General features: G+C 64.5%; 205 protein-coding genes, 1 tRNA gene, 4 pseudogenes and 2 riboswitches (2 of these 212 running past the window's edge). Of the genes and pseudogenes, 105 read left to right on the top strand and 105 right to left on the bottom strand.

Features of this window, described 5'->3' with window-relative positions; genetic code table 11:
- Together ASPHE3_RS17350 and ASPHE3_RS17345 are read left to right on the top strand one after the other, a co-directional pair.
- Positions 1–225: the 3' end of a 1,6-dihydroxycyclohexa-2,4-diene-1-carboxylate dehydrogenase gene (locus ASPHE3_RS17350; RefSeq protein ID WP_013602501.1), read on the top strand. Its footprint begins 603 nt before the window's first position; 225 of the gene's 828 nt are visible here — the last part of the coding sequence; its start codon lies off the left edge, out of view; the stop codon is at positions 223–225.
- Positions 226–286: 61 nt separating this feature from the next.
- Positions 287–3,118: an AAA family ATPase gene (locus ASPHE3_RS17345; RefSeq protein WP_013602500.1), complete on the top strand. Its 2,832-nt coding sequence runs from the start codon at positions 287–289 to the stop codon at positions 3,116–3,118.
- Between the two features lie 63 nt (positions 3,119–3,181).
- On the opposite strand, the gene catC is transcribed toward ASPHE3_RS17345, so the two are convergent.
- From catC to ASPHE3_RS17325, 4 genes are all read right to left on the bottom strand, one after another.
- A complete protein-coding gene (gene catC / locus ASPHE3_RS17340; RefSeq protein ID WP_013602499.1) occupies positions 3,182–3,460 on the bottom strand; it encodes a muconolactone Delta-isomerase in 279 nt (92 codons plus the stop codon).
- 46 nt (positions 3,461–3,506) lie between these two features.
- Positions 3,507–4,610, bottom strand: a complete 1,104-nt coding sequence (locus ASPHE3_RS17335) for a mandelate racemase/muconate lactonizing enzyme family protein (RefSeq protein ID WP_013602498.1) — start codon at positions 4,608–4,610, stop codon at positions 3,507–3,509.
- Positions 4,607–5,548 (bottom strand): LysR substrate-binding domain-containing protein, encoded by a 942-nt coding sequence (locus ASPHE3_RS17330; protein WP_013602497.1) that lies wholly within the window; start codon positions 5,546–5,548, stop codon positions 4,607–4,609. Before ASPHE3_RS17330 ends, ASPHE3_RS17335 begins: the two co-directional genes overlap by 4 nt.
- A gap of 126 nt (positions 5,549–5,674) precedes the next feature.
- Positions 5,675–7,060: an MFS transporter gene (locus ASPHE3_RS17325; RefSeq protein WP_013602496.1), complete on the bottom strand. Its 1,386-nt coding sequence runs from the start codon at positions 7,058–7,060 to the stop codon at positions 5,675–5,677.
- A gap of 329 nt (positions 7,061–7,389) precedes the next feature.
- On the opposite strand from ASPHE3_RS17325, the gene ASPHE3_RS17320 reads away from it, so the two are divergent.
- On the top strand, positions 7,390–8,088 hold the full coding sequence (locus ASPHE3_RS17320; protein ID WP_013602495.1) for a maleylpyruvate isomerase family mycothiol-dependent enzyme: 699 nt from the start codon (positions 7,390–7,392) through the stop codon (positions 8,086–8,088).
- Positions 8,089–8,176: 88 nt separating this feature from the next.
- On the opposite strand, the gene ASPHE3_RS17315 is transcribed toward ASPHE3_RS17320, so the two are convergent.
- Positions 8,177–8,479 carry a helix-turn-helix domain-containing protein gene (locus ASPHE3_RS17315; protein WP_041652337.1) on the bottom strand — a complete coding sequence of 101 codons (303 nt, stop codon included), beginning with the start codon at positions 8,477–8,479 and terminating at the stop codon, positions 8,177–8,179.
- Positions 8,480–8,546: 67 nt separating this feature from the next.
- Between ASPHE3_RS17315 and map the strand changes: the two genes are divergently transcribed.
- Positions 8,547–9,323, top strand: coding sequence for a type I methionyl aminopeptidase (map, locus tag ASPHE3_RS17310; RefSeq protein ID WP_013602493.1), 777 nt, complete (start codon positions 8,547–8,549; stop codon positions 9,321–9,323).
- A 17-nt stretch (positions 9,324–9,340) separates the two neighbouring features.
- Here the strand turns inward: map and ASPHE3_RS17305 are convergent, their stop codons facing one another.
- The 9 genes from ASPHE3_RS17305 to ASPHE3_RS17265 all read right to left on the bottom strand — a co-directional run bounded on the left by ASPHE3_RS17305 (position 9,341) and on the right by ASPHE3_RS17265 (position 18,564).
- Entirely contained in the window at positions 9,341–10,327 is a 987-nt protein-coding gene (locus ASPHE3_RS17305; RefSeq protein ID WP_013602492.1) for an aldo/keto reductase, read from the bottom strand.
- 114 nt (positions 10,328–10,441) lie between these two features.
- Positions 10,442–11,257: an HpcH/HpaI aldolase family protein gene (locus ASPHE3_RS17300; RefSeq protein WP_013602491.1), complete on the bottom strand. Its 816-nt coding sequence runs from the start codon at positions 11,255–11,257 to the stop codon at positions 10,442–10,444.
- Positions 11,242–12,027, bottom strand: a complete 786-nt coding sequence (hpaH, locus tag ASPHE3_RS17295; protein WP_013602490.1) for a 2-oxo-hept-4-ene-1,7-dioate hydratase — start codon at positions 12,025–12,027, stop codon at positions 11,242–11,244. Before hpaH ends, ASPHE3_RS17300 begins: the two co-directional genes overlap by 16 nt.
- A 2-nt stretch (positions 12,028–12,029) precedes the next feature.
- Positions 12,030–13,115, bottom strand: a complete 1,086-nt coding sequence (gene hpaD, locus ASPHE3_RS17290; protein WP_013602489.1) for a 3,4-dihydroxyphenylacetate 2,3-dioxygenase — start codon at positions 13,113–13,115, stop codon at positions 12,030–12,032.
- Between the two features lie 68 nt (positions 13,116–13,183).
- Complete coding sequence (gene hpaE / locus ASPHE3_RS17285) at positions 13,184–14,722, bottom strand: 5-carboxymethyl-2-hydroxymuconate semialdehyde dehydrogenase (protein WP_013602488.1); 1,539 nt, start codon at positions 14,720–14,722, stop codon at positions 13,184–13,186.
- Positions 14,723–14,750: 28 nt separating this feature from the next.
- Positions 14,751–15,425 (bottom strand): GntR family transcriptional regulator, encoded by a 675-nt coding sequence (locus ASPHE3_RS17280; protein WP_013602487.1) that lies wholly within the window; start codon positions 15,423–15,425, stop codon positions 14,751–14,753.
- Positions 15,418–16,878 carry a fumarylacetoacetate hydrolase family protein gene (locus tag ASPHE3_RS17275; RefSeq protein ID WP_013602486.1) on the bottom strand — a complete coding sequence of 487 codons (1,461 nt, stop codon included), beginning with the start codon at positions 16,876–16,878 and terminating at the stop codon, positions 15,418–15,420. Before ASPHE3_RS17275 ends, ASPHE3_RS17280 begins: the two co-directional genes overlap by 8 nt.
- 119 nt (positions 16,879–16,997) lie before the next feature.
- Positions 16,998–18,053 carry an LLM class flavin-dependent oxidoreductase gene (locus tag ASPHE3_RS17270; RefSeq protein WP_013602485.1) on the bottom strand — a complete coding sequence of 352 codons (1,056 nt, stop codon included), beginning with the start codon at positions 18,051–18,053 and terminating at the stop codon, positions 16,998–17,000.
- 16 nt (positions 18,054–18,069) lie between these two features.
- Positions 18,070–18,564, bottom strand: a complete 495-nt coding sequence (locus tag ASPHE3_RS17265) for a nucleoside deaminase (RefSeq protein ID WP_013602484.1) — start codon at positions 18,562–18,564, stop codon at positions 18,070–18,072.
- Between the two features lie 53 nt (positions 18,565–18,617).
- Here ASPHE3_RS17265 and ASPHE3_RS17260 point away from each other — a divergent pair, with 53 nt between their 5' ends.
- Entirely contained in the window at positions 18,618–18,995 is a 378-nt protein-coding gene (locus ASPHE3_RS17260; RefSeq protein WP_013602483.1) for a hypothetical protein, read from the top strand.
- Positions 18,996–19,113: 118 nt separating this feature from the next.
- Here ASPHE3_RS17260 and katG read toward each other — a convergent pair whose 3' ends face one another.
- The 3 genes from katG to ASPHE3_RS17245 form a co-directional block, all read right to left on the bottom strand.
- On the bottom strand, positions 19,114–21,408 hold the full coding sequence (katG, locus tag ASPHE3_RS17255; protein WP_013602482.1) for a catalase/peroxidase HPI: 2,295 nt from the start codon (positions 21,406–21,408) through the stop codon (positions 19,114–19,116).
- A gap of 203 nt (positions 21,409–21,611) precedes the next feature.
- Entirely contained in the window at positions 21,612–22,910 is a 1,299-nt protein-coding gene (locus ASPHE3_RS17250; RefSeq protein WP_013602481.1) for an Nramp family divalent metal transporter, read from the bottom strand.
- A 125-nt stretch (positions 22,911–23,035) separates the two neighbouring features.
- Positions 23,036–23,977 (bottom strand): dihydrodipicolinate synthase family protein, encoded by a 942-nt coding sequence (locus tag ASPHE3_RS17245; protein ID WP_013602480.1) that lies wholly within the window; start codon positions 23,975–23,977, stop codon positions 23,036–23,038.
- Between the two features lie 167 nt (positions 23,978–24,144).
- Here ASPHE3_RS17245 and ASPHE3_RS17240 point away from each other — a divergent pair, with 167 nt between their 5' ends.
- Positions 24,145–25,173, top strand: coding sequence for a LacI family DNA-binding transcriptional regulator (locus tag ASPHE3_RS17240; protein WP_013602479.1), 1,029 nt, complete (start codon positions 24,145–24,147; stop codon positions 25,171–25,173).
- Positions 25,174–25,206: 33 nt separating this feature from the next.
- On the opposite strand, the gene ASPHE3_RS17235 is transcribed toward ASPHE3_RS17240, so the two are convergent.
- From ASPHE3_RS17235 to ASPHE3_RS17200, 8 genes are all read right to left on the bottom strand, one after another.
- Positions 25,207–25,527: a DMT family transporter gene (locus tag ASPHE3_RS17235; RefSeq protein WP_013602478.1), complete on the bottom strand. Its 321-nt coding sequence runs from the start codon at positions 25,525–25,527 to the stop codon at positions 25,207–25,209.
- Entirely contained in the window at positions 25,524–25,880 is a 357-nt protein-coding gene (locus tag ASPHE3_RS17230; RefSeq protein WP_013602477.1) for a DMT family transporter, read from the bottom strand. The genes ASPHE3_RS17235 and ASPHE3_RS17230 overlap by 4 nt, the downstream gene beginning before the upstream one ends.
- 122 nt (positions 25,881–26,002) lie before the next feature.
- Positions 26,003–26,407: a hypothetical protein gene (locus tag ASPHE3_RS17225; protein ID WP_013602476.1), complete on the bottom strand. Its 405-nt coding sequence runs from the start codon at positions 26,405–26,407 to the stop codon at positions 26,003–26,005.
- An 88-nt stretch (positions 26,408–26,495) separates the two neighbouring features.
- Entirely contained in the window at positions 26,496–26,711 is a 216-nt protein-coding gene (locus tag ASPHE3_RS17220; protein WP_013602475.1) for a hypothetical protein, read from the bottom strand.
- Between the two features lie 219 nt (positions 26,712–26,930).
- Positions 26,931–28,649, bottom strand: a complete 1,719-nt coding sequence (locus ASPHE3_RS17215) for a glycoside hydrolase family 13 protein (protein WP_013602474.1) — start codon at positions 28,647–28,649, stop codon at positions 26,931–26,933.
- Positions 28,650–28,696: 47 nt separating this feature from the next.
- Entirely contained in the window at positions 28,697–29,587 is an 891-nt protein-coding gene (locus ASPHE3_RS17210) for a carbohydrate ABC transporter permease (RefSeq protein ID WP_013602473.1), read from the bottom strand.
- Positions 29,584–30,522, bottom strand: coding sequence for a carbohydrate ABC transporter permease (locus tag ASPHE3_RS17205; protein ID WP_041652332.1), 939 nt, complete (start codon positions 30,520–30,522; stop codon positions 29,584–29,586). Before ASPHE3_RS17205 ends, ASPHE3_RS17210 begins: the two co-directional genes overlap by 4 nt.
- 38 nt (positions 30,523–30,560) lie before the next feature.
- Entirely contained in the window at positions 30,561–31,838 is a 1,278-nt protein-coding gene (locus ASPHE3_RS17200) for an ABC transporter substrate-binding protein (RefSeq protein ID WP_013602471.1), read from the bottom strand.
- A gap of 89 nt (positions 31,839–31,927) precedes the next feature.
- Between ASPHE3_RS17200 and ASPHE3_RS17195 the strand changes: the two genes are divergently transcribed.
- The 12 genes from ASPHE3_RS17195 to ASPHE3_RS17140 all read left to right on the top strand — a co-directional run bounded on the left by ASPHE3_RS17195 (position 31,928) and on the right by ASPHE3_RS17140 (position 49,946).
- Entirely contained in the window at positions 31,928–33,133 is a 1,206-nt protein-coding gene (locus ASPHE3_RS17195) for an ROK family protein (RefSeq protein WP_013602470.1), read from the top strand.
- Positions 33,134–33,450: 317 nt separating this feature from the next.
- Entirely contained in the window at positions 33,451–34,542 is a 1,092-nt protein-coding gene (locus tag ASPHE3_RS17190) for a sugar ABC transporter substrate-binding protein (RefSeq protein ID WP_013602469.1), read from the top strand.
- A gap of 60 nt (positions 34,543–34,602) precedes the next feature.
- Positions 34,603–36,186: a sugar ABC transporter ATP-binding protein gene (locus ASPHE3_RS17185; RefSeq protein ID WP_246084679.1), complete on the top strand. Its 1,584-nt coding sequence runs from the start codon at positions 34,603–34,605 to the stop codon at positions 36,184–36,186.
- A 175-nt stretch (positions 36,187–36,361) separates the two neighbouring features.
- Positions 36,362–37,300: an ABC transporter permease gene (locus tag ASPHE3_RS17180; RefSeq protein WP_246084678.1), complete on the top strand. Its 939-nt coding sequence runs from the start codon at positions 36,362–36,364 to the stop codon at positions 37,298–37,300.
- 46 nt (positions 37,301–37,346) lie between these two features.
- On the top strand, positions 37,347–38,297 hold the full coding sequence (locus tag ASPHE3_RS17175; protein ID WP_013602466.1) for an aldo/keto reductase: 951 nt from the start codon (positions 37,347–37,349) through the stop codon (positions 38,295–38,297).
- A 42-nt stretch (positions 38,298–38,339) separates the two neighbouring features.
- Complete coding sequence (locus tag ASPHE3_RS17170) at positions 38,340–39,992, top strand: GMC family oxidoreductase (protein WP_013602465.1); 1,653 nt, start codon at positions 38,340–38,342, stop codon at positions 39,990–39,992.
- Positions 39,993–40,030: 38 nt separating this feature from the next.
- The gene (locus tag ASPHE3_RS17165) at positions 40,031–40,744 is read left to right on the top strand and encodes a gluconate 2-dehydrogenase subunit 3 family protein (protein ID WP_013602464.1); all 714 of its coding nucleotides are present in this window, start codon (positions 40,031–40,033) and stop codon (positions 40,742–40,744) included.
- Positions 40,745–40,893: 149 nt separating this feature from the next.
- A complete protein-coding gene (locus tag ASPHE3_RS17160; protein WP_013602463.1) occupies positions 40,894–41,886 on the top strand; it encodes a LacI family DNA-binding transcriptional regulator in 993 nt (330 codons plus the stop codon).
- Positions 41,887–42,065: 179 nt separating this feature from the next.
- On the top strand, positions 42,066–43,157 hold the full coding sequence (locus tag ASPHE3_RS17155; RefSeq protein ID WP_013602462.1) for a nitrilase-related carbon-nitrogen hydrolase: 1,092 nt from the start codon (positions 42,066–42,068) through the stop codon (positions 43,155–43,157).
- A gap of 207 nt (positions 43,158–43,364) precedes the next feature.
- On the top strand, positions 43,365–45,098 hold the full coding sequence (locus tag ASPHE3_RS17150) for an ABC transporter ATP-binding protein (protein WP_013602461.1): 1,734 nt from the start codon (positions 43,365–43,367) through the stop codon (positions 45,096–45,098).
- Positions 45,095–47,113, top strand: a complete 2,019-nt coding sequence (locus tag ASPHE3_RS17145) for an ABC transporter ATP-binding protein (RefSeq protein ID WP_013602460.1) — start codon at positions 45,095–45,097, stop codon at positions 47,111–47,113. The genes ASPHE3_RS17150 and ASPHE3_RS17145 overlap by 4 nt, the downstream gene beginning before the upstream one ends.
- 238 nt (positions 47,114–47,351) lie before the next feature.
- Positions 47,352–49,946 carry a TrlF family AAA-like ATPase gene (locus ASPHE3_RS17140; protein ID WP_013602459.1) on the top strand — a complete coding sequence of 865 codons (2,595 nt, stop codon included), beginning with the start codon at positions 47,352–47,354 and terminating at the stop codon, positions 49,944–49,946.
- Between the two features lie 40 nt (positions 49,947–49,986).
- Here ASPHE3_RS17140 and istB read toward each other — a convergent pair whose 3' ends face one another.
- Both istB and istA read right to left on the bottom strand, forming a co-directional pair.
- The gene (gene istB / locus ASPHE3_RS17135) at positions 49,987–50,775 is read right to left on the bottom strand and encodes an IS21-like element helper ATPase IstB (RefSeq protein ID WP_013600137.1); all 789 of its coding nucleotides are present in this window, start codon (positions 50,773–50,775) and stop codon (positions 49,987–49,989) included.
- Entirely contained in the window at positions 50,775–51,983 is a 1,209-nt protein-coding gene (istA, locus tag ASPHE3_RS17130; RefSeq protein ID WP_041652583.1) for an IS21 family transposase, read from the bottom strand. Before istA ends, istB begins: the two co-directional genes overlap by 1 nt.
- A gap of 83 nt (positions 51,984–52,066) precedes the next feature.
- Between istA and ASPHE3_RS22960 the strand changes: the two are divergent.
- A pseudogene (locus ASPHE3_RS22960) lies at positions 52,067–52,285 on the top strand (hypothetical protein); the annotation flags it as partial.
- A gap of 308 nt (positions 52,286–52,593) precedes the next feature.
- Here ASPHE3_RS22960 and ASPHE3_RS17125 read toward each other — a convergent pair.
- Positions 52,594–56,388 (bottom strand): hypothetical protein, encoded by a 3,795-nt coding sequence (locus tag ASPHE3_RS17125; RefSeq protein ID WP_148258129.1) that lies wholly within the window; start codon positions 56,386–56,388, stop codon positions 52,594–52,596.
- Between the two features lie 280 nt (positions 56,389–56,668).
- Here ASPHE3_RS17125 and metH point away from each other — a divergent pair, with 280 nt between their 5' ends.
- Positions 56,669–60,310, top strand: a complete 3,642-nt coding sequence (gene metH, locus ASPHE3_RS17120; RefSeq protein ID WP_041652324.1) for a methionine synthase — start codon at positions 56,669–56,671, stop codon at positions 60,308–60,310.
- 346 nt (positions 60,311–60,656) lie between these two features.
- Here metH and ASPHE3_RS17115 read toward each other — a convergent pair.
- Positions 60,657–61,921: pseudogene (locus ASPHE3_RS17115) on the bottom strand (IS110 family RNA-guided transposase).
- A gap of 278 nt (positions 61,922–62,199) precedes the next feature.
- Here ASPHE3_RS17115 and ASPHE3_RS17110 point away from each other — a divergent pair.
- Positions 62,200–62,610: a cupin domain-containing protein gene (locus ASPHE3_RS17110; protein WP_013602455.1), complete on the top strand. Its 411-nt coding sequence runs from the start codon at positions 62,200–62,202 to the stop codon at positions 62,608–62,610.
- 351 nt (positions 62,611–62,961) lie between these two features.
- Here ASPHE3_RS17110 and ASPHE3_RS17105 read toward each other — a convergent pair whose 3' ends face one another.
- On the bottom strand, positions 62,962–63,729 hold the full coding sequence (locus ASPHE3_RS17105) for a GntR family transcriptional regulator (protein WP_013602454.1): 768 nt from the start codon (positions 63,727–63,729) through the stop codon (positions 62,962–62,964).
- 101 nt (positions 63,730–63,830) lie between these two features.
- Here ASPHE3_RS17105 and ASPHE3_RS17100 point away from each other — a divergent pair, with 101 nt between their 5' ends.
- From ASPHE3_RS17100 to ASPHE3_RS17045, 12 genes are all read left to right on the top strand, one after another.
- Positions 63,831–65,147, top strand: coding sequence for an iron-containing alcohol dehydrogenase (locus ASPHE3_RS17100; RefSeq protein WP_013602453.1), 1,317 nt, complete (start codon positions 63,831–63,833; stop codon positions 65,145–65,147).
- Positions 65,144–66,592 carry an NAD-dependent succinate-semialdehyde dehydrogenase gene (locus ASPHE3_RS17095; RefSeq protein ID WP_013602452.1) on the top strand — a complete coding sequence of 483 codons (1,449 nt, stop codon included), beginning with the start codon at positions 65,144–65,146 and terminating at the stop codon, positions 66,590–66,592. The genes ASPHE3_RS17100 and ASPHE3_RS17095 overlap by 4 nt, the downstream gene beginning before the upstream one ends.
- Positions 66,593–66,647: 55 nt before the next feature.
- Positions 66,648–67,337 (top strand): RraA family protein, encoded by a 690-nt coding sequence (locus ASPHE3_RS17090; protein WP_013602451.1) that lies wholly within the window; start codon positions 66,648–66,650, stop codon positions 67,335–67,337.
- A gap of 3 nt (positions 67,338–67,340) precedes the next feature.
- Positions 67,341–68,231 carry an NAD(P)-dependent oxidoreductase gene (locus tag ASPHE3_RS17085; RefSeq protein WP_322786487.1) on the top strand — a complete coding sequence of 297 codons (891 nt, stop codon included), beginning with the start codon at positions 67,341–67,343 and terminating at the stop codon, positions 68,229–68,231.
- A gap of 37 nt (positions 68,232–68,268) precedes the next feature.
- A complete protein-coding gene (locus tag ASPHE3_RS17080; RefSeq protein WP_013602449.1) occupies positions 68,269–69,219 on the top strand; it encodes a carbohydrate ABC transporter permease in 951 nt (316 codons plus the stop codon).
- Positions 69,216–70,109: a carbohydrate ABC transporter permease gene (locus ASPHE3_RS17075; protein ID WP_013602448.1), complete on the top strand. Its 894-nt coding sequence runs from the start codon at positions 69,216–69,218 to the stop codon at positions 70,107–70,109. Before ASPHE3_RS17080 ends, ASPHE3_RS17075 begins: the two co-directional genes overlap by 4 nt.
- A gap of 27 nt (positions 70,110–70,136) precedes the next feature.
- On the top strand, positions 70,137–71,450 hold the full coding sequence (locus ASPHE3_RS17070) for an ABC transporter substrate-binding protein (protein ID WP_013602447.1): 1,314 nt from the start codon (positions 70,137–70,139) through the stop codon (positions 71,448–71,450).
- Between the two features lie 185 nt (positions 71,451–71,635).
- A complete protein-coding gene (locus ASPHE3_RS17065; RefSeq protein WP_013602446.1) occupies positions 71,636–72,784 on the top strand; it encodes a CaiB/BaiF CoA transferase family protein in 1,149 nt (382 codons plus the stop codon).
- Entirely contained in the window at positions 72,781–73,551 is a 771-nt protein-coding gene (locus ASPHE3_RS17060; protein WP_013602445.1) for an enoyl-CoA hydratase-related protein, read from the top strand. The genes ASPHE3_RS17065 and ASPHE3_RS17060 overlap by 4 nt, the downstream gene beginning before the upstream one ends.
- Positions 73,548–74,684, top strand: coding sequence for a Gfo/Idh/MocA family protein (locus ASPHE3_RS17055; RefSeq protein WP_254362917.1), 1,137 nt, complete (start codon positions 73,548–73,550; stop codon positions 74,682–74,684). Before ASPHE3_RS17060 ends, ASPHE3_RS17055 begins: the two co-directional genes overlap by 4 nt.
- Entirely contained in the window at positions 74,681–75,787 is a 1,107-nt protein-coding gene (locus ASPHE3_RS17050) for a Gfo/Idh/MocA family protein (protein WP_013602443.1), read from the top strand. Before ASPHE3_RS17055 ends, ASPHE3_RS17050 begins: the two co-directional genes overlap by 4 nt.
- A 22-nt stretch (positions 75,788–75,809) precedes the next feature.
- A complete protein-coding gene (locus ASPHE3_RS17045) occupies positions 75,810–76,694 on the top strand; it encodes an amidohydrolase family protein (RefSeq protein ID WP_013602442.1) in 885 nt (294 codons plus the stop codon).
- Between the two features lie 767 nt (positions 76,695–77,461).
- Here the strand turns inward: ASPHE3_RS17045 and fdhA are convergent.
- From fdhA to ASPHE3_RS17030, 3 genes are all read right to left on the bottom strand, one after another.
- Positions 77,462–78,679, bottom strand: a complete 1,218-nt coding sequence (fdhA, locus tag ASPHE3_RS17040) for a formaldehyde dehydrogenase, glutathione-independent (RefSeq protein WP_013602440.1) — start codon at positions 78,677–78,679, stop codon at positions 77,462–77,464.
- A 321-nt stretch (positions 78,680–79,000) separates the two neighbouring features.
- A complete protein-coding gene (locus tag ASPHE3_RS17035) occupies positions 79,001–81,871 on the bottom strand; it encodes an ATP-binding cassette domain-containing protein (protein ID WP_013602439.1) in 2,871 nt (956 codons plus the stop codon).
- Positions 81,868–82,419 (bottom strand): hypothetical protein, encoded by a 552-nt coding sequence (locus ASPHE3_RS17030; RefSeq protein ID WP_013602438.1) that lies wholly within the window; start codon positions 82,417–82,419, stop codon positions 81,868–81,870. The genes ASPHE3_RS17035 and ASPHE3_RS17030 overlap by 4 nt, the downstream gene beginning before the upstream one ends.
- A 128-nt stretch (positions 82,420–82,547) precedes the next feature.
- Between ASPHE3_RS17030 and ASPHE3_RS17025 the strand changes: the two genes are divergently transcribed.
- Together ASPHE3_RS17025 and ASPHE3_RS17020 are read left to right on the top strand one after the other, a co-directional pair.
- Positions 82,548–83,819: a wax ester/triacylglycerol synthase domain-containing protein gene (locus tag ASPHE3_RS17025; protein WP_081459870.1), complete on the top strand. Its 1,272-nt coding sequence runs from the start codon at positions 82,548–82,550 to the stop codon at positions 83,817–83,819.
- A 154-nt stretch (positions 83,820–83,973) separates the two neighbouring features.
- Positions 83,974–85,446, top strand: a complete 1,473-nt coding sequence (locus tag ASPHE3_RS17020; RefSeq protein ID WP_013602436.1) for an HNH endonuclease signature motif containing protein — start codon at positions 83,974–83,976, stop codon at positions 85,444–85,446.
- A 120-nt stretch (positions 85,447–85,566) separates the two neighbouring features.
- Here the strand turns inward: ASPHE3_RS17020 and ASPHE3_RS17015 are convergent, their stop codons facing one another.
- From ASPHE3_RS17015 to ASPHE3_RS17010, 3 genes are all read right to left on the bottom strand, one after another.
- The gene (locus ASPHE3_RS17015; protein ID WP_254362915.1) at positions 85,567–86,607 is read right to left on the bottom strand and encodes a phospholipase D-like domain-containing protein; all 1,041 of its coding nucleotides are present in this window, start codon (positions 86,605–86,607) and stop codon (positions 85,567–85,569) included.
- Positions 86,608–86,680: 73 nt separating this feature from the next.
- Positions 86,681–87,145 (bottom strand): phospholipase D-like domain-containing protein, encoded by a 465-nt coding sequence (locus ASPHE3_RS22735; RefSeq protein ID WP_254362913.1) that lies wholly within the window; start codon positions 87,143–87,145, stop codon positions 86,681–86,683.
- A 111-nt stretch (positions 87,146–87,256) separates the two neighbouring features.
- Complete coding sequence (locus ASPHE3_RS17010) at positions 87,257–87,730, bottom strand: GNAT family N-acetyltransferase (protein WP_041653179.1); 474 nt, start codon at positions 87,728–87,730, stop codon at positions 87,257–87,259.
- Positions 87,731–87,916: 186 nt separating this feature from the next.
- Between ASPHE3_RS17010 and ASPHE3_RS17005 the strand changes: the two genes are divergently transcribed.
- On the top strand, positions 87,917–88,390 hold the full coding sequence (locus ASPHE3_RS17005) for an SRPBCC family protein (protein ID WP_013602434.1): 474 nt from the start codon (positions 87,917–87,919) through the stop codon (positions 88,388–88,390).
- 127 nt (positions 88,391–88,517) lie between these two features.
- Here ASPHE3_RS17005 and ASPHE3_RS22730 read toward each other — a convergent pair whose 3' ends face one another.
- From ASPHE3_RS22730 to ASPHE3_RS16985, 5 genes are all read right to left on the bottom strand, one after another.
- Positions 88,518–88,949, bottom strand: a complete 432-nt coding sequence (locus ASPHE3_RS22730) for a matrixin family metalloprotease (RefSeq protein WP_013602433.1) — start codon at positions 88,947–88,949, stop codon at positions 88,518–88,520.
- Positions 88,950–88,988: 39 nt separating this feature from the next.
- Positions 88,989–89,516, bottom strand: coding sequence for a hypothetical protein (locus ASPHE3_RS22725; protein WP_254362911.1), 528 nt, complete (start codon positions 89,514–89,516; stop codon positions 88,989–88,991).
- Positions 89,517–89,622: 106 nt separating this feature from the next.
- The gene (locus ASPHE3_RS16995; protein WP_013602431.1) at positions 89,623–89,946 is read right to left on the bottom strand and encodes a hypothetical protein; all 324 of its coding nucleotides are present in this window, start codon (positions 89,944–89,946) and stop codon (positions 89,623–89,625) included.
- A 90-nt stretch (positions 89,947–90,036) separates the two neighbouring features.
- Positions 90,037–90,582: a flavodoxin domain-containing protein gene (locus ASPHE3_RS16990; protein ID WP_041652319.1), complete on the bottom strand. Its 546-nt coding sequence runs from the start codon at positions 90,580–90,582 to the stop codon at positions 90,037–90,039.
- A 230-nt stretch (positions 90,583–90,812) separates the two neighbouring features.
- Positions 90,813–93,014: a discoidin domain-containing protein gene (locus ASPHE3_RS16985; RefSeq protein WP_148258127.1), complete on the bottom strand. Its 2,202-nt coding sequence runs from the start codon at positions 93,012–93,014 to the stop codon at positions 90,813–90,815.
- A gap of 251 nt (positions 93,015–93,265) precedes the next feature.
- Between ASPHE3_RS16985 and ASPHE3_RS16980 the strand changes: the two genes are divergently transcribed.
- On the top strand, positions 93,266–94,051 hold the full coding sequence (locus tag ASPHE3_RS16980) for a GOLPH3/VPS74 family protein (protein WP_013602428.1): 786 nt from the start codon (positions 93,266–93,268) through the stop codon (positions 94,049–94,051).
- 92 nt (positions 94,052–94,143) lie between these two features.
- Here the strand turns inward: ASPHE3_RS16980 and ASPHE3_RS16975 are convergent, their stop codons facing one another.
- The gene (locus tag ASPHE3_RS16975) at positions 94,144–95,523 is read right to left on the bottom strand and encodes an MBL fold metallo-hydrolase (RefSeq protein ID WP_013602427.1); all 1,380 of its coding nucleotides are present in this window, start codon (positions 95,521–95,523) and stop codon (positions 94,144–94,146) included.
- 219 nt (positions 95,524–95,742) lie between these two features.
- Here ASPHE3_RS16975 and ASPHE3_RS16970 point away from each other — a divergent pair, with 219 nt between their 5' ends.
- From ASPHE3_RS16970 to arfA, 5 genes are all read left to right on the top strand, one after another.
- Positions 95,743–96,744 (top strand): LacI family DNA-binding transcriptional regulator, encoded by a 1,002-nt coding sequence (locus ASPHE3_RS16970; RefSeq protein ID WP_013602426.1) that lies wholly within the window; start codon positions 95,743–95,745, stop codon positions 96,742–96,744.
- A 187-nt stretch (positions 96,745–96,931) separates the two neighbouring features.
- A complete protein-coding gene (locus tag ASPHE3_RS16965) occupies positions 96,932–98,266 on the top strand; it encodes an ABC transporter substrate-binding protein (RefSeq protein ID WP_013602425.1) in 1,335 nt (444 codons plus the stop codon).
- Positions 98,267–98,293: 27 nt separating this feature from the next.
- Positions 98,294–99,196: a carbohydrate ABC transporter permease gene (locus ASPHE3_RS16960; protein WP_013602424.1), complete on the top strand. Its 903-nt coding sequence runs from the start codon at positions 98,294–98,296 to the stop codon at positions 99,194–99,196.
- A gap of 2 nt (positions 99,197–99,198) precedes the next feature.
- On the top strand, positions 99,199–100,095 hold the full coding sequence (locus tag ASPHE3_RS16955; protein ID WP_013602423.1) for a carbohydrate ABC transporter permease: 897 nt from the start codon (positions 99,199–99,201) through the stop codon (positions 100,093–100,095).
- 70 nt (positions 100,096–100,165) lie between these two features.
- Positions 100,166–101,704, top strand: coding sequence for an arabinosylfuranosidase ArfA (arfA, locus tag ASPHE3_RS16950; protein ID WP_013602422.1), 1,539 nt, complete (start codon positions 100,166–100,168; stop codon positions 101,702–101,704).
- A 106-nt stretch (positions 101,705–101,810) separates the two neighbouring features.
- Here the strand turns inward: arfA and ASPHE3_RS16945 are convergent, their stop codons facing one another.
- A complete protein-coding gene (locus tag ASPHE3_RS16945) occupies positions 101,811–102,095 on the bottom strand; it encodes a DUF427 domain-containing protein (protein WP_013602421.1) in 285 nt (94 codons plus the stop codon).
- Positions 102,096–102,739: 644 nt separating this feature from the next.
- Between ASPHE3_RS16945 and ASPHE3_RS21605 the strand changes: the two genes are divergently transcribed.
- A complete protein-coding gene (locus ASPHE3_RS21605; RefSeq protein WP_167536989.1) occupies positions 102,740–104,380 on the top strand; it encodes a S8 family peptidase in 1,641 nt (546 codons plus the stop codon).
- Here ASPHE3_RS21605 and ASPHE3_RS16940 read toward each other — a convergent pair.
- Positions 104,358–104,717 carry a VOC family protein gene (locus ASPHE3_RS16940; RefSeq protein ID WP_013602419.1) on the bottom strand — a complete coding sequence of 120 codons (360 nt, stop codon included), beginning with the start codon at positions 104,715–104,717 and terminating at the stop codon, positions 104,358–104,360. The genes ASPHE3_RS21605 and ASPHE3_RS16940 overlap by 23 nt on opposite strands.
- A gap of 141 nt (positions 104,718–104,858) precedes the next feature.
- Positions 104,859–104,956, top strand: a riboswitch (glycine riboswitch).
- 1 nt (position 104,957) lies between these two features.
- Positions 104,958–105,065: riboswitch (glycine riboswitch) on the top strand.
- 51 nt (positions 105,066–105,116) lie between these two features.
- Between ASPHE3_RS16940 and gcvP the strand changes: the two genes are divergently transcribed.
- The 9 genes from gcvP to ASPHE3_RS16895 all read left to right on the top strand — a co-directional run bounded on the left by gcvP (position 105,117) and on the right by ASPHE3_RS16895 (position 114,792).
- Positions 105,117–107,969: an aminomethyl-transferring glycine dehydrogenase gene (gene gcvP, locus ASPHE3_RS16935; protein WP_013602418.1), complete on the top strand. Its 2,853-nt coding sequence runs from the start codon at positions 105,117–105,119 to the stop codon at positions 107,967–107,969.
- Positions 107,970–107,979: 10 nt separating this feature from the next.
- A complete protein-coding gene (gene gcvT, locus ASPHE3_RS16930) occupies positions 107,980–109,101 on the top strand; it encodes a glycine cleavage system aminomethyltransferase GcvT (RefSeq protein WP_013602417.1) in 1,122 nt (373 codons plus the stop codon).
- Between the two features lie 104 nt (positions 109,102–109,205).
- Entirely contained in the window at positions 109,206–109,589 is a 384-nt protein-coding gene (gene gcvH / locus ASPHE3_RS16925) for a glycine cleavage system protein GcvH (protein ID WP_013602416.1), read from the top strand.
- Positions 109,586–110,908, top strand: coding sequence for a serine hydroxymethyltransferase (gene glyA / locus ASPHE3_RS16920; protein ID WP_013602415.1), 1,323 nt, complete (start codon positions 109,586–109,588; stop codon positions 110,906–110,908). Before gcvH ends, glyA begins: the two co-directional genes overlap by 4 nt.
- A 69-nt stretch (positions 110,909–110,977) precedes the next feature.
- A complete protein-coding gene (locus ASPHE3_RS16915) occupies positions 110,978–112,420 on the top strand; it encodes an L-serine ammonia-lyase (RefSeq protein ID WP_013602414.1) in 1,443 nt (480 codons plus the stop codon).
- A gap of 14 nt (positions 112,421–112,434) precedes the next feature.
- On the top strand, positions 112,435–113,454 hold the full coding sequence (lipA, locus tag ASPHE3_RS16910; protein WP_013602413.1) for a lipoyl synthase: 1,020 nt from the start codon (positions 112,435–112,437) through the stop codon (positions 113,452–113,454).
- A 36-nt stretch (positions 113,455–113,490) separates the two neighbouring features.
- Positions 113,491–114,288 carry a methylenetetrahydrofolate reductase gene (locus ASPHE3_RS16905; RefSeq protein ID WP_013602412.1) on the top strand — a complete coding sequence of 266 codons (798 nt, stop codon included), beginning with the start codon at positions 113,491–113,493 and terminating at the stop codon, positions 114,286–114,288.
- A gap of 5 nt (positions 114,289–114,293) precedes the next feature.
- Positions 114,294–114,515 carry a hypothetical protein gene (locus ASPHE3_RS16900; RefSeq protein ID WP_013602411.1) on the top strand — a complete coding sequence of 74 codons (222 nt, stop codon included), beginning with the start codon at positions 114,294–114,296 and terminating at the stop codon, positions 114,513–114,515.
- 40 nt (positions 114,516–114,555) lie between these two features.
- Positions 114,556–114,792: a hypothetical protein gene (locus ASPHE3_RS16895; RefSeq protein ID WP_013602410.1), complete on the top strand. Its 237-nt coding sequence runs from the start codon at positions 114,556–114,558 to the stop codon at positions 114,790–114,792.
- A gap of 159 nt (positions 114,793–114,951) precedes the next feature.
- Here the strand turns inward: ASPHE3_RS16895 and ASPHE3_RS22325 are convergent, their stop codons facing one another.
- From ASPHE3_RS22325 to ASPHE3_RS16870, 6 genes are all read right to left on the bottom strand, one after another.
- The gene (locus ASPHE3_RS22325; protein WP_013602409.1) at positions 114,952–115,116 is read right to left on the bottom strand and encodes a hypothetical protein; all 165 of its coding nucleotides are present in this window, start codon (positions 115,114–115,116) and stop codon (positions 114,952–114,954) included.
- A 201-nt stretch (positions 115,117–115,317) separates the two neighbouring features.
- Positions 115,318–115,740 carry a universal stress protein gene (locus ASPHE3_RS16890; RefSeq protein ID WP_013602408.1) on the bottom strand — a complete coding sequence of 141 codons (423 nt, stop codon included), beginning with the start codon at positions 115,738–115,740 and terminating at the stop codon, positions 115,318–115,320.
- Between the two features lie 156 nt (positions 115,741–115,896).
- On the bottom strand, positions 115,897–117,180 hold the full coding sequence (locus ASPHE3_RS16885) for a hypothetical protein (RefSeq protein WP_167536988.1): 1,284 nt from the start codon (positions 117,178–117,180) through the stop codon (positions 115,897–115,899).
- A gap of 121 nt (positions 117,181–117,301) precedes the next feature.
- Positions 117,302–118,726 carry a hypothetical protein gene (locus ASPHE3_RS16880; RefSeq protein ID WP_254362909.1) on the bottom strand — a complete coding sequence of 475 codons (1,425 nt, stop codon included), beginning with the start codon at positions 118,724–118,726 and terminating at the stop codon, positions 117,302–117,304.
- A 138-nt stretch (positions 118,727–118,864) separates the two neighbouring features.
- The gene (locus ASPHE3_RS16875) at positions 118,865–120,577 is read right to left on the bottom strand and encodes a DUF5671 domain-containing protein (protein WP_013602405.1); all 1,713 of its coding nucleotides are present in this window, start codon (positions 120,575–120,577) and stop codon (positions 118,865–118,867) included.
- A complete protein-coding gene (locus ASPHE3_RS16870; protein WP_041652317.1) occupies positions 120,574–121,041 on the bottom strand; it encodes a hypothetical protein in 468 nt (155 codons plus the stop codon). Before ASPHE3_RS16870 ends, ASPHE3_RS16875 begins: the two co-directional genes overlap by 4 nt.
- Positions 121,042–121,214: 173 nt before the next feature.
- Here ASPHE3_RS16870 and ASPHE3_RS16865 point away from each other — a divergent pair, with 173 nt between their 5' ends.
- Both ASPHE3_RS16865 and ASPHE3_RS16860 read left to right on the top strand, forming a co-directional pair.
- Positions 121,215–122,075 carry a phosphatidylinositol-specific phospholipase C/glycerophosphodiester phosphodiesterase family protein gene (locus tag ASPHE3_RS16865; RefSeq protein WP_013602403.1) on the top strand — a complete coding sequence of 287 codons (861 nt, stop codon included), beginning with the start codon at positions 121,215–121,217 and terminating at the stop codon, positions 122,073–122,075.
- A 28-nt stretch (positions 122,076–122,103) separates the two neighbouring features.
- Positions 122,104–123,156, top strand: a complete 1,053-nt coding sequence (locus tag ASPHE3_RS16860) for a metallophosphoesterase (protein WP_013602402.1) — start codon at positions 122,104–122,106, stop codon at positions 123,154–123,156.
- A gap of 70 nt (positions 123,157–123,226) precedes the next feature.
- Here ASPHE3_RS16860 and ASPHE3_RS16855 read toward each other — a convergent pair whose 3' ends face one another.
- Positions 123,227–123,631, bottom strand: a complete 405-nt coding sequence (locus ASPHE3_RS16855; RefSeq protein ID WP_013602401.1) for an Hpt domain-containing protein — start codon at positions 123,629–123,631, stop codon at positions 123,227–123,229.
- 198 nt (positions 123,632–123,829) lie between these two features.
- On the opposite strand from ASPHE3_RS16855, the gene ASPHE3_RS16850 reads away from it, so the two are divergent.
- The 3 genes from ASPHE3_RS16850 to ASPHE3_RS16840 are packed head-to-tail and all read left to right on the top strand — an operon-like array spanning position 123,830 to position 125,990.
- The gene (locus tag ASPHE3_RS16850) at positions 123,830–124,621 is read left to right on the top strand and encodes an oxygenase MpaB family protein (protein WP_041652315.1); all 792 of its coding nucleotides are present in this window, start codon (positions 123,830–123,832) and stop codon (positions 124,619–124,621) included.
- Positions 124,614–125,543, top strand: coding sequence for a DUF817 domain-containing protein (locus ASPHE3_RS16845; RefSeq protein WP_013602399.1), 930 nt, complete (start codon positions 124,614–124,616; stop codon positions 125,541–125,543). The genes ASPHE3_RS16850 and ASPHE3_RS16845 overlap by 8 nt, the downstream gene beginning before the upstream one ends.
- A 9-nt stretch (positions 125,544–125,552) precedes the next feature.
- On the top strand, positions 125,553–125,990 hold the full coding sequence (locus tag ASPHE3_RS16840) for a VOC family protein (protein WP_013602398.1): 438 nt from the start codon (positions 125,553–125,555) through the stop codon (positions 125,988–125,990).
- Here ASPHE3_RS16840 and ASPHE3_RS22720 read toward each other — a convergent pair.
- Positions 125,929–126,132: pseudogene (locus tag ASPHE3_RS22720) on the bottom strand (hypothetical protein); the annotation flags it as partial. The gene ASPHE3_RS16840 and the pseudogene ASPHE3_RS22720 sit on opposite strands and share 62 nt — an antisense overlap.
- 200 nt (positions 126,133–126,332) lie before the next feature.
- Here ASPHE3_RS22720 and ASPHE3_RS16835 point away from each other — a divergent pair.
- Positions 126,333–127,373, top strand: a complete 1,041-nt coding sequence (locus tag ASPHE3_RS16835) for an NAD(P)-dependent alcohol dehydrogenase (protein WP_013602397.1) — start codon at positions 126,333–126,335, stop codon at positions 127,371–127,373.
- Positions 127,374–127,464: 91 nt separating this feature from the next.
- Here the strand turns inward: ASPHE3_RS16835 and ASPHE3_RS16830 are convergent, their stop codons facing one another.
- The 10 genes from ASPHE3_RS16830 to ASPHE3_RS16785 all read right to left on the bottom strand — a co-directional run bounded on the left by ASPHE3_RS16830 (position 127,465) and on the right by ASPHE3_RS16785 (position 134,619).
- Complete coding sequence (locus ASPHE3_RS16830) at positions 127,465–128,481, bottom strand: nitronate monooxygenase (RefSeq protein WP_041652313.1); 1,017 nt, start codon at positions 128,479–128,481, stop codon at positions 127,465–127,467.
- A gap of 47 nt (positions 128,482–128,528) precedes the next feature.
- Entirely contained in the window at positions 128,529–129,374 is an 846-nt protein-coding gene (locus ASPHE3_RS16825) for a CPBP family intramembrane metalloprotease (RefSeq protein ID WP_246084758.1), read from the bottom strand.
- Between the two features lie 196 nt (positions 129,375–129,570).
- Complete coding sequence (locus ASPHE3_RS16820; RefSeq protein ID WP_148258124.1) at positions 129,571–130,137, bottom strand: hypothetical protein; 567 nt, start codon at positions 130,135–130,137, stop codon at positions 129,571–129,573.
- Between the two features lie 103 nt (positions 130,138–130,240).
- A complete protein-coding gene (locus tag ASPHE3_RS16815) occupies positions 130,241–130,438 on the bottom strand; it encodes a hypothetical protein (protein ID WP_013602393.1) in 198 nt (65 codons plus the stop codon).
- 321 nt (positions 130,439–130,759) lie between these two features.
- Positions 130,760–131,527 (bottom strand): GAF and ANTAR domain-containing protein, encoded by a 768-nt coding sequence (locus ASPHE3_RS16810; RefSeq protein WP_013602392.1) that lies wholly within the window; start codon positions 131,525–131,527, stop codon positions 130,760–130,762.
- Positions 131,524–131,784 carry a hypothetical protein gene (locus ASPHE3_RS16805; protein ID WP_013602391.1) on the bottom strand — a complete coding sequence of 87 codons (261 nt, stop codon included), beginning with the start codon at positions 131,782–131,784 and terminating at the stop codon, positions 131,524–131,526. The genes ASPHE3_RS16810 and ASPHE3_RS16805 overlap by 4 nt, the downstream gene beginning before the upstream one ends.
- A gap of 2 nt (positions 131,785–131,786) precedes the next feature.
- Positions 131,787–132,512, bottom strand: coding sequence for a GAF and ANTAR domain-containing protein (locus ASPHE3_RS16800; protein ID WP_013602390.1), 726 nt, complete (start codon positions 132,510–132,512; stop codon positions 131,787–131,789).
- 168 nt (positions 132,513–132,680) lie between these two features.
- Positions 132,681–133,013, bottom strand: coding sequence for a hypothetical protein (locus ASPHE3_RS16795; protein ID WP_013602389.1), 333 nt, complete (start codon positions 133,011–133,013; stop codon positions 132,681–132,683).
- 9 nt (positions 133,014–133,022) lie between these two features.
- Positions 133,023–133,739, bottom strand: a complete 717-nt coding sequence (locus ASPHE3_RS16790; RefSeq protein WP_013602388.1) for a GAF and ANTAR domain-containing protein — start codon at positions 133,737–133,739, stop codon at positions 133,023–133,025.
- A 151-nt stretch (positions 133,740–133,890) separates the two neighbouring features.
- Entirely contained in the window at positions 133,891–134,619 is a 729-nt protein-coding gene (locus ASPHE3_RS16785) for a GAF domain-containing protein (RefSeq protein ID WP_013602387.1), read from the bottom strand.
- A 344-nt stretch (positions 134,620–134,963) separates the two neighbouring features.
- On the opposite strand from ASPHE3_RS16785, the gene ASPHE3_RS16780 reads away from it, so the two are divergent.
- Both ASPHE3_RS16780 and ASPHE3_RS16775 read left to right on the top strand, forming a co-directional pair.
- Positions 134,964–135,155: an ANTAR domain-containing protein gene (locus ASPHE3_RS16780; RefSeq protein ID WP_013602386.1), complete on the top strand. Its 192-nt coding sequence runs from the start codon at positions 134,964–134,966 to the stop codon at positions 135,153–135,155.
- Between the two features lie 80 nt (positions 135,156–135,235).
- Positions 135,236–135,970 (top strand): GAF and ANTAR domain-containing protein, encoded by a 735-nt coding sequence (locus ASPHE3_RS16775; protein ID WP_041652310.1) that lies wholly within the window; start codon positions 135,236–135,238, stop codon positions 135,968–135,970.
- 24 nt (positions 135,971–135,994) lie between these two features.
- Here ASPHE3_RS16775 and ASPHE3_RS16770 read toward each other — a convergent pair whose 3' ends face one another.
- A complete protein-coding gene (locus ASPHE3_RS16770; protein WP_013602384.1) occupies positions 135,995–136,720 on the bottom strand; it encodes a Type 1 glutamine amidotransferase-like domain-containing protein in 726 nt (241 codons plus the stop codon).
- Positions 136,721–136,819: 99 nt separating this feature from the next.
- Here ASPHE3_RS16770 and ASPHE3_RS16765 point away from each other — a divergent pair, with 99 nt between their 5' ends.
- Positions 136,820–137,152: an ArsR/SmtB family transcription factor gene (locus ASPHE3_RS16765; protein ID WP_013602383.1), complete on the top strand. Its 333-nt coding sequence runs from the start codon at positions 136,820–136,822 to the stop codon at positions 137,150–137,152.
- A gap of 14 nt (positions 137,153–137,166) precedes the next feature.
- A complete protein-coding gene (locus tag ASPHE3_RS16760) occupies positions 137,167–137,664 on the top strand; it encodes an SRPBCC family protein (RefSeq protein ID WP_013602382.1) in 498 nt (165 codons plus the stop codon).
- A gap of 69 nt (positions 137,665–137,733) precedes the next feature.
- On the opposite strand, the gene ASPHE3_RS16755 is transcribed toward ASPHE3_RS16760, so the two are convergent.
- Positions 137,734–138,132: a PaaI family thioesterase gene (locus tag ASPHE3_RS16755; RefSeq protein ID WP_254362907.1), complete on the bottom strand. Its 399-nt coding sequence runs from the start codon at positions 138,130–138,132 to the stop codon at positions 137,734–137,736.
- Between the two features lie 304 nt (positions 138,133–138,436).
- On the opposite strand from ASPHE3_RS16755, the gene ASPHE3_RS16750 reads away from it, so the two are divergent.
- Positions 138,437–139,030, top strand: coding sequence for a DnaJ family domain-containing protein (locus tag ASPHE3_RS16750; RefSeq protein WP_041652308.1), 594 nt, complete (start codon positions 138,437–138,439; stop codon positions 139,028–139,030).
- Here ASPHE3_RS16750 and ASPHE3_RS16745 read toward each other — a convergent pair.
- Positions 139,027–139,602 carry a GNAT family N-acetyltransferase gene (locus ASPHE3_RS16745; protein ID WP_013602379.1) on the bottom strand — a complete coding sequence of 192 codons (576 nt, stop codon included), beginning with the start codon at positions 139,600–139,602 and terminating at the stop codon, positions 139,027–139,029. The genes ASPHE3_RS16750 and ASPHE3_RS16745 overlap by 4 nt on opposite strands.
- A gap of 60 nt (positions 139,603–139,662) precedes the next feature.
- A complete protein-coding gene (locus tag ASPHE3_RS16740) occupies positions 139,663–141,828 on the bottom strand; it encodes a transglycosylase domain-containing protein (RefSeq protein WP_013602378.1) in 2,166 nt (721 codons plus the stop codon).
- Between the two features lie 179 nt (positions 141,829–142,007).
- Here ASPHE3_RS16740 and ASPHE3_RS16735 point away from each other — a divergent pair, with 179 nt between their 5' ends.
- On the top strand, positions 142,008–142,634 hold the full coding sequence (locus ASPHE3_RS16735; protein WP_013602377.1) for a PadR family transcriptional regulator: 627 nt from the start codon (positions 142,008–142,010) through the stop codon (positions 142,632–142,634).
- A gap of 18 nt (positions 142,635–142,652) precedes the next feature.
- Here ASPHE3_RS16735 and ASPHE3_RS16730 read toward each other — a convergent pair whose 3' ends face one another.
- The 3 genes from ASPHE3_RS16730 to ASPHE3_RS16720 form a co-directional block, all read right to left on the bottom strand.
- Positions 142,653–144,020, bottom strand: a complete 1,368-nt coding sequence (locus ASPHE3_RS16730) for an ammonium transporter (RefSeq protein ID WP_013602376.1) — start codon at positions 144,018–144,020, stop codon at positions 142,653–142,655.
- Positions 144,021–144,350: 330 nt separating this feature from the next.
- Complete coding sequence (locus ASPHE3_RS16725) at positions 144,351–145,145, bottom strand: carbon-nitrogen hydrolase family protein (protein ID WP_013602375.1); 795 nt, start codon at positions 145,143–145,145, stop codon at positions 144,351–144,353.
- An 84-nt stretch (positions 145,146–145,229) separates the two neighbouring features.
- Positions 145,230–145,466 carry a DUF2630 family protein gene (locus ASPHE3_RS16720; protein WP_013602374.1) on the bottom strand — a complete coding sequence of 79 codons (237 nt, stop codon included), beginning with the start codon at positions 145,464–145,466 and terminating at the stop codon, positions 145,230–145,232.
- 57 nt (positions 145,467–145,523) lie between these two features.
- Here ASPHE3_RS16720 and ASPHE3_RS16715 point away from each other — a divergent pair, with 57 nt between their 5' ends.
- Positions 145,524–145,922, top strand: a complete 399-nt coding sequence (locus tag ASPHE3_RS16715) for a DUF3592 domain-containing protein (protein ID WP_013602373.1) — start codon at positions 145,524–145,526, stop codon at positions 145,920–145,922.
- Between the two features lie 42 nt (positions 145,923–145,964).
- Here ASPHE3_RS16715 and ASPHE3_RS16710 read toward each other — a convergent pair whose 3' ends face one another.
- Genes ASPHE3_RS16710 through ASPHE3_RS16695 form a run of 4 tightly spaced genes read right to left on the bottom strand, consistent with a single transcriptional unit; the run spans position 145,965 to position 148,264 of the window.
- Positions 145,965–146,276, bottom strand: coding sequence for a DUF202 domain-containing protein (locus ASPHE3_RS16710; protein ID WP_013602372.1), 312 nt, complete (start codon positions 146,274–146,276; stop codon positions 145,965–145,967).
- A 30-nt stretch (positions 146,277–146,306) separates the two neighbouring features.
- Complete coding sequence (locus ASPHE3_RS16705; protein ID WP_013602371.1) at positions 146,307–146,711, bottom strand: YidH family protein; 405 nt, start codon at positions 146,709–146,711, stop codon at positions 146,307–146,309.
- 55 nt (positions 146,712–146,766) lie between these two features.
- A complete protein-coding gene (lhgO, locus tag ASPHE3_RS16700) occupies positions 146,767–147,960 on the bottom strand; it encodes an L-2-hydroxyglutarate oxidase (protein WP_013602370.1) in 1,194 nt (397 codons plus the stop codon).
- A 4-nt stretch (positions 147,961–147,964) separates the two neighbouring features.
- Positions 147,965–148,264 carry a YnfA family protein gene (locus tag ASPHE3_RS16695; RefSeq protein WP_013602369.1) on the bottom strand — a complete coding sequence of 100 codons (300 nt, stop codon included), beginning with the start codon at positions 148,262–148,264 and terminating at the stop codon, positions 147,965–147,967.
- Positions 148,265–148,341: 77 nt separating this feature from the next.
- Between ASPHE3_RS16695 and ASPHE3_RS16690 the strand changes: the two genes are divergently transcribed.
- From ASPHE3_RS16690 to ASPHE3_RS16670, 5 genes are all read left to right on the top strand, one after another.
- Positions 148,342–149,373, top strand: coding sequence for an LLM class flavin-dependent oxidoreductase (locus tag ASPHE3_RS16690; protein ID WP_013602368.1), 1,032 nt, complete (start codon positions 148,342–148,344; stop codon positions 149,371–149,373).
- A 220-nt stretch (positions 149,374–149,593) separates the two neighbouring features.
- Positions 149,594–150,691, top strand: coding sequence for a ferredoxin reductase (locus ASPHE3_RS16685; RefSeq protein ID WP_013602367.1), 1,098 nt, complete (start codon positions 149,594–149,596; stop codon positions 150,689–150,691).
- 13 nt (positions 150,692–150,704) lie between these two features.
- Entirely contained in the window at positions 150,705–151,892 is a 1,188-nt protein-coding gene (locus tag ASPHE3_RS16680; RefSeq protein WP_013602366.1) for a fatty acid desaturase family protein, read from the top strand.
- 149 nt (positions 151,893–152,041) lie between these two features.
- Positions 152,042–152,239 (top strand): hypothetical protein, encoded by a 198-nt coding sequence (locus tag ASPHE3_RS16675; RefSeq protein ID WP_013602365.1) that lies wholly within the window; start codon positions 152,042–152,044, stop codon positions 152,237–152,239.
- Between the two features lie 132 nt (positions 152,240–152,371).
- Positions 152,372–153,208: an alpha/beta fold hydrolase gene (locus ASPHE3_RS16670; protein ID WP_013602364.1), complete on the top strand. Its 837-nt coding sequence runs from the start codon at positions 152,372–152,374 to the stop codon at positions 153,206–153,208.
- A 71-nt stretch (positions 153,209–153,279) separates the two neighbouring features.
- On the opposite strand, the gene ASPHE3_RS16665 is transcribed toward ASPHE3_RS16670, so the two are convergent.
- The gene (locus tag ASPHE3_RS16665) at positions 153,280–154,023 is read right to left on the bottom strand and encodes a GAF and ANTAR domain-containing protein (RefSeq protein ID WP_013602363.1); all 744 of its coding nucleotides are present in this window, start codon (positions 154,021–154,023) and stop codon (positions 153,280–153,282) included.
- A 299-nt stretch (positions 154,024–154,322) separates the two neighbouring features.
- Here ASPHE3_RS16665 and ASPHE3_RS16660 point away from each other — a divergent pair, with 299 nt between their 5' ends.
- The 4 genes from ASPHE3_RS16660 to ASPHE3_RS16645 all read left to right on the top strand — a co-directional run bounded on the left by ASPHE3_RS16660 (position 154,323) and on the right by ASPHE3_RS16645 (position 158,663).
- Positions 154,323–154,916 carry an adenylate kinase gene (locus ASPHE3_RS16660; protein ID WP_041652304.1) on the top strand — a complete coding sequence of 198 codons (594 nt, stop codon included), beginning with the start codon at positions 154,323–154,325 and terminating at the stop codon, positions 154,914–154,916.
- A 34-nt stretch (positions 154,917–154,950) separates the two neighbouring features.
- The gene (locus ASPHE3_RS16655; RefSeq protein ID WP_013602361.1) at positions 154,951–155,823 is read left to right on the top strand and encodes an NAD-dependent epimerase/dehydratase family protein; all 873 of its coding nucleotides are present in this window, start codon (positions 154,951–154,953) and stop codon (positions 155,821–155,823) included.
- A 165-nt stretch (positions 155,824–155,988) separates the two neighbouring features.
- The gene (locus tag ASPHE3_RS16650) at positions 155,989–157,809 is read left to right on the top strand and encodes a S8 family serine peptidase (protein ID WP_013602360.1); all 1,821 of its coding nucleotides are present in this window, start codon (positions 155,989–155,991) and stop codon (positions 157,807–157,809) included.
- Positions 157,810–157,862: 53 nt separating this feature from the next.
- Positions 157,863–158,663, top strand: coding sequence for a phosphatase PAP2 family protein (locus tag ASPHE3_RS16645; RefSeq protein ID WP_013602359.1), 801 nt, complete (start codon positions 157,863–157,865; stop codon positions 158,661–158,663).
- Positions 158,664–158,746: 83 nt separating this feature from the next.
- On the opposite strand, the gene ASPHE3_RS16640 is transcribed toward ASPHE3_RS16645, so the two are convergent.
- The gene (locus tag ASPHE3_RS16640; RefSeq protein ID WP_013602358.1) at positions 158,747–159,067 is read right to left on the bottom strand and encodes a MerR family transcriptional regulator; all 321 of its coding nucleotides are present in this window, start codon (positions 159,065–159,067) and stop codon (positions 158,747–158,749) included.
- Positions 159,068–159,204: 137 nt separating this feature from the next.
- On the opposite strand from ASPHE3_RS16640, the gene ASPHE3_RS16635 reads away from it, so the two are divergent.
- The 3 genes from ASPHE3_RS16635 (at position 159,205) to ASPHE3_RS16625 (ending at position 160,490) form a co-directional block, all read left to right on the top strand.
- Positions 159,205–159,630, top strand: a complete 426-nt coding sequence (locus ASPHE3_RS16635; RefSeq protein ID WP_041653149.1) for an Hsp20/alpha crystallin family protein — start codon at positions 159,205–159,207, stop codon at positions 159,628–159,630.
- Positions 159,631–159,739: 109 nt separating this feature from the next.
- On the top strand, positions 159,740–160,063 hold the full coding sequence (locus tag ASPHE3_RS16630; protein WP_041653147.1) for a J domain-containing protein: 324 nt from the start codon (positions 159,740–159,742) through the stop codon (positions 160,061–160,063).
- A 49-nt stretch (positions 160,064–160,112) separates the two neighbouring features.
- The gene (locus tag ASPHE3_RS16625) at positions 160,113–160,490 is read left to right on the top strand and encodes a hypothetical protein (RefSeq protein WP_013602355.1); all 378 of its coding nucleotides are present in this window, start codon (positions 160,113–160,115) and stop codon (positions 160,488–160,490) included.
- A gap of 2 nt (positions 160,491–160,492) precedes the next feature.
- Here ASPHE3_RS16625 and ASPHE3_RS22955 read toward each other — a convergent pair whose 3' ends face one another.
- A complete protein-coding gene (locus tag ASPHE3_RS22955) occupies positions 160,493–161,884 on the bottom strand; it encodes an AAA family ATPase (protein ID WP_013602354.1) in 1,392 nt (463 codons plus the stop codon).
- A 158-nt stretch (positions 161,885–162,042) separates the two neighbouring features.
- On the opposite strand from ASPHE3_RS22955, the gene ASPHE3_RS16615 reads away from it, so the two are divergent.
- Entirely contained in the window at positions 162,043–163,647 is a 1,605-nt protein-coding gene (locus ASPHE3_RS16615; protein WP_013602353.1) for a glycoside hydrolase family 1 protein, read from the top strand.
- 34 nt (positions 163,648–163,681) lie between these two features.
- On the opposite strand, the gene ASPHE3_RS16610 is transcribed toward ASPHE3_RS16615, so the two are convergent.
- The gene (locus ASPHE3_RS16610; protein ID WP_246084756.1) at positions 163,682–164,788 is read right to left on the bottom strand and encodes an App1 family protein; all 1,107 of its coding nucleotides are present in this window, start codon (positions 164,786–164,788) and stop codon (positions 163,682–163,684) included.
- A 67-nt stretch (positions 164,789–164,855) separates the two neighbouring features.
- The gene (locus ASPHE3_RS16605) at positions 164,856–165,587 is read right to left on the bottom strand and encodes a DUF72 domain-containing protein (RefSeq protein WP_013602351.1); all 732 of its coding nucleotides are present in this window, start codon (positions 165,585–165,587) and stop codon (positions 164,856–164,858) included.
- A gap of 92 nt (positions 165,588–165,679) precedes the next feature.
- Here ASPHE3_RS16605 and ASPHE3_RS16600 point away from each other — a divergent pair, with 92 nt between their 5' ends.
- The 3 genes from ASPHE3_RS16600 to ASPHE3_RS16590 all read left to right on the top strand — a co-directional run bounded on the left by ASPHE3_RS16600 (position 165,680) and on the right by ASPHE3_RS16590 (position 168,603).
- The gene (locus tag ASPHE3_RS16600; RefSeq protein WP_013602350.1) at positions 165,680–167,488 is read left to right on the top strand and encodes a glycoside hydrolase family 15 protein; all 1,809 of its coding nucleotides are present in this window, start codon (positions 165,680–165,682) and stop codon (positions 167,486–167,488) included.
- Between the two features lie 117 nt (positions 167,489–167,605).
- Positions 167,606–167,896 (top strand): hypothetical protein, encoded by a 291-nt coding sequence (locus ASPHE3_RS16595; RefSeq protein ID WP_013602349.1) that lies wholly within the window; start codon positions 167,606–167,608, stop codon positions 167,894–167,896.
- The gene (locus ASPHE3_RS16590; RefSeq protein WP_041652303.1) at positions 167,896–168,603 is read left to right on the top strand and encodes an HAD family hydrolase; all 708 of its coding nucleotides are present in this window, start codon (positions 167,896–167,898) and stop codon (positions 168,601–168,603) included. The genes ASPHE3_RS16595 and ASPHE3_RS16590 overlap by 1 nt, the downstream gene beginning before the upstream one ends.
- A 9-nt stretch (positions 168,604–168,612) precedes the next feature.
- Here ASPHE3_RS16590 and ASPHE3_RS16585 read toward each other — a convergent pair whose 3' ends face one another.
- Positions 168,613–168,861 (bottom strand): hypothetical protein, encoded by a 249-nt coding sequence (locus ASPHE3_RS16585; protein ID WP_013602347.1) that lies wholly within the window; start codon positions 168,859–168,861, stop codon positions 168,613–168,615.
- A 170-nt stretch (positions 168,862–169,031) separates the two neighbouring features.
- Between ASPHE3_RS16585 and ASPHE3_RS16580 the strand changes: the two genes are divergently transcribed.
- Positions 169,032–170,207 (top strand): zinc-dependent alcohol dehydrogenase, encoded by a 1,176-nt coding sequence (locus ASPHE3_RS16580; protein WP_013602346.1) that lies wholly within the window; start codon positions 169,032–169,034, stop codon positions 170,205–170,207.
- Here the strand turns inward: ASPHE3_RS16580 and ASPHE3_RS16575 are convergent.
- The 5 genes from ASPHE3_RS16575 to ASPHE3_RS16555 all read right to left on the bottom strand — a co-directional run bounded on the left by ASPHE3_RS16575 (position 170,204) and on the right by ASPHE3_RS16555 (position 176,645).
- Positions 170,204–171,358, bottom strand: a complete 1,155-nt coding sequence (locus tag ASPHE3_RS16575) for a serine hydrolase domain-containing protein (protein WP_013602345.1) — start codon at positions 171,356–171,358, stop codon at positions 170,204–170,206. The two genes, ASPHE3_RS16580 and ASPHE3_RS16575, sit on opposite strands and share 4 nt — an antisense overlap.
- A 97-nt stretch (positions 171,359–171,455) precedes the next feature.
- Complete coding sequence (locus ASPHE3_RS16570) at positions 171,456–172,268, bottom strand: bifunctional allantoicase/(S)-ureidoglycine aminohydrolase (RefSeq protein WP_013602344.1); 813 nt, start codon at positions 172,266–172,268, stop codon at positions 171,456–171,458.
- A 14-nt stretch (positions 172,269–172,282) separates the two neighbouring features.
- Entirely contained in the window at positions 172,283–173,560 is a 1,278-nt protein-coding gene (locus ASPHE3_RS16565) for a DUF6986 family protein (RefSeq protein WP_013602343.1), read from the bottom strand.
- Between the two features lie 3 nt (positions 173,561–173,563).
- The gene (aceB, locus tag ASPHE3_RS16560) at positions 173,564–175,162 is read right to left on the bottom strand and encodes a malate synthase A (RefSeq protein ID WP_013602342.1); all 1,599 of its coding nucleotides are present in this window, start codon (positions 175,160–175,162) and stop codon (positions 173,564–173,566) included.
- Between the two features lie 37 nt (positions 175,163–175,199).
- Positions 175,200–176,645, bottom strand: coding sequence for an NAD-dependent malic enzyme (locus tag ASPHE3_RS16555; protein WP_013602341.1), 1,446 nt, complete (start codon positions 176,643–176,645; stop codon positions 175,200–175,202).
- A 221-nt stretch (positions 176,646–176,866) separates the two neighbouring features.
- On the opposite strand from ASPHE3_RS16555, the gene ASPHE3_RS16550 reads away from it, so the two are divergent.
- Positions 176,867–177,622 carry an IclR family transcriptional regulator gene (locus ASPHE3_RS16550; RefSeq protein ID WP_013602340.1) on the top strand — a complete coding sequence of 252 codons (756 nt, stop codon included), beginning with the start codon at positions 176,867–176,869 and terminating at the stop codon, positions 177,620–177,622.
- Between the two features lie 87 nt (positions 177,623–177,709).
- Here ASPHE3_RS16550 and ASPHE3_RS16545 read toward each other — a convergent pair whose 3' ends face one another.
- The gene (locus ASPHE3_RS16545; protein ID WP_013602339.1) at positions 177,710–179,221 is read right to left on the bottom strand and encodes a nucleobase:cation symporter-2 family protein; all 1,512 of its coding nucleotides are present in this window, start codon (positions 179,219–179,221) and stop codon (positions 177,710–177,712) included.
- A 141-nt stretch (positions 179,222–179,362) separates the two neighbouring features.
- Positions 179,363–180,271: a factor-independent urate hydroxylase gene (gene pucL, locus ASPHE3_RS16540; RefSeq protein ID WP_041653142.1), complete on the bottom strand. Its 909-nt coding sequence runs from the start codon at positions 180,269–180,271 to the stop codon at positions 179,363–179,365.
- A gap of 363 nt (positions 180,272–180,634) precedes the next feature.
- On the opposite strand from pucL, the gene ASPHE3_RS16535 reads away from it, so the two are divergent.
- Positions 180,635–180,820: a hypothetical protein gene (locus tag ASPHE3_RS16535; protein ID WP_013602337.1), complete on the top strand. Its 186-nt coding sequence runs from the start codon at positions 180,635–180,637 to the stop codon at positions 180,818–180,820.
- Positions 180,821–180,832: 12 nt separating this feature from the next.
- Here the strand turns inward: ASPHE3_RS16535 and ASPHE3_RS16530 are convergent, their stop codons facing one another.
- Positions 180,833–182,197 carry an 8-oxoguanine deaminase gene (locus tag ASPHE3_RS16530; RefSeq protein WP_013602336.1) on the bottom strand — a complete coding sequence of 455 codons (1,365 nt, stop codon included), beginning with the start codon at positions 182,195–182,197 and terminating at the stop codon, positions 180,833–180,835.
- A 412-nt stretch (positions 182,198–182,609) separates the two neighbouring features.
- Here ASPHE3_RS16530 and ASPHE3_RS16525 point away from each other — a divergent pair, with 412 nt between their 5' ends.
- The 7 genes from ASPHE3_RS16525 to ASPHE3_RS16495 all read left to right on the top strand — a co-directional run bounded on the left by ASPHE3_RS16525 (position 182,610) and on the right by ASPHE3_RS16495 (position 191,475).
- Entirely contained in the window at positions 182,610–183,104 is a 495-nt protein-coding gene (locus ASPHE3_RS16525; RefSeq protein WP_013602335.1) for a nucleoside deaminase, read from the top strand.
- 14 nt (positions 183,105–183,118) lie between these two features.
- On the top strand, positions 183,119–184,639 hold the full coding sequence (locus tag ASPHE3_RS16520) for an NCS2 family permease (RefSeq protein WP_013602334.1): 1,521 nt from the start codon (positions 183,119–183,121) through the stop codon (positions 184,637–184,639).
- Positions 184,640–184,739: 100 nt separating this feature from the next.
- On the top strand, positions 184,740–185,984 hold the full coding sequence (locus ASPHE3_RS16515; RefSeq protein ID WP_013602333.1) for an XdhC family protein: 1,245 nt from the start codon (positions 184,740–184,742) through the stop codon (positions 185,982–185,984).
- Entirely contained in the window at positions 185,975–186,895 is a 921-nt protein-coding gene (locus ASPHE3_RS16510) for an FAD binding domain-containing protein (protein ID WP_013602332.1), read from the top strand. The genes ASPHE3_RS16515 and ASPHE3_RS16510 overlap by 10 nt, the downstream gene beginning before the upstream one ends.
- A 2-nt stretch (positions 186,896–186,897) precedes the next feature.
- Positions 186,898–189,744, top strand: coding sequence for a molybdopterin-dependent oxidoreductase (locus ASPHE3_RS16505; RefSeq protein WP_013602331.1), 2,847 nt, complete (start codon positions 186,898–186,900; stop codon positions 189,742–189,744).
- A 75-nt stretch (positions 189,745–189,819) separates the two neighbouring features.
- Positions 189,820–190,800, top strand: coding sequence for an aldo/keto reductase (locus tag ASPHE3_RS16500; RefSeq protein WP_013602330.1), 981 nt, complete (start codon positions 189,820–189,822; stop codon positions 190,798–190,800).
- Positions 190,801–190,824: 24 nt separating this feature from the next.
- A complete protein-coding gene (locus ASPHE3_RS16495) occupies positions 190,825–191,475 on the top strand; it encodes a uracil-DNA glycosylase (RefSeq protein WP_013602329.1) in 651 nt (216 codons plus the stop codon).
- Here ASPHE3_RS16495 and nboR read toward each other — a convergent pair.
- Positions 191,472–192,101 carry a nicotine blue oxidoreductase gene (gene nboR / locus ASPHE3_RS16490; RefSeq protein ID WP_013602328.1) on the bottom strand — a complete coding sequence of 210 codons (630 nt, stop codon included), beginning with the start codon at positions 192,099–192,101 and terminating at the stop codon, positions 191,472–191,474. The genes ASPHE3_RS16495 and nboR overlap by 4 nt on opposite strands.
- A gap of 27 nt (positions 192,102–192,128) precedes the next feature.
- A pseudogene (gene aceE / locus ASPHE3_RS16485) lies at positions 192,129–194,871 on the bottom strand (pyruvate dehydrogenase (acetyl-transferring), homodimeric type).
- Between the two features lie 310 nt (positions 194,872–195,181).
- Here aceE and ASPHE3_RS16480 point away from each other — a divergent pair.
- The 4 genes from ASPHE3_RS16480 (at position 195,182) to ASPHE3_RS16465 (ending at position 199,933) form a co-directional block, all read left to right on the top strand.
- Positions 195,182–196,750 carry an NCS1 family nucleobase:cation symporter-1 gene (locus ASPHE3_RS16480; RefSeq protein ID WP_013602327.1) on the top strand — a complete coding sequence of 523 codons (1,569 nt, stop codon included), beginning with the start codon at positions 195,182–195,184 and terminating at the stop codon, positions 196,748–196,750.
- Between the two features lie 10 nt (positions 196,751–196,760).
- Positions 196,761–197,516 carry an aspartate/glutamate racemase family protein gene (locus tag ASPHE3_RS16475; protein ID WP_013602326.1) on the top strand — a complete coding sequence of 252 codons (756 nt, stop codon included), beginning with the start codon at positions 196,761–196,763 and terminating at the stop codon, positions 197,514–197,516.
- A gap of 164 nt (positions 197,517–197,680) precedes the next feature.
- Complete coding sequence (locus tag ASPHE3_RS16470) at positions 197,681–199,171, top strand: NCS1 family nucleobase:cation symporter-1 (RefSeq protein WP_013602325.1); 1,491 nt, start codon at positions 197,681–197,683, stop codon at positions 199,169–199,171.
- 9 nt (positions 199,172–199,180) lie between these two features.
- Positions 199,181–199,933, top strand: coding sequence for an SDR family oxidoreductase (locus ASPHE3_RS16465; RefSeq protein ID WP_013602324.1), 753 nt, complete (start codon positions 199,181–199,183; stop codon positions 199,931–199,933).
- Positions 199,934–200,001: 68 nt separating this feature from the next.
- Here the strand turns inward: ASPHE3_RS16465 and ASPHE3_RS16460 are convergent, their stop codons facing one another.
- Positions 200,002–200,379, bottom strand: a complete 378-nt coding sequence (locus tag ASPHE3_RS16460; protein ID WP_013602323.1) for a sterol carrier family protein — start codon at positions 200,377–200,379, stop codon at positions 200,002–200,004.
- A 130-nt stretch (positions 200,380–200,509) separates the two neighbouring features.
- On the opposite strand from ASPHE3_RS16460, the gene ASPHE3_RS16455 reads away from it, so the two are divergent.
- Positions 200,510–200,881: a VOC family protein gene (locus ASPHE3_RS16455; RefSeq protein WP_013602322.1), complete on the top strand. Its 372-nt coding sequence runs from the start codon at positions 200,510–200,512 to the stop codon at positions 200,879–200,881.
- A 15-nt stretch (positions 200,882–200,896) separates the two neighbouring features.
- On the opposite strand, the gene ASPHE3_RS16450 is transcribed toward ASPHE3_RS16455, so the two are convergent.
- Positions 200,897–201,913: an asparaginase gene (locus ASPHE3_RS16450; protein ID WP_013602321.1), complete on the bottom strand. Its 1,017-nt coding sequence runs from the start codon at positions 201,911–201,913 to the stop codon at positions 200,897–200,899.
- Positions 201,914–201,949: 36 nt separating this feature from the next.
- On the bottom strand, positions 201,950–203,524 hold the full coding sequence (locus ASPHE3_RS16445; protein WP_013602320.1) for a molybdopterin-dependent oxidoreductase: 1,575 nt from the start codon (positions 203,522–203,524) through the stop codon (positions 201,950–201,952).
- Positions 203,525–203,622: 98 nt separating this feature from the next.
- On the opposite strand from ASPHE3_RS16445, the gene purD reads away from it, so the two are divergent.
- Together purD and ASPHE3_RS16435 are read left to right on the top strand one after the other, a co-directional pair.
- Positions 203,623–204,933 carry a phosphoribosylamine--glycine ligase gene (gene purD, locus ASPHE3_RS16440; RefSeq protein WP_041653140.1) on the top strand — a complete coding sequence of 437 codons (1,311 nt, stop codon included), beginning with the start codon at positions 203,623–203,625 and terminating at the stop codon, positions 204,931–204,933.
- A 2-nt stretch (positions 204,934–204,935) separates the two neighbouring features.
- Positions 204,936–205,874 (top strand): phosphoribosylaminoimidazolesuccinocarboxamide synthase, encoded by a 939-nt coding sequence (locus ASPHE3_RS16435; RefSeq protein WP_013602318.1) that lies wholly within the window; start codon positions 204,936–204,938, stop codon positions 205,872–205,874.
- Positions 205,875–205,910: 36 nt separating this feature from the next.
- On the opposite strand, the gene ASPHE3_RS16430 is transcribed toward ASPHE3_RS16435, so the two are convergent.
- Positions 205,911–207,176, bottom strand: a complete 1,266-nt coding sequence (locus ASPHE3_RS16430) for a helix-turn-helix domain-containing protein (protein WP_013602317.1) — start codon at positions 207,174–207,176, stop codon at positions 205,911–205,913.
- A gap of 133 nt (positions 207,177–207,309) precedes the next feature.
- On the opposite strand from ASPHE3_RS16430, the gene ASPHE3_RS16425 reads away from it, so the two are divergent.
- Positions 207,310–207,525: a hypothetical protein gene (locus ASPHE3_RS16425; RefSeq protein WP_013602316.1), complete on the top strand. Its 216-nt coding sequence runs from the start codon at positions 207,310–207,312 to the stop codon at positions 207,523–207,525.
- A 142-nt stretch (positions 207,526–207,667) separates the two neighbouring features.
- Here ASPHE3_RS16425 and ASPHE3_RS16420 read toward each other — a convergent pair.
- The 5 genes from ASPHE3_RS16420 to ASPHE3_RS16400 all read right to left on the bottom strand — a co-directional run bounded on the left by ASPHE3_RS16420 (position 207,668) and on the right by ASPHE3_RS16400 (position 214,860).
- A tRNA-Pro gene (locus ASPHE3_RS16420) sits at positions 207,668–207,744 on the bottom strand.
- A gap of 66 nt (positions 207,745–207,810) precedes the next feature.
- Complete coding sequence (locus tag ASPHE3_RS16415; protein WP_013602315.1) at positions 207,811–209,637, bottom strand: ABC transporter ATP-binding protein; 1,827 nt, start codon at positions 209,635–209,637, stop codon at positions 207,811–207,813.
- Complete coding sequence (locus ASPHE3_RS16410; RefSeq protein WP_013602314.1) at positions 209,634–211,454, bottom strand: ABC transporter ATP-binding protein; 1,821 nt, start codon at positions 211,452–211,454, stop codon at positions 209,634–209,636. Before ASPHE3_RS16410 ends, ASPHE3_RS16415 begins: the two co-directional genes overlap by 4 nt.
- A gap of 150 nt (positions 211,455–211,604) precedes the next feature.
- A complete protein-coding gene (locus ASPHE3_RS16405) occupies positions 211,605–212,552 on the bottom strand; it encodes a metallophosphoesterase (RefSeq protein ID WP_013602313.1) in 948 nt (315 codons plus the stop codon).
- 4 nt (positions 212,553–212,556) lie between these two features.
- Positions 212,557–214,860 carry a transglycosylase domain-containing protein gene (locus tag ASPHE3_RS16400; protein WP_041653138.1) on the bottom strand — a complete coding sequence of 768 codons (2,304 nt, stop codon included), beginning with the start codon at positions 214,858–214,860 and terminating at the stop codon, positions 212,557–212,559.
- A gap of 37 nt (positions 214,861–214,897) precedes the next feature.
- Between ASPHE3_RS16400 and ASPHE3_RS21875 the strand changes: the two genes are divergently transcribed.
- From ASPHE3_RS21875 to ASPHE3_RS16390, 3 genes are read left to right on the top strand one after another with little or no spacing between them, the layout of a single operon-like run.
- Entirely contained in the window at positions 214,898–215,053 is a 156-nt protein-coding gene (locus ASPHE3_RS21875; protein ID WP_003797879.1) for a DUF4177 domain-containing protein, read from the top strand.
- 1 nt (position 215,054) lies between these two features.
- On the top strand, positions 215,055–215,588 hold the full coding sequence (locus tag ASPHE3_RS16395; RefSeq protein WP_013602311.1) for a RidA family protein: 534 nt from the start codon (positions 215,055–215,057) through the stop codon (positions 215,586–215,588).
- Between the two features lie 15 nt (positions 215,589–215,603).
- Positions 215,604–216,515: an NUDIX hydrolase gene (locus tag ASPHE3_RS16390; protein WP_013602310.1), complete on the top strand. Its 912-nt coding sequence runs from the start codon at positions 215,604–215,606 to the stop codon at positions 216,513–216,515.
- On the opposite strand, the gene ASPHE3_RS16385 is transcribed toward ASPHE3_RS16390, so the two are convergent.
- Together ASPHE3_RS16385 and ASPHE3_RS16380 are read right to left on the bottom strand one after the other, a co-directional pair.
- Positions 216,512–216,700 carry a hypothetical protein gene (locus ASPHE3_RS16385; protein ID WP_041652298.1) on the bottom strand — a complete coding sequence of 63 codons (189 nt, stop codon included), beginning with the start codon at positions 216,698–216,700 and terminating at the stop codon, positions 216,512–216,514. The genes ASPHE3_RS16390 and ASPHE3_RS16385 overlap by 4 nt on opposite strands.
- Before the next feature lie 417 nt (positions 216,701–217,117).
- The gene (locus ASPHE3_RS16380; RefSeq protein ID WP_013602309.1) at positions 217,118–217,795 is read right to left on the bottom strand and encodes a Crp/Fnr family transcriptional regulator; all 678 of its coding nucleotides are present in this window, start codon (positions 217,793–217,795) and stop codon (positions 217,118–217,120) included.
- A 218-nt stretch (positions 217,796–218,013) separates the two neighbouring features.
- On the opposite strand from ASPHE3_RS16380, the gene ASPHE3_RS16375 reads away from it, so the two are divergent.
- Positions 218,014–219,198: a MarP family serine protease gene (locus tag ASPHE3_RS16375; RefSeq protein WP_013602308.1), complete on the top strand. Its 1,185-nt coding sequence runs from the start codon at positions 218,014–218,016 to the stop codon at positions 219,196–219,198.
- Positions 219,199–219,212: 14 nt separating this feature from the next.
- On the opposite strand, the gene aroQ is transcribed toward ASPHE3_RS16375, so the two are convergent.
- The 5 genes from aroQ to ASPHE3_RS16350 form a co-directional block, all read right to left on the bottom strand.
- The gene (gene aroQ, locus ASPHE3_RS16370; RefSeq protein ID WP_013602307.1) at positions 219,213–219,674 is read right to left on the bottom strand and encodes a type II 3-dehydroquinate dehydratase; all 462 of its coding nucleotides are present in this window, start codon (positions 219,672–219,674) and stop codon (positions 219,213–219,215) included.
- A 91-nt stretch (positions 219,675–219,765) separates the two neighbouring features.
- A complete protein-coding gene (locus tag ASPHE3_RS16365) occupies positions 219,766–221,946 on the bottom strand; it encodes an alpha-galactosidase (RefSeq protein ID WP_013602306.1) in 2,181 nt (726 codons plus the stop codon).
- A 140-nt stretch (positions 221,947–222,086) separates the two neighbouring features.
- Positions 222,087–223,424, bottom strand: coding sequence for an ABC transporter substrate-binding protein (locus tag ASPHE3_RS16360; protein ID WP_013602305.1), 1,338 nt, complete (start codon positions 223,422–223,424; stop codon positions 222,087–222,089).
- Between the two features lie 47 nt (positions 223,425–223,471).
- The gene (locus tag ASPHE3_RS16355; RefSeq protein WP_013602304.1) at positions 223,472–224,398 is read right to left on the bottom strand and encodes a carbohydrate ABC transporter permease; all 927 of its coding nucleotides are present in this window, start codon (positions 224,396–224,398) and stop codon (positions 223,472–223,474) included.
- 11 nt (positions 224,399–224,409) lie between these two features.
- Positions 224,410–225,351 (bottom strand): carbohydrate ABC transporter permease, encoded by a 942-nt coding sequence (locus tag ASPHE3_RS16350; protein ID WP_013602303.1) that lies wholly within the window; start codon positions 225,349–225,351, stop codon positions 224,410–224,412.
- Between the two features lie 212 nt (positions 225,352–225,563).
- On the opposite strand from ASPHE3_RS16350, the gene ASPHE3_RS16345 reads away from it, so the two are divergent.
- Positions 225,564–226,769, top strand: coding sequence for a Gfo/Idh/MocA family protein (locus tag ASPHE3_RS16345; protein WP_041652296.1), 1,206 nt, complete (start codon positions 225,564–225,566; stop codon positions 226,767–226,769).
- A 10-nt stretch (positions 226,770–226,779) separates the two neighbouring features.
- A protein-coding gene (locus ASPHE3_RS16340) for a LacI family DNA-binding transcriptional regulator (protein ID WP_013602301.1) crosses the window boundary here: on the top strand, positions 226,780–227,780 show its 5' portion. The gene runs 55 nt beyond the window's last position; 1,001 of the gene's 1,056 nt are visible here — the first part of the coding sequence; the start codon lies at positions 226,780–226,782; the stop codon falls past the right edge of the window.

Raw genomic sequence — 227,780 nt, 5'->3', positions numbered from 1 at the left:
GGCACCGAGGCGCCCCCACGCCAGGTCAAGCGAGGTCCGGAGGCTGAATCCGCCACCGAGAAGGCCTGGTACCAGGTGATCGTGGACCAGACCGTGCAGTCTTCCTTCATGAAGAGGTACGGCACGTTGGACGAACAGGCCGCGCCCATCGTGTTCCTCGCCTCGGATGAAGCGTCCTACCTTACTGGCAGTATTCTTCCCGTGGCCGGCGGGGACCTGGGGTAGGGGCTTTTCGGTGGATGCGCCCCGCAGGGGAGGGACAATCCGCTCCGGTAGAATTGCGCCCATGACTGCGGGGTCCGTCCAGGGCGGTATGGGGGAGGATTCGCCGCTGGTGGGGCGCTCCGGGGTATTCGAGGAGCTGCTGGAAATCCTCCGGACCGTGCGCAAAGGCAAAGTGGTCACCGTGGTGCTCACCGGCCCCTCAGGCTCCGGGAAGACCGCCGTGCTGGAGTCTTTCTTGGAGCACTGCCGAACCGGGGCGCGCGGGGTCCGGGTGCTCTCCGCCATGGGGGACGAATGGGAGGCGCAGTTTGCCCTCGCCGGATACTCCCAGCTCATGCTCACCTCGCCGCTGCGCTCGGCCAAGGATTACGACGGCGGCCCCCCACTTCCCGCGGCGCCGGTCGCCTCCCTCAGTGCCAGCCAAGTGGTCAATTACGCCTCGACGCTCAGCACCCACCTCGAAGCTCTGCAGTCCCACGGGACCGTGGTGGTCGCCGTCGACGACGTCCACAAACTTGATGTGGAGAGCCTGCGCATCCTCATGTTCGTGATGCGCCGGCTGCACGGCAAGCGGGTCCTGTTCCTGCTGACGCTCAACGCCGCCGACGCTCCGCTCATGCCCGCGGGCGTGCTCGACTTCCTCACCGGCCACCAGGTGCTGCGCATCCCGCTGGAGCCCCTGTCCCCGCCGCAGGTCCAGGAAGTTGCCCGCCGCCTTTTCGGCCTGGACCTCAGCATGACGGCGGCGCACGGCCTGGTGCGGCACACGGACGGACTGCCGCAGCGGATCGTGGAACTGCTGGCCGAGTTGCCTGCTGAAACGTGGCTGACGTGGTTCCCCTCCCTGCCGCCCACCTCGCGGCTGCGGGCCAGGGTGCGCAGCGTCCTGGACGCCGCGTCCCCCGAGCTGGTTTCCGTGGCGGAGGCGGCGTCCGTGCTGGGGAGCAGCGCCGGCCTGGCTGAGCTGTCCAGGGTCAGCGGAGTGGCGTCCGTCCTCGAAGTCCTTGATGAGGGCCACCGGGCCGGCCTGCTGGCACTGTCCGTTGAGCAGGCGCGTTCCGCCGTCGTCTTTGTTGAAACCGGCACGGCGGAGGCCATTTATGAACAGATCGTGCCGAGCCGCCGGATCGCGCTTCACCGGCTGGCCGCTGACGCGGTGGAACCCGAGGGCGAAAGGCTCGGCCACCGGGTCTCGGCCACCCCCGCCGCAGACGAGGCCCTCGCGGCGGAGCTTGAGGACTTCGCGCGCCGGCGTGCCGCGGTTGGAGCCTGGCAGGAAGTATCAACGGCGTTGTTCTCCGCTTCCCGCCTGTCCTTGGATGTCCGCTCCCGCAACGACCGGCTCCTGAGGGCCGTCGACGCCCTGGTGGGATCCGGCAACGTGGCCGAGGCGCAAATGTGGGCCTCTGCCGTGGACGCCCTGCCTCCCTCGCCGCTGCGCTCCTCCGTGCTGGGCTACCTGTCCACCGTGTCCGGCCAGAATGACAGTGCCCAGAGCCAGCTGGAAATGGCCTGGCGCACCAGCAACCCGGAACGCGAGCCGGCCGCGGCCGCTCAGGTGGCCCAACGCTTCGTCCTGCACGGGGTGGCATCCTGGGACGGCCCCATGATTACTGGCTGGGCCGAACGTGCCATGGCGCTGACGGAGCCGGGAACCCCCGCCCACATAGAATCAGAAGCCATCTACGGCCTGGGCCTGTATGCGCGGGGCCGATTGGGGGAAGCGGAGGCTTCCTACCAGCGGGCTTTTGCCCATGCCGCGGAAAACGCGCAGAAGCAGCGCGTCCAGATGGGTGCCGGCTGGCTGGCCCTGCGCCTGGACAACGTGGAATCCGCGCTGGTGAATTTCGAGTCCGCCGCTCCCACGGAGTACCGCGGCGGGTCGCTGCGGATCTCCCTCTGGGCGGAAGCCTGGTTGGCCCGGACCCATCTTGTGCTGGGGAACTGGGACGCGGCCGCAGCCACCGTGGCGCGGGCCAGCGTGCGCCTTGAGACATCGCGGATGCCGCTGATCCGGCCCCTGCTGTACTGGACGGCCGCTGAGCTTTGGTCCATGCGGGGTGACTGGGACCGCGCCCGGTATTACGTCTCGCAGGCCGCGGTGCAGCCGGGAACCTACCGTGCCATGCAGGTGCCGGCGAGCCTGGCCCGCGCTCGGTTCCATGAGGCGAGGGCAGACTATGAAAGCGCGTTGGCTGTGCTGCAGCCGCTGACCGAGCTGGATCCGTGGACTGAGGACCGCGTGTCTTTCTGGCCTTGGCAGGATACGTACGTCAACGCCCTCGTCATGACCGACCAGCTCGACGCTGCAGACTCCTTCCTCACCGCCTTCGAGGGTGTGCGGCGCGAACGGGAAGTTCCTTCGGACCTGGCCCGGATGGCGTGGGCGAGGGGCCGGCTCAGGGCCGCGCAAGGGGACCCGGACACTGCGCGGGAACACTTCGAGGCGGCCTTGGGCCATCTCCGCGGGCTCAACCGCCCGTACCTGCGGGCGCGGATAAGTTTCGCGTTCGGGCAGAGCATGCGCCGGGCCGGAAAGCGGCGGCTGGCGTCCTCCGTGCTGCGGGCGGCCCGCGACCTGTATGACTCCCTGGGGGCCGCCACATACGTGGAGCGGTGCGACCGTGAGCTCAAGGCAACGGGCCTGGACATCGGGAACCTGCCTGACCCGTCCGATCCCGTGCTCAGTGCGGCCAGGGACCACCACCTCCAGCTCACCGCCCAGGAACAGGCGGTGGCCGAACTGGTGGCGGGCGGGGCCACCAATAAGGAAGCGGCTCGGGCACTGTTCCTCGCGGAGAAGACAGTGCAGTACCATCTGACGCGGCTCTACCGGAAGATGGGCATCAGGTCCCGCAGCGAACTGGCAGCAGCGTTCCGGGCCAAGGACTGACCCGGAACGCTGCACTGCCTGGCGGCGTTGGACGCGTTGCCGCCGCGCGGCGTATGTGCGGTGCTACTTGACGTCGGAGGGGTGCTTGGCGAGCGGCACCACCGAGATGTCCATGTAGGGAAACAGCGGCAGGTTCTGCAGGATCTCGTGGAGTTCGTCATTGGAGTCCACGTCAAAGATCGAGTAGTTGGCGTATTCCCCCACTACCCGCCAGATTTCCGGCCATTTGCCGGAGCGCTGCAGTTCCTGCGAGTACGCCTTCTCCTTGGCTTTGATCCCTGCGGCTTCATCGGTGGGCAGGTCGGCGGGCAGTTTCACGTCCATGTGGACCAGGTACTTCACGGATTTCCTCTCGGTGGATGGGGTGTGGCCAGCGCCTGAATGACGGCTAGCGGTCGGTGCGGTAACGCTCGAGCTTTTCCTCGTTGACAGCGGTGCCCGCGCCCGTGCCCTCGGGGACACGGATGCGCCCGTCTGTGATGGCAAGCGGCTGGGCCAGCAGGTCGTCGGCCATGTCCAGGTAGTTGGACAGCTCCGCTGCCCGCTTGGCGGTGTGGGCGAACGCGGCGCCGAACACCACGGAGGCCACAGTGCCCACCTGGGTATCGATCTGGTTGCCGATATAGACGTCGATGCCCATCCCCTCGGCCATCCCCACGATTTTCGCGGCTTCAGTAAAGCCGGACCGGGCGGTTTTGACGGACAGCAGGTTTGCCCCGCCGGTGAGGATTTCACGGGCTGCTTCGCCGATGTTGGCCGCCGATTCATCCGCGGCTATGGGGATGGGGGAGTTGGTGACCAGGCGGCGGCGGCCCAGGACTTCGCGGGCATCGTCCGGTTCCTCAAGGAACTGCAGCCCCAGGTCCGCGGTGCGGCGCAGCACTTCGGCCGCCTCGTTGGCTGTCCAGCCCCGGTTGGCATCCATGTACAGCTCAGCGTCCTCGCCCAGGCCCTCACGCAGGACCCGGGCTGCTTCAATGTCCAGGTGCAACGGCCGGCGCCCGGTCTTGAGCTTGAAGGTGGTGATGCCGTGGGTCTCACGGAATTCCAGGGCCAGGTCCAGCAGTTCCTGCGCGGGTTTGAAGCCGAGCATGTGGGATACCCGCAGCGAGTCGGTGTACCCGCCCAGCAGTTTCGTCACCGGCTGCCCAAGGGTCTGGCCGATCACGTCCCAGAGAGCAATATCGACGGCGCCCTTGGCGGTCTGGTTGTGGATGGTCCGGTAGAGGATCTCCTGGACCTTCTCCCGGTCAAAGATGTCGACGCCGATCAGCTGGGGGGCGAAGACGTCCTCCACCACGGCAACGATTGACTTCTGCGTCTCGCCATAGGTGTAGGGGCGCGGGGGAGCGTCCGCAGTGCCCACCACGCCGTCGTCGGTGCGCAGCCGCACGAGCACATGGTCGGCTTCGTGGACGGAGCCGGAGGCGAAGTGCAGCGGGTGGAGATAGGGGATGGAGTAGGGAATCGCCTCGATGGCTGCGATCTTCATGGCTGGGAAGGCCTTTCATCAGTGGGAAACGGGTCGTGCCCGGGGGATGCGGGGGACTGCGGTGCTGCCGTGGCGGCCCCGACGACGTCCAGGAAGTTCTGCAACAGGGTGGAGTGGTTTCCGCGCAGCCAGGCGACAGCGAGCTCCACCGAAGGGACGTTTTCGATCTCGCGGTAGGCAACGCCGTCGAGCTGGAAAGCCCGCACCCGGGACGGCATGATTGCCACGCCGCCACCGGCGGCAACGAATGCCAGCATGGTGGAGGTCTCGCCCACAACCTGTGTGATGCGGGGCTGGAAGCCGGCCTGGCGGCATAGATCGGCGGTGATGCGGTACAGCACGGACTCGGGGGCGTATGCGATGAAGTCCTGGTCCTGCAGTTCATGCATGGCCACGGACCTGTCCTCCGCCAGGGCGCTGAAGGAGGGGACCGCGACGACGAGCGGCTCTTGGGCGACCACGCGGTAGTCGATCTCCTGGGAAGAGACGGGGGGACGCAGCAATGCCGCGTCCAGCGTTCCGTCGCGCAGGCCGGCTTCCATGGATGGTGTGAGCATTTCGCCGTGGAGGGCAAGGGACAGTCCGGGCAGGACCTGCTTCGCGTGGCGTGCGATCTGCGGCATGACGCCATAGGTTGCAGAGCCCGAGAACCCTACCCGGAGGACACCGGTGGCGCCCTTGCCCACCTGGTAGACGTCCGCTTCCAGCGTCCCCATGTCATTGACGATCTGCCGTCCCCGCTCAAGCAGGAGCTGGCCGGCGGCGGTGAGGTCCACCCGGCGGGTGGTGCGGTTGAGCAGCCGCACTCCCAGCTGCTCTTCGAGCTGGCGGATCTGCTGGGACAGGGGTGGCTGGGCCATGTGGAGCCGCTTGGCCGCACGGCCGAAGTGCCGCTCCTCCGCGACGGCGATGAAGTATTTCAGCTGACGGATCTCCACAGTGCGCCGCCCTTCCGTTGGTGCGAGCGGGGGCTGCCCTTGCCTCCGATTGATTCAAAGAATAACGCTAAAACAATCTACTCAGTTATTCCTATGACTCAATTGCGTCAGGGCAACCTCCGCCGGCTACTTCGGTTGAGGGGCTGCCAGGCTTTCCTCCGTGCGGTTCTCCGCGATCTCCTCCACCTTGTGCTCAGCTTCCTCCAGCTTGCGCTGGCGGGGAACCAGGACGGTGACCAGGGCGCCCAGGAGGGCCACTGCGCCGTAGATGTAGAAGGCAGTGGAGCTCCCGATGCCCGCCGCGGCAAGCCAGCCGCCGATAATCGGGCCCAGCACGCCGCCCAGGCGTCCTACGCTGGCGCACCAGGCCACCCCGGCTGCGCGGGCGTTGGTGGTGAAGTAGTTGGACTGGAAGCCGTAGACCAGGACCTGGGTGCCCAGGGTTCCCACTCCGGCGACGGCGATGAAAGTGAACAGTATGGGCAGCGGGAAGCTGAAGGTCATGAGTCCCAGCGAGATGGTGGCAAGCCCGAAAGTGGAGGCGATGATGCGCTGGGGACCGCTTTTATCCGCCAGGCGGGAGGCAACAAGCCCGCCCACTACGGCGCCGAGGTTCAGGGCGAGGGGGAAGAACAGGGCGTAGGTCCGGCCGTAGCCGTAGCCCTCCATGATCTTGGGCAGCCACGTATTGAGCCCATAAGTCAGCAGCAGGCCGCAGAAGGACATGAGGCCCAGCAGGATGGAAGCCACGGCAAACTGCCGGGAGAAGACGGCGGCAAAGCCGGTCTTCTGCGGAGCGGCGCCCACCTCCAGGATCACTCGTTCCTCGAGGAGGGGTACGCCGGTACGCTCCGCGGCGGCCAGGGCTTCCTGTTCACGGCCCCGGGCCAGCAGCCAGCGCGGGGACTCCGGGAGCTTGCGCCACGCGATGGGCAGCAGGATGACCAGCGGCAGGGAACCGATGATGAACAGTCCCCGCCAGCCGAGGGAGTTATGGAACAGGATGCCCATGACGGACGCGAGGACGCCGCCGGCCGGGACGCCGGAGTACACGATCGCGTTGTAGAACTGGCGCCGTCCTGCGGGGGCGAACTCAGCCATGGTGGCTCCTGCAGTGGCGATCACTACGCCAAGGCCGAGCCCCGTCACGAACCGCATCGCCCCGAATGCGGGCACGCTTGTGGTCAGCGCCGTGACGAACATCCCCACTGAGAACCAGGCGATGCCCAGGAGCATCAGCCGGCGCCTGCCAAAGAAGTCGCCCACGGCGCCGCAGATCAGTGAACCCACCAGCACTCCGATCAACGCCCACGAACCGAGCAGGCCTGCTGTGGCTACATCGAACTTTCCGATCTGGGAGGGGTCGGCGAGCAGTCCCGGCAGGACCGTGCCGTAGATGACCAGGTCGTAGCCATCGAACACAAGGGCCGTGCAGATGACAAAGGCCACCCAATTTGCAGTGCGTCTTTCTTTTGCCGGGTTTTCGGCAATAACGGCGTGCGGTTGTGTCATAGTCCCCAAGTCCTCTCTGGGTGATGATTGGGGCGCTGGCATGCGTGCATGAAGCTGGCATCCGCCCCGGGTTGCTCCCAGCCTGACAGAGGTGTGACGCAGGGCATATGAGGCAAATACCCGGGATTCTGCCCGGGGGGTATTAGGAGCCCCAGGCAACCCAAAAGCGAACTTTAGGTAATAGATCCTACAAATCCGGGGGCACAGGGGCTTCTCCTGCGGGGCTCCGCTTGCCTTGGGAATGGGCCTATCAGTCCAGACGTTTCCGGTATGGAAAAGGGCCGGGGAAACGGTGGTGTCCGGAAGAGTCCCGCGGCTAGGCTGGCCGGATGATCAATGCCGCTCGCCTGCACTCGGACTTGTCCCGCCTTGGCAGGGAAACCGACATGTTCCTGGCCACCGTCGCTTCCCTCGCGGACCACGAGATGTCCGCCGATTCGCTGTGCGAGGGGTGGACCCGGGCTGACGTCATCGCCCACGTGGCATCCAGCGGCCGTGCCCTGGTGAACCTCATCGACGGAGCTGTTTCCGGCGAGGAGCGCCAGCTCTATGTGTCGCACGAGGCCCGCTCGCAGGAAATTTCCGCGCTGGCTGCGCTGCCACGCGAGGAGCTCCTGGAGGAGGTGCGGGAGTCGGCCCGGAATTTCGCTGAGCAGGCCCAGCGGCTCAGCGGCGAGCTGGCAGCAGGGGAAGTCAACGTCAACGGCAAGGTCATCCCGGCAACGTCCCTCGTGGCCCTTCGCATCGCCGAGGTAGTGGTGCATCACCATGACCTGGACACTGCATGGACCATCGAGGAAGCTGACCCTGATTCGCTCTTGAACGCCATCGAAGCCGTTGTGCGTTCGCTGCGTGCCAAGGGTGCCCCGGGAATGACCCTGGTTACCGAAGAGCGGGATGAATGGGTGATCGGCGACGGCGGCCTGCACGTCAGCTCTGACCGGGAGGGCCTGCTCCAGTGGCTTGCACGGGGCGAGGCGGAACATATCGAGGCCGATGGACTCCTGCCGTCCCTGCCTTCCTGGTGACCGGAAGCTCCTCTCCGCGCTGCGGACGTCAGGGCGCCGGTTGCCAGCCTGGCCCGGAACGTGGGGGTGGCCACGGCGGCCCAACGCGTCAGGAGGCCAGCCGGGTACCTGGCTTGTGACCGGAGGCGAAGGATCCAGCTGCAGGGCCGGCGTGGTTGATTTCCGCCCACACTTCGTCGAGGGATAGGCCCAGGACATCGGCGATTGCGGCGATGGTTGGAAAGGCGGGGGTGGCTACACGGCCTGATTCGATTTTCCGCAGGGTCTCCGGGGACACACGCGCCTGCAGTGCTGTATCCAGCATGGGGCGCTCACCCCTGGCACGCCGCAGCAGGGCACCGAGTCGTTGCCCACGCTCCACCTCTCCCGCCGTAAGCGGCAATCTGACCATGGCTCCAATACTAATACCGGGATAATATGGCCGGGATAGTTATTGGTTCCGCCCAGAGAGGTGCCGCATGATTGAGATCCTGAACCCCGCTGAGGTGGCCCGCGCGAGGGAAGCGGGAGCCTTGGTGGCAGACATCCTGCAGGCGATGAAGAGCCGCAGTACGGTTGGCACCAACCTCCTGGACATCGACGACTGGACCCGGTCCATGATCAACGAGGCCGGCGGGCAGTCCTGTTACGTCGACTACGCGCCATCATTCGGGCGGGGGCCGTTCGGGCACTACATCTGCACCGGCGTCAACGATGCCGTGCTCCACGGCAGGCCGCACGACTACACGCTGGCCGACGGCGACCTGCTCAGCCTCGACCTCGCCGTCATCAAGAACGGGATCGCCGCCGATTCCGCCATCAGCTTCATAGTGGGCGAATCCAGGCCTGCGGAGAGCGTTGCCTTGATTGGGGCGACAGAGCGTGCGCTGGCTGCAGGGATCGCCGCGGCCCGTCCCGGTGCGCGGATTGGTGACATCTCCCACGCCATCGGCTCCGTCCTGGGCGAGGCGGGTTACCCGGTCAACACCCAGTTCGGCGGGCACGGGATCGGGTCAACCATGCACCAGGACCCGCATGTTCCAAACTCCGGGCGGCCCGGCCGCGGATTCAAACTGCGCCCGGGGCTGCTGCTTGCACTGGAGCCGTGGGTCATGGCTGACACCGCTGAGCTCATTACCGATACGGACGGGTGGACCCTCAAGAGCGCCACAGGCTGCCGGACGGCCCACAGCGAGCACACGATCGCCATCACCAGCAACGGCGCCGAGATCCTTACCCTGCCTACCCGCGCTTAGCCTCTAAAGCGTCAACTTCAGACGGAGATGAGGCCCCGCTCCAAGAGGTCCTGCCACAGCTCGTCCGGGACCTTCGTGGCCATCCGTTCGGCGCTTCCGGTGATTTGCTCCGGCTTGCTGGCTCCGACGGTGACATTGACGACGGCGGGGTGGCGGAACGGGAACTGGATCGCGGCCGTGGGGAGATCGACGTCGTATTCCTTGCACACCCGGGCCAGTTCCCGGGCGCGGTCCAGGATTTCCTCACTGGCCTGCGAATAGTTGTAGTGGGCGTCAGCCGGCAGGTCCGGCTTGGCGAGGATGCCCGAGTTGTAGACGCCGACGCTCACCACCCCGGTGCCCAGCTCCCGGCAACGGTCCAGCAGCCCGGCTCCCGGGCGGCCGTCGGAGCCGGGCTGTTCCAACATGGTGAACCTGCCGGCCAGCATGAGGAGGTCAAGGTCAGCCGCTTCAACACACTGCAAGGCCGCGTCCGCTGTATTGGTTCCCACCCCGATGGCCCGTACCAGCCCTTCAGCCCGGACCTTCTCCAGGGCAGGCAGCGCAGACTTGACCGCATCTTCCATGCTGTAGACATCGGGGTCGTGCAGGTACGCGATATCGATGGAGTCGAGGCCCAGCCGTTCCAGTGACTGTTCAATGCTGCGCCGCACTCCTGCTTCGGAGGGATCCCATTCACGCCGGAGTTCGGCGGGCACGTCAAAGCCCTCCGGGTCCCTGGTGTCCTTGGTTGCCGGTGACGGCACAAGGACCCTGCCCACCTTGGTGGAGAGGACGAACTCTGCCCGCGGTTTGCTGCCGAGGGCTTCGCCGATCCGCCGCTCGGACAGGCCCAGGCCGTAGTGGGGTGCCGTATCGAAGTACCGGACCCCGGCATCCCAGGCTGCCGTCACCGTTCCTGCTGCCTGCTCATCCGAGATGGCCCGGTACAGGTTGCCGACTCCGGTACCCCCAAAGCCAAGGCGGCCCATCTGGTCCCGTAACTGCGCGTTGTCCTGGTTCATTGCCCTGGTCCTTTGCATCCGCATCCTTGTGGCACACGATTTCAGGAGCCTAAAGAGGGAATGTTAGCGCTGTCAACGGTACGGAGGAACGGATCACCGGCAGAGCGGGGGTATTCAATAGCTGGCGGGTGTGTCGCCGTCACGTGCCGTGACGTACTTTGCGGCGAGGGCTTCGGAGCCGCGTGCCAGGAGGGCGACGTCGGCGCCCACCAGGATGAAGTTGGCGCCGTTGTCCAGGTAGTGGCGCGCCGTGTCCGGGTTGAACGCGTTGACGCCGGCCGGTTTCCCGGCCGCTTTGGCGGCGGTGAGGCAGTGTTCGACGGCGGCGCGCACCTCAGGGTGTTCCTGCTGTCCCAGCAGGCCCATCGACGCGGCGAGGTCAGAGGGCCCGACGAAGATGGCGTCGACGCCGTCGACCTTAAGAATGTCCTCCGCCGCGTCCACCGCCGCCGTCGATTCGATCTGGACGGTGACACTGATGGTTTCGCCCGCGCGGGACAGGTAGTCCGGGACCCGGTTCCACCGGGCGGCACGGGCCAGGGCTGACCCGACCCCGCGCACGCCCTGCGGTGGATAGCGCGTTGCCGCCACTGCCGCCTCGGCCTCCGCCACGGAGTTCACCATGGGGATAAGGAGGTTCTGGACACCCACGTCCAGGTACTGCTTGATCAGCACCGTCTCGTTGACGGGCGGGCGGACCAGTGTGTGGACCGGGTAGCCGTGGATGGCCTGCAGCTGCGCGAGGATGGATTCGAGCCCGTTGGGGCTGTGCTCGGCGTCCACCAGCAGCCAGTCCAGCCCGGCCCCCGCACAGAGCTCAGCGATCAGCGGGCTGCCGGAGCAGACCCACATTCCTGCCAGCGGCCGGCCTGCTTCACCTTTTTGCGCCGCGAGGGCATCGCGGAAGGTGTCTTCTACTCGAAACGGCATGTCACACTCCCTAAGGGCCCGTAATCGGCGTGGACGGTATCGCCCTTGTATACCCAAAGCGGGCGGGTGAAGGATCCGGCGAGGATGATGTCCCCGGCCTTCAGGGAGTCGCCGTGGGCGGCGATCTTGTTGGCCAGCCAGTGCACCCCGTTGGCGGGGTGGTCCAGGACCCCGGCGGCCACGCCGGTTTCCTCCACGGTCTGGTTCTTGTACAGGATGGCCGAGACCCAGCGGAGGTCCACGGCGTCGGGCTTGACCGGGCGGCCGCCTACCACCATGGCGCCCATCGCGGCGTTGTCCGAGATGGTGTCCACGATGGTCCGGCCCTCCATCTCGATCCGGGAGTCCAGGATCTCAAGGGCCGGAACCACGTAGTCCGTGGCTTTCAGGACATCGAAAATGGTGACACCGGGGCCCTTCAGCCCGTCCTTCAGCACGAACGCCAGCTCCACTTCAACCCGGGGGTGGGTGTACTGGTCCCACTGGACGGAGCAGCCGGTTTCCAGCACCATGTCATCGAAGATGGCGCCGTAGTCCGGTTCGGTGATGCCGGTAGCGGCCTGCATGGCCTTGGACGTGAGCCCAATCTTGCGGCCCACCAGGGTCCGGCCGGCCTCCTCGTTCCGGCGCCGCCACAACTGCTGCACGGCGTAGGAATCCTCCACGGTCATGTCCGGGTAGCGGGCAGTCAGCCGGGCAATGGGCTTCCTGTTGCGTCCGGCCTCCACAAGTTCGTCGGCGATGGCCTCGATCGTCCTGTCATCCAGCATGGCTACAGCTGCGCCCCCAGCTTGAAGCCCGTCCGGTCCTCTTCGGGGGCCCCGTCCTTGCGGGTGTAGGAGAAGCCGTCGGCGCCAACGGTAACAGCCATTTCGGACTTTTCCTCACGTTCGATGACCGGCTGCGGGTTGCCGTCAAGGTCCAGGACCAAGGAGGCTTCCGTGTACCAGGACGGGACCACGGGGTTGCCCCACCAGTCGCGTCGCTGGTTGTCATGGACGTCCCAGGTGATGGTGGGGTTGTCCGGATCTCCGGTGTAGTAGTCCTGGGTGTAAATCTCCACGCGGTGGCCGTCCGGGTCAAGGATGTAGAGGTAGAACGCGTTGGACACGCCGTGCCGGCCGGGGCCGCGTTCGATCCGGTCGCTGATGCGCAGGGCGCCCATCTTGTCGCAGATCTGGATGATGTTGTGCTTCTCGTGCGTGGCGAAGGCGATGTGGTGCATCCGGGGTCCGTTGCCGCCGGTCAGTGCCGTGTCATGCACTGTCTGCTTGCGGTGCATCCATGCGGCGTACGTGACGCCGTCGGAATCCTGGATGTCCTCCGAGACGCGGAAGCCGAGGTCTTCGAGGTACTTGCGGCCGCGGGGGACGTCGGGGGTGACCTGGTTGAAGTGGTCCAGGCGGACCAGTTCGCCGGCTGAGTAGAGGTCGTAGCGCTGGGTGAGGCGTTCCACGTGTTCCACGTCGTAGAAGAACTCGTAGGGGAAGCCCAGCGGGTCCTCCACGCGGACGGAGTCGCCGACGCCCTTGGTGAAGCCGCCGATGCGGCGTTCAGTGCGGCAGCCGAGTTCCTTGTAGTAGGCCTCGGCGGCGTCCACCTCGGAGGGGGACTTCACCCGGTAGGCGAAGGCTGCCACCGCGGCGATAGGACCCTTGCGCAGCACCAGGTTGTGGTGGATGAACTCCTCCAGGGTGCGCAGGTAGATCGCGTTTTCGTCTTCCTCGGTGACGTGCAGTCCGAGCATGTCCACGTAGAACTCGCGGGATTTGGCGAGGTCGGTGACCACGATTTCCATGTAGGCGCAACGCACGATGTCCGGCGCCGGGACAGTGGGGGTGGGGATGAAGTTGGTCATTGCAGTTCTCTCTTCTTTGAAAGGGCTTTGAAAAGTACGACGGCGGCAGGCGGCTTGGGTGCCGGAGCCTAGCCTTCGTTGGCAGCGGAGTCCTCGATGCTGCCGAACTTCGGAGTGTGGACGGTGCCGAGGGTGATGTGGACGGCCTGCTGGTCGGTGTAGAAGTCGATGGAGCGGTAGCCGCCTTCGTGGCCCAGGCCGGAGGCCTTGACGCCGCCGAACGGGGTGCGCAGGTCGCGGACGTTGTGGCTGTTCAGCCAGACCATGCCGGCTTCGACGTTCTGCGAGAAGTTGTGCGCCCGGGTGAGGTTCTGGGTCCAGATGTAGGCGGCCAGGCCGTACTTGGTGTTGTTGGCCAGGGCGAGGGCCTCGTCGTCGTTCTCGAATGGGGTGATGGCGACGACGGGGCCGAAGATTTCCTCCTGGAAGATCCGGGCATCGGGGGAGACGTCGGCGAACACGGTGGGTGCAATGTAGTTGCCCTCGGGGAGGTGGCTCGGGCGGCCGCCGCCGGCCAGGAGCCGGCCTTCGGACTTGCCGATCTCCACGTAGGAGGCCACTTTTTCGTAGTGCTCGGGGTGGACCAGGGCACCCACCTCGGTCTTGGGGTCGTGCGGGTCGCCCACCACGATGTTCTTTGCCCGGGCGGCGTACTTTTCGCAGAACTCGTCGTAGATGGCGCGTTCCACCAGGATGCGGGAGCCTGCGGTGCAGCGTTCGCCGTTGAGGGAGAAGACGCCGAACAGGGCCGAATCGATCGCGGCATCCACGTCCGCGTCGGCAAACACGACGCAGGGGGACTTGCCGCCGAGTTCCATCGAGAGGCCCTTGAGGTTGGCGGCGGCGTTGCGGAAGATCGTCTGGCCGGTGGTGGTCTCGCCGGTGAAGGAGACCAGCGGCACGTCCGGGTGCTTGACCAGGGCGTCGCCGGCTTCCTCGCCAAGGCCGTTGACCAGGTTGAAGACGCCGTCGGGCAGGCCTGCGTCCTTGAAGATGGTGGCCCACAGGGACGCGGACAGAGGCGTGAACTCCGCGGGCTTGAGGACCACGGTGTTGCCGGTGGCCAGGGCCGGGGCGAGCTTCCAGGACTCAAGCATGAACGGGGTGTTCCACGGCGTGATCAGGCCGGCCACGCCGATCGGCTTCCGGTTCACGTAGTTGATCTGTGAGCCCGGAACCTTCATGGCGTCGTCGAACTGGGCCACGATCAGGTCCGCGAAGAACCGGAAATTCTCAGCCGCGCGCAGGGCCTGGCCCTTGGCCTGGGTGATCGGCAGGCCGGTATCGAAGGTCTCCAGTTCGGCGAGGCGCGCTTCCTGGGCCTCGACCGCGTCGGCGATCCGGTTCAGGACGCGGGCGCGTTCGCGCGGCTTCATCTTCGGCCACGGTCCGTTGGTGAACGCTTCCCGGGCGGCGGCCACGGCGAGGTCGATGTCCTCTTTCTGGCCTGCTGCGGCGGTGGCGTAGTTCCGGTTGGACACCGGGTCCAGGACGTCGAAAGTCTTGCCGCCCACGGAGTCGACGAACTGGCCGTCGATGTAGTGCTGGATGTGGGTGGGAAGGTCCTGCGGCACGTAGTGCGTGGTGGTTTCGGTTGAGGTCGTCATCATTGAAGTCCTAACTATGGTCTTTGTTCTAGCGGGTTTGGGCGAGGTAGGCGTCCAGGGTGGCTGAGCGGTGCAGCCGGGCTGCTTTCTCGATGGAATCTGCGTCGGCCCCGGTCTCGATGAGCTTCAGGAGCGCCTCGTGTTCCTCGACCGAGTCGCGGGCGCGGCCGGGGACGAAACGGAAGGTCGAGGAGCGAAGTGCAGCCAACCGGTTCCAGCCGCGGTGCACGAGGTCCAGGATGTGCGGGTTGGGGCAGTGCTCGAAAAGGATGCTGTGAAAGTCCTGGTTCAGCCGGGTGAAGCGGACAGGGTCGAAGTGGTCCAGGCATTCGCGCATCTCCTTATTCACCGCCCGTGCCCGGGAAACCGCTACGGAATCGATCAGCGGCGCGGACAAGGCGGTAGCCGCGCCCTCCACGATGCTCAGTGTCTGCATCGTGTAGAGGTACTCCGTGGGATCGATCCCGGCCACGGTGGCGCCCACGTTTCGCTCGAATGTCACCAGGCCTTCGGCTTCGAGCCGGCGGATGGCCTCGCGGACGGGAACCACGCTGAACCCGAGGTCTTTGGCGATGATGCTCAGGACCAGCCGGTAGCCGGGAGAGTAGGCCCCCTCCACGATCCGCGCCTTGATGGCCTGGTACGCCTGCTCGGACTTGCTTCCTGCAGGGGCCGCGGAAAGATCGGCCACAGCCTCAGTCATTGGCCTTGCCTGCCTTCCATTCCTCATACCGGGCCTGCCATTCGGCGTTCATGGGGTAGAGGCCGTCCACGCTGTTGCCCTGCTTGACCATCTCGAAAATGAAGGCTTCCTCCTGTTCCTGCTGGATGCAGTCGTCCGCGAGCTCCTCTGCGATGGCCGGCGGGATCACCAGGATGCCGTCGGCGTCGGCCACGATGATGTCGCCGGGCTGGACGGTGGCACCGCCGCAGGCGACGGTGATGTCTGTGTCCCAGGGAATGTGGCGTCGGCCGAGCACGGCAGGGTGGGGGTTGGCGAAATACGTGGGCATCTCGAGCCCGGCCACGGCGGTGTAGTCGCGGACGCCGCCGTCGGTGATGATCGCCGCGGCGCCGCGGACCTGGGCGCGCAGGGCCAGGATGTCGCCAACAGTGCCGGTGCCCTTCTCTCCCCGGGCTTCCATCACCAGGATTTCACCCTCGTTGACCGAGTCGATGGCGCGCTTCTGGGCATTGAAGCCGCCGCCATAAGTCTTGAAGAGATCCTCACGGTTGGGCACGTAGCGCAGCGTCCTGGCCAGCCCGACGACGCGGCGGTCCGGGCGGGTGGCCTGCAGCCCGTCGATGCTGACATTGTTCAAGCCGCGCTTGCGCATCTGGGAGGACAAGGTGGCTGTGGCAACACTCTCCAGCTTGGCCTTCAGCTCGGGGGAAAGGACAGGCCCGACGGCGGGCAGCCCCGCGGCGTCGCGGGATCCGTACGCTTCCTCCCGCTGCACGTCGTCAACCTTGGGTCCGGCACCAAAGTCCGCGAACGGCGTCGTACCTTCCTCCACCCGCGTGACCAGGCGGCCGGTGCTGAGGTCCCCGGCGGAGACCTCCACTTCGAGGACGTCCCCAGGCTGGGCGACTGAGGCACCGGCAGGGGTGCCGGTGAGGATGATGTCCCCCTCCTCGAGCGTGAGCAGCTGGGACAAGTCCGCCACCAGCCGGGCGAACGGGAAGAGCAGGGCCTCGGTGGTGTCGTCCTGGACCAGTTGGCCGTTGTGCCAGGTGCGGATGCGGAGTTTTGAGGGGTCGACGGCGTCTGCCGGGATCAGTGCCGGGCCCAGCGGAGTGAACCCGTCGCCGCCCTTGGAGCGCAGGTTGGAGCCCTTGTCCGCCCAGCGGAGGTCATAGACGCCCAGGTCATTGCTGGCGGTAACCGCGGCCACGTGGCTCCACGCGTCCTCGAGCCCGACCCGGCGCGCGGCCTTGCCGATGACCAGGGCGATCTCACCCTCGTAGCCCAGCAGCTCACAGCCGGCCGGCCGCTCAACGGAGCCGTCCGTCAGCGCCAGCGACGACGACGGCTTGAGGAAATAGGAGGGCTGGGCGGGCGTCCGGCCGCGCTGGACTGCCCGGCTGGGGTAGTTGATATGCACCGCGATCACCTTCCGCGCTGCTGCCAGGATGTCCCCGTTGACCTGCTCCAAAGCATCTCCTCATAAAGTACGAAATCGTATACGAACTACTATGAGCTGGATCACCGCATCCGTCAACCGGCTGCCCAAGCTCACTCCATTTGGTCACTCCACTTCCGCCGACGGCCCGTCTACTGCCGGTCTTGCCCAACCCCGGCCGGAGCCCATCCCAGGGCGGGCCCCAACTCGGAGGCGATGTCGGTGAGGATCTGGACGTAGTCCTCGTGCTCAAAGCTGAAGGGCAGCGCGAACGCCACCTCGTCGACTTCCTGGAACCCTGCGTGGGCGTACAGCTGCTCCGCAATTTCGTCGCTGGTGCCAATGAGGTCCGGGGCGAACAGCATCCCTTTTGGCCCCTGCGGCGCCCTCGTCCGGGGAGTGCGTTCCTCGACGTACCGCTGGTACTTCTCCCGCTGGCCTGGGGAAGCCGAGTCGGTGGGAATCACCACCAGGCCCTGCGATACCCGGGCCGGTCCAGGTGCTGCTGACGCTGCGGCGGCCTCCCGGAAGGCGCGGATCTGCGATTGCTGGATGCGGGCAAAATCCGGTGTCTGGTCCTCTTCAGGGAAGACCACACTGCTGGAGAGGAGGTTGAAACCGTTTGCCCCAGCCCAGACGGCCGACTTCCTGCTGCCTGCCCCGTACCAAAGGCGGTCCCTCAGCCCGGGGGAGTGTGGCTCAACGCGGTTGGAGAATTCCTCCACCACGCCTTGCCGGCCGGAAAAGTCGCGCACCCGTTCCCCTGCAACCAGGCGTGCAAGCCGGTCCATGCGGGCGTAGCTGAAGTCCTCCCGTTCGGAGGAATCCGGGTACAACTCATGCTTCACCGTGTCGTAGTGCATCGGTTCCCCCACGCTTAAGCCGGGATTGATCCGCCCCCCGGCGAGCAGGTCCACTGTGGCCAGGTCCTCGGCCAGGCGCAGCGGGTTCTCCCAGCCCAGCGGGGTCACCGCCGTGCCCAGCTCGATCCGGGAGGTGCGCTGGCTGGCTGCAGCCATCATGGCGACGGGCGAGGAGATACCAAACTGCAGGTGGCGGTGGCGGAGCCAGGCGCTGTCGAATCCAAGCCTCTCGCCCAGTTCGATGATCCGCAGCGTGGACTCGTGGCCCGCAGCAGGATCAGCCGGATCAAACAGGCCAATGGTGAGGAAGCCAAGCTTGCGCAAAGGGCGCGTGGGGTGCGGCATCGGGGCTCCTTCGTGCCTAGTCCTGCTTGTCGTCCTCCGCGATGTCCTCGGCCCACAGGTCCGGGTTGTTCGCCTGGAAGGTCTGCATCATGTCCACGCACCGCTGATCATCCAGGACGACCACCTCAACGCCGCGTGACCGCAGAAGCTCGAACTCCCCGCCAAACGTGCGCGCTTCGCCCACCACCACGCGGGGGATCTTGAACTGGATGATGGTGCCCGTGCACATCGCACAGGGGGCCAGAGTGGTGTACAGCGTTGTGTCCCGGTAGCTCTTCTGCCGGCCGGCTGCCCGCAGTGCGGACATTTCGCCGTGCGCTATGGGATCGCCTTTCTGGACTCGTTCGTTGTGTCCCGCGGCGATGACCACACCGCCGCGGGCGAGTGCTGCCCCGATGGGAATGCCCCCTTCGCCGGCGCTCTTTTGCGCGGCCTGGTAGGCAGCTTCGAAGGCGGGGTCAAGGGCTGACGGTAGCGACGCGGTGGCGGAGGGCTGCGGTTCCTGGGTCATGCGGTCATTCTCGCACGGGCTCCCCCAGGAGCCGGAGGAGTATCCTGAGCGCCATGGCAGTGGCACAGCAACGCGTTGATGAGTTCTTCGACCGCTACGCCTCGGCCCTGCTTGCGCGGGACGAGAGCGCCATGGGCAGGCTCTACTCAGTCCCGGCGCTGATCGTCTTCCCGGGCCGGCTGCTCCCAGTCAGCGACGCGGCGCAGACTGAGCAGTTTTTCGCCTCCAACTGGAGCCAGTACATGGGCGTCAATGACCTTCAAAAGCAGGTGGCAGTGATGGCTGAGGCACCGGGAACCGTCTGGGCTGACGTCACTTGGCTATACGGTGGACGGGCCCGCGAGCGGTTCTGTTACCAGCTGGTGGAGGGAAAAGAAGGCTACCAAATAGCGGTTCTGACCCTCATGGCACTCGCCGAAGAACAGGAATGACGGGACGGAGACCTGGACATAAGCTGCGGCCAGGCCGTGTTCGTATCAACGAAGAGAACGTGCGCAGTGCCGGCTGCAAGAAGCAGCCGGCCCTGCGCATCCGTCACTGATAGAAGGATCAGCGCAGGTCGAAGCGGTCCAGCTCCATGACCTTCGCCCAGGCCGCCACGAAGTCGTTGACGAACTTCTCCTTGCCGTCCTCGCTCGCGTAGACCTCGGACATCGCCCGGAGCTGTGAGTTGGAGCCGAAGACCAAGTCCACCGGGGTGGCGGTCCACTTCAGCTCGCCGGTGGCCACGTCCGTGATCTCGTAGACGTTCTCCTCGTTCTCGGATGCCTTCCACTTGGTGCCGGGGGAGAGCAGGTTCACGAAGAAGTCGTTGGTCAGGACCCCCGGCTTGTCCGTGAGGACGCCGTGGGCGGAACCGCCCGTGTTGGTTCCGAGCGCACGCATGCCGCCAACCAGCGCCGTCATCTCCGGTGCCGAGAGGTCCAGCAGGTACGCCTTGTCCAGCAGGAGGGTCTCCGGCTGGAGCTTCTCGCCTGGGCGCACGTAGTTGCGGAACCCGTCAGCGCGCGGCTTCAGGTACTGGAACTGGTCGACGTCGGTCTGCTCCTGGGCGGCATCGGTGCGTCCCGGACGGAACGGCACGGTGACGGGGAAGCCTGCGTCGCTGGCCGCTTTTTCCACGGCGGCGCAGCCGCCGAGGACGATCAGGTCAGCCAGGGAGACCTTCTTGCCCCCGGCCTGGCCGGCGTTGAACTGCTGTTGCACGCCCTCAATAGCGCGCAACGCCGTCGTAAGCTGCTCAGGTTCGTTGATCTCCCAGCCGTTCTGCGGCTCCAGACGGATCCGTGCGCCGTTGGCGCCGCCGCGCCGGTCGGTCTTGCGGTAGGTGGAAGCGGAGGCCCACGCGGTGGTCGCGAGCTGGGAGACGGACAGCCCCGAGTCCAGAAGCGACGCCTTGAGCGAGGCGATGTCCTGCTCATCAATCAGCTCGTGGTCCACTGCCGGGACCGGGTCCTGCCAGAGCTGCGCCTCCGGGACCCACGGCCCCAGCATGTGCGGGCCCACAGGTCCCATGTCGCGGTGCAGCAGCTTGTACCAGGCCTTGGCGAAGGCGAGCTGGAACTCGTCCGGGTTCTCCAGGAAGCGCCGCCCGATCTCCTCATAGACCGGGTCGAACCGCAGTGACAGGTCCGTGGTCAGCATCGTGGGCCGGTGCTTCTTGTTGGGATCGTGGGCGTCCGGGATGATCTCCGGCGCATCCTTGGCAACCCACTGGTGCGCGCCGCCGGGGCTCTTGACCAGTTCCCACTCGTATTCGAACAGGATCTCCAGGAAGCGGTTGCTCCACTGCGTGGGCCGGTCCGTCCAGGTGACCTCAAGACCGGAGGTGATGGTGTCCGCACCCTTGCCGCTGCCGTAGGTGCTGAGCCAGCCAAGGCCCTGCGCCTCAAGGTCGGCGCCCTCGGGTTCCGGGCCCACGTGAGCATCTGCTGGGCCGGCGCCGTGAGTCTTGCCGAACGTGTGGCCGCCCGCGATCAGCGCGAAGGTCTCTTCGTCGTTCATGGCCATCCGCTTGAATGTCTCGCGGATGAACGCTGCCGCGAGCTTGGGATCCGGGTTGCCCATGGGCCCCTCGGGGTTGACGTAGATCAGCCCCATCTCCGTGGAGCCTACCTCCTCAGCCATCTGGCCTTCGCCGATGTAGCGCTCGTCGCCGAGCCAGGTGTCCTCAGGGCCCCAGAAGATCTCCTCGGGCTCCCACACGTCCTCACGGCCAAAGGCGAAGCCGAACGTTTTGAATCCCATGGACTCGAGGGCAACGTTGCCGGCGAGGACCAGCAGGTCTGCCCAGGAGAGCTTCTGGCCGTACTTCTGCTTGACGGGCCACAGCAGGCGCCGGGCCTTGTCCAGGTTGGCGTTGTCGGGCCAGCTGTTGAGCGGCGCGAACCGCTGGCTGCCGTCGCCTGCACCGCCGCGGCCGTCATGGACGCGGTAGGTGCCGGCAGCGTGCCAGCTCAGGCGGATCATCAGGCCGCCGTAGTGGCCGAAGTCCGCGGGCCACCAGTCCTGGGACGTGGTGAGGACCTCGGTGATGTCCTGTTTCAGTGCCTCGACGTCGAGCTTCTGGAACTCCTCCCGGTAGCTGAAGTCCGGGCCGAGCGGGTTGCCCTTGGGGTGGTTAGCGTGGAGCACGGAGAGGTCCAGCTGGTTGGGCCACCAGTCGGCGACGGTGCGCGGCCGGTGCCCCTTCGGCTGGGGTGAGTCAATGGCGGGGTTTTCGCTCTCGCTGCCGTGCGAAGTGACGCTGCCGTGGTCCACGGGGCATCCGCCCTGGACCTTGGAGTCCAGGCCTTGGGCACTTCCCGGCGTGGGGACTGGAGGGTGTTCCTGAGGGTCGGTCATGTGCTTCCTTCCATGTGGCCGAGGCCGTGGTCGGACTCGGGCAGCCGGTTCAACCTTCCCATTTGAACATGGACGGGCAGGCGGGGGAGAACCTCTGTCCGCCATGAGAGAAGGGGCGGATTTTGGCCGTGCTTTCATGTTCCACCACGAGTGCCCCCACCCTTCTTCTGGGTGGGGGCACTCATGGGGGTGACCGGTGGTTTCTAGCCGAGCAGGGTGGTGATGAGGCGGATGGAGGAGGCGATGATGGCGATCAGGCCGATGGCGGCGAAGAGGTTGTGCCACCACTTGTTGCGGAGATCGCCCATGAGTGAGGCTCTGTTGGCCATGATGACGATCAGGACGCCGAGCAGTGGTGCGATGAGGACGGTGAGGGATTGGGCGATGACGATCAGTGCAACGGGTGATGACTGGAAGGACAGCGTGATGATCAGCCCGAACGCCAGGATCATGCCTGTGAAGATGCGGGCCATGGGTGATCCGGCTTTGGCGCCGCGGCCCAGGGCGTCCGAAATCATGGTGCCGCCGGCGGTGGCGTTGGCGATCATGGAGGAAAAGGCTGCTCCTGAGAGTCCGAGGGCGAAGAGCATGGCGCCCACGGGTCCGGCAAGGGGCGTGAAGATGGAGGCAAGGGCGTTGATGGTGCCTGCTTCTGCGCCGGTCCTGCCGAGGACGGCGGCAGCCACCATGATGACGAGTGCGGTCATGACGCCGGGCGCGACGATCCCTGGGATGGTGTCGACGAGGGTGATGTCTTTGTAGTCGGCGCGGGTGCGGCGGTGTTCTTTGATGCCGTAGGACGTGTAGAAGGCGGCGTTGATGGAGAAGTTGGTGCCCACGAGCGCAACGATGAGGATTTCGCTTCCGGCAGGCAGGGTGGGGACGGCGCCTTCGAGGGCGCGGTACCAGTCGGGCTGGGCCACGACGGTGCTGGCGATGAAGGCTATGCCCATGAGGACGACGATGACGAGAAGGGCCTTTTCGACGATTCCGTAGACGTTCCGGAAGGCAAGGACGAATCCGACGGCGGCGGTGCAGACGACGGTCCACAGGACCGGGGATCCGCCGAAAATCAGGGAAAGTCCAAGGCCTGATCCGACGGCGTTGCCGACGGAGAACATCAGGGTAATGCCGAAGACGCCCACGCCGGCCAGGACTCCCACCCATTTGCCCAGGTGGTCTTTGATGGAGGTGATCAGGGAGGTGGGCGTTGCGATGCCGAGCCGGACGCTCATGTCGGTGAAGAAGATCATCAGGATCGTTGAGACGGCGATGACCCAGACGAGGCTGTAGTCGAAGCGGCTGCCGGCCTGGACGGCGGTGGTGAGGTTGCCGGGGCCGAACTGCCAGGCTCCGACGACGAAGGCCGGGCCCATGAGGGCGAGGTATCCCAGGAAAGTGCGGTGCTTCTTTGTGGTGCCTTGGGTCGGGTTTCCTTGCTGGGTTGCCATCTGTTCTTCCCTGGTTCCGGGGTGGGTGATGGTCTTATTCTGCTCGCGCATCGGCGAGTCCTCCTTCTACAGCGACATTGCTGGGGGCGTCGTTGGCCCGGGGTGGAGAGTAAAAGCTGGGGCACGGGCGGCGGGCCAAGGGGCCCGCCACCCGTGAGGACCCGTGATGGGTGGGGTCAGACGGAAGCGGTGGCGGTGACCTTGCCGATGTTTGCGGCGGCGAAGGCTTCCGCGATTTCGGTATCGGCGCCTTCGGGCAGGGGCAGGAGCGGGGTGCGCACGGTGGCGTGCTCCAGGATGCCGCGGTTCACGAGGCCCCACTTCAGGGCGACAGTGCCCTCCATGTGGGACCCGCGGTGGTAGACGTTCTTGGTCACCGGCAGCAGGCGCTCATGAATTGCGTGGGCACGCTTGTAGTCCTGCGCCTTGCCGGCCTCGATCAGTTCGACGAGCAGTTCGGGGGCGATGTTGCCGTAGCCGACGAGCAGGCCGTCGACGTCGAACATGGTCGGCAGCAGGTACTCGTCATGGCAGGACAGCACCTGCAGGTCGGGGTAGGCGGCGCGCAGCGCGGGGATCTCGGTGTACCACCGGCGCATGTTCCGGACACCGTTCTTCGTGGCAAAGACGCCTTCCTGGCCGGCGATCTCCAGCTGGGTGTCGAGGTCGTAGGAGGCCTTGGTGTTGTCGGGGTACTGGAAGAGGATCAGCGGCAGGCCGGACTCTTCGTAGATCTCCTGGTAGCGCGACTGCGGGGCGCCCTTCTGGTAGCCGAAGCGCAGCCACCCGTGCGAGGGGTAGACGAGACCAGCTGATGCGCCGGCCTCGACGGCCTTCTTTGCCTCGAGGGCCGCGGTCTTGTTGCCCTCCTTCGTGATGCCCGCCACGACCGGGACACGGCCGTCGGTGGACGCCACGAAAGCGCGGATAACGTCCAGCTGCTCCTCTTCGGTGAGGAACGTGCCTTCGCCGGCGTGCCCCAGGACCACCAGGCTCTTGACTCCCTCAATTGATCCGAGCCACGAACCCAGACGCTGGATCGCAGCGAAGTCGACAGCGCCATCTTCGGTGAACGGGGTGACAGGTGCGGGGCTGAGTCCGCGGAGATCGAGTGTCATTGCAGCTACCTTCTTGTCTTCATTGATGGTCGGCAGTCCCGCTACTATGAGAACGTTTGCGGGAACGTTTTCAATATTGCACCGTGTTCCGCATCACTGTCAAGAGAACGTTTGCAAAAAGGAGGAATAGAGTGTCTCTTACGCCCCTTTTGAAGAGGAGAACCACCATGGAACCGGCTGCCCCGGGCACAATCGTCACGCTGAAGGACGTTGCCGCGGCCAGTGGCGTGAGCATCTCCACCGCCAGCCGCGCGCTGGATGAACGCACCACATCACGGTCCGCTGCGGCAGCGCATGTCAGGAAAATAGCCGAGGAGCTCGGCTACAGGCGCAACTCCTTCGCCTCCAACCTCCGCAGGGGCGAGACCCGAACCCTCGGCGTGCTGGTGCCCCGGCTCAGCGACACCGTCATGGCCCTCATGTTCGAGGAACTCGAGCGGGCGGCGTCGGACCGCGGATACTTTGCCATGGTCGCCACCAGCGGTGACGATCCCGACGACGAACGCCGGGCAGCCGAAACCCTCCTGGACCGCAATGTCGACGGGCTGATCCTTGCCACGGCCCGAATCGATGACGATCTGCCCAAACACCTGCGTGAACGGGGCCTGGCGCACGCGCTGGTCCTGCGGACCGACGGGATCAGCCCCTCTGCTGTTGGCGACGATGAGGTGGGCGGATACCTGGCGGTCCGGCATCTGATTGATCTCGGGCACTCTGAGATCGGGGTAGTTACCGGACCGTCTTTTACCTCTACGGGGATTGCCCGCCTTGCCGGTGCCCGCAAAGCTCTTGAAGGAGCAGGCATCGCCGTCCGGGAAGACTGGCTGATCGCGGCGGGCTATGGCATCGAAAGTGGATTTTCCGCCGCCGAAACTCTACTGTCCGGCGACTCTGGAAAACGTCCCAGCGCGGTGTTTGCCGCCAACGACAACCTGGCTATGGGGGCTATCGCGGCCGCCCACCGCCTCGGTATCACCGTGGGAGAAGACCTGGCCCTGGTTGGCTACAACGACATACCGCTCTCGTCCCGCCTGCCAACCCCGCTCTCTTCCGTGCGGGTTCCCCTGGAGCAGATTGCTGCCAACGCGATCGACCTCATCGTGAACCCAGGGAAAGAACCCAGGATCCGGAAGTCGATGCCTACGCTCATACCCCGCCAGTCGAGCGGTTCGCCCCTGCGCTCAGCCGCACCGTAGGCACTGAAGGCAACACTCGGAAGTTCCTTGTTCCTAGTGCGCTGCGCCCAGTTCGATCAGCAGGACGCCGCCGATGATGAGCCCCAGCCCCAGCATCATGACGGGCGTGATGGTCTCCTTGAAGAAGACGCGGCTTCCCACTGCCGTCAATGCGACGCCGGCTGCGGCCCAGATGCCGTAGGCCACCCCGAGGCTCATCCCCTGGTCGAGGGTGAGCGTGAGGAGGGTGAACGCAAGGACATATCCGACGGCGACAGGTACGTACCAGCGCCGCTTCCCGGTGGAGGCGACGCGCAGGAGGAGGGTGGCGGTCACTTCGGTAATGATGGCCCCTGCCAGCAGCAGCCACATCATGAGCGGACCATTTCTTTGGCGGGTTCTTCCGCCGGCTCCTTGTGCGACCCGAGCTCAACGCAGAGCACACCGCCAATGACCATGGCCACGCCGACCATCATCATGGGGGTCAGCGCCTCGCCAAACAGGATGGCGGCCAGCAGCACGGTGAGGGTTACCCCCAGTGCCGCCCAAATTCCGTAGGCCACTCCCAAGCCCAGGCCTTTCCGGAGGACGCCGGCGAGGAAAGCGAAGGACGCGGAATAGCCGAGGACCACCACGATGAAGAAGGCAGGATTATCAAGGGCCGCTTTCAAGGAAAGGGATGCCGTCACCTCACTCAGGATCGCCCCGGCAAGAAGAATCCACTTCATCTAATAAGTCCTTGAGAGTCATCGGGGCTTGGTCCCTGTGTGTGCAACGGAACGAAGGCCGCTGGTGTTCCCCGGCTTCCCGCCGGCGAGGACAGGGCCTGCTGGGTTCGCTCCTTACCGCTTCAGCTATACGCGCTGGCCGTGGCCAGAGTGCGGCGCAGGAAGTAGGTCGCGGGAACCAGAGTGACACCAAAGACAGTCGTGAACCCCACGAGAAGCCAGGGCTGTAGCGACGTGGGCCAAGGGATCACTATGGTCAGGAGAACCCTGCATAACCAAACGAATGTCAGGAAGAAGTAGAAAGCTCTAACTTCCACCGACCCCGCAAATGCCCTCTTCTTCATCAGCAAAAGAAGGATGCTTAACCCGCTCAGCAGCAAAGAGAAGAGAAAGTTCACATAATCGATAGATGCATAGATCTCTGGCGGCGCATCGGGAATGTATGAGTACCATGCGAAAGCATACGGTGCGAAAAAATGGAGTATGCCCGCCAGTGCACTCACGCTAAGCCCGACCGTGTATGACACGCTGCTGATTCTTCCCACTTCTGAGGCATCCAATTCGTCGGTCCCTTCCACCAGTTTTTCAGCAGCCTGTCAAGCGTTTCGGCTCGCGTCAGGCGTGAGCAAACTCCTTCGCTTTTGAGCGGATAAAGGCCTGATCCTCCTTGGAGACGTTGGCCTCGCCGTGCAGTCCAGTGGCAAAGTGCCCGCCGGTTTCCTTCGCGATCACCGTTGCGATGGTCCTTGGGAGAATCTGGCAGCCAGGGTTGTTGATGAGCCACGTCTGCGTGGCCGGATCAAGGTGGTCCCACCCGTCTTTAAGGTTCATTGTTGGATTACAGTCCTCGCTCTGGGGAGCCAATGGCTCCACGGCCGGCCCTTTGCCAGCTCCAGCCACCCAGTAAACCGTGGCACATGCGCGCCGCACAGGGGCTTAGGTCCTCGTCTTAGGCAGGAAATTCCGCGGGCGTTCCAGGTCCTCGGCAGCTGACCGAGAAAAGTGCGGCGGCGGGAGTTCCCGCCGCCGCTCTTTCAGTGGTCAGTACAGCTAGGCCTGTAGCCAGGCTGTGGCCGCGCCGGGCAGGGAACCTGCCTGGAGCGGCGAGCTGGAGACCAGGACCTCGCCGGCCGGCAGGTTGAAGGCCTCCGCTCCGAAGTTCGTTACGGAGGTCCAGCCGTTGGGGCGCCGGAAGGCCACGACGTCGGCCCTGCCGGTTTCCAGCCATTCCAGTGTTTCGGTTGTTTGCAGCTGCGTCCGCATGGCAAGCGCGCGGCGGTAGAGGGACAGTGTTGAGTCCTCCTGTGTTTCCTGGGCTTCCACCGAATAGCCGGTAAACCAGTCCGGCTGAGGCAAGTGGGCGCCGCCCGTTCCGAAACCGAACGAGGTGCCTGACGCGGACCAGGGCAGCGGGACGCGGCAGCCGTCACGGCCGATTTCCACGCCCTTGTTGCGGAAGAAGGCGGGGTCCTGGCGCTCAGCGTCGGGGATTTCGCTGCCGACCTCCTGCAGGCCGAGTTCCTCACCCTGGTACAGGTACGCGGAGCCCGGCAGGGCGAACATCAGCAGGGATGCGGCGCGGGCACGGCGGAGGCCAAGTTCGACGTCGACGTCCTCATGCCTGCCGCCGTCGAGCAGCCACTGCTTGCCCGCCTGCCCTGCCATGATCTCGCCCTCGGCGGAAGGCCCGGACACGGCAAGTCCATAGCGGGTGGCGTGCCGGACGACGTCGTGGTTGGAGAACACCCAGGTGGAGGAAGCGCCGGAAGCCTCCGCCTCGGCCAGGTTCTTGGTGATGATCTTCCGGAACTGGCCGCCGTCGAAGTTTGCCTGCAGCAGGTCAAAGTTGAATGCCTGGCCCAGGCCCTCGGGGCTGGCGTAGCGGGCGCGGCGGTCCGAGTGGACCCACGCTTCGGCGACGGCGGTGCGCGGCGGGTTGTATTCGTTGAAGACCTTGCGCCACTCGGCGTAGATCTCGTGGACTTCGTCACGGTCCCAGTACGGATGGGATCCGGCAAGGTAGAGCGCCTCGCCCTGGGCCTCGAGGTCTGCCTTGGTGGGCAGGGACTCTTCGAGGTTCTTGGTCAGGGCATGGGCGACGTCGATGCGGAAACCGTCAACTCCCCGGTCGGACCAGAAGCGCAGGGTCTTCAGGAAGTCCTCGCGGACCTCGGGGTTGTCCCAGTTAAAGTCCGGCTGCTCCTTGGCGAAGATGTGCATGTACCACTGGCCCGGAGTGCCGTCCGGTTCGGTGATGCGCTCCCAGGCGGGGCCGCCGAACACGGAGTCCCAGTCCGACGGCGGCAGCTCACCGTTTTCGCCCAGGCCGTCGCGGAAGATGTAGCGGTCGCGGGCAGGGGAGCCCTTGGGCGAGGCGAGGGCTTCCTGGAACCACTCGTGCCGGTCCGAGGAGTGGTTGGGGACGATGTCGACGATCAGCTTGATCCCGGCGGCGTGCAGGGCGGACGACATCTCTTTGAAGTCTTCCAGCGTGCCCAGCCGCGGGTCGACGTTGCGGTAGTCGTCTACGTCATAGCCGCCGTCTGCCAGGGCCGAAGGGTAGAAGGGGCTGAGCCAGACGGCGTCGATGCCCAGGTTCTTCAGGTAGGGGACCTTGGCGGTGATGCCGTTGATGTCGCCGATGCCGTCGCCGTTGGAGTCGGAAAAGCTGCGGGGGTAGATCTGGTACACCGAGGCCTGGCGCCACCAGTTGGCGTCCGCCTTCTGCTGGTTCTCGGTGCTGGTTGCCTGGGTGGCGATGGAGGGCAAGTCTGGTTCCTTTACATTGTTCACGGTGGTCGGTTCTGGGGCTGGCGTCACTTGACGGCGCCCTGGGTCAATCCGGACATCACCCATCGCTGGGTGAACAGGTAGACCACGATCGCGGGTGCCATCGCAAGAAGGTACGAGGCGAAGGCGACGTTGTAGCTGTTGCTGAACTGGGTCTGGAAGATCTTCTGCAGCACGGGAATCGTCTGCAGTTCCGGGTCCGAGATGATCAGTGACGGCATCATGAAGTCGTTCCATGAGGCGATGAAGGCGAAGATGCCGACAGTAGCGCTCATCGGTCCGAGCAGGGGGAAGATGAGCCGCCAAAACACCTGCCAGGTGCCGGCGCCGTCCATGCGCATGCTTTCCTCCAGCTCCAGGGGGATGGAACGCAGGAACGCGGTGAACAGCATCGTGTTGAACGCCAGGGCAAAGACGATGTGCAGGATCGCGACGCCGAGCGGGTTGTCCAGTCCGACGAGACCGGTGAGCTGGATCTGCGGCAGCGCCACCACGGGGAACGGGATGAACATCGCCGCGAGCAGGTAGAAGAAGGACCCGCGGAAGAGCCTGCGGTTCCAGTTGCGGACGATCGCGTAGGCTGCCAGCGCCGAGACGATGATCTCGCCTGCGACGGCGGTCACGGACACGAACACGGAGATCGCGAAGCCGCGGGGGAAGTTCGTGAGCGTCCAGGCCTGGACGAAGCTGTCGAAAGTCAGGGGGCTTGGCAGCGAGAAGGCGTTGCCGTCCACCGCCTGGCCGGTGGTTTTGAACGCCATGCTGATGGTGACGTACAGGGGGACGAGCACGCTGAGCGTGCAAACGAGGAGGACGATGGTGGCGGGCCAGTTGCTGCGCTCATGGCCGGTGCGGATCCGTTTGTTCTTTCCGGCGGCCGGGGGGACTGCGGTGATGGTGCTGGGTGCGCTGCTCATGCGGCGGTCCCTCCTTTGCCACGGGTGAAGCGAAGCTGGATGAGTGCGATGACGATGCTGATGAGGAAGAAAATCACTGCATTGGCCATCTGGTATGCGTAGTCGCCGCCTTCGAAGCCCCGGAAGATGGACATCGCGACGCTGCGCGTGGCGACGCCCGGGCCGCCGTCGGTAAGGCCGACGATGATGTCGTAGGCGTTGAGGTAGTTCTTGAAGCCGAGGACCGTGTTGATCACGGCGTACCCGGCCACGAGCGGCAGGGTGATGTGCCGCAGGTTGTGCCAGGGCGTGGCTCCGTCAATGGAGCTTGCCTCGTATACCTCGGTGGGGACGGTGAGGAGGCCTGCGATGTAGATCAGCATGGCACTCGGAATCGACTGCCACGCCGTGACAAAGACGATCGCCAGCCACGCGAGGTCGGGGTTGGCCAGCATGCTCGTGGCCAGCGGTTCGATCCCCAGACTTTGGCCTGCCAGGGGCAGCGAGTTTGAGAAAAGGTACTGGAAGACGAACGCGATGACGATGCCCGAGATCACCATGGGGATCACGAAGACTGTGCGCAGTGCAGCGCGGAAGCGGACACGGGACGTGAGTCCCAGGGCCAGGAAGAAGGCCACCGCGTTTACTAGGATGACGGTCACGAGCGCAAAGCTGAGCGTGAAGCCGTAGGCGCTGAGGACCCCTTCATCCTGGAAGACCGCAATGAAGTTTCGGATCCCGATGAAGTCGAACTCACCGAAACCAACGGAGTTCGTGAAGCTGTAGACGAACCCGAGCACGGCCGGCAGCGTGACGGCGAGCGTGAAAATCAGCAGGGAGGGAAAAAGGAAGAAGTAGTAGAGCGGATCGACACGGCTTTTGCGCGCTCTTGTGGGTGCGGCCGCTGCCTGGTCCGTCACCCCCGCCGCAGTGGAAGGCTTAGTCATCGATGACATGGATGATCCTCGTTTCGTGCATTAGAACGGAAGTGTGATCACGCGCGGAAAGCCAGGCGCGCCCAGTCGGCATCAAGGCGGCGCAGCGTGGCCTCGGCGTCGGCGCCACCGATGATCGACTGGAAATAGTTGGGGGCGGGAATCGAGTTCGGAATGAACTGGGAGGCACCCATATAGAAGCGGCCCTCGTCGTAGTACTTCTGCATCTCAGCGATCCGGGGGTCTGTCACCGCCGGGGCGTTCTTGGTGGTTCCGAATCCCAGGAATTCGGCGTTGTAGGGGTTCTGGATCTCCGGCTGCATCAGGTATTGAAGGAACTCCCTGGCCCCCTCCTGGGCGTTGGCGACTTCGGGAACCCAGAGCGACAGGTCGACGTTGACGCGGACCTTCAGGTCGCCGGGGTCGCTGGTCATGGGCAGCGGGAACGTGCCGAGATCCAGGTCGGTGCCGGCCTTTTCAATCTCGCCGAAGGCCCACGGCCCCTGGAAGTACATGGCCGCCTGCCCCTGCGCCATGGCGGTGTTGCCGTCCCCGTAGCCGCGGCTCGGTGCATCGGCGTTGACGTAGGTGGTCAGCTGGACCATGCGCTGTACCGGCTCAAGCAACGTTTTCTGGAACGACACTTCGGAGTCCGGTCCGACGTCCGCGCCGATCTCGTGCATCTTCCTGTAGAAGTCGCGCACATTGACCATGCCGCCCACGGTGTAGTCGAACAGGCCCTGCGCGATGGTCCAGGGGTCGCGGAAGGTGCCGTAGATGGGAGTGATGCCCGCCGCGTTGAGCACCTCGCAGACGTTGATCAGTTCGTCCCAGGTTGTGGGGACAGTTAGCCCGTTCTGTTCGAAGATGCGGCGGTTGTAGATGACGGAGGCGGCCATCACCGAGTAGGGGATGACGCTCGTCCGGCCCGGGTAGGTGGGGTACCAGTTCGTGAGGTCCAGGACATCGTCCCGGATGGAGGCCGCCTCCGGAAGGTCGGAGAGGTCAGACAGTGCGCCTCGCTCCATGAACCGGGCCATCTCAAGGTTGTAGTTCAGGCAACCGAGATCCGGCGGGCTGCTGCGGACAAAGCTGGCGGAAAGGTTGGTGGCCATATCGTGCAGGACGCGGACCCGGTCCTGCGAAGCGGTGTATTTCGCCGCGAGGTCGCGGAAATACGGCACTGCTTCTGGTTTCGACTGGTGGAACGTGACGGTGGGACGTTCACCTCCCGGAGCGCACCCGGCCAAGCCGAAAGCGGTCAGCGCGCTCCCGGCAACGGCGAGAAAAGTGCGTCGGGAGACTGGCGTCCTTTGGGACGTCAAAGGTGGCAACATCGGCTCCTAGGGGTCTCGCATCATTTTTATTTGGATCTTATATTTAGGTCCTATACGAGGATGGGCCATAGACGCGCTATCGTCAAGGAATGGTTCAGACGACCGCGAGCTCAACGCAGCTGTTGCGGCAGATCAACTCCGATGCATTGGTGCGCTTTGCCCTTGAGGAACACGTGTTCACGGCGGGAGAGGCCATGGCCGTGACGGGGCTGACCCGTGCCACCGTTCTCGGCGTCTGCGATGGCCTGGTCGACGCCGGGTGGCTGGAGGAAGCGGGTGACGGCCAGGCCAGCGGCGGCACGCTGAAGGGGAGGCCGGCACGCCGCTACCAATTGCGCGAGGCCGCCGGTGTTGTTGTTGGGCTGGACGCAGGCGAATCCCACCTCACAACCATCGTCGCGGATCTCCGGGGGCGCGAGTTGGGTACGCGCCGCCGGAACATTGATTCGCATGCGGTGGGACGGGCAGGTCGCAGTGCAGCTGCACATGAGCTGATCCGCCTGGCCCTCCATGACGCCGGCCGTACCCTCGATGACGTCCTGCTCACCGTCGTCGGCATTCCAGCGCCTGTGGATGCCAACGGACAGTCCCCTGAAGGTGACTTCTGGGATCTGATGAATTCCGGTTTTGCCTCGCATCTGCACGGCATGGTCGCCGTCGAAAATGACGCTAATCTGGCCGCTATTGCCGAACTCGCCCACGAGCCGTCAGCCAACCAGGCAACGCTGCTGACAGGCGAGCGGTTTGGCGCGGGCCTGATCGTGGACGGACGCTTGCTGCGGGGCCCCCGGGGCGGCGCTGGGGAGATGCGGTTCCTCGACATGCTGACAGCCGGCAAGTTCGTACCTGACGAAGGAGTCACGGACGGGTTCGGGGCTCTTGCGCGGAAGTGGGCACGTTCCCGCATTCATTCCTACGAGGGGAAGACTGTACTGAGGGAACTGCCCGAAGGGGAGGTGAATGCGGAGGATGTGTTCCAGGCAGCCCGGGAGGGGGATCCGTTTGCAGAGGACATCATTGCCCGGCTCGGCGCCCGGTTGGCGCGGATCGCCGTTGTGCTCTCGAGCCTCCTGGACATTGAGCGCGTTGTCATCGCGGGCGGCATTTCACGGGCCATCGAACCCGTCCTCGAGCACGCACGCAAGCTGCTTCCTACCGATACCGGTTTGCCGCTCCCGGAACTCGTTGCGAGCACATTCGGTGCCGAGGTGGTGGTCAAGGGCGCCATCGAGTCCGCGCTGACGCACATCAAACGTGAACCTCACGTGTTCCTTCCGCGGGCCGCCCGGTCCTGACCCTTAGGTCCAGTTCCGCGCTTCCGCGTGGAGGACGAAGGGGGCCGGCTGCCCGAAGCACAGCCAGCCGCAAGAGGCATCCGCTCCCGCTCAAAAATGCTTTGAGTTAGCGATAAATCAGTACCCTTACTGATTTGCCATAGCAGGCCACCTTTCTTACTTCCCTTTGTTTTCGCCATTCGGTGGCCGAACTTTCAGCATGATTCGCAACTTCAAGGAAACTTTCAAAACCTCTTGATAGTGCGCTAACTCACCATGTAAGTTAGCTCACACAGCCCCAAAGGTGGGGTGATCACGAACACAAGGGAGTGTTGTTCATGCAGAGAACTGCAACTGGAATTCGTCGTAACAAAAGATTTGGCAAGGCGGCTCTGTGCGCTTCTGTCCTGACAGTCGCAATGCTTGGGCTGTCCGGATGCAAGGGTGGCGCCGTCGCGGACAATGCGGAGGAGAAGGCAAGCGGCAAGGGGCTTGTCATCGGCTGGAGCCAGCGCGGCATCAGTGGCAGCGACTGGTGGAAAACCCTCGTTGAGGGCGGCCAGGCCGAGGCCGGAAAGGTCGGGGCACGGATCGAGCTGCTTGACGCAAACGGTGATACCGTCCGGCAGAACGCCGACGTGCAGACCCTCATCACCAAGGGCGTGGACGTAGTGGTAATGAACCCTAACGACCCGCTGGGCCTCGGACCGTCGGTCCAGGCCCTGAAGGATGCCGGCATACCCGTCGTTACCGTCAACTCAAGCCTGGACAAGTCCCTGGTCCCGGACATGTTCTGCTACGTTGCCGAGGACCAGGAGCACACCGGCTCACTTGCGGGTGAATCCCTGGCTCAGAAGGCGCTGGAGAAGTACGGTGACCAGGGCCAGATCAAGATCGTCGGCATTGGCGGCTTCCCGGGAGATGTGCTGAGCGATCTCCGGTTTAACGGCTTCATGACCGGATGGAACCGCGTCATGGACAAGCACCCCGGGGTCACCACCGTAAAGCTCGACACGAAGTACGGGGAATGGAAGCCCGATAAGGCTCTCGCCCCGATCCGGGACGTGGCCACCGCCAACCCGGACCTCAAGGTCATCTACAGCATGAGCGACGTCATGCACGGCGGCATTGTCCAGGGCCTGCAGCAGGCCGGTCTCTGGGGCGACGGGATCCTCATGGCCAGCTACGACGGCGGCATGGGGGCCATCAAGGAAATGGTTGACGACCCGAAGGGGCCGCTGCAGGCTGATGCGTCCAACCAGCCGTGGGACCAGGGAGCCGCCGCAGTGCGGATGGCACTTGCCGCCTTCAACGGCGACCAGTCCCAGTGCGCGGACAAGACCAACTACATCGACACTACGGTGATCACGCCTGCCGAAGCGCCTGACTACTACGTCCCCACGGACACCTACGTCCGCGCAAAAGACTGAGCTCCCTGGCCGGCGCTGCCCCGAGGCCGTCGATCCACCCAGAAGCCCTATATAAGGAGCATGATGCTCGCCCATAACCCGGTCTCGCCTTCCACCGCAGCGGCGGAGACGGCACGAGACACCCACGACGGCGCTTCGGAGTTGCGGCTCGACGGCGTCACCAAGTCCTATCCTGGCGTGCAGGCGCTGAAGGGAGTCAGCTTCAGCGTCGCCCGTGGATCCATCCATGCCCTCGCTGGACAGAACGGCGCAGGCAAGTCGACGCTGGTAAAAATCCTCTCCGGAGCCGAGTCCCCGGATAACGGCACCATACGCCTTGGCGGTGAGCTGCAGCGTTTCCGTGACCCCATGGACGCCCAGCGCGCCGGGATCCACACCATCTACCAGGAACTCTCGCTCGTGCCGTCCCTCTCGGTGGCAGAGAACATCTTCCTCGGCCAGTTGCCCCGACGGGCAGGGGCCTCCGTTGACTGGCAGCGTATGCAGGCCGAAGCCCGGACCGCTCTGGACCGCGTGGGCTTCCATCTCGATGTCCGCCGCCCGGTCGGCAGTTACTCCACAGCGGAGCAACAAGCTGTGGAGCTGGCCAAGGCCCTGCACAAGGACGCCCGGGTCCTGCTCCTGGACGAACCCACCTCCACGTTGCCCCTGCCCGATGTCGAGCGACTGTTCACCGTCCTCCGCTCCCTGTCGGAGCAGGGCGTGACACTGCTGTACATTTCGCACCGCATGGACGAACTGTTTTCGCTCTGCGACGCCGTTACCGTGTTGCGCGATGGCGTGAACGCGGCGGACCTGAAAACGGCAGACTCCAAGCCCGCCGACGTCGTCACGGCAATGGTCGGGAAAAGCCTCGAAGGGTCCATCGCCGATGCGGCCCTCCGCGGGGAACGCTCGCCCAGCCTTGGGTCCGGTCCCCGGGAGAGCGTCATCCTCTCTGCCCGCGACCTCTCCGAGCAGGGGTACGTGGAAAACGTGACGTTCGAGCTGCGTGAAGGTGAGGTGCTCGGCATCTCGGGGCTGATCGGCAGTGGCCAGTCAGAACTGGCCGGCCTCATCGCCGGTGCGCGGAGGCGGACGTCCGGCGAGATCCGCGTCGACGGGAAAACAGTGGACTTCCGCGCCCCCCGCGACGCGATCCGTCGGGGGATCGGCTTGCTGCCACAGGACCGGAAGGCAGCAGGATTCATCCCGGACATGGGGGTCGCAGGCAACATCACGCTGGCCAGCCTGCCGCAATTCAGCCGGCTCAGCGTGATCCAGTCCCGGCGGGAACGCACTGTGGCCGGGGACATGGTGGCCCGGCTCGGCATGAAGGTATCCGGAGTACACCAGCCACTCAAGACGCTGAGCGGGGGAACCCAGCAGAAGGCCATCCTGGCCCGCTGGCTTGTCCGCCAGTCACGCATCCTCGTATGCGATGAACCAACCCGCGGCGTGGACGTCGGGGCGAAGGAAGACATGTACGAGCTCATCCGTGAGTTCGCGCAGGCCGGAGGAACCGTCGTGGTGGCGAGCTCGGAGATCACCGAGGCGATGATGTGCGATCGCGTCCTCGTGATGGCCCGCGGCAAAGTCGTCGCCGAACTCGACCATGACGACATCGACCCCTCCGGCAACGCCATCCTCGAGCGCTTCGCCTGACGGCCCCCTTAATCAGTTTCTATTCAGGAGTACAACCATGTCCCGGACCTTGTCGTCCCCGCCGCCAACGAGTGGCGCCCCCTCTCCCTCCCCCTCCCCATCGCCATCAGCCAGTATCCGCTCCCGACTGGGGGGCAGCGCCCTCCGTGCCCTGCCAAAGAGCTACCTTATCCTCGTGCTTCTCGCGATCATCGCAGTGGGCTATTACGTCTCCGACGACTTCCTGACGTTCCGCAATGCCGAGAACGTGATCACGGCCGCCTCGATCGTCGTCGTGTTGGCGATCGGCCAATACTTTGTCATCCTGACGGGCGGAATTGACCTCTCCGTAGGCTCGATCCTCGCCATGTCCACGGTTATTACGGCACTGACCTTGCAGGCCGGGATGCCCGCCGGCGCCTCCGTCGTTTTCGTGCTTGCCTGCTGTGCTGCGGCTGGACTGATCAACGGCATCCTGGTCGTTTGGCTGAACATTCCCCCGTTCATAGCGACGCTCGCCATGATGAGCGCCGTCAAGGGCTTCAGCTACATCATCCAGTCAACAAGCCTGATCGAGATCAAGGACCAGTGGATCATTGAGACCTTCTCCCGCGGCAGCTTCCTCGGCATCCGCAACCCCGTCCTGATCTTCATCATTGTGGCCGTAATCGCGGCCCTGGTGGCCAAATACACGACGTTCGGCCGCTCACTCTATGCGATTGGCGGCAACCCTGAAGCCTCAAGGCTTTCGGGCCTGCCGGTCGCGAGGAACCTGATCATCACCTACACCATCTCGGGCGTGCTCGCCGGGCTTGCAGGCCTCATCGCCGCCTCCCAGCTGCGGCAGGGAAGCTCGCTCATCGGCGTAGGTTACGAGCTCGACGCCATCGCGGCCGTCGTCGTCGGCGGCGCCTCCCTCATGGGCGGAAAGGGTGACCCCCTGAACGCGGTGATCGGGGTGTTCATCCTTACCACCATCATCAACATCATGAACCTCGTGGGGATCTCCTCCGAGCCGCAGCTTGTCATCAAGGGCGCAGTCATCATCCTCGCCGTTTTCCTCTCCAGCGCAGGAGGCGTCCAGAGGATCTCCGGATTCTTCTCGAAACATTTCCCGCGCACCCGCGCCGCCTGACCGCCGACCCATCGTCTTTCCCATTCAGCTCCAGAAAGCAGGAACCATGTCCATTCGCCCCTTCGGCCGCACCGGCCTGTCCGTCTCCGATATCTGTGTCGGCACCAGTGCGCTCGGCAGCTTTCCCGCCCAATACGGTTACGAGGTCGATGAAGACACCGCCGTCGCCACTATCCACCGCGTCTTCGACGGGCCCTTTACCTTCATTGATACGTCGAATGAGTACGGCGGGGGTGCAAGTGAAGAGCGGATTGGCCGTGCCATCGCCGAGCGCGGCGGCACCCCCGATGGATACGTCGTCGCCACGAAGGTCGACCCGCTTCCCGGAAGCGCCGACTTCTCCGGCGACCGCGTCCGCCGGTCCGTCGAGGAGAGCCTTGAGCGCCTCGGCCTGGACAAACTCCAGCTCGTCTACCTGCACGACCCCGAGAAGATCTCCTTTGAGGAGGGGGTGGCCAAGGGAGGGCCGCTGGAAGCCCTCATCGATCTGCGGGACCAGGGTGTTATCCAGTATCTGGGCGTAGCCGGGGGACCGATCGACCTGGAGCTGCAGTACCTGGCGACGGACGCATTCGACGCCGTCATCAGCCACAACCGCTACACCCTGGTTGAACAGACCGCCGAGCCGCTCCTGGAGGATGCGGCCCGCCGTGGAGTCGCCTTCGTCAACGCCGCCCCGTTCGGCGGCGGAATGCTCGTCAAGGGACCGAGGGCCGTCCCGCGGTACTGCTACGCACCGGTGGACCAGGCGACGCTCGACAGGGTCCTGCGCATGGAAGAACTGTGCAGGCAGCATGGCGTCCCGCTCGCCGCAGCTGCCCTGCAATTCTCGGTGCGTGATGAGCGCGTGGCATCCACCATCGTCGGAATGTCCCAGCCGAGCCGGGTCGAGGAGACCCTCCGCCTGCTCAACCACGACATCCCCCAGGAACTCTGGGACCAGCTCCTGCCCCTTGCACGCGAAGGCCGGAACGGCATCGAAGCCGTGACGGTCTGACTGCCGGGCGGGTAGCAGGAATTTACGAAAGGAAATGAAGCAATGACCAGGAAGAAGCAGCCTGAGCCGGTAGATGTGGTCATCGTCGGTGCAGGCGCCGGCGGGGCAACCGCGGCAAAGGTGCTGTCGGAGGCCGGCCTGAAGGTGGTAGGCCTCGAGCGTGGGCCCTGGCTCAAGCCCGAGCACGCCTCAGGGGATGAGCTCAAGTTCCTCAACCGGAACTTCATCTGGCAGGATCCGAAGATCAAACCGCGGACCTACCGCCCAAACGACAAGGTTGAAGCGGAAATCACCAACTTTTCCGCCACGCCGCAGGTCGTCGGCGGCGGCACCACTCACTGGGGCGGCATGGTTCCGCGCATGGCGGAGAGCGATTTCAAGCTGCGCAGCCTGCACGGCGATGTTCCGGGCGCGAGCCTGGTCGACTGGCCCATCTCCTATGACGAACTGGAACCGTACTACACACGCGTTGAGTGGGAATTCGGCACCTCGGGTCTTGCCGGGGCTAACAAGTGGGAAGCATGGCGCAGCCGCGGCTACCCCACCAAGCCGTCACCGCTGAGCCAGATTGGGCGGACCTTCTCCACCGCGATGTCAAAGCTCGGGCACAGCACGTTCCCCATGCCGCAGGGCATGGTCACCGAACCCTACCGGGGACGTCAGCCATTCAGTGAGAACGGCTTCTGGCAGCAGTACCCGGATCCGGGGAACGGCAAGTCATCCACGCTGATCAGCTTCATTCCTGACGCGGTTGCCACCGGGCGCTACGACCTCCGCTCCGACTCCTATGTCAGCGAGATCCTTGTCGGCAAGGACGGCCGAGCCACCGGTGTCCGCTACCAGGACGAGGACGGCGACGAGTTCGTCCAGCACGCGAAAGCCGTGATCGTCTGTGGCGGCGGCATCGAAACCCCACGCCTGCTCCTCATGTCGAAGTCAGGGCTCTTCCCTGACGGACTCGGCAACGGCAACGGCATGGTGGGAAAGAACGCCACCTTCCATCAGTACTCATTCTCGGTCGGCCTGTTCGACCGTGAGGTCAGCGACCCGCTTTACGGGTGGGCGGGCCACTACATGAGCCTGTGTTCATTCGACTTCTACGAGACGGACGAGAGCCGGGGCCACATCCTCGGTTCACTGATTTTCCCGTCAATGATCGGCCACCCGGTGAACTGGAGCTTCCCAGGCCGGCCTACCTGGGGTCAGTCGGCCAAGGACGCTGACCGCGAGTTTTTCAACCACAGCATGAAAATCGGAGTCCTCCTGCACGACCTGCCAGTAGAGGACAACCGGGTGGACCTTGACCCCAACGTAAAGGACGCATGGGGTCTGCCGGTAGCCCGTATTACCCACACGCCTCACTCCAATGACTTTGCCCAGGAACGCTGGCAGGTCGCCAAGAACGGGGAAATCCTCGAGGCCGCGGGGGCCAAGAAGGTCATTCCGGTCAACATGGAACGAATCACGGGCAATACTTCACATGAACTGGGCACCGCCCGTATGGGCAATGATGCGGCGACGTCCGTCGTGGACCGCTGGTGCCGCTCGCACGAGGTACCAAACCTCTACGTCTTTGACGCGAGTTTCTTCCCGACGGCGACAGGCATCAACCCGGCCCTGACGATCATGGCGAACGCCTGGCGGTGCTCTGACCGCATCCTCCAGGTGGACCGCCATGGCTGGTCCGAAAACTGATTCGCACTTCATACAGGACACGAAAGGACAGATGTCATATGGGACAGGCTGAATGGGCTACGGTGCCCATCTCAACACGGGACGTCGACGGGCCGGTCTTTTTCACCGAGCACGAGTGGAATACCATCGAAGCGGCGTCGGCCCGGATTATCCCCACCGATCACCATCCCGGTGCGCGCGAGGCCAAAGTGGTGCGCTTCATTGACCGTATGCTTGCGGGAACGCAGTTCATCTTCCCAGCTGCGGACGGCAACGGGTTCCTCCGGATGGAAGGCCGCGATGAGGCCGCATGGCAGGACCGTATCAAGCAGCGCCGGGAGTTTTACCGCGAGGGCGTCCTGGAGTTGGACCGGCTGGCGAAAGAGCGTGCGGACGTGGAGTTCCTCGAACTTACGGAAGAGGAGCAAGACGCGGTGCTCGAGACGCTGTCGGGCACGGCCAAGCCAAACGCATTCTCACTGGAGCACTCCGAGGTTGGTCTTGGCGGCGCGCCCGCCGGAAACCAACCGGTTAACGAGGACTTCCTGGAGTTCTTCCCACTGCTGGTGCTCAACACCCGCCAGGGTTTTTACGGCGACCCCGTGTATGGCGGCAACGAGAACCGCGTCGGCTGGGGTGTCATCGGCTTCGACGGACCTCCGTCGCTGGCCTCAACCATGGACGGCAGCTACACGACCCGCAAGTACATGGTGGAGGGGGCGGAGTGGCCGTACGACCAGCATCCCGAGGTCCTGCGGTACAGACGCCCGTGACAGCTGGCGCGCCGACCGGCCGCGCATTCCGGAACTCCTCAAGGGAAGCCGGGGATAATGGAGTGGTGTCCACGACTCCCGCACCCTCAGAAGCGCGAAACACTAATGGGCGCGGGGAGCGGTTGGCCTCCAGGTCAAAGGCTCCCCGGATGTCCGATGTTGCCCGGCTCGCCGGGGTGTCCCAGCAGACGGTCTCACGGGTTGTCAGGGGAGCGACCAACGTGGATCCGGACATCCGGCAACGCGTTGAGCACGCAATTGCGCAACTCCGGTACCGCCGGAATCCCGCAGCCGCGGCGCTCGCCAGCAACAGGACCATGACGATCGGTGTTGTCAGCTTCGAACTGTCGGTCCTGGGCCCAACCGTGGCCCTGTACGGTATTTCCGAGGAAGCCCGGCAACATGGCTATGCGACGCGTTTAGTCACCCTTGCCAGTCTCGAGCGCCGGGACATCCGGGCAGCCTTTGAATCCATCAATTCGGACACGGTTGACGGCGTGATCGTGCTTGCGCCCCTGTTGGATGCGATCACGGTCCTTGAGGACCTCGACATCGGTGTCCCGGTGGTGACCTTCCAGCAAGGATCGCACCCGAGCCCGACGAGCGTTTCCGTTGACGAGGTGCGAGGTGCCCGCATGGTGGTGCGCCACTTGCTGGACCTCGGGCACGAAACAGTGTGGCATGTTCAAGGCCCTCCCGGTTGGATGGCAACATCTGCCCGGGTCCAGGGATGGGCGGAGGAACTGGGGGCGGCTGGGCGCATCGTTCCGACGCCACTCGCAACGGTCGACTGGTCGGCGGCGGAGGGATATCGCGTGGGACGTGAACTCGCCGCCAGGAAGGACGTCACGGCGGTCTTTGCCGCCAACGACCCCTTCGCCCTCGGAGTAATCAAGGCCATGGACGACGCCGGACGCAACGTACCGGGCGACGTCAGCGTTGTGGGATTCGACGACGTCAAGGAAGCACCCTTCTTCCGGCCGGCACTCACAACGGTAAAGCTGGACTTCGAAGCGATCGGCCACATCGCTGTGAGCCGCATCCTGGCCATGATCAAGGAGGAGGCGGAGGGAGACATCCCCCTGCTGGAACCGCGCCTCATACTCCGCGACACCACAGCGGCGCCACATAGCCAGAGCTGACGCCAACCGCGCCTGCCTGCACCCACTTGGGGCGGAACTCAAAGCCATCAGACCCCAACGGCTTTTGCCTTACTCCTAAAAACCAAAGACCTCCGGGTCTTGCAATTCCCTACCTAACCGGAATATTGTGAGTTAGCGCTAACTCAGATACTCAAAGAAGAGAAAAGAGAGAAAAGATAATGGTTGATCCATTTGTAGTTGTTGCGGTTTCGCCGCGGACAATCAATGTGAAGAATCCCGGTGACGGCGTTGCTAACGTTAAGCGCATCAATGAATTCATTGACACGGCAGTTATGGTCGGGGCGTGGGAAGGCTCTCCGGTCAAGCTGGTTGTCCTGCCCGAAATGGCAATCCAGGGCATGATCGCCAACACGCCGGGTAACCGCGAAAAGGAGCGGCACTTTGCCGTTACGATTCCTGGGCCGGAGACGGACGAGCTGGCAAAGAAGGCCGTGGAGCTCAATACCTATATTGCTGCTGAGTTGTACATGGTGAAGGATGAGGACTTCCCGGACCGCCACTTCAATGTCGCCTTTATCATCGATCCGCAGGGCGACATTATCTACAAGCGTTACAAGGCCACCAGTGATGCCTATGAGGGCGGCATGCTTGGCAACATGAACCCGCACGACGTGTGGGACGAGTGGATTGAAAAGAAGGGCAATGGCAATCCGATGGACGCCATTTTCCCTGTCGCCAAGACCGAGATCGGCAACATCGGCTACGCCATCTGCCACGAGGGTGTCTACCCCGAGGTGCCGCGTGGGCTGGCGATGAACGGTGCCGAGATCATTATCCGGGGCACCCTGATCGAGCCGGCTGTGCAGAACGGCATGTGGGAACTGCAGAACCGGGCGCACGCCATGTTCAATTCGGCGTATGTCGTTGCTCCGAACCTGGGGCCTGAAGTCCGTGAGGACGGGAGCATGCAGGACCTGTTTGGTGGTCAGTCCATGATCGTCGGTCCGAGGGGCCAGATCCTGACCAAGCAGCAGGGCTGGACGTCGGGTGACTCGTTCGTCTGCACCACGATCGACATCGAGGCGCTCCGCCGGGCCCGGATGGCGAACGGCCTGTTCAACCAGTTCAAGGACCTGCGCACCGAGCAGTACAGGGTTATTTACGACAACCCGATCTACCCCAAGAACCAGTACCTCGACGCACCTCCCGGTGAGGACTGGCTGGCCCGGGAAGACTCGACCCGGGCTGGCAATATCGAGAAACTCATCGAGCGCGGGGTCCTCACGCCGCCTTCGGGTTACAAGGCCTAGATTGGGGGGTTGGCCGGGGTGTGCTCATCGCGCACCCCGGCCGATTCGTGTCCTGGGTCTGGTGAAGGCGCCTTCCCACGGAGCGGCCGAATACGCTGTCCGAGAACCCGACCAACTTCTCCTCCACAAGGCCGCCCCCGTTCCCACCCGCCGGACGTAAACTGACCTTCGCACCACCCCTTGCGGACACTGTGTCAGGAGCCGCCCATGCTCTGGAAACTGCTTGTTGAATACCTGCGGCCGCACCGCACGCTGCTGGCCGCCGTCGTCATTTTCCAGCTGGCGCAGTCCATCGCGTCCCTGTACCTGCCCACCCTGAACGCGGACATCATCGACGAGGGCGTGGCCAAGGCCAACATCGGCTACATCCTCAGCCTGGGCGGCGTGATGCTGGGAATCACCCTGCTGCAGATCGTCTGTGCCGTGATCGCGGTGTACTTCGCGGCGAAGGCGGCCATGGGCGTGGGCCGGGACCTGCGCGGCGCCATCTTCAAACGCGTGGGGGAGTTCTCCGAGCAGGAGGTCACCAGGTTCGGCGCCCCCAGCCTGATCACCAGGTCCACCAACGACGTCCAGCAGGTCCAGCAGCTGGTCCTCATGTCCGCCACCATGCTGGTCACCGCACCCATGCTTAGTATCGGCGGCGTAATCATGGCGGTGCGGCAGGACGTCCAGCTGTCCTGGCTGATCGCCGTCGCGGTCCCGGTGCTGCTGGTCGCCGTCGGCCTGCTCACCGCCCGGATGGTGCCGCTGTTCCGCAAGATGCAGAAGCGGATCGACACCGTGAACCGCGTCCTCCGCGAGCAGCTCACCGGCATCCGCGTGGTCCGCGCGTTCGTCCGCGAGGACATCGAGACCGCGCGCTTCGCCCAGGCCAACGACGACGTCACGGACACCGCCCTCCGCGCCGGCCGGCTGATGGCGCTCGCGTTCCCGGTGGTGATGCTGGTGCTGAACGTCTCCAGCGTGGCCGTGATCTGGTTCGGCTCGTTCCGCATCCAGGACGGCTCCATGCAGGTGGGCACGCTCATCGCGTTCCTGAGCTACCTGATCCAGATCCTGATGTCCGTCATGATGGCCACGTTCATGGCCGTGATGATCCCGCGCGCCGCCGTCTCCGCGGACCGGATCGGCGAGGTGCTGCGCACTGAGTCGAGCGTCCGCCCGCCACGGAACCCCCTCAGCAGCGAAGTGCGCCGCGGCGAGCTGCAAATGCGCGACGTCGGATTCGCCTACCCGGGTGCCGACCAGCCCGTCCTTTCCGGCATCAGCTTCACCGCAAGGGCGGGGCAGACGACGGCGATCATCGGCAGCACCGGGTCCGGCAAGACCACCCTGGTGAACCTCATGCCCCGGCTGTTCGACGCCACCAGCGGGGCCGTAAGGATGGACGGCGTGGACGTGCGCGAGCTGCACCCGGACCTGCTCTGGGGGCACATCGGCCTGGTCCCGCAGCGGCCCTACCTGTTCAGCGGCACCGTGCGCAGCAACCTGCTCTACGGCAAGCCGGACGCCACCGAGGACGAGCTCTGGACCGCGCTGGAGATCGCCCAGGCCCGGGACTTCGTGGAGCGGATGGACGAAGGCCTGGACGCTCCCATCAGCCAGGGCGGCACCAACGTCTCCGGCGGGCAGCGGCAGCGGCTGGCCATCGCCCGGGCCCTGGTGAAGCGGCCCGAGCTCTACATCTTCGACGATTCGTTCTCCTCGCTGGACACCGGCACCGACGCCCGCCTCCGCCAGGCCCTCAAGCGCAGCACCGCCGGCGCCACGCTGGTGATCATCGCCCAGCGCGTCTCCAGCATCGTGGACGCGGACCAGATCCTGGTGCTCGACGGCGGCAGGATCGTGGGGCGCGGAACGCACAGTGAGCTGCTGGAGACGTCGGAGACGTACCGCGAGATCGTCAGCTCCCAGCTGGCGGCGGAGGAGACGGTATGAGCCGCCAGCCCTCTCCAGCACCCGGCACCAAAGCCGCACCCGCCTCTGCGACCGGCGGCGCCGCCGTCGTACGCATTCCCCGTCCGATGGGCGGGCCGGGACGCGGCGGGCCGTTCGCGGGGATGAACGTCCCGGCGGAGAAGGCGATGAACTTCTGGCCGTCGGCCAAGCGGCTGCTGGGGAAGCTGCGGCCGGAGCGGGCGTGGCTGCTGCTGGTGTTCGTGACGGCGGTGGCCGGGGTGGCGCTCTCGGTGACCGGGCCGCGGCTGCTGGGGGAGGGCACCAACCTGATTTTTGCCGGGGTGGTGTCCCGGGAGCTGCCGGCCGGGGTGAGCAAGGAGCAGCTGATCGCGCAGTTGCGGGCGTCGGGGGAGGGGCAGCGCGCGGACATGCTCAGCGCCATGGACCTGGTGCCGGGGCAGGGGATCGACTTCGCCGCGCTGGGGAACGTGCTGACGTGGGCGCTGGTGCTGTATGTGCTGTCCTCGGCGTTTATGTGGGTGCAGGCGTATGTGCTGAACGGGGTGGTGCAGCGGACGGTGTTCGGGCTGCGCGGGGAGATCGAGGCGAAGATCCACCGGCTGCCGCTGCGGTATTTCGATTCGATCCAGCGCGGCGAGCTGCTGAGCCGGGTGACGAACGATGTGGACAACATCTCCCAAAGCCTGCAGCAGACCATCAGCCAGGCGGTCACGTCCGTGCTGACGGTGCTCGGTGTGCTGGTGATGATGGTGATCCTGTCTCCCACGCTGGCGCTGATCGCGCTGGTGACCATTCCGCTCACGCTGGGGATCACGGCGCTGATCGCCAAGCGCTCGCAGAAGCTGTTTGTGGCGCAGTGGAAGAACACAGGTGAGTTAAATGGGCAGATCGAGGAGACGTACACCGGGCATGCGCTGGTGAAGGTGTTCGGCCGGCAGCGCGAGGTGGAGGAGCGGTTCCGGCAGAAGAACGCGGAGCTGTACGAGGCGAGCTTCGGGGCGCAGTTCATTTCCGGGCTGATCATGCCGGCCATGACGTTCATCGGGAACCTGGTGTACGTGGGGATCGCGGTGGTGGGCGGGCTGCAGGTGGCGTCCGGGGCGATGCAGCTGGGCGACGTACAGGCCTTTATCCAGTACTCGCGGCAGTTCACCATGCCGCTGGCGCAGCTGGGGTCCATGGCGAACGTGCTGCAGTCCGGGGTGGCGTCGGCGGAGCGGGTGTTTGAGCTGCTGGATGAATCTGAGGAGTCTGTGGAGCCGGCGCCGTCTGCCGGGCCGGTGTTTGGGCGGGGGCGGCTGGTGTTTGAGGATGTGTCGTTCTCGTATTCGCCGGACAAGCCGTTGATTTCTTCGTTGTCCTTGGTGGCGGAGCCGGGGCAGACGGTGGCGATTGTCGGGCCGACCGGGGCGGGGAAGACGACGCTGGTGAACCTGATGATGCGGTTCTACGAGTTGGAGGCGGGGCGGATAACGCTCGACGGCGTGGACGTCACCTCGGTGCCGAGACGCGACCTGCGCTCGCGGCTGGGAATGGTGCTGCAGGATACGTGGCTGTTCGGCGGGACCATCCGGGACAACATCGCGTACGGGCGGCCTTCGGCTTCTGAGAACGAGATCCTGGAGGCTGCGCGGGCGACGTACGTGGACCGGTTCGTGCGGTCGCTGCCCGACGGGTATGACACCGTGCTGGACGACGAGGGCGCCAACGTGTCCGCGGGGGAGAAGCAGCTGCTCACGATCGCCCGGGCATTCCTGGCACGGCCCTCGGTGCTGATCCTGGACGAGGCGACGTCCTCCGTGGATACCCGGACTGAGGTGCTGGTGCAGAAGGCGATGAGTGCTTTGCGAAGCGACCGGACTTCTTTTGTCATCGCGCACCGCCTGTCCACCATCCGCGACGCCGATCTCATCTTGGTGATGGAAGCCGGCCAGATCGTAGAGCAGGGCACGCACGCCACACTGCTGGCTGCCGGCGGGGCGTACGCGCGGTTGTACGAGGCCCAGTTCGCAGCGCCGGTGGCGGAGGTTTGACCTGAACCGCGAATACATAGGGCAAGAATGCTATTTAGAGTATGAAGGCAATGAAAGTTCGTTTGCTTCTGAAAGGACACTGGACGGTCATTGGAAGCTAGTGAACGGTGGCAACACTGCCAACTTGACTGAGACCGCGTGTCGGCTAGAGCCTGCCCGGCGTTGATAGGACAATGGCGAAGCCAAGTATGAGTCGTAGTAAGTAATAGGTGACGTCGTCACCGGTAGGAGTGTCCCGGTGGCGACATCACCATCATCCGCGTCTAAGCCTGTAAACCCTGGTGCTAAGTGGTGGAAGGTTGATTTCCACGCCCACAGTCCTGCTTCCTTCGATTTTGGAGCCGAAGAAGGCAAGCGTGCCGCTGCCCCCACGTCTTACCGTGACTGGCTTCTCGCGTATATGAAGAATGGGGTCGACGGCGTCGTCATAACGGATCACAACACACACGAGGGTATCGACAAAGCACGAACCGAACTCGCTGTGATGCGGGAGGAGGAAGTCGAGGATTACCGGGATCTAGTTTTGTTCAGCGGCGTCGAATTCACTGTTGACGGCGGATACCATCTTTTGGGAGTTTTCGACGTTGATACCCCAAGCGATGACATAAACGGCCTTCTGCACGTATGCGGATACTCAGCCGAACGGGGCAGTAGCCTAGGCACCACTAGGATGTCCTTTGCTCAAGTAGTAGAAGAGATCATCAAGAAGGACGGTTTGGCTGTCCCTGCCCACGCAGACGTGACAAAGGGCCTCTTCGGTCACGACCTGCGAAACCAAGATGATCTTGAACAGTCAAAGCATATTGTGGCAGTAGAAGTTATGACTGAAGAGGGCGCCCGTAAAGCCGCCAATCGGGGCTGGGTCAAAGTCCTAGGATCCGATGCTCATCATCTCGATGATGCAGCATGCCCGGAAGGAGTGGAGCCCAAGTACCCCGGAAGTCACTTCACGTGGGTCAAAATGGAAGAACCAAACCTATTCGGCATTAAGCTTGCACTCTCGGACGGAGATCAGTCGGTAGTGCCGGCCAAGATAGGAGATCCCGACCCAAACGACTATTCGCATACTGTTATTGAGTGCGTGGTCGTAGAAAAAGGTAGTGCCCGCGCATGCTACCGATTCGGCCCTTGGATGAACACAGTCATTGGTGGACGTGGGGTCGGAAAATCCACCATCATTGAGCTTGTCAGGCTCGCCATGGGACGTTTCTCTGATTTGCCAATGGAGCTACAGAGCGATGGTGAGTATTTTTCGCCGCTACCAGGCCGAAAGGCGACTTCTCGGTTCTGGGACCAAGATACTCGTGTAGAAGTCCACCTCGCGAGGCTTGGGCGCCAGTACCGCGTCCTGTGGCAGGGTAAAGAACCAGATAATCCCACCATCGAAGTTTTGCACGAGGGAGAGTGGAAGTCGGAGGGCGGAATGCCCCGTGACCGCTTTGCGCTGTTGATCAACAGCCAAAAGCAGATTTACGAGACTGCTCGCGATGCGCAGAGCCTACTGAAGGCTATTGATGATCAGCCTTCCATCGGATACGTCACGTGGAAAGAGACCTTCGATGAACTCTGTGGGCAATACCGTACTCAGCGATCCGAGATCAACGAACTCAAAATCAAGATCGCCTCTGAGGATCGACTCAAGGGGGAGCTCTCTGACGTGCTCGTCGAACTTGAGCACGTCTCAAAGCTGAGGGACTCTCCCGAAACCCATGAGCTTGATCGCCTCATGCAAGAGGAGCAGGAGACTGCCCGAAGTGAATCCATTGCAGTACGCCTTGAGCACACGGTCGCGGCTATGGTCGAGGAGTACAGCGATCTTCAGTCCGAAGACAAGGTGGATGGTGAAGGATCAGCAAAGAGTGACGTATGGGAAGAGGAGCAGACCCGTCGGTCGGACATCCAAAAAGCTTATGCTGCCCTTGTCGCGGCAGCTAAATTGCTTCACAATTCCAGAAAAACTTGGGAAACAGTGGCGGTTAAGTCACCTCGCCGCCAGCGCATTGAGGAGCTGAATCTGCTCCTCAATCCCGTAAACGAAGACGCGGATGAAGCCGACGCAGGCGCAGGGCACCTTCTAGACCCAAACGAAGCCAACACGCGACTGCTTCAGGCGAAGAGCGAACGGGAAGCGGCGCTTGCTGCTATTGGGAAAGCCAAGACGAAACTTGAGCGGCTCAAAGGAGAAGCATCCGAGACACTAGAGACCATCACCAAACATCGCGCAGACTTGACGGCACGTCGAATTGCGCTCGCCGATGCCTTGAGTGGTGATGACCTTAAGCTCCAGGTACTTGCCCAAGCGGATGACTCCATGCTTGAGACGGACCTGCGCCGCTTAGTTCAGAAGTCAACGTCGTTCGATCTCCTTTTCGGTGAGAACGGTTTGCCGTTAGTGCTCGATCATCCATACAAACCGAAACGCGACTCACGAGTTCTCGAACTCAAGAAGATTCTCAAGGAGCTTCGCGCACACGGGGTCGACGCACCATTGTTAAAAAATCACTCAACGGTTGTCGTCGATCAGAGGTTCTTCGCGCATTTGAAATCGATCGACGAACACGCCTACCAGACAGAAGTCGACCTCTGGTTTCCTGAAGACCGGCTTAGGGTCCGATACCGGCAGGACGGAACCGGCGGTCTTCGCGAGATTGATCAAGGTTCCCCAGGCGAAAAGACGGCAGCGCTACTCGCAGTCGTCCTGCAGCTGAGTAACGATCCCCTGCTGCTGGACCAGCCAGAAGATGATCTGGACAACAAGCTTATTTACGACCTTGTGGTTACAACACTCAAGCGCATCAAGACGGGACGACTGTCAGCGACGGTCGAAAACTGAGCCATTTCGTGGGTTGAAAAGTGAGCCACGTTGACGTTGGTTATTCTGCCGTATTTTCCGGTCTTGTCGAGGGCAGCGATTCCGTCTGTGCATGTTTGAGTCGGTAGCTGGAGCCTTTGAGGGTGACGACTTCGGCGTGGTGGACGATGCGGTCGATCATGGCGGAGGCGACAACCTGGTCGCCGAACACGTCTCCCCAGCGGGCGAATGGCAGGTTCGAGGTCAGGATCAGCGAGGCGTGCTCGTAGCGTGAGGAGACGAGCTGGAAGAACAGGTTCGCGGCATCCTGTTCGAATGGAATGTAGCCGACTTCATCGACGATGATCAGCCCGTAGCGGCGCAGCCTGACCAGTTCCTGCGGCAGCCGCGCACTCTGATGCGCAGCCTGAAGTCGGGCGACCCAGTCGATGGCAGTCGCGAACAGGACCCGGTGTCCCAGCTGGGTGGCCCGCAGCCCCAGCCCGGTCGCGAGATGGGTTTTCCCGGTTCCGGGCGGGCCGAGCAGGACGATGTTGGAGGCTTCGGTGAGGAACGCACCGGTGGCCAGGTGCGCGATGGTGTCGCGTTTGAGGCCGGGCTGATGGTCGAAGCTGAAGTCCTCGAGGGATTTGCGGGCAGGGAACCCGGCAGCCCGGGCACGCATCTCGGCTCCGGAGGCTTCTCTGGCGGCGACTTCCCGGGACAGGACCGCGGCGAGGTATTCCTCATGGGTCCAGCCGGCCTCGCGGGCCTGATCCGCGAGCCTGGCTGCCGCTTCCCGGATCCGTGGCGCCTTCATCGCCCGGGAGTAGTACTCGATCTGCCCAGCAATTTCCTTCGCTTCAGCCATCACGCGACCTGCCCATCATCGAGCACGACACCGAACGCCCGGTCGTAGTCAGCCAGGTCCCGCAGCCCCGCCGTATCCGTTGGAGGTGCAGGGTTTTGGAAGGCTTTACGCATCGTCCGGGCAGCCTCGACGTGGTCCGAATCAGTGACCGTCAGGCCGGCGCCCCAGGACCGGGGATGGCATCCGACGCAGCGGCCGTCCAGGCTGATGGTGACCGTTTCCAGGTCCGCCGTGACGTCGACGAACCTGCCGATCGCCTGCGGGTGCACGGAGTAGTCGTTGGATCCCATCCGGACGTAGTAGTCCCGCGGCAGCCTGACCCTGGTGGCGAATCCGGTCACGGGCGGAACCGGCGGCAGCCCCAGCATCGCCGCTTTGTCCTGTCGGATCAGCTCCGCAGGCCGGGCACCGGTCCGTCGGACCATCCGGTTGTTCGCCTTGGGCAGCCACTGGCTGAGCTGGGCGTTGAAATCCTCCGGTGAGGCGAAGGTCCGGCCGGGCAGGAACGAGGTTTCCAGGAACTGGTTGGCCCGCTCCACCACGCCCTTGCTCTCCGGATCGTAGGGTTTGACCTGCACGATCCTGGTCGCGAGGACCCCGGCGAACGCCGCAACGCCGGCGGCGTAACTGTTCCGCCGCCCGATGCCGGTTTCGTTGTCCCAGATCAGCCGCCGAGGCACCGCGCCCAGGGATCCGATCAGCTCCCACATCCCGGCCAGCAAATCCCCGGTCATCCGCGACGGGATCATCCGGGCCATGATGAACCGTGAGTGCGAGGACACCATAACCAGCACCGGCAGAACCCTTGGCTTCTCGGACCCGACCGGTATCCGCACCTCCGGGAACCACAAATCGCACTGCGCCTGATCGCCCGGTTCGTAACTGATCCGGTCCGCGGGATCCGCTGGAGCAAACTCCGGCCGAATCCTGGCCACGTTCTCCCGGAACCACGCCGGAGACCCGGACCAGCCCACACGCTCCGCCAGCACCGTCGCTGGAATCCGCGGATTCTCCCTCAGCAGCGCACGGATGGCCGGTTCCACCGTCTTGATCCCGGAGTCCTGCGGCGCACGCACATAAGTCGGCGGACCGTCGGCGCTGACCGCTTTCGCAACGGTGTTCCGGGAAATACCCAGCCGCGCCGCTATCGACCTCATCGACTCACCCTCGGCAAGATGCAACCGCCGAATAAGCGCCCAATCCTCCACTGTGATCACCCACCCAATCGTTTGGAACGGGTGGCTCAGTTTTCAACCGTCACTATGGCTCAGTTTTCGACCGTCACCGACAACGACAGGTAATAGTCGTCACTCACAATGCCAACGTCGTTGTAAATGCCGACGCCGAGCATGTAACAGTATTGCGCCATGGGACGATCCCGGACATTGAATCGCATGGATCAATTCAAAGGGCTGAAATTAAACGAGCCATATGCCTGATCATGGAAGGTGGTGAACCAGCTTTCGAGGCTCGTTATAAGCGGCTGATGGGCCAACGGTCGGGATGGTGAAGGGGAGAATGTTCAGCGTCAGACTCGCTGCTGCCCACTATCTCGATCAATGCCGCGATTGTCTTGGTAGATGTACAGGCTCGGCTGGTGTTTTGATTACCGACCGGAGAGGGGGATGAATGCTTGTTGCCTTATGGACGAGATTCGTGAGGGCCTGTTCTGAAGGAGTCGTTGCATAACTGCTGGGTTACTGCCCTCCTTTTGGTTGCCAGCCTACTCCAATAGAAGTCTTGAGGAGATTCCTTTTGCGCGCGTTATTAACGCGGGAGCAAGTAAAAAACGGGCATGAACAGTAGTTATAGTTTTACTCAATCCCCTAAACCTCGGCGACGTCGCTCCGCTTCTTGGTCCAGCATGTGCGCGTCGCGTTCGTAAGATTCGGCAAGATCGCCCAAGATTCGCTTTATACGAGGCCACTCGGTGCTATTCTGTGCGTTCTCGCGCCAAGATTTCACGAGTTCCCATTCCTGAATTCCGCCGTCCATCATGCCGCGGCTGCTGACTCCTCGCTTGTTATAGAGGCCTCTCCTCAAGCCGGCGTCAAGGCGCTCACTTCCTACCTCCTGAACGATTGCGCGAACCGCCCGAGGAGGAAACACACCGTCGGTATCTGCCGCCGCATAGGCCATCACTTGACCAATGTGTTCATCACCAGGACCAAGGCGTCCGACGGATGCTAAATTGTCACGTGCCCCCTTGACCCACTCACGAAGCTCTCCCTCATCTACACCCTCGGTGGTCGCCGCGGGGCAACGGCGCCATGAATTTAGTACATCAAAGGCGTGACGCGCGAGAGCACGTCGCCGATCTTCAGACAAGTCGGTCAGCCTGGTGTCGTTTTCTTCGTCAGCATCGTCTCGCCTGTAGGTATACGAAACGAGCTCAGCAAAAAAAGCCGGATCTTCCGAAAGAGCGGCGTGGAGGGTGGGTACCTTCGGATCGAACCCGAGTATCGGGAAGAATTGCCATTCGATATGAACAACGCGCTGACGCCCCACGGTGTCCCGGTGGCTCGCCAGCAGTGCGAAGAGACTCTTGAACGTGTATCGGCGAAGACGTTTAAATTCTGGGTCATCAAGTCCTTCCGCCAGAAGGGCTTCCGCCGCCTTAGCTGCAACATCAGCCCCCTCAACCGTGTCAATTTCCTTGGAATACAACATCAGGAAATCAATCGCCGCAGCGTTTCTACCCACTTCGATGAGTGACGCTGCGACCGCTAACACGTGCTCAAAAGTAAGCCCGAGTCCCCAGTATCTGAACTCCTTCCAGTAGTTTTCACGAACTTCGCCGCTTAATTGATCGAGTCTTTCCCACGCAAGCGTCGGATCGTCCAGTTCATTTAAGACTTTTGACTGGACGTGAAGGTCACCGGTTGCAGTCAGGAGGGCGTCCAACAATCCTTCTTGGGCTCTCAAGCGTTGTGCTAGGTAGGCCAACGCCACATCGACTTTTGGTGTGGCGCCTAGGCCGAGCCAGTCAATCATCTCGTTGTCCAAAGCAGTGGTGTGACTAGCCAATGCTGTGCCCACGCTGCGTGGGAAGGCAGTCTTAGCGGCCAACGTAGCTACTGCGTCGAGACCTCCTTCGTCTAAGATAAGGGCGATCGCTTCGTTTCGCATACGGGCCAAAGTGGCCTGATGAGCCTTAGGGTCATCATGGGTGGACCTGTCACCCAAAACCACCCAGTCCGATTCGAACAACCAAGCATTGGCCGTAACCGGCTCAACTGGTCGGATTGTCTCGGCTGCCTGTAAAAGCGATTGCAACTGCTCCTCAGGTAGCGTCCATTCTGCACTGCCATACTCTCGATGGTCGGCAATTTTGGAACGAATTGCTTCGAACACCTTGGCAAGACTCGCTTTGTCGGTTATTTTCTGCCCCAACACCGCAAGGCTTTGACCGAAGCGTTCCCTGTGTGAGTTTGAGACGATATCAAGCTTGTCGATAAAGGATATATAGCGCTCTGGGTCGTCGTTCAGATTGTCAAGGAGTAGGCCTGCAACGGTATCCAGGGCAGAAGCTCGCTCCTGATTCGTTATCCCGGGTGCCTTTTTCCAGTCCCTATACCGAGGACCGGAATGAACGAGATGCAACGAGGAACCGCGGTCAACTAGGGCGAGCATGAGCTCATTTGCCACAACAGGTTGTTCTTGCTTTATTCGTTCAAGGCACCGCATCCGGTCCTCCAAGCTTGCCGAGGTGTTCGGGTAGATAAAGTTGAAGATCCCGACAAGGCTCTCGCTTGGTCGGTTAGCCCATTCGCCGCCCGGGTCAAGCGAAGCTAGGCGGCTTAGGATTTCTGTCGCATGGTCAAAGTACTCGTTCGACCACGCCAAAGCTTCAAGTGCCCAGAGGAAAGAAGTGTGAGGCGAATCTTGTATGTTTCCAAATTCGTCTCTGCCATTGTCTTGGAACATTTTGGCGTGGAGAGGTTCATCCCCAACAAGTCCTTGACTCATTGCCTGCAAGAACGCATCCGGTGCAGCCTCCGCTAACAGGGGAAGGACGTCCCTCAGAGAACCCCATAATCTGTAAGAGCCATCCTCGTTGCATTGCCGGAAAAGGCTCGATACGACCACTTGGACCCATTGCGTTCCCTTCAAGTTCCCAGGTGCCGACATGACAGCCCCGGTGGCAGAAATGAGGGCCAGGGATTGAGCAAGGGCAGTACGTAAGGTGCCAGAGAATTTCCTCCTCACATTAAGTAGCCCTGCTTTCCATCGCTCTTTACTATCGAGATCAAGCGAAGGGTCCAGCTCACCAAACACTTCCAGAACAGCAACTCTGAACGCATCGATGTCGTCCCGGGTCAGGGCGGCGCCAACCATCGTCCAAGCGTCTTCTGGCGAAAGCACGTGCCAGCTTTCTTCGACGCGGGCAATAAACGGCATCTCGGGTGCCGCCGCCAGAAGAAGTGCTGATTCTTGGATATCGCTGTAAGGCCGAGCTAGGCACTGCTCCACAATGCGGCGATCTTCCGAGGAGTTGCCGTCCCAAGCACCAATTAGTAACAACCGCCGTCGAATGATGTCAGGAGCCATAGCCCAAGTCGGCGTTAGGGTTACAGGATTGAGGGCAATCGCTCTTCGCAACGCCAGAAGGCTGCGGCGCGCAAGCGTGCCGAACGATTGAGCTCTATCGCGAGGCAATGTGGCTGTCGTTAGTTGGGCTTCAACTTCCTCCCCGTCTAGCGGAGGAACTTCTACATCGCCTTGGACACCCGGTAGTGCTACTGCTACAAGCTGATGCGGATGCTTCTGCGGTAGCTCTGCTGCTAGGGACGCATGAGACAAAAGCAAAATAAGTGGTTGGGGTTGTCTTGCCAGCCTCGCCAGGCTTTCCGCGTTTGAGACGAAGAGAGTACGGGCACGTAAGGTAACGGCCTCCGGGGAAGCATCGAAATCAAGACAGGCAGCCACGAATGCTTGGGCCTCTTCCGTCCTGAGCTCGCCGCCCAAGGTCGTCATTCCTTCGCCAGCGGACATCCTCGTCAAGAAATTACTTGCTGCAGACTTCCTCCCAGCCAAAACCACATTCGAGTCCAAGGGGACGCTTGTCGAAGGTAGCCAAGTGTCCTCCCACCATGCTTCGACAGGGCGGACCCCTGGCATGGACTTCCCCAATTGTTCGGCAAGCCAAGCTTCGGTGGCCGGAGCGAACTCTAACCATGCATGGATGCTGTCAAGGTTATAAGCTATGACCTTCTTCCAGCGTCCTTCCCCCGATCTCTGGTTCTGCCAAGTACGGGCTTTCGTCCAGGGGACCAGTATCGCCTGGACGTAGGTGATGTCCTTCGCGCTGACTCCGTCGGGACCCACTATGCGCTTTTCATAGTCGTCGTTAGCTTTAGTTTGGCCCCCTCCGACCGATAACTCCCAAACGGATGTTCCCAGCGGAACGAAGGAGCTAACTTGGCCAGTCGTTACGACACCATCAAAGCCTCCAGCAGCTGTGCCGGAACCGCCCGGCATGTCCAATTCCCTCAAATCTGCGGCAGTTTCGGCAATGAGCCTGCGAACGAGAAGGGGAAAAGTAGTATCAAAGCCAGCTGATCCTGCGGCATGCCGCAAATCATCGCGAGTAATGGACATAAATGTTCGCACTGGGACAGCATAAGTTTCTGGTCATTGCCTGTCACGCACGTAGGTGTTGTGGGCTCGAAAGACATTCTTCATGCCCCTGAAGTAGGATCCTCGTGACATCATGAGCCGCTACAGCGGCGGTACGACCGAACAATCCTTCCCTAGTCACGACCGTAGTCAGCGGCAATTGCCCTTGTCCTTCGTCACCTCCTGCCGATAAGCGGCGCGTACGCAGCCCCTCGCCGCCGTAGTACACGGACACACAGCGCAACGTTGCAGCCGCCACACGTAACCTGTTTAGATGCCTCGTTTTGCGCTTGATATTGAGTCCGTGCCCCGTCCTGCCCGTGCGCAGGAGCTTCTGGACGCAGTGAACCACCGGGTCGTCATTGCCGACGGCGCCATGGGCACCATGCTGCAGGGCCGGGACCTGTCGCTCGAAACGGACTTCCAGAACCTCGAGGGCTGCAACGAGATCCTCAACGACACCCGCCCGGACGTCATCGCGGACATCCACGACGCGTACTTCGCCACGGGCATCGACGCCGTCGAAACCAACACCTTCGGCGCCAACTGGTCCAACCTCTCCGACTACGGCATCGACGACCGCATCGCAGAGCTCGCCCTCAAGGGCGCCAAAATCGCCCGCGAACGCGCCGAGGCAGCCGAAGAAACAGACGGACGCATGCGTTGGGTTCTCGGTTCCATGGGCCCTGGCACCAAGCTCCCCAGCCTCGGCCACACCAGCTATGACTACCTCAAGCAGACCTTCGCCCTTCAGGCAGAGGGCCTCATCGACGGGGGAGCGGACGCCTTTCTCATCGAAACCAGCCAGGACCTCCTGCAGACCAAAGCCGCGGTCAACGGCTGCAAGCAGGCCATCGTGTCCCGCGGCATCCGCCTCCCCATCTTCGTGGAGGTGACGGTCGAGACCACCGGAACCATGCTCATGGGCTCCGAAATCGGCGCCGCACTCACCGCCCTGGAACCGCTCGGCGTCGACGCCATCGGCCTGAACTGCGCCACCGGCCCGGACGAGATGAGCGAGCACCTCCGCCACCTCTCCAAGCAGTCCTCCGTGGCCATCGCCTGCATGCCCAACGCGGGCCTGCCCATCCTGGGCGCCAACGGCGCGCACTACCCGCTCACCCCCACCGAACTCGCCACCGCACACGAGCAGTTCGTCCGCGAATTCGGCCTGGGCCTGGTGGGCGGCTGCTGCGGAACGACGCCGGAACACATGGCCGCCGTCGTCGAACGCCTTGCCCCCTTCCGCACCCGCAAGACGGACGCCGTCAGCAGCGGCCCAGCCCGCGTCCCCACCGAACGCGAGGCCGGCGTCGCCTCCCTCTACCAGCACGTGAACTTCGACCAGGACGCCTCCTACCTCGCCATCGGTGAGCGCACCAACGCCAACGGCTCCAAGGCGTTCCGCCAGGCCATGCTCGAAGAGCGCTGGGACGACTGCGTGGACATCGCCCGCGAGCAGATCCGCGTGGGCGCGCACCTCCTGGACGTCTGCATCGACTATGTAGGGCGCGACGGCGTCGCTGACATCAAGGAGGTCGTCTCGCGTTTCGCGTCGGCCTCCACCCTCCCGCTCGTCATCGACTCCACCGAACCGCCCGTCCTGAAGGCCGGCCTGGAACTCATCGGCGGCCGCCCGGTGGTCAACTCCGTCAACTACGAAGACGGCGACGGCCCGGACAGCCGCTTCGCGCGCATCATGCCGCTCGTCAAGGAACACGGCACCGCCGTGATCGCTTTGACCATCGACGAACAGGGCCAGGCCCGCACCACCGAGGGCAAGGTGGCCATCGCCTCCCGCCTCGTCGACGCCCTGGTGGGCGAATGGGGCATGCGTGTTGAGGACATCATCGTGGACGCCCTGACCTTCCCCGTCGCCACCGGCCAGGAAGAGACCCGCCGCGATGGCATCGAAACCATCGAGGCCATCCGCCAGATCACCGCCAAGTACCCCGGTATCAACACCACGCTCGGCGTCTCCAACGTGTCCTTCGGCCTGAACCCGGCCGCGCGCATCGTCCTGAACTCCGTGTTCCTGCACGAGGCCGTGCAGGCGGGCCTGACCAGCGGCATCATCGACGCCGCCAAGATCGTGCCGCTCGCCTCCCTGCCGGAGGAGCAGCGTAAGGTGGCCCTCGACCTCGTCTGGGACCGCCGCGAATACGACGCCGAGGGCAACACCACCTACGATCCGCTCGCCATCATGCTGGACATGTTCGCCGGCGTCGACACCGCAGCGCTCAAGGACCAGCGCGCCGCCGAACTCGCCGCGCTGCCCACCGGCGCGCGCCTGGAACGCCGCATCATCGACGGCGAAGGCAAGGGCCTCGAAGAGGACCTGGACCTGGCCCGCAGCGAGGGCATGACCCCGCTCGGCATCATCAACGACCACCTGCTCGAAGGCATGAAGGTGGTGGGCGAGCGCTTCGGCGCCGGCGAGATGCAGCTGCCGTTCGTGCTGCAGTCCGCCGAGGTGATGAAGAACGCCGTCGCCCTGCTCGAGCCGCACATGGAGAAGTCGGATTCGTCCGGCAAGGGCACCATGGTGATCGCCACCGTGCGCGGCGACGTCCACGACATCGGCAAGAACCTGGTGGACATCATCCTCACCAACAACGGCTACAAAGTGGTCAACATCGGCATCAAGCAGGGCATAGCCGAGATCATGGCCGCGGCCGAGGAACACAACGCGGACGTGATCGGCATGTCCGGGCTGCTGGTGAAATCCACCGTGGTGATGAAGGAGAACCTCGCCGAGCTGCAGTCGCGCGGGCTGGCGAAGAAGTGGCCGGTGATCCTCGGCGGCGCTGCCCTGACTCGCGCCTACGTGGAGCAGGACCTGGCCGAACAGTTCGACGGCGTGGTCCGCTACGCCAAGGACGCCTTTGAGGGCCTCGCCCTCATGGAGCCGCTGGTCCGCGTGGCCCGCGGCGAGTCGCCGGACGACGTCGGCCTGCCGCCTTTGAAGAAGCGCATCCACAAGGGCGGCGCCAAGTTCACGGTGACCGAGCCGGAGGCAATGCCCGGCCGGTCCGACGTCGCCACTGACAACCCGGTGCCCGCGCCGCCGTTCTGGGGCACGCGCATCGTCCGCGGCGTCTCGCTCCACGAGTACGCCGCCTTCCTTGACGAGCGTGCCACCTTCATGGGGCAGTGGGGGCTCAAGCCCGGCCGCGGCGAGGACGGCGCCTCCTACGAGGAACTGGTGGAACGCGAGGGCCGGCCGCGCCTGCGCTACTGGCTGGACCGCATCCTCGGCGAGGGCATGCTGGACGCGTCTGTCGCCTACGGCTACTTCCCGGTGGTTTCCGAGGGGGAGCAGGTGGTGGTGCTGCACCACGGGGAGGATCACGACGGCGTCCTCGGCACGCCGGGGCTCCTCGCCCCGGACGGTGGTTCAGGCGGTCCGATCGGCACCGACCGGCTGCGCTTCGACTTCCCGCGGCAGCGCCGCGACCGGCACCTGTGCCTGGCCGACTTCGTGAAGTCGCGCGAGTCCGGGCAGATCGACGTGCTGCCGGTGCAGCTGGTCACCGCTGGCTCGAAGATCGAGGAGTTCACCTCCAAGATGTTCGCCGCCAACCAGTACCGCGACTACTACGAGCTCAACGGCCTGGTCATGCAGCTCACCGAGGCGCTGGCCGAGTTCTGGCATGCCCGGATCCGCAAGGAGCTGGGCTTCGCCGCCGAGGAGCCCAAGGACACGGCAGGGTATTTCAAGCTTGACTACCGCGGTGCCCGGTTCTCGCTCGGCTACCCCGCGTGCCCGGACATGGAGGACCGCCGCAAGGTGACGGAGCTGCTGAAGCCCGAGCGGATGGGCGTGGTTCTGAGCGACGAGCTGATGCTGCACCCCGAACAGTCCACCGACGCGTTCGTGTTCCACCACCCGGAGGCGCAGTACTTCAAGGTGTGATTTGGGTGTCGCGGCCGTGCGCGGGGTGGAGCGCGCCTCCCGGGGCGCGGAAGGGCAGCTGGGCTCTGCCTACCTACAAGCAGGCTCGAGTTCTGGACCTTGATGAGTAGGGGTCTTCGGGTGACTTGCAGGCAGTGACCGGGCAGTGACCGGGCAGTGCCCGAAGGGCGCTTTGGAAGCCACAACGCCAGCACAGATTTTGAGGGGCAGTCTGACGACAGAGTGCCGTGTACTTTCTTATTAGGCAGGCCAATCGACCTCTTTTCGGACAGTGCTGCGCTTTTAGTCGCGCGACCACCATATGATGTCCTCCAGGACCCGCGGGGGGGTGCCTCTATGGTTTTCGTCAAGCGGCTGAGGGTAGCCGGGGTTCGTAGAAGGTGCTGTCCCTGAGCATGGCGTAGAGGGTGTCGCAGCGGCGGCGGGCGAGGGCGATGAGAGCCTGATTGTGGCGTTTGCCTTCTGCTCGTTTCCGGTCGTAGTAGGCCCTCGACAGCGGATCCTTCAAGGCCGCGAAGGCGGAGAGGAACAGGGCTCTTTTGAGAATCTTGTTTCCCTTCCGGGATGGGTGGTCACCGCGGATGGAAGACCCTGATCGCCAGGTCACCGGGGCCAGGCCTGCGTAGGAAGCCAGGTGCCCTGCGGAGGCGAAGTCCTTCCCGACGATCTCGGTGAGGATCCGTGCTGCGGTCCTGACGCCGACCGCCGGGAGCGACGTCAGGACCGGGTGAAGAGGGTGGGCCTCCACGAGGGCTTCAACCTGGGCGAAAACGGTGTCCCGCGATTCGCGGATATCGGCGAGCATCCGCGCCAGTTGGGGCAGCACGATGGTCGCAGCGTTCGTTCCGACCACTGTCACCGTTTGCTGGTCCAGGGCCTCGATGATCTCGCCGGCAAGACGTTCACCCATCCTGGGTGCGAGCTTCTTGAGCCGGTTTCCGATCCTGCGCCGGCCGGCATGGCGGAGGGCTTCGGGGGTCGGCCAGGTCCGCAGCAGATCCAACACGGCAGGGTGGTCCAGGCGCGGGCCGAGGACACGCTCCAGTGCCGGATGGATCTGGGTCAGGAGGCCTCGGATCCGGTTCGATGTCGCGGTGGCCTGTTTGGCCAGGTCGTCGTCGAAGCCGCAGAGCATGGTCAGTTCGGCGAGTTGTTCGTCGGCGATCTGGATGGATCGCAGTGTGTGCGGCATGGTCCGGGCCGCTGCGGCGATGATGAACGCGTCCCTTGCGTCGGTTTTCGCTTCGCCGGGGTGCAGGTCCGCCATCCGGCGCATCGCCAGCCCGGGAAGGTATCCGACGGTGACACCGGCGGCCTGGGCGACCGCGACCGGCAACGCACCGATCGTCGCGGGCTGGTCAACCACGAGCAGGATCCTGCCGTGTTTGTCCAGCGACGCCAGTATTTCGCGCAGCCTGAGCTCGTCGTTGGGTAAAGCCTTGTCGAAGAGCTTCTTCCCGGCCCGGTCCACGGCAACGGCGTGGTGCTCGCCCTTGCCGACGTCCAAGCCGATGAAGACATCAATGCTTTCGTGGTTTCCGATCACCTGTACCTCCCAGTCGCAGCAGCTGATACCTGTGCTGGACTGTCCTCGGTGTCAGAGCCCGGCATCCACGTTACGCACGACGATCCCAAACTGTCCTGCCTCTATTAGCGGTCTCTCCGGCACCTACCGGACCCCGGTGACAACACCCCCCGGATCATTGACGACTGGGGGCGGCAATCATGCCGGGGCCGGCAGGCCAGCACACCCTCATCCTGCAACAGGAACGGGCTACGAAAAAGGTAACGTGGGGGTCGCCGCGGAATAAAGTACGCTGCCAAATAAGAATGGACATGGACAACCGCGGTCGCGGTGGGGTGCTGAAAGATGGATCAAGGAGACTTGCATGCTTGAACGAGCAGGAACACGCGCCTTTCGCTACAACCTTCATGAGGGCTCACCGCTGCAGATGCAGTGGCTTTTCTTCGGTCAGTCAGAACTTCCGGTAGCGGTCCAAATTTGGGAGCTACCACCCGGTGGCTTTGAGGGCATGCATTCACATGGCGAGCCCGGCCGCCCTCTGGAGGAAATATACGTTGTCACAGAGGGCACAGGGCAAATGACCGTCGACGACGAGATTTATTCGCTTGCAGCCGGTGATGCTGTCATGGCCAAGGTGGGGACCCGACATGATCTACGCAATACCGGAAAGGGGCCGCTGAAGGTGCTAGTCGTCTGGGGTGAACCTCGTCCCATCGATTACTCGGACTTCGGATCGGCCAAGATGGCACGGGAGGCAAGAACCGATTTCCCCTAGATAGAACCGGGGATTTGGGCCGCGCATGGGTTGCCATGGCGTCCAGCACAAACACCGTCGCCTGCGCGGTGCTACGGACGAGGGTGCCGCTGATTGCTGAGACTGCTCCCTGCGCTGCCGTAGCATCCGGTCATCCGGCAGAAGCAGCTGTGACACTCGAGGGCTCAGTTGGGACCGACCCGAAGGGCCGAGCTGTTCTACCGCGAACAGCCTTTGCGATCAGAGGCCTTCCCGTTGCCTCCAACATATGGGTGAGTATGTCTGCTCACTACGGGCTATTGGCACGGCCGGCTCGTCAGCATTCCTGTTCCCAGCTCGTCTGGCTGTTGGCTCGGGAGAAGGACGCACGCGCTATGTTGTGCTTTCCGCGATGGTCACCCCAACATCAGATACGATCTTGTTTTCAGAAAGAAGCTCTAAGGGATCCTGCTGTTCGGAACTGTCGTCAAAGGCAAGGCGGTAGCGTTCAGCGGAGCGAATGATGTGCCTGCGCATTTCGTACGAAGCCTCTTCCGGGTCGCCGCGCCGGATGGCGTCAAGAATTGCCTGGTGTTCATTCAGCGCCTCTATGCGAGTGTTGTCGGCATGGGACAGCCTGAAAAGCCGAACGTGGATGTATAGCCTTTCAAGAGCATCGCGGATTAGCTCGTTGCCGCTGCCCGCAGCGATTGCATCATGGAAGTCGTGATCATCCTGGGCGAACTTGACGTACGTTTGTCCGTCGCTCATCTCGCTGTTGGACATCTGGTCCGCTAGGTCTTGCAGCTCTGCAATCTCCTTCCTTCCCATACATTGCGCGGCTTTACGGCTTACGACCGGTTCCAATGCGAGGCGTATCTCCACGAGATTTTCAAACTGACTGCGAGTCATTTTCGGCGCAACGCGATAACCGGCGTTGTGGCTCCTAACGACAAGGCCGTTCACTTCAAGCCGGCCCAGAGCCTCACGTACGGGAGTAGGAGAAACAGCAAGTTCCCGTGCGAGTGTATCGATGGTGATCTTTGAACCCGGCTTGATGTCCGGTGAGATCAACTTGGATAAAAGGGCGTTGTAAACCTCCCGCGCGAGGGGCTTTCCGTTGCCGGCGGCATCTCTGGCCCCATGACTCACGCCTTCCATCCCACTCCTAAGTTCGAAATTCTTTCGTTCACGAAAATCGTTGACACACTTCTCATCATACTCGTAGGCTTCAGATCAGATCGTATTTGATTCTACGACCAATGGAGGTTGAAGTGCCAACGCAGGCTGCCGGACTTACCGAAGAAAACGTAGTTGAGGAACCGGACAGTAGGCTTGTCGCGATGCTCCGTTCGCCGTCGGAGATTCTTTTTGGCACCGGGCAGCGAGGCGCGCTGGGGCGGGTTGCTAGACGGTACGGCTCGAGGGCGTTTGTCTGTGCGGATCCCTTCTTAGCTGACGGCAGCCATTTTAAAGAGCTAATCGAAGGCCTCAGGGAAGCCGGGCTCTCGGTGGTTACCTTCACAGAAGTTGTTCCAGACCTACCTGTTGACGGTGTTGCCGCGGCCGTTGCTGCCGCCAGGCAGTGCGGTGCGGACGTTGTCATTGCCATAGGCGGAGGCAGCTGCATCGATCTGGCAAAAGTCACGGCGCTGCTCCTCTCCCATGGAGGAGAGCTTGAAGACTACTACGGTGAGTTTCGTGTTCCGGGACCGGTAGTTCCTATCATAGCCGTCCCTACAACGTCAGGAACTGGATCGGAAGTGACGCCAGTCGCGGTTGTTACGGACCCGCGGCGAACGAGCAAGATCGGAATTTCGAGTCCCTATCTGATCCCGGATGTGGCTATTTGCGACCCCATACTAACCCTTAGTTGTCCTCCCGCCGTCACTGCTAGCTCAGGCACTGATGCGCTGTCCCACTGCATCGAGGCCTACACCGCGGTTCGCAGGTCGAGTGACCCTAGCCTAAGTGCGTCTCGTGTATTCGTAGGGCGGGGGGAGATCACCGATGCTTTTGCCCTAACGGGTCTTAGGCATATCGTGGCTGGGCTTCAGACCGCCTGTATCGAACCCTCTAATATTCCTGCCCGTTCTCGGGTGATGCTCGGATCGCTAATGGCTGGGTTGGCCTTCGGAACAGCCGGTACAGCTGCAGCACATGCCATCCAGTATCCACTTGGGGCGCTGACGCATACCCCCCACGGCGTAGGAGTGGGGGCAATCCTTCCCTTCGTCATGGAGTTCAACCTCAAACAGCGGGTTCCCGAGATGGCGGCCATCAGCCGCATTTTCGGTGTGGAGGCCGTCACCGAAACGGAACTGGCAGCGAAAGCTCCGGACGCCGTGGCGCGATTCCTCGCAGGGATCGGAATCCCTTCCAACCTGGCGGACCTCGGCGTTCCCGAGGAGCGACTGGACTGGGTCGCAGAACAGTCGATGAAAGCTACTCGCCTTGTACAAAACAATCCGGAGACTCTGACGGTGATGGGGGTGCGGGGCATTCTGCAGGCAGCCATGAGTGGACCAGTGGACGGAAGCGCCAGCTTGGCGTCAGGAATAACAGGAAGAGAGCTATGACAACCTCAATTGACGCCCCTCCAGCGAGACTGCTTATAGGTTCTGAATGGGTGGACAGCACGGATGGAAACACGTTTGCGGTCTACAACCCGTCCAATGAGGAAGTCTTGGCAGAGGTTGCGGACGCTTCAGAGACTGACGCTGTAGAGGCACTCGTAGCCGCCAAGGCTGCTGCAGCAGCGTGGAGCACCACGCCGGCTCGGATTAGGAGCGACATCCTGCTGAGCGCTTTTCATCGGATAATCGAGCGCCGCGAAGAGTTGGCCGGACTCATCTCGCTCGAAAACGGCAAGAGCCTCAAGGATGCCCGGGCAGAGGTTTGCTACGCTGCCGAATACTTCCGTTGGTACGCCGAAGAGGCTGTACGCCTGCGAGGGGAGCTATTCGAAAACCCCACTGGCACTAACCGGGTTCTCGTAAGCTACGAACCCGTCGGTATCTGCGTACTCGTAACGCCCTGGAATTTTCCAGCGGCAATGGCCACCAGAAAAATTGGTCCTGCATTGGCTGCCGGCTGCACAGCAATTTTGAAGCCGGCCGCGGAGACGCCGCTGACTGCCCTGAAAATCGCGGAAATCCTCCTCGAAGCAGGCCTTCCACCGGGCGTGTTGAACGTCCTTCCGACGAGCAATGCCGGAACAGTGGTCAACTCCCTGCTTGAGGATGATGACGTACGTCTGCTTTCCTTCACGGGGTCCACAGAAGTAGGCCGCATGCTCCTGGCGCGGGCGTCAGGAAAAGTACTCAAGACAGCGATGGAATTAGGCGGCAACGCACCGTTCATCGTTCTGGATGATGCGGACCTGGAGGAAGCCGTCGATGGAGCGATGATCGCCAAGATGCGTAACGGAGGCCAGGCATGTACAGCGGCCAACCGCTTCTACGTGCATCGCTCCCTGCACGACAGGTTTGTAGAGAGCTTCGTCAGCCGGCTCAGGGATGTACAGGTTGCTGACGGGTTTTTGGAAGATACCCAGTGCGGGCCCCTGATTAACAGCGAGGCCGTCACCAAAGTCCATGGGCTGGTAGTGGACGCGATCACACACGGCGCCGAGTGCGTGCTGGGCGGGGCGCCGCTTGACAGGAAGGGACACTTTTACCCCCCTACCCTCCTGGTAAACGTGCCGGAGAACGCGGACATCTTGAAGGAGGAAGTGTTCGGCCCGGTGGTCTCAATCGTCGCCTTCGATACGGATGCCGAAGCAGTTGTTGCTGCAAACGCAACACAATACGGGCTCGTTTCCTACCTCTACACGGGGAATCTTGAGCGTGGCCTGCGGATGTGTGGGGAGTTGGAGGCCGGGATGATTGCTCTCAATCGTGGGCTGGTTTCAGACCCATCGGCACCATTCGGCGGCATCAAGCAGAGCGGACTGGGCCGGGAAGGCTCCCGAGAGGGCCTTCTGGAATACGTCGAGGCCAAGTACGTCGCGACGAACTGGTAAGAACCTGTTTTCTCAGAACCCACTAACAAACCAACAAATAAGGAAAGGCAACACCGTGGAATACAAGGAAATTGAGAAGCTGTTTGAGGGCCTGCGAGTGTCCGATGTGCGGGACGGTATGGATTGGATTGGCCTCTTTAGCAAGGGAACTGTCTCCCGCGATATCCGTCCCCTCTTTGAGGGAGCAAGACTGGCAGGACCGGCACTGACCGTTCATTCGATGCCCAGCCACAAACAAGCACCCCCGCTGTCGCCGGACGAGTACACCGAGTGGGCACGAAATTACTGGTACAAGGAAGTCCACATCGAGCCTTTTGCAGAGGAGATCAAGCCGGGCGACGTCGTCGTTCTCGACAGCCCTGACTTGGGAGTGGGCCAAATAGGGTCCTGGAACTCATTGTTCTGGTACACCAAGGGCGCTCAGGGAATCGTGACTGCCGGCGGTTGCCGTGACACGGACGAAGTCCGCCTGCAGAACGTTCCAGTCTTCGCGCAGTACGTCAACCAGACCATGACGCAAGGCCGAATGGAGTACGACTCGCACAACGTGCCCATCAGTGTCGGCGGCGTGCGCGTCAACCCAGGGGACATCGTGGTCGGTGACGGTGATGGTGTGATCGTCGTCCCGCAGGAACACGCGGAGGAAGTCGCCAAATACGGCCGCCAGGAGCTCGAAAACGACAAGGCGGGCCGCCGGAAGATGTACGAACAACTGGGCTGGGCTCTGGATCACACCACCAAGTAGTGGATGTCTGCCGCTTTGGCCAACTCTGCACGGTTTAAAGGAGAACTTATGCGAGTCGGATTTGTGGGTTTAGGCGATATAGGAATGCCCATGGCCCAGCGCCTGATCGAACAGGGCTTTAGTGTTATCGCGCTGGACACCGATGGGGCGAAAAGCGCCGCATTGGCATCCTCCGGCGCAGAGGTGGCGGAAGCGGCAGCAGATCTGTACGACTGCGACGTCGTCGGTCTTGCAGTTCCAGATGACAGCGCTGTGGAAGAGATTCTTCTGGCGAACGGTCTCCTGGACGGTCTGGCCGAAGGATCAGTGGTGCTGATCCACAGCACAATCCTGCCGGAAACGGCTAGGCGGTTGGCGGAGCAGGGGGCGCGTCGTGGCGTAACGGTGAGCGATGCACCGGTAAGCGGCGGCGCCGCCCGTGCCAGACAGGGTGACCTTGCAGTGATGCTCGGCGGCGACCCACAGGTGATGACAACGGCCGGTAAGGTGCTTGACGCTCTGGCTTCCAACGCCGTGCACCTGGGTCCGAGCGGAGCTGGAGCAGCGACCAAGCTGGCGAACCAGCTTGCAATGCTCGCAGCCCTGGCTGCCCTGCATGAGGGTCTTTCCTTGGCGGAACATTATGGTGCCGAAGAAAAGACCGTGCTTCAGGTTCTGGGCTACGGCACAGGAAGCTCGTGGGTCGGCCAGAACTGGGGATTTTTTGACGATCTCGTCCGTACTTACAACGCAACCGGGGTCCCTTTGAAGAATCGGCCTTGGAGCAAAGACCTATGGGATGTGGTTGCAAGCGCTCGAGCCGCTGAACTGCGGGTCCCCCTTGCCGGCGTCCTGTCGCAGGTCTTACCGGACGCCGTCGAGCAGCATTCTTCCCCCGAAGCGAAGGGAAAGTAGGCGCGTGTCACATGAAACAAAGGTGCCGACTGGTGTGATGGCTGTCAACGAAGCCTCCAAGACCGATCCGACAATTCCAGACCGCGCGAAGGCGCTCCGCCGCAGAAAAAGGAAACAGGCCTTTTCTGCCTATCGCTTCCTCACGCCATGGTTCTTGGGACTGATACTCATCGTCCTGGGACCCATGCTGGCTTCGCTGTACCTATCTTTCACCCGCTTTGAACTGATCGGAACGCCCGATTGGATCGGAACCAAGAACTACGAGCGGATGTTCACGGATGACACGCGTTTCCTGCACTCAGTCCAGGCCACGCTGCTTTATTCAGTAGTGAGCGTCCCGGCGATCCTGATTTTTTCGCTGCTCCTCGCGGTCTTCCTGAACCACGGAATCAGATTCCTTAGCGTCTACCGCTCCTTGTTCTACATCCCCTCGCTACTGGGTGGCAGCGTCGCCATCGCCGTCCTGTGGCTGGAAATTTTTGGCAGAGAAGGCCTCGTCAACGACGTTCTCAAAGTCATTGGCATTGACCATGGCAGTTGGGTCGGTGACCCGAGTACAGCGTTAGGCACGGTGGTCGTTCTGGCCACCTGGACCTTTGGCAGCACCATGGTGATATTCCTAGCTGGCTTGCGCCAGATTCCGCAGTCCTACTACGAAGCGGCTAGAGTCGACGGCGCCAATGCCTGGCAGCGGTTCTGGAGCATCACCTTCCCCATGCTGACACCGGTCATCTTCTTCAACGGTTTGCTGACCATAGTGCATTCTTTCCAGTCATTCACCCCGGCATTCGTTATCAGCGGAGGAACGGGGCAGCCTGCAGATTCACTGCTGCTGTACACCGTCTATCTCTATCAGCGCGGCTTCGTTGACTTCCAGATGGGGTACGCATCCGCCTTGGCCTGGGCCCTGCTGGCGGTACTCGGACTCATTGCTGGCTTCATCTTCTGGAGTTCCCGCTTCTGGGTCTATTACGGGGAGGAATCATGACCGCAACACTCGAAAAGGCACCGCGGCGCTCGTTCAGCATTATTCCGACGCGGCCCACCAAAAACCGTCTCCTTGCAGCCTGGGCTCGTCATGCCGTCACCATCGGTCTTCTGGTGATCATGCTCTACCCCGTCATCTGGATGGTTGATTCCTCGTTTCGTCCTAATTCTGAGATCGGAGGGAACCTGCCCTTCGTAGGAACATTTACCCTCGAGAACTACATCGCCGGGTTAACACCAAGTTCGTCACTTAATTTCGGCAGGTTCTTTTTCAACTCCTTCACTATCGCGATCCTGTGCGTCCTGGGCAATCTGTTCGCCTGTTCCCTGACCGGCTACGCTTTTGCCCGCCTTGAGTTCCCGTTCAAAAAGGTCCTCTTCGCAATACTCATGGCTACGCTGCTGCTGCCTTACCAGGTCACGCTTGTTCCGCAATACATCCTCTTCAATGAATTGGGCTGGCTGAACACTTACCTGCCGCTCATCGTTCCAAAGTTCCTGGCAGTCGATGCGTTCTTCATCTTCCTGCTGGTTCAGTTCATCCGTGGCCTGCCCAAAGATATGGACGAGGCCGCCCGGCTGGACGGCTGTGGTGACTGGGGCATCTTCTGGCGCGTCACGCTGCCCCTGCTGGGACCCGCACTCGCCACGACTGCGATGTTCACCTTCATCAACACTTGGAACGACTTCTTGGGACCAACTCTCTACCTCAGCGACCCTGAGAATTACACCGTCCCCCAAGTGCTCGTAATGTTTATCGATTCAACCGGCCAGTCCTCGGTTGGGGCATTGTTCGCTATGGCCACGCTTTCGATCACGCCCTTGGTCGGGTTCTACCTCTCTGCGCAGCGCTTGCTGACCCAGGGAATCGCAACAACCGGCATCAAATAACTCATCCGTCACTAAAGGAGAAACACTTTGAAGAATCAACGGCTGGCGATGGTGGCAGCAGCTGCGGTCGTGACTATGGCTCTGAGCGCTTGCGGAGGGGGCGGCGGCAGTGCACCCGCACCCGCTGCTGACGGTCCCGTCGAAGGGACTATCCAATACTCTTGGTGGGGCGGTCCTGCGCGTAATGACCGCACCCAGGCAGTCATCGACCTCTACAAGAAAGCCCACCCCGAGGTCACGGTCGAGGGCACAACTTCCGATTACGGCGGTTACTGGCAAAAGATCAGCGTGCAAGCAGCGGGAAAAAACCTGCCTTGCATTCCGCAAGTCCAAAACACGACAATGGCGGAGTATGCCGACCGGGGCTCGTTGCTACCCCTTGACGACCTCGTTGAGAGCGGCGCGATCAACGTGACTGATATTCCTGCGAGCGTGATCGACAGCGGGCGGGGCGCCGACGGCAAGCTATACATGATTCCCTACGGCATGGCTTTTGGTTCCGTCCTTGTCAACGAAACCCGGGCTCAGGCTGCCGGCGTCGAACTTCCGCAGAAGGGCTACGACTGGGCGTTTTTGTCGGAATGGCTGAAGTCCATCTCCGAGAAAACCGGCAAGGCTGAAGCGCCCCTGCTTGGCGGAATCGACAACACGTTCAGCGCTTGGGTGCGGAGCCACGGCGAAGACCTCTTCAAGGACGGGAAGCTTGGATTCTCCGAATCCACCGTCGTCGACTTCTGGAAGTACTCGGAAGACCTCAAGAACTCGGGAGCAAGCCTGAAAGCCGAACAGGCAGCAGAGACAAGGTCTCAGGCCGTTGAGCAAGGCGACTTTGCAAAGGGAAACCAGTCCACGATCTTCTGGCCCGCGAATGCACTCGGCACTCTGCAGGCGACCATCGACAAGGCAAAACCCGGTGACAAGCTGGCTGCCTACCCATTGCCGGAAGGGCCCAGCGGTGGAGGCACTGCACTTCTGGCATCCGGGCTCGCTATTTCCAAAAACTGCGACAACGTAGCGACTGCGGCATCTTTCATTGACTTCTTCGTCAATGATCCCGAGGCTTCACTGGCGTACGGCTCCGACAATGGTGCCAACACTCAGACGAGGAACCTCGCCGCTTTGATCCAGGATCCGAAAACTTCGCCGGCAAAGCAAGCCGAACTCAAGCTCTATCAGCAGATTGTGGACGAGGGAGTCGCTCCCGCCGTCTATCTAAAAGGCTACGCAAGCATTTTCACGGACATGCTCAACCGCCACTACCAGCAGGCTGCCTTCGGGCAGGTTTCCATTGAGGAGGCCGCGAAGGCCTTTATGGAGGAGGCAAATGGCCTTCTTGGATGAGGGGCCAACCAAGGGAAGCCAGCGCTCCCACCTTTAGACGATCCTGAGGTGCGGGTTACCTGGCGGAAAAACGATCGGCAATCAGTCGAGGACCTTATCGACGAAAGCCATCGGGTTGTTCGACTAAAGGGGCGGGGAGGAACATAGCTCCCCGCCCCGGCACAACAGAAAAAGGAAAGGCAACGATGGAACGCCAAGCACTTGCTGGCATGCGCGTCATAGATCTCACGCAGGTCATGGCGGGTCCCTTTTGTACGATGCTGCTGGCGGATATTGGGGCGGACGTTATTAAGGTGGAACCACCAGGAGGTGGTGACCAGACCCGTCACTCCTGGGGCAGGTCAGGGAAGGGAACGGACGGGCCGGCTTTCTTCGCACTGAACCGAAACAAACGCAGCGTAGTTCTTGATCTCCGCTCCGACGACGGGCGGAAAGATTTCCGCACCTTAGTCAAGGACGCCGATGTTGTCATCGAAAACTTCCGCCCAGGAGTGGCTGCCCGGCTGGGCATTGACTACGAGACCCTCAAGGAAATTAATCCGGGTCTGATCTACGCGAGCATCTCGGGCTTCGGCCAATCGGGCCCCTACTCAGCCCGTCCGGGTTATGATCTGATCGCCCAAGGGATGTCCGGAGTCATGAGCGTTACAGGCCAGCCTGGAGAGGCCCCCGCGAAGGCAGGGGTGCCGGTGGCAGACCTAGGATCCGGACTCTTCTGTCTCTACGGCATTCTTGCAGCCTATGTGCACAAACTAAAAACAGGCGAAGGCCAGCAGCTCGAGGCATCCCTCTTCGAATCGGCTGTGGCGCTGTCGGTCTGGGAAGCCACCGAGTACTGGGCCAGCGGAGAAGTTCCAGCCCGGACAGGATCGGCCCACAGGATGTCCGCGCCCTACCAGGCCTTCAAGACCGGCGACGGCTGGATGACGATCGGTGCCAACAACCAGCGGCTGTGGGGATTTCTGTGCGAGAGTCTCGGGCATCCAGAGTTGGCTGACGATGAGCGCTTTGCCACCAATCCCCAGCGCATGCACAACCGGGATTTGCTGGCGAAGACCATCGAAGAAATTCTCGCCCATCACGGAACTGATTACTGGGTGGAAAGACTGCTTGCGGGCGGCGTTCCTGCCGGTCCCATCCTGAATTACGACCAAGTCTTGAATGACCCGCACGTTATTGACCGGAACATGGTTCAAACCATTCCGCATCCAGTTGAGGGCGAGGTAAAGACTCTGGGCTTTCCGGTCAAGTTCTATGGGACCCCTGCACGCACCCGGCTCCACCCTCCGTTGATCGGTGAGCACCAGCACCAAGTGTTCGGCGACGGGAAATGAACGGAGAAATCATCGTTGAGCGGAACGGGCCGGTCGTAACGCTCACCCTCTCCAACCCGTCCAGGCGAAACTCCCTCACCTTCGCCATGTACGACCAGTTCGAACGTCAGTGCAAGGTGATCGCGGAGGACCCTGCAGTTCGAGTGCTCGTGCTCAGGGGAGCGGGAGGAAACTTCGCTGGCGGCACTGACATCCGACACTTCACTGCATTGACCAGCGGAGAACAGGGCGTCGAGTACGAGGCCTATATACGGCGGGTCCAAACGGCGCTCCTCGATCTCCGCATTCCGGTAGTTGCAGTTGTGGAAGGGGTCTGCGTCGGAGGCGGACTGGTGTTCGCAGCACTCAGCGACCTAGTCTACTGCACCCCTGACGCCCGCTTCGGCTCACCCATTGCTCACACGCTAGGAAACACGCTGTCTGCCGCTTCCCTCGCGCGTCTCCATGCCTGCTTCGGACGCCGCAGAACCAGCCAGATGCTGCTGACGGGGGAACTGCTGACTGCTCAGCAGGCCTTGGACGCCGGGTTCGTTACAGCCGTCGAGGACAGCCAGCTTGAGGCAAGAGTGGGCGAGTGCATCTCCGCGATACTGCGCACAGCTCCGCTCAGCATCCGATCCTTCAAGGAACTCGAACGTCGCATCGACCATGGGCATTCCATGGTGCCCACCGAGGACGTGTACGTGTCGGTCTACGGAAGCGCAGACTTCAGGGAAGGCGTGGAATCCTTCCTCGAAAAGCGCAAGGCCAATTTCAAGGGAGCATGATGATCAATTCAGACAATCCGCAAACAGCGGATCCGGCCCTCCGGACTCCCGCCTTGGCCGAAAATGCGGAAAGGTACGCGCCGCTGCGGGTGGGGTTGGTCGGCACCGGATGGGTTGCCCACCAACATGTCGCGGGATACAAAAGTGTTTCGGCTAGCAACGTAGCCGTGGTTGCAGCATGCGACCCCCGGGAAGACGTTCTGGAAGAGTTTGCTTCCAGGTACTCCATTCCCGGGCGGTATGTTAGCGCGACAGAAATGCTGGAGCGCGAAGAACTGGACGCCGTCGTCCTGCTCACCCCACCCGCGATCCGTGATGAAGTAATCTATCCGGCACTTGAACGTGGCAAACACCTGCTCATCGAGAAGCCATTTGCCGTGACGGGAGCGAAGGCGGCGGAATACGTAACTGCTGCTGACGCGGCCGGAGTGCAACTCGCGGTCAGCCAGAATTTTCGCTGGTTTCCCGAAATGCAATGGCTGGCATCGCGACTGAGATCACGCGACGCTGGCACGCCTCGGTATATTGACGCGAGAAGCTTTCAGAACCGCCCCCAGCAACCAGGGGTTTGGCGCGCCAATGAGTCAAAACTTGAGATGGCAATTTTCAGCATCCACCTCATCGACCGTATCCAATGGCTCGCCCCAGGAGCACCGACGTTTGTACGTGCAGTCACCCGCCGCAACGTTTCCTCCGGACTGCCGGGAGAGCAGTTCACCTCACTTTCTGTAGAATTTGACGACGACATGGTGGCGGATATGGTTTCGTCATGGATGAGCATCCGGCTCCCACTCAACGATCTGAGAGTTGACACAGATACTGGTTCGGCCTCCGTAAGCCGCACCCACCCCATGAGCGGAGAAGCAATAGGGGCAGCCCATTTCAGCGGGTCGGAGCCTGAATACCTTCAGTTCCAGGATTCGGAAAATGACACCCACTCATCCCAGTCCTATGGGGGCAGCATGCATGCGTTTGCCCATGCACTCAGGACCGGCCAGCCTGCCGCCCACAGCGGACGGAACAATCTTCGGACCATGGGCATCATGGAAGCTGCCTACCTCTCGGCCGACCGGGGCGGTGCTCCTGTCCACGTCGAAGAAGCCCTGGGACCGGCGTGGAGTGTGAGAAATTGAACCCGCCAGCCAAGCCAATTTGCGCCGCGCTTATTGGAGCAGGAAACAGTGGAAAGTTTTATCACCTCCCCCACCTCCGCGATCCAGCACGCTTCAACCTGCGCCTGGTCGTTGCCGAACATACTGATTCTGCCCTGGACGTGGCGCAGGATGTAGGAGCCGTGGCCTCCACTGACTGGCGAGACGCAGTTGACCGACCTGACATCGAACTGCTGGTCGTTGCCCTTCCCCATAAGATGCACCACCCGGTGGTTCTCGAGGCGCTCCGCAACGGTAAGCATGTACTCGTTGAAAAACCCCTGGCCTTAACCATCACTGCTGCCGATGAGATGGTCGAAGCCGCGCAACGGGCCGGCAGTGTGCTTCTTGTTCACCACCAAAGGCGATGGGAAGCGGACTTCGAAGCTATCCACGAGATAGTGAAGTCCGGTGAGATTGGAGAAGTGTGGAGGGCGAACGTCGCCCGAAGCCATCAGGGCCTTTATCACAAGCCGTCAAGACAACGCCCTCACGCCGGCGCTGAAATTGTGACATGGGCACATGAACAGAACCAAGGCGGTGGAATTGCCCAAGTGGTCGGTCCGCACCCAGTTGACCACTTACTTACCCTCGTGCACTCCGAGGTTACGGCTGTCACGGCTCAAACCCACTCTGCGGCTGGCGATGACGTCGAAGATTGGATCGGCATCGACCTACGTTTCGCCTCCCAGGCGACAGGAAGGGTTGAGGTCTTCCGTTGGAGCGGTATTCAGCCACCGCGATTCGCCGTCTATGGAACAAAAGGAACCGCCGTCAGCAGGGGCGGAGACCATGTGGAAGTGCATCTTCGAGACGGCTCGAAACGAGTCATTGAGAACCTGCCCATGCCCGGAATTCTGGGCGGCGAAATCTACGAGGACCTCTTTAACGCAATTCGTTACGGTCGTCCGCCTCGCATATCAAGCACCCAAGCCCGCAACGTAGTTGAGGTGCTGGACCTGTCGCGTCGTTCGTCTCAGGACGGCGGACGACTTGTCCAGGTTAGGTCTACCCCCAAGCCTGAAAACTCCAACCCGAGCACCCAGCCGCCTCCCTCCGAGCCAGCAAGCATCAGAACTCAGTAGAGCCCGGGCGAAAGGACATGACATGAGCCGTACTATAGATTCCCATCATCACCTCTGGAGAGCTGGCGTGCAGAAGCACCCGTGGCGAAATGAGGCCCACGGCACCCTCGAGGCGGACTTCGGTCCCCAAGATCTGGAACCGGAGCTAAGGTCGGCGAATATCGACGCTACCGTCCTCATGCAGTCGGCGGATGAGCCGGCGGAGAATGATCGCCTGGCTGAATACGCGAAAGCCCATTTTGTAGCAGGCGTTGTGGCATGGTTACCACTGTCCGATCCAGAGGCTGCCCTGCACGAGCTCCGCCGAATGCACCCACACAAGGTGTGCGGCGTTCGAGCACTCATTGGTCGGGACTCCCTCGCCTGGCTGACAAATGAAGAATCCCTTGCCCTCTTCCGGGAGATCGCACAGCGGAACCTGGCCTGGGACGTTGTCCCCGTAACGAGTGAGCAGATCAGTGCCATCCTCAAGCTCGCCGTCGCTGTGCCTGAGTTGCGAATTGTTGTGGATCACCTCGGCCGGCCGCCGGTGGACGTCCGCGGCTGGCAGCCGTGGGCGGATCACCTCAAAGCCCTCGCCGCGTGCCCCAGCGTCGCCGTGAAGGTGTCGGTTGGCATTGACGTCCTAACGAGCTGGGATTCCTGGAAGCGTGAAGACTTGATCCCGTACGTGAGGTGGGCGGGTGAGCACTTTGGTGCATCCCGGTTGATGCTGGGCAGCAACTGGCCTGTAATTCTGCTCAAGTCGGACTACCAACGCGCCTGGCAGGATCTGCTATCCGCTGTCCGCGAAACCTTTCCCGGCGAAGCAGAACAGGCCTTACTGAGGGGTGGAACAGCAGAAAAGTGGTATGGGCTGTCTGTACCCACCGCTGCGAGAGGGGTCGAGCATCTCCCTGCTTCATAAGTGGGTGTCGCGCGCATAACACCGCTGTTGATAGCGACCCACCGTCACATCCTCTGCCCAATTCGCTGATGTCGGTTAGTAGTTGTCGAATTCAGTACGTACCATCGCTTCGGGCGGTGGCAGGGACTTTTGTTCATGCTGATCGGTGGGCGACCGTTGAGTCAGCACCCTCGTATGGTCGGGGACGGGATCGAGCCATTATGGCGCCTGGATGGTGCTGGATTCGGTCGCGGGCGTTGAGTGCGTGACCGATTACTACATCCAGACGCATCATCAGATCGTTGTGCCTAGTCGCGCACCAGAGGCTTGTGCTGGCGGAGTTCTAGCATGGGAGCTGGGTTTCGCGATCCAGGAGCCGAAGGGGCGCGGCAGGGTATTTCAAGCGCGAGTACCGCGGTGCCCGGTTCTCCCCGCCCTAGGACTGATGCCGGATGGCCGGTGCAGCCGCTGTCAGCGCATACCGAGGTCGCTGTCAACGTACGAACCGGGACGATTTTGAGCGCCATGCTGGCAATTGCAGCCACCATCCAGCTGCAGCCGAACGGTCACGGGACTCGATGCTTCGAGCTGAATGTCACCATGCTCCTTCCCGTTGCTGCTCAGGCGGAGAATTGATTCTTGGTCGTTGCGATGGGTCATGTGATTGCCTTTGCTGATGCAGGGAGAGTGGATGCGTGCCGGTGGCACGGGCTAGATGGGGCCGGGGACGGCGAGGCTTGCACCAGGTGGTGTGTGCTTCGCAGTCCCCGGCCCCACCAGCCGGGGTTCTACGCCTTGACGTATCCGTTCGGGTTGAGCACGAACTTCGTTGCCGAACCGGCGTCGAATTCTGCGTAGCCGCGCGGTGCGTCCTCAAGCGGGATTGCTGTGGCGTTTACGGCCTTGGCGATTTGGACCTTGTCGTGCAGGATCGCCATCATCAGCTGGCGGTTGTACGACATGACAGGGCACTGACCGGTTGTGAAGGACAGGGACTTTGCCCATCCGGTGCCCAGGGACAGGGACAGGGAGCCGTGCTTTGCGGCCTCGTCGATTCCACCCGGGTCGCCGGTGACATACAGACCGGGAATGCCAAGGGCCCCGCCAGCAGCGGTGATGTCCATGAGGGAGTTCAGCACGGTGGCGGGGGCCTCGTGGGAGGCGTCCTTGCCGTGACCGCGGGCTTCGAACCCTACGGCGTCCACGCCGCAATCCACCTCGGGGACGCCAAGGATTTGCTCGATCTGGTCCTTCGGATCGCCCTTGGTGACGTTCACCGTTTCGCAGCCGAAGGAGCGGGCCTGAGCCAGCCGGTCTTCGTTCATGTCACCGACAATGACGACGGCGGCACCGAGCAGCTGCGCGCCGACGGCGGCCGCGAGGCCCACTGGGCCTGCACCGGCAATGTAGACGGTGGACCCAACGCCCACCCCGGCAGTGACGGCGCCGTGGAAGCCCGTAGGGAAAATATCCGAAAGCATGGTCAGGTCCATGATCTTTTCCAGGGCCTGGTCGCGGTCCGGGAACTTCAGCAGGTTCCAGTCAGCGTAGGGGACCAGCACGTATTCCGCCTGGCCGCCCACCCAGCCGCCCATGTCCACGTAACCGTAGGCGCTGCCCGGGCGGTCCGGGTTGACGTTCAGGCAGATGCCGGTCTTCCGTTCCTTGCAGTTCCGGCAACGGCCGCAGGAGATATTGAAAGGTACGGAGACAATGTCTCCCACCTTGATGAACTCCACGTCCGGACCGACCTCCACCACTTCGCCGGTGATTTCGTGGCCAAGGACGAGGTCCTTAGGGGCCGTGGTCCGGCCCCTAACCATGTGCTGGTCCGAGCCGCAAATATTGGTGGTCACCGTTCGCAGGATCGCGCCGTGGGGTACTTTTCGGCCCACATTGGCCGGATTAACGCCGGGACCATCCTTGAGTTCCAACGTCGGGTAGTCGGTGTCGATGATTTCGACGACACCGGGTTCTTTGTAGGCAACGGCTCTGTTTCCTGACATGGACACTCCTTTGGTAGGGGTATGTGGTGCAAGGCCTTCCGTTCGGATGGCCTTGCACTTGGTCTGGCAAAGTTGCCGGCGCTGATCCGTTGTCCGAGAACGGTGCTTCGATGGGGATACCTCCCCAGGTTCCAGGCCATCGAAGCACCCTTCACGGACACGGCACAGCTCTTCCTTCCCCAGTGCGACGGCCGGCAGTGAAAGAGCCTGTAGATGAGACTAGGGTCACAAGTGCTGCAACAAAAGCGCAAGATTTTGAAGATAACCATGCGGAATTGGTGCATGAATGCCTCCGCGGCTCATACTTTTTCGGACGGCTCCTCAGACCCTGAGTTGAAGCCGGTCCTTTACTTGGGCGGAATCAGCCTTTGCAGCTTGCCTGCCCACGCCAGCCACCGGCTTCACCCGACGGAACGCGGCGAGAATCGCCCGGCCCACCACAACGATGCCGACGATGGTGGTGACGGCGCGCAGGGTGTCCCAGCCCGCCGTCGACGTCACCAGCGAGTACAGCAGGAAGCTGCCCAGGTTGGTGGCCAGCGGTGCGCCGGGCTCATAGGAGATGCCGGTGCCGGCGCCCACCGCGAAGGGCCAAAACCACAGGTTGGTCAGCAGGCCGAACAGGTAGGACGCCACGGCGCCGTAGCCGCACAGCATCCACAGCTCGGCCATGCCGCGGACCCGGTGTGGGAGCAGGCCGGCGCCTGCGCCCACCCAGGCGCAGGCGAAGATCTGGAACGGCGTCCACGGCCCGATCCCGCCCCACAGGGCGCTTGAGAGGGCGATTGTGGCGGCGCCCAGGAGCATGCCGAAGCGGGCACCGAATGCCCGGCCAGCCAGGATCAACAGGATAAAGACCGCCTCAATGCCCCCGACGCCGGTGCTCGCCACCCGGACCGCGGAACCTACCGCGGCCAGGACGCCGAGCAGGGCCACCGTGTGGGCTGAGCGGACCGAGCCGTCCAGGGACACGACGACGGCGACGGCGGCGATGGGTGCGATGGCCAGCGCAGCGTAGGGGAGGGCCGCCGCGGCATCCTGCGGGAAGGCTGCGGCGAGCAGCGGCCAGCAGAAGGCGCCAAGGGCCAGGAGGTTCGCCGCGGCGAGGACGGCGGGTTCGGCGCCGCGCGGCATCCGGATGCGGCGGGGCTTCTTGGCGCCGGTGATGTCATTCGGTACGTCGACGGCGGTGCGTGTTGCCGGAACCCGCGGTGCTGCGGCCGGCTGTGCAGCAGAGGTGGCCACAGCCGGGGCAGCGGGCGGCTCGGAAGAGGGCGCGACGCCCTCACGCATCGGGAGGATGCGGGCGCCGAGGCTGCGGGCAAAGTCGTGATCGTGCGTGGCGATCAGGACCGCAGCGCCTGAATCCGCCGCGGCTTCCAGAGCTGCGGCGACTGCGGTGCGTGCTGCAGGATCCAGTCCACGAGTCGGTTCGTCGATCAGGAGTACCCCAGGGTTGTCCATGGTCTGCAGGGCGATGGCGAGGATCCGTCGCTCTCCGGCGGAGAGGTCCCGGGGGTGCTCGTGCCCGAAGGGGATCGGGACGTTGCCCCGCAACCGGGCCAGATGCGACGCCGCATATCCAGACGGGACCTGCCGGCCGTTCTTGCCCCGGGCGAGGCGCCGTTCAGCTGCCCGGAGTTCGCCTGCCACCGTATCCCTGGTGAAGAGATCGTCCGAGGCGTCCGGCACCAAGGCGACCCGGCCGCCGTCGAGCGCTATCTCGCCGCTGATACCGTCACCGGGTTTGCCCTCAGCCAGGGCGAGCGCGACCAGGAGGGACGACTTCCCGGCTCCGTTCGGCCCTACCAAAGCCACCATCTCGCCGCGGTGCAGGGTCAGGGATGCGTTCCGCACCAGTGGGGTGCCCTTGCGGTGCACGGCCAGGTTTGTTGCCGTGAGCACCGGCGCAAGATCAGTCGGGCGTGCAGGTGCTTTGACGGCCTGGAAGGGGGCGGAAGGTGACGGCGCCGCCCCGGGGACCCCTGCAGTTGGGATTAGTGTGCCGTCATCGATGGTCCACCAGGAATCGGCCACCGGTATGAGCGGTTCCGCCCGGTGTTCCGCCACGATGACGCAGGTGCCGGCGTCGCGGGCGAGGGTGTGGAGTACGGCGATGACGCGTCCACGCGCTGCAGTGTCGAGGTCGGCCAGGGGCTCATCGACCAGGAGCAGGGCCGGATTTTCCACCACCGCTGCGGCGATGGCCACGAGCGTTGCCTCGCCCGCCGAGAGGGTGCTGAGATTCCGGTCCAGCAGCGCCGAAACCCCGATGCGCCCGGCGACCTCAAGGACGCGGGTCTTGGCGGCAGTAGGTGCTACGCCGCGCAGCTCAAGGGCCAGGGAGATTTCGTCCCGGACCTTGGTGGTGGCGAAGGCTGCGCGGGGATTCTGGAGCACAACGCCGACGGCGCGTGCGGTGTCCCGCGGCGGTGTGCTGGCACGGTCCGCGCCGGCGACGCGCACTGTCCCATCGATGTCCCCACCGTCCGCGTGCGAAAGCAGCCCGGCGATGCCCCGCAGGACGGTGGACTTGCCGGAGCCGGTGGCCCCGGTGATCACGGTGATTGAGCCACTGGGCGGCGTGAATCCGGGGACGCTCACCTGTGCGTCCCCAATGCGGAACTGTGCGTTCCGCACCAGAAGCGGGCCGTCGTCGTCGTTCTCGAAACGATGCTCCGCTCGGCTCCCAAAGCCGCGCAGCTCCAGCGCCGCGGCAACCCTGCCGGCATGCTCAAGGGTGTGCTCGAGGATGGGCACCAGGGCGCGGGGTCCAAACTTTTCGCCCCGCAGCCGGAACGCCAGGCGCACGGACGTCACGGCGTCGGAAAGCGCGGGAAGCGCAGCCCATGCCACCACAAGCATCCGGCCCACGCCCTGAAGGGGACCGCGGCGGGCCAGGTGCACGAAGCCGCGGGCCACGTCCACCCAGGCGTTGAGAAGGCCGAAGCCGAGGAACATCGCGGCGATCGGCAGGGCGGACGCCACCGCCGCCCACAGCCCGGCACCAGTGACCGGGCCCAGGAGGACCACATGCGAGTAGGGGGCGGGCAGCCGCGTCGCCGGCAGGTCGAGCAGGACCGGCTCGCCCATCCCCGCCCCGTTGAAGAGGATGCGGTAGATGACCCGCGCCACGATGAACACGACGGCGAGGGCCGCCGCGGCGCGTAATGGCGCGGGCCGGAAGGTCATACCGCGGGGGCGTCCGGTTCGCCGTCGACCGTGAAGAGCAGTTCCAGGCTCTCGCCCGGGCTCACCTTGAGGGTGGCGAGGCCTTCCTGGGCGTAGGCCCAGTCACCGTTCGCCGGCTTAACCCACAGTGCCCAGTAGGCGAAGGCGGCGGGCATGCCCTTGCATTCTTCCCGGTACGTGCCGCCCTTGTGCGTGATGTCGAAGTCTGCAGCGGGCACACCGTTCACGCGGCACACCAGCTCGTTGGGGTACTGCGTGGTGCCCTCGGTCTTGATGTCCGCTTCCTTAAGCACATCCGCGGCGACAGTGGGCCCGTCCACGGGCACGCACACGGAGGTGTTTGCGGCAGCCTGCTTCAGGGCGCCCGAATCAACGATGACCTTTACGCCGTCGCAGGGCCCATCGGAGGCGCTGGGAGCGGCGCTCGTCGAAGCCGCTGGGGTGGAAGCGGGCTCAGAGGCAGCGGGCTGGGTGGCCGGCGCGGAACACGCGGCGAGGGAGAACAGGAGACCGGCGGCGGCGAGGGAGCTCGCGGCGGCGGTGCGCATCTTAGTCAAAGTCACCTGTTAAGGGTAGGGCGTTGCCTGACCGGAGCCTGATGCGGTCGCGTTATATGACGCCGGGACCTTGCGGAAACCACCTGACAGCACGGGTACTTCACCGTTAGCGTCGAGGCATGCGCTCAGCGACACAAAGACTGGCCCCTACCGATGAGGCGAACCTGGTGCTCGACCATGCTGGCCAGGTCAATGTGTTCCTCGTGGCTGGCCTGCTGGAACCAGGCGGGTTTTTGGCTCCGGATGGCACTCCGGACATGGCAGGGCTCAGGGCGGTCCTTCGTGAACGGATTGCCGAGTTGCCGGCGCTTCGCAAGAGAGCGGCCCAGGCGGGCCGGCGACACCACTGGGTTGAAACCATGCCCGACGTCGAGCATCACATCCGACTTGTGGAGCCGGTGGATGGACTGATGGGCCTTGAGGCCAGATGCGCCGGGCTGATGAGCCAGCCGCTCGCACTGGACCGTCCGATGTGGGAGATCCTGGTGGTTCCGGGCGCCGTGACGGGCGGACTCGGCATTGTGCTGCGAATCCACCACGCCGTGGCCGACGGGATGACGGCGGCGGTCATTGTGCAGCGGCTTTTCGACCCCGGCGAACCGGCGGAGAGGACTGCGAGTGCGCTTGCGCCGGCGGGGGCTCCCCAGCACCGTCCGAGGATGGATGTGCGCCGCATCCTGCGCCGCCTCGGGACGGGTCTGTACCGTATCCGCAAGACCTTGTGGGGCCACGGCGTGGGCCGCACAGTGCTTCTCGGTGAGCGCAGCACGCACCACGGCGTCGCTTTCCTGCGGACAGACATTGAAGCCCTCGAGTCGGCGGTCCGTCCGAAGGGCGCCACGGTCAACGACGGCCTTCTCGCTGCGTCAGCGGCCGGATTTCGGGCAGCTTTAATGGCGGCCGGTGAGCCGGTTCCCGCGTGGCTGCCGGTGTCCGAGCCGGTGGCGCTGCGGCGCCGCGGGACCGCGGCGAACCAGGTGGGAGTCATGCTGGTGCGGCTGCCACTTGGCGAGCCCGACCCCGATGAGCGTTTGCGGCTCATCGCCGAGCAGACCCGTGTGGAGAAGCCGCAGGCACGGGACCAGGGCACGCTGGAGTTCATGCGCGGCCCGGTCGGCGCGCGCATCATGGACCGCCTCGGCCGCCGGCAGCATCTGGTGGGCGGGTTCGTCACCAACGTGCCGGGTCCGGAAGGCACGTTCCGCCTGGCTGGGGCCCCGGTAGTGGCACTCTGGCCGGTTGCGGTGCTCGCCGGCAATGTTCGGCTCGGTGTCGCGGCGGTCTCCTACGCCGGCAACCTGTGCTGCGGCATCCACTTCGATGCCTCCAATGTCCCAGGTGATGTGTTCGCACAGGCCATGGGGGAGGAGCTGGGGCGTCTGGGCGGGTGAGAGTTCCCTGGCCCATGCCAAAGCAGAGCGGACGACGGCGGGAGGGCCCGCCGTCGTCCGCTCTGTTCCTTGGGGGGTACTTAGGAGCGGTCACCTTCGATGATCAGGGGGACGATGAGCAGCGAATGTCAGACCCTCCTGCCATGCTTTGGTTATGGAAACCAGCGCGGTAATAGATGCGGGCGGCCGAGCCGTACTGGCGACTGCCGTTGCGTCGGTGGCCGGGCTGGTTGATGAACTTGCGGGTGTTGTTGCGCGGCGGCCGGACGCCCTGGATGGGCCTACGCCTTTTGCGGGCGCTGATGCTGATCCGCTGCAGGACTTTTCCGAGGTTTGCCTGGACGGGTTGGGGCGGGTGGCGCGCCTTGAGGCCGCGACGGCGGCGCTGAAGGTGCGACTGGTGGCCGCCTATGCGGAGGCGGCAGACGCAATTGAAGGCCCGCCAGCCAGCGCTTACGAGGCGACGGCGCAGGAGATGAGTCGGGTGGCAGAAGTCGCGTGCATGCTCACCATTGGTGAACGCGCTGCATCCGCCTTGCTTGGAGAAGCCCACGCGCTGACCACCTCACTGCCGGCGGCACTCGATGCGCTGCAGGCCGGCACTATCGGTTGGCTGCATGCGCGAATCGTGGTCGAGGAAACCACTGGTCTCACCCCCGCAGCAGCCTCTGCTTTGGAGGCACACTTCTTCGACGCTGACGCACCCAAGCCGGCCGGCAGTGCCGCACCCGGAGACCTGGTGCCCGCCCGGTTCCGGCGGAAGGTCCGGGCCTGGCGCGAACGCCACCACCCCGAGTCCCTCGAGGAACGCCATGCGAAGAGCACCGCGGACCGTCGGGTGGAGTTCAGCCCGGACCGGGACGGCATGGCCTGGCTGTCGCTCTACCTTCCTGGAGACACAGCCTTAGCTATCTGGAACAAGTCGACGGCACTGGCCCGCGGACTGCAAGGCCCGGACGAACCACGCAACCTCAGCCAGTTGCGCGCGGACGTTGCCGCGGGGCTGCTGTTGGGCAGTGCCAACCAGGACTTAGGAGACGCGCCCTCCCCGAAGGTTGAGGTGCTCGTGACCGTTCCGGTCTTCTCCCTCCTTGGCCTGGCCGACGAACCCGCTGAAGTCGATGGGCTGGGGCCGGTTCCGGCTTCTTTGGCACGCCGGCTGGTTGCTGACGGTGCCAGCTCGTTGTACCGCGTCCTGGTAGATCCGAGGGATGGGGCTCCGCTGGAAATCGGACGCACCAGCTACCGCCTCCCGGAGGCATTGAAGCGGTGGCTCAAGATGCGGGACGGCAGATGCACCTTCCCGGGCTGCAGCAACCATAGCCTGGACAATGAGGCGGATCATCTCACCGCCTGGCAGCGCGGGGGAACCACCGGCATCAGTAACCTTGGGCAGGCATGCCCGAAACACCACCGGCTCAAACACGGGTCGGCCTGGACACCAACGCCGGCAACGACGCATGAGCCGCCAGGCTGGATCTCACCGGCCGGACGACACTATCCAGCCGAGCACCCGGACCGGGAACCACCCCTCATCCCGTCCGGCTGCCTGCCCGTTACTGTCGGCCCCTTGGAACAGGACATCAGCCCCCTGGAACAGGTCATCCTGACGCGCCTCGCGGCCTGAGGCCAGCGCCAGCTTGTCCTGCTTGGAATCAGCCTGGCGTGCCTAGAACCGGGTAGTGCCTGGAGTCAGCCTATCCTCGCCCTAGAACCGGGTTGTGCCTGGAGTCAGCCTGTCCTCGCCCTAGAACCGGGTAGTGCCGCGCAGTTTGCGGGGACGGCCGTCCGGGTCCACGAAAAAGCGGTTGGCAGGAGCCGCCCAGAGACGCTGAAGGCGCGTCACCGGTGCTGTGGTGTGGTGCCGTACGTGTCCCGCGGGCCGGGTCGGACCGCGCCCGCTTCTATGCCAATCATCGAGAGCGTCGGCGGCGGCCTTCCACAGAGCGAGGCCGTCCGCCGGATCGTGGAGCCGGGGGTCACTTTCCTCGACGCCCAGGTGCTCGGCCCAAAGCTGCAGCCGCAGCCTTTGGGCCAACGGCGTTTCCCGCTCGCCGGCAGTAGTGTCAACCACTGCGCAGGTCAGCTCGCTGTCCGTGGTCCAGGACCGCCGGTTGAAGTTGTCCGACCCGCACGTGAACCAGGAGTCGTCGATGATGCAGATCTTGGCATGGACATAGATCGGCGTCCCGGCCCGGTTCTCCAGGTTGAACACGCCGAATCTGTCCGGCGCGGCGCGGCGTATCGTCTCGATGGCATGCAGTTGCCCCAGCCGCTTGGGTGGCCCGCCGAGCGGACCGTCGGAGTCCGGGTAGCGGGGCACAACCGCGATCACGTTCAACCCGGGGTTCTGTTCAAGGGCAGCCGCGATTCCGGCTGCCACCTCAGCCGACCACAGGTACTGGTCTTCGATGTAAATCAGCGAACGGGCCAGGGAGAAGGCCTTCGTGTAGGCCTGGGCAACGCTCCGCTCACCACCCGGGGCGAAGGGAAACGGCGGATGCTTCACGCCGTAAGTGCGCAGCAGCTGCACGGCGTGGGGGCCGGCCGGCGGCGGGGGCGGCGCAGTCTCCGGCAGTGGTTTGGGATGCCTGGGCATACCCGCCAGGCGCTGCAGCAGCATCCGGTAAGGCGTGCGCCGGTCCAGGGGATGGGGATCGTTCCACCGCTCCGCAAACAACTCGAGCACGTCAGCCACGACCGGTCCGCGAAGTTCCAGGGCGGCGTCGTGCCATGGAGGCTGTTTCCCGTACCGGGGATCCATGTCCACCGCCTGCGGATCTCCCATGTGATCCGCGTCGTCCCGGCGGCTGTGGGAAAGGTCGATTCCGCCGACGAACGCCACGTCCCGCGAGGGGTCGTTACGGTTGCGGATGACGAACAGCTTCTGGTGATGGCAGCCGAAGAGGCGCCCCGCTGACCAACAGCGCTTCCCCGCCCGCGTCATTGACCTGCCGACTGAGGTGCTCGTTGGACAGGTTGCTCATGGGAGCAGACACGCGCTCGCCGTGCGACCGCCAGACCAGGCCGCGCACTTCCACACCCGCCGGGGCCAACCGCGCCAGCAGCTCACCGATCGCCGGCCCATCGTCCGTAGGCCGCTCGTCGCCGTCGCCACGCCAGTCCGTGAACCACACGCGGTCACCCGCTTGAAGCACGGAGAGCTCCTCATGCAGCCGGGCGAAGTAGGTGGCGCCATGGATCAGGGGCCGCACAAGGTTTCCCTCGGACCAGGCCGGCGATCCGGCACCTTCAGCGTGGACATTGGTGGCTGCGTGTCCCCGCTCTGCACCACTCAAGAACCAGTAACCGGCACTTCTGTCCACTCGTCGTTCCCTTCGAGGCCCGAGGCCGCCGCCCTGTCCGGCCTGTTAGTAGCCTACGACCGTCTTGGGCAATGTCACGGCCCGGTGCCGGGAACGTTGATGACGCCCTCCTTAGAGCGCGAGCTCCATGAACACGCTGTTGGGATCCAGGGCGTAGCCGGCAAACGGCGGGCACTCGGTGAAGCCGTTCCGGGCGTACAGCTGGCGGGCCGGAGCGAAGTAGTCCTCGGTTCCCGTCTCCAGGTAGAGGCGCTCAAGGTTCCGGGCGCGGGCGTCGCTGAGGATATGGCGGAGCATCAGCGTTGCCACGCCCCGTCCGCGGGCGCCTGCCGTGGTGCGCATGGACTTTATTTCGCCGTGCAGCGCGGACCCGGGCGGGGACTCCAAGAGCTTGAGTGCGCCGCACCCCAGCAAATCACCGTCCTCGCGGGCCGTCCAGAACGTGATCGACGGCGAGGACAGGGCGGAGTGGTCCAGGGCGTGGACGCTTTCGGCTGGCGAGGTGGCGTACATGTCCGCCAGGTGTTCGTTGAGGAGCTGATGGACGTCGGCGCGGGCGGGATCGTCCCGGTCAATGGAAATCATCAGCATAAATTTACCTGCAGCGGATCACGCTCGATGGCTCCACGAACGCCACAGCCAGTGCCGCCGCACCGGCTCTGGACACAGACAGCCGCCGGATTTATGGTGCAAATGTGGCGGCTGCCTGACTGGCAGGATGGCCGTGCTGCCGGTCCGCCGTTGCGGCCGTCCGTCATGAGGAGGAAGCAGATGGAACACGTTGAAGAGACCGTGGATGTCGATGTTCCGGTGCGGACCGCGTACAACCAGTGGACCCAGTTTGAGTCCTTTCCGCAGTTCATGTCCGGTGTGGAATCCGTAACCCAGCTGACTGACACCACCAACCACTGGGTGACCAACGTAGGTGGCGTCCGCCGGGAATTCGACACTGAAATCGTTGACCAGGAGCCCGATGACCGGATCGCCTGGCGCAGCACCGACGGCAAGTCCCATGCCGGGATCATCAGGTTCAAGCCGCTGGATGCCAACCACACCAAGGTCAAAGTTCATTTCGAATGGGCGCCGGAAACCGCCACCGAAAAAGCAGGAGCGGCTCTGAAGATCGACGAGATGCAGGTAAAGGCCGACATGCGGAAGTTCAAGGACTTCATCGAATCGCGCGGCACCGAAACCGGCGCCTGGCGCGGCGAAGTCAAGGACACCGGTCCCACCGGGCAGCTCTAGGAGTGCCGGGCGGGAACCAACTGACTGCGCAGCGCCCCACAAACAGGAAGCGGACGACGGCGGGGGCCTCCCGCCGTCGTCCGCTTTCCGTTGACGCGGGACTCACCCGTTCTCGACGGCGGCGGCGTCAGACCCGCGGAACGCACTTCCCTGTTCCCAACAGTGCAAGCCCTGCGCGGTCGCCCGCCCCAAAGTCCAGTTGCCCACTGTTCTCTTCATACATCAGCTCCGCGGGGTCGTTCACGTGGTCCAGCCCCACCACATGGGCCAGCTCATGCATCATGATCGCCCGAACCAAAGCGTGCCCATCAGGAAAGGCTAGAGTCTCGGTTAGAGCCGGCGCGTCGAGCTGAACCTGCCCAGTGATGTACACGTAAGGCTCACCCCTTACCTGGATCGAGGAGCTTCCACCGGTCCCCGCGACCCTTCCCGCCAGGTCCGGTGCCTCCTCGGGCGTTGACCAGGCAATCAGGACCGGCGCCCACTTCTTGCCGTAGCGGTCAGGCTGGTACGCCTCCCGGTCTTTGGATGGCGCTTCCGACGTAAATCCGTCATACACAAACTGCAATCCGGTTGCGGCCGATACTGCGGCTACGGACTAGAGAATGAGCTGATCGGTGCCCGGGGGCGCCAGGTCGGGGCGCACCACGTAATGAATCGGACGGCACGGGTCGTAGGCAACAAACGGCTGGTCCGGGTCGGGAGACTCCTGCAGGACGAAGGCCGTGGAGCCCGTGGTGGCCGGAGGGACTCCAAGGGGAGACGATACAGCTTCAAACCCGGGAGGCGGGACATCGGAGCCGGGCAGGTGGGGCAGGGCCTGTGACAGGGTGAGACGGCTAATCAGGGTGGGGGTGAAATAGAGCCCTGCAATGAGCGCCAGGGCCAGAACGCTGACTGGCCCCGCCCTCCACCTAAAGGTGCGCCCGGGCCTGGTCCCGCGGCGTCTCTTTCCTGCCGCCGGGGTGGGAGCGGCACGCCAAGGCTCGGGATCCTGAAGCTTGCCGAGCGCCTCATCAATCGCCCACTGCGGGATGCGCCCGCTCGGCGAACGGCGGACACCCGGGATATTGAGCCCGTCAGCAGGCGTGCCTGAAGAATCCCGTTTGCCAAAACCTGATGCCACCAGCGCCCCCTGTGCCCCCAACCCATCCTCCGGGATGGTCCGCTCAGCATAATGGCTGCCTGAGGCCGTGGCTGTTTTCAGCTGAGGGGTTTTACGGGTGTACGCCCTAACCGCTGAGGTTCCAGTGGGCCCGGATGGCGCCGGCGACTGGATCGGCGGTGACGTCCACGCGGAAAGCAACCGGCGCCGTGCCTGTTTCTTCGATGACGGCATCCCGGTACACACGGCCGCACTTGGGGCACAGGGTGTACAGGTCCTCATCCTCCGGCCACGCCGCCAGTCCTGCTGGGACAGGAGTGTCTTCACCTGCATAGACAGGCACGCCCTGGGAGTTGGCCTGGATCAGACCGTCCTGGCTGACGGTATTGCCGCACACGCAGACGATCGTTGTGACATCATGACCGGTGACATCGGCGGTTTCAGTGTCCACGATGACCTCCCGTGGTGGAAGGGATGTTCCGCTTGTAGTCTATTCCCGCCGGGCCGCGGCGGCCTCCGCTGCATTCCACGAGCAACGGACTCAGAGGACCTCTCCCGGCGTGGTGGCCCTGTCCAGGAAGTCCTCCGTGAACTGCTTCACGCCGTCCCACTCGGTGTACACGTAGTCCTGCGAGGTGTCCGTGTCCAGGGAGCCGTTGCTGCCGGCGATCTTCTTCATCATGAGGCGTTTGATAAACCCGTATTGCGTGTACAGCAATGCCCCGCCGAAGAGCCCCACCTGGGCCGGATGCCAGCCCGTCTCTTCCTCGAATTTCTTCACGTATCCCTCGGCACCCTCGGTGTCACCGTGTGCTGAGAGGCTGACGGAGAAGAACGCGGACGGCACGCTTTCCAGGATGTCCTTATTTTTCTGCACGAACTCCGTGACGTACTCCTCATGCCTGCCGCTATGGATGGATGCACCCACGATCACTGCGTCGAACCAGTCGGGAATGAAATTCCCGGCGCGTCTGATGTCGGCAGTTTGCGCCTTGTGGCCGTGCGCGTGAATAACGTCCGCGATGAACTCGGCAATCTTGCCGGACTGGCCCTCACTGGTTCCGTAGGGGATGTAGACAACGGCCATGTAGGGTTCCTTGCATTGTGGGACGCCGGCACCTGCCAGTCTGCCAATGCGCGGCACCAGGCCGTAGGGCCGAACGTCCCGGATCCGCAGCCTGCCCTGGAAAGGCGTCACTGAAGGCACAGCCCGGAACACTGCCTTTAAGCCCAGTGCTTGCGCGCACCAAACAGAAGGGACGACGGCGGGCCGTCCCGCCGTCGTCCGCCTCCTTGGTTGCCGCGGTTGATGGGTTGCTAGGGCTTGGTCACGGCCACCGAGATGCTGTGGGGTGGCAGCGTGAAGGTGGCGTCATGCTCTTTGCCGATCACGCTTGAGGCGGGCGGCTGGTTGGGCTTGGGGTGCCCGCCGTTGCCTTCACCCTGGGTGCTGTTCCACTTGTACTGTTCACCCGAGTACTGGTCGAGGGCGATGTTCTCATCAACCACTTTCAGTTCACCGTCCGCTTTATGCATCAGCCGGATCTTGATGGTCCGCTGGGGGTCCTTGTTGAACAGGAGTACACCCAGGCTGCCGTCAGGCCGCCGCAGCGCATAGGCCGTCACCAGCGGCTCACCCTGCGCATTGTGCAGGTCGCTGCTCGCGGCGTGCACGGTGTGCTTGCCGTTGCCCTCCTGCACCCAGTGCTTGTTGACCAGCCTCGCCGCCTGGAATGCCGCGAGTGGCCGGATCTTCCAGTCGTCGTAGAACTGCAGCATCATCAGGTTGCCCCACGAGTTGCACTTCTTGCCTTCCTTTTCCTGGAACACCCAATTCGGCTCCAGCCCGTAGTAGTAGCTGGTCTCCCCGCCGAGGGCCAGGAACATGGCGGCCGTTTCGGCGTTGACCATTGCCCCGGGCAGTTCCAGTTCCACCTGGCCGGCGAAGGAGGAATACCCGTACTCGGTGATCACCTTGGGGATGTCTGCGGGAAGGCCAGCCTTTTCCTGCCGGACAAGAAGGTCCGCCAGGAGCTTGGGGTGCTGGGCCAGCGGCGCATTCGGGTCGGCGCAGACGTCGTCGAAGGGGTACCACTCGAAGGAGAAGAAATCGAAGTCCTCCATCGCGTTGCGCTCCTTCAGGTAGGACACGAAGCGGCCGGTCCAGGACCTGACCCCCTTGGCATCAGGCCAGTGCACCCACTCGGGCAGCGTGGTCTGGTAGCCGGGGCCGCCGAACTGCAGGCCCGGGTCAACGCCCTTCATGGCGCGGGCCATCTGCAGGTACAAGGCACCGTAGTGCTCCGGCTGGGCGAGCTGGCCGTCCGGCTCCTCACCAATTTCGATGCGTTCCACAGGGTAGCCGCGCTTCTTCAGGTAGCTCACCAGCGCGGCGCTGTCCTCCGGAACCCCGTAGAGCGCCGGTGCCGGCACCATCATCGGCTGGCCGTTGGTGATGCCGCTGTCGAAGAGCCGCTCAAAGCTCGCATGCTCATAGTGTTTGTCGATGTCGCTTGCACGGTGCCAGGGGTCCGTGGAGGACGTCCACATTTCGGTCTGCTCCTGGGACGGAACATGCGCCACGTGGTCAACGAAACCGTCGGCCGTCAGCTGCCCGATGGACAGCTCGTTCACGGCGAATCCGAGCTTGTCGCGGACGTCGGTGGAACCGCCAGGAGCGGTGTCCGAGTCCTGGAGCAGCACCACCCGCAGGTACTGCACGTTCACGGGGCCGGGGGCGATTCGGACGGTCTGGGCACCACCGGCACCGTCATGGGAGCTCTGTGGAAAATCGACCCACTGCCCGTCATCCACCGGGAAGTGGGCGTCCTTGCCGGACCAGTACTGCACCTTGAACTTGGTGGCGAACGGGGTTCCCCAGTCGAAATGCACGGCATCGATGGGGAAAGGGTGGGGCAGTACCGCCATGATCCACTGCGGATTCAGGTCGTCCGGCTCGCCGGTGAAGTGTGAATCCAGGTACGGGTTGCTCTTCCAGAACGTGGTGGGGTCGCCGTCGGTGAGCCGGGAGTAGCCGTCGTTCTTACCTTGGTCGATCGTGTTGCCGCGGCGGGGGAGACGGTATCCCTGCGACGCCCGGTAGTCCTCCAGGGGCACATCCGAGGAGACCCAGTACCCCTGCTCGGCAGCGGGGTCGCTCCATGTTCCCCGCGGATTCCAGTGCCAGGCCTTGACGCCCAGTTCCGTGCGCAGCCGGTAGCTGATCGGCCCGAAGCCGGCGGTCTTCATGGCCTGCACGTTGGCGGGGGTCCAGACCTTGTCGATTTCCCCTTCTTCCAGGCCGTCCACACCCGCGCCAAGAGCGTGGGTGCCGGGGAACTCATTGATGGTGGTCTCAAGGTCGATACTGACAGTCGCGTCCACGGGCGGCAGGGGCTTGGCGGTTCCGGGGTCCATGACGAACCCGTCGAGGAATTCCGCCGCCAAGAGCGCCGCCACGAATACGAGTACGATTTTTCCGGTACGTGCCCGCTTTCGGGGCTGACGTTCAGGAGCCATAGAGCCCTCCCGATGATGAGGTTCCCATTTGCCCTCCGCGCGGTAAGCGGGAGATGGGAATCAGGGTCCCCAGCCCCCCGTGTCCTGAGGGGCGCCACAGAAATACACTCCGACGTTATAGGCGGCCCGCGGCGGGCTGCACGAGTACCTGCTACCTGATCGCCGCATGCGCACTACCTACCTAATCCCGCCGTCGTCCCTCCCGCAGGCCCGCCATTGTGGTGGCCGCCGGAGGGGAGCACCATGTTGCTATGGATGCTGAATTACCTAAGGCGGCGGAACTGAGCCTTCCCCAGGCTTTCCTGCTTTTGGCCACGAATGACAAGGACGGCACACCCGAGGTGCCCGTATTCGCCCTCCGGACCACCGTGGCAGGCGCAATCCTTGCCGAACTGGACCTGCTCGGCGCGGTCGAACTCCAGGGCAAGCACGTCAGGGCCACCGGCACGAACCCTGATACCCACCTCCAGCATGAATTGGAGCTCATCCGTGGGAAATCGCGGCCGCACAGTCCCCGCCGGTGGGTCTCCATGCTGGAGGGCCGCGCCCAAACGCAGCGCATCTACGAGGGGATGGCATCCCTGGGCATCGTGGAGCACGTTGGCGAAAGGCATCTGGGCCTGTTCCGGGCGGTGAGGTATCCCGAGAAGGACCATGCCCCAGAGGCTGCGCTGCTGGAAAAGATCCAGGCCGCGCTGAAAGCTGCGCCCGCAGGGCTTGAACCGCCCGCGTCCGGGGCCGCCGGCTCAGAGGCCGGGGCAGCGGGCGTCGATGCCGCGACTGCCCAATCCGCCACGCCCGAAGGCCAGGCGCCGGATGCCGCGTCGGGGACCCAGAGAGCCGGGACCGCGGCTCCCGAGCCCAGGACCATCGCCCTGGTTGCCCTGCTGCAGGCGGCAGGACTGCTGGGCAAGCTCTTCCCTGACGCAGACCGGGTTCGGGCGGGTGAGCTGTCCAAGGACTACTGGCCGTCCCGGGCCGTGGAGGACGAACTCCGGATGATCAGGCTGGCGGAGGAGGAAGCCGCCACGCTCTGACGCGGAACACAACTGCACTAAAGGCGGGCGGACGACGGCGGGAGGTCCCGCCGTCGTCCGCCCGCCTTTGCTGGTGTGAGCATGTTCCTGGTTCAAGCTGTTCCTGGTTCAGCCTGTGCCTGGTTCAAGGCCAGAGCCATGCCCGCCTTCTTTGCGTCGCGGAAGTTGCCGTCGATATGCACCACGTCGCGGCCGGCGCGCTGCAGGAGGCTCGCCGCCACCGCGGAACGGTAGCCGGAACCGCAATGTACCCAGACCCGGCCCGCCGACAGCTCATCCATGCGCCGCAACAGCTCGTGGACAGGGATGTTCACCGCCTGCCGGATGTGGGACTTACTGAACTCGTCGGTGCGGCGGACGTCGAGGATCAGGTCCTCTTCAGGTTTTTGCAGCACCTCCTGCCAGCCGACGCTTTGATAGGAGGAGGTCGCCGCCCCTGGCGCGACGTCCTGCGGGCCTGTGCCGATGGCAGCGTCCGGGTTGTCGATGCCAATGCGGGAGAGGTCGCGGATGGCGTTCTCCACGTCCTGGCGCCCGCCCACGAGCGTCAGCTGTTCGCCCCAGGGCAGGACCCAGCCCAGGAACGCGGTGAACTTGGTGCCGTCGCCGTACTCGAAGCTGACGCTGCCGCTGAGGTGGCTGCTGGCAAAGGCAATGCGGTTCCTCAGGTCCACCACCCACTCGCCCCGCCGCAGCCGGGACGCCAGCTCCTCCCCGTCCGGGGAATCAGGCAGTTCCAGGTCAGGCGCTGTAGGACCCGCCAGGTTGATCGGGGCCATGTGGGCGTAATAGGAGGGGTAGGCGGTGAGGTTGTGGATGAGCTCGCTGACGAAGTGGTCCTCGTCCGGGTCTGTCAGGGCGTGGTTTTCCTTCAGTTGCTCGCCGATAGTGGAGGATTCCGCCGCGCTGGCCGGGCCGGAGGAGCAGAAGGAGCCGAAGCCGTGCGTGGGGTAGAGGCCGGCGTCCTGGCCCGCTTCCTCCACCAGGCGCCGCACCGAGGCGTACTGGTGGTGGGTGAGCGGTACGGTGTCCTCCTCGCTGACCAGGTCCGTGCGCCCCACCGAGCCGTAGAGCAGGCTGCCTCCGGAGAACACCGCCTGGCGCTCGCCGTCCGTGACGATGTAGGAGAGGTGGTGGTGGGTGTGGCCGGGGGTGGCCACGGCCTTGAGGGTCATCCTTCCCACCTGCACCGTGTCCCCGTCAGAGATGGGCTGCCGCTGATACGGGACGTTGTCCTTGGCGTTGACCAGGTAGGCGGCGTTGTGGTCCCTGGCCAGCTGCAGCCCGCCGGTGACGTAGTCGTTGTGGATGTGGGTCTCGGCCACGTGCGTGATCCTCACCCCGGCGTCCGCCACGGCCTTTTCCACCCTGTCGGTGTCCCGCTGCGGATCGATGACCACGCCCGTAGCGCCGTCGTGGACCAGGTAGGTGCGGTCGCCGAGCTGGCGCGTTTCGATCGTGATGACTTCCATGCCGGATTCCTCCTTGAATGGGTATCAGCCTGATCGCCACGTTACTCCGGGGCATGCCTGGCTGGTACCCTGCCGGCGCCCCTCAGGCAGAAGGCGGACGACGGCGGGAGGTTCCGCCGTCGTCCCTCCATACTGGAGGTAACATCGTCAGCAGGGCCACAGCAGCGGTAGCCATTGGCTGCCGGCGGCGACTGTCTGGAAGGTTTTGGAAGGGGAACAGTGCGCGCCACGGTCAAGGATGTCGCCCGCCGCGCCGGTGTTTCACCCAAGACTGTCTCGAACGTGATGAACGGAATCGTTCCGGTCAGCGGGGCCACCCGGGCCAAGGTGGAGCAGGCCATTCTCGAACTGGACTATGTGCCCAACCTCTCCGCCCGCGGGCTGCGCAATGGAAGGTCCGGCGTGATTGCGCTGGCCCTGCCTGACCTGGGCACACCGTACTCGGCAGAAATTGCCCACAATGTCGTGGAGGTGGCGCACGACCAGGGCTGGATCGTGCAGCTCGAGGAAACCGGTTTGGATCCCCAGCGTGAGCACGAACTCATGGTGCGCGCCCGCTCCAACCTGATTGACGGGCTGATCCTCAACCCCGTGGTCCTGGACGAGAGCGCCGTCCAGGTGGGCGTTGCCCTTCCGCCAGTGGTCCTGCTCGGTGAAGTCACCCAAAAGCTCGCAGACCGCGTATTCGTGGACAGCGTAGCGGCCGCCCGGGACATGACCCTGGCCCTGGCCAGGACGGGGCGCCGCCGGATTGCCGTTCTGGGGACCACCCAGGGCAGGGGATCGGCCGCGGCCACCCTTAGAAGGCAAGGCTATGAAGAGGCACTGGGGATCCTGGGGATCGACCCGGACGACTCGCTGCTGATCCCTTGCGAAAGATGGACGCCGCAGACTGCAGCGGACGCGCTCACCGCCTACCTTGACTCGCATCCGCTTCCCGATGCGCTGTTCTGCTTCACGGATTCCATGGCCATCGGCGCCCTGAGCGTGCTCTGGAAGAGGGGTCTGCGGATACCGGAAGACATCGCCGTGGCGGGGTTCGACGATATTGCCGACGGCCGCTACGCCGTACCGTCATTGACCACCGTCTCCTTTGACAAACGCGCCATTGCCAGCGAAGCCCTGCGCCTCCTGACTGAACGCATGGCGGACAGGGGGCAGGACCAGCGCGTGGTCTCCATCGACTACACCATCGTGGAGCGGGACAGCAGTCGGGCCTGAAACGAGAGCAACACATCAACTTGTTGGCGCTAACATATTTTCCTTGCAGCATTCTATTACATCGATGTAATGTGAGACCTGCGTCACCGCGATAAGGAACTAGGCGGAAGCGGAGCGCACCGGAACCGGAGTTATTTTCGAGCAATCAAAACTGACCTTTCAGCGGACCCATCCAAAGGAGTGATTGGTGAAGCAGTTTGAACTTTTTCCCGGGAAGCAGTTGTCCCGGAGGCAGCTACTGACAGGAACGGCCGCCTTGGGCGGCGTTCTTGCGGCAGGCGCACTCACGGGCTGCGGCGGAGATGCCCAGGCTGCAGGCGTCCGGGACATCGGGTTCTGGCACTTGCTGTCCGGTGGGGACGGCATCAAGATGCAGGCGATGATCAACGGCGCCAACCAAGCCAATCCGGACTTTAAGGTGCATCCCACTGTGCTGGCCTGGGGCCCGCCGTACTACACCAAACTGGCGATGGCCTCGGCAGGTGGACGTCCGCCGGAGCTGGCGATCATGCACGCCAGCCGGGTACCCGGCTACGCTCCAGGCGGCCTGATCGACCCGTGGGACCTCTCGCTGCTGGCAGAGCACGGCGTGACGGGCGCAAACTTCGCCCCCCGGATCTGGGAGAAGAGCCAGCAGAACGGCGAGGTGTTTTCCATCGCCCTCGATTCACACCCGTTCGTCATGTTCTACAACACGGAGATCGCGGGCAAGGCCGGTGTCCTGGCCGGCAACGGGCAACTGCAGGAAGTGGCTTCGCCGCAGGAATTCGTGGCCATGGCCAAGGAAATGCAGAAGGTCACCCAAGCCCACGGGCTGTCCTTTGGCTACCTTGGCAGCGGTTCCCAGATGTGGCGGCTTTTCTACACCCTCTACAAGCAGCACGGCGCGGACATCACGCTGACGCCGGGCCAGCCCATGAAGGTTGACCGGGACGCGGCCATCGAGTCACTGGAATTCATGGCTTCCCTATTTGATGACACCATCGCGGCCAAGAGCGGCGATATCAGCACCGGCATCGCGGAATTCGCCCGCGGCGGCTCGGGCATGCTGTTCAGCGGTGTCTGGGAACTGCCCACGATGAAGAAAGCGGGCATTCCGGTGGACGCCGCAACCATTCCCACCCTTTATGGCACACCGGCCGCCTACGCAGACTCGCACTCCTTTGTCCTTCCCCGGCAACTGAATGTGGATGAAGCGAAGCGTCGGGACGTTTACAAGTTCGTCAGTGACGTCCTCAAGGGGTCACTGTCCTGGGCTGAAGCCGGCCACATTCCCGCGTACCAGCCCGTGGTCCAGTCCCAGGCCTACAAGGACCTGACGCCGCAGGTGCACTATGCCAATGCGGCCGATGTCATTGCCTACGATCCCGAATCCTGGTTCAGCGGATCGGGCTCCGACTGGCAGACCTATTTTGCGGAGAACGTACAGAACGTCCTCCTTGGGCGCGACAAGGCAGCCGCAGGATGGGAAGCCTTCGAAGAGCGCACCAACCACCTGCTTTCCCGGCCCAACCCCGTTTAACCGCACCGAGCGACAAAGGAGTCCTTCATGAGTTCTTCACTAGCAGCCCGGCGCAGCCCCGGGAGCCTCACCAGGAGCAACCTCAGCGGTTGGGGCTTCGCCGCCCCCTTCCTGGTTTTCTTCCTCGTTTTCCTTGTGTGGCCCCTTCTTTACGGCGTCTACATGAGCTTCACCGGCAAGTCCCTTACCGGCGCCAATGACAGCCTGATCGGTTTCGCGAACTACGCCGAAGCACTGGCCGACGCAGGCATGTGGCGCTCACTCGGCAACACCCTCTACTTCACCGTGATCAGCACGGTCCCGCTGGTGCTGGTGGCCCTGGTGATGGCCGCGCTTCTCAACGTGGGATTGCCGGCCCAATGGCTGTGGCGGCTCTCCTACTTTGCCCCGTACCTGCTCGCGTCCACCGTGGTCTCGCTGTTCTTCACGTGGATGTACAACCCGCAGTTGGGCCTGATCAACGATTCCCTGTCCAAGATCGGCATCCCCAAGGTGGCGTGGCTCAATGACCCCAACGTGGCCATGTGGGCCATCGTCATTGCCACGCTCTGGTGGACGGTGGGGTTCAACTTCCTGCTGTACCTGGCCGCGATGCAGAACATTCCCCACCAGCACTACGAGGCAGCATCCCTCGATGGTGCCGGAGCCTGGCGTCAGTTCTTCTCCATCACCCTGCCGCAGCTTGCGCCCACCACCGTGATGATCGTGCTCCTCCAGATCCTGGCCTCGCTCAAGATCTTCGACCAGGTGTACCAGATGACCGCCGGCGGCCCCGGAGGCTCAACCCGCCCCGTGGTGCAGTACATCTTTGAAACCGGGTTCACCGGCTACCGGCTGGGCTATTCGGCAGCCATCTCCTACATCTTCTTCGGACTGATCGTGCTCGTCTCGGTCATGCAGTTCGTCATCACCCGCCGCAGGAGTGCATAACCATGGCAATTCAGACCCTCGACCGCCCCGAGTCAGGCACCAGTACCAGCCAGGACCTCCGCCAGCCCCGCAAAAAGATGACCGCAGGCAAGATCGCCGCCGTCGTGGTCGCCGCTCTTATCGCCTTCCTCTGGCTGATCCCGTTCGCCTGGGCAACCGCCACCGCCTTCAAGACCGAGACGGACGCCGCAGCTCCGAAGATCAGCTGGCTTCCGCCGTCGGGCTTTACTCCTGAAGCCTTCGTGAAGGTGTTCCAGGACGGCAACATCCCGCTCTGGACGTGGAACTCGCTCTACACCTCGGCGGCCATCACAGTCATCACCCTGGTGATCTCGGCGCTGGTGGCCTACGCCCTGTCCCGGATCGACTTCAAAGGCAAGAAGGTGCTGATGACGGTGATCATCGCCTCCATCATCATTCCTCCGCCGGTCCTGATCATCCCGCTCTTCTACCAGATGCTCGCCCTGCACATGATCGACACCTCCTGGGCGATCATCCTGCCGCAGGTCATCCACCCGGCCATGGTGTTCGTGCTCAAGAAGTTCTTTGACCAGATTCCACGCGAACTTGAAGAAGCCGCGGTGATGGACGGCGCCAGCCGCATGCGGATCTTCACCCAGATCATCCTGCCGCTGTCCCGGCCCATCCTGGCCGCCGTCGCCATCTTTGTGTTCATCGGCGCCTGGAACAACTTCCTGTGGCCCTTCATCGCCACCAATGACGGCGCGCTCCTCACCCTGCCGGTGGGCCTGCAGACTATCAAGAGCGCCTACGGCATCCAGTACGCGCAGAACATGGCGTCCGCCTTGCTCGCGGCGCTCCCGCTCATACTCGTCTTCCTCTTCTTCCAGCGCCAGATCATCAAGGGTGTTGCGACGACGGGTCTCGCCGGCACTTGACTCGACACCTTCCGCTTACCAAACCAACGCTACGAAACAGACCTGAACCAATACCAAGGAGCTGCTGAATATGTCCCGCGCACGGATCACCCTCGACCGCGACTTCACCATCGGCGAAGTACCCCGCCGCCTCTTTGGCTCCTTCGTGGAGCACATGGGCCGCTGCGTCTACACCGGCATTTACGAGCCGGGCCACCCTGAAGCGGATGAAAACGGCTTCCGCCAGGACGTCCTCAAGCTCGTCAGGGAACTCGGCGCCACCGTCATCCGCTATCCCGGAGGCAACTTCGTCTCCGGCTACAACTGGGAGGACGGCATCGGCCCGCGGGAGGACCGGCCCCGCCGGCTGGACGGCGCCTGGCACACCGTGGAGACCAACGCGTTCGGCCTGCACGAGTTTGTTGACTGGTCCCGCCAGGCTGGAACGGAAATCATGGAAGCCATAAACCTGGGCACCAGGGGAGTGGACGCCGCCCGGGAGATCGTGGAATACGCCAACCATCCCGGCGGCAGCTACTGGTCCGACCTCCGCGCCAAGAACGGCCACAAGGACCCGTTCAACATCAAGCTCTGGTGCCTGGGCAACGAGATGGACGGGCCGTGGCAGATTGGTCACAAGACCGCCGAGGAATACGGACGCCTGGCGCAGGAAGCCGCCAAGGCCATGCGCTTCGTGGATCCGGACATCGAGCTGGTGGCCTGCGGAAGCTCCAACTCGGGCATGCCCACCTTCGGCGCGTGGGAGCAGACTGTCCTGACGCACGCCTACGACGAGGTGGACTACGTCTCCCTACACGCCTACTACCAGGAGCACGACGGCGATGCCGGCAGCTTCCTGGCCAGCGCCGTGGACACCGACTACTTCATAGAGTCAGTCATCTCCACTGCCGACGCTGTCCGGGCGAAGGGAAAGCATAAGAAGCACATCAACCTGTCCTTCGACGAGTGGAACGTCTGGTATCAGCGCGGCCGGGACACTGAGGACCAGTTGCGCAACGTCGTCAAGGCAGGCTGGCGCGAGCACCCACGGCTCATCGAGGACAAGTACAACGTCACCGATGCCGTGGTGGTGGGGACCCTGCTGAACTCGTTGCTCCGGCACGGGGACCGCGTGAAGATCGCCAACCAGGCGCAGCTGGTAAACGTCATCGCCCCGATCTTCAGCGAGGAAAACGGGCCGGCCTGGCGCCAAACGATCTTCCACCCGTTTGCCCGCATGGCTGAGCTGGCCAAGGGCCAGATCCTGCGCCTGTCCGTTGACTCGGACAAGTACGACAACGCCCGCTACGGCGGCACCGACCTTGTGGATGTCAGTGCAACATGGAACGAGGAAACGGGCCGCGTGGCGCTCTTCCTGGCCAACCGCGGCCTTGAGGAAGCGGCGGACATCGACGTCTCACTGCGCGGTTTTGATGCCCGCCAGGTGGTCCGGGCGGAGGTCCTGGAAATTCCCGAAGGCGGGGACCGCTTCACCGCCAATACCCAAGACCGTCCGGGCCAGGTGGGGCTCAAGCCGCTGGAAGGAGCGAAGGCGAGCGGCTCCGAGCTCCGGGCAACGCTTCCGGCGCTGTCCTGGGCCGTCATTGAGCTGGACGTAACCAAGAACTGAAGCTTCCACCGCCGCCGCGGGGAGCGGCACCAAACGCAAGCGGACGACGGCGGGGGTCCCGCCGTCGTCCGCTTGCGTTGAGGAGGTCCCGCTTTAGGCGAGCCTGCTAGCTCTCGATTGTCACGCCGCGCCAAAAGGCGATGCGGTCCTCGATCTGCCGGGCGCGCGGCTTGGGCTCGGGGTAGAACCAGGCGGCATCCACGTTGAGCTTTCCGTCCACTTCCAGCGTGTGGTAGCTGGCCCTGCCCTTCCACGGGCAGACTGAATACATGTCGCTGTCCCTGAGGTAGCCGGCGTTGACGGCGTCGCGCGGGAAGTAGTGGTTGCCCTCCACCACCACGGTGTCCGTGGATTCGGCGATGACTTTTCCGTTCCAGATAGCCCTGACCATGTGGTTCCGTTCTGTTGGGCGCCGGCTGGCGGCGGCATGCTCGTAGGTATGTCAACGGCGCCAACGCAGGGCTTGTTCCCTAAACGGAAGCGGACGACGGCGGGAGCCTCCCGCCGTCGTTCGCTTTGTTTTGCGGTCCACTAACCGTCCGGTCGCTGCGGCTCCGGATTGGCTGGCTGATCAGCACCAGGCAAGGCTTATCGCATGAAAAGCGCAGGATTTCCGTAGGAATCTACATCCTGAACCAAAGGCCGTTTTCGTTGCGAAATCCGCGCTTACAGTTGTCTTAAAAAGCAGACTGTCCGGCTCCATGCGAAGCTTACCCTGGCAAGGCTCCAGAAGGTCCGGATCATCTGCTACGCCCGGCCGGTAACGCGGCAGGGAAATTGTCAACCAGCTCCGCTCTTCGCTCCTGATCCTTATGTTGGCCGTCACGCGAAGAGCTCTGAACGGAAAGCGAATGCATGAAGAAGCTTTTGCGCCATGCCCTTTTTGCTATTAGCGCCGTTTGTGCTGGATCAATGGCTCTCTTCCTGACCCCCGCTGTGGCTCATGCTGACCTTAGTCTTTCCCCCGCGTCTCCCTCGTACTCGCCTCCTCTGCCTCAAGGAGAGAGCCGATACATCGTTAAGTACGGCAACAACGTGAACGCGGAAGTGGAGTCCAAGTCCCTGGAACAAAACGGGATAGAAGTAAAAGCGACGCTTTCCCATGCAATGAAGGCTTCAGTAGTTGTAGCGACACCTAAGGAAATGGAGTCGCTGAAAGAATCGGCAGATGTAGCGTCCGTGGAACTCGACAGCCGTGGTTCGATAGCCGGTTCCACTTCCATCTGGGGGCTAGACCGGGTGGATCAACGATCCGGACGGGACGGGCAGTACAGCTTCGATTCTGAAGGGGCCGGCGTGAATGTCTACGTCGTTGATACCGGACTGCTCATGTCCCATTCAGAGTTTTCCGGCCGGGTCCCTGCGAGCTGGAACGCAATCAATGACGGCCATGGAGTTAATGACTGCAACGGTCACGGAACCCACGTCGCCGGAACGGCCGCCGGAACAACATACGGCGTTGCCAAGAAAGCGAACATCATTCCTGTCCGAACCCTTGAGTGCGACGGGAGCGGCTGGTCGTCCACCGTCATGGCGGGTATTGACTGGGCAATATCGCACCATGTCGCCGGTCAACCGGCCGTCATGAACCTAAGCGTCGGCGGTTTTACCAATGCCTCCTTTGACACGGCGGTTCAAAGCGCCATAAACGACGGGATAACAGTAATAGCGGCAGCAGGAAACTCCGGCCAGGATGCCTGCCTTACCTCCCCCGCCAAAGTTCCATCTGCCATTACCGTCGCAGCAACAAACGTCAATGATGCCCAAGCGTCATGGTCCAACTACGGTTCCTGCGTTGATATCCAGGCACCCGGGGTGTCCGTCAGGTCAGCGTGGAATAGCTCTCCTACCGGTGACAACACCTTGGATGGCACCTCAATGGCTGCTCCGCACGTTTCCGGTGCAGCTGCAATCCTGCTTTCCCGTAATCGTTCGCTGTCTCCGGCAGAACTTCATCAGACCATGATCAATAACGCCACGATCGGTGCGGTCAGCGCCAATAAGGGTGCGACTCCTAACAGGTTGCTGTTTGTACCCCCTCCCACTCCTCCTCTTCCCTCCTGCTCGAACCTGCAACTTGGTGATGCATGGGCCGGAGTGGGCACGCATTGTGGGTTGCAGGGAACGGCAACTTCTGTTCCGTCAACCGTTGAAGCCACGGTAGCTGCCAATGAATCACCTGCCACCGCCGTAACCGCCGTTGAAGCTCCTGTTTCTGCTTCCGCTGTCACTCCCGGTGCGGATGATGCGTCGGTTCCCGTGCGGGCTGATGCCCGCTCGCTTCAGCCCGAATCCAGTTCTGCCCAATACTCACCGGACGCCCGCACAGCGGACGGGGAAGTGCCTGTGGTTGAGCCGGAAGCGATTCCACCGGTGGCTGTCGCGGCCGATGTCACTGTGGACGCCGAAACTGCACCTTCAGAAACACCGCTGCCAGCAGCGCTGGCGGCCTCTGCTCCATCACCCTTGAGTGCTTCCGCGACAGCCCCTGTCGGCGTTACAGCAGAAGCCGCATCGGAGGGCAAGGCCGGCACTGAGGCGAACAACGCTGCTTGGACAACCGCGGCCGGATTACTGCTCTGTGGCTTGGCTTTTGCACATGCAGTCAGGAGATTGAGTCCGTCGCGGCGGCTGGCGATGCAACCCCGCGGTGCTACCGCGGACTCTTGTCGATGACGCAAAACCGGTTGCCGTCGGGGTCGGCGAGGACCACAAAGTCAGGGTCTTCCGGGTACAGCTCCCAGTCGACGCGCTGGGCGCCGAGCGAAACCAGCCGTTCCACCTCGGCGTCCTGATCGTCCGCGTACAGGTCCAGGTGGACCCGGGGGTGCTCCTGGATCGGCGTCTCGCTCAGCATGAGGGCCAACTGCGCTCCAGGGCCGGAAGCCGGCACAAGGATCACCCAGGTTTCGTCGCCGGGCTCCTGCGGGACGTAACCGAGGGCGGCGTGCCAAAAAGCGGTTGCGCGGGCGACGTCGTTGACGCCGAGGACTGTGCTGCCGATGGTCAACATCCGCCCAGCCTAAACCCGGTGGGCTGGGCCTGTCTTGCACGGGAAGGATGCCGCCGCCGTGCCTGTGGGGACACAATTTTGCATCCAGCCCCGCGATCCGGTAAGGTGTGAGCCGTGTCACCGACCAGTGGCACACGCTTATGATCTGCGGCGGGAGAGTCCTGCCGGTACGTTCTGCAGGCGCCGTAGGAGCAAATCCTCCCCAGGAATCTCTCAGGCCCACGTACCGCCGCGGCAAGGCAACTCTGGAAAGCAGTCCGGGCAACCGGGCTCACCGACGGTGCAAGTGGCGTCCCGCTGAACAGCAGGGCACTACAAAACTCTCAGGTCCCATACAGAGCGGGGAGGAACCCGAATCAAAGTGGCACCCTACGCCACCTGAATTATGGAGTTCCTCTCATGACGGTTCACTCGTCCCCAACCACCTTCGCAGACCGCCATATCGGCGCGCGCCGCCAGTCCGACATCGACACCATGCTCAAGGCCGTCGGCTACGACACCCTTGACGGCCTCGTGGACAGCGCCGTACCGGACTCAATCCGCCAGGACAAGCCCCTCACCCTCGAGAGCGCCCTCAGCGAAGTCCAGGTCCTCGCCGAGCTCCGCAAGCTCGCCGGCAAGAACAAGATGGCCGTGCAGATGATCGGGCAGGGCTACTACGACACCGTTACCCCGCCGGTGATCCGCCGGAACATCTTCGAAGCCCCCGCCTGGTACACCGCGTACACGCCCTACCAGCCGGAAATTTCCCAGGGCCGGCTTGAGGCGCTGCTCAACTTCCAGACCATGGTCCAGGACCTCACCGCGCTTCCCGTGGCCAACGCGTCCCTGCTGGACGAAGCCACCGCCGTCGCCGAAGCCGTGCTCCTGATGCGTCGTGCCAACAAGTCCAAAACCGCGAAGGACGGCAAGACCGTCCTGGACGCCGACCTGCTCCCGCAGACCATCGCCATCGTGCTGGGCCGCGCCGAGGCCCTCGGCTTCGAGGTGGAAATTGCCGACCTCACGGCCGGCCTGCCCGACGGCGACATCAACGGCCTCGTCCTGCAGCAGCCCGGCGTTTCCGGCCGCGTCTGGGACCAGTCCGCCGTCATCGCCGAGGCCAAGGACCGCGGTGCCCTGGTCACCGTCGCCGCCGACCTCCTGGCCCTCACCCTCATCACCCCGCCGGGCGAGCAGGGCGCGGACATCGCCGTCGGCTCCACCCAGCGCTTCGGCGTCCCGCTGTTCTTCGGCGGCCCGCACGCTGCCTACATGGCCGTCCGCCAGGGCATGGAGCGCACCCTCCCCGGCCGCATCGTCGGCGTGTCCAAGGACGACGCCGGTGTCCCCGCCTACCGCCTGGCCCTCCAGACCCGCGAGCAGCACATCCGCCGCGAGAAGGCCACGTCCAACATCTGCACCGCGCAGGCCCTGCTGGCCATCGTCTCCTCCTTCTACGCCGTCTACCACGGCCCGGACGGCCTCAAGGCGATCGCCGAAACCGTCCACAACAACGCCCGAGCCCTCGCCAGCACGCTGAAGGTGGCCGGCCGCGAACTGGTCTCCGACAGCTTCTTCGACACGCTCACCGTGCGCGTGCCTGGCAAGGCTGCAAAGGTGATCACCGCCGCCGAAGCCCGCGGCATCAACCTGCGCCTCGTCGACGCGGACACAGTTGGCGTGTCCGTCGATGAAACCACGACGCCGGAGGTCCTCTCCGCGGTGGCGGTCGCCTTCGGCGCCGGTCCGGTTGCGTCCGGCGAGGGCTTTGAGCTGCCCGAGTCCGTGCTGCGCACCTCCTCCTACCTGCAGCACCCGGTGTTCAACACGCACCGCTCCGAGACCCAGCTGCTCCGCTACATCCGCCGCCTCTCCGACCGGGACCTGGCACTGGACCGCACCATGATCCCGCTGGGCTCGTGCACCATGAAGCTGAATGCGACCGCCGAGATGGAGGCCATCTCCTGGCCCGAGTTCGCCTCCATCCACCCGTTCGCCCCGGATTCCCAGACCACCGGCTGGCGTGAACTCATTGCCGGGCTCGAAGCAGACCTCGCCGAAATCACCGGATACGACCAGGTGTCCATCCAGCCCAACGCCGGCTCACAGGGCGAACTCGCGGGCCTGCTGGCCATCCGCGGCTACCACCACTCCCGCGGCGAGGCACAGCGCAACGTCTGCCTCATCCCGGCCTCGGCCCACGGCACCAACGCCGCCTCCGCCGTCCTCGCGGGGATGAAGGTTGTGGTGGTTGCCACCGCTGCCGACGGCACGATCGACCACGCGGACCTGGAGGCCAAGATCGAGGCCCACAAGGACGTCCTCTCGGCCATCATGATCACCTACCCGTCCACCCACGGCGTCTACGACTCGGACGTCCGCGAAGTGTGCGACGCCATCCACGCCGCAGGCGGCCAGGTCTACGTTGACGGCGCCAACCTCAACGCGTTGGTCGGGCTGGCACAGCCGGGCAAGTTCGGCGGCGACGTCTCGCACCTGAACCTGCACAAGACCTTCTGCATCCCGCACGGCGGTGGGGGACCCGGCGTCGGGCCCGTCGCTGCCAAGGCGCACCTGGCACCGTTCATGCCGGGCGATGCCAACAAGGCTGCCCACGAAGCCGGCCACGGCGTTGCGATCTCCGCGTCCCGCTTCGGCTCCGCCGGTGTGCTGCCGATTTCCTGGGCCTACGTGAAGCTGATGGGCGGCCAGGGCCTGACCGAGGCCACCAAGTCCGCGCTGCTGGCGGCCAATTACGTGGCTGCACGGCTGGACGAGCACTTCCCCGTGCTGTACACCGGCGAGACCGGCCTGGTGGCACACGAGTGCATCCTGGACCTGCGCGAGCTCACCGCCCGCACCGGTGTTACCGCCGAGGACGTGGCCAAGCGCCTTATCGACTTCGGCTTCCACGCCCCCACCCTGTCCTTCCCGGTGGCCGGCACCCTGATGGTGGAGCCCACCGAATCCGAGGACCTTGCGGAGATCGACCGCTTCATCGAAGCGATGATCACCATCCGCAAGGAAATCGACCAGGTGGCTGCGGGCGATTTCACTGTGGAGAAGTCCCCGCTGCGCAACGCACCCCACACAGCGGCCGCCGTCGTCTCTTCTGATTGGGACCGGACCTACCCGCGCGAGCAGGCCGCCTTCCCCGTGGCCTCGCTCCGCCAGGATAAGTACTTCCCGCCGGTAGGCCGTATCGATGGCGCCGCAGGGGACCGCAACCTGGTGTGCTCCTGCCCTCCGCTTTCCGAATTTGAGAACTAAGGACTTTCCGATGACCGAGAACTACACCGCGCTCTACGAGCAGCACAAGATTGCCGGCGCCTCCTTCACCGACTTCGGCGGCTGGCAGATGCCCCTGAAGTACAGCTCCGAGCTTGCCGAGCACCACGCCGTCCGCAACGCCGCCGGCCTGTTCGACCTCTCCCACATGGGCGAAGTCTGGGTCACCGGCCCCGACGCCGGCGCCTTCCTGGACTACGCCCTGGCGGGCAAGCTGTCCGCCGTGGCCGTGGGCAAGGCCAAGTACTCGCTGATCTGCCAGGAAGACGGCGGCATCATCGACGACCTGATCTCCTACCGCCGTAGCGAAGACAAGTACCTGGTGGTCCCCAACGCCGGCAATGCCGCCGTTGTTGCAGCGGCGTTGGCTGAGCGTGCCGCCAACTTCGATGTCCGGGTCCAGGATGCCTCCGCCGAGACCTCCCTCATCGCCGTGCAGGGCCCTAACGCCGAGGCCGTCCTGCTGACCCTGGTTCCGGCCGAACAGCATCCACTGGTGACCGAGCTGAAGTACTACGCCGCGGTTGAGGTGGAGATCAACGGCCAGGAACTGCTGCTGGCCCGCACCGGCTACACCGGCGAGGACGGCTTTGAGATCTACATCCCCAACGAGGACGCCGCCGGACTGTGGGAGGCACTCCTCGAAGCCGGTTCCGGTCACGGGCTCATCCCCGCCGGCCTTGCCTGCCGCGACTCGCTCCGCCTCGAAGCCGGCATGCCGCTCTACGGAAACGAACTCTCCCGTGAAGGCAACCCCTTTGCCGCTGGCCTCGGCCCGGTTGTCTCGCTCAAGAAGGAGTCGGACTTCATGGGCAAGGCGGCACTGGCGGAGCTCAAGGAGCTTGGTGCCGGTTCCACCTCCGGCCGCAAGCTCGTGGGCCTCAAGGGACTGGGCCGCCGCGCCGGCCGCAGCCACTACCCGGTGCTCAAGGACGGCAACGTCGTGGGTGAGGTGACCTCCGGCCAGCCAAGCCCCACCCTCGGTTACCCGATCGCACTGGCCTATGTCGACGTCGAACACTCCGAACCCGGCACCGCCTTGGACATCGACCTCCGCGGCAAGGCCGAACCCTTCGAAGTAGTGGCCCTCCCGTTCTACAAGCGCCAGAAGTAACGCTCTCTCACTTGATGCGCGTTTTCTCCAGACGCTCTCTCACTTGATGCGCCTTTTGGGCTGACGCTCTCTCACTTTTCACACACGAACCTAAGGAATTACACATGGCAAAAGTTGTTGCTGAACTCAAGTACTCCGCCGAGCACGAATGGGTTGCTGCTGACGGATCCGGCCCCGCCAACATCGGCATCTCCGCCGTCGCTGCCGAAGCCCTGGGCGACATCGTCTACGTGGACCTGCCCGAGGTCGGTTCCACGGTGACCGCGGGGGAGACCTGCGGCGAGGTGGAGTCCACCAAGTCCGTCTCCGACCTCTACGCTCCCGTCACCGGCGAAGTAGTGGAAATCAATGACGAAGTGGTCTCCGATCCCGCCCTGATCAACAACGATCCCTACGGCGCGGGCTGGCTCTTCAAAGTGGCCGTGACCGAAGAAGGCCCGCTGATGTCCGCTGAAGAGTACGCCTCAGCCAACGGCGGCGAACTGTGACCGCCCCGGCAGACGTGACCGCCTTCGAACAGGTGGTGTCGCCGTCGCTGGACGCCAACCTCGCCGCGCTGGACCCGGAGATCGCCGCGAAGATCGACGACGAACTCACCCGCCAGCGTGACGGCCTGGAGATGATCGCCTCCGAGAACCACACCGCCGTCGCCGTGATGCAGGCGCAGGGCTCGGTGCTGACCAACAAGTACGCCGAAGGCTACCCGGGCAAGCGCTACTACGGTGGCTGCGAGCACGTGGACGTCATCGAACAGCTCGCCATCGACAGGATCAAGGCCCTCTTCGGCGCCGGGTTCGCCAACGTCCAGCCGCACTCCGGCGCTCAGGCGAACGCCTCGGTGATGCATGCGCTGATCAAGCCGGGCGACACCATCATGGGCCTGAACCTGGCCCACGGCGGCCACCTCACGCACGGCATGAAGATCAACTTCTCCGGCAAGCTCTACAACGTGGTCCCTTACGGCGTCCGCGAGGACACGCACACGGTGGACATGGCCGAGGTGGAGCGCCTGGCCCAGGAGACGAAGCCGGCGCTGATCGTGGCCGGCTGGTCCGCCTACGCCCGGCAGCTGGACTTCGCCGAGTTCCGCCGCATCGCCGACTCCGTGGGCGCCTACCTGATGGTGGACATGGCGCACTTCGCCGGCCTGGTGGCCGCGGGGCTGCACCCGTCGCCGGTCCCGCACGCGCATGTCACCACGTCCACCACGCACAAGACCCTCGCCGGTCCGCGCGGCGGCATCATCCTGACCAACGACGCCGACATCGCCAAGAAGATCAACTCGGCTGTGTTCCCCGGCCAGCAGGGCGGCCCGCTGGAGCACGTCATCGCGGGCAAGGCCGTGGCGTTCAAGATCGCCGCGTCCGAGGAGTTCCGCGAGCGGCAGGAGCGCGTCCTGGCCGGCGCCCGGATCCTGGCCGAGCGCCTGGTCCAGCCGGACGTCACCGCCAAGGGCATCAGCGTTGTCTCCGGCGGCACCGACGTGCACCTGGTCCTCGTCGATCTGCGCAACTGCGAGCTCGACGGGCAGCAGGCCGAGGACCGGCTCGCGGCCATCGACATCACCGTCAACCGCAACGCCGTCCCCTTCGACCCGCGCCCGCCGATGGTCACCTCGGGTTTGCGGATTGGCACGCCGGCGCTCGCCACGCGCGGGTTTGGTGAGGCTGCCTTCCGCGAGGTTGCGGACATCATCGCCGAGGCATTGACGGCCGACGCCGATGCGGACCTTTCCGGGCTGCGTCACCGCGTCGAGGGACTTGCCAAAGCACACCCGCTGTACCCGGGCGTCGCACCTCTGTCCTGATCGTCTGGCCACCCTTTGGCCCGGTGGGGCCGCGCTATCTCACCTTCTCCGTCCAGTTAGGAACACACCATGGCAGTCGGCGTTTTTGATCTGTTTTCGATCGGGATTGGGCCTTCTTCTTCTCATACTGTGGGGCCGATGCGGGCTGCTGCTGTTTTTGCGGAGGAGTTGAAGGCTTCCGGCGTGCTGGCTGGGGTGGCGTCGTTGCGGGTGGATCTTTATGGTTCGTTGGCGGCGACGGGTCATGGGCATGGGACGATGACGGCGGTCCTGCTGGGGCTGGAGGGGTTCCATCCGGAGCTGATCCTGCCGGAGGAGGTGGAGGAGCGGTTGGCCTCGATCGCGGAGACCGGGATGCTGCAGTTGGGCGGTGCGATGGCGTTGCCGTATGGGGTGAAGGATATGGTGTTGCGGCCGTTGACGGTCCTGCCGCGGCATACGAACGGGATGACGTTTACGGTGTCCGACGCTGGCGGCGACGTTCTGCACACGGCGACGTTTTTCTCGGTGGGTGGCGGGTTCATTGTCCGGGAGGGTGAAGAGGACGCGGCGCTGCAGGAGCTGGAGGAGTCCAAGAAGGAGCTCCCGTTGCCGTTCCGGACTGCCGCGGAACTGCTGGAGCACTGCCGGGTGACGGGTTTGGGGATCAGCGACGTGATGCGGGTCAACGAGGAGGACAGCCGGAGCCCTGAGGAGATCCGGGCGGGCCTGCTGCATATTTACTCCGTCATGGAGGGCTGCGTGGCCACGTCCTTGAAGCGTGAGGGGGTGCTGCCGGGCGGGTTGAAGGTCCGCCGCCGTGCCCCTGACTGGTATGACCGGTTGCGGAAGGAAAGCGCACGCCCCGGCGGCGCCGGAAGCGACGCCGGTGCCGGCTCGGGGGAGTTCCATGACCCGAAGTATTGGCAGGAGTGGGTTAACTTGATTGCCCTGGCGGTGAATGAGGAGAACGCCTCGGGCGGCCGGGTGGTCACGGCGCCGACGAACGGTGCGGCCGGGATCATCCCGGCGGTGCTGTACTACGCGCTGCATTTCGCACCTGGGATGGAGAACGCCACCCAGCAGGACCGGGACGATGTGGTGGTGAAGTTCCTGCTCGCCGCCGGTGCCGTCGGGGTGCTGTACAAGGAGCAGGCGTCCATTTCCGGGGCGGAGGTGGGCTGCCAGGGCGAGGTGGGCTCGGCGTCGTCGATGGCCGCCGCGGGTCTGGCGGAGGTGATGGGCGGGACTCCGGCGCAGGTGGAGAACGCGGCGGAGATCGCGATGGAGCACAACCTGGGTTTGACGTGTGATCCGATCGGCGGGCTGGTCCAGGTGCCGTGCATCGAGCGGAACGCCATTGCCGCGGCGAAGGCGATCAACGCGGCGAAGATGGCCCTCTGGGGCGACGGCTCACACCGGGTCTCCCTGGACGAGGTCATTGTGACAATGCGTGAAACCGGCAAGGACATGAGCTCCAAATACAAGGAAACGGCCATGGGCGGCCTCGCCGTCAACGTCGTCGAATGCTGAAAGAAGAAAACCACATGACATTGGCACCTGAAGGCCGGAAGCTGTTGCGCGTTGAGCAGCGTAATGCTGCTGTTCCTGTGGAGCGGAAGCCGGAGTGGATCAAGGCCAAGGTCCAGATGGGTCCGGAGTTCGTGGGCTTGAAGAACCTGGTCAAGAAGGAGGGCCTGCACACGGTGTGCGAGGAGGCCGGTTGTCCCAACATTTTCGAGTGCTGGGAGGACAAGGAGGCCACGTTCCTGATCGGCGGGTCCGAGTGCACGCGGCGGTGTGATTTCTGCCAGATCGATACCGGCAAGCCGTCCCCGGTGGACATGTTTGAACCGACCAAGGTGGCCCGCTCGGTGCAGTCCATGCAGCTGCGCTATGCCACGGTCACCGGCGTGGCCCGCGACGACCTCGCCGATGAGGGCGTGTGGCTGTATGCCGAGACGGTCCGGAAGATCCACGAGCTGAACCCGGGCACCGGGGTTGAGCTGCTGATCCCGGACTTCTCCGGCAAACCCGAACACATCAAGGCGATCTGTGATTCCAGGCCGGAGGTGTTCGCGCACAACGTGGAGACCGTGCCACGGATCTTCAAGCGGATCCGGCCCGCGTTCCGCTACGAGCGGTCACTGGATGTGATCACGCAGGGCCGGGACCTGGGCATGGTGACCAAGTCCAACCTGATCCTGGGCATGGGCGAAACCCGGGAAGAAATCAGCGAGGCCCTGAAGGACCTGCATGAGGCCGGGTGTGACCTGATCACCATCACCCAGTACCTCCGCCCCAGTGAGCGGCACCTGCCGGTGGACCGGTGGGTTAAGCCCCAGGAATTCGTGGACCTGCAGCACGAGGCCGAGGAGATCGGCTTCCTCGGCGTCATGTCCGGGCCCCTGGTCCGTTCCTCCTACCGGGCCGGCCGGCTCTGGGCCACCGCCATGCGCAAGAAGGGCCGGGACATCCCCGCCGAACTCGCCCACATCGCCGACGGCATCCAGGACTCCGGCACCACCCGCCAGGAAGCCAGCACCGTGCTCGCCGCCTCTGCCTGATCCGGAATAGCCCGGACCAGATAATAGACAGGACCAATGATGTTCCCCGTCAGAATTGAAATCATCCCTTCCGAGGGAATCGTTGAGCAGGTCCAGGCCAGGGTGCCCCGGACCACCACGCTCAGCGTCACGTGCCTGCCGCACCACGGCATCGAGCGGACCATGCGCACCGCCATTGAGTTGAGCGACGACGGCTACACGGTGGTCCCGCACCTCGCCGCGCGGAGCATCCGCAGCCGCGCCGAACTCACCGGGATTGTCCGCGCCTGCGATGCCGCGGGCATCCGCGAGGTCTTCGTCATCGGCGGCGACCGGAAACAGGCCGCTGGCAACTACGACTCCGCCCTTCCGGTACTGGAAGACATCGCCCAGTACACTGGCGGGCTGATGCTGGCCGGTGTGGCGGGCTACCCGGAAGGCCACCCCGCCGTCAGCCCTTTGGACCTGCTGGACGGCCTGCTGGCCAAGCAGCATCTGGCCAGCCACGTGGTCACCCAAATGTGCTTCGACGCCGGAAAAATCCATGACTACGCGGCACTCTTGCGCCGTGAAGGTGTGGACCTGCCCGTCTGGGCCGGCGTGGCGGGGTCCGTCCCGCGGACCAAGCTGGTGGCACTTGCCACGCAGATCGGCGTCGGAAGTTCCCTGAAATTCCTTAGCCGCAAGGGCCCTTTGGTCCGCAATCTCCTCGGTGGTGACCGCTATTCCCCGGACAGCCTGATCACCGGGCTGGAGACACAGCCGGGGAGTATCACCGGCATCCACCTGTACAGCTTCAACAACGTCGGTGCGGTTCCCACCCTGCTGGGCAACCGCACTGTCGTACTGCGGTAGGCGGCATGAATAATCCGGGCAACGCACACAGCTGGCGGAAGGTCTCGTGGAACGCCCTGCCCTTGGGCCAGCCTGTGCGGCTTTCACGCGACGGGCAGCACATCGGGTGCGGCGTGGTGGACGGCAGCACGCCGGACGGTACCGTCCTTTGGGTGATGATGGATGGCTGGCCGGAGCGCCGGATGTTCCACCGGGAGGACTTCGTCAAGGTGGAAGTCAAGGGCTAGCTGCTGTTGACCACTCCCGCGCAACCGGCAACGATGAGGTATGACTGACGCAGCTGAAACCGATGCCCCTTTCGACGACGACACCATGGAGGAGGTCGACGGCGTGGAGACGGCGGAAAGCATCGCCGAGGAGGTCCGCGACGAGATCCGGCTGGGCCACGTCCAGGACGACGTCAGCCACGTGCTCGAGGAACGCTTCGATGAAGCGGGCATCGAGCTGCGGCCCGAAGCAGTGGACGACCTCGCCGAGGAAATCGAAAAGGACGTCTCAAGCTAGGGTTCCGCGGCCAGAGGCGTGCGGGCCGGAAACGGCAGGCAACAACCTGGATTAGTGCGCTGGCCGTGTTGGGCGCATGGCTCCCGGAGCCTTGCCGCGGGAGTCATACCGGTGATCCAGGTGGCCCGCACTTCGCAGTGGCACGGGCCCCGGAATTTCCTAGGGCCAGTCGGCGAGCCTGAACTGGACAGGCTGCCGCATCCCGAGCAGGAGGTCGCCGGTCCACTCGGCCACTGTGCGCTGGCGGCCCTCGAGTGGATCGGAAACAACAGGCTGCTGAACATCGTCGTGGGCAGTCTGCGGAACGTCATCGGTGCTTTTCATGTTTCCCCCTTGGCAAGCGTGTGTAGCAACCCTAGGCAGGCTGCGCGGGCAAGGGAAGAGGGTTTATCTACCGACGGGATAAACTGAGCAAATCTTGATGGAAGCGCTGGGCCAGCCCCTCAGAATGCAAGACGGACGACGGCGGGAGGTCCCGTCGTCGTCCGTCTTGGCTTTAGTGCTTCACATGTTAACAGTCAGGAGCTAGTCCTCGTAGGTGTTGGCGATGTAGACGTCACAGGGGGCGTTGTGCGCGACGCTGTTGGCGACGCTGCCCAGGAGACGGCCGATGCCGCGCATCCTGCGGTTGCCCACCACGATCAGCCCGGCGTCCAGGCGCATGGCTTCCTTGATCAGCGCGTCGGCGGGCTTGCCGCGGGCAGCGAAGTGGGTGATCCGGACTCCCGGCCGCGATGCAGCCAGTGATTTCGCCACATTCTCGGCACTGTCAGCGCTGAAGACCTTCACCTGGTCCGAGCCGACGCCGAACGTCTCTGGCTTTTCCGTCTCGAACGCGGTGACCACGTGGAGTGTGGCGCCCAACTTCTCCGCCAGGCCCAGTGCCACTTCGGCCGCTTTCCTGGCCGATGCGCTGCCGTCCACCCCTACAACAACTTCTCCACTCATCCTGTACTCCTTCACTCATGTCCGTAGCTGTGGCATCCCCCCGGCCAGTCTAGAGAAGTTTGGGGTGGAGTCCCCACGTCACCTTGCGGGTTCCTGCGTGCGGCGGGGAGAGAGCACCGCCCGAGAGCGGCGGACCCCCTCAAGTCGGGGCCCAACCTACTGACGCAGCGCCTGCTCGATAACCGCGGTTGCGGCTTCGACGGCGGCCTGGACTTTGTCCTCCTCCAGGGAACTCCATGCTGAGGTGCTGACCTCTACCGAGGTGGTGCCCTTCCTGGCCCCCAGGCGGATATACCAGCGGCCTGGTTCCTCTGCAGCCTGATAGCTGAAGGCATAGCCGGATTCGCCGTCGAACTTTACTTCGAGGTGCCGGACGGGAGCAAAAGCCAGCACGCCTATGCCCGTGATGTTGGCTTGGATGGTGGTGCAGTCTTTGATTGCCGTGGCCCGCCCATCAAAGGGAAACGGCTGCTGGACCGCTGAGCCCAGGCTGATTGCGGTAACGTCCAGCGCGATCATTTTGTCCTCGGTTGAGGCAATCGCCTTGGCCATGGTGGCGCCTTCGGCCAGGGCGGCAAAGTAGGTGGCGTCGTCGTAGCTGCAGGGGGTTCGCGAGGGAAGTGGTGAGGACCCTTGGGCGGAGGTGATTGTCCGGGCTTCAGTAGGACTCACATAGAGCTTCGTGCCAGCCGGTCCCGTGACCCCCGTGAGCAGGCGGGCCAGGTCGTCCGGGCTGCGGGCACCTGCCGGTACCGGTCTGGGGGAGCTTGGCGGGTTCTTCACAGCTTGGTCGATCAGCTCACGGGCAAGAGCAGTCATGGACTCCTTGGCCTGGTCCGCGGACTCCTGGCTCACCGGCCACAGAGTCAGCGCCATCTCGATGGTGAGAGTACCGGCCAGGACCTGCATGCCTGCCGCCCCCATGTCCGCGGTGCCAAGGCCTTTTGCCTTTTGCACGGTCGCATACGCCTTCTGTCCAACGGGCGCAGTACCCGTGAGCCGGACCGCATAGGTTGTGGTCATCCCGCCCGGGGCTCCTCCGGCGAACTGTACCGCGATGGCCCGTTCAAACTCGGCGCACTCCGTCATCAGGTCATCGGTGCCGTTGAAGCCCGCCGCCGCCAGCCGGTCATTCGAGGCACTCCTCAGCACAAACGCGATGGTGGACAGGGGGGATTGCTTTGCGTCGAGCGGAACTGTGCCTTGGGCATACCCCACATCCTTGTCCGGCTGCCGAACATCGCCCTCCGCAACAGCGGGCAACCGGAATGCCGAGCACGCCTCCGGCATGCTCGTGCTGGTGATCGCAGGGCCCTGGTAGGCGTCCGAAGTGCTGCGGAGGCTCCGTGTGTCCATCACCATGCCCTGAAGGCTTCTTGCCTGCACCACGGTCTTTGCGATATCTACGAGCTGCTGGTCGTCATAGGTCTCAGCAGGCACAGCGTTCGGTGGGGCGCTCGTGGTTTGGCCCTGGGGAGAAGGCGACGATGTGGTATCCGGGGTCGGGGAGCAGGCAGCGAGGGCCAGCAGCGTCATTACTCCGCCGGCCCAGCGGGCCGCCCTAGAGCCCGGCACTGGAAAACACCTTGCCAAAGAACTCCATCAGGCCGTCCGCGGTGGCCTGGGCTTCCGTTTGGGCGTTCAGCCGGGTACTCGCTTCTACCGAGAGCATGCCCTTGCGGGCTCCGGCGCGGACATGCCATTCGCCTGTCCCATCCGAAAGCTGATGGGCGACGGCGTAGCTTGCGTCGGCGGCGAGGGACACGGTGAGGCGGGAGAGGGCGGGAAATGGCCGGACACTGCCGCCCATGTCCTCCTGGAGGGTTTCGCACTCGCGGAATTCCGCCGCCCGGGAATCAAAGGGATAGGGCGGGACGGCCGCCGCCGGCATATTGATCATGGTGACGTCGATGTACTCCATCTTGGTGGCACCGGGGATCTGTCCCTGGCCGATGACTGCGCCCGTGAGGGAACCGTAGTAGGCCGCGTCGCTCAGCGTGCAGCGTTCCAGGGGTTCCTGCGATGGTGTGCCTCCCGTGAAGCCTGGTGCCGGGCCGATGACGGAAGCCCCGAAAAGCTCCACAGTGTTGCCGTTGGGCCCAGTGACGCCTTTTGCCAGCGCAACCAGATCCTCCGGTGTCATGGAGTTCGCCGCCGCCGGGGCCACTGTTGGCGGCCTTTGCACAGCCTGGTCGATTAGTTGTTTTGCCAGCCCGGACATGGAGTCGAGGGCTGGTTTGGCGTCCGCCGCCGAATCAAGCGCGGCCACGGAGAGACTCAGCGAAATGGACATCGTCCCTGCCAGTACCCGCAGCCCCACCAAACCGTAGTCTCCGGGCCCTTTGGGCTTGGTGGTCTGCATGGTGCCGTAGTATTTTTCGCCGACCGGAGCAACATCAAGCAATCCGACGGTGTAAGTCGAGGTTCGCCCGGATTCCGTGTACATGAAGTCAAACTCTTTGCAGCGGGCCGCCAGATCCTCCGTGTAACTGAAGTCCGCCTTTGTAATGGCATCCTTTTCCGCGCTGCGCAGCGAAATCATGATGGTGGTGGTAGGTCCTGAAGCTCCGCCAATGGGCATCGCCCCCTCTGCGAAGCTGACGCTCTTGTCCGCCCAGCGGACGAAAGGGTTCTGCGGGGCAAAGACCGCGCATTCGGGCGGAGTCGCCTCGCTGCCGACCTGCGGGAATGAGCCGCTGGATGCTCCGCTGCGCAGGCGCCCGGTATCCTGCGCCGCGGGATATGGCAGGTTCCGGCTCTGGCCTACGCCGTTGATGACCGCCGCAAGCTCCGCGTCCGTGAAGGCTTTCTCAGGAAACCCGGAAGATCCGGAACCAGTCGAAGGAGAGGCCGGTGGCGCGGTGGCAGGACTCTCCGACGGACTTGCTCCCGGTGCCGGAGTTCCTGGTGAACAGCCAACGAGGGCCAAGACACCAATGGCCGCCCAGCCGAGCCAGCGCACGCCGCCCTTTCCTCCGCCAGACACACCATCGGATCCAACTCTCCGAGCAGCCATCATTGGCCTCCTTTGCTCTAAAGCCCAACCTCCGCCTGGGGGGGGTTCCGGACAGACTGCGAAGGGATAAACGGCCTCCAACCCCGCATAGCTGCCCAAAAGCTCCCGTTATCTGGGCGGGGTGTGCAGGGGTATGACTTCCAGCTGGTTGCCTTGGCCCAGAAGTACCAGGACGTGCCGCGCGGTGACTCCGTCCAGGGCGGCCGCCACCTGGCTCACCGTTTCAGCCGCCGCTTGGGAAGGTGCCCCCGCGGAAGAAGCACCTGGAGCGGGAAGCGCCGGTCCGCCGTCGTCCGCCCGCAGCCAAAGGGTGACTCTCGCGCCGCCGGTGGCATCAGCGATGCCTTTCGCCAACGTTTCAGAATCGGCCTGCCGCCCCGTGACCAGGGTGATGTGGTCTATGGTCCGTTTGCGGACTGGCTGGGCGGCGGCGAGCAGGGTGCGGTCATGCCGCCAGAGGGCGAAGTGGTACCCCGCCACGAGCCCGGCGGCCACCAGAAGCCCCAGCGGGGCGCGGACCCGGTCCAGCAGGCTGCCGCCGGTGACATCCCCGAGGAGGAATTCGAAGAGCCGGTAGCCGATCACCAGCAGCGTAATCAGCGCCACCACGGCGCTGACGCCAAAGAACGAGATGAGGTAAATGCGGCGCCCCGGCGGGATGGACTCCGCCTTTTGCGGCTGGTGCCGGGGATCCCATGCCAGCCACCAGACCGGTCCGCCCACCAGGAGTGAACTGATGCCGCCCAGGAGCAACGTGCGCGTAGCCCCGCCTGCCAGCGGGGACACTGCGGCAGCCAGCAGCGCGTTCACCACAACACCCACGCCGGAAGCGGCGGCGGCCAGGGCAACCGCCGAGGTGACCAGGAGGCTGGCGCGCATCGTGCTGAGGGAACGGCGGATCGCGGCAGTGCGGTGATACCGCCACACCAGCGTCCCCACGAGTGCCGCGGCGATGGCCGGGGCCAACGGTTCCAGCAACTCGTTCAGCGGGTCGTCCCGGTCGAAGGCAAGGCGCAGGAGCACGAACAGCACCACGCCCGCACCGCCGAGGGCAGTGATCCCTGCAGCGAAGATACCGACGGCAATCATGATGACGTCAACAAGGCCCGTCTGGAAGCGGCGCCCGCCCTCGCGGAACCAGTGCCACCACCATACGATGACTCCGCCGGCAGCCCAGATGAGTGAGCGGAGCACGGAATACCACCAGGGCTCAACGGTGACAGTGAGCGGGAAGCCGCGGATGGCGACGTCGAGCAGGCCACCAAGTGCGGCAATGCCGGCTCCGGCGCCGAGCAGCAGGCCGAACACCGATCCGACGACGGCCCGCACGTCCTCCAGATGGGTGGTGGCTTCCCTGGGGTGCTTCCACATCCAGCGGTGCCAGCCCCAGATGGCTGCCCAGACAATGCTGTTGGCAAGCGTGGGTGCCCAATCGCTGCTCCACTGGCCTATCAGGGACGTTGCCAGTCCCAGGAAGGAGGTGGTGAAGATGAAGAGTGAGACGGCGTACATGGCGGTGATGTAGAGGCCCCAACCGGCGGAGGTGCGTTCCGCCTCGTCGTCGAGCCTCCTCCACACGAACCACCACAGCAGCAGTGCCAGTGGTCCGCCGATCAGGGTGAAGGCCAGGGACAGCGCGAGCCCGGCAACATCCGTGGATGCCAGGACCGCCCCGGAGGTAAAAAGCCTTTCGAGCAATCCGCTGAGGCCGCTGGCGGCGATCACTACCAGGGCGAACAGAAGGGCGTACTGGATCAGCCGGCGCAGGGTCACCTGGGCGTGGCCTCCGGCCGGGGTGGTCACCGGTGCCGGGGACGTCATGGCTTCACCGGCGTTCCGGTGCAGGCCAACAGGGTGTAGGGGGCCTGGCTGATCTTCCAGTTCCCGTCCTCCCGGACCAGGGAGAAAATGTCCTCCATCTCGTACTCAGTGGGGCCGAAGGGACCGTCCTGCGACGAGTTGACAATGGAAACCTTGACGGTAGCTGACTGGTCACGCTCCGACGTCGACACCAGGACAACCCTGCTGGGCCGCGGCTCGCCGGAAAAGGAGCCACGGCAGATGGTCCGGGCGGATTCGGTGAGGTAGGTCTCGGCGGTGGCTGTATCGCCGTCGATCACCGCCGTGCTGTAGCGCTGCACAACTCCCGCAGGACTGCCCTCATCCAGGGGTGCCGGGTCGCCCCGGGAGAACACCACCGCCAGCGCCACCACCACCAGCAACGCGATGACGCCGAGCAGCACGAGCAGGATGCGGTCGGGTTTTCTCGCGGCGTCATCGTTCATGGCGTAAGTATGCACATTCCTGAAGTCCTTCCGCTGGTGTCTTTAGGCCCGATTCCTGCTGTTTACCGTTAGGCCACCCCGGGGACTGCGGCTGTTAGTGCTGGCCAGCCAGTCTTTTGGGGCAATGACCACCCAACAGCCAGGCTGTCCCGCCGCCTGTACCAGGAGTATCCGTGTTCGTGAAAAGCACCCTCGCCGCCGTCGCTGTCCTCGCCTCCCTGGCCGGAACAGCGGTAGCACCCGCCCAAGCCGAAGCAACCAAGCCGTCGCCCGTCGTCGTCGGCCAGCCGCTGGCCCAGGCGCATGCCCATAACGACTATGAACATGACCGCCCCCTGTTCGACGCGCTGGAGCACGGCTTCACCAGCGTCGAGGCGGACGTGTGGCTGGTGGACGGTGAACTGCTGGTGGCCCACGACCTTGAGGACGTCCAGCCCGGCGTCACGCTCGAGAGCCTTTACCTTGATCCGCTCCAGGACCTGGTGCGGAGCCAGCAGGGCCACAGCGTGTACCCGAACTGGGACGGCAGCCTGCAGCTCCTCATCGACATCAAGAGCGAAGGCGAGGCCACCTACGCCGCGATCGAGCAGGAACTGGCTGAGCACCGCGACATCATGAGCCGGTACACCAACGGCACCACCAAGACCGGCCCGGTCACCGCGGTGATCAGCGGCAACCGGCCCCTCGCCACCATGCAGGCACAGGAGAAGCGCTTCAGCTTCTACGATGGCCGCTCCGCCGACCTCAGCACCGGCAAGCCCGCCGAACTGATGCCGCTGGTCAGCGACAACTGGAACCGGCTCTTCACCTGGCAGGGCGTCGGCCCCATGCCCCAGGCTGAGCGCGCCAAGCTGCATGCCTACGTGGCCGAGGCTCACGCCAACGGCTACCGCGTCCGCTTCTGGGCCACCCCGGACCAGCCCGGTCCCGCCCGAGACGCGATGTGGACTGAGCTCGCGGACGCGGGCGTGGACCATATCAACACCGACGACCTCGCCGGACTGCAGCAGTTCCTCACCGCCCGCACTGCCTGACCCCGCCTCTAGAACCAGGACCGTTCCCATGCCTTCAAAGACCATGAAAACCACGACGGCGGCACTCACCCTGGCGCTCAGCGTCCTTGCTGCCCAGCCCGCCGCCGCGGCAGGCAGCACTGCTGATGACAGCACCGAGGACGCCTTCACCTTCGGCGTCATCGGCGACATTCCCTACGGCGAGGCCGAGATCGCCAAGTTCCCCGCCCGCATCCAGGACATCAACGCCGACAAGGACCTGAACTTCGTCACCCACGTTGGCGACATCAAGAACGGCTCCTCGGTCTGCTCCGACGAGTACTTCACCAACATCCGCGCGCAGTTCGACACCTTCACCCACCCGCTGGTCTTCACCCCAGGCGACAACGAATGGGTGGACTGCCACCGCACCAACAACGGCGCCTACAACCCGCTGGAACGCCTGGACAGGCTCCGGGAGGTCTTCTTCAACAAACCCGGCAAAACCCTGGGCAGCACCATGCCGGTCAAGAGCCAGGAGGACCTCGGCCTGCCGGAGAACGTCCGCTTCACGCAGAACCGGGTGGCCTTCTCCGTGCTGAACATCCAGGGCAGCAACAACTCGCTGCAGCCATGGACCGGCCTGGGTGCAACGGCTGCAACGCCGGAGCAAGTGGCCGAGGTGGAACAGCGGACGGACGCCGCACTGGCCCAGATCCGCGAGACGTTTGCTGGCGCCCAACGCCGCAACGACCGTGCGGTGGTGTTGATGATGCAGGCGGACATGTTCGATCCGTCGCTGCTCACCGCGGCGTCCGCGAACCCGGAAATCGTCTCCGGCTTCCGCAGCATCGTCCACGCAATCGTCAAGGAAACCAACAGCTTCGACGCGCCGGTGTACCTCATCAACGGCGACAGCCACGTCTTCGCCGAGAACCAGCCGCTGGCCGAGGGATCGCCCTGGCTGGACATCTACGGCCAGCCCGCAGCGGACAACCTGCAGCGCATCACCGTTGACGGCTCCGCCAACGCCACCAACTACGTCCGCTTCTCGGTCGCCGGAAACAGCGGCACGGAGGGCGATGATGTTCTGAGCTGGGAGAAGGTCCCCTTCAGCTCCTAGGCACCGAACCACAGCGGACGACGGCGGGCGCCCACCCGCCGTCGTCCGCCTGCGCTTTTAAGCGGCACAATTACGGGCCTTGCTGGAGGTGGTTCTGCAGGACGTTGATGGTCCGCTGGGCGCACTGCTTGATCCGCCGGAGGTGGTTTGCGGCAAGCAGGGGGAGTGCGACGGCGGGATCCGTGGTCCCGGCTTCCTGGCGCAACGACTGCTCCAGGTCAGAGGCCAGTCCTGCCAGCCGCTCCGCCCCCACCATCTGGCTGGACGTTTTGAGACTGAGTATCGCATCCATGGCGCCCTTCGCGTCCCCGGTGGTCAGCGTGAGGCGCACTCTTTGCAGCCGCTGGGGCAGTTGCGCGATGAAGTCTTCCACGAAGACTTTCCACACGCTCTCGTCGTCCTCGAGTTCGTCGCGCAGCCGTTCCAACACCGCAGGGTCAAGGAGGGGCCGGGCATAGCCATCCGGCTGCGTCATAACGCTGCCTCCGTGCCACCCATGACCGCCCCCTCACAGCCGAATTCCTGCGGCCGTCGCCGCATGGCTTGGGAAGGACGCTACGGGCAGGGGACGGCGAGGGCACGAGTGGTGAGTACTCGAATTCTCACGTGGACTGCTCGTGGATAGGCAGAAAAAGCGGCTCCCAGGTGGCACCTCCTCCGGTACCCTGTTGAAATGGTGCGTGGACATGCCGATTTGAATGCGGAAGGCATCCTGCTTGCCGGGGCGGGACGGGCCATCCTCCTGCAGATTGCAGACCCTGCCGTGGGCCAGGGCGTCGCGGAGCACAGCACTTTCACGGAGCGTCCGCTGGACCGCCTTTTCGGCACCCTCACCTACGTGTACGCGATCGTGTACGGCAGCGAGGAGCAGGCAAGGGCGGTGCGCCGGCGGGTAAACCGCGCGCACGCGCCGGTCCGCGCCACTGAGGGGGCTTCCGGAGGCTATAACGCCTACGATCCGGAGTCCCAGCTCTGGGTGGTAGCCACCCTTTACAACACCGCCGCCACCATCCTTGACAAGATCTACGGCCCGCTCGACGACGACACAGCCGATGCCATGTACCGCAGCTACGCCAAGCTCGGCACAGCCCTGCAGCTTCCGGAACGGATGTGGCCGCCGGACAGGACAGCTTTTGCCCGCTACTGGGACCGGCGGCTGCGCACGTTGCGCGCCGACGGGAATGCCGTCCGGATCGGCCGGGGACTCCTTTACCCGGAGCGCGCGCCACTCTGGCACCGGGCCCTTATGCCTTCCGCCCGCTTCCTCACTGCCGGGTTCCTGCCCGACCAGCTGCGGCGGGACTTCGGCCTGCCGTGGAGCGAACGCCATGAGCGCGGCTTCCAGGCCACCCTCAAATTCCTGGCGGTTGTCTATCCCAAATTCCCGCAGGGCATCCGCCACTGGTTCAAGAACTACTGCCTGGAACAGGTTAAACCCTCTCCGCGCCAGGCAGTCCATGTATAGCTCCACCCCGCTGGAGCAGCGGCTCGATGAGCGGGCGCGCCGCTTCCTGGCCAGTGCACCCGCCAGCCGAATCCGGCCCAGGCTTACGGAGTTCTTGGTCTTCGGCCTGAAGCAGGGCTGGGCCTGTATTTTCGGTGCCGTGCTGCTGGCCGTGCTGATGGGGGCGCGGCTCTGGTACCCGGAGGATGCAGGGCTGGCCAGGAACGACTTCCTGACCCTCGCCGCGGTCGCCATCCAGATCCTCATGGTGGTGTTCAGGCTGGAAACCCTCAAGGAGTTGAGGGTGATCATCCTCTTCCACCTGGTGGGCACCGTGATGGAGCTGTTCAAGACGGACGCCGGTTCCTGGTCCTATGAGGCCGAGGGCGTCCTGCGGATCGGAGCGGTCCCGCTCTTCAGCGGTTTCATGTACGCCGCGGTGGGTTCCTACATGGTCCGCGTCTATCGGCTGTTCGACCTGCGCTTCGCGAACTATCCGCGCCGCTGGATCACGGCGATCATTGCGGCGGCCGTGTACGCCAACTTCTTTAGCCACCACTACATCTGGGATGCACGCTGGGTGCTGCTCGCCGCCGTCGTGGTCATCTTTGGCCGGTGCGTGATGCATTTCCGGGTGTTCCGGAAACACCACCGAATGCCGCTGCTGGTCGCCTTCCTGCTGGTGGCGCTGTTTATCTGGATCGCGGAGAACATCGCCACCTGGTCCGGCGCCTGGCTCTACCCCGGGCAGGTGGACGGGTGGCAGCCGGTGGGCATGGAGAAGCTGGTGGCTTGGTTCCTGCTGATGATCATCTCCGTGGTGCTGGTGGCCTGGGTGTACAAGCCCCAGCCGCCGGATACCGGGAAAACAGCGAACGACGACGGCAGCCGTCCGGGTGCCGCCGCCGAGCCTTCCACGTCAGGCGCACCCCCGCCTGTGTAGGCTGGCCGGATGACGGCTCCCCAGATCTATGTCAGTTTCCCCGGCACGGCCCGTGAAGCACTTGGCTTCTATGCGGATGTTTTCGGGGGAGAACTCTTCCTGCACACGTATGAGGACTTCGCCCGAAACGACGGCCCCCCGAATGCCATCGCGCACGGGGTGCTCAAGGGGGTTGTCGCCATCGCGGGTTCGGACGCAGCGGAAGGCCAGAAGAGCGTCCGGCTGGAAGGCGTCATGCTCTCACTGCTGGGAACCGCCGAGCCGGACGTCCTGCATGAGTGGTTCGACAAACTGAGTGTCGGCGGCCAGGTACGGGACCCCCTTGGCCCCAAGCCCTGGGGCGCTTCCGATGGCCAGGTGGTGGACCGTCACGGGCTCCACTGGCTCATCGGCTACGAGTCCGGCCTCCAGCCGGCAGAGCCCGGCCAGGACGCAAAGGACGCCTAACCCGGAACGGGTGCCCTGGCAGCTTCGCGATTCTTTCCGTCGCAGCCCAGGAGGCGAGGAGCTTCAGGGCTTCCTCCGAGGGGCTCCCCGGGGTAGCAGGGTAGACCGTAAGTGAATGTCCTGGGTCCTCCTCGAGGCCCAGGGGAACTGCGGCACCTCGGTTCGGTTATCCATACGGGACACGTTACGACGACCCGGGTGCCAAGCCAGGAGTATCACTGCCGAAGGTAGGACTGCCAAGACTAGGTACAACAGGGCCACGCTGGCCGGCCCATTTCCGGCTTCACCGGTAAACACTCCCTGTAGCATCGATACATCCCCCAATAGAACCTCAGGAGACCCATGACTACCGTCAAGGCCTATGCATCCCCGTCCTCGACTGAGGACCTCATTGCCACCACCATCGAACGCCGCGACGTCGGCCCCAACGACGTCCTGATCGAGATCAAGTTCGCCGGCATCTGCCACTCAGACATCCACACCGTCCGCGGCGACTGGGGACCGCAGCAGTACCCGCTGGTTCCTGGCCACGAAATCGCAGGCGTCGTCACCGAGGTGGGCTCCGCCGTCACCAGGCACGCCGTGGGCGACCGCGTCGGCATCGGCTGCATGGTCAACTCCTGCAAGGAGTGCGCGAACTGCCAAAAGGGCGAGGAGCAGTACTGCCTCAAAGGCAACGTGGGCACCTATGGCGCCGTTGACCGGGACGGCACCATCACCCAGGGCGGCTACTCCACCCACGTTGTGGTGACCGAAGACTTCGTGGTCCGGATTCCCGAGGGCATCGACCTCGACGTCGCCGCGCCGCTGCTGTGCGCCGGCATCACCACGTACTCGCCGCTGCGGCACTGGGGTGCGGCACCCGGCAAGAAGGTTGCCGTCGTCGGACTCGGCGGACTGGGCCACATGGGCGTGAAGCTCGCCCACGCGATGGGCGCCGAGGTGACCGTTCTGTCGCAGTCCCTGAAGAAGCAGGAAGACGGCCTCAAGCTGGGCGCCGACCACTACTACGCCACCAGCGACGAGAACACCTTCCAGGACCTCGCCGGCAGCTTCGACCTGATCATCAACACGGTCAGCGCCTCCATCGACATCAGCTCCTACCTGCAGTTGCTGAAGCTCGACGGCGCCCTGGTCAACGTTGGTGCCCCGGCCGAACCCCTTCCGGTCAACGCCTTCGCCCTGATCGGCGGCCGCCGGTCCTTCGCCGGTTCCATGATCGGCGGCATCCGCGAGACCCAGGAGATGCTGGACTTCTGCGCCGAGCACGGCCTGGGCGCGGAGATCGAGGTCATCCCCGCGGAGAAGATCAACCAGGCCTACGAGCGCGTCCTGGCGTCGGACGTCCGCTACCGCTTCGTGATTGACACCGCCACCCTCTAGGCCAGGAGCGTTTCAAAGCCAGGCAAAGAGCGTTCGACGGCGGCCGGTTCCGAAAGGGGCCGGCCGCCGTTTTTTCACTCGGCGGGGCATGCTACGGCTTAAGGGTGGCCAGGATGGCGGCAGCAGGCCCCGCCGTGGTGCGCCGGAAGCCGGTCCCGGCCCACAGGTTAAGCCAGTCAGGCTCGCCGGCGGCCGAGGCTGCGGCGCGCAGGGGAGTGGTCAGGTGGTGGATCTCCGGATACCCGCAGGGAGCCTCGCTGTCATGCCGGCGCATGAACGCGTTGTGGAGGCCGCGGGCGTTCCTTCCCGAAAAGGCACGGGTGACGGCCGTGGTGGTGAATTGCTCCGAGGTAAGGGCTGTTCGATGGGCTGCCTTCGTGCCCGCTTCGTCGGCCCGCAGGAACGCCGTCCCGGCCTGGACTGCCGCCGCGCCCCGGGAAAGAGCGGCCCGCGAATCCTCCGTGGTGACGATTCCGCCCGCTGCAACCAGGGGTGCGCCGAGGCCGGACAGCTCCGCCAGGATCTGATGGAGCGGCACGTCCGGGGCGGGGCCGGCGGCATCGAAGGTTCCCCGGTGGCCGCCCGCTTCCGGTCCTTGGACACAGAGCGCGTCCACGCCGGCGTCCAGCGCCCGCACCGCCTCCGGCATCGACGTCACCGTGGCCAGGACGTAAACGCCCCGCTGCTGAAGGGCGGCCACCACTGTCGGGTCCGGGAGATCGAAAGTGAAGGAGACGACGGCGGGCGCCTCCTTCAGCAGGACGTCCACCTTGGCCTCCCAATCGTCGTCGTCGTGGCGCGGATCGCCGAGGGCAATCCCAAAGCGGGCGGCGTCAGGGGCCAGGGAGCGGGCGTACCGCTCCACCTCGTACGGGTTGGCCACTGACTGCTGGGGAACGAACACGTTGACCCCGAAGGGGGCTCCGGTGAGCTCCCTGGTTGCTTCGATCTCAGCCAGCAGGGCGCCGGCACTCTTGTACCCTGCGGCAAGGAACCCCAGTCCGCCGGCCGAGCTCACCGCCGCCGCCAGCCGGGGAGTGGAGGGTCCGCCTGCCATCGGCGCCTGGATGACAGGCACCGCCAGGGAGGCGATAGTGAAACGGGGCATGCTGGTGGGAGCATCCAAGATGTTGGGCCGCTTTCTGGCTGGGGAATTCAGTACAGGAAAATATCGATCCACTCACGGTTGTGCGCGTGGATCAGGACCAGGAACAGCACGAAGTCGAACAACAGGTGGACGCTCACGATGTAGGACAGCGACTTGGTCACCGTGAACAGCCGGGCCTGCAGCAGGGCAAACGGGAAGATGAAGAAGGGCGCCCACGAGTGGAAGCCGAGTTCCCAGAGGAAGGATGTGAACAGGACCGCCTGCAGCAGGTTTGCCTGCCAGTCCGGGAGGTGCCGGCGCAGCAGGGTGAAGGCCGTGCAGATGAAAAACAGTTCGTCCCAGATCCCCAGCACGTTGGTGCCCAGGAAGAGCCGGGCGATGCCGTCCGGGTCGCTGACCGCTGGCCAGTTGTTGTAGACCCCGGTGCGGATCATGTACACCGGCATCAGCGCGTAGCCGATCACCAGGACGGCGGGCAGGTACCATTTCTCGGCGCGGGTCCACGGCTCTGCCGTCCTAATGGGGAAGCGGATGGCGTGGTCCTTGGTGACGAAACGGGAGACCGAGTATGGAATGCCCACAGCAAGGATCATCGCGGTTCCCATCACCAGCATGTGCTCCGTGCTGATGTCCGTGGTGATGGGGACCAGGCTCATGGCTGTCAGGCCCACTCCGATCAGGGCCAGGTCGATCAGGAGCCTGCGGCTGATGAAGCCCGCCAGGGCCAGGGCGGCGGCCAGGAGCAGGAACCCGGAGAGCCGGTCCTGCCGGGCAAAGAGCAGGAAGCCCGACGCCGACACAAGAGCGGCGGGGACCACAGCAAGTGGCGTCGTTGCCGGCCTTTCCGTTCCTGCCGGACCGGTTTCGGCCCGCGCCTGTGGTTGCTGCCTCATGGTTGCCTTTGTTGCTTGGGGGGCGCGCTTCCGCCTGACCCCACAAATTTTACGTGCCGCTCACCAGAGCAGGGCAAGGTGGACCGATACGGCAGGCCTCGCGTTCGCCCAGGCCTCCACCACTTCTGTCAGCTCAGGTTCCCGTCCGGCAAGCCCCAGCAGCGTCCCCTCTGATTGCGCGGGCGGGTGGTCATGGCTAAACGTCCCCGAAGCGGTGGCCGGACTCGGGGAGGGGGACGTTCGAGATCACGGCATGGGCGGGGCTCCTGCGCCAGCACCAGACCACCTCCGCGGCTCCGGCCGAGGGCATCACCTGGTGCGGAAGGCTGGGCTTGTCAGGGTTCAGCCTCACCGGTGCCAGCCCGAAATCACGGTCGATGGGCTCCGTGCCGCTTCCGAGCCCGTCCAAGCCGTAAACAGTCCAGGCCCTTCGCGCGGTGGCCCAGTCGCCGAGCGCCGTTGCTGCGATGCCCAGGTTCCACGCGGCGGGATTTACGCCGTCGAACGCTTCGGCATCTTCCGGCGTAAAGAGCTCAAGGGCGCGCGCGTTGCGTTCGGAGCTTTCGGCCCAGTTCCCCAGTGCTTTGGACAGGAGCCCGGCATGGAACCAGCTGAAATAGGAACGCGGGGTCAGCTCCAGCAGTTCGGCGGCAAGCGCCGCCGCCCGCTCGGCGTCACCGGCCTCGTCCGCGGCCGTCCAGTCCCGCCAGACCTCGCCCGGGCCGCGCCGCTTCCCAAGCCCCCACCACGTGCGCATCGTCATGCCTCAAGTATGCCGGGCCGCAAGCTCGCCGGGCGGCGCTTAACGGAAGCGGACGACGACGGGAGGTCCCGGCGTCGTCCGCTTCCGTTTGTGGCGTTGCGGCTTAGGCGGAGGCCAGCGCCTGGGCTTCGCCGCGCAAGCTCAGGGTGAAGGTGTTGGGGCCACTGCAGGTGACCGCAACGCGGCAGGTGGTGGTGTTGTGCCGGGCGGAAAGGTCCTGCACGGCGGAGTCAAGGGTGTGGTGGAGCGTGGACCGGTCCCAGATTTTCAGGGTCACGGAGTCTTTGGCATCGAACGTCATTATTCAACTTCCATTTCTTGCGGTTGGCGGTCCGGAATCATCATTGCCCGGGCCGTGTCCTCGTCGATGAGGACGGACTGCAGGTGGGAAAGCGCATTCCCCATTTTTCAATAGTGCAGGCTGCCAAGAGGTGATGGCAACCGGATCGAGGCAGATGTGACCAAGCACACCGGCCCCGGAGGCTTGGTCGCCCATCATGCGCGGCCAGTTTGCCTATGCCTTCAATACTGCCCAGCCGCGCGCCCGGCCTCAAGATTGTTGCGAGTGAGTCTCATCACGTCGGAGTGGTGTACGCCTTCTGACCCCAGCGCCGGAAGGAACTTACTCGTCGAAGTAGGTGTCGACCTGCTTCTCGCCGGAGATGGAGGCAATGACGGAAGCGGCCACCTCGCGGAGCTTGATGTTCCGCGTACTGGAGGCTTTTGTCAGGATGCTGAAGGCCGCGTCCCGGCTGCACCTGTTCTCGGCCATGATTGCCCCGATGGCCATGTCGATGACCGTGCGCGACTGCAGTGCATTCGAGAGGTCGTTGCGTGCCTCGCCGAGCTGTGTGATCCGCAGGACCAGGCGCAGGGATACCGCTGCCTGCTCCGCGAAGGCCTCCGCTGTGGCAATGTCCTCCGTTGAAAATCCGTGGCTGCGGCCGGAGTACAGGTTGAGGACGGCCTCAGCTTCTCCAGCCAGGTCCAACGGCACGGCAAGGATGGAGGAGACGCCTTGCGCCATGGTCGCCTTTATGTAGCGGGCCCAGCGGTGTTCGATGGCCAGGTCCGGAACCAGCAATGTTGTCCTGCTGTGGAGTGCGGTGAGGCAGGGGCCGTCTCCAAAACCGTTCTGCGTCTCGTCCAATGCGCGCGCCTGGGCATCACTGCTGGCCACGGCCTGGGGCCGCTTGTGGCGGATGACGGTCACTCCGGCATGGACAGGGTGGGACGGGGTGGACAGCCGGGCCGCAGCGATGACCGCCAGATCGGTGAGGAAAGCGGCGACGTCCCGGCTGTCCAGGACCAGTTCCTGCAGCCTGGTATCCAATCCGCCGGCACGGGGTGCGGCGTCAAAGCCTTCCGTGCCGTGCTCCTGGGTTGTCATATGGAATCGCCTTCTGTCATCTCCGTCATCTCCGTCATTGCGGCGGCGATCAGGCCTACCTGTGCAGCCGGGATGTCCAAGGCCTCATGGAGATAGGCGTCGAGCGACATCTCGTCGATGTCTCCGCCGATGCCGTAGTAGTACATCCACAGCTTTTCCAGGGGAAGGTCCGTGTTGCGGAACCGCTGGGCTGTTCCCTGCCGCAGTTCGATCGCCCGGTCCGGTTGTTCGGGCCCATCGGCCCCAGTGGAATACATTCCTACCCTCCGTTGAGCTGGGTTGCCGGGAGAGCTGCGCCCCGGACGATGTCAGTGGCTATGTCGTGGATCCTGCGGTTGCTGGAATCCGCGGCGATGCGGAGGATGTCCAGGGCGGCGTCGCGGCCGCCTCTTTGCTGGAGCATGATCAGTGCCACGGCCGCGTCCACCACGGCGCGTGACTTCAGCGCTGCCCTGAGGTGTTCGGGATGTACTTCCGCCCCGTGCAGCCGCAATGCGACGCGCAGGACCCTGGACATGGATGCTGCGTGCTGTTCCAGCAGAGCCACCGTTTCCTCTGTGAAGGCGTTGACGGAGTGGGCGTAGCAGTTCAGCCCTGCCCGGGACGTTGCGTCCGTGGGGATGGGTACGGCAAGCACGGACAGAACCCCCTGCTGGAGTGCCGCCTCCACGTAGTCGTCCCAGCGTCCATCGCCCCTGAGGTCCGGAACCCAGACCAGGCGCTGCTGCCGCGCGGCAGTAAGGCAGGGCCCGTCGTCGAACCCGTATTGCGTCTCGTCCAGAAGGCGGCCTCCCGGGGTGCTGCTCGCCATGGTGGTCAGCCCACCATCGCGCTCCACCGTTATGGTGCACATGATCGGACCGTCTGCGGTGATCAGGGACGCGGAAATGGTGGCCAGGCCAAGAAGGAATTCAGGAAATCCCGGACTATCAAGCAGTAGGTCCTGCATCTGGTCGGAAGTAGTGACGGTGCTTTCGTTGGCCATCGGGCCTCGATCCATAAAGCGCCTGGCGCCGTGGCCTGGCTGTCGGCCGCCGCTCTTTGCGCGGCTGGCCCGTGTATTCAACCTCCGGATCTGCTGGTATCCCGAAATCTCCTATATTCGACACTACGCCTGTACGGGGAGTATGGAAACGGCAGGGCTGTCCCCGGGCTACTCGTCCGCGTCAGCCTGCCGTCCGCTGCCGTCCTCGCTCGCGGCCGATCCGTCGGAGCCGGACTCCGTACCGCCGTCGAAGTCGTCAGAATAGGGCGCCCGGGGCCGCGGAAGGTCATCAATCAGCTCATTGGCCGCCAGGGCCAACAAGTCCCGTTGCATCGGAGGCAGGGATAAGAGGCCCTGCAGGTACGCTTCCACCTCGTACTCTCCCGCGTCACCGGAGAGGCCAAAATACTTCAGCCACAGCTCGGACAACGAAATATCTGCAGCTTTCATCGCTGCCCGGAGCTGGCGCCGCTGTTCCGGTTCATTGGGGTCAAAGCCCATGGGCGGTTCCTACGTTCCGGGGGCCGGCGTCCCGGCGATGACGCGTTCGCTGATGTACTGCAATGCTGCATTTTCCTGCCTGGCCTGCCTAATCAGCAGCTGCAGCGCCGCCTCGTGGCTGATACCCAGCCGCTCCATCAGCACCCCGCAGGCACGGTTAACCTGATCCCGCGTGAACAAGGATGCCTGCAGGCCCTCGGTCATTTTCTGGGGAGCCTCGCTGGCCTGGATATGCGACAACAGGGTGGCGGCCGGGGCCGCGAAAAGCTGGAGCAGGTCGGCGCTGGATCCGTCATACACGCCGGCGGCAGCGGCATACAGTTTCAGTGAACCGATGGATTCACCACCAGCCATCAGTGGTGCGCTTACCACGGAAAGTATGGGCAGTCCTGCCACGCCGTTTCGCCACTCCGGCCAGCGTGCTTCGTCATTCAGGTCCCGGACCAGCACCGTCTCCTCCGCCGCCCAGGCGGTTAGGCACGGGCCTTCCCCGTACTCATACTGGATGGCGTCGGCCTGCCTGACGATCGCATCCGTGTAGCCGCTGCTGGTCCGGCGCCCGCGCGCATCCAGGAGTGAGACGCCGGCTCCGATGGTGCCCGGAACCGATTCTTTGGCAGCCCGCGCAAGGAGGCGGACAGCGGTAGTGACCTTTTCCTCAGTCAGCAGCAACCCCTGGATGCGAGCAATGACAGTACTCAGCTCGTCAAGGGGAAGTTGCGCCATAGACCCAGCATAAAGCCAAGCCCTTTAGCGGGGGCCCGTGCGGGGCGGGCGCGCTCCGGTATTTTCTTTAATCGTTAGGGGTGTCCGCTCGCCTGGGCCATCAGGTCCGCAAGGTACGGCTTCGAGGGCGGAAGAGTCCGGGGCATCCCCATCACCCCTTGTCATGGGAGCTGCTCCCGCTCCCATCGAGGATCTGGGCGCTGACGGTGAGCAGTGACTGCCCGCGGCTCCTTGAAAGCTGCACCAACCGGTGCAGGGCGTGCTCCGCCCCGACGCCGTGCAGTTGCATCACGTAACCCTGGGCGCGGGTCACCGTATCCCGGCTCTGCAGGGCGGTGGCCAGGACCTCGCTGAAGCGTTTGGGTGCTTCCGAGGTCTGGATGTTGTCCAGCAGGGTGGCCGCGGGGACAGCAAGTTTCTCCAGTGGCCTGGCCGTGGCGGCGCTGTAGGCATCCGGCTGGGTTGAGTACAGTTTCAGCGCGCCCAGGCATTTCGTCCCGGCCATAAGCGGTGTGCTGATGACCGACCGGATGGCGAGGTCGGCCACGGCCTGGGACCACAGGGGCCAGCGGTCATCGGTCGCTACGTCGGGAACCACTACTGTGCGTTCGGTGGACCAAGCGGTGAGGCAAGGTCCCTGCGCCAGCTCGTACTGGGCAGCGTCTGCTGCGAGGACCACGGGGTCAGTGGCACCCGTGCTGGTTCTGCGGCCCTGCTCATCAAGGAGGGAAACGCCCGCTCCGGAAGTTCCGGGAAAGGCGTCGCGGATACCCTCGGCAAGCAGTTGTACGGCCCGGTCCACCTTTTCCTGGGTAAGGAGCAGGCCGTTGATGCGGGCAAGCGCAAGAGTGAGTTCATCAAGGGGGAGTTGCTGTGGCATTGAAGCCACCCTTCTGCATCCGGACAGTCGCTGTCCTTGGGGATGCCCCCTGCTGGGCCGGGACCGAAAAGCCACTCCGTTCCACACCAAGCATAGCCTGCAGAATGCTTGGTGGACGTGACTGGGTGCCATAACAGCGGGATTAGTCAGGGGAATGGACGTAGTCTTGGAAAGGAAGCGTTTTGAAGTGGGCGCGTTCAGGCTGCTTTGGGAATCTGCCGGCGGCTGACACCCAACTTCAAGGGATGTGCCATGGATGCCGTGCCCGACACTTCAGCCCTCCAGGACGGGATCGTTTCCCATCTCCAGGATCTTGTCCTGCAAACCTCAGGCGGAAAGCGGCCATGAAGTCGCGAACGGCCATCGACGTGGCCGTCGGCATCATCATGGCCCAAAACCGTTGCAGCCAGGACGAAGCAATGACCATCCTGCGGAAGGCCTCCAACAGCCGCAACGTCAAACTGCGGGACGTGGCGGCCGGGCTTATCACCTCGGTATCGCCGAATGCCGGACTGCGGACCCACTTTGACGAGTAGGCACACCACCTTTCCGTAAGTTCATGCCCGCTGTTGGACCGCTCCCGGCCTGCAGCACGGACTCCAGTAGGATTGGGCCCATGTCAAGTGCATCCGATGCCGCATCTATCGAAGAGCTTCAGAGTATTCTGGCTGGCTCAGAAAACGCCGTTGAGTTCCTCTCAGGACTCTCCCGGCTTGCCGCGGCCGCGGTGTCCGAAGCTGCCGGCGATCACGTCGAATGTGCAGTTACCCTCAGGATGAAGCGCAGGCCCGCCACCGCGGCGGGCAGCAGTGAACGTGCGGTGGAGCTTGACCATTTGGAGCAGGCGCTGGGGGACGGGCCGTGCATCAAGGCATTGCGGGAGATGCAGTCAACCATGATCGACGACGTTTCCGCGGACCCGCGCTGGCCGGACTATAACCGGGCGCTGGCACAGGCCAATGTACGCAGCTCGCTGGGTGTCCCCCTGGAGATCACCACTGATGCCAGCGCCGCATTGAACTTCTTTGCCTCAAAGCCGCACGCGTTCACAGCCAACGTTTACGAGAAAGCCGTGGGCTTCGCTGCGGCCGCCCACACAACCCTTCATCTCTCGGTCAGGATTGACACTGCACAGAACCATGCAGAGGACCTGGAAGCGGCGATGCAAAGCCGTACGGCCATCAATCTTGCCTGTGGCGTCATAATGGCGCAGAACAGGTGCTCGCAGGCGGAAGCGATGGATATCCTCACCAAGGTTTCCAGCAACCGCAACCGTAAGTTGCGCGATGTTGCCAAGGAACTGATCGAACAGCTGTCCGGCGGCAACATCCGCACCCACTTCGACGGGTAGCACGGGCAGCAGCTGCTCCTTGACTCATCCGGCAGCCAGCATGGAGACGCTGCAGCCAGCCGCTGAGCTGCGGATGTCCCAGCAGTTGCCGGTCCCGATCACCTGGAAGCTTTCATCTCCTGCCGACTGAAGTATCAGTGCCGTATCCTCATCCACTGCAACAGCCCTGCCCACCAGGCCCGCTGCCACGGACGCCACTGCCCTGCTGAGGGTCCCGGCCTGGGCTGCATGGACGTCCACGGTGAACGGGACAAGTCCCAGGCCGTCCCGGACCTCGAGTTCATCCAGGCCCTCGGAGCACTCTTCGCCGCACACTTCCATGCCGTTGCTGCGGTATCCGCCTATCAGTGCCTTGTGCGGAGCGATCATGGCTCCGGCGGAAAAGCCCAGGTATGCCGCACCGCCGGCCACTGCACGGGAAATGGCGGCCGCTGAACCGCTCAGCCCTTTCCAGTAGGCCGGCGTCAGTCCCCCTCCCACCACAACCGCATCAACGGCGTCGAACACGGAGGGATCAGCCGGGCTCCCATCGAGCAGGACCGGCAGGGCATCGGTTGGCATCCTTTCAAGGAGGGGCCCTGTGTACGCGGGCAGCAGGTCCGCGGGATTTCCGGCGCGGTTATGGACCACCACGGCAACCCGGGGCTTCCGTCCCATGCCCTGGCGATCCCGCACCGCCTGGACGAAAGTGTCGAACAGTTCGGGAAAGGCGAAGGGATCCGGTCCCGCGCCGGCCAGGAAGATGCTCATGCCCCTCAAGATACCGTTGCCGCCCGGTGATGAGGGGACTTAGTTGCGGTCAACACCCACCATTGACACTGGCAGGCAGCAGGGCTATCGTACAACCAAATGGTTGTAGATCAGCTCCGCGAAACCGAACTTGACCGCCTCTTCCAGGCGCTCGCCGACTCCACCCGCCGCGACATCGTCCGGCGTGTGACCGTCAGTGGGTACTCCGTCTCCGGCCTCGCTGACCTCTACGCCATGAGCTTCGCCGCCGTCCAGAAGCATGTGGCGGTGTTGGAGCGCGCAACCCTGGTGAGCAAGGAAAAGCGCGGAAGGGAGCAGATCGTGCGGGGTAACCACGAAGGGCTGGAGAAGGCCCGGCGGCTGCTCGACGAGTATGAAGCGATCTGGCAGGAGCGTGTGGGCCGGATCGCCGACATTCTGGCTGAAGGATAAGGAAGGGTTCTGCAATGACCGTTATTGATACCACCAAGAATGTTGAGGCGCTCAGCTTCACCCTGACTGCGGAGTTTGACGCCGCCGTCGAACGGGTCTGGCAGCTCTGGGAAGACCCTCGACAGCTGGAACGCTGGTGGGGGCCGCCCACGTTCCCTGCCACGTTCGAGCGGTTTGAGTTCCAGCCCGGTGGGAAGGCCGACTATTACATGACCGGGCCCGAAGGTGAAAAGCCTCGCGGCTGGTGGCGCTTCACCTCCATCCAGGGCCCCAACAAGTTGGAATTCGACGACGGGTTTGCTGATAAAAAGGGGGAACCTGTCGCGGAGATCGGCGCCTCCCACGTCACGGTGACACTTGAGGAGAACGGCGGCCGCACCAGCATGAAAGTCGCCACCATCTTCGAATCCGAAGAACAGATGGAGCAGATGATCCAGATGGGCATGGAGGAAGGGATGAAGGAGGCTGTCGGCCAGATCGACGCCATCCTTGCCGAGCACGCAAACGCCTAAGCGGCCCAGCCTGCAGGCACCCAGAGCAAGGAGTACGACGGCGGGACGTCCCGCCGTCGTACTTCCTGCCTACGGTTGTCCGCCGTCCCCCGTGGTCCCCTGCCCGGACGGAGCGGGCGCGGCGAAGACCAGCAGCGAGCTGGTGGCAGTGGCCAGCAGCTCTCCGGCCGGCCCAAGGATCCGGCCCTCCGCGAACACCACCCGCGACCCGGATTTCACCACGTTTCCCTCTGCTCGAAGGACGCCGTGCCGAAGCGTGATGGGGCGCAGGTAGTTGACCGAAAGATCGATGGACGTGTAGCCGTATCCCACGGCCAGTGTGCTGTGTGCGGCGCATCCCACCACGGTGTCCAGCAGCGTGCACGCGAGGCCGCCATGAACCATCCCCAGCGGGTTGTAGTGCGCCTCGGACGGACTGCATTGGAACTCAACCCGCCCGGGTTCAACGGCCAGAAGTACAAAATTCATCAGTGACGCCATGGGCGGCCGCGGAATACTGCCATCCCGCAGGCCGGAGAGATACTCCAGCCCGGACATGCGCGGCAGGTGTTCCAAAGCGACCCGAGGGTCTGTCCAGCTGAAGGTCTCCGAACGCTTTGTTGGCTCCCTGGCACTCATGGATTCCATCTTCTCCTCCCAGGTCTTGCAGGACCAGCAAAACGAGGGAATCGGGGCGGGGCCCCGGACGTTGAACTGCCGTGGCAGGCGTTGAAGGTGGCCGGCCGGTTCTGAATACTGGAAGAAGACCTGTTGAGGTGAGGCGGTGGCGGAAATGGGCAGCGGCGCGGGGGATTTCCGGAAGCGCTTGGAGCGTGCTGCGGAACTCCGGTCCTACCGCGGAGCGGGGATAAGTGCAGAGGAAGAGGCCGCCCTGGAGGCCCTCGACCAGCAGGAACGCGAGAAGCGCAAGAAGGTCAGCGACGCCGCCCGGGCTGAGTACCTGGTCCGCGACGCCATGGCGCAGGGCAAGTTCGACAACCTCAAATATGCAGGGAAGCCGATTCCGGGACTTGGTGAGTCGTACGATCCCGATTGGTGGGTCAAAGGACTGATCCAACGGGAAAACATCAGCGGCCTGGGCCCGGCAGCCATTCTTTTGCGGACTGAGGACGCCGGGCTCGATGACAAGCTCGATTCCCAATACACGGAACAGCAGGTGCGGGACATATTGGCGGACTTCAACCGCCGGGTCATCGACGCGCGGCGCCAGCTCCAGGGCGGACCGCCGGTCGTCACCAAGACCCGGGACGTGGAGGAGGAGGTAGGGCGCTGGCGGGAGCGCCGCGCCTCCCGCCATGTCGAAGCCCCGCCGGAACCGGAGCCGCCCCGCAGCTGGTGGCAGCGGCTGTGGAAGGGGACCGGTTAGCCCGGAACCTGCACCTCGAAGAGTTCGCACAGGGCGTTGTAGTACTTGCTGGTCTGTCCGCAGTGCAACATCCCGATCCGCCGGCAGACCCTCTGTGATGCCGTGTTGGCAGGGGCTGTGACGGCCACGATCTTCTCCAGGCCGCTGTCCAGCCCGTAGGCGAGGACCGCGGCTGCAGCTTCTGTTGCGTAACCGTGTCCCCAATGTGCGGGGTGGAAATGCCAGCCTATTTCCGTGTCGCCCGAGGGCTGCAACGGAAGGGTGCTGCCCGAGGCCGGGATGGATTTCAGGAGCAGGGTTCCGGCCAAAGGCGGAACCGTTCCGGTTGGCGGAAAGCCAGTGGATGTTTGTGGAGGGTGTTTGCGCTGGACGGCCCAAGCGCCATGGATGTGGTGGTCCATGGCCCTCCAAACCTGGATCCGCTCCTCGGCTTCGGTCCGTTGCCGCATGACCTGAGGGTGGTTGCCAATGAAGCGCTGGACCTCCCAGCGGGAGTAGAGGTCCAGCACGAAGTCTGCGTCCTCCGGCTCCCACTCACGCAGAATCAGGCGCTCTGTTTCAAGGGTTCTCACCCGGCCAATCCTGCCACTTCGTTTTTCTGCGAAGCCTTGGACGGGGCAGGACCCTCGGGTTCAGGGCTTAGGGTTCGGCCCGATCATTGAAGGTGGTGGCGGCGGGAAGGGCCCGGCCGGGTACAAGGGCACCACCTTGATCATGTAGTTGGCCCATTGCGGCCCGGCGATCATGTAACCGTCGAGACGGGGATAGAAGGTTCCGTTGATGGTGACGTTCTGCCCTGCGCGTTTCTGTCCTTCGAGGGCGTCGCCGAAGAAGGACGCGGTGGCCAGGCCTGTTGTGTAACCCACGATCCAGGTGGCCCCGTTATTGTTCGAGGTGCCAGTCTTGGCTGCCACTGGAAACTTGTCGTGGGTCTTCGGGTTGATCCAGACGCCGGAGCCCTTGACCAGCACATCCTGGAGGACCGAGTTGACGCCCCGGGCAACATCGGGCTTCACTGCGTCCCGGCACTCCACGGGCTGCGCCGGAAGCTTGCCGCCGTTGGCATCAGTGACGTCCACCAGGGCGATCGGGGTGCAATAGCGGCCATCGTTGGCGAAAGTTGCGAAGGCGTTGGCCATATGGAGCGGAGCAACGTTGGTGGCGCCGAGCAGGTTGCCCAGCTGGTGCATGTTGATTGGAGAACCATCCAGGCCGTTGTGCAGGCCGACTGCGTCCACCATCTTTTGGATGCCGCAGAAGTCCAGCTGGGTGGCGGATGCAAAAGTGGCGGTGTTGATGGAGTTGTACAGCCCGTAGTTAATGGGCATCTTCCGGTAGAAGCCCTCTTCCGCATTCTGCAGGTCGTCGGCGGCACCCAATTCCGGGTTGTTCTGGGCGGTGCTGTAGGCACCCAGTACCTTGCCGCAGCTGGAGCGCCACGGGAATCCCAGCGGGTAGACGCGGCGGGAGGCGTCCACTTCGGCGGTCAGGGGCTTGCCTTCATTGAGCCACTCGGCAAACGTGAACGGCTTCATGGTGGATCCGGTCTGGAAACCGCCCGCACCGTTGAGGGTGTTGCCGTGGGGGTCCTTGGCGTCCACATTGAAGTTCAGGTGGGTATCGAACTTTCCCGGTTCCGGAAGGAACACAGTGTTCTGCGCCATGGCCAGGATCTTGCCGGTCCCCGGCTGGACAGTGACCAGGGCCGCGCCCCAACGGTCCGGGTTGGGGCCCGCCGTACCGTCCACCTGCGCCTGGGCTGCCGCCTGCAGCCTGCTGTCCAGCGTGGTGGTGATGGTAAGGCCTCCCCGGTACAGCTTCCGTTCGCGTTCGGTCTGGTTGGGCCCGTAAGCGGGGTTGTTCAGGATGAGGTGCGAAATGTAGTCGCAGAAGTAGGGGGCCATCGACGCATTGGCGCAGCCCTGCCGCTCCGGGTTGATCTTCAGTTCAATGGGGGTGGCCACGGCTTCGTCATGCTGTGCCTGGGTTATTTTTTTCTGCCGGAGCATCTCGCCCAGCACCTGGTTGCGCCGCGCGAGTGAATTCTCCGGGTTGATCGCGGGGTTGTAGAAGGTGGGGCTGTTCACCAGTCCGGCCAGCAGTGCGGATTGGGGCAGGTTCAGGTCCTTTGCCGTGGTGCTGAAGAAATAGCGGGCCGCAGCTTCCACGCCGTAGGCATCGCTGTTGAAGAACACGATGTTCAGGTAACCCTCGAGGATCTGCTCCTTGCTGAACTTCTTTTCGAGCGTCACAGCGAGTTTCATCTCCCGCAGCTTGTCCCCGATGTCCTTCTGGCCGCTGAGGATCACGTCCTCGGGCCGGTCCTGTGACAGCCTGGCCTCGTTGATCACGTTGGTGACGTACTGCTGGGTAATCGTGGACGCCCCCTGCTGGTCGCCCTTGGTCAGATTCGCCACCATTGCCCTCAGGATGCCTTGGGGGTCCAGTCCGGCATGTTCATAGAAACGGCTGTCCTCGATAGCTATGACTGCGTCCTTGATGTAAGGGGACATCTGGTCAAGGGGGATGCGGACGCGGTTTTCGGCGTAGAAGGTGGCGATGGTTTGCCCGTCGGCGGTGAGCACCTTGGTGGATTGCGACGGCGGCTGCACGGTGAGTTCTTCCGGCAGGCTCTCGAAGAAATCGATGGAGGTGCTGACACCGAATCCGGCGGCGGCCACGGCCGGGACCACAAGGCTGGCAGCCAGGAGGCCGCACATTACACTCGCTGCCAAGAACGCCACGAACCGTGCCAGGAAAGAGTTGCGGCTGCGTGAGCGCTTCTTTTTCTTCGCCATTTCTCAGCCCTCGAGCTTGAAGAGTGCCAAAAGACTACGCTGGCACTTCAGGCCTCGCCAGAGGATGGGAGGTCATGATTTGGTCACTTCTTTCCTTGACTCAGCGATATTTACCGACATATCGTTAAATATCGCTGAAGAGTTCAGTGACCTTTTCGAGACTCAAGGATTGATGAAGAATGAAAGGCATTCCTGACGATAAGTTCCCTGGCCCTGAGTTCGCCAAGGGACAGTTCGGGCGCCCAAGGAGCCGCAGGGGCCCTCACGGACACCGGGGCGGCGGCTTTGGCCCGGGGTTCGGGCCCGGATTCGGCCCAGGGTTTGGTCCCGGCTTCGGTCCCGGTTTCGGGCCGGGCTTCGGTCGGGGCTCGCGCAGGGCCGGCCGGGGCGACGTTCGGGCTGCGGTCCTCTCGCTTTTGGCCGAGGCTCCGTCAAACGGTTACGGATTGATCAAGACGATCGCCGAAAGAACCGAGGGAGCGTGGCGGCCCAGCCCGGGGTCGATCTACCCCACCCTTCAGCAGCTTGTGGACGAGGGGTTGATTTCGGCGCTGAGCGAAGGCCGCGGCACGGAGTTCACGCTCACTGAAGCGGGCCGGGCCTACGTGGCGGAACACGGCGAAGAAATGGACAACGCCTGGAATGCCGGGCCGGACAGTTCCGACCGCGATTTCCACCAGAGCATCGGGAAGCTGATGGGCGCGATCCACCAGTTCCGCAGCGGTGTCAGCGAGGAACAGCGCGCAGCCGCCATGGAGAAGATGGATGAAACCCGGCGGGCCCTCTACAAGATCCTGGCTGACTGACGGTCCACTCCAGGCAGGTCAGGCGAAGGAGTCTTCCTTGCTGCCCACGTCTGCCTGGCTGCGCTGCATGGGCGTGTCCAAAGTTTGTGCTGCCCCCGGTGTTGTGGGGAAAGCAGCAGGGGACTGGGAGGCGGCGGCGGGCAGCGGGTTGAAGCCCGCTCCGATCTCCCCGAAGGCATAGGCACTCTCGGCGTGCTCGGACAGGTCCACGCCGGCTGCCTCGGCTTCGGTGCTGACCCGGAAACCGATGGTCCTGTTGATGGCACGGCCAATGACCAGCGTTCCGAGGCCGGAGAGCAGCAGGGTGATCACCACGGCCGCAACCTGGGCGATCAGTTGCTGGACGCCGCCGCCGTAGAAGAGCCCGCCGCCCTGGCCATCAACGGGCAGGGCAATGAAGCCCAGCGCGAGGGTGCCGATGAGGCCTGCGCCCAGGTGCACGCCCACCACGTCAAGGGAGTCGTCCAGGCCAAAGCGGTACTTGAGGTCAACGAACACGGCACAGGCGGCTCCGGCCATCAGGCCCAGCCCGATGGCAGCAACCGGGCTGATGTTGGCGCAGGAGGGGGTGATGGCCACCAGGCCGGCCACGACGCCGGACGCAGCCCCCAGGGATGTGGGGTGGCCGTGGCGGATTTTCTCGGTCACCAGCCAGCTGAGCATTGCGGCGGCAGGAGTCACCAGCGTGTTCACCCAGATGAGGCTGGCCTGCTCGGCGGTGGTCGCTGCCCCGCCGTTGAACCCGAACCACCCGAACCACAGGATGGCCGCACCCAGCATGATGAAGGGCACGTTGTGCGGACGGTGGTTGGGGTCCTTGGCAAAGCCGTGGCGCTGGCCAACGATTAGTGCAAGGACCAGGGCTGCGGTGCCGGAGCTGATCTCCACCACTGCGCCGCCGGCGAAGTCGATGACCTGGCCGAACACTGCGGTGACGGCACCATCGGCGCTCATCAGCCCGCCGCCCCAGACCATGTAGGCGAGCGGGCAGTACACCACGGTGATCCAGAGCGGGACGAACAGTGCCCAGGCGCCGAACTTTGCACGGTCCGCAATCGCTCCGCTGATCAGGGCCACTGTGATGATCGCAAAGGTGGCGCTGTAGCCCGCCTTGATCAGGTCGGGTGAGCCCATGAGGCTTTGCAGGCCGAAATGTGCGAACGGGTTGCCGAAGAGACCCAACACGCCCTCCCCCGTGGTCATGGAGTAGCCCCACAGGACCCAGACCACGCCCACGATCCCGGCCGAGATGAAGCTCATCATGATCATGTTCAGGGCCGCCTTGGCCCGGGTCATGCCGCCATAGAACAGGCCAAGCCCGGGTGTCATCAGCAGTACCATTGCGGCCGAGATCATCAGCCAGACATGTTGGGCAGAAATTTCCACCTGCGGGTCCCTTCGCGTCGCGCCTCCGGCGGGGCGCTCGATGCCGGCCCTCGCACTTCCCCCGCCGTCCATCTTCGAGGTGCTGTGTTTCCGGAAACACGCCGCCAAGTTGCGCTGGCGTTACAGAAACGGCTGCTGTGTGAAGTGCCCGTGTCGGGCATGTTTCGGGGATGTTAACAGCGCCGCCCCCGGCGTTGCGTCCTGGTCTCGCTTTTTGGCCGCCTGGCCAACAATGCAGCGGCAGGCCGAAGGGCGGAAGGTGAGGAGCCGCCGTCGGGCGCTGGACGTGGCAGGTTTCGGCCGCGTAAAGCGTAGTTCACGCCCTCGCCGCTAGAACTCGCGGGCGTTTGCCAGTACCGGAAGCTGGGCGCGGACGCCGTCCACCACTGAGGGATCGATGTCGACGACGGCGAGTTCCGGCTTCCCGCCCAGTGTTGCCACCGCGGTGCCAAGGGGCGAGATGACGGCGCTGTGGCCAACGCCTGTGGGAGCAGTCCCTGCCGGGCCGTCCCCGATGGCCTGGGGGTCACCTTGCCCGCAAGCCACCACGAAGGTGGTGCTGTCCAGCGCGCGCGCCCGCACCAGGAGGTCCCACTGTTCGGCCTTTCCCTCGCCGGCTCCCCACGACGCGCAGACGATATTGACCTGGGCGCCCGCCCGGGCATTGGCGGTAAACAGGGCAGGGAAGCGGACGTCGTAGCACGTGGCCAGCCCAAAGACTGTGCCGTTGAGTTCGAAGGTCACGGGCTTTTCGCCGGGATCCACGGTTTTGGACTCGGCGAAGCCGAAGGCGTCGAACAGGTGGACCTTGTCATAGGAGGTGTCCAGCCCCGGGCCGGTGACCAGCAGCGTGTTCCGCACCCGGCCGTCCTTCCCGGGCGTGAACATGCCGGCCACGATTGCAATGCCCAGTTCCCCCGCAAGAGCCCGGACAGCTTCAGCCCAAGGCCCGTCCACCGGCTCGGCAATATCGCGGAGCGGGTTTCCGAAAGCGCGCATGGTGGCCTCCGGAAAGACAACGAGTTCCGCGCCGGCAGCCTTGGCCCGGGTGGCGTAATCCCGGATCAGCTCCAGGTTGGCTGCGGGGTCTGCAGTGCTGATGATCTGGGCAACTGCCAGTCGCATGGACGGCTCCAATCTGTTCGGCGCGATGCGGTTCAAGCGCAACCATACCGGCGTCCGTGCCAGGCATCGGAACCACGGGGGCAGTTACTGCTTGTAGCCCTCTACCTCGCTGACAGGCCGGGCCTCGGCCTCGTCCGGGTCCGCTCCGGTCCCGGACTTTGCCCGGCGCTGGCGCAGGAGGTCCCAGCACTGGTCAAGGCTTTCTTCCACCTGCCTCAGCCGCGCCCTGTCCGGCACCTGGCCGTCCCCGGAAGCTTCCCGGAGTGCATGCTCCTCCTCTACGAGGGACTGGATGCGCGTCAAAATGTCCTGATCGTTCATGGCTTCCCCTTACTCCGCAGGCCGTTCCCCTCAGCGTACGCCTGTACCATCAGAATCATGCCCACTGCGCTTGATCTGGCAGGTCCAATCCTGGAAATGCTGACCTGGTTGTGCCTGCCCGCAGGGCTCGTCCTGCTCTTCTACACGGAGTACCTCCGCCGCTTCGTCCACCCCTGGGCTGTGGCCGAAGCAGTGGTGTATTCGGACAGCACCGGAGTGGGTTTCCGGTGGTTCGACCGGAAATACCAGGTGCACCACGCGCCCATGTCGCCGCACGACATCAAGGATCTTGCCGTGGGAGACACGCTCCCCATCTACTACCACCCCAGGCGCCCCACGCAATGGCGGACGGCCGCACCGGAAGTGGAGGGCAGGACGGCATCCGTCCTGGGCCGCTGCCTGACTGGCATCGGGGCCCTGGCGTTTCTTGCCGGCTTCATCCTGCCGATGTTCTAGCCTGCCCCGCACGTGCACGGCGTGCCAGCCCAATGCCCCGGTTCAGCCGGCAAGAACCACTCCGATGCCGAGGCCGCCCAACACGACCCCCGCGAAAGCCGTCCACAGCACGGCGGTGATGTCGGCGTCGACATTCTCCCGGTGGATGCCGCGGGAACTGGCGCTGTAGCGCCGGCGCTGCGTGAAGTAGATGGTTGCCGCCGCGCCCGCCGACACCGCAAACAGCAGCAGGATGGGGAACCCGTGCTGCGGGAGCCACCGCAGGAAGATGGCGCTGACGGTCACCAGGGCCATCATGGTGCGGCCCCAGGCCAGGGTGGTGCGTTCAGGCTGGAGGCCGGGGTCGCCGTGCATCGGGGCTGTTCCGCGGGAGGGCGCCAACGGTCAGCGCCAGAGAATGAAGATCAGTACGACGGCGGCCGCCAGTGCCCCGGTGGCGGCAAGGAGCGGCACGATCAGCGGCAGCGGAAGCGGAGCCTTGTTGCGCATGCTCCTTTCCACCCGTAGCCAGCGCACCGCCGAGCCGCCGCTCAGCAGCATTCCGAGCAGGAGCAGGACCACCGCCAGGCCCTTGCGGACAGGTTCCAGGAACAAGTCGGAGGTGAAGGCTTCGATCGCGATGCCGCCGGCCAGCAGTGCGAGGGATGTGCGGATCCAGGCGAGGAACGTGCGCTCGTTAGCCAAGGTGAACCGCGGGTCCGGTTCCTCGCCACCGGGCAGCAGGCGTTCGGCGATTTTCCCGCGCGACGGCGGAACGGAAGCGCTGGCGGGTCGGTCGCTGTTGGTCACGGTGCCAGTTTAGCTACCACCCCACCAACCACCCGCCAGCCTGGTGGATTGACCGTCAGGCACGGGGCCGCAGCGCCTTGGACGCCAGGTGCTCGCCGATGGGCAGTGCTGCTGTGGCCGCTGGCGAAGGGGCGTTCATGACGTGGATCATCCGCGGTGTCTCGGCCAGCAGGAAATCGTGGATGAGCGTGCCGTCGCGCCGGACCGCCTGGGCGCGGATGCCGGCCTCGTGCGGGAGGAGGTCACCTTTGTTGAGGCCGGGCGCGTACTTCCGGCATTCCTTGAGATAGCTGCCCTTAAAGAGGGAATTGCGTACCTCCCGCACGGCCGCAGCTGAGTTGGCCCGCGCCACGTGCCAAAGCCCCGGAAAGCGCAGGTACCGGCCCACATCCCGGAGATCCACCGAGAATTTGGGGTAGCCCTCGCGGGCCAGACCCAGCACGGCGTTGGGTCCCACCGTGATGGTGCCGGCCACCGTGGGGCTGAGGTGCACGCCCAGGAACGGCAGGGCAGGATCAGGGACGGGGTAGATCAGATGCTTGACATAGTCCGACTTCTCCGGCGGCAGCTCGAAGTACTCACCCCGGAACGGAATGATCTGCACATCGATGTCCACCCCTGCCATCCCCGCCAGCCGGTCCGACTGGAGGCCGGCGCACGCCACCAGCTGCCGGCAGCTGTACCGGCCACCGCTGGTGCCCACATCCACCCGGTCCCCATGCTCAACAATGGAGGTGACCTTTGCCCCGGTGACCACCTGGCCGCCCGCCGCCGTGACAAGTGCAGCCAGCTTCCGCGCCACTTCGGTGTAGTCAACAATGCCTGTACTGGGGATGAACAGTGCGCCCAGCCCCGAAACGTTGGGTTCCCGCCGGCGCAGCTCAGCCTGGTCGATCCGCTCATGCTCCAGGCCGTGGATCGCTGCCCTTTCTTCCAGTTGGCCGAGCCGCGCCAACTCCAGGGCTGAGGTGGCAACCAGCAGCTTTCCCGGTTCCTGGTAGGGGATGCCGTGGCGCTGGCAGAATTCCTTGGTTTGCCCGGCGCCGAGTTTGCTGAACCGTGCCTTGAGGCTGCCCGGCGGGTAGTAGATGCCGGAATGGATCACGCCGCTGTTGTGGCCGGTCTGGTGGGAGGCCAGGGTCTCTGCGGCCTCCAGCAGGACCAGGGAAGCTCCCGGCTGCTTGCTCAGCAACTGGTAGGCCGTAGCCAGGCCAACGATGCCGCCGCCAACAATGCAGTAGTCCGCCATGGCACTATCCTCCGTTACGCGGGGCAAACATGATCACGGCCACGCCCAGCAGGCAGACCAGTGAACCGGCAACAAACACCCCGCCGTATGCGGCCAGGATCCGGCCGAAATGGGCATCAGGCTGGAGTGTGGCCACAAATCCGTAGGCACCAAGTGCAATAACGCCCAGCCCTGCCCACCACCAGTCCTTGCCTTCGCGGACGGACTGCCACACCAGCCAGGCGCCGCCGATTTCCGCTGCGGCGGCAAGGGCGAACAGCAGGATGGTCTTGGCGATGCCGGCAGCTTCATCAGGAATGTCCACGCAGTCATCATGCCAGCCGGGGCAACAGCGTGCCCCAGCCCGGGAATGCCGGCAGATCCTCCCGGGTTGGGGCAGGTATGGAGCGCATCGGATTTCTTTCCTTCGGACACTGGGGCCCCGGCCAGGGCTCCCGCACCAGGACTGCGGGGGACGCACTCCTGCAGGCCATTGACCTGTCCGTCGCCGCCGAAGAGATAGGGGTGGACGGGGCGTTCTTCCGCGTCCATCACTTCGCGCGGCAGCAAGCGTCACCCTTCCCGCTCCTGTCCGCCATTGCTGCCCGGACAAGCCGCATCGAAATCGGCACCGGCGTCATTGACATGCGATATGAAAATCCCCTTTACCTCGCCGAGGAAGCCGCGGCCACGGACCTGATCAGCGGGGGCAGGCTGCAGCTGGGGATCAGCAGGGGCTCACCTGAACCTGCCCGCCAGGGTGCGGCTGCCTTCGGATATGTCCCCCAGCCCGGTGAAACCGACGCCGACATGGCACGCAGGCACACAGCCCTCTTCCGCAAGGCCATCACTGGCGCCGGCGTGGCCCAAGCAGACCCCCGGTACGCAGGGGGAGCCACGGGGTTGCTGCCCGTCCAGCCCCAGTCGCCTGGCCTGTCGGAACGCATCTGGTGGGGTGCAGGTACGCGGAAGACGGCCGTGTGGGCGGCAGAACTGGGCATGAACCTGATGAGTTCCACCTTGCTCACCGAGGACACGGGCGTTCCGTTCCATGAGCTGCAGGCTGAGCAGATCCAGCTGTTCAGGGATGCATGGTCGTCCGCCGGCCATGCGCACACGCCGCGTATTTCAGTCAGCCGCAGTGTCCTTCCCATCGTGGACGAAGAGGACAGCAGGTACTTTGCGGGGAGTGCCCTGCGGGACGGCCGGGACCAGGTTGGAATCATCGACGGCCTGACTGCCAGGTTCGGAAAAAGCTACGCGGGCGCTCCGGATATCATTGCGGAGCAACTTGCAGGAGACTCGGCGGTCCAGGCGGCCGACACCCTGATGCTCACCGTTCCCAACCAGTTGGGGGTCGAGTTCAACGCCAAATTGCTGGGCAATATCGCGCGCTATATCGCGCCCGCCCTGGGCTGGAGTCCGAGCACCTGAGCAGCCATCGTGCCTTCCCGGCAAAGAAATCCCTCCCCGCGGGCCGCCTTTCGGGATATAATAAGCAGGCTTACTGAAAGCATGGGGGAACTAAGACCGTTCCCGAACCGTTACTCTTTAAGTGCGGCTTGGGGGCTTAGCGCCACTACTAAAGTGACTGCGGAACGGTCATATGACGGAGAGAGAGAACTATGGCTCGCGCCGCTCTAGGCTTAATCGCATGATCCGGTTACGTCAGCTGGCCCAAGCGGCCACTGTGCTCACCACGCCCCTGTCGCCGGAGGACATCCTGGCGCTGTTCAACCCTGTCTACTCTGCCCGGCAGCTTCGCGGTGTTGTGACACGCGTGGTCCAGGAGACGGCGCAGTCTGCAACAATCTTTTTCCGGCCCGGCCGGGGCTGGCACTCCCACCTCGCAGGACAGTGGGCGCGCATCGGCGTCGAGCTCGACGGCGTCCGTCACTGGCGCTCCTACTCCCTCAGCGCCCCTGCCGGCAAAGATCCGGCCATCACGGTCACCGACGTCGGCGCGGTTTCCGGCACCCTGGTGCGGACCACCAAGCCCGGCGACGTCTTGTTCCTCGCTCCTCCGCAGGGCGACTTCGTGCTCCCGGAGCACCCCAGGCCCTTGCTGATGGTCACGGCGGGCAGCGGCATTACCCCGGTGATGTCCATGATCCGCACACTTGTCCCGCGGCGTCCGGATGCCGACGTCGTGCTTGTCCACTCTGCCCGCACCCCCGGCGACAGCCTCTTCCGTGAAGAACTTGCCGAGCTCGCTGACCAGTTCCCGAACTTCCGGCTCGCCCACTGGTTCACCGGCGAGCAGGGCCGCATGGACCTCACCAACACCTCGCAGCTGGACGAGATCTGCCCGGACTGGAAGGAACGCGCCGCCTACGCCTGCGGTCCGGACAGCTTCCTGGACGACGCCGAAGCGCTGTGGAAGCGTGCCGCACTGACGACGGCGGCTCCGGGCACGGACGTGGCGGTTGCGGGCAGTGCCGGCAACCTCATGATCGAACGCTTCAACACCACCTTCGAAGGCGGCGTGGGGCACGACGGCGGCCTGGTCACCTTCGAGGCCTCCGACCGGGAAGTGGAAGCCGACGGCGACACCCCCATCCTGGACGTCGGCGAGGACGCCGGGGTGCTGATGCCCAGCGGCTGCCGCATGGGCATCTGCCACAGCTGCCTCACACCACTCCTGTCCGGGCAGGTCCGTGACCTCCGCACCGGGGAAGTCCACGGCGAACCCGGCCAACTGATCCAAACGTGTGTCTCGGCAGCCGCCGGACCCGTCAACCTCGAAATCTGAGGAGCACCACGGTATGTCTGTAATTTCACCCAGCAAGGCCACTCCCGCACCCAAGGGCACTTCCGCCGGAGGGTCGAGGACGCGCCCCGGAAAGCTTGCCGAGTCCGGCAGCCCCACCGTGCGGCCGCCCGCCGCCGCCCACCTGACCGATGAGCAGGTGGCCGAGCTCGGCCGCGAGCTGGACGCCATCCGCGACGAGGTCCTGGCCAAGCGCGGGGCAGCGGACGCCGCCTACATCCGCCGTGTGATCAAGATCCAGCGTGGCCTGGAAATCTCCGGCCGCGCCGCATTGCTGGTCGGCAAGAACAAGGCCGCCTGGGTCACCGGGACCACGCTGCTGAGCCTCGCCAAGATCCTCGAAAACATGGAAATCGGGCACAACGTCCTGCACGGCCAGTGGGACTGGATGCGGGACCCGGACATCCACTCCACCACCTGGGAATGGGACTTCGTCACTCCGTCCCGCTCCTGGCAGCACACGCACAATGACCTCCACCACCGCTGGACCAACGTGGTGGGCAAGGACAACGACGTCGGATACAACCTCCTGCGGATGGACGAACAGCAGCCATGGAAGCCGATGAACCTTGGCAACCCGCTGTACAACGCCATCCTGGCGCCCCTTTTCGAGTGGGGCATCGCCATCTACGACCTTGAGCTCACGGAGTTCAAGGAAGGCAAGAAGTCCAAGGAAGCGCTGCTCAAGGACCTCAAGGCCCTCGGCAAGAAGGTTGTCACACAGTTCACCAAGGACTACGCGGCCACGCCCGCCGTCGCCACGCTGACCGGCTCCGGCAAGCAGGCCCTCTATGGCACCCTGACCGCCAACGCTGTCCGCAACGTCTGGGCCCACGCGGTCATCTTCTGCGGCCACTTCCCCGAAGGCACTGACACCTTCACGGAAGAAATGGCCGAAGGCGAAACCCGCGGCGACTGGTACATCCGCCAGATGATCGGCTCCGCCAACATCTCCGGGTCAAAGTTCATGCACATCATGACCGGTAACCTTTCCCACCAGATCGAGCACCATCTCTTCCCGGATCTGCCCTCCAACCGGTACGCCGAGGTGGCGCCCAAGGTCCGTGAAATCTGTGAGCGCTACGGTTTGAAGTACACCACCGGGCCCTTGCTGAAGCAGGTTGGTTCCACCTGGGGCAAGATCTTCAAGCTGGCACTTCCGGGCAAGGCTGCGAAGGCCTGAGCCTGCCTTTCCAAGGCACTGAAATGCGCCTCCGGTTCCGGATTATCCTGGCACCGGGGGCGCATTTGTCTTTCCCTCCGCCCTCGCATTTTCCGAGGTCAACGGCGCATAATTGATCCACACCCGCCGCCGTGGCCAATGGAGGACTCATGCGGATTCTCGGAGCACTGATTGTCATTTGGCTGATCATCGGGGGTGTGGCCGCCTGGCAGCGCGGGTATTTCGGGGCCGCCCCGGGGAACTGCGCGCAGGCCGGAACCATCGCCATCACTATTGCCGCAGGCCCGCTCAACTACATGGGAGCCAATCCCCAGATCAACTGTGAGCTTCCGCAACCCTCCCAGTAGCGGGGATTAGGCACCAGCCGGGATACCCGGCTGCGGACTGGACTGTGCGGCTGCCCGTCCTAGAGTAGGAACTGCGCGCGGTGGCACCCGCCGCACGCAGTCGATCCCACAGTCTCGAAAGGACCCGCCGCGATGGCTTTCATCACCGTTGGAACCGAAAACAGCACTGACATCGAGCTTTACTACGAAGACCACGGCTCCGGCCAGCCCGTCGTGCTGATCCACGGCTACCCCCTGGATGGTTCCTCCTGGGAAAAGCAGACTGCCGCCCTCCTGGAAGCCGGCTACCGGGTCATCACCTACGACCGGCGCGGCTTTGGAAAGTCGAGCAAGACTACCGAAGGCTACGACTACGACACTTTCGCCGCGGATCTCAACACCGTCCTGACAACCCTGGACCTGAACGATGTTGTCCTGGTGGGGTTCTCGATGGGCACCGGCGAGGTGGGCCGCTACCTGGGCACGTATGGGTCTGCACGGGTGGCGCGGGCTGCGTTCCTCGGTTCCCTTGAGCCATTCCTGCTCAAGACTGGCGACAACCCGGATGGCGTTCCCCAGGAAGTGTTCGATGGCCTCATGAAGGCCGTCACGGCAGACCGGTACGCGTTCTTCACGGAGTTCTTCAAGAACTTCTACAACTCCGACACATTCCTTGGCACGCCCCGCCTCAGCCAGGAAGCAGTCAACGCCAGCTGGAACCTGGCGGCCGGCGCAGGCGCCACAGCATCCGTCGCGGCGCAGCCCACCTGGCTCACCGACTTCCGGAACGACATCCCAAAAATCGACGTTCCCGCCCTCATCCTCCATGGCACTGCGGACAACATCCTGCCCATCGATTCCACCGGCCGGCTGTTCGCCAAGGCCCTGCCCAGCGCCGAGTACGTGGAGATCGAAGGTGCCCCGCACGGCCTGCTGTGGACCCACGCCGCAGAGGTCAACGAAGCCCTGCTGCGCTTCCTGGCCAAGTAGGCAAAACGCAAAAAACTTCCGGCGACGGCGGGAGGCCGCCGTCGCCGGAAGTGGTGGTGCGTTCGGCCGTGCTATCCGTCGTAGTGTGTCCTGGCTGGCCCCTGGCCCAGCGAGTTGACCACCACGGCGGCGACATCATGCAGCTTGGAGTTGCGGGTGCTGGACGCCGTTTTCAGGATCTCGAAGGCGTCCTGCTGGCTGCACCGGTTCTGCGCCATGATGATCCCCACGGCCATGTCGATGACAGTGCGGGATTCCAGTGTGGCGCGGAGGTTGGCCGCCGTCTCGCTGTAGTGGGCAAAGCGGACCGCAAGCCGCAGGGCAAGGGAAGTCTGGCCCACGAAGTCCTCGGCGAATTCAACGATGCGGGATTCAAAACGGTGGGGCCGGGGGGAGTACAGCAGCAGTGCCGCCTTTGTTCCGCCCTCCAACTGGAAGGGCAGGGCAAGGACGGAACGGACGCCCTGGGCCAGGACGGCAGTGGAGTACTCGGGCCAGCGGCCGTCATGCTGCGCGTCCGGGACGCTGATGGTCTCCTGCCTGGTGGAAGCCGTCAGGCTGGGCGTCTCGCTGAACTCGTACTCAAGCTGCGCGATGGCCTTCGCCTCAGGGCTGCTGCTGGCCACCGTGGCTGCCTTGCGCTGCCGCAGCAGGGTGATGGCGCACATGATTTCGTCGCCGGGCTCGGAAAGGTTGCGTGCGGACACCTGTGCCAGTTCGTTGAGGAAGTCCTCAACGTCCGGGCTGCTGAGGACCAGCTCATGCAGGTGCTCGGTAATGGATGTATCGGGTTTTGCTGTTGACTCGCTGGCCACGGTTTTTTGGTGCCATTCGCTCAGGACAACCCGGCGGCTTCCAGCAGCCACCGCAGTGCCGGCAGGCTGTGAAGGTCGCTGGATCGAAGAACTTTCCAACGGCCTGCTGCTAAACCGATATCCAGAAGTATATACATCCTTCGGCGCAGGGTAGCGTCACTTTGACCCATGTGAACGCGGGGTTCTCTGGCGCCCGGCGGGAAGTAACCGGCAGAATGAAGCAGGCGCCGGTGCCCCGGCGGCAGGGCGCAAAACCAGCGGCCGCCATGCCCGGGAGGGGCAGGAAGTGGGACAGGATCATGATCAGGCTGCTCATCATCGGCCCGCCGGGCTCCGGCAAAGGCACCCAGGCGGAACAGCTGGCGCGGCACTTCGGCATCCCCGCTGTCTCTACCGGGGAAATCTTCCGGAGCAACGTCAGCGAGGAGACGGAGCTGGGGAACCAGGCTGCCAGCTACCTCGACGGCGGTGATTTCGTCCCGGACCATCTCACCAATGCGCTTGTCAGGGACCGGCTCGTGGACAGCGACCTGCAGGAGGGTTTCCTCCTGGACGGTTACCCGCGCACGGCGCCCCAGGTGCAGGAGCTGGACACCATGCTGGCCAACCAGGGGTTCGCCCTGGATGCCGTCATTGAGCTGCACGCCCCGGACGCTGTCCTGGAGCAGCGGATGCGCCGGCGCGCAGCCGACCAAGGCCGTAGCGACGACACGGTGGACGTGTTCCGGCGGCGGCTGGATCTCTACCACCGCGAGACGCATGAAGTAGTCTCTGTCTATGCCGGGCGCGGAATACTCGTGTCCGTGGATGGCAGCGGGGAACCCGGTGACATCACCGGGGCGGCGATCACCGCCGTCGAAAAGTTCCTTCGCGGCCGGCTGTCCGGCCACTGACTCGACGCAAGCAACCAACGTAAAGGAAATCCCGATGAGAATTGCGGTTACCGGCGGAAGCGGAAAACTGGGACGGCACGTGGTCCGCAGGCTCAGCGACGATGGCCACCAGGTCCTGAACCTGGACCGCGCAGGTGCCCGGAGCCCCGGACTGGTGGTGGTGGACCTGCGCAACTACGGCGAGGTGCTGGACGTGCTGCTGGGCGTGGATGACAGGCACGACGGTTTCGACGCCGTTGTGCACCTGGGCGCCATCCCGGCCCCCGGCATCATTCCTGACGCGGCAACGTTCGAAAACAACATGCTGTCCACCTACAACGTGTTCCAGGCGGCCCGCCGCGCGGGGATCAAGAAGGTGGTGTACGCCTCGAGTGAGACCGTTCTGGGACTTCCGTTCGACGTCGACCCGCCCTACATCCCCGTGGACGAGGAATACCCGGCCCGGCCCGAAAGCACATACTCCCTGGTGAAGCACCTCGAGGAGCAGATGGCTAAGGAACTGACGCGCTGGGACCCGGAGCTGAGCGTCACCGCCCTGCGGTTTTCCAACGTCATGGACGTTGAGGACTACCAGAACTTCCCTTCCTTCGACGCGGATGCCACCCTCCGGAAGTGGAACCTGTGGGGCTACATCGACGGCCGTGACGGCGCCCAGGCAGTGGTCCGTGCCCTTGAAAACGCCAAGCCGGGATTCGAAGCGTTCATCATCGCCAACGCGGATACGGTCATGAGCCGGCCAAGTGCCGGCCTGGCTGCCGAAGTGTTCCCTGACGTGAAGGTGGTCAAGGAACTCGGCGAACACGAAACCATGCTCTCCATCGACAAGGCACGCCGGCTCCTGGGCTTCGAGCCCGAGCACACCTGGCGGGACCACTGGCAGGACCCCGCGGACAGCCCTTCGAGCTAGGGAAAGGGGGCAGCGCAGGAATCCGCAAGGGTTGCCACAGGATCCTGCAAAGAGCCGCCGGAGGCGTGTTGGGGGCCCATATTCTTGTGGTGGAGCGGGCGTATCCGCCGCTTTCGCAGCCTGCAACACCACAACGAGGACCCCAAAATTCGCGCTTCATTCTTTGTGCTGCCTGCCGCCGCAGTGCTGGTTTCCACCGCCGTCCTGTCCGCCGCCCCGTTGCCCGCGTCAGCCGCACCGCCGTCGGGACCTGCCGAAACGGGCCGCTACATCGTCCAGTACGCAGCTGATGCCAACATGGCCGAAGAGGCGGCGGGGCTCCGGGCCCAGGGGATCGCCGTCGGCCGGACCTTCCAGCATGCCTTCCGCGGTGCGGTTGTCAGCACCAGCCCTGCCCAGGCGGCGGCGCTGGCCCGGTCCGGCCGGGTGGTGTCCGTGGAAGCGGATGCACCGGTCAGCGTTTCCGAGACCCAGCAGCCGGCTCCCTGGGGCCTGGACCGCGTGGACCAGCGCCCGCTTCCGCTTTCGGGTTCCTACTCCTGGACGTCCGCCGGGGCAGGCGTGACGGCATATGTGGTGGACACCGGGGTCCTTTCCTCGCACACCGAGTTCTCCGGCCGGATTACCGCCGGGTGGAGTGCTGTTGCCGACGGCCTCGGATCCAGCGACTGCAACGGCCACGGCACCCATGTTGCCGGGACGGTGGCAGGATCCACGTACGGGGTGGCCAAGAAGGCCGCTGTGGTTCCCGTCAGGGTGCTGGACTGCAACGGATCCGGCTACAACTCCGATGTGGTGGCGGGCCTGGACTGGGTGGCAGCGCATCACGCTGCAGGCGTTCCGGCGGTTGTGAACCTCAGCCTGGGCGGCGCCGCCAGCTCAGCAGTGGACACCGCCATCCAGGGTGTCATGAACGACGGCGTCACTGCGGTGGTTGCCGCCGGCAACTCCGCCGTGGATGCCTGCGGCAGTTCGCCCGCACGGGTACCGGCAGCGGTGACAGTCGCGGCCAGTGATTCGTCCGACAGGCAGGCCGCCTTCTCCAACTTCGGCTCCTGCGTTGACCTCTATGCCCCCGGCGTGGCAATCAGTTCGGCACACCACACCTCCTCCAGTGCCACGGCGTCCATGTCCGGGACCTCCATGGCGGCGCCGCACGTCGCAGGGGCAGCGGCAGTGCTCCTGTCCCAGACTCCATCACTCACTCCCGCGCAGGTAGCGGGTGCCCTGTCGTCCAACGCCACCGCCGGCGTGATCGCGGGAGCTTCCAGCGGGACACCCAACCGGCTGCTGTACTCAGCTGCCGCCACCGCTGCTCCCGCCCCGGCGCCTGCTCCGGCCGCACCGGCCCCTGCCGTGACCGCGGTGAGTCCGGGCGCCAACGCCACCGCCGTGGCTGCCGGAACCAACGTCACCGCCACTTTCAGCACCGCAGTCCAGGGCGTGACCAGCTCGACCTTCGTGCTCAGGAATTCGGCCGGCGCCACCATCCCTGCAGCCGTTTCCTACAATGCCACCACCCGGACCGCCACGCTGGACCCCGCTGCCGGCCTGGCCACGGACACGGTATTTACAGCCACGCTGGTTGGCGGCCCCTCAGCCATCCGTGACAGCGCGGGCACCCCCCTGGCCTCCACCAGTTGGACCTTCCTGACCGGCCCCGCCCCCGCCGTCACCGGCTACACCCCGGGAAGCAATGCGCTGCTGGTGCGCCGCGGCAACAACATCAGCGTCACGTTCAGCGAGTCCGTCCAGGGCGTCAACGGAACCACCTTCACCGTACGGAATGCCGCTACCGGGGCCATCGTGGCAGCCGCCGTCTATCGGAACGGGACCACCAACCAGTGGATCCTTGACCCGCAGCAGGCCTTGGCCGCCAAGACCAAGTACACGGTGACGGTCACCGGCGGCGGCACCGCTGTCCGGGACCTTGCCGGGAACCAGCTCGCCAGCCGTACTTGGCAGTTCACCACGGGTTCCTTCTAGCCGGGGTAATCTTCACCCTAAGCAATCTTCACGGCGCAGGGACGGGCATCAGAGTGGCACAGCAGGGATCAGCGGGCTCCGGAACCGCCGAACAGAAGCCTGGAAAATGGCGGACCTTCCATGACAAGTTCGTGGTGGAGGAACGCTACCTGGACCCGGCCGACCGGCGCAGCCTGTACCGGGCCGCGGTCATCCTCGTGGCGGCGGGAGCTGCCCTGTTCATTGCCACCCTCATCAGTGTGCTGCAGGCTGATGGCCTGTCCGCTGCCGATGTGCCGGTCCGTGACTGGCTTTTGGGCCTGAGGTCCCAGGCCCTGACGGCGTTCATGATCTTCCTGGCCGTGGTCTTCGGTCCCGTGGCCCTGCCTATCATCGTCCTGGTGGTGGTTGTCTGGTGGGGCCTGGCGGCCAAGCACGCCTGGCGTCCCATCCTGCTGGCCTCCGCCATGCTGGCCGGAGTGATCATTTCGCAGGTCATCCTGCAGATTGTGCGGCGCTCAAGGCCACCGGTGGACCAGATGCTGTTCGGGATCGACCACACGTTTTCCTTCCCCTCCGGGCACGTCCTTGGCGCGTGCGACTTCCTGCTGGTAGGTGCCTTCCTGGTCTTCTCCCGGCACACCAACACCCGTGCAGCCGTGCTGGGATTTGTCGGAGCGGGATTCGGCATCGTGCTGGCTGCCCTGAGCAGGCTGTATTTGGGCTACCACTGGCTCAGCGATGCGCTTGCCTCGGTTTCCCTCTCGCTGATGATCCTCGGCGGGGTCATTGCCCTGGATACCTGGCGCACTGCCCGGGTGCCGGGGGAGCGCATCACCGGCGAACTGTCCAAAGCCGATTCACCGGAGAAGTGAGCTGCCGGCCTGTTTGCAAGCGGGCGCCCGCGTGCAGCCCGGCGCCTTGACGCAGGCGGGCAACGCCGCGCTGGTGGCTGCCCTCACGTAGGCGGGCGGGACCTCGCCCGCTTCAGGGCGCGGTGCAGCTTTACGTTGGCGGCCTCCAGTTCGAGCACCTTGGCCACCCCGGCAAGGTTCAGGCCCTGCTCCAGGAGTTCGCCGATCCGCAGCAGGACGGCGATGTCGTCGTCACTGTACTGGCGGGTGCCGCCCGAGGTACGCGACGGCGTCAACAAGCCCTTTGTCTCGTAGAGCCGGATGTTCTGCTGGCCGGTTCCTGCCAGCTTGGCTGCGACGGAGATGGCATAGAGTGCACGGCTGCTGCCGGAGCCATCTGGCCGCTTTGCGGGCTGGTCTGCCATGGGTTCTCCAAAATCCGTCCGGTGCTCTTGCCTAAGTTTCCCACGGGTGCTATAAAAAATCTATATCCACCACCATAGATTACGGGTGGTGGGTATGGCATAGGTTCAACATCGAAAAGCTGAAGGAGTGGGAAATGATGTTGATGCGCACGGACCCGTTCCGTGAGCTGGACCGGCTCACGCAGCAGGTCTTTGGTACCGCTGCCCGCCCGGCTGCCATGCCCATGGACGCCTGGCAGGAAAACGGTGAGTTTGTGGTGGCCTTTGATCTTCCCGGCGTGAAGACGGAGACCCTGGACCTGAACGTTGAACGCAACGTCCTCACGGTCCGGGCGGAACGCAAGGATCCCACCCAGCCCAATGTGGAGCTGGTGGCCTCCGAGCGGCCCCGCGGCGTCTTCAGCCGGCAGCTGATCCTCGGCGACACCCTGGACACTGACAACATCAAGGCAAGTTACGACCAGGGCGTCCTGACCCTGCGGATCCCGGTGGCCGAACAGGCCAAGCCTCGCAAGATCGAGATCCAAACCCAGCAGGGCGAGATGCACCAGATCGGAACCTAGCCACCGCCGACGGGCACGGGCAGTCATTTCAGCGCTGCCCGTGCCCGGCATTCTTTCCCGGAAAGCACGCGGACGGCGGATGTGCACCTGCGGAACGAAGTGGGCCGCCATGACCGACACCCCCGACTACTACGCCATCCTTCGGGTGCAGCCACATGCCACCCGGCAGGAGATCTCGCGTGCCTACCGGGCGCTGATGCGCAGCCACCACCCGGATATCGACGGCGGGACAGCCCCGGAAGGGGAGCTCCTGGAAATCATGCAGGCCTTCAATGTCCTGCGGGATCCGGAACGGCGGGCCGCCTACGACAAACAACGGGCAGCCTCCGCTGCCCGCGCCATACCCGTCCGAAAGGTGCGGAGTCCCGACGGCCCGTCCGGCCCCGCCATCAGGATCACCCCCGTGCGGTGGGAGAGCGGGCCGTGGGCCTGACGCAGGAGGGACGGGGACACAACCAAACCGCGAGGAGGCGGAAAACTGAATGAGCGACTGGCGCCGCTACGACTCACACCTGATCCCGGCATTCCACGAACGTTTTGAACAGCGCTGGGGTGCAGGCACTGCTCCCTTCCTGGATCCTGAAGCCCACGAGCAGCCGCTGCCCCGGGCCCAATGGATCAACCCGTCAACGGGTGCCGCGCTGGCCGTGGTGCCCGTCTGGACCGAGGAAGAAAAGCAGCAGCGGTCCTTCGGAGTGTTCTACCTGCCGCCCGGGGGTGACATCTGGGTCCTCCGCCCCGGCTACACCGGATACCTGGAACCGGCGGACGGGGAAACGGAGCACCTGATCACCCTCCGCAACGACGCGTTCCGGAAGGCGGTGGCGCACGCCAAGGAGTTCCTCTTCGGGACCCAGTAGCGTCAGCCCGGGAAGGTGCCGGCTCCGCTTCCCAGCAGGCTGCGGGTCAGGGATTCGGCGTCAGCCATCAGTTCCTGTACGGCTGCCGCCAGGTGGGCGTCCGTCACGGGAACCCCTGCCCCCGCCGCGGCCACCACGGCACGACGGACCAGTTCCCGGGCGAAGGAGGCGGTGGTTCCCTCGGTCCGTTCTGCGGCATCCTGGAGGGCTGCCGCACTGAATCCGGCCCGGCGGCTGTACAGCCGGAGAAGTTCAACGCGTTCAGGCAGCGCCGGCAGGGGAATCTCCACTGCGAGGTCCACCCTGCCGGGGCGTTGTGCCAGTGCCCGCTCCAGCAGGTCCGGCCGGTTGGTGGTGAGGATGAAGGCCACATCCGCGTCCTGGTCCAACCCGTCCATCGCGTCCAGCACCTCGAACAGAAGCGGCTGCGGCCCATGGCCAAAGCTTCTGTCCTCAGCAATAAGGTCGCAGTCCTCCAACACCACGATCGACGGCTGGAGGGCCCGTGCCATGCGCGCGGCCTCTGAAATCCGGGCGAGTGAACCGCCCGCAAGCAGGATCACCGTGACGCCCGCGCTTTGGCCGAGGAGGTAGCGGACGGTGTGCGTCTTTCCGGTTCCTGGCGGCCCGTACAGCAGGACGCCCCGCTTGAGGTGTTGCCCGTAGTTCCTGAGGGACTCCCGGTGCGTGGCTATCCCTACCGTGTGGGCGGCCAGCTTCTGCAGCAGCCCCGGCGGCAGGATCACTTCCGGGGCGGCCAGCCGGGGCCGGTGATGGAAGGTCACCCCGCCGCTGCTGGGCCCGAATTCGCCAACGGTCAACGAAACAACCTGCCCCCTTATCACGCTCTGGCTGTCCATCCGCCGCCGGTACCCCGCCAGGAAAGCGGCGCTGGTCTCTGCGCTTCCGGCCACGATTTCCAGCGAAGCGGACTGCCGGCCGGCACGCGGATCCGCCGCCCGCTGCAAAACGGCAACCCTGCCGCCGTCGTACGTAAAAAGCCGCAGCCCGAAGCCCACCGCCTGCCGCTGGGAGTCCGGGCCCACGGCGAGGTTTACGTAGTCCGGCTGGGCCAGCGGAAACTGGGGAAAAAGTTGCGACTGCTGAACCATGTCACTGAGCGATGCATGGTGCCGCTGCCCGCCCCCGCCGATCCCAACGAGCCTGCTTTCCGGGTCCAGGGCGGCCAGCGCGGCAAGGACAATGTCGGCATCGACGAACCTGTGGGACGGAACCTGCTCCTCCACCATGGCCAGCTGTTCGGCCGGCAGTTCCAGGTGCTCCGTCAGTGCGTCCAGAAGCTGCGTCCCGGCGTTGGCCCTGTGGCGGTCCGCCTGCGCCAGCTCCACCAGCGCCGCGAAACTTTCGATGAACTTCCCCAGTTTTTCATCCATGCCCAGACCCTAGCAGTACCGCCTGTCAGCACCGCCGGACGCGTTGTCCGGCTCCGGGACCGGCGGGCAGGCGTTGGAACCGTTCCAGCTCGTCAGGCGTTCATTGCTGTGCCATCCTTACACGTACTGATCCACGCTCCGCTACAAAAGGCCCGCCGATGCACATCACCGCCAAAGACCTCGCCGCCCTTATCCCGCCGGGTTTCACGCTGGGCGTTGCCACAGCGGCTTTCCAGATCGAAGGCGCCCTCGAGGAGGACGGCCGCGGGCCGGCCGGCTGGGATGTGTTTTCGGCCAAGGACGGGGCCATCGTCGAGAACCACAGCCCGGTCACAGCCTGCGACCACTACCACCGGATGCCGCAGGACGTGGCGCTGATGAAGCAGCTGGGGGTGGATTCCTACCGGTTCTCCTTTGCCTGGCCCCGGATCCAGCCCACGGGGAGCGGTCCCGCAAACCGTGCCGGACTGGACTTCTACGACCGGCTCCTGGACGAACTGCTGGCCAACGGCATTTCCCCCATGGCCACGATCTACCACTGGGACACCCCGCTGGCCCTTGACGAGGCCGGCGGCTGGATGAACCGTGACACTGCCTACCGGCTGGGTGAGTATGCGGCCATCCTGGCCGAGGCCTTTGGCGACCGGGTGGCCCGCTGGTGCACCATCAACGAGCCCGCAACGGTCAGCACCAACGGCTACTCGCTGGGCCTGCACTCACCTGGCAAGGAACTGCTGCTGGGCGCGTTTCCCACGGTGCACCACCAGCTCCTTGGACACGGGCTCGCCGTGCAGGCGCTGCGCGCGGCGAAGGTCCCCGGCGAGATCGGCATGACCAATGTCTACTCGCCCATGGTGCCGAACTCCATCAACCCGCTGGACCGGATCAGCGCCGGGCTTATGGACCTGGCGCAGAACCGGCTCTACGCGGACCCCGTGCTGACCGGCAAATACCCTGACCTGATCCGGGCCGCGAAGTTCTTCAGCTCGTTCGAGAGCCCGGAAGAGGACATGGACATCATTTCCCAGCCGCTCGACTTCTACGGGCTCAACTACTACATGCCCACAAAGGTGGCAGTGGGGCCGGGCGGCGGTGCCGTTCCTGCCAGCATGGCTGAAGCCATGGGCAGCGACCTGAGCGCGGCGGGCAACGGCGGAACACCGTTCCACGTGGAAACCTGGCCCGAGGCCGACATCACCGCCTACGGCTGGCCGGTCAAGCCGGAGTACATGGCTGTGGCTTTGAAGGAGATGGGCGAGCGCTACCCCAACCTTCCGCCGGTCATCCTCACCGAGGGCGGGGCCAGCTTCGAGGACATCATCGTCAGGGACAAGTCCACCAACACCAAGTTCATCCCGGACGAGCGCCGGCTCAAGTACCTCTCCGACCACCTCGAAGCGGCGCTGCGGGCCACGGCGCCGGGCGGAGAAGCTGAATCCGTGGACCTGCGCGGGTACTACGTGTGGTCGCTCCTGGACAACTTCGAGTGGTCCGCCGGCTACAATCAGCCCTTCGGGCTCCTGCACGTAGATTTCGAGACGCTGGAAAGGACGCCCAAGGCCTCCTACTTCTGGTTCCAGGAACTTATTGAGGAACGCGACCTGGCAGCGGCAGCCACTGCGGCGATCGCGGAGGCCGTAGCAGGCGGGGACGTGGAGGTGGACGTCCTGGGCACCGACGTGCTGGGCACCGACGCCGTGGGCAGTGGCGTTGTGGACGGCGCGTCCGACGGCGATGTTCCCGCCCTGGGTGCCAGCGCCTAGGAAAGTGCCGGCGGGCCGGCCTCTTGGGGCAGGTTCAGAGCAGGTCCAGCAGGGCGAGCTGCTTGGCGATGCCGGCGCCGTCGGGTGAATAGATCCACGGCACCTTGGACGTAGTGTGGTCCCCGTCCTCGGAGTGGCCGCCGGCGAACACCGACTCGCTGATGGACAGCTGGCGGATGGCGATCGCCGCCACCTTGTCCGGATTCTCCTGCGCGAAACCCGAGTAGATGGCCTCGTCGTGCTGGCCGTTGTCGCCGATCAGCAGCCACCGCATGTCCGGGAATTCCTTGGCGAGCCGCTCCAGGTTGCGGTGCTTGTGCTCTTGGCCGCTGCGGAACCACCGGTCCTGGGTCAGGCCCCAGTCCGTCAGGAGCAGGGCCCCGGAGGGATACATGTTCCGGTTCAGGAACCGGGCCAGGGTGGGAGCCGCATTCCAGGGGCCGGTGGAGAGGTAGATGACCGGCGCGTCCGGGTGTTCGATGGTGAGCCTGTCCAGCAGGACGGCCATGCCTGGCGTGGCCATGCGGGCCCGTTCGCTCAGCACGAAGGTATTCCAGAGGGCCAGGAAGGGCCTGGGCAGGGCCGTGACCATAACCGTGTCGTCAATATCGGAGACGATGCCGAACTTCACGTCGGGGGCGATCACCTGGATCAGGGCCTCCACCGGTTCGGTTCCTTCGGCCCGCAGGACAGCCGTATGCCAGCCCGGCGAGAGCTGGACGCTCACTTCGGTGTCGATGATTCCGCCGCGGTCTGCACGGACATGGGTGGTGACATCGCCGATGGTGATCTCGACGTCGGTGAACTGCAGGGGGACGCTGGTGAAGGCGCGCCAGCCGCGGACGTTCTGGTTGCCGTTCCGGGCCGCATGCTCTGCTTTGCTGCCCGGCAGCGGCTTCTGCGTCAACAGGACCCGGCCCAGTACCCGCACCAAGGTGGTGGAACCGTAACCCTGGTAAGCGATGGTCTGCGGGACGAAATGCCAGCGCTTGGCCAGCTGGATGCGCACGCTGTTGAGGGCGTCCGAGATCCGGTGCGCCAGCTTAAAGACGCTGTTTCCGGAGAGCAGGGCGTGGTCCGTCAATCGCTGCCCATGCGCGGTTGCAGGGTTCCGGGGCGGGTTGTGGGGAGCCGTGTCCATGGCACCACTCTGCCACAGGCTGTCCCGCATGGGCCTCCTCCGGCGGCGTTGCCGTCCTTCCGTGACGTCAGCCCTCTCCCAGGAACCCGCGCAGGGTCTCGGCGTTGCGCACTGCGTTGCCTCCGCCGTCGTTATTGAAATAGGCGTACACGTCCAGCCCGTTGCCCGCCCACTCCCGGATCCTCGCCGCCCACCAATGCAGGTCGTCGTCCGAATACGAGCCGGCGTACAGGTGCTGATGGTCGGGCCCGTGCAGCCGGACGTAGGCGAACGGGGCCGTGGTCCGCAGGATGCACGGCAGGTTGGCGCCGCTCATCACGCAGTAGGCGGCCTGATGGCGTTCCAGTAACGAATACACCTCCGGGTTCTCCCAGCTGGGGTGCCGGAACTCCACAGCCACCCGGATCCAGCCAGGTACTGCCGCCAGGAAGTACTCCAGCCGTGCGTCATCCCGTTCCATCTGCGGCGGCAGTTGGACCAGCAGGACCGCCCGTTTGTCCCCGAGTTCGTGCCAGCACCGCGTAATGCGCTCCAGCCACACCTCCGGTTCGAACAGCTTCCGGGCGTGGGTCAGGCCGCGCGGTGCCTTCACGGACATGGTGAAGCCGTGCGGCAGCCGCTGGTTCCAGCCCGCAAACGTTGTGTCCCGCGGCCAGCGGTAGAAGCTGGCGTTCAGCTCAACGGTGCTGAACCGGGAAACGTAGTGCTTGAGCCGGTCCTTCGGAGGGAGGCCGGGAGGGTAGAGGACGTTTTCCCAGTGATCGTAACTCCATCCCGAGGTGCCGATATGGATTGCCATCATTCCTCCCCGGAAGTCTGCTGCCCGGCCGTAGCTTCAGGCTACACCGGCCATGCCCTTCCCTTTCCGGACGGCTGTGGCAGGGTAAGGACATGGCGCTAATTGAGGATTATGCGGTTGTCGGCGACCTCCAGACGGGTGGCCTGATCAGCAAGGAAGGCTCGATCGACTGGCTTTGCCTTCCCCGGTTCGATTCCCCTGCCTGCTTCAACGCGCTGCTGGACACTCCGGAGGCCGGGCGCTGGCTGTTGGCTCCTGCGGCCGGGGGAGCGTGTACCCGAAGAGGGTACCGCGAGGGCACGCTGGTGCTGGAGACGGAGTGGGAAACGCCCGACGGGACGGTCCGGGTCATCGATTTCATGCCGCCGCGCGACTCCGTGGCGGACATCGTCCGCATCGTGGAAGGCGTGAGCGGCAGCGTCAGGATGCACAGTGAACTGGTCCTCCGCTTTGATTACGGGCACATCATTCCCTGGGTCCGCCGGGACCAGCTGGGACTCCACGCCATTGCCGGGCCGGACGCCGTCTACCTGGTGACGCCGGCGCCCCTTCACGGGGAGAACATGCACACGGTCAGCGATTTCACCGTCGAGGCCGGAGACCGGGTCCCGTTTGTGCTCACCTGGGCGCCAAGCCACGTTGGCAGGCCGCATACCGTCGACGCCGAGGAAGTCCTTCGCACCACGCATGCCTTCTGGCGCGGCTGGGCTTCCCAGTGCACCGTCAAGGGGGAGTACCGGGAGGCGGTGGTGCGTTCCCTGGTGACCCTGAAGGCCCTGACCTATGCGCCCACCGGCGGGATCGTGGCGGCGGTGACCACCTCGTTGCCGGAACACATTGGCGGCCCGCGCAACTGGGACTACCGCTACTGCTGGTTGCGGGACGCCACCATGACGCTGCAGGCCCTCATGGCCGCCGGATATACGGCGGAAGCTGCGGCCTGGCGGGATTGGCTGCTCCGTGCCGTGGCGGGTGACCCGGCCGACCTGCAGATCATGTACGGCATCCACGGCGAGCGGCGCCTGCCGGAAATGGAACTTCCCTGGTTGAAGGGTTATGAGAATTCATCCCCCGTGCGGATCGGCAACGGTGCGGCCGAGCAGCTGCAGCTCGACGTCTGGGGAGAGGTGCTCGACTGCCTTGCCCTGACCCGGAATTCGCTGCTGAAGCACCCGGACGAGGCATGGGATGTGCAGCTTGCCCTGATGGAACACCTGGAAACCATCTGGGACCAGCCGGACAACGGTCTCTGGGAAATGCGCGGCCCGCGCCGCCATTTCACGCATTCCAAGGTGATGGCCTGGGTGGCGGCTGACCGGATGGTGAAAGGTGTCCGGGAGTCGGGCCTTCCGGGGCCCGTGGAACGCTGGGAACGGCTGCGGGAGACCATTCACAAGGACGTTATGGCCAACGGCTTCGACCCGGTCCGCAATACTTTCGTCCAGTCCTATGGCCGGCCGGAGCTGGATGCCAGCCTCCTCCTGATTCCGCGCGTGGGCTTCCTGCCCCCGGACGATCCCCGGGTGATCGGGACCATCGAGGCCATCCAGCGCGAACTCACGGAGGACGGCTTCGTGCTGCGTTACCGTCCGGAAGAGAGCGACGACGGCCTGCCGGGGGACGAGGGCATCTTCGTGGCGTGCTCCTTCTGGCTGGTGGAGGCGCTGCTGGGGGCCGGCAGGCACGAGGAATCGCGGAAACTGTTTGAGCGCCTGCTGGAACTGCGGAACGACGTGGGGCTGCTGAGTGAGGAATGGGCCGTGAAAGCCGGCCGGCAGCTGGGCAACACGCCTCAGGCGTTCAGCCACTTTGCGCTTGTGACTAGCGCCCTGGAGCTTCATCAGGATACGGTTCGGCGAAGTGACACCCCCATTCCGCCGGAGCTGGCGGAGCCGTGCTGAGGCGGTGCGGTCAGGGGGCGGCTTCTCCTTCGCGGAATAGATAAGTATACTTACTAACACCTCATGGAGAGTGCTCCAACGAAGCACAACGCCGTGACCGACGGAGGAGTGATATTAATGGCCGGGTATTTTGAGCTCGTGGACGCGCCTGACGGCGGCTACAGGGTCCGGATGCTGGATGGAGCCGGGAGCCTGATGGCCATCTCGGTCACCTTTCCCACCAAAAGGGCTGCAGTGGCAGGCGTGGCGATGGCCCGTGAAATTGCCGGTACGGGACTGATCCGGGACAAGAGCCGCGACGGCGCCGGGACCGTCATCAGGGAGCGCGTCCGTCCCGTGAACTCCGCCAAGGAGGAAGCCGCCCTCCAAAAGAAGGTTCCTTCAGCCCGCCGGGCAGCGGTGGGCTGATGGGTCCGCTGCATACTGCACCCCCTGGCGGCCGACGCCGGGGGGTTCTTTTTGACGTTGACGGGACCTTGATCGACTCGTCCTACATCCACACCATCTCCTGGTGGGGCGCCTTTCGGCAGCAGGGCTACGACATCCCGATGGCGTCCATCCACCATTTCGTGGGAATGGGCGGCGACCGGCTGGTGGACAGCCTCCTGCCCGGGGAGCGCGACCGTTCCGCCGACCCGGACATCATGGCCAGCCACGGCGCACTGTACGCCTCCCACTGGCCGGCACTCCGGCCTTTTGATGGTGTGAAAGACCTCCTGGCGCAGTGCCATGCCGGGGGACTGGCCGTTGCCCTGGCTTCTTCCGCGCGCAAGAAGGACCTGGAGGTCATGAAGGGCATCCTGGATGCCGATGCGTTCATTGATGGCGCCACGAGCGCCAACGACGCCAAGGAAAGCAAGCCCTCCCCGGACATCCTGGTGGCCGCTCTGGAGGCGATCGGCGTCCGGGCGGCAGACGCCGTTTTTGTGGGCGACGCCGTCTGGGACATGAAGGCTGCGGCAGCCCTCGGGATCCCCGCTGTTGCCGTCAGGTGCGGAGGAATCAACGCAGCTGAACTTCGGGAGGCGGGGGCCGTGGAGGTCTACGATGGGCCGGCGGACCTTCTCCGGAACCTCAACTCGAGCGCCATTGGCCGGCTCATCGCTAGGACCTGAGGACCTTCCCTAGACTGCCTGCCCGCCGGCCACCGCGTCTTCGTCCCCCTGGTTCGCGGGCTTAGCCCAGGACACCGCTACCTTGACGGAGCCGTCGTCGTTCCTCTCGATGTCTGTGACGATATCGGACACGCTGGCACCCATCTCCACAATACGGTGGCGGTATGAGTTGACCAGCTCCTCGAGGCTGGCCTCCGTCCACTCGCCCGGCCGCATGCGCGTGGAAATTTCAACGGGTTCGGGCTGATAGAGCGACATGGCGTTCCTCTTTCACACATAGCGGCGGAGCTGGCCCTTCCCACGCTAGAAGCCCGAAGCGGGGACGGCAAGTATTTAGTCAGCCTGCTTACTTTTTTCCGCTGAAGTCGATACCGTCGAGGGATGGGCTCCAGCCCGGACTGAAGGCGAAACCTCCAGAAAGGCGAATTGTGAAAGCACTGACATGGCAAGGAAAACGCTCCGTAAGCGTCCAGGAAGTACCGGACCCTATGATCCAGGAGCCCACTGACGCCATAATCCGGATCACCTCCACGGCTATCTGCGGCTCCGACCTGCACCTGTACGAGGTGCTGGGCCCGTACATGCACAAGGGCGACGTGATCGGCCACGAACCCATGGGCATCGTGGAGGAAGTGGGCAGCGCCGTCACCAACCTGCGCAAAGGCGACCGGGTGGTGGTTCCCTTCAACATCGCCTGCGGCCACTGCTATATGTGTTCACTGGGCCTGCAATCCCAGTGCGAAACCACCCAGGTCAAGGACAAGGGATCCGGCGCGGCGCTCTTTGGCTACTCGGAACTCTACGGTTCCGTCCCCGGCGGCCAGGCCGAGTACCTGCGCGTGCCGCACGCGGATTACGGCCCGGTGAAGGTAGGAACGGAACTTCCGGATGAGCGGTACTTGTTCCTCTCCGACATTCTTCCCACTGCCTGGCAGGCCGTGGAATACGCCGACACTCCCGCGGGCGGCACCCTGGCTGTGTTCGGCCTTGGCCCGGTGGGCCAGTTCGCCGGACGGATCGGCGTCCAGCGCGGGCTTCGCGTCATAGGTATCGACCCCGTTCCGGAACGCCGCGCCATGGCTGCGCGGCACGGTGTGGAAACGCTCGATTACGGCAAAGGCGTGGCGGACGAACTGCGGGAGATGACGGCCGGAAGGGGTCCGGACGCGGTGGTGGACGCCGTCGGAATGGAAGCCCACGGGTCTCCGGCAGCCGGCTTTGCCCACCAGGCGCTGGGGCTCCTGCCGGACAAGCTGGCCCAGAAAGCCATGGAAACCGCGGGGGTGGACCGCCTCGCCGCATTGCACACGTCCATAGATGCGGTCCGCCGCGGCGGAACGCTCTCGCTGAGCGGCGTATACGGTGGCCAGGCCAGCCCCATGCCCATGCTCACCATGTTCGACAAGCAGCTCCAGGTCCGGATGGGGCAGTGCAATGTGCGCCGCTGGACTGACCAGCTGCTTCCCATGGTGGAGGACGACGCCGATCCGTTGGGCGTGATGGACCTGGTCACCCACCGTTCGGGGCTGGAAGGGGCACCCGCCCTGTACGAGAAGTTCCAGAAGAAGGAGGACGGCTGCATCAAGGTGGTCCTGAACCCCTAGCCTGCCGGGCACAGACTGTTCAGGGCTTCCTGCGCCACGTCCTGCATTTCGAGGATCAGCGGATTGAGCTCAAGGGTGGGCGGCGCGGGCGGGTAGGCAACTGACATCGCCAGTTGCCTGCTGCCGTCCTCGCTGGTCATCGCGATCGTGCCGTAACCGTCGGTGTCACCGGGAAGGCCGTAGTAGAAGCGGTTGTTGCAGGTGTTGTTCCAGCGCCGCAGGGCAAAGCCGTAGTACTGCGAGTAGCCGCCCTTCATGGCCGTCACACTGTCCGGCGGGAGCAGTCTTCCCTGCAGCAGCGCGGCGTAGAAGGTGTTCACTTCCTCCACGGTTGACAGGGCTCCGCTGGAGGGTGATTCTGCCTGCGATGCCAGCATGCTGGCGTCCCTTCGGGTGCCCTCGATGATGACGTAGCCGTGAACCATGCCTGCGGGCGGAAAGCCCCCCAGCCGGGTTGTTCGGAGGCCGAGGGGACGGGCGATGTCCTCCGCGAGGACCTGGGCGATGCTCCGGCCGCGGAGCCGCTCAACCATCAGGGCAAGAGCCGCGTAGTTGGAACGGGAATAGTCGAAAATCCGTGCCAGCCGGCCGTCCCACCGCACGGTGGCAGCGAGGGCAAGCTGCTGCTCAAGGCTGAGTGCGCGGTTGGCCGTTTCTTCCCAATGCCCGCTGGCCAGAAGGGGGACGGAGAAGTCGGGCAGGCCGGATTCGTGCGTCAGAAGCTGGCGTACTGTGACGGGGCCGGGCGGATGCAGGACGCTGCCGAACTCGGGCAGGTAGGTACTGACCTGGCTGTCCAGGTCCAGTTTCCCTTCCCCGGCCAGCTTCATCACCGAAACAGCGATGAAGGTCTCGGTGATGCCGCCTATCCGGACGGGATCGGAAACCGAGACCTGGCCGCCCGTTTCCAAGCTGCGAACGCCGGCAGCGTGGTTCCAGGACTCGCCTTTGTCCTTGACCGAGATCAGTACTGCGGGCGCACCTTCCTCCAGCATCCGCGCGCTGAAAGCCTCCAGCAGGGCAAAGGCGGCGGACTGGTCCGGCTCCGGAGGTTCGGGCTCGCCGGTGCAGCCCGCGGAAGTGGCGGCCAGCAGGACGGCACACACGGCGGCGGCAATCCGCCTCCACGTGCCACCCCGGCGTGTGCCCATGCCACCCATTTTCCCCCTCCCAACCAGGTAGCGCTAAGTGTCGTTTTGGAGCCCCAAAACGACACTTAGCGCTACTCAGTTGGGAGGGGAGGGGTGCTTAGGTGAGGCGCACCTGGCGGTTCATGTCCTTGTACAGCAGGTACCGGAACTCGCCCGGGCCGCCGGCGTAGCAGGCCTGCGGGCAGAAGGCGCGCAGCCACATGAAGTCGCCGGCCTCCACCTCAACCCAGTCGTTGTTCAGCAGGTACATGGCCTTGCCCTCCAGGACGTACAGGCCGTGCTCCATGACGTGGGTTTCCGGGAACGGGATGACGCCGCCGGGCTGGAACGTCACGATGTTGACCTGCATGTCGTGGGCCAGGTCATTGGAGTCCGTGAAGCGGGTGGTCTTCCAGACGTCGTTGGTGTCCGGCATCGACGTGGGCTCCACGTCCTTTTCGTTGGTGACGAAGGACTTGGCCTCGTAGCCCTCAAGGCGCTCGTAGGCCTTGCGGATCCAGTGGAAGGACACGACGTCGTCCGAAACGTTCTCCAGGCCCCACTCCGAACCGGCGGCCAGGTAGGCGTAGCCGCCTTCCTCCATCTGGTGCAGTTCGCCGTCCAAGGTGAGGTTGAGTTTGCCGCGGGTCACGAAAACGACGCCTTCGACGCCGGCTTCGAACTCCGCCTTGGGGGCGCCGCCGCCCGGGGCGATCTCCACTATCAGCTGCGAGAAGGTGGTGGCGAAGCCCGAGATGGGCCGGGCGATGATCCAGGAGCGGGTGTTCGAAAAGCCCGGCAGGTTGGACGTGACGATGTCCGTCATCACGCCCTTCGGGATCACCGTGTACGCCTCGGTGACGATGGCACGTTCAGTTGTCAGGTGCGTCTGCGGCGGCAGCCCGCCGGTGGGGGAGTAGTACTTGCCCATCAAATTTCCTTTGCTTACGAGTTGGAAGTGGTGGCGAGCCGCGGGTGCGCGAGTGCGGTGAGCTGCGGAAGTCCGACGCCGGCAAGCGCCTGGACCTCTTCGGCACCGACAGCACCGCATTGGACGCCACGCAGGACGAAGGCGGCGAGGGCACGGGCGGTGGCGGGCTCGTCCATGACGCCACCTTCGGTCCGCTCCACATAGTTGCGAAGGCGGGCGGCCGCGGCCGGAAGGCCCTCGCGGTAAAAGGCGTAGGTGGCGGCGAAGCGGCTGGGCAGCTGTGCCGGGTGCAGGTCCCAGCCCTGGTAGTAGCCGCGCTCCAGCGACCGCCGGACCAGCCGGCCGTGCAGCTGCCAGGCATTCTCCACGTTGTCACCCACAGGGATGATGTTGGTGGACCCGTCGGAGAGTCGGATGCCGGTGCCGGCCACGGCCAGCTGCATGACCTCCTTGGCGAAGTCGGCCACCGGGTGTTCCATGGACTGGTACTCCGCCGAGATCTGCAGCGACGCAGAGTAGTCGTACGTGCCGTAGTGCAGCCCGCTGATCCGGCCCGGCACGGCGTGCGGCAGCTGCGCCACCGGCGACGTTCCCTCCGGTCCCAGGATCAGCTGCGGGGTTTCCACCTGCACCTCGAAACGGAGCCGTCCGGAGGGGAGCGAGTGCACTTCCTCCAACCGGGACACGGCGTAGTCCATTGCTTGCACCTGGGCCACCGTGGTGACCTTGGGCAGGGTCAGGACCAGCCCTTCGGGGAGTTCTCCGGCCGCCGCGAGGCCGGAGACAAACAGGTCCAGCGTGCGCAGTCCGCGGGCCCTGGTGGGCGCTTCGAAGCACTTGAACCGGATGCCGATGAACGGGGGAGCGGACCCGGCAGCGACTGCCTTGGCCACCGCGGAAGCCGCAGTCACCGCGGCGGCGTCCTCGGCGTCGTCGCCCCTGTCCCCGAAGCCATCCTCAAAATCGAGCCGCAGGTCCTCGATGGGCTCGCTGGAAAGCTTGGCCTCGACGCGCGGGGCTACGGCCTCGGCGAGGCCGGCGTCCTGGCCCAGGAGCGAGCCAAGCCTTTCGAACCCGCCGTGGGCCTCCGCCGTCGCCAGCGCCTGGGCACCCCAGTCAGCAGCGAACGACGGCGTAAAGCGGTCCGCGGGCACGTATACCGTGTGGACGGGCTGGCGGGAGCCGTCGTCGCCCGGGTAGTTCTGCTCCAGCAGGCGGTCGGTTGCGGCCAGCTGCCCGTCGATGTGTGCCAGGTCCCCGGCAGAGAGCGAGGGCTTGGGTGATGCTGCCATGCCTCAGCCCACCAGTTCGTAGGCGGGGGTGGTGAGGAAGTCGGTGTAGTCCTCCGAGAGGCAGATGTCGGCAATCAGTTCGCTGGCCGGCTGGTAGTAGCGCCGGAACGCCTCGTCACCGAACTCGGTGCGGAGCCGTTCGGTTTCTTCGCCGAGGATCCGCTCCACGAGCTCGCGGGTGACCGTGTTGCCGGTGTCCGCGAGCACTGACTTGTTCCGGATCTGCTGCCACACCTGGGACCGGGAGATCTCCGCCGTCGCGGCATCCTCCATCAGGTTGTGGATGGCCACGGCGCCGTTCCCGGACAGCCAGACCGCCGTGTAGGCCACGGCGACGTAGAGGTTCAGCCGCAGCCCGGCCTCGGTCACCTGGCCGTCGGCGGAGGAGACATCCAGCAACTGTTCTGCCGTGACGTTGACCTCCGGGCGCTGCTTGTCCACCTGGTTCGGTTTGTCTCCCAGCACCGAGTCAAAGACCTCGCGGCAGGTCGGTACCAGGTCCGGGTGCGCCACCCAAGAACCGTCAAAGCCGTCGTTCGCCTCGCGGGTCTTGTCCGCGCGGACCTTGGCGAAGGCTGCCTCGGTAACCTCAGGGTGCCGCCGGTTGGGAATGACTGCCGCCATGCCGCCCATGGCGAAGGCACCGCGCTTGTGGCAGGTTTTCACCAGCAGTTCGGTGTAGGCACGCATGAACGGGGCAGTCATGGCAACGGAAGCGCGGTCCGGGAGCACAAACTCCTCGCCGGCGTCGCGGAAGTACTTGATGATGCTGAACAGGTAGTCCCAGCGGCCGGCGTTCAGGCCCGAGGCGTGGTCGCGCAGTTCGTAGAGGATCTCGTCCATCTCGAAGGCTGCCGGGATGGTCTCGATCAGCACAGTGGCCCTGACGGTGCCCTGGCCCAGTCCCAGGTAGTCCTGCGCGAAAACGAACACATCGTTCCAGAGCCGGGCTTCGAGGTGGCTTTCCATCTTGGGCAGGTAGTAGTACGGTCCCTGCCCATTGAGCACCAGCTGCTTGGCAACATGGAAGAAGTGCAGGCCGAAGTCCACCAGCGCACCGACGGCCGGTTCGCCGTTGACCAGCAGGTGCTTTTCCTGCATGTGCCAGCCACGGGGGCGGGCCACCACGACGGCGAGCGGCGCGTCCGTGCGGAGCCGGTACTCCTTGCCCTCGTCCGAGGTGTAGCTGAGGGTGCCCTGGGCGGCATCGCGGAGGTTCAGGATAGCGTCGATGACGTTGCCCCAGGTGGGGGTGCTGGCGTCCTCGAGGTCCGCGAGCCACACCTTGGCGCCGGAGTTCAGTGCATTGATGGCCATCTTCGCCGGCGAGGCCGGCCCGGTCATCTCGACCCTGCGGTCCTGCAAGGCGGCCGGGGCGGGCGCAACCTTCCAATCGCCGTCGCGCACGTCCTTGGTCTCCGGCAGGAAGTCCAGCTTGCCGGTCTCCGCGACGCGCTGCCGCTTGGCGGCACGGGCCTGCAGGAGTTCGTTGCGCGTGCCGGCGAAGCGGTTGTGCAGTTCCTCCACGAAGGCCAGTGCCTTGGGGGTGAGGATTTCCTCCGCGCGGTCGATGGGCCGGGGGTCTGTGACAGTGATGGCCATTTCTGGTCCTTTCCTTGTGCTGGAGTCAGGCGGTGAATCAGGCGCTGGCCAGGGCGGCAACGGGAGCCGCAGTGTCCGGTTCCGCTGAAGTTGCCGCGTTGGCGGCGTGGGCGGCAGCGGCAACTGCGGAGGCAACATCGGCGGCCACATGCGGATCGAAGACGCTGGGGATAATGTAGCTGGCATTGAGCTCGTCGTCAGCCACGCGGTTGGCGATCGCCTCCGCGGCGGCCACCAGCATCTCCGGAGTGATGTCCGAGGCTCCGGCGTCGAGCAGGCCGCGGAAGAAGCCCGGGAACGCCAGCACGTTGTTGATCTGGTTGGGGAAGTCGCTGCGGCCCGTGGCCACCACGGCGGCGTGCTTTGCCGCAATGACGGGATCAATTTCCGGCGTCGGGTTGGCCATGGCGAACACGATGGCGTTCGGTGCCATGGCTGCCACCTGCTCTTCACCGATGACGTGCGGTGCGCTGACGCCGATGAAGACGTCGGCGCCGACGAGGGCCTCGTGCAGGGTGCCGGCGAAGCCTTCCTCGTTGGTGTTTGCCGCGATCCAGCTCCGGTGCTCGTCCCCGTAGGTTTCGCCCGAGTGGATGGCGCCGGAGCGGCCGGCGGCGATGATGTGCCGTGCACCCTGGGCCTTGAGGAGCTGGATGATGGCCGAACCGGCGGCGCCGACGCCCGAGACGACAATCTTCACCTCGCTGAGCTTCTTGTCCACCACGCGCAGTGCGTTGACCAGGGCTGCAAGGGTGACGATCGCGGTGCCGTGCTGGTCATCGTGGAACACCGGGATGTCCAGTTCCTCGCGGAGCCGGTTCTCGATCTCGAAGCAGCGCGGGGCGGCGATGTCCTCCAGGTTGATGCCGCCGTAGACCGGGGCCATGGCCTTGGCGATCATGATGATTTCCTCGGTGTCCTGGGTGTCCAGGCAGACGGGCCAGGCGTCCACGTTGGCGAACTGCTTGAAGAGGGCGGCCTTGCCTTCCATGACGGGAAGGGCCGCGGCCGGGCCGATGTTGCCCAGGCCCAGGACGGCGGAACCGTCGGTGAGGACGGCGATGGTGTTGCGCTTGACGGTGAGGTTGCGGGCTGCCGCGGGGTCCTCGGCGATGGCCAGGCAGACGCGGGCGACGCCGGGGGTGTAGGCGCGGGAGAGGTCGTCGCGGTTGCGCAGGGCTACCTTGGGGACGACTTCCAGCTTGCCGCCCAAGTGCATGAGGAAGGTGCGGTCGGAAACGTGCTGGACCGTGACGCCATCGAGCGCGTTGAGGGCGTCCTTGACGCGGGCGGCGTGCTCGTCGTCCGTGGTGTTGCAGGTGACGTCCACGACGAGGGTTTCGTGGTGGGACTCGCTGACATCCAGTGCGGTGATGGCCGCGCCCGCAGCGCCAACGGCGGCGGCGAGCTCACTGGTGGCGCTGAAGCTCGAGGGCGCTTCCACGCGCAGGGTGATCGAATTTCCGGGGCTGGGGTTCGCCATTGAATGTCCTCCTGTTGGGCCCGGGACCGGGCGTCTGCTCAATCAAAACTTTTCGTATTATGGATATTATTATCTGCAAGATGGAAACACAAGCCCCCGCAATGCGACTGTTTCACGTGCATCGCGGACTCCGTGCCTGTGCTGTATGTTGGGTGTTCTAAGCAATTCTTTTCACGATGCGGATAAGAGTTGTCGGATTCCGAGCCACAGGAGACAACGGAATGGCAGAAAAAGCGTCGGGCGGCGTGCAGTCGGTGGAGCGCGTCTTCGAACTGCTGGAGCTCATCACGGACGCCGGTGGCGACGTTACGCTCAGCGAGCTCTCCTCGTCCACGGACCTCCCCCTGCCCACCATCCACCGCCTGTTGCGGACCCTGGTATCGCTGGGTTACATCCGGCAGCTGCCCAACCGGCGCTACGCCCTGGGCCCCCGGCTGATCCGCCTGGGTGAGGGTGCCAACAAGCAGCTCGGCGCCGTGGCGCGGCCCCAGCTGAAGACGCTGGTGGACAGGCTGGGGGAGACCTCCAACATGGCCGTCCTTGACTCGGACATGGTCATCTATGTGGCCCAGGTGCCGTCGCTGCACTCCATGCGCATGTTCACCGAGGTGGGCCGGCGCGCCCACACCCACGCCACCGGCGTCGGCAAGGCCATCCTGGCCCAGCTGGACGACGATACAGTGCGCGGCATCGTGGCCCGCGCCGGAATGCCCACCCCCACGCCCAAGAGCATTGGCGACGTGGAGGACCTGCTGGCCGACCTCAAGCTCATCCGCGAACGCGGCTACTCAATCGACGAGGAGGAGCAGGAGCTCGGCGTGCGCTGCTTCGCCATGGCTGTTCCCAACGCTCCCACCCCCACCGCCATTTCGGTGTCCGGACCCGTGTCCCGGGTGGACGAACACTTCGCGGACAAGGCGGTGCCCGTCCTGCGCGAGGCCGCCGAGGCCATCTCGCTGGAGATGAACCGCACCTGAGCCCTCGGCGAACCACGGACGACGGCGGCCCGCACCTTTTGCGAAAGGTGCGGGCCGCCGTCGCAGTTGGTGCCGCATGCGCTGCTGCTAGTGCTCTGACGCCTTCTCGGATGCCTGGACGGGGACTTCCTTGCCGTCGCAGTCGATGAGCTTGCCGTTTTCAAAGCGGTCGCCATGCTCAAGGCATTTCAGGTCTTCTTCCCGTATCACCCGGCCGGTGCCGGCAACAAAGACGGACTGGTTCTCCGAGTTGCCAGCCTTGAGGTGGTTGAACAGCAGGTTCAGCAGGATGGCCATCACGGCGGCGGAGCTGATGCCGGAGTGGAAAATGGTGCTGAACCAGGACGGGAACTGGTCATAGAAGCTGGGGGCGGCGATGGGAATCATGCCGAACCCGATGGACGCCGCCACAATGATCAGGTTCATGTTGTTCTTGTACTCCACCTTGGCCAGGGTGCGGATGCCGCTGGCGGCCACCGTCCCGAACAGGACGATGCCCGCACCGCCCAGCACCGCGGTGGGTACAGCTGCCACGACGCGGCCAAGAACAGGAAGCAGGCCCAGGATGACGAGGATGACGCCGCCTGCCGCCACCACGTAGCGGCTCTTAATCTTGGTCACCGCTACCAGGCCGACGTTCTGGGCGAAGGCACTTTGGGTGAAGGAGCCGAAAACGGGGGCGATGAGGCTGGAGCCCATGTCGGCGCGCAGGCCTGCCGCGATCCGCTTTGAGTCCACCTTGGTTCCGACGATCTCACCCACGGCCAGAATGTCAGCCATGGTCTCTGTCAGGATGACCAGGACGACGATCAGCATGGAGATAATGGCGGCGATTTCAAACGTTGGGGCACCGAGGTGGAACGGCGTGGGAAAGGCTGCGATCGGCCCCTCGCCCACCTTGGAAAAGTCCGCCATGCCGGTGGCTACGGCGATGATGGTGCCTCCAACCATGGCGAGGAGGATGGAGAGCCGTGAAATGGTGGCGCTGCCGACCTTGCTGAAGAGCAGGACCAGTGCCAGGGTGGCAGCTGCCAGGCCAATGTTGGCCATGCTGCCGTAGTTCTCGGCTTTTCGGTTGCCACCCATCGCCCAGTTTGCCGCGACCGGCATCAGCGTCAGGCCGATGGTGGTGATGACCGTGCCGGTCACGACCGGCGGGAAGAACCTGACGATCTTGGAAAAGACCGGTGCGATCAGGAGGCCGATGGCTGCCGAGACGATGACGGCACCGAAGACAGCGGGCAGTCCGCCGCCGCCGCTGACGATGGCCACCATGGTGGCGACGCTGGCGAATGACACGCCCTGGACGAGGGGAAGCTGGGATCCGAAGAACGGAATCCCGATGGTCTGCAGCAGGGTAGCCAGACCGCCCATGAAAAGTGCTGCGGCAATCAGGACTCCAATATCGGCGGGGGAAAGCCCCGCCGCCTGGCCCACGATCAGCGGGACGGCGATGATACCGCCGTACATGGTCAGGACATGCTGGAATCCGTAGGCAAAGCTGCTACCGATGGAAAGCCGTTCGTCCTCGGGCCGGTCTGTGGCGGGACGCCTGCCGCGTTGCTTGGTGGTGGCTTTGAGGGGGTTCTTGATGTTCATGGCAGACTTTCTGGTTCATGGCAGACGTCATCGTCTGGCTAACGTTGTCTGGCTAACAGGTGTTGAAAGACGTTGGGTGCAGGCCCGGAGTCTTTGTCTGGGCAAAAACTCCGGGCCGGGTGGTTAGCGGTGGTGCAGGTTCTAGCAGAAGCCGGCGATGCCGGACCATGCGATGTCCGCCGGGGCGGCGTCCTCGCGCTGGACCGTAGCCTCGATCAGGCCGTAGGGGCGGTCGGCGGCGTAGAAGACCTCGTTGGGGTTGTCGAGGCCGAAGGGGGAGAGATCGACGAGGAAGTGGTGCTTGTTGGGCATCGAGAACTTGATCTCGTCAATCTCGCTGTGCGCTTCCAGCACCTTGGTGCCCATGTCGAACAGCGTCTGCTGCAGGGCGTGGGAGTACTTCTCCGTGAACCCTTCGAGCAGGAGGGCCTTGACATCGTCGTAGCTCTTGTTGAAGTCCACCGTGCTGAAGTCAGTTCCGGTCTTGAAGCGCCAGCGGGCCGAGACGTCGGTGGCCAGGATCCGGTCCGTGGTTTCGGGCAGGGTGGTGTACTTGTCCTTCGGGTAGCCGACGAAGCCTGACTGCGTGGACTTCAGGACGGTCAGGTCCTTGAGCCCGGAGATCAGGTGGGTCGTGGCGCCGTCGCGGACCAGCACCGCGGTGCGGACTTCCTGGCCGTTGCGCACGAAGGAGTGGTCGTGCTCTGCGCCGTGGGCCTGGATCCTGTTCCAGCTGTAGGACTCGGCTTCCCAGCGGCCGCCGGTGACCCAGTCGAAGCTGGAGGTGAAGTGCTCGCCGAGGCGAAGCAGGAACGCCTCGGGGGAGCCGACGCCGCCGCGGGCGAAGGCGTAGATCGTGTTCTTCTGGGTGTCAGTGGCCACCACGTGGGCGTTGTCGCCCTCAAGGTGGGCGGCCGCGAAATCGCCGCGCAGCTGCGAGGTGACGTTGAGGTCTTCGATTTCGTGGCGGTCGGTGTCTCGGGTGATCTTGACGACCCGGACCTCGGCCTTGCCGTACTGGTTGTCGCCGAGGATGATCTTGCTGCTCATGGTCATTTCCCAACTTCCGGTAAGTGGAACCTAGGTTCCATCGCTGAAATTAAGCGCGCGTTTCAAGCGCGTTTCCGGTGGAGCCGACCCAACAAAAAAGAGCCGGCATCCATTGATGCCAGCTCATTAACGACCCTGCCTGCTGCTCCCAGGTTACGTGACGTGTGCCACGAATTGACATCCAGCGTACCTCCGGAAGCCGGTGGTGTACATCACAAGCCGAAAATTCGGTTTATGACCGCGGCGCCGCTCCGGCGCTGGACGACCGTTGACGAGGCGGCGGAATGGCCGTAGCCTTATTCCACATAACAAAAGTTATTTTCCGCTAAGCGGAACTACGGCCAAGCCTCGAAGGAGGATCAGATGTACCAGCAGGACAGCACGCCGGCAGCACCGGCGCCAACGGCGGCACCCTCAGCCCCCGAGTTCTACCTCCCCCTCGGCGGCGGCACGGATCCCGACTTCTACCTCCCTGCAGACCGCGAGCACGTTCCCGGGCGTTTCTCCCGCTGGGTCCACGCGCTTCCGGGATTCAGCCGTCGCTCCTAGGAAAGGCCTGCGCTACCCGTTCACCAGCCGGCGGGCGGCGGCGGAGTGCTCGGCAATCAGGCCGGCAATATCAAGGCCAGGGATCTGCCCGTCCACCACCCGCCACTGGCCGCCCACCATCACCCGGTCCGCCCGGTCCGCGGCGCAGAGCAGCAGGGCCGCCACCGGATCATGGCTGCCGGAGAACCGCAGGTCATCCAGCCGGAAAAGTGTCAGGTCCGCCTGCATTCCCGGGGCGAGCTGCCCCAGTCCGGTCCGGCCCAGTGCAGCGGCCGAACCACGCGTGGCCCAGCCGAGCGCGCGTTCCACCGGGACGTCGGCACCGTACCGCAACCGCTGCAGATAGAGTGCCTGCCGCGCTTCCAGGATCATGTTCGAGGCATCGTTCGACGCCGAGCCGTCCACTCCCAGGCCCACGGGCACTCCCGCGTCCTCCAGTTCCAGGACCCGCGCGGTCCCCGATGCGAGGCGCATGTTTGAGGTGGGGCAGTGGACGACGGTGGTGCCCGCGGTTCCCAGCCTGGCGATCTCGGCATCGCTGAAGTGGATGCCGTGGCCCAGCCAGGTGCGGTCCGTCAGCCAGCCCACGCTGTCCAGGTAGTCAACAGTCCGCAGCCCGAACATCCCACGGCAGAAGTCCTCCTCCGCGAGGGTTTCCGCCAGGTGCGTGTGGAGCCGCACGTCCATCCTTTCGGCCAGGGCGGCGCTCTCGGCCATGATCTCCTTGGTGACCGAAAACGGCGAGCATGGAGCCAGGGCTATTTGGATGACTGCATCGTCGCCGCGCTCGTGGTACTGACGGACCAGCCGTTCGCTGTCGGCCAGCACCACTTCGGCTGCCTGCACTGTTGACTGAGGGGGCAGGCCGCCGTCGTCCGTTCCCAATGTCATGGACCCGCGCGTGAGGGTGGCGCGCATTCCCAGCCGGCGGACCGCGTCCACCTCGATGTCGATGGCGTCCTCCAGGCCTGCCGGGAACAGGTAATGGTGGTCGGCGGCCGTGGTGCATCCGGACAGCAGCAGTTCGGCGAGCGCCACGGTGGCGGCAAGCTCAAGATCCCGCGGAGTGAGCCGCGCCCACACCGGATACAGGTTCTGCAGCCAGGGGAACAGAGGAGCGTTCGCCACAGGACCCCAGGCGCGCGTGAGGGTCTGGTAGAAGTGGTGGTGCGTGTTGATCAGGCCCGGAAGCAGCACGTGGTTCCTCGCGTCAAAGGTTTTGTCGCAGGGTTTGGCGGGCTGCTGCCCTGCGGCGAGGACCTCGGCGATAACACCGCCGGCGACCACCAGTCCGCCAGAGGCATCGAGGTGGTTGGCGGTGAACGCAGCCTGCGGGTTCTTGATCAAGAGGCGGTTGGCTGTGATGGGTGGCGTCATGGCGGTCCTTCTCCGAGCGCTGTTGATGTCTTTCCAGCTCAGTGAGGCCCTGTCTGCTGATCCAGGCGGCCGCGGCTTTCGGAAGCAATCATTGCCCGGAGGCAGCGCGGCTGGCACCTAGGCTAGGGGGAGCGGCCCCCCAGGTCAACGCTGCGAAATGTGACCGCGCCGGGGGTGAAGATGCCGAAACATGGATTTCACAAAGCGAAATTAATTTTCCAGAAAGCTATGGCGCAGCCCACATCCCGGTGCTAATCTCGTACTTGCCAAAGGCGGGCACCCGGTCACCGGGAAGCTATCTACCAGGCGCAACTTAACCTTCACAGCACATGCTGAAGCCTGGTAACCGTCGCACCTGGTTCTACTGGTCCTGCAAGCGGCATCAGGCTTCCCGGCAAAAGGAAGTCGCATCATGAGTACCACCGTCACGGCCGAACAGTTTCTGGCCAGATCCATCCGTTTGGCCACGGCCAACGTCCTGAACAGCGGGGGCCCCTTCGGAGCAATGATCGTCACGGCTGACGGCCGGGCGTTCGACGGCGTCAACCGCGTCACGGCGGACAACGATCCCACTGCGCACGCCGAAGTCACCGCCATCCGCACAGCCTGCCGCGAACTCGGAACCTTCGATCTCAGCGGCGCCACCCTCTACACCAGCTGCGAGCCATGCCCCATGTGCCTGGCCTCCGCACTCTGGGCCCGCGTGGAACGCGTGGTCTTCGCCGCCGACCGGCATGATGCCGCCTCCGTGGGCTTCGACGACGCCGTCTTCTACGAATACTTCGACAACAAGGACCGGGACTCCCTGATGCCGGTCTCGAAACTGGCGCTGGACGATCCCGGGGCTCCTGCCCCGCTGGAGCCGTTCAACACCTGGAACACCCTCGAAACCAGGATCGACTACTAGGCCCGGCGGCTCAGATGACCATCCTGGACAACTCCCACGAGGAGCATTCGGCTCCAAGCACCCGCACGCAACGGCCGGCGAACGGCACTCCCAAGCCGCCGGCGTCGGACTCCTTCCTTGACCGGTTCTTCCAGATCACCCAGCGCGGCTCCACCCTTGCCCGGGAATTCCGCGGCGGTCTGGTCACCTTCTTCACCATGGCGTACATCGTCATCCTCAACCCCCTGATCCTCGGCGGATTCAGCGCGGACAACGCCCCCACCGACGTCGCCGGGGGCTGGCTCTCCGCCGCGCAGGTAGGCGCCGTCACCGGACTTACGGCCGGCGTGATGACCATCCTCTTCGGACTCATCGCCAACCTGCCCTTTGGCCTCGCCGCAGGCCTGGGCATCAACTCCTTCCTGGCCGTCTCGGTCATCCAGGAGGTCACCTGGGCCGAGGCCATGGGGCTGGTGGTGATCAACGGCATCCTGATTGTGCTGTTCGGCATCACCGGCGCGCGCACCGCCATCTTCCGGGCAGTCCCGAAGGAACTGAAGGCGGCCATCACGGTGGGCATCGGCCTGTTCATCGCCTTCATCGGGTTCGTTGACTCCGGCTTCGTCAAGGCAACAGAGGGCGGTCCTCCCGTCCAGCTGGGCAACGGCGGTTCCATCACATCCGTTCCCACCCTGGTGTTCATCGTTGGTCTGCTGGCCATGGGCATCCTGGTGGCACGCAAGGTCCAGGGCGGCCTGCTGATCGGCATCGTGGCCACCACGGTCCTCGCGGCAATTGTGGAAGCAGTGATGAAGATCGGCCCCGCCAGCGAAACCAACCCCGGCGGCTGGCACCTGAACACCCCGGTGCTCTCCGGCCAACTGGTATCCGCCCCGAACCTGGGCCTGGTGGGCCAGTTCGACCTGTTCGGCGCCTTTGGCCGCATCGGCGCCCTGGCAGCAACCATGCTGGTGTTCACCCTGGTGTTCACCAACTTCTTCGACGCCATGGGCACCATGACAGGCCTGGCCAAGAGCGCCGGGCTGGCCCACAAGGACGGCACGTTCCCGAGGCTCAAGTCGGCCTTCATCGTTGAAGGCGTCGGCGCGGTGGCAGGCGGGGCAACGTCCGGCTCCTCCAACACCGTGTACATCGACTCCGCCGCCGGCATCGGCGAGGGTGCCCGCACCGGACTGGCCTCTGTGGTGACAGGGGTGCTGTTCCTGGGCTCGATGTTCCTGACCCCGCTCACCAGCGTGGTTCCGTTGGAGGTGGCTGCCGCCGCGCTGGTGGTGGTGGGCGCGATGATGATGGCGCAGATCCGCGAGATCAAGTTCAGCAAGTTCACCGTTGCACTGCCGGCCTTCCTCACCATCGTCACCATGCCGCTGAGCTATTCAATCGCCAACGGCATCGGCGTGGGCTTCATCAGCTGGGCCATCATCGGCGCGGCGTCCGGAAAGGCGAAGAAGGTCCATCCGCTCATGTGGGTGGTCAGTGCCGGGTTCCTGGTGTACTTCGCCCGCGGACCCATCAACCTGCTGCTGGGCGCCTGACCGCTGCCATCCGCTTGGGGGCCGGGCCGATGCTTGGCCCGGCCCCCAAATAGGAACGACAATATGGACACCACCGCAGTGCGGAAGAAGGAGTGCCGCCATGCTTGACCTCATCCCAACACTCGGCGGGTGGGCCCCGGTCCTTGCCCGCCAGCCTTTCGCGGTGGCCACCATCGTGCGCGCCAGCGGCTCGGTGCCACGGCCGGTGGGCACCTCCATGCTGGTGGCGGCAGACGGAACTGTCCTGGGCAGCCTCTCCGGGGGCTGCGTCGAGGGCGCTGTAGTGGCGGCCGCGCTGGAGGCAATGGACGACGGCGGCACGCGCCTTGAGACGTTCGGGTTCAGTGCCGCTGACGCCTTCGCTGCCGGGCTCACCTGCGGGGGCGAGCTGGACGTGCATATCGAACCCGCCAACTTGGGCGGCGCTTCCACGCTGGGTGAGGCAGTGGTGCAGTTGGCGGCCTGCGGACCGGATGAGCCGGTGGCGCTGATCCGCCGGCTCAACGGGGGTGCGGATGGTGGCGGCAGCAGCGCCGTCGTCATCCGGGACCCCGGTTCCGGCGGCGCCGGGCACCCGGGACTGGCCGCGCTGCTGGCGGCTTCCGGCAGCGGAGGTCCAAGCGACACGCCAGGAAGGGCACTCGCCGCCAGGCTTGAGTCCTTCCTGCGGAGCGGCACCACCGGGGTGCTGGAGCTCGGCGGGGCCGGACTGTGCACCGGAGAAGCAGCGGTCATCGTGGAGACACGGCTGGCACCGCCGCGCCTGCTGGTCTTCGGCGCCAACGACTTCAGCGCCCCGCTCCTCCCGGCCGCCAAACCGCTCGGCTACCGCGTGACCCTGGTGGATGCCCGCCCGGCCTTCGCCTCCCAGGAACGCTTCACAGCCGCTGATGAGGTCATCACGGCCTGGCCCCACCACTACCTGGCAGCCGAAGCGGCCGCCGGGCGGGTGGATTCCCGCACCGTGATCTGCGTCCTCACCCACGACCCCAAGTTCGATATCCCCCTGCTGGAAACAGCGCTGGCCCTGGACGTCGCCTTCATCGGTGCACTGGGGTCCCGGCGGAGCCATGCCCATCGCGTGGATGCCCTGCTGGACAGGGGAGTGCGCCCCGAACGGATCGCCCAGCTTCACTCACCGCTCGGCCTGGACCTCGGGGCGGTAACCCCCGCCGAAGTGGCGGTGTCAGTCCTCGCCGAAGTCATCGCCGCCCGCAACCCGGCAGCATCGCATCAGCCGTTGAGGGATACCTCCGGCCCTATCCACCAGCCGGCCACAGTCTCAAAAACAGGCAAGGCCCTGGCTCCCACCAAACTTTTGCAGCAGGAGATCGCATGGACATGAACACCATCGAGGCGGTGGTCCCCACCACCGACCCCGCACAATGGCGCGACGGCGACGCCTGGCTGGCGGGCGGCACCGTGCTGTTCTCCTACGGCAGCCTCGCCTTCGGGCCCCGGCCGCTGACCCGGCTCCTGGACCTCAGCGGCGCAGGCTGGACCCCGGTTACCATCACCGATGACGGGGTCGAGCTCGCCGCCACCTGCACCGTCGCCGAGCTGTACAGCCTGCCCGGATCTCCAGCAGCGGCCGGCCGTAACTGGCCCGCCCTTGACGTGGTCCGCCCCTGCTGCGATTCCTTCGTGGCCTCCTTCAAGGTGTGGAACATGTCCACCGTGGGCGGCAACATTTGCACGTCCCTGCCGGCCGGCCCCATGATCTCGCTCTGCGCCGGACTGGAGGGCACCGCCACGGTCCTTGGCCCCGGCGGCACTACCCGCACCGTCCCGGTGGCCGAATTCGTCACCGGCGACACGAAGAACTGCCTGGCACCCGGCGAGCTCCTGCGCAGCATCCACCTCCCGGCGTCGGCCCTTGCCGCCCGTGTGGCCTTCCGCCGCCTGTCACTGAGCAACCTCGGCAGGTCCGGGGTGCTCCTGATCGGACGGCTCGACGGCGGCACCTCACTGGTACTGACCGTCACCGCCGCCACCAAACGGCCCGTGCAGCTGCGCTTCGACTCGCTGCCGGACACCGACGCGCTGGCCGACGCCCTTGACGACGCGGTCCCCGCAGACCTTTACCACAACGACATCCACGGGCTGCCGGACTGGCGCCGGGACATGACCTACCGCCTGGCCGAGGAAATCCGCACCGAACTGGCTGCACCCGAAGGCGCGCCCGGAATCCGGGCATCGGGAGACTTTTGGCCGCCGACCCACCGCAGGCTTGACGCACAGCAGGAAGGGGCCTGAGCATGGCCATCGAGATCAACGGAGCCATCCGGATTAACGGCGTTCCGGCGGCAACTCAGCCGCGCCCGGGGCAGTGCCTGCGCACCTTCCTGCGGGAGCAGGGCACGCTGGGCGTCAAGAAGGGCTGCGACGGCGGTGACTGCGGCGCCTGCACGGTGCACGTGGACGGCACCCCGGTGCACAGCTGCATCTACCCGGCTGTCAGGGCAGAGGGACATTCAGTCACCACCATTGAAGGCCTGGCTGCGACCGCCGGCGGCGCGGACCTCCACCCCGTCCAGCAGCAGTTCATGGAGCGCCAGGGCTTCCAGTGCGGCTTCTGCACCGCGGGTATGGTGATGACGGCTGCCACATTCGACGACGAACAGAAGGAGAACCTGCCCCGGAACCTGAAGGGCAACCTCTGCCGCTGCACCGGCTACCGGGCCATTTCCGACGCCGTCTGCGGGGAAGCCGGCCACCCGAACCCGCACGGCCAGGGCTCCGGCATCGCGGGGGAGGGCCAGCCGGACCCCGAGCCAGGACAGTTGGGCGACGACGTGCCGGCACCAGCCAGCCGGGCCGTGGTGACCGGCGCGGCCCGCTACACCCTGGACGTTCCGGCAGACCAGCTCCAGGGCCTGCTGCACCTCAAGCTCCTGCGCTCGCCGCATGCGCACGCCCGGGTGCTGTCGATCAATACGGACGCTGCCCTGAAGGTCCCCGGGGTGGTGGCCGTCTTCAGCCACCACGACGCCCCGGAGCAGCTGTTTTCCACCGCCCAGCACGAACTGTTCACCGATGACCCGGATGACACCCGCGTGCTGGATGACGTGGTGCGGTTCCGCGGCCAGCGGGTCGCCGCAGTAGTGGCAGAAACCGTGGCAGCCGCGGAAGCCGGTGTCCGGGCGCTGGAGGTGGAGTACGAAGAACTCCCGGCGGTCTTCTCACCGCAGGATGCATTCACGCCCGGTGCGCCGCTGGTGCATGGGGACAAGGACGGAACGGCGTCGCGCATTTCCCGGCCTGACCGTAACGTGGTGGCCGAACTGCATTCCGAACTGGGCAGCGTGGCGGAGGGCTTCGCAGCGGCAGACTTCATCCACGAACAGACCTACCGCACCCAGCGGGTCCAGCACGTGGCCCTGGAAACCCACGCGGCCATTGCCTCGCTGGATGGTGAAGGGCGGCTGCAGGTCCGCACCTCAAGCCAGGTTCCGTTCCTGGTCCGCCGCACGCTGTGCCGGGTGTTTGGCCTGGAAGAGGACAAGGTGCATGTGGTGGCCGGCCGCGTTGGCGGCGGATTCGGCGGGAAGCAGGAAGTCCTCACCGAGGACATCGTGGCGCTCGCGGCCCTGAAACTGGGCCGGCCGGTCCAGCTGGAGTTCACCAGGACCGAACAATTCACGGCCACCACCACCCGCCACCCGTTCACCATCAAGCTCCGTGCCGGGGCCAGCAATGACGGCCGGCTGACCGCCCTGGAACTGGACGTACTGACGAACACCGGCGCCTACGGCAACCACGGCCCCGGCGTCATGTTCCACGGCTGCGGCGAATCCCTGAGCGTCTACAACTGCGCCAACAAAAAGGTGGACGCCCACGCCATGTACACCAACACCGTTCCGGCGGGAGCCTTCCGCGGGTACGGGCTGAGCCAGATGATCTTCGCCATCGAGTCTGCCATGGACGAACTCGCCGCCGGCATCGGGATGGATCCGTTCGAGTTCCGCCGCCGGAACATGGTGCGCGAGGGAGACCTGATGCTCTCCACCCAGCCGGAGCCCGAGGAGGACGTCCACTACGGCAGCTACGGCCTGGACCAGTGCCTGGGCTTGGTCCGCGACGCCCTGGCCCGCGGCCGGGAGCGTTACCGGGCCGCGGGCCTGGACGAACTGGGACCGGAATGGCTGACCGGTGAAGGCACTGCGTTGTCCATGATCGACACCGTGCCCCCGCGCGGCCACTTTGCCCACTCCCGGCTCCGGCTCCTTCCGGACGGCACGTACCAGGCCGACGTCGGGACCGCCGAATTCGGCAACGGCACCACCACCGTCCACGCCCAGCTGGCCGCCACTGCCCTTTCCACCGAAGCCTCAAAGGTAGTGGTCCGGCAGTCGGATACGGACCTGGTGGAGCACGACACCGGCGCCTTCGGTTCAGCAGGAACGGTGGTGGCCGGCAAGGCAACGCTTGCCGCCGCGGAGGAACTCGCCGTCCGGATCCGGGCCTTCGCCGCCGGCATCCGCCAGACGCAGGCCTCGGCCTGCGTCCTGGACGGAGACACCGTGCTCATTGACGGTACTCCCGTGGCACTGGCTGAACTGGCGCAGCAGGCCGCGGACGCCGGCGTCGAACTCGCTGCAGAGGGACGCTGGGGCGGGACGCCGCGCTCCGTCGCCTTCAACGTGCACGGCTTCCGGGTGGCAGTGAACCGCGGCACCGGGGAGCTGAAGATCCTGCAAAGCGTGCAGGCAGCGGACGCCGGCGTGGTGGTGAACCCCCGCCAGTGCCGGGGCCAGGTCGAGGGCGGCATCGCCCAGGCCATCGGCGCCGCGCTGTACGAGGAAGTGGTGATTGACGACGCCGGCCGGGTCACCACGGACATCCTGCGGCAGTACCACATTCCTACTTTTGCCGACGTCCCCCGCAGCGAGGTGTACTTCGCGGACACCAACGACAAACTGGGGCCCATGGGTGCCAAGTCCATGAGCGAGAGCCCGTTCAATCCGGTGGCGCCAGCCCTGGCGAACGCCATCCGGAATGCCACCGGGGTGCGGTTCGCGTCGCTGCCCATCGCCCGGGACAAGATCTACCTGGGGCTCAAGGAAGCGGGGCTGGTGCCCAACCTGCAGCATTCGGCCACCTGAGGATCCGGCGCGGCGTGGTGGCAGCAGCGACCCGCAAAATTCCGGCCTCCCGCGGGCACCCCATATAGTCGAGGGATGGAACAGCGGATTTTAGGTAAGACCGGACGAAATGTCTCCGTCGTGGGGCTCGGCACCTGGCAGCTTGGTGCGGACTGGGGCAACGTTGACCCGGCGCAGGCCCAGGCCATCCTGGCGGCGTCCGCGGAGGCCGGCGTGAACTTCTTCGACACCGCCGACGTGTACGGCGACGGCAGGAGCGAGCAGGCTATCGGGAAGTTCCTCGCGGACAACCCCGGGCTGGACATCACTGTGGCCACTAAGATGGGCCGCCGCGTGGACCAGAAGCCGGAGAACTACACCCTGGCCAACTTCCGCCAGTGGGTGGACCGGTCCCGAAAGAACCTGGGTACGGACACCCTGGACCTGGTCCAGCTGCACTGCCCGCCCACCCCCGTATACAGCAACAACGAAGTTTATGACGCCCTGGACACCCTGGTGTCCGAGGGCGCCATCCGCAACTACGGGGTCAGCGTTGAACGCACCGATGAGGCGCTGGAAGCGATCCGCCGTGGAAGTACGGCATCCGTCCAAATCATCCTCAACGCCTTCCGGCTCAAGCCCCTGGACGAGGTCCTGCCGGCCGCAAAGGCAGCCAACGTGGGAATCATTGCCCGGGTCCCGCTGGCTTCCGGCCTGCTCTCCGGCAAGTACACGAAGGAGACCACCTTCGCGGACAACGACCACCGGAACTACAACCGCAACGGTGATGCCTTTGACGTCGGCGAGACCTTCTCCGGCGTGGACTATGAGCAGGGGTTGAAGGCTGTGGCGGAGTTCGAGCAGTTGGTTCCCTCCGGCGCCACCACGGCCCAGGCCGCCATCGCCTGGATCGCGGCGCAGGACGGCGTCACCACCGTGATTCCAGGGGCACGCAACGTGGACCAGGCGGCGGCGAACGCAGCTGCGGCCTCCGTCAAGGTCACCGAAGAGTTCGAGGCCGGCGTCCGCTGGATCTACGACCACTACTTCCGTGAGGCAATCCACCCCCGCTGGTAACGTTCGCCGCCTTGGAGCACCGTGGTGACTGATGCCGTCAGTGGTTTTGTAGAGCGGCTTGCTGCCGTGCCCACGGTTCCGGGGCGCAACAACTTCCTTGACCACACCGTCCCGGACAATGCACTGCGCCGCCGGAACCTGGAGCTGTACCTTCAGGAGATGCTGGACCGGGCGCCGAAGGTGCTCCTGCTGGGCGAGGCTCCGGGCTTTCGGGGGATGCGGATCACCGGCGTGCCGTTCACCAATCGCACCATGTTCCAGGGGCCGGCCAACGGCTTCGGACTGTTTGGTCCCGGGAAGGGGTACTCCCTCCCGGCGGACGCAGCGGGGGTTGCTGCCGAGCCCACCGCGACGGTCATGTGGGACGTCCTGGCGGAGCTGCAGTTCCTGCCGCTGCTGTGGAGCGCGTGCCCCTGGCATACCCATATTCCGGGAAAGCCGCAGTCCAACCGCACGCCCACAGCAGCCGACGCCCGGCTGGGTACTTCCTTTTGGCAGTCGCTGGCGGAACTGTTCCACATCGACACCGTGGTGGCAGTGGGCAACGTGGCACACCGGAGCCTGATGCACAGCGGCTTGGACGTGCCCAAGGTCCGGCATCCGGCCCACGGCGGACGGTCCGGTTTCAAGAATGGCCTGGCCGAGTTGCTCGAGGCCGGGGTGATCAGCCGCTAGCCGAGAAGGTAGAGCTGGTCCGGGGTGTCAACGTCCAGTCCGCTGGACAGGTCGCTGCAGTCCACCTCGTCTACCAGTTCCGGATGGTCCCGCAGGAAGGCGCGCGCTCCGGCGTCACCTGTCACAGTTCCGGCCACGGCCTGGCGGAGGGTGGCGTCGATGACGAGAGGGTGCCCGCGCCTCAGCCTGCCGCCGTCCTCCCCATGGGCGGCAGCACCGTCGTCGTATGCGGCAGCGGTGATCCGCCCCGGGCGGTGGGCCGCCAGCAGCCTCTCCACTGTCCCGGGTGCCAGGCCGGGCTGGTCCACCAGCGCCACCATCAGGTGGTCAGCGGGATCAGCTGTGGCATTGGCCAGCAGGAGCGAGCTGCCCATTCCCGACTGCCAGTCCTGGTTCACCACCGCGCGCCAGCGGTCCAGCTCTGCGGCCGCCTGAACGTCCGGGGCGCCGGCGCCGAGCACCACCACCACCTCGCGGCACCCGCCGTTGAGCAACGCTGCCGCCACCGACTCGACCAGCGGCCGGCCGCGGTACGGAAGCAGCGCCTTGGGGCCTTTGCCAAGCCGGGTGCCGGCGCCGGCCGCGAGTACCACGCCGGTGGTCCTGGCATCATCTGTGTTCCCCATAGCTGCACCCTAACTCCATGGAAGCAGTCAGGCATCACCGCCGGCGCCACCCGTTGTTCCCGCATTCACGTCCAGGAGTTTGTACCGGTCCAGGGCGTACGACGGCGCGCCCTCCTCCACCTCTCCCCTCGCCGCGAGCATCTGCAGGGCTTTGACGACGATGGAGTGGGTGTCGTTTTTGAAGTAGCGGCGGGCTGCGGCGCGGGTGTCGGAGAAGCCGAAGCCGTCGGCGCCGAGGGTGGCGAATTCGTTGGGGACGAATTGGCGGATCTGGTCGGGGACGGCTTTCATGTAGTCGGACACGGCGACGACGGGGCCGGTGGCGCCTTCGAGTTGTTGGGTGATGAAGGGGACGCGGGCGGGTTCGCCGGGGTTGAGGAAGGCTTCCTCTTCCGCGGCGAGGCCGTCGCGGCGCAGCTCGTTCCAGGACGTCACGGACCAGACATCAGCCGAGACCGACCAGTCTTCCGCCAGGATGCGTTGCGCTTCGATGGCCCAGGGCACGGACACGCCGGAGGCGAGGATCTGGGTCCGGGGACCGTCGATCTTCGCCGGGGCGAGCAGGTAGATGCCCTTGATCACGCCTTCGACGTCCAGTTCCTTGGGTTCGGCGGGCTGGACGATGGGCTCGTTGTACACGGTGAGGTAGTACATGAGGTTTTTGTCCGTGCTGTCGGGCCCGTACATGCGTTCGAGGCCGTCGCGGATAATGTGGCCCATTTCGTAGCCGTAGGCGGGGTCGTAGGTGACCACGGCGGGGTTGGTCGAGGCGAGCAGGGGGGAGTGGCCGTCGGCGTGCTGGAGGCCTTCGCCGGTGAGGGTGGTCCGTCCTGCGGTGGCGCCGATGATGAAGCCGCGGGTCATTTGGTCTGCTGCTGCCCAGAACGCGTCGCCGGTGCGCTGGAAGCCGAACATGGAGTAGAACACGTAGACCGGGACCAGGGGCACGCCGTGGGTGGCGTAGGCGGTGCCGGCGGCGGTGAACGCTGCGACGGCGCCGGCTTCGTTGATGCCGGGGTGGATGAGCTGGCCGGCGGGGGATTCCTTGTAGGCCAGGACCAGGTCGCGGTCCACGGAGAGGTAGTTCTGGCCCGTGGGGTTGTAGATCTTCGCCGTGGGGAAGAACGCGTCCATGCCGAAGGTCCTGGATTCGTCAGGCACAATGGGGACAATCCGGTCGCCGAAGTTTTTGTCCCGGAGGAGATCCTTCAGGAGGCGGACGAAGGCCATGGTGGTGGCAGCCTGCTGCTTGCCCGAACCGCGCTTGGCCACCTCGTAGGACTTGGCCTCGGGGAGCGCAACAGGCTGGTGCTGCGAACGCCGCTCCGGTGTGAATCCGCCAAGCTCGCGCCGCCGGTCAAGGAGATAGGTGATCTCCGGAGCCTCTGCACCCGGGTGGTAGTAGGGCGGCCGGTAGGGATCTGCTTCCAGCTGGGCATCTGAAATTGGAATACGCAGGTAGTCCCTGAATTCCTTGAGGTCATCCAGGGTGAGTTTTTTCATCTGGTGGGTGGCGTTGCGGCCCTCGAAGTGGGGTCCGAGGCCGTAGCCTTTGACGGTTTTGGCGAGGATGACGGTGGGTTTGCCCTTGAATTCGGTGGCTGCCTTGTACGCGGCGTAGACCTTGCGGTAGTCGTGGCCGCCGCGTTTGAGGTTCCAGATCTGGTCATCGGTGAGGTCCGCGACCATGTCCTTGGTCTGCGGGGTCTTGCCGAAGAAGTGTTCGCGGACGAACCCGCCGGACTCGGCCTTGTAGGTCTGGTAGTCCCCGTCGGGGGTTTCGTTCATGATCTTCACCAGCGACCCGTCGGTGTCGCGGGCGAGCAGGTCATCCCATTCCCGGCCCCAGACGACCTTGATGACGTTCCATCCCGCGCCGCGGAAGAACGCTTCGAGTTCCTGCATGATCTTTGCCGTTGCCGCGCACCGGCCCGTCCAGGCGCTGGAGGTTGCAGTTGATCACGAAGTTCAGGTTGTCCAGGTTCTCGTTCGCGGCGAGCTGGAGCAGGCCGCGGGATTCGGGCTCGTCCATTTCCCCGTCGCCCAGGAACGCCCAGACCTGCTGGTCGGAGGTGTCTTTCAGGCCGCGGTTGTGCAGGTACCGGTTGGACTGGGCCTGGTAGATCGCGTTCATCGGCCCGATGCCCATGGACACGGTGGGGAATTCCCAGAAGTGCGGCATCAGCCGCGGGTGCGGGTAGGAGGACAGGGCGTGGCCCTGCCGGGACTTTTCCTGCCGGAACCCGTCCAGGTCCTCCTCGGAGAGCCGGCCCTCCATGAACGCCCGGGCGTACATGCCGGGGGAGGCGTGGCCCTGGAAGAACACCTGGTCCCCGCCGCCGGGGTGGTCCTTGCCGCGGAAGAAGTGGTTGAACCCGACCTCGTACAGGGTCGCCGCCCCGGCGTAGGTGGAGATGTGCCCGCCCACCCCGATGTTGGCCCGCTGGGCCCGGTGGACCATCACCGCCGCGTTCCACCGCATGTAGGCCCGGTAGCGGCGCTCGTATTCCTCGTTGCCCGGGAACTCGGCTTCCTGGTCCACAGGGATCGTGTTCACGTAATCGGTGGTGGTCACCATCGGCACCCCCACGCTCTGCGCGCCCGCGCGCTGCAGCAGGCTCCGCATGATGAATTGGGCACGCTCGGTGCCCTGTTCCCTGATCAACGAATCCAGGGACTCAACCCACTCGGCGGTCTCTTCCGGATCACGATCAGGCAGCTGGTTAGTCAACCCGCTGAGGATATGGGAGGTATCTTCTCCTGCAGCCACGGCAGCCTCATTTCGTCTTTGAATCCTAGGCGTTTTTCATAATGTGAAAAAACATTATTGCTAGTCGAGATTAGCTACTGCCGGGATTGCCGGTCAAACGAGTCCTGGTCTTCGGATCCACGGAGGGCCTGCCTTGCTCCGAAGAATGCCTTTTGTGACTGCGGGCCATTCCCCCTGCTCTTGACCGCACGTGATCCAGGTCATACAGTTGTTCCACCATTCAATATCTTGATTTCGCGATGTGGAATAACAGAAACGGTGTCAGGCCGGTCTCACCACCGCGGAATCCCCTCCAGAATTGAGACGCATTATGCAGACCCCTCCCCAGGTCGGCGTTGACGCGATGCAGGACCCGACAGCGACGTCGGTTGTCCCTGGCCACCAGTCCGTCAATGGTGAAGATATTTGCGCATCAGCCAGCGCAGCATCAGGCCAAGCCATCAGTCCGACGCTTTACAACGCAGACCTTGCACCCACCAAACGTGCCGGCCGCAGCTGGTCCGGTTACAGCATCTTCACGCTCTGGGCCAATGACGTCCACAGCCTCGGCAACTACGCCTTCGCCATCGGACTGTTCGCCCTTGGACTCGGGGGCTGGCAGATCCTGCTGGCACTGGGCATCGGGGCTGCGCTGCTCTTCGGCCTGCTGAACCTGTCCGGTTTCATGGGTGTGAAGACCGGGGTTCCCTTCCCAGTCATGAGCCGGATCAGCTTCGGCATCCGCGGCGCCCAAATTGCCAGCCTCCTCCGCGGCGCCGTCGCCATTGCCTGGTTCGGCATCCAGACCTACCTGGCCTCTGTTGTCTTCCGCGTCATGCTCGTGGCGATGTTCCCCGCCCTCGATGCGCTGGACAAAGACTCCATCCTCGGCCTCTCCACCCTCGGCTGGACCGCCTTCGTCATCCTCTGGGTTGTACAGCTGGTGATCGTCAGTTTCGGCATGGAGATGATCCGCAAGTACGAGGCCTTCGCCGGGCCGGTCATCCTGGCCACCATGGCGGCCATCGCCGTCTGGATCTTCATGGAGGCCGGCGGCTCAATCGCCTGGTCCTCGAACAATGCCCTTGAAGGGCCCGAAATGTGGCTCACCATCTTCGCCGGTGGCGCACTCTGGGTCTCGATCTACGGAACCTTCGTCCTGAACTTCTGCGATTTCACCCGCTCCGCCGTCTCCAAGAAGGCAGTGGTCCGCGGCAACTTCTGGGGCATCCCCATCAACATGCTCGTCTTCGGCGCCATTGTCGTGGTCATGGCAGGCGGACAGTTCAAGATCAACGGCACCATCATCGAAAGTCCCTCGGACATCGTCCAGACCATCCCCAACACCCTGTTCCTGGTCCTCGCGTGCCTGGCCCTGCTGATCCTCACCATCGCGGTGAACCTGATGGCGAACTTCGTTGCCCCTGTCTACGCCCTGACGAATCTGTTCCCCAAGCACCTGAACTTCCGCCGGGCGGCCATCGTCAGCGCCGTCATCGGACTGGTCATCCTGCCGTGGAACCTCTACAACAACCCCTTGGTCATCGTGTACTTCCTCGGCGGCCTCGGTGCCCTGCTTGGCCCCTTGTTCGGCGTCGTGATGGCCGACTACTGGCTGATCCGCCGCGGCAAGGTGAATGTCCCCGAGCTGTACACGGCCTCCCCGGCAGGGGCCTACTACTACAAAAACGGCGTCAACCCCAAGGCAATCATTGCCATGGTGCCGGCCGCCGTCCTGGCGCTCCTCATCGCGTTCGTCCCCGCACTGGCCGCTGCGGCACCCTTCGCCTGGTTCTTCGCCGCCGGTATCGCCGCCGTCGTCTACTTCTTCATAGCTGACCGCTCGCAGCGGCTCGAAGACCGCGACGGCGAGACCATCGCCGTCGCCAGCACCCACTAAGGAAAGCCCAATGCGCATACTCGTTGCGAACGTCAACACCACCGCCTCCATGACGGACTCCATCGCCGCGCAGGCACGCAGCATTGCGGCGCCGGGAACGGACATTGTGGGCATCACGCCACGCTTCGGCGCCGACTCCTGCGAAGGCAATTTCGAGAGCTACCTGGCGGCCATCGCCGTGATGGACGCCGTGACCTCCTATCCCGAGCCTTTCGACGCCGTCGTTCAGGCCGGCTACGGCGAGCACGGACGGGAAGGGCTGCAGGAACTGCTGGATGTTCCGGTGGTGGACATTACCGAGGCCGCCGCCAGTACCGCCATGTTCCTGGGACACAAGTATTCCGTGGTCACCACTCTGGACCGCACCGTGCCGCTGATCGAGGACCGGCTCAAGCTGGCCGGCCTGGACGCCCGCTGTGCATCCGTCCGCGCCAGCGGCATGGCCGTCCTGGAGCTCGAGGAGGAGCCCGACCGGGCCGTGGAAGCCATCATCAACCAGGCCATGCAGGCTGTCAGCCAGGACAAGGCCGAAGTGATCGTCCTGGGTTGCGGAGGAATGGCTGGCCTGGACGAGCAGATCAGGCAGCGGGCTGGAGTGCCCGTGGTGGACGGAGTTGCGTCGGCGGTGGCCATTGCCGAATCCCTGGTCCGGATGCGCCTGTCCACCTCGAAAGTCAGGACGTATGCCGCGCCGCGGCCCAAGACCGTCATAGGCTGGCCGCTGGGCGGGGCAGTCATGGCCGCCGCCGGAAATGGAGCCGGCTGAAGTTCATCCGCACCGTTGCCCCGCCCCCTCAATGACCGGGGCGGGGCAACGGGGCCCGGGCGCAGCGCCCAGCAGGGGGAAAAAGCGCCCCGGGCCCCCTCATTCCGGAACAAGACGTTCCGCTCCCAACAGCTTTAGGCAGCCTTAGGAGAACCGGGGCCAGCATGTCTATTCGCAAAAACGACCTTGAAGACGCCGACCTGACCGTCCACTCGGCCGATCCCTCCCTTTACAACGAGGACCTGGCGCCATTGCCTGCCTCACGCCGCACCTGGGGCTGGTTTGCCATCTTCAACGTGTGGTCCAACGACATCCAGAGCCTGGCGGGATACACGTTGGCGGCAAGCCTGTTCATTACCGCCGGGATCAACGGCTGGTTTGTCTTCGCCGCCATCATTCTCTCGGGGTTCATCATCAAGTTCCTGGTGGACCTGAGCGGCCGGCCCAGCGTTAAATACGGTTTTCCCTTCCCTGTGCTCGCCCGCGCATCCATGGGTGTGCGGGGCGCCCAATTCCCGGCAATCGTCCGCGCCGTGGTGGCTGTCTTCTGGTACGGAGCGCAAACGTACTTTGCCTCGACAGCCATATCGCTGGCACTGAACGCTGTCCTCGGCCGCCCCGGGGGCGCCGAGTTCCTGGGAATGGACTGGGTGTCCTGGGCATCCTATGTGCTGGCTTCCGCGCTTCAGGTTGTGCTTTTCCTGGGCGGAATCGAGCGGATTGCACGTTTCCTCAATTTTGCCGGCCCTGCTGTCTATGCCGTGATGATCGCACTGCTTGCAGCTATCTGGATACAGGTGGGACCCCAACTGCCGCAGGCCGTCGGAACTGTCTTTTCCCGGGAGGCTGTCACGGGTTGGGCCGCGTTTTCGGCTTTTGCCGCGGTTACGGGCACCATGGTGGCCTACTTCGCGGCGGTCGTCATCAACTTTGGCGACTTTGCCCGAAACGTCCGGACCGAGAAGGCCATGCGCCTGGGCAACCTCACCGGACTGCCGCTCAGCCTGGCCCTGTTTACTTTTCTTTCTGTCTTCATCACGGCGGGCGCCTACCTGCTGTACCAGGATGGGCAGGGGGAACCGTTGACCAACCCGGCGGACATCGTGGGGCTCGTGGACAGCGTCCCCCTTACCGTCCTGGCGGCCATAACGTTCCTGGTGGCCACCCTTGGGATCAACGTGGTGGCCAACTTCATTCCACCGTCCTACTCGTTGTCTAACATCAGCCCCGCCAGGATTTCCTTCCGGAAGGCCGGCATGATCACAGCCGTTGCCGGGTTCATCATCGGCGCACTGTGGGTGGCTGTCATATCGAGCATCGGACTGCCGAAATTCGTGGACACACTCGGCGCAGTCCTCGCCCCGCTCTACGGCATCATCATCGCCGACTACTACATAATCCGGAAGCAGCGGCTCAACCTTCAGGACCTGTACTCCACCGACCCGAACGGCGCCTACTACTTCGCGCACGGCTGGAATCGGCGCGCGCTGGTTGCGTTCGGCCTGGCCGCAGTGTTTTCCGTCCTGGCGGTATGGTTGCCGCAGGTGGCACAGCTGAGCGGGTTCGCCTGGATTTTGGGCGCCTCGCTGGGTGGTATCTTCCACTGGGTGGCGATGCAGAAGGTGGCAGTCCACTCTTCCGAACACGACCGATAAAGGATTCACATGCAGCAACACCAGCGGGTGGCAGTCGTTACCGGAGCAGGTTCAGGCATTGGGCGGGAGGTGGCCCGGCAGATGCTGTCCGATGGTTACCGCGTAGCGCTGGCCGGCCGCCGTGAAGCGCAGTTGAAGGAGACGGCGGACAATCATCCCGAGGCGCTGGTGGTGCCGTGCGATGTCACCCGGCCCGACGACGTCGAACGCCTTTTCGAGGCAGCACGGCAGCGTTGGGGCCGGGTGGACGTCCTGTTCAATAACGCCGGGGTGTTCGGCCCGGCGGCGAGCGTGGACGAGATCTCGCTGGAAGACTGGAATGCCACCCTGGCGGTGAACCTGACCGGATCGATGCTCTGTGCCGCGGCCGCCGTCAGGACCATGAAGGCGCAGGAACCGCAGGGCGGCCGGATCATCAATAACGGCTCCATCTCCGCGCATTCACCGCGGCCCCGCACAGTGGCCTATGCAGTGACCAAGCACGCCATGACCGGGCTGACCAGAAGCATTGAACTGGACGGGCGGGGCTTTGGCATCACGTGCGGGCAGATCGACATCGGCAACACGGCCACGGAGATCATGGACACCATCGGGGTTGGTGCGGGTGCCCTCCAAGCTGACGGCAGCCGCCGGGTTGAGCCAACCTTTCCCGTGGAGGATGCCGCCCGCGCGGTCCTGATGATGGCCAACATGCCGGCGTCGGCCAGCGTCGGTTCCGTGGTGGTTACCGCCGCGGGCATGCCCTTCGTGGGCCGCGGCTGACCCTTCTGGGTTTTTGGGCGCGCAACGGGGACTTCCGCCGTGGAAGTCCCCGTACATGTCAAAAAGCTCTAGAGGGGGAGGAGGGCCGAAAGATCTGCGCGGAGGCCCGAGGCTGCCACCCTGCCGCCCGCCACCGCGTCCGCCCAGCTCAACTGGCCAGTCACCATGGCAAGCCAGGTGGCGGCGTCGCACTCAATGACATTGGGCGGCGTTCCGCGCGTGTGCCGGGGACCCTCCACGCACTGGGTCACGCCGAACGGCGGCACGCGGACCTCCACTGAATTGCCCGGCGCCCGGGCGGTGAGCTCCTCCAGCGAGTAGCGCACAGCTGTTGCCAGGACAGCGCGGGCAACGGGAAGGTCCGACGACGGCCCGGCGCCCTTGCGCCACGCCTCCAGGGACGCTTTTCCTTCCTGGACGTCGATACGACGGCGGGCAACAGCCATGGTTTCCGGCTTCCTTCAGTGTGGGGTGCAGCGGCAAAGGCAATCAGGGTACCGCGAACATCGGCGCCCAAGGAATCGGGGCGGCGGAGTACCATCGGTAGCACCTCGTCAGCGGAGAAGGGAATTACCCATGCAGCTCGGCGCTTTCTCGGTCAGCCTCGCCGTCAAGGACATCGGGGCCTCTACCGAATTCTACGAAAAACTGGGTTTCACCCCGTTCGCCGGTGATATCACGCAGAACTGGCTGATCCTAAAGAACGGCCAGGCCGTGGTGGGCCTCTTCCAGGGGATACTGGAGCGGAACGCCCTGACGTTCAATCCGGGCTGGGACCAGAACGCGCAGCCGCTGGATTCGTTTACGGACGTGCGCCAGATCCAGCGGGAGCTGCAGGAGCAGGGGATTCCCTTCCTGGCACAAGCCGAGGAAGGAACCACCGGCCCAGCAAGCTTCATCGTGGTGGATCCTGACGGCAATCCGGTGATTGTGGACCAGCACGTCTGACGGGCGCCGGAGGGACTAGTCCAGGAGAGCCGAAACCGCGGGTCCAAGCCTGATCTTCCCCACAGGCCGGCCGCCGCCGAGGACTGGATCCACCACCTTCTCCAGGACGCTGGCCACACCGGGTATCTCCACCGCACCGGCGGCTGCCAGGAGGGTCAGCGCCACCAGCGAGGTGGCCCGCAGGTTTCCGTCCAGAATCTTGACGGCCACGGACACGCCTTGGGGCGTGGCCATGGCCAGGACGCCTTCCGCGCCGATCTTGGCGATGATTTCCAGCTCGTCCATGACCAGCGTGTTGGCCTCGCCGCGGCCCTGCACAGCCCACGGGTAGTCCAGCATCGAGGTGGCGATGGTGGCCGCGCGGGCGCTGAAGCTCTGGTCGCCCGGCGCCTTGGCAAGGTGCGAGTACCCCCTGGCCAGGCCCTTGAGTGACACCGCTGCCACCGGGGCGCCACAGCCGTCGATGCCCAGGTGGGCGATCTTCTCGTCCGTGTATTCCTCGATGACCGTCCGGATGCGCTGCTGCAGCGGGTGGTTGGGCTCGAGGTAGCTGTGCGTATCCCAGCCGTTCTCGGTGCAGGCCCAGAGGAAGGCCGCATGCTTGCCGGAACAGTTGTAGGCGAGCCGGGACTTGCCCTTCTCCGAGCGCACCAGCCAGTTGCGCGCCGTCTCATCCTGGGGCCAGGCTTCCGGACACTGCAGTTGGTCCTCGCGGACCCCTGCCGCCTTCAGCATTCCTGCCACCACGTCCATGTGGTCCAGGGATCCTGTATGGCTTCCGCAGGCAACAGCCACCTGCGCTCCCCGCAACGGGACCCCGGATTGCATTGAGGCAAGTGCCTGGAACGGCTTCAGGGTGGAACGGGCGTAAATCGGAGTGTTGATGTCGCCGAGTTCAGTCACCACCGACCCGTCCGCCGCCAAAAGGACGGCAGAGCCGATGTGCCGCGACTCCACGAAACCGCTGCGTTCGATCACGGCCAGTTCCACGGCGGAGTCCACGGTAAAGGTGGCATGCGGGTTGTGCGGCATGCTGCCAGTCTAGGGGCCTACCCTGCCAATGCCGTGCTATTCCACGGTGACCATCACCGACTGCCAACCCGACGCGCCGTCAGGCACAGGGTCTGCGCGCTGGTCTGTTTGTACCTCGCCGGTGCCGTCGGTGGCCCGCACCTTGAGGTAGTGCGTCCCGGGCGCCGCGTCCCACTGGTAGGACCACTGGCGCCACGTGACCAGTGAGGCCTCAGCGGAGAGATCGGCCTCCATCCAGTCGCCGTCGTCCACCTGGACCTCCACCCTGGTGATCCCCCGCGTCTGTGCCCACGCAGTGCCGCCCACGGCAACCCTTCCCGCCGGCACCTTGGCGAAGGACTTGGGAACATCAACCCGCGCCATGGTCTTGATGGGGCCGCGCTCGGACCAGCCGCGTTCGGTCCAGTAGGCCTTGCTGTCCGCGAACCGGGTCACTTCAAGGTCCACCACCCACTTCGTGGCGGAGACGAACCCGTACAGGCCCGGGACCACCATGCGCACGGGATAGCCATGTTCAAGGGGCAATGGCTCGCCGTTCATCGCGATGGCAAGCATCGCGTCCCGGTCGTCCTGCAGCACCTCCAGGGGCGTCGAGGCACTGAAACCGTCGATCGAGGTGGAGAGCACCATGTCCGCGCCTTCCTTGGGCCTCGCCTGTTTGAGTACCTCGCGGAGCGGCAGGCCGAGCCATTTTGCGTTGCCGGCAAGGTTGCCGCCCACAGGATTGGAAACACAGGTGAGGGTGATGTGGGATTCGACCAAGTCGGCGTCGAGCAGGTCCTGGAAGGTAAGGCGCACCTCTTCCTCAACCAGTCCGTGCACGCGGAGCTCCCAGCTGGCAACGTCGATTTCCGGGACACTCAGGGCCGTGTCGATGCGGTAGAACTCATTGTTGGGAGTGAGCCACGGCGTGACTCCGGGCACTGGTGACTGGACGCCTGCCGGGACCGCGGGAGCAGGCCGGGCCGGGGCGGGGAGCTGCAGCGCCTCCCGCGCCTGCAGGATATTGCTGCGCGCCGCACCCAGGAGCCGGCCTCCAGTAGCGGCCAGCGCCGCCGCGGCTGCCGTGATTCCGGCCGTGGCAAAGAAACGGCGGCGGCTGGCCCCGGAGCCCTCGGGCGGCAGGGCGGCGCCGGCAGGTGCGTCCGGCCACACCTCCAGGCCGCGCAGCCTCAGGACAAGGAGCCGGAGCACCAGCAGGCCTGCCGCCGTCCCCACCACCGAAGGGATGGCGTCCACAGCTCCGACTCCCGCCCGGGTCACCACGCTGGCCACGATGACGGCCCCCATGAACAGGACGCCCAGGACGCCCAGTGCCCACTTGCGGTAGGCCACTACGCCCAGCACGCATGCCAGCACTGCAATGGTCAGGGCCATGCCCACGAACAGCGCCACCTTGTCGTTGGTGCCAAACGTGGCGATGGCGAAATCCTTGAGCCAGGACGGCGTGAAATCGATGAAGGTGGAGCCCAGCGCAATCAGCGGCGCGGCGCGGGCGGTGAAGAAGGCTCCCAGCAGTTCAGCCACGGCAAGGACGACGGCGGCCGCCACCACCCCTGCCAGGGCGGCCATCGCGGTGGGTGCTTTGAGCCAGTTCCTCAGCTTCTTCATGGTGTTGATTCGGAGCGGGCCGGGCCGCGGATTGATGAACAGGGCAGGGAGGACACAGCTTAGGAGCGCGCAGGGTGCACGAAGTACCCTTGGAGACTGTGAAGGTACTCGTCATCGGCCCCGGAGGCCGCGAACACGCCATTGTCCGCTCCCTGCTCGCCGACCCCAACGTGTCCGAGGTCCATGCGGCTCCCGGCAATGCCGGCATCAGCAAACTGGTCCCCACGCACAGCATCAACGCCAACGATCCGGACGCCGTAGCGGCACTGGCCACCAGGCTCACGGTTGACCTGGTGGTGGTGGGACCGGAGGCGCCGCTCGCAGCCGGTGTGTCCGACGCCGTCCGCAAAGCAGGAATTCCGGTGTTCGGGCCCAGCAAGGCGGCAGCACAGTTGGAGGCGTCAAAGGCCTTCGCCAAGGAAATCATGGCAGAAGCCGGCGTACCCACAGCCATGGCGATGGTGGCAACCAGCGCGGAGGAAGCGGCCTCTGCACTGGACACCTTCGGTGCACCCTACGTGGTCAAGGATGACGGACTCGCTGCCGGCAAGGGGGTTGTGGTCACCAAGGACCGCGCGGAAGCCCTGGCCCACGCCCAGTCCTGCTTCGACGCCGGCGGTTCCGTGGTGATCGAGGAGTTCCTGGACGGGCCCGAGGTTTCCCTGTTCGTCCTCTGCGACGGGCACAACACCGTCGCGCTGTCACCGGCCCAGGACTTCAAGCGGATCTTCGACAACGACGAAGGGCCCAACACCGGCGGCATGGGCGCCTACACGCCCCTTGAGTGGGCACCCGAGGGACTCGTCCAGGAAGTCATCGACCGCGTGGCCCAGCCCACGGTCAACGAGATGGCCCGTCGCGGGACTCCTTTCGTAGGCGTGCTGTTCGTGGGGCTGGCCCTCACGTCGCGGGGCACCCGCGTGATCGAGTTCAACGTCCGCTTCGGCGACCCGGAAACCCAGGCCGTCCTGGCACGGCTCAAGACCCCGCTCGGTTCCCTGCTCATGGCAGCCGCAAAAGGCGAACTGGACAAAGCGGAAGAACTGCGCTGGGCGAAGGAGACTGCTGTCGCCGTCGTCGTTGCCGGCGAAAACTATCCAGGCACTCCCCGCACCGGTGACCGCATCCGCGGCCTGAAGAAGGCCGAGGAGCTCGACGGCGTGCACGTCATCCATGCCGGCACCGCCTTTGACGAGGACGGCAAAGTGGTGTCCGCCGGCGGCCGCGTGCTGGCCGTGGTGGCACTGGGCAGTGACCTCGTGGAGGCCCGCGAAAGAGCGTACGACGGCGTGGAGCTGATCCAGCTCGAAGGTTCCCAGTTCCGCACGGACATCGGCGGCAAAGCAGCCCGCGGGGAGATCAAAGTGCCCTCCGGCGCATCCTTTTCCGAGCACAAGACGAAGGCCTAAGCATGAGCGAAAACCCAGCATCCCGCGGCTTCAGCACCAAAACCCTGGACCTCCCCGGCTGGAAGCACCTCTATTCCGGGAAAGTCAGGGACCTCTACGAACCGGTTGATGAGTCAATCGTGCAACGAGTTGGCCAGGACTGCGTGCTGGTGGTGGCCAGCGACCGTATCAGCGCGTTTGACCATGTCCTCTCCAGTGAGATTCCGGACAAGGGGCGCATCCTGACCCAGCTGAGCCTGTGGTGGTTCGACCAGCTGGACGTGGAACACCACGTGCTGGGCTCCACCGTGGAGGACGGGGTTCCTGCCCAAGTGGAAGGCCGGGCCATGGTCTGCAAGAAGCTGGACATGTTCCCGGTGGAGTGCATCGCCCGTGGCTACCTCACAGGTTCCGGCCTGCAGGAGTACAAGGCGTCCGGGACCGTGTGCAGCATTCCGCTGCCAGAGGGCCTGGTTGACGGGTCCCGCCTGGAACACCCCATCTTCACGCCGTCCGCCAAGGCTGAGGTGGGCGAGCACGACGAGAACATCACCTACGACGCCGTTGTGGCCATGGTGGGTGACGATATCGCCGGGCGCCTCAGCGAGCTCACGCTGAAGATCTACACCACGGCGGAAAAAATCGCGCGGGAGCGGGGGATTATCCTCGCCGACACCAAGGTCGAATTCGGCTACGATCCCGTCTCGGGCTCAATCACCCTGGGGGACGAGGTCCTGACGCCGGATTCCTCGCGGTTCTGGGATGCCGCCACATACCAGCCGGGGAAGGCACAGCCGTCCTATGACAAGCAATATGTGCGGGATTGGCTGACGTCTGCTGAATCGGGCTGGGACAAGTCCTCGGATACGCCTCCACCGGCGCTGCCTGACGAGGTTGTGAACCGTACCCGCAGCCGCTACGTCGAGGCTTACGAGAAAATCACCGGAAAACCCTTCGCCTGACGGAGCCCCAGCAGCTCCCGGCGGTTCGGTTAGTGCTTAGCTGGCCTTGGCGGCTGCGGCAGCGCGCTTCTGGGCCAGCTTTATTTCCAGGACTGCGTCCAGCGCTTGCTGGACGCGGTCCGCGGCTCCCGCCGCGCTGAAGGCTTTCTGGGCTTCCTCGAGGTGCACCAGGGCTTCCTCGGGTTCACCCGCGGCCTTGAGTGATTTGCCCAGCAGCAGCGACACTTCACCTGCTGTGTGCTTGGCCAGGGCAGAACGCTCTGCGTGGATTTCGCGGAGCTTTTCGACGGCGGCAACAATGTCCCCGGTCAGGTACAGCCAGCGGGCGCGGATGAAAGCGACCTCCAGCTGGTCCGACTTGTTGCCACCCACAATGGACAGCGCCAGTTCGGCCCGCTCGATTGATGAAAGCGTTTCTGGCTCGACAATTCCCGATGACAGCCGGACTGCAGCCGATGCCTTGTTAAACCGGGCCCACAGTTCGATGTCGTTGGCGGGGGAGAGCAACCGTGCCGCACGTTCATGGTGCTTGATGCCCTCCTGGTAGTCATGCCGCATGAATGCCACGTTGCCGATCACCCATGCCACTTCGCCGGCAAGCTGGGACATGGAATGCTCATCCACGTGGTCGATCATGGCCTGGCAGTACTTCCAGGCTTCATCCAACCTGCCGCTTTCGGCCAGCGCTCCAATGAGGGCGCGGTGAGCACCAATAATCAGCGTGGAACCCTTAGGCAGCTGGGAGCAGAGCCGTACAGCTTCCATGGCGTGCTCCACCGCCGCACTTAGCTGGCCCTGGCCCTGTGCGATGCCGGCCAGCATCTGCCTGGCGCGGACCGCAAGGCCAGCAGATTCGGTCGCCATCGGGTGCTCCAACAGATGCTGCATAATGCGTTGGCATTCCTGCCAATTGCCCTGCTTGATGAGGCACTCGGCCTGCATATACGTCATGTTCCACCACGCGCTCGTGTTCTTGCCCTCCAGGGCAATCTGGGCGGCGGTGGCAGCATGGCTGGCGGCCAGCTCATAGTCCCTCAGGTCCCACGCCTGGCGGGCGTAGAGTCCTGCAAGGACATACTCGGCGTCGCTGACGGTGACGGGCTGGCTCCAAGCCTCCAGTGCCTTGGGTGCCAGTTCCAGCCTGCGCGCGAGTTCCTCGATAACCTCGGCCGTCGGCTCCCGGCGGCCGGTTTCGAGCAGAGAGATATAGCTGGGGGAATACAGGTCCTTTCCCAGTTCCGCCTGTGTCAGCCCCCGTTCGAGACGCTCCGCACGGAGCTTCTCGCCGAATCCGTTGCCCACGGGATTTCCTCCTTTTCCGGACTGTCTTTGTACTAAATGCTTGACAGTCCCTGTGGAAAACATTTTACAATGTATGTCAACAAGGACAGTGCTGGCTTTGTAACGAATCCGACTCGTATTGAGGAACCTATCTATGTTGAAGAAGATCGCAACCGCGGCCGCCTTGGCCGGTGCCCTTGCTTTTTCTGCTGCGGCTCCGGCCGTCCTGTCTGCCGGTTCCCTCGCGGACTCCACCGGCACTTCGGTAGCCGTTGGAAACTGGCCCGACCCGATGTCCAAGAAGACCAAGGACAAGAGCACTGACACCTCGTACACCACGTACGTGGGCAACTGGCCTGACCCGATGTAAATAGCTTCCTCACCTTGGAGGCGGGGAATGGCCCCGGGGCGAAAGCTCCGGGGCCATTCCTTTTTAAGCTGCTTCCCGGGCAGCCTGAGGCTGGCTCATGGATACAAAAAAGAGGGCCTCCGCAAGGAGACCCTCTTTCTGATGGTCGGGATGACAGGATTTGAACCTGCGACCTCTTCGTCCCGAACGAAGCGCGCTACCAAGCTGCGCTACATCCCGATCCGCTGCAAAAGCAACTTTACAAGGATAGCCGATCCGGGGTCCCGATGCGAAATCCCCTGCCGATCAGACCAGGGAGTCCTTCCAGGCTCCATGCAGGTCGGCAAAGCGCCCTCCGCCGCCGATGAGATCTGCGGGGCTGCCGTCTTCAACGATGCGGCCATCGTGCACCACCAGGACCCTGTCGGCGGTTTCCACTGTGGAGAGCCTGTGGGCGATGATCAAGGCGGTCCTGCGGGCTGCCTCAGTACCGGCGAGCAGCCGGGCCAGGCCCTGCTGGACCAGTCTCTCCGAGGGGATGTCCAGTGAGGAAGTGGCCTCGTCCAGGATCAGCACGGCCGGCCGGGCCAGGAACGCCCGGGCAAAACTGATGAGCTGCCGCTGGCCTGACGAGACGCGGCCGCCGCGCTTGTTGACGTCGGTGTCGTAGCCTTCCGGGAGTTCCATGATGAACCCGTGGGCGCCCACTGCTTTGGCCGCTTCCTCGATCTCGTCACGGGACGCCTCCGGCCTCCCCAGTGCAATGTTGTCCGCCACGGAACCGCTGAACAGGAACGCCTCCTGCGTCACCATGACGATGTTCCGCCGCAGGTCGGTGGTGCCCAGGTCCCGGAGGTCCACCCCGTCCAGGGTCAGTGAACCGGAGGAGACGTCGTAGAAGCGGGCTATGAGTTTGGCCAGCGTGGATTTCCCGGCTCCGGTCTGGCCCACCAGGGCAACGGTCTGGCCGGCAGGGATATGCAGGTTCAGCCGGGGGACGATCACCGGTCCCTCGCCGTAGCGGAACTCCACGTCCATGAAGTCCACGGCACCCCTGGCGTTCTTCAGGACTACCGGATTCTTCGGCGGCCGGACCGTGGGCACTTCCTCAAGGAGTCCGGAAACCTTCTCGAGGGCGGCCTGGGCGCTCTGGAACGAGTTGTAGAACATGGCCATCTGGTCCACCGGCTGGAAGAACCGCTTAGTGGAGAGGATCAGCGCCAGCAGCACGCCCACTTCCAGGTCGCCGGCCAGGACGCGGAACCCGCCGAAGAGCAGGACCACAGCCACGCAGACGTTGCCGATCAGGACCAGCCCGGGCTGGAAGACGCCGTTGAGGTTGATGGAGCGCACGGTGACCCTCCGGTAGTCCTCCGCAAGCTGGCCGTAGCGCCCGGAGTTCTCCCGTTCCTTGCGGAAAGCCTTGACCGCGCGGATCCCGGTCATGGTTTCCACGAAGTGCACGATCAGCCGCGCGGACACCACGCGCGACTCCCGGAAGGCGATCTGGGAGTGTTTCTGGTACCACCGGGCCAGGAAGAACATGGGTACGCCGGCGGCCATGACCAGCAGGCCGCTGCGCCAGTCCAGCGCGAAAACGGTCACGGCCGTGAAGACCATGAACAACATTCCGGAGGCCAGTGAGCTGACGCCGGAGTCCAGGAGCTCGCGGAGGGCTTCCAGGTCCGAGGTCTGCCGGGCAATGATGCGTCCGGAGGTGTACTTCTCGTGGAACTCGAGGCTCAGCCGTTGGGTGTGGCGGAAGACCCGGAGGCGCAGGTCCAGCAGCATGGCCTGGCTCAGCCTGGCGGTGGACGTGACGTACAAAGCCGTGAGCCCCGCCGTCGCAATGGCGGCCAGGAGGTAGGCGACGCCGGTAAAGACCAGGGGCGCGTTGTCCCCCGCCTGCAGGGCGGGCAGCGCACGGTCAATGCCGAAAGCGATCAGGGCGGGACCGGCCACACGTGCTGCCTGGGAAAGGACCACCATGGCGATGGTCAGCCAGAACCGGAGCCGGACCGGCCGGATCAGCGACCGCAGCAGCGCAAGGGACCGCCGCCGCACGGCCCTGCTGTCGCTCTTGCTGAGGTGCGCGTTGTCTTCGTTGGCAGTGCCAAAGGCTGTGGTGCTCATCGGGTGGCCTCCTCTGCCTTGATATCGGCCCGCTCGTTGAGATCCGAGAGTTCCGAGTCCAGGTCCCGGGGTTCCTGGTCCAGGCTGGCAATGACGTAGCGGTAGTGGTCGTTGCCTGCCAGCAGTTCTGTATGGGTTCCGACGGCGGTGATCCGGCCTTCCTCAAGCAGCGCCACACGATCCGCGAGGGCAACAGTGGACGGCCGGTGGGCCACGATGAGGGTCGTGGTGTCCTTCAGCACTGCCCGGAGGCGTGTTTCCACCAGCTCCTCCGTGTGCACATCCAGGGCGGACAGCGGATCGTCCAGCACCAGCACTTGGGGCCTCGCGGCAATGGCGCGTGCCAAGGCAATGCGCTGGCGCTGCCCGCCGGACAAACTCAGGCCCTCCTCACCGATGAGCGTATCCAGTCCTTGGGGCAGCGAATACGCGAAATGCGCCTGAGCCACGTCCAGCGCCTCCTCAAGGACAGCGTCGCTCCTAACGGGCGCACCGAGCAGGACGTTGTCCCGGACCGAGTTGGAGAACAGGGTGGTGTCCTCGAAGGCCACGGCCACAATGCGCCGGAGTTCCTCCACGTCGAAGTCGCGCAGGTCCACGCCGTCGATGCTGATGGAGCCGCCGGTGACGTCGTACAGCCGCGGCACGAGCTGGATCAGTGCGCTCTTGCCGCTTCCCGTGATTCCCACCAGCGCCATGGTTTCGCCCGGGCGGACATCCAGGCTGATCTCCTTCAGGATCGGTTTGTCCGGAGCATCGTCATAGGCAAAGGTGGCGTTATGGAACCGCAGTTCGCCGGCAAGATGCTGCGGCCGGCGGGGTTCAGCGGGGCTGGTGATGGTATTGGCCGAATCCATCACTTCGTAGTGGCGGTCGACGGCGGTCTTGGCAGTCAGTGCCATGGCCAGCAGCATCCCGGAGAACTCCACAGGCGCAGCGATGACCGCCGCGGTGGCAAAGAATGCCACGAGGGCGCCGATGCTCAGCTGTCCGCTGGCGCACAGCATGATTCCCACTACCAGCCCGGCGCCGAGGGCGAGTTCCGGGAGCAGGGTGACCACCATGGTGAACATCGCCTGGTGCCGTGCCTTGTCGATCTCTGTCTGGCGCAGTTCCTCGGCCTGCTCCTCGAAGTTCTCCAGCGCTTCACGGCTGCGGCCGAAGGCCTTGAGCACCCGGATGCCGTGGACCGATTCCTCAACCGTGGTGGCGAGGTCGCCTGCCTGGTCCTGGCTGCGCCGGGCCACTTTGCTGAAGCGGGTCCGGAACCGGAAGCTGTACGCCATGATGGGCAGCGCCGCGGCGAGGAAGATCAGGGCAAGCTGCCAACTCATGGCGAACATGACCGAGATGCCGATGATTACGGTGAGGGTGGTGACCACCAGCATGATGGCGCCGAACGCCATCCAGCGGCGCAGGAAGTTGAGGTCTGTCATGGCCCGGGACAGGAGCTGGCCGGAGCCCCAGCGGTCGTGGAAGGAGACCGTCAGATCCTGGAGATGGTCATAGAGGGAGACGCGCATCCGGGTTTCCACGGTGGTGGCCGGGTTGATGACGAACTGCCGGCGGAGCGCAACCAGGACAGCCTCCGCAATGCCCAGGACCAGGATGATGCCGGCGGAGATCCAGATGGCCTCGGTGGCGCCGCCGGGCTGCAGTGATTCGTTGACCAGGACCCGCAGGACCTGCGGTATGGCCAGGGCCACAACGCTGGCCAGCAGCGCGCACAGCAGTCCCAGTACGAGCCGGGGGATGATGGGCCGGACATGGGGATAGAGACGGCTGATGGATCGAAAAAATGGAGTTTGCTTGGCCATGCCCGCTTCTCAAACGCTAAAACGAATGTAGTTTCCCGTAGCAACTACCCTATGCGATGGCGTGAGGCGATTCACAGTAATTGGGGTCCACAAAAAGGGTGGGCCAGTTATTGCGGTCCGCAATAAGGGCGGACCGTCCCTACTGTGCTGTCAGCTGCGGGACGTGAGGGTAAGCAGGACAGCTTCGGGCTTGCAGGCGATCCTTACCGGGGCGAAGCGTGAGGTGCCGATACCGCCCGAGACGTTCACCGGCGTCGTACGTCCGTTGCTTGTCCAGTCATTCAGGCCTTTGGCCCGCCACGTGGGGAGGTCGCAGTTGGCCACCAGCGCACCATAGCCGGGGATGCAGAGCTGTCCGCCATGGGTATGTCCGGCAAGAAGGAGGTCGGCGCCGTCCTCGGTGAAGTGGTCGAGCACCCGCTGGTAGGGCGCGTGGATGACAGCGACCTTGAGGTGGTCCGCGGCGTCCTGGTTCACTGTTCCGCGGGGCCAGCCGGCGTACTTCTCGCGCTTCAGATGGGGATCGTCCACGCCGGAGAAATCAAAGCGGATGCCGTTCAGCACCAGGGACTGGTGGCGGTTGGTCAGGTCCACCCAGCCGCCCATGCCGAAGCCGGAACGCAGCCGCGGCCAGTCAAGCACCTTGGGCTTGGGCTTCGCCGTGGACGGACCCAGCAGGTAGGAAGCGGGATTCTTCAAGCTGGGAGCGAAGTAGTCATTGGAGCCGGGAACGAAGACGCCGGGGAACTCCAGCAGCGGGCGCAGGGCAGCCAGAAGCGGGTCAACCGCCTTCACATGGCTGAGGTTGTCGCCGGTATTGGCCACCAGGTCAGGCTTGAGGTCTGCCAGGGACTGCAGCCACGCAGCCTTCTTTTTCTGCCCCGGGACGAAATGGATATCGCTCAGGTGCAGGATCCGGAAGGGGCCGTGTCCCGGCGGCAGGATGGCCAGGGACTCCTCACGAAGGACGAACTGGTCTTTCTCCCACAGGCCGTATCCGAAAGCGGCCACTCCGGCGACAGCCCCGGTTCCGGCGGTGACGGCGAAGCCGCGCCCGATGGTTCGGGCGCGGCTGGCGAGGGTGCTGCTGGACAGCATCCGGTTAGTCGTCATTGTTGCCGTTGCCGTTTCCGTTGCCGTTGTTGGTCGGCTGCGGAGCGGGTTGCGGAGCTGCCGGTGCCGGTGCCGGCGCGCGGGTAGCCTGCGGCGCCGTGGTGGCCGGGGTGGTGCTCCGGGTGGTTCCGTTCAGGAGGTTGCTGGGCGGGGCGGGGAAGGGCTCGGTGCCGTAGGCCGGTGCAACCCGGGACATGAAGTTCGAGAACATCGGGCCGGCAATCATGTAGCCGTCGATGCCCGGGTAGAACTTTCCGTTCACCGTGATGTTCTGGCCTGAACGGTCCTGGGCGCCCAAGGCATCACCGAACCAGGCGGCAGTGGCCAGGCCCGTGGTGTGGCCAACAACCCACGTGGAACCGTTGTTATTCGACGTACCGGTCTTCGCACCGATCGGGAAGCTGGTGCGGGTGGAGATCCGGGGCTGGATCAGCGAACCGGAGCCACGGTTCAGGACTTCCTGCAGCGCGTAGTTCACGCCGCGGGCAACCTCGGGCTTGACCGCGTCCCGGCAGCTGGTGGACTGTGCCGGCAGCGTGGCGCCGGTCTGGTCCGTCACCGAGGTGATGGCGATCGGTTCGCAGTACTTTCCGTCATTTGCGAACGTGGCGAACGCGCTGGCCATTGTCAGGGGAGCCGTCTGGGTGGATCCCAGCAGGTTGCCCAGGGTGGACATGTTGATCTTCGGGTTAGGGTCCCCGTCCGCCGGCAGGCCGCCGTGAAGTCCCGTTGCGTCAACAATCTTCTGGATGCCGCAGAAGTCCAGCTGAGCGGCGGAGGCGAACGTCACGGTGTTGATGGAGTTGTACAGGCCCTCGAGCACGGACAGCGGGCGGTACCACTGCGGTTCGGCGTTCTGCAGGTCATCAGCTGCGCCGAGTGCCTTCTGTGCCGTGTTGTACGCGCCGGTGACCTGGCCGCAGGAGTTCCGCCACGGGAAGTTCAACGGGTAGCGGCGCTGGGCCGCATTCACCACGGTGTTCATGGACTTGCCCTCGTTGAGCCACTGCGCGAACGTGAACGGCTTCATGGTGGAGCCGGGCTGGGCGCCGCCGAGGCCGTTCAGGTCGTTCCCGTCCTTGTCCAGCTTGTCCACGTTGAAGTTCACCTGCGAGTCGAAGGCACCTTCAGCCGGCAGGAACGAGGTGTTCTGGGCCATCGAGATGATCTTGCCGCTGTTCGGCTGTACCGAAACCATGGCGGCACCCCACTTGTCCGGGTTGGCGCCGGCGGAGGCGTTTACCTGCTCCTGGGCCACAGCCTGGGCATTCGGGTCCAGCGTGGTGGTGATGGTCAGGCCGCCGCCGTAGATCAGGCGCTGGCGTTCCTTGAGGTCCTCACCATAGGCCGGGTTGTTTTCCAGCAGGTGCAGCACGTAGTCGCAGAAGTACGGGGCGGTGGACGCGTAGGCGCAGCCTTGGCGGGCCGGGGTGACCTTGGTTTCCACGGGAGTGGCGACTGCGGCCTCGTAATCGGCCTGGGTGATCTTGCCCTGGTCCCGCATGAGCGTCAAAACCAGGTCGCGGCGCTGCTTGGAGCTCTCCGGGTTGTTGATCGGGTCGAACGCGGACGGGCTGTTCACCAGGCCTGCCAGCAGCGCGGCCTGGGGGAGCGTCAGGTCCTTGGCGGAGGTGCTGAAGAAGAACCGGGACGCAGCCTCGACGCCATAAGCGTCCCGGTTGAAGAACACGATGTTCAGGTAGCCCTCAAGGATCTGCTCCTTGGAGAACTCCTTTTCCAGGGCGATGGCAAGCTTCATTTCGCGGAGCTTGTCACCCACGCCCTTGTTCACGCCATTGAGCTTGATCTGGTCCTCGTTGCCCTCGGCGGCGAGGTTGGCGTTGAGGACGTTGTTGACATACTGCTGCGTGATGGTTGAGGCGCCCTGCCGGTTACCGCGCGCGGTGCTGACCAGCGCACGGAGGATACCGGTGGTATCAACGCCGCCATGATCGTAGAAGCGGCTGTCCTCAACCGCGATGACGGCTTCCTTCATGAACGGCGAAATCTGGTCCAGGGCAACCTTGGTGCGGTTCTCCGTATAGACGCTGGCGATCTCGCTGCCGTCCGCGGCCAGGATCCGGGTGGTCTGGTTGGGCGGATCAACCTTAAGTTCAGCAGGAAGGGTGTCGAAGAACTCGATCGAACCGCTGGCTGCGCTGCCTGAAACGGCCGCCGCGGGAACCAGCAGGCCTGCTACCAGGACACCGCAAATTGCACTCACGCCAAGGAAAACGAGGATCTTACCAAGGGTGGTGGCAGTGTCGAATAATGGGTTCGTACGAGTCGCCATGTTTTCCACTTTACCGGCAAGGACTAGTCTTTCTCTCATGACCAAATGGGAGTACGCGACGATTCCGCTCATTATTCACGCCACAAAGCAGATTCTCGACCAGTGGGGAGACGACGGCTGGGAGCTCGTCCAGGTGGTCCCTGGACCGGACGGAAACGGCCTGGTGGCCTACCTGAAGAGGGAGAAGCAGTAGCATGAGCACCTCCGCAGAGGCCCAGTCCGGCGCGGCAGCAGCGCCCGTTTCCGCCGTCGAACAGCGGCTTGCAGACCTTGGCCTCACTCTCCCCGAGGTGGCTGCACCGGTGGCTGCCTATGTCCCTGCCGTCATCTCCGGCAGCCACGTGTACACGTCCGGGCAGTTGCCTTTTATTAATGGCAAACTCCCAGCTACGGGAAAAGTGTCTGCAGGAACCGAGGGCTTCGCGGACGAGCCCACGGTTTCCCCCGAAGACGCGAAGCAGTACGCTGCGCTCTGTGCAGTCAACGCCCTGGCAGCCGTCAAGAGTGTTATTGGCGATCTTGACCGCATCACCCGGATCGTCAAAGTTGTGGGCTTCGTCTCCTCCGACCCCTCCTTCACCGGACAGCCGGGCGTCATCAACGGCGCCTCGGAATTGCTGGGCAGCGTCCTCGGTGACGCCGGCCAGCACGCGCGTTCCGCCGTCGGCGTCTCCGTCCTGCCGCTCGATTCTCCGGTAGAGGTCGAACTGATAGCCGAATTCAGCTAGGACCGGTCGTTTCCCTTGCCTCACCTAGCCCGACGGCTCTTCGCACTTCCCCAGGACCTTGAAGGGGCGGCGCAGAGCTGGCTCGAACACGGCGAACGGACGCCTCGCGCGGCCCGTCTCGCCTCCTCCGTGGTCCTGTTGCGTGATTCCCCCAGGGGGCTGGAAACCTGGCTGGCCTACCGGCCGGGTTCCTCCCCGCTGGGGGTGCTTGCGTTTCCCGGCGGCTCGCTGGATGCGGCCGACGACGACCCCGTGGGCTGGCTGGGCCCCTCACCCCAGCATTGGGCTGAGCAGATGGGAACGGACGACGTCGGGCTGGCGCGCCGCCACGTGCTGGGCGCCATCCGGGAACTCTTCGAGGAAACCGGCGTGCTGCTTGCAGGGCCGGACATGGCCGGCACGGTGGAAGCCACGTCCACGCCCGAGTGGATGCGTGCCCGGGTTGCCGTGGCCGAGCAGGAGAAGACGTTCCCGGAGATCCTGGCCAAGCGCGGGCTGTCCGTCAGGACGGACCTGCTGAAGTCCCTGGTCAACTGGCGCAGCCCCGATTTTGCGCACCGCCGCTTCGACACCCGCTACTTCGCTGCCACGGTTCCACTCAACCAGCAACCCACGCTCCTGGAGGGCAAAGGTGTCTGGGGCCGCTGGGTCAACGCGCCGGAGGTCATCGCCCAGCGCGATACCACCGCCCTCGGGGACGAGGTGGGCCAGGAAAACACCGTGGGCCGCACCCTCGGCGAACTCCTGGTTCCCGGGTCCGAGATCATGCTCGAAAAAATGGCCATGGCGAACGGCTGCATTGCGTATCTCAGTTACAAACGCAAGGCCCATGTGTACCAGCCAACCCTGGTGGAAGAGGACGGAAAGCTGATGCTCGAAGTCGAGGCCGCCAAGACCACAGCCGACGACCCCCAGCGCGAACGCTAGATCCTGCGCAACGTGGAATAGGGGCGGCTGGGCAATGTTCCTGCAGCCCAGGGCTGGACCGAGGGCTCGGGCGGAATCCCGCCCCGGCCGTCCTTCACCACCAGGACCACCGTGCCGATCATCGCGGCAAGGGAAGCCAGGCCCAGCAGGATCAAAACAACAGCCATCGCGGCGGACATTGCCATGCACCTCTGGTCCAATTTTACCGCCGGGCAGCCTTCAGCGGCGGGCCTGGCCCCGTCGTCCGAACCTGTCCTCCCCCCGCGATCCTCTCTCACTTGATGCCGCTTTTCCTGAAACGCTCTCTCACTCGATGCGGCTTTTCCTGAAACGCTCTCTCACTTGATGCCGCTTTTCCTGAGACGCTCTCTCACTCGATGCGGCTTTTCCTGAGACGCTCTCTCACTTTCTGACTCGTTGACGGGCCATCCGGTGTCCTTAGCTTCAGGAATGGTCGGGGAGACGGCTTGGAGGTGATAGATGGTTGGGGAAAAACCGGCGTGAAGTGATAGAGCGTTGGAGAAATACGCGCATTAGGTGAGAGAGCGTCGGTGGGGGCATGCAAAAGGCCGCCCCGTGGGGCGGCCTTTGTGCTGCGGAGACTAGCGGGAGCGCTGGCGGAGGCGCTGCATGTCCAGGATGACGACGGCGCGGGCTTCAAGGCGGAGCCAGCCGCGCTGGACAAACTCGGCGAGGGCCTTGTTCACGGTTTCGCGGGAAGCGCCCACCAGCTGCGCCAGTTCCTCCTGGGTGAGCTCGTGGGCAACCAGGACGCCGTCGGTAGCCGGCCGGCCGAAGCGGTCAGCCAGGTCCAGGAGGGCCTTTGCCACACGGCCCGGCACATCGGAGAAAACGAGGTCGGACAGTGAGTCGTTGGTGCGGCGCAGGCGCCGGGCGAGGGCCTGCAGCAGCTGGGCCGAGACCTCCGGGCGGGTGCGGAGCAGTGTGTTAAGGCTCTCGTTCTTGAGGCCGGCCAGGCGGGTTTCCGAGACGGCGGTTGCCGTGGCGGTCCGGGGGCTGGGGTCGAACAGGGCCATTTCACCAAAGAGCTCACCCGGGCCGAGGATGGCCAGCAGGGACTCGCGGCCGTCAGGAGAGGTCCGGCCAAGCTTCACCTTGCCGGAGACGATGAAGTACAGCTGGTCACCCTGGTCGCCCTCACGGAATACCGAAGCGCCGCGGGACAGGTCCACCTCGGTGAGCTCATCCGTCAGCAGGCGGAATGCGTCGTCGTCCAGCGTGGCGAAAAGGGGTGCTCGGCGCAGTACCTCGATGTCCATGAAATCTCCTGAATAAAAGTGTCGGCTGTGGCGCTTGTGCCATTGTTTCAGAATTTTCAAGGTTCTGTGACGAACTTGGCAGGCAAAACGCCCTGATGGAGGGCCGAAAGGGCCGGGCCGTCCCCTCCCCGGACTGCCGCAAGGGCGAAGGAGGTATTCAGAAAGCTGTCAGTATCGGCCATTAGAATGAAGGTTCAACTGCTTAATAAGGAGCCCTAGTGGTCGGCTTGACTGTCCTGGACTTTGTCCTGATCCTGGCCTTGCTGTCCTACCTTATCTACGGCCTCCGCAACGGTTTCCTGGTGACGGTGGGCGGCATCGCCGGGTTTGCTGCCGGAGCAGTCGCTGCCTTCTTCGCAGTCCCCCTTGTCAGTGGCTTCGTGCCGGACAGCGGGTGGCGGCTGACCGCCATCGTGGCCGCCGCCGTCGTCCTGGTGGTCCTGGGACATGGCTTGGGCACCATGGCGGGCCGGCACATCCGCGGCGCCGTGCGGATCCGGCCCCTGCGGGCGGTGGACCGCCTGGTGGGCGGTGCCGTGAACGTGGTGGTATCCGCCCTGGTGATGTCCATGCTGGCCTTCAGCATCAGCTCCCTGGGTGTGCCGGTGGTGTCCCAGCAGCTGGCCGAATCCAAGGTCATCCGCTTCATCGACGGGCTGACCCCCACGCCGGTCAAAGCCACGATGGCGCAGCTGCGCTCCACGGTGATCGGCAACGGCATTCCCACCCTCCTGGAGGGCCTGGAACAGGGGCCTGCCGTGCCGGTGCCCAACGCCAGCACTGACACTCCGGCCCTCAACCGGGCAGCGGAGTCAGTGCTGAGGATTGCCGGAACGGCCTACGAATGCGGACAGAACCAGACCGGCACCGGTTTCGTGGTTTCGGAAGACCGGGTAGTCACGAACGCGCATGTCGTGGCGGGCGTGTCGGAGCCGGTGGTGGAAATGCCGGACGGCGGAGCGATGCAGGGGCGCGTGGTCTACTTCGACACCAAGCACGATTTGGCGGTGCTGGCCGTGGATGACCTCCCCGCGAGTCCCTTGACGCTGGGCCCGGATCTTCCCGGCGGCAGCCCTGCCGCCTTTGCTGGATATCCGCACGGCGGCCCCTTCCAGTCGAAGCCGGCAACAGTGCAGGACATCACGACAGTGCTCGTGCCGGACATCTACGGCAACAACGCTTCTCCTGAGGAGATCTACCGGCTGGCGGGTGACGTGGAACCTGGGAATTCCGGCGGGCCGCTGCTGACCACTGAGGGCGCGGTTGCAGGGGTAATCTTCGCCAAGGCCACCTCCGACACGGACATGGGGTTCGCCATCACCATGGACGACCTTGGCCCCGTGGCGTCCCAGGCCGGATCGCTCTCCGCAGCCGTCTCCTCCGGACAGTGCATCCAGAAATAAGGCGCTGCAGCCGGCTAGAGAACCTCTGCGAGGTAGTCCACAGCCAGCCTGTAGCCGAACACACCCGCGCCCACGATCACCGCTGAGCAGACGGGCGACAGGAAAGAGTGGTGCCTGAATTCCTCCCGTTGGTGCACATTGGTGATGTGGACTTCGACGGCGGGAAACTGCACCGCGGCGAGGGCGTCACGCAGTGCCACGGACGTGTGCGTAAAGGCGCCGGCGTTGATGATGATCCCGGCGGCGTTGCCTCGGGCGGCGTGAATGGTGTCCAGGAGGACGCCTTCGTGGTTGGACTGGACGCATTCCACTGCGAAACCGTGTCCCCGGGCGGCTGAGGCAGCCAACTCCTCCACGTCGGCGAGGGTGGATGTCCCGTACTTCTCCGGCTCTCGGGTTCCCAGCAGGTTCAGGTTGGGTCCGTTGATCACCAGGATGGTGCCACGGCCGGTATCGGCGGCGGAAGGTTCAATCATGAAGCCCAATCTATCCGCTGGGCCGGGAGTGCCGCGCATTCTTACGGTGCTTGAATGCGCGGCACCTGATGAGGCAGTTCCGGAAGACCGCTCAGAGGGCGGTGAACTTCAGCAGCAGTGCGTGCTCCGGGTTGAGGACGGGCATCGGCAGGCCAACCTCGCCCAGGAAGCGGCCGTTGGCCACCGCCCCGTCCGCAAGCCAGGCCGGGGGCTGCACCTGCGTGAAGGTGTGGCCGTAGCCGGCGTCACCCGGGGCAGGGAAGATCGCCTCCACCCGGTAGTCGCGGTCCTGTTCAAGGCCCGGAATGGCCACCTTCCCGGGCTGCTCGGCGAAAGCGGTGCGCGTGCTGACAAAGGCGAACAGGGCCGCCGTCGTACCCGCTTCAGGTGAAGTGGCAGCCACGGTGCCGTGCAGCATCAGCGACTCGTCCGGAACATCCGCACGGACCATCCGTCCGCTGTGGATGAGGTCCCGGTGCTCCTTGTACAGGCCGATGAACCGCTTGAGCTGCTCCCGCTCTGCGCCGCGGACCTGCCGGACGTCCCATTCCATGCCGAAGTGCCCGAACAGTGCCGTGATGGCGCGGAAGGACAGATCGTGGGTGCGGGCAGTCGTGTGCGAGGTGGTGGGGCCGATGTGCCCGCCCACCAGCTCCGGCGGAACCACCAGCCCGGTCCAGCGCTGGATGCTCTGGCGTTCCAGCGCGTCGTTGCAGTCCGAGGCCCAGATCCGGTCCGTCCGCTCCAGGATCCCCAGGTCAACGCGTGCGCCGCCGGAGGAGCAGCTTTCAATTTCGACGCCGGGGTGCGCCTTCTTGAGCTCGTCGAGCAGGCGGTAGGCGGCGAGGGTCTGTTCATGTACCGAGGGGCGGCCGGCATGTCCGTGCTCCAGCAGGTCACGGTTCTGGTCCCACTTCAGGTAGCTGATGTTGTTTCCGCGCAGCAGGGCGTCGATGCGGTCGAAGATGTACTGCCAGGCTTCAGGATTGACCAGGTCGATCACGTGCTGGTTCCGCCATTCCAGAGGCAGCCGCCCGCCTTCCTTGTGGGACAGGGCTGCCGGGCCCACGATCCATTCCGGGTGCGCACGGGCGACGTCGGAGTCAAGGTTCACCATCTCGGGTTCAACCCAAAGTCCGAATTCCATGCCGCGGGAGGTGACGGCATCGATCAGCGGGGTCAGGCCTTCAGGCCACAGTGTCTCGTCCACGTACCAGTCACCGAGCCCGGCCTGGTCGTCGCGGCGTCCGCGGAACCAGCCGTCATCCAGGACAAAGCGCTCCACGCCAAGCTCCGCGGCAGAGTCCGCGAGTTCGATCAGGGTAGGTAGGTTGTGGTCGAAGTAGACGGCTTCCCAGGTGTTAAGCACTACGGGCCGCGGCTTGCCGCCGCCTGCAGTAGGGAGCACATGGTGCGGGCGGGACCGGAACCAGCTGTAGAACGCCTCGCTGATGCCGTCCAGGCCGCGGTCCGAATAGGCGGCGAAAAGGGTGGGGGTGGTGTAGGTGCCCTGCGGCTCAAGGACCACCTCGGCCGGACCCAGAAGTTCCGAGCCGCCGATCATGGTGCGGCCATCGCCGATGGTGTCCGTGAACTGCTCGTGGTTCCCGCTCCAGGCGAGGTGGGTAGCCCAGACCTTGCCGTGGCGGTTGCCGAAACCCGCGGTGCCGGCGGCGAACAGCAGGGAGGAGTCGTGGCCGGTGCGGCCGTGCCGGCCGGTCCGGACCCAGGTGCCCTGCTGGATGGCGCGGCGCTGCGGGTGGTTTTCCCGGCACCAGCGGCCGGTCAGGTCAAGGAGTTCGACGGCGGCCGGTGCCACCGGGAGGACGGTCGCCAGTTCATCCAGCTGGTAAGGGGTGGTGCCGTCATTGGTGAGCGTATGGCGGAGTTCCAACAGGCCGCCGTCGTGCAGCGCCAGGGTGGACTCCACACTGATGCCAGCCTCGGCGTCGGCCTGCCTGATTACCGCTGTGGCGCCGTCAGCGTGCGCCGCCACCGTGCGAAGGCGCGGGGAGAAATCCAGTCCGGAGACGCCGTCGGCAATACGGTGACCGCGGAGGCCGGGACGGCCGCGCCAGGCGGAGGAAGCCTGGGGCAGAAGGCCGGCCGGAACGGTGGCATCGATCGCGGAGTGGGGGACCGGCTCGCCGAGGATGGTTAGGTCCGGCAGGGTGCTGCCCAGATCAGCACCCCAGTGGATGACCTCGGCCTCCCCGCTGTGGAAGCTGATGACGAGGCTTGTTCCGGCGGAACGGAGGTGGAGGGGGTCCATAGGATCTCTTTCGGTGATAGAAGTGCGTCTCCGGGAGACGCAAAGATAGTTCAAGGGGTGAGTGGATGCCGCCGCCGCGAGGAGGTGACGGCGGCATCCAGCCGGTGGGCTGCGACCACATACGCAGCCACGGGTGGGGGCTACTTGAAGAGGGCGTTGACCTGTTCGTTGGCCTGGGTCAGCGAGCTGGCGGGTGCCTTGCCGGAGACGACGGCGTCCATGGCCGGCTCCATGATGCCCTTGACCTTGGCGGTGTTGTCCGTTATGGGGTACAGGAAGGTTGTTTTGTTCTTGACGTGCTCGGTAAACGCAGTGACGTCAACACCCTTGGCCTGGAAGGCCGCGGCGGCCTTCTCCGAGGACGCCTTGAGGGCGGGGAACACCACGGCCTTGGAGGCTACGACATCCTGGCAGTCGGCCGAGGCAAGGTATTCAACCCATTTGATGGCTGCGTCCTTCTTCTCGGTGCCGGCCCAGATGGAATCGGCCAGGCCGTTGAACATGGAGGCTCGCTCGCCTTTAGGGCCCACCGGAGTAGGGGCAATGCCTACTTCCACGCCCTTGTAACCGGTGTACTGGCCGATCATCCAGGAGCCGTGGGCGTTGATCGCGGACTTGCCTGCCGCGAAGGTGTCAGCCATGCTGGCGCCGACGGTGGTTTCAAGCTTGGGCATGTAGCCCTTGTTCGCCAGCCCGGCGAACCATTCCATCGAGGCCTGGAATTTCGGGTCGTCATAGTTGTACTTCGTGCCCCACGGGTTCTTGTCCGTGTGGGACCAGCCGGTGGTGTTGGTGAGGTAGCTCCACTCCGTCTGTCCGGAGGAGTCCCCGCCGCCGTTGAGGCCCAGCCCGTAAACGTCCACGTTGTTCTTGTCAAAGCCTGGCTCGTCACCACGCTTACCGTTCTTGTCCACGGTCAGGCGCGCGATGATGTCCTCATAAGTGCCGCCGTCTTCAGGATTCCAGGTCAGGTCCTTCATCTGGTCTTCGGTAATGCCTGCGCTGGCGAGCATGGCCTTGTTGTAGAAGAGGCCGATGGTGTCCCAGTCCTTGGGCAGGCCGTAGCGTTTGCCGTCTTGGCCTACCCAGAGGTCGGCGAGGCCTTCGTTGTATGCGGACAGGTCGATCTTGTCCTCCTCAACTGCGTCGTCGATGGCGAGCAGCTGCTTGTTCTCGGCCAGTTCGCCGTAGCGGCCCAGGTGGTTGGTGAAGACGTCCGGGGCCGTGCCGCCCACAAAGCCGTTGGTGAGGGTGGACCAGTAGTCGTCCCAGCCGCGCTGGATGATCTTGACCGTGATGTCCGGGTTGGCCTTGGTGAAGTCGTCTGCGCACTGCTGGTAGGCGGGGAGCTGGTTGGCGTCCCAGAGCCAGTAGCTGATCTCGCCTTTGGCGGACTCCTCGGAGGAGGAGCCACTGCAGGCGGAGAGGGAGAGGGCCACAGCTGCGGCAACGGCAACGGCGCCGAGGGATTTCTTCATGGTTCTACTTTCCGTTTAGGGGATGGGAGGAGCAGTTCTTGAATTAGCTACTTGATGCCGGAGAAACCGATGGAGTTGACGATCTTCTTGCCGAAGGCGGCAAAGAGGATCAGGACGGGCAGTGCCGAAATGAGGGTCGCCGCCATAAGGCCGGACCAGTCCGGAGCGCCCTGGGGGGACTGGGACTTGAAGACGCCAAGCCCCACCTGGAGGACGCGGACGTCGTCCTGGGAGCCAACCAGCAGTGGCCAGAAGTATTCGTTCCATTGGCCAATGAAGGTGAGGAGCGCCAGTGTGGCGATGGGGGCCGCCGCGTTGGGAAGCACTATCTGGAAGAAGATGCGGAGGTGCTTTGCGCCGTCGAGCATTGCCGCTTCCTCCACTTCACGGGACATGTTGAGGAAGAACTGGCGGAGGAAAAAGATGGCGAACGGCGTCATGAAGACGTATGGCAGGACCATTCCAAGCATGGTGTTGAGCAGGTCCAGGTTTTTGATCAGCAGGAAGTTGGGCAGGGCGGTGAAGATCGGCGGGACCAGCATGGTGCCAAGGAACAGGCTGAAGACCGCGTTCCGGCCCTTCCAGCGGAGCCGCGCAAAAGCGTAGGCGGCCATCGCGCTGAAGAAAACGGCGCCTGCGGTTGTGATGGAGGAGAAGACGATCGAGTTGCGCAGGTACAACCAGAAGTCGATGGCGGCGCCGGAGCCGCCTTCGGCCACGGCTTCAGCCGGTGACTGCAGGCCGAAGACCCGCTTGAAGGCGCCCAACGTGAATTCTGCCGGCAAGAGGCTGGTGGCGTTGGTGGCCAGAGCGTTGTTGGTGGACAGCGCCGTGCGCAGGACCCAGAGGAAAGGAAGTACTGAGACTGCGATGGCAAGGGCCAGGAGGGCCCAGGCGCCGGCGCGGCGGATGTTGAAGGGCCGACGGCGGGTCGCCGGCTTTGCCAGTGCGGTGCGGCTTGCGGTGGTGGTCATGGAAGGACTCCTTAGTCCAGGTCCGACTCGTTGCCCTTGAGGAACTTCATCTGGATGAAGGCCACGAGGGCGAGGATGAGGAAGAGGATGACGGCGATGGCGGATCCGTAGCCGAAGTCCGACTCGGTGAAGGCCCGCTGGTAGATGTAGTACTGGATCACACGGGTCGCGTTGACGGGGCCGCCGGCTGTGGTGACGGCAACGGTGTCGAACACCTGGAAGGAACCGATGACCGTCACCACCAGCACGAGGACCAGGACCGGGCGGAGCAGGGGGATGGTGATTTTGGTGAAGGTCTGGAGCGGCGTAGCGCCGTCCAGCTTCGCCACCTCGTACACGTGGCCAGGTATGGCCTGCAGGCCGGCAAAGATCAGCAGAGCGGTGTAACCCATGTGCCGCCACGTGTTGATCAGCGCCTGGGTGGGGATGGCCCATTCTTCACTGCCAAAGAAGGCCACGCGGGACAGCCCGCTCCACTCGATGAACTGGTTCACCACGCCGATCTGGTAATCGAGCATCCAGAACCACAGCAGTGCCGCTATGACGTTGGACATCAGGTACGGCAGTAGCAGTGCGCCGCGGATGATGGTGGACTTGGCCACCTGGTGCATCAGGAGTGCCAGGCCCAGGGCCAGGGCCGTCTGGAGGAGGATGTTGAGGAACACATACTGCCCGGTGACGGCCAGCGAGTTCCAGAACAGCGGGTCCGCGGCGATGGCAACGTAGTTGTCCACGCCCACCCATTCCGGGTCGCCGAGGATGTTGTATTCGGTGAAGCTGAGGTACACACCCCGGATGGTTGGGACAACGTAGAAGACGATGAACCCGATCATGGCCGGAGCGATGAAGAGCAAGGCGATTTTCAGATCGCCCAGCCGGCGGTGTCCCCGCGACGGGCGTGGGCCGCCCGGCGTGGTTGGTGTTGGTCTCGCGTGCTTGGCAAGGGTGGTCATCGTCGACCCTTTCTTGGCTGTGATGTGAATAACAACTCGTGAGCAATCTACACGAGTAGATCGGCTAACGGCAAGAGTAAATTTTTTCCTTTTCTGAGCGGGTTTTAGTCCATTCGCTAGGCTGTTGACTCGAGTAGAAACCGATGAAACACTGGGAAGCCGCATGGAGAGCGCTTGCCGCGCCACTCCCAGGACTCCTTGAAAGGCAGACGATGATGTTTTCAATTGGTGTGGTGGGAGTGGGCCAGTTCGGCGCACAGTTCGCACACCTGTTCAATCTCCACCCGGGTGTCAGCAGCGTTTACGCGGTGGACGATGTGGCGGAGCGTGCAGCCGCGGCCGTGGACCGGTTCAGCCTGGCCGGCGTGGTGCCCAGCTTTGAAGACCTGCTGGCTTCCGACGTCGACGCAGTCGCCATCTTCACCCAGCGCTGGACGCACGGCCCGCTCGTGGAGCAGGCACTGCGTGCCGGCAAGCACGTGTACTCGGCCGTGCCGATGGCCATTGCCGAGGACGAAATAGGTCGGATTATCGACGCTGTCCGGGAAACGGGACTGGTGTACATGATGGGTGAAACGAGCTACTACAACCCCGCCACCGTGTATGCCCGCGGGCAGCATGCGGCGGGGAAGTTCGGCCGGGTCTTCTATTCGGAGGGAGACTACGTCCACGACATGGACCTGGGCTTCTACGAGGCCTACCAGTACAGCGGCGGTGACCGTTGGAAAGAGACCGCCAGCTACCCTCCCATGCTCTATCCCACCCACGCCGTAGGCGGGGTGCTGGGAGCCATCCCGGCGCACGCCGTCAGTGTCAGCTGCGTCGGCGTCAGGGATGACCGGAATGATGGCGTCTTCGACAAGGACGTCAGCATGTTCGGCAATGACTTTTCCAACGCCACTGCGCTTTTCGAGCTGAGCGACGGCGGCGTGATGCGCACCAATGAGATGCGCCGGGTGGGGTATCCGTCCCATATCCGCGAATCACGGTTCCGTTTCTTCGGAACCGAGGCAAGCTTCGAGCAGCTCGCCAGAGTCAGCGTCTGGCAGGACAAGGCGAGTGTCGACGACATCTCAGAACAGCTGGAGACGCGGCCGAGCATGGCATTGGATGACCCGTCGCTGGCAAATGTCGCGCCGGAGCTGAGGGATGCCTTTGTCTCCGGCCTGGCTCCGGTCCACGATCCCGGCCGCCTCCCGGACGAGTTCCAGGGTGCGCCGAACGGACATGAAGGCAGCCACCACTTCCTGGTGGACGACTTTGTGACGGCGGTCAACAAGGGCACACTGCCGCCGGTCAACGCCTGGGTGGCGGCACGGTTCACGCTCCCGGGCATTGTGGCCCACCAGTCGGCCCTGCACAACGGCGAACGCCTTCCCATCCGTGACTTTGGCGACGCGCCGGGTACAAGTACCTAACATGGACAGCATGACTACTCCGGCAGTGCAGGTTGCGCGAGGCGGCCCCGTGACCCGCAAGGACGTCGCGCGCTATGCCGGCGTGAGCACCGCCGTCGTCAGCTATGTGGTGAACGGCGGGCCCAAGAAAGTGGCCCCCGCTACCGAGGCGAAAGTCCAGGACGCCATCCGCGTCCTGGGTTACCGCCCCAATGCGGCGGCCCGCGCGCTCAAGCTGGGCTCCAGCGAGACCCTTGGTCTGGTCATTCCTGACAACAGCAACCCGTTCTTCTCGCAGTTCGCCCATGCTGTTGAGGATGCAGCGGCGGCGCTCGGCTACGCGCTGGTCCTCAGCAATTCCGACGGCAACGTGGCCAAGGAGCGCCGGAACGTGCGCAACCTCGCGGCCCGGCAGGTGGACGGCGTGCTACTGGCAAGCGTTCTGTTCGAGCCGGACCTGGAGGTGCTGGAGACGGCAGACATCCCTGCGGTCCTGCTGAACCAGGAACGCGACGCCCCTGGTTTCAACACCATTGGCGTGGACCTGGCTGCGGGTGCGCGCATTGCTGTTGAACACCTCATTGGCCACGGCCACACCAACATCGGGTTGGCTATGGGAACCAACGTCTCCGGCAGCCTTGACGGCCGCGAGGTGGGCTGGCGCCAGGCCCTGCAGGCTGCCGGCTTGCCGGAGGGGCCCGTTGTGTACAGCGGATTCACCTGGCCTGGGGGTTATCTTGCCGGGCAGCGCCTGGTTGCGTCAGTCAACAGACCAACTGCCATTTTTGCCACCTCCGACACGCAGGCGGTGGGCCTGCTGCGTGCAGTACATGAGGCGGGCTTGTCCATCCCGGGCGAGATCGCCGTGGTTTCGTTTGACGGTTCCATCGAAGCGGAATACTCGTGGCCGCCACTGACGACGGTGGAGCAGCCTGTGGCCGCCATGGCCGAAGCAGCGGTTGCCGCACTGGTTGGTGCCACCCGCGGAGAGAAGCCCCAGCATCGGATCTTCCCCACCAAACTCAACATCCG

The sequence above is a fragment of the Pseudarthrobacter phenanthrenivorans Sphe3 genome, from assembly GCF_000189535.1.
Lineage (GTDB): Bacteria > Actinomycetota > Actinomycetes > Actinomycetales > Micrococcaceae > Arthrobacter > Arthrobacter phenanthrenivorans.
Note: the sequence above shows the minus strand (reverse complement) of the source record. Positions and strands in the feature narration are given on the sequence as shown.

Coding starts and splice junctions, on each gene's coding strand:
- ASPHE3_RS17250 (WP_013602481.1), bottom strand. CDS start 22,910: ATGCGCGAGCAGAATAAGACCATCACCCACCCCGGAACCAGGGAAGAA.
- ASPHE3_RS16760 (WP_013602382.1), top strand. CDS start 137,167: ATGACCGTTATTGATACCACCAAGAATGTTGAGGCGCTCAGCTTCACC.
- ASPHE3_RS16350 (WP_013602303.1), bottom strand. CDS start 225,351: ATGACCACCCTTGCCAAGCACGCGAGACCAACACCAACCACGCCGGGC.
- ASPHE3_RS16640 (WP_013602358.1), bottom strand. CDS start 159,067: ATGGCAGACCAGCCCGCAAAGCGGCCAGATGGCTCCGGCAGCAGCCGT.
- ASPHE3_RS17085 (WP_322786487.1), top strand. CDS start 67,341: ATGTCTGCCGCTTTGGCCAACTCTGCACGGTTTAAAGGAGAACTTATG.
- ASPHE3_RS16830 (WP_041652313.1), bottom strand. CDS start 128,481: ATGCCCCGTTTCACTATCGCCTCCCTGGCGGTGCCTGTCATCCAGGCG.
- ASPHE3_RS17170 (WP_013602465.1), top strand. CDS start 38,340: ATGACCAGGAAGAAGCAGCCTGAGCCGGTAGATGTGGTCATCGTCGGT.
- ASPHE3_RS17260 (WP_013602483.1), top strand. CDS start 18,618: ATGGCAGTGGCACAGCAACGCGTTGATGAGTTCTTCGACCGCTACGCC.
- gcvH (WP_013602416.1), top strand. CDS start 109,206: ATGGCAAAAGTTGTTGCTGAACTCAAGTACTCCGCCGAGCACGAATGG.
- ASPHE3_RS16545 (WP_013602339.1), bottom strand. CDS start 179,221: ATGAACATCAAGAACCCCCTCAAAGCCACCACCAAGCAACGCGGCAGG.
- ASPHE3_RS16805 (WP_013602391.1), bottom strand. CDS start 131,784: ATGTATTCCACTGGGGCCGATGGGCCCGAACAACCGGACCGGGCGATC.
- ASPHE3_RS16725 (WP_013602375.1), bottom strand. CDS start 145,145: ATGCGACTGGCAGTTGCCCAGATCATCAGCACTGCAGACCCCGCAGCC.
- ASPHE3_RS16860 (WP_013602402.1), top strand. CDS start 122,104: ATGCCTTCAAAGACCATGAAAACCACGACGGCGGCACTCACCCTGGCG.
- ASPHE3_RS17240 (WP_013602479.1), top strand. CDS start 24,145: ATGGAACCGGCTGCCCCGGGCACAATCGTCACGCTGAAGGACGTTGCC.
- ASPHE3_RS16785 (WP_013602387.1), bottom strand. CDS start 134,619: ATGCCACAGCAACTCCCCCTTGATGAACTCACTCTTGCGCTTGCCCGC.
- ASPHE3_RS16890 (WP_013602408.1), bottom strand. CDS start 115,740: ATGAGTGGAGAAGTTGTTGTAGGGGTGGACGGCAGCGCATCGGCCAGG.
- ASPHE3_RS16685 (WP_013602367.1), top strand. CDS start 149,594: ATGATCCGGTTACGTCAGCTGGCCCAAGCGGCCACTGTGCTCACCACG.
- ASPHE3_RS16470 (WP_013602325.1), top strand. CDS start 197,681: ATGTCTATTCGCAAAAACGACCTTGAAGACGCCGACCTGACCGTCCAC.
- gcvT (WP_013602417.1), top strand. CDS start 107,980: ATGACCGAGAACTACACCGCGCTCTACGAGCAGCACAAGATTGCCGGC.
- ASPHE3_RS16835 (WP_013602397.1), top strand. CDS start 126,333: ATGACTACCGTCAAGGCCTATGCATCCCCGTCCTCGACTGAGGACCTC.
- ASPHE3_RS16555 (WP_013602341.1), bottom strand. CDS start 176,645: ATGGCGAACCCCAGCCCCGGAAATTCGATCACCCTGCGCGTGGAAGCG.
- ASPHE3_RS17100 (WP_013602453.1), top strand. CDS start 63,831: ATGGAGGTTGAAGTGCCAACGCAGGCTGCCGGACTTACCGAAGAAAAC.
- ASPHE3_RS16345 (WP_041652296.1), top strand. CDS start 225,564: ATGATGTTTTCAATTGGTGTGGTGGGAGTGGGCCAGTTCGGCGCACAG.
- ASPHE3_RS16600 (WP_013602350.1), top strand. CDS start 165,680: ATGGCGCTAATTGAGGATTATGCGGTTGTCGGCGACCTCCAGACGGGT.
- ASPHE3_RS16595 (WP_013602349.1), top strand. CDS start 167,606: ATGGCCGGGTATTTTGAGCTCGTGGACGCGCCTGACGGCGGCTACAGG.
- ASPHE3_RS16660 (WP_041652304.1), top strand. CDS start 154,323: ATGATCAGGCTGCTCATCATCGGCCCGCCGGGCTCCGGCAAAGGCACC.
- ASPHE3_RS17150 (WP_013602461.1), top strand. CDS start 43,365: ATGCTCTGGAAACTGCTTGTTGAATACCTGCGGCCGCACCGCACGCTG.
- ASPHE3_RS16915 (WP_013602414.1), top strand. CDS start 110,978: ATGGCAGTCGGCGTTTTTGATCTGTTTTCGATCGGGATTGGGCCTTCT.
- aceB (WP_013602342.1), bottom strand. CDS start 175,162: ATGGCCATCACTGTCACAGACCCCCGGCCCATCGACCGCGCGGAGGAA.
- ASPHE3_RS16740 (WP_013602378.1), bottom strand. CDS start 141,828: ATGGCGAAGAAAAAGAAGCGCTCACGCAGCCGCAACTCTTTCCTGGCA.
- ASPHE3_RS17300 (WP_013602491.1), bottom strand. CDS start 11,257: ATGCCGTTTCGAGTAGAAGACACCTTCCGCGATGCCCTCGCGGCGCAA.
- ASPHE3_RS16820 (WP_148258124.1), bottom strand. CDS start 130,137: ATGACGATGCGCACGTGGTGGGGGCTTGGGAAGCGGCGCGGCCCGGGC.
- ASPHE3_RS16615 (WP_013602353.1), top strand. CDS start 162,043: ATGCACATCACCGCCAAAGACCTCGCCGCCCTTATCCCGCCGGGTTTC.
- ASPHE3_RS16415 (WP_013602315.1), bottom strand. CDS start 209,637: ATGAGCACCACAGCCTTTGGCACTGCCAACGAAGACAACGCGCACCTC.
- ASPHE3_RS16815 (WP_013602393.1), bottom strand. CDS start 130,438: ATGACGTTCGATGCCAAAGACTCCGTGACCCTGAAAATCTGGGACCGG.
- ASPHE3_RS16990 (WP_041652319.1), bottom strand. CDS start 90,582: ATGGCCGTTGTCTACATCCCCTACGGAACCAGTGAGGGCCAGTCCGGC.
- fdhA (WP_013602440.1), bottom strand. CDS start 78,679: ATGTCAGGAAACAGAGCCGTTGCCTACAAAGAACCCGGTGTCGTCGAA.
- ASPHE3_RS16775 (WP_041652310.1), top strand. CDS start 135,236: ATGTCAAGTGCATCCGATGCCGCATCTATCGAAGAGCTTCAGAGTATT.
- ASPHE3_RS16585 (WP_013602347.1), bottom strand. CDS start 168,861: ATGTCGCTCTATCAGCCCGAACCCGTTGAAATTTCCACGCGCATGCGG.
- ASPHE3_RS16765 (WP_013602383.1), top strand. CDS start 136,820: ATGGTTGTAGATCAGCTCCGCGAAACCGAACTTGACCGCCTCTTCCAG.
- ASPHE3_RS16530 (WP_013602336.1), bottom strand. CDS start 182,197: ATGACGCCACCCATCACAGCCAACCGCCTCTTGATCAAGAACCCGCAG.
- ASPHE3_RS16480 (WP_013602327.1), top strand. CDS start 195,182: ATGCAGACCCCTCCCCAGGTCGGCGTTGACGCGATGCAGGACCCGACA.
- ASPHE3_RS16715 (WP_013602373.1), top strand. CDS start 145,524: ATGCCCACTGCGCTTGATCTGGCAGGTCCAATCCTGGAAATGCTGACC.
- ASPHE3_RS16505 (WP_013602331.1), top strand. CDS start 186,898: ATGGCCATCGAGATCAACGGAGCCATCCGGATTAACGGCGTTCCGGCG.
- ASPHE3_RS17315 (WP_041652337.1), bottom strand. CDS start 8,479: ATGGTCAGATTGCCGCTTACGGCGGGAGAGGTGGAGCGTGGGCAACGA.
- ASPHE3_RS17055 (WP_254362917.1), top strand. CDS start 73,548: ATGATGATCAATTCAGACAATCCGCAAACAGCGGATCCGGCCCTCCGG.
- ASPHE3_RS16610 (WP_246084756.1), bottom strand. CDS start 164,788: ATGGACACGGCTCCCCACAACCCGCCCCGGAACCCTGCAACCGCGCAT.
- ASPHE3_RS16825 (WP_246084758.1), bottom strand. CDS start 129,374: ATGAGGCAGCAACCACAGGCGCGGGCCGAAACCGGTCCGGCAGGAACG.
- ASPHE3_RS16975 (WP_013602427.1), bottom strand. CDS start 95,523: ATGGAAGTCATCACGATCGAAACGCGCCAGCTCGGCGACCGCACCTAC.
- ASPHE3_RS16710 (WP_013602372.1), bottom strand. CDS start 146,276: ATGCACGGCGACCCCGGCCTCCAGCCTGAACGCACCACCCTGGCCTGG.
- ASPHE3_RS16605 (WP_013602351.1), bottom strand. CDS start 165,587: ATGGCAATCCATATCGGCACCTCGGGATGGAGTTACGATCACTGGGAA.
- ASPHE3_RS17345 (WP_013602500.1), top strand. CDS start 287: ATGACTGCGGGGTCCGTCCAGGGCGGTATGGGGGAGGATTCGCCGCTG.
- ASPHE3_RS17210 (WP_013602473.1), bottom strand. CDS start 29,587: ATGAGCAGCGCACCCAGCACCATCACCGCAGTCCCCCCGGCCGCCGGA.
- ASPHE3_RS16400 (WP_041653138.1), bottom strand. CDS start 214,860: ATGGCGACTCGTACGAACCCATTATTCGACACTGCCACCACCCTTGGT.
- ASPHE3_RS16465 (WP_013602324.1), top strand. CDS start 199,181: ATGCAGCAACACCAGCGGGTGGCAGTCGTTACCGGAGCAGGTTCAGGC.
- ASPHE3_RS16960 (WP_013602424.1), top strand. CDS start 98,294: ATGAGTTCTTCACTAGCAGCCCGGCGCAGCCCCGGGAGCCTCACCAGG.
- ASPHE3_RS16565 (WP_013602343.1), bottom strand. CDS start 173,560: ATGGCAGCATCACCCAAGCCCTCGCTCTCTGCCGGGGACCTGGCACAC.
- ASPHE3_RS17005 (WP_013602434.1), top strand. CDS start 87,917: ATGGAACACGTTGAAGAGACCGTGGATGTCGATGTTCCGGTGCGGACC.
- ASPHE3_RS16625 (WP_013602355.1), top strand. CDS start 160,113: ATGAGCGACTGGCGCCGCTACGACTCACACCTGATCCCGGCATTCCAC.
- katG (WP_013602482.1), bottom strand. CDS start 21,408: ATGACCGACCCTCAGGAACACCCTCCAGTCCCCACGCCGGGAAGTGCC.
- ASPHE3_RS16900 (WP_013602411.1), top strand. CDS start 114,294: ATGAATAATCCGGGCAACGCACACAGCTGGCGGAAGGTCTCGTGGAAC.
- ASPHE3_RS16500 (WP_013602330.1), top strand. CDS start 189,820: ATGGAACAGCGGATTTTAGGTAAGACCGGACGAAATGTCTCCGTCGTG.
- ASPHE3_RS16455 (WP_013602322.1), top strand. CDS start 200,510: ATGCAGCTCGGCGCTTTCTCGGTCAGCCTCGCCGTCAAGGACATCGGG.
- ASPHE3_RS17035 (WP_013602439.1), bottom strand. CDS start 81,871: ATGACCTTCCGGCCCGCGCCATTACGCGCCGCGGCGGCCCTCGCCGTC.
- ASPHE3_RS16735 (WP_013602377.1), top strand. CDS start 142,008: ATGAAAGGCATTCCTGACGATAAGTTCCCTGGCCCTGAGTTCGCCAAG.
- ASPHE3_RS16445 (WP_013602320.1), bottom strand. CDS start 203,524: ATGAAGAAGCTGAGGAACTGGCTCAAAGCACCCACCGCGATGGCCGCC.
- ASPHE3_RS16410 (WP_013602314.1), bottom strand. CDS start 211,454: ATGGCCAAGCAAACTCCATTTTTTCGATCCATCAGCCGTCTCTATCCC.
- hpaD (WP_013602489.1), bottom strand. CDS start 13,115: ATGACCAACTTCATCCCCACCCCCACTGTCCCGGCGCCGGACATCGTG.
- ASPHE3_RS16510 (WP_013602332.1), top strand. CDS start 185,975: ATGGACATGAACACCATCGAGGCGGTGGTCCCCACCACCGACCCCGCA.
- ASPHE3_RS16780 (WP_013602386.1), top strand. CDS start 134,964: ATGAAGTCGCGAACGGCCATCGACGTGGCCGTCGGCATCATCATGGCC.
- ASPHE3_RS16850 (WP_041652315.1), top strand. CDS start 123,830: ATGGTGCGTGGACATGCCGATTTGAATGCGGAAGGCATCCTGCTTGCC.
- ASPHE3_RS16570 (WP_013602344.1), bottom strand. CDS start 172,268: ATGGGCAAGTACTACTCCCCCACCGGCGGGCTGCCGCCGCAGACGCAC.
- metH (WP_041652324.1), top strand. CDS start 56,669: ATGCCTCGTTTTGCGCTTGATATTGAGTCCGTGCCCCGTCCTGCCCGT.
- ASPHE3_RS17080 (WP_013602449.1), top strand. CDS start 68,269: ATGGCTGTCAACGAAGCCTCCAAGACCGATCCGACAATTCCAGACCGC.
- ASPHE3_RS17025 (WP_081459870.1), top strand. CDS start 82,548: ATGCGCTCAGCGACACAAAGACTGGCCCCTACCGATGAGGCGAACCTG.
- ASPHE3_RS16905 (WP_013602412.1), top strand. CDS start 113,491: ATGATGTTCCCCGTCAGAATTGAAATCATCCCTTCCGAGGGAATCGTT.
- ASPHE3_RS16800 (WP_013602390.1), bottom strand. CDS start 132,512: ATGGCCAACGAAAGCACCGTCACTACTTCCGACCAGATGCAGGACCTA.
- ASPHE3_RS17020 (WP_013602436.1), top strand. CDS start 83,974: ATGGAAACCAGCGCGGTAATAGATGCGGGCGGCCGAGCCGTACTGGCG.
- ASPHE3_RS17195 (WP_013602470.1), top strand. CDS start 31,928: ATGGTTCAGACGACCGCGAGCTCAACGCAGCTGTTGCGGCAGATCAAC.
- ASPHE3_RS16755 (WP_254362907.1), bottom strand. CDS start 138,132: ATGAATTTTGTACTTCTGGCCGTTGAACCCGGGCGGGTTGAGTTCCAA.
- ASPHE3_RS16770 (WP_013602384.1), bottom strand. CDS start 136,720: ATGAGCATCTTCCTGGCCGGCGCGGGACCGGATCCCTTCGCCTTTCCC.
- ASPHE3_RS17335 (WP_013602498.1), bottom strand. CDS start 4,610: ATGAAGATCGCAGCCATCGAGGCGATTCCCTACTCCATCCCCTATCTC.
- lhgO (WP_013602370.1), bottom strand. CDS start 147,960: ATGGCGGACTACTGCATTGTTGGCGGCGGCATCGTTGGCCTGGCTACG.
- ASPHE3_RS16655 (WP_013602361.1), top strand. CDS start 154,951: ATGAGAATTGCGGTTACCGGCGGAAGCGGAAAACTGGGACGGCACGTG.
- ASPHE3_RS16895 (WP_013602410.1), top strand. CDS start 114,556: ATGACTGACGCAGCTGAAACCGATGCCCCTTTCGACGACGACACCATG.
- hpaE (WP_013602488.1), bottom strand. CDS start 14,722: ATGACGACCTCAACCGAAACCACCACGCACTACGTGCCGCAGGACCTT.
- ASPHE3_RS17325 (WP_013602496.1), bottom strand. CDS start 7,060: ATGACACAACCGCACGCCGTTATTGCCGAAAACCCGGCAAAAGAAAGA.
- ASPHE3_RS22325 (WP_013602409.1), bottom strand. CDS start 115,116: ATGAAAAGCACCGATGACGTTCCGCAGACTGCCCACGACGATGTTCAG.
- lipA (WP_013602413.1), top strand. CDS start 112,435: ATGACATTGGCACCTGAAGGCCGGAAGCTGTTGCGCGTTGAGCAGCGT.
- ASPHE3_RS17045 (WP_013602442.1), top strand. CDS start 75,810: ATGAGCCGTACTATAGATTCCCATCATCACCTCTGGAGAGCTGGCGTG.
- ASPHE3_RS21875 (WP_003797879.1), top strand. CDS start 214,898: ATGACCAAATGGGAGTACGCGACGATTCCGCTCATTATTCACGCCACA.
- ASPHE3_RS16750 (WP_041652308.1), top strand. CDS start 138,437: ATGGGCAGCGGCGCGGGGGATTTCCGGAAGCGCTTGGAGCGTGCTGCG.
- ASPHE3_RS17095 (WP_013602452.1), top strand. CDS start 65,144: ATGACAACCTCAATTGACGCCCCTCCAGCGAGACTGCTTATAGGTTCT.
- ASPHE3_RS16870 (WP_041652317.1), bottom strand. CDS start 121,041: ATGAACGATGACGCCGCGAGAAAACCCGACCGCATCCTGCTCGTGCTG.
- ASPHE3_RS16945 (WP_013602421.1), bottom strand. CDS start 102,095: ATGGTCAGGGCTATCTGGAACGGAAAAGTCATCGCCGAATCCACGGAC.
- ASPHE3_RS17015 (WP_254362915.1), bottom strand. CDS start 86,607: ATGGGAGATCCGCAGGCGGTGGACATGGATCCCCGGTACGGGAAACAG.
- ASPHE3_RS17200 (WP_013602471.1), bottom strand. CDS start 31,838: ATGTTGCCACCTTTGACGTCCCAAAGGACGCCAGTCTCCCGACGCACT.
- ASPHE3_RS16855 (WP_013602401.1), bottom strand. CDS start 123,631: ATGACGCAGCCGGATGGCTATGCCCGGCCCCTCCTTGACCCTGCGGTG.
- ASPHE3_RS16690 (WP_013602368.1), top strand. CDS start 148,342: ATGGAGCGCATCGGATTTCTTTCCTTCGGACACTGGGGCCCCGGCCAG.
- ASPHE3_RS16845 (WP_013602399.1), top strand. CDS start 124,614: ATGTATAGCTCCACCCCGCTGGAGCAGCGGCTCGATGAGCGGGCGCGC.
- ASPHE3_RS17010 (WP_041653179.1), bottom strand. CDS start 87,730: ATGATTTCCATTGACCGGGACGATCCCGCCCGCGCCGACGTCCATCAG.
- aroQ (WP_013602307.1), bottom strand. CDS start 219,674: ATGATTGAACCTTCCGCCGCCGATACCGGCCGTGGCACCATCCTGGTG.
- ASPHE3_RS17190 (WP_013602469.1), top strand. CDS start 33,451: ATGCAGAGAACTGCAACTGGAATTCGTCGTAACAAAAGATTTGGCAAG.
- ASPHE3_RS16940 (WP_013602419.1), bottom strand. CDS start 104,717: ATGTTGACCATCGGCAGCACAGTCCTCGGCGTCAACGACGTCGCCCGC.
- ASPHE3_RS17175 (WP_013602466.1), top strand. CDS start 37,347: ATGTCCATTCGCCCCTTCGGCCGCACCGGCCTGTCCGTCTCCGATATC.
- ASPHE3_RS17155 (WP_013602462.1), top strand. CDS start 42,066: ATGGTTGATCCATTTGTAGTTGTTGCGGTTTCGCCGCGGACAATCAAT.
- hpaH (WP_013602490.1), bottom strand. CDS start 12,027: ATGCTGGATGACAGGACGATCGAGGCCATCGCCGACGAACTTGTGGAG.
- ASPHE3_RS16515 (WP_013602333.1), top strand. CDS start 184,740: ATGCTTGACCTCATCCCAACACTCGGCGGGTGGGCCCCGGTCCTTGCC.
- ASPHE3_RS17220 (WP_013602475.1), bottom strand. CDS start 26,711: ATGAACCTTAAAGACGGGTGGGACCACCTTGATCCGGCCACGCAGACG.
- ASPHE3_RS17280 (WP_013602487.1), bottom strand. CDS start 15,425: ATGACTGAGGCTGTGGCCGATCTTTCCGCGGCCCCTGCAGGAAGCAAG.
- ASPHE3_RS16720 (WP_013602374.1), bottom strand. CDS start 145,466: ATGAACGATCAGGACATTTTGACGCGCATCCAGTCCCTCGTAGAGGAG.
- ASPHE3_RS16520 (WP_013602334.1), top strand. CDS start 183,119: ATGACCATCCTGGACAACTCCCACGAGGAGCATTCGGCTCCAAGCACC.
- arfA (WP_013602422.1), top strand. CDS start 100,166: ATGTCCCGCGCACGGATCACCCTCGACCGCGACTTCACCATCGGCGAA.
- ASPHE3_RS17305 (WP_013602492.1), bottom strand. CDS start 10,327: ATGAACCAGGACAACGCGCAGTTACGGGACCAGATGGGCCGCCTTGGC.
- ASPHE3_RS16790 (WP_013602388.1), bottom strand. CDS start 133,739: ATGGCGCAACTTCCCCTTGACGAGCTGAGTACTGTCATTGCTCGCATC.
- ASPHE3_RS17245 (WP_013602480.1), bottom strand. CDS start 23,977: ATGACACTCGATCTCCGCGGACTCAGCCCCGCACCTGTCACCCCGTTC.
- ASPHE3_RS17065 (WP_013602446.1), top strand. CDS start 71,636: ATGGAACGCCAAGCACTTGCTGGCATGCGCGTCATAGATCTCACGCAG.
- ASPHE3_RS17075 (WP_013602448.1), top strand. CDS start 69,216: ATGACCGCAACACTCGAAAAGGCACCGCGGCGCTCGTTCAGCATTATT.
- ASPHE3_RS16550 (WP_013602340.1), top strand. CDS start 176,867: ATGGCAGAAAAAGCGTCGGGCGGCGTGCAGTCGGTGGAGCGCGTCTTC.
- ASPHE3_RS16460 (WP_013602323.1), bottom strand. CDS start 200,379: ATGGCTGTTGCCCGCCGTCGTATCGACGTCCAGGAAGGAAAAGCGTCC.
- ASPHE3_RS16575 (WP_013602345.1), bottom strand. CDS start 171,358: ATGGGCACACGCCGGGGTGGCACGTGGAGGCGGATTGCCGCCGCCGTG.
- ASPHE3_RS16535 (WP_013602337.1), top strand. CDS start 180,635: ATGTACCAGCAGGACAGCACGCCGGCAGCACCGGCGCCAACGGCGGCA.
- ASPHE3_RS16380 (WP_013602309.1), bottom strand. CDS start 217,795: ATGGACATCGAGGTACTGCGCCGAGCACCCCTTTTCGCCACGCTGGAC.
- map (WP_013602493.1), top strand. CDS start 8,547: ATGATTGAGATCCTGAACCCCGCTGAGGTGGCCCGCGCGAGGGAAGCG.
- ASPHE3_RS17110 (WP_013602455.1), top strand. CDS start 62,200: ATGCTTGAACGAGCAGGAACACGCGCCTTTCGCTACAACCTTCATGAG.
- ASPHE3_RS16980 (WP_013602428.1), top strand. CDS start 93,266: ATGGATGCTGAATTACCTAAGGCGGCGGAACTGAGCCTTCCCCAGGCT.
- ASPHE3_RS16840 (WP_013602398.1), top strand. CDS start 125,553: ATGACGGCTCCCCAGATCTATGTCAGTTTCCCCGGCACGGCCCGTGAA.
- ASPHE3_RS16435 (WP_013602318.1), top strand. CDS start 204,936: ATGAGCGAAAACCCAGCATCCCGCGGCTTCAGCACCAAAACCCTGGAC.
- ASPHE3_RS16385 (WP_041652298.1), bottom strand. CDS start 216,700: ATGGCAATGTCCGCCGCGATGGCTGTTGTTTTGATCCTGCTGGGCCTG.
- ASPHE3_RS17230 (WP_013602477.1), bottom strand. CDS start 25,880: ATGAAGTGGATTCTTCTTGCCGGGGCGATCCTGAGTGAGGTGACGGCA.
- gcvP (WP_013602418.1), top strand. CDS start 105,117: ATGACGGTTCACTCGTCCCCAACCACCTTCGCAGACCGCCATATCGGC.
- ASPHE3_RS16475 (WP_013602326.1), top strand. CDS start 196,761: ATGCGCATACTCGTTGCGAACGTCAACACCACCGCCTCCATGACGGAC.
- ASPHE3_RS16525 (WP_013602335.1), top strand. CDS start 182,610: ATGAGTACCACCGTCACGGCCGAACAGTTTCTGGCCAGATCCATCCGT.
- istB (WP_013600137.1), bottom strand. CDS start 50,775: ATGGCTGAAGCGAAGGAAATTGCTGGGCAGATCGAGTACTACTCCCGG.
- pucL (WP_041653142.1), bottom strand. CDS start 180,271: ATGAGCAGCAAGATCATCCTCGGCGACAACCAGTACGGCAAGGCCGAG.
- ASPHE3_RS17160 (WP_013602463.1), top strand. CDS start 40,894: ATGTCCGATGTTGCCCGGCTCGCCGGGGTGTCCCAGCAGACGGTCTCA.
- ASPHE3_RS16450 (WP_013602321.1), bottom strand. CDS start 201,913: ATGCCGCACAACCCGCATGCCACCTTTACCGTGGACTCCGCCGTGGAA.
- ASPHE3_RS16395 (WP_013602311.1), top strand. CDS start 215,055: ATGAGCACCTCCGCAGAGGCCCAGTCCGGCGCGGCAGCAGCGCCCGTT.
- ASPHE3_RS16810 (WP_013602392.1), bottom strand. CDS start 131,527: ATGACAACCCAGGAGCACGGCACGGAAGGCTTTGACGCCGCACCCCGT.
- ASPHE3_RS16365 (WP_013602306.1), bottom strand. CDS start 221,946: ATGGACCCCCTCCACCTCCGTTCCGCCGGAACAAGCCTCGTCATCAGC.
- ASPHE3_RS16405 (WP_013602313.1), bottom strand. CDS start 212,552: ATGCTGTCCAGCAGCACCCTCGCCAGCCGCGCCCGAACCATCGGGCGC.
- ASPHE3_RS16680 (WP_013602366.1), top strand. CDS start 150,705: ATGTCTGTAATTTCACCCAGCAAGGCCACTCCCGCACCCAAGGGCACT.
- nboR (WP_013602328.1), bottom strand. CDS start 192,101: ATGGGGAACACAGATGATGCCAGGACCACCGGCGTGGTACTCGCGGCC.
- ASPHE3_RS16630 (WP_041653147.1), top strand. CDS start 159,740: ATGACCGACACCCCCGACTACTACGCCATCCTTCGGGTGCAGCCACAT.
- ASPHE3_RS17105 (WP_013602454.1), bottom strand. CDS start 63,729: ATGGAAGGCGTGAGTCATGGGGCCAGAGATGCCGCCGGCAACGGAAAG.
- ASPHE3_RS17320 (WP_013602495.1), top strand. CDS start 7,390: ATGATCAATGCCGCTCGCCTGCACTCGGACTTGTCCCGCCTTGGCAGG.
- ASPHE3_RS16675 (WP_013602365.1), top strand. CDS start 152,042: ATGCGGATTCTCGGAGCACTGATTGTCATTTGGCTGATCATCGGGGGT.
- ASPHE3_RS17205 (WP_041652332.1), bottom strand. CDS start 30,522: ATGTCATCGATGACTAAGCCTTCCACTGCGGCGGGGGTGACGGACCAG.
- ASPHE3_RS16670 (WP_013602364.1), top strand. CDS start 152,372: ATGGCTTTCATCACCGTTGGAACCGAAAACAGCACTGACATCGAGCTT.
- ASPHE3_RS17060 (WP_013602445.1), top strand. CDS start 72,781: ATGAACGGAGAAATCATCGTTGAGCGGAACGGGCCGGTCGTAACGCTC.
- ASPHE3_RS16795 (WP_013602389.1), bottom strand. CDS start 133,013: ATGGGCTTTGACCCCAATGAACCGGAACAGCGGCGCCAGCTCCGGGCA.
- ASPHE3_RS22955 (WP_013602354.1), bottom strand. CDS start 161,884: ATGGATGAAAAACTGGGGAAGTTCATCGAAAGTTTCGCGGCGCTGGTG.
- ASPHE3_RS17265 (WP_013602484.1), bottom strand. CDS start 18,564: ATGACCCAGGAACCGCAGCCCTCCGCCACCGCGTCGCTACCGTCAGCC.
- ASPHE3_RS17270 (WP_013602485.1), bottom strand. CDS start 18,053: ATGCCGCACCCCACGCGCCCTTTGCGCAAGCTTGGCTTCCTCACCATT.
- ASPHE3_RS16955 (WP_013602423.1), top strand. CDS start 99,199: ATGGCAATTCAGACCCTCGACCGCCCCGAGTCAGGCACCAGTACCAGC.
- ASPHE3_RS16875 (WP_013602405.1), bottom strand. CDS start 120,577: ATGACGTCCCCGGCACCGGTGACCACCCCGGCCGGAGGCCACGCCCAG.
- ASPHE3_RS17030 (WP_013602438.1), bottom strand. CDS start 82,419: ATGCGCACCGCCGCCGCGAGCTCCCTCGCCGCCGCCGGTCTCCTGTTC.
- ASPHE3_RS16355 (WP_013602304.1), bottom strand. CDS start 224,398: ATGACCACCACCGCAAGCCGCACCGCACTGGCAAAGCCGGCGACCCGC.
- ASPHE3_RS17235 (WP_013602478.1), bottom strand. CDS start 25,527: ATGATGTGGCTGCTGCTGGCAGGGGCCATCATTACCGAAGTGACCGCC.
- ASPHE3_RS17185 (WP_246084679.1), top strand. CDS start 34,603: ATGATGCTCGCCCATAACCCGGTCTCGCCTTCCACCGCAGCGGCGGAG.
- ASPHE3_RS16425 (WP_013602316.1), top strand. CDS start 207,310: ATGTTGAAGAAGATCGCAACCGCGGCCGCCTTGGCCGGTGCCCTTGCT.
- ASPHE3_RS17165 (WP_013602464.1), top strand. CDS start 40,031: ATGGGACAGGCTGAATGGGCTACGGTGCCCATCTCAACACGGGACGTC.
- ASPHE3_RS17145 (WP_013602460.1), top strand. CDS start 45,095: ATGAGCCGCCAGCCCTCTCCAGCACCCGGCACCAAAGCCGCACCCGCC.
- ASPHE3_RS16635 (WP_041653149.1), top strand. CDS start 159,205: ATGTTGATGCGCACGGACCCGTTCCGTGAGCTGGACCGGCTCACGCAG.
- ASPHE3_RS16360 (WP_013602305.1), bottom strand. CDS start 223,424: ATGAAGAAATCCCTCGGCGCCGTTGCCGTTGCCGCAGCTGTGGCCCTC.
- ASPHE3_RS16590 (WP_041652303.1), top strand. CDS start 167,896: ATGGGTCCGCTGCATACTGCACCCCCTGGCGGCCGACGCCGGGGGGTT.
- ASPHE3_RS16985 (WP_148258127.1), bottom strand. CDS start 93,014: ATGGCTCCTGAACGTCAGCCCCGAAAGCGGGCACGTACCGGAAAAATC.